The organism is Aliarcobacter lanthieri (assembly GCF_013201625.1).
GTDB classification, from domain to species: domain Bacteria; phylum Campylobacterota; class Campylobacteria; order Campylobacterales; family Arcobacteraceae; genus Aliarcobacter; species Aliarcobacter lanthieri.
The window spans coordinates 1,095,269-1,325,954 of record NZ_CP053839.1 but is presented as its reverse complement, the minus strand read 5'-3'; the positions used below and the strand labels follow the sequence as shown (position 1 = coordinate 1,325,954).

Genomic DNA, 230,686 nt, shown 5'->3' with positions numbered 1-230,686 from the left:
TTTTAGATTCTTCTGGAAATGAATTTAGAAATCTTATTAGTTCTTGGTTTAATAAAGAGATTAGAAAAATAAAAAGATTAAAATTTGCATATTCAAATTTTGATAAAAAAATAGAGATTCATTTGTATAATTTTGATTTAGAAGATGAGAGACATTGGCTTTGGAGTAATTTTATAGAAATAATTTTACATAAATTTATAAATATTTATTTTTATGTTAGAAGTGATAAAGTAGAAATACTTGAAAAACAATTAATTAATTTAGGAATATCTAATGTAAAAGTGCTTAGATATTCTATACCAGACAATAATTTTGATGTAGATATATTATTATCAAAAAAAGAGCAAATTTTTTATTCTTTACTTCAACTTTGTTCCACTAATATTATAAAAAATAGTGATATAAATAGATTTATATCATTAGAAATTTTTGAATATTGTGGGAATAATTTTAATTTATATAAAGATAAAAATAGTTTAAGTTTTGGCTTCCAAAGCTTTATAAGTAGAAGTTTTGATGATTTTGGTTTTTTATCTCAAGAGAAATCTTTACAGATATATTTTACAAAAAATGTAAAATTTAAAGAATTAAATACTCAAAAAAAAGAATTGTCTCAATATTTAAGAAATCATCTTGAAGATTGTATTTCAACTTTTGAAAATCCTATTTCACTTTTAATTTTATATTATTATGTTAAAGATTTAGTTTTAGATGAAAAGAGAGTTATAAAAATTTTAGAAAAATTTATAAATTCTATAAAAGAGAAACAACAATATGAATTGATAAATGATTATTGGTTTGATATTGCAGGATTTATGTTTGATTCAAATGATATAAATAGTTTTGAAGACTCTACAAAATCATATTATAGAAAAATATCAATTTTAGCTTTAAATGATTTAGCCTTTTTATTTGAAAGAAATGGATATTTTGAACAATCTATTCTTATCAATCAATATTTGTATGAGATAAATCCAAATAAATATATTTTAAATATATGTTCTTTATATGAGAGAATGGGTAATTTTGATCTTGCATATAAGTTTTTGCCAAAAGAATTTAGTATTGGAAAAAATATTAAACCATTAGATATTGAAATAAAATATTATCAAAGAAAATCATGGATAATTATCTTTCAAAGAGAGAATAAACTAAAAACTGAAGGAATAAAAGCTTTAGAAAATTTAGAAAATTTACTTTTCTCTCATAATGAAGATAATAATCCATTATGGTTATGGCATTTTTATAATATTAAAGCAAATCTGTGTGAATGGGAAGAAGATTATGATGAAGCAATAAAATTTTATTTAAAGTGTTTATCTATTCCAGCATTAGGTGCTTTTGAATATGGAGCAACATTTGTAAATATGGCAATTTCATATAGATTAAAGTATCTTGTAGAAATGAATAAAGATAATGAAATTATAGATAAAGCTATAAAACTAGGAAAACTAGGGGTTATTTTAAAAGAATCCGTAGGAGATAGAGATGAAATGCCTATTGTTTTACATAATTTTGCTTTAAATATTTTATATAAAATATCAATATCATATGATGAAAAGCAGTGTTTTGAAGTTTTAGAAGTAACAAATGAAGCTTTAGAAATTTTAGAAGAGACAAAATCTATAAAAAGATTAGGGATGGTCTTAATCGAAAACTATATAGCAAGAAGCTTACTAAAATTAGATTATGAAGATATTATTTTAAAATTAGAAAGAAATATTTTAAATTTTTCCAAAAGTGAATATAAACAGATAAAAGAAATTTATAATGTATTTAGAAAAGATGATAAAATAGTTAGAATTCAATTTTTAGAGTAATTCTATTATGATAAGTCTAAATATAAAAAATAGACAATTGGTATTTATTTTTATATTAATATTTGTATTTTTGTCAAATATGATTTATCAATATAGTAACTACTTTGAGTTTAAATCAGAGAATGTCTTTGAAATAAGAGCAGAAGTTATAAATATTTATAAAAAAGATAAATATAATATTTTAAAATTAAAAACATCAGATTTTGAGTTTTTTACAACTATAACAAAAGATGAGACTTTAAAGAAATTTGATGTTTTAAATGTTGTTATTGATACTAGAAAAGTAACTTTTATAGATTATTTAAAAGGTTTTTTTACAACTATTTTATATTTTGATAAATTAGATAGAAAATCAACTTTTAAAGATAAAATACTAAAGAATATTGAAGAAAATCATGAAGATGAGAAAATAATAGAGCTATACAATGCTTTATTCTTAGCTGTAAATGTATCAAAAGAGTTAAGAGATGTTTTTGTAAACTATGCAATAACTCATGTTGTAGCACTTTCTGGATTTCACTTAGTTGTCCTATCTTTTGTTATCTATTGGCTTTTATATTTTCCATATAGTTTTTTTCAAAATAGATATTTCCCTTACAGAAACCGAAAGTTCGATATTTTACTTATAACTATGGCTATTTTGTTTTATTATCTTATCTTAACTGATATTGTACCTTCACTTTTAAGGGCTTTTGTAATGTATTGTTTGGGAATTTATTTACTTAGAAGCAATATCAAAATCCTATCATATTTGACTTTGTTATATACTTTTTTGATAGTTATTGCATTTTTCCCACAATATATTTTTTCTATTGGTTTTTGGTTTTCTATATTTGCAGTTTTTTATATCTATTTGTTTATTCAATATTTTAAAAACTATAATAAATGGTTTTTATTTATCTTTTTTAATATCTGGATGTTTTTGATATTTAACCCAATAGTTCACTACTATTTCCCTCAAACTTCTTATGAACAGTTTTACTCAATTCCTATTACAATACTATTTAATATCTTTTATCCAGCACAAATTTTGGCACATTTCTTTTATATATCATCATTTTTTGATGAATATTTAAAGATATTTATAGAGTATAAAATATATGTTTATGAAGTTTTTACACCACTTTATTTTTATATTTTATATCTTTTAGTTTCATTTTTATCGATTTGGAGTAAAAAGGCTTTTATAGTACTAAATATTTTTATGATAGGGTTTAATATTTATATGTATTTATTAGTTTAAAAGTTCACCTTTTTCAAAAAGAATAGTTTTATTATCTTTCATAACTTCTAAAGATGTTGCATCTATATCTATTTCATATGTGTAGTTTCTATTTTTAAAAGTAAAATATTGATATCCAATAGTCCCTTGATATTCTATTTCTCCATTCAATAGGACTAAATCTGGTTTTGAAGATTGACTTCTACCTATTTTCCAAGAGCTATATCTATATTTAGAATCATCTATTTTATCTATTCTAATTAAAAAATTTTTAGTTTTTATTTTATATGTTGGTTCTATAAAATCTTTTAATGAAGAGTGTAGTTGTTCTTTGTCTTGTTTTATTAGATTCTCTCTAAGTCTTTTTTCAAAATCACTTTGATAGTTTATTGCTATTATTATTTGATCAAAATTTAACCAAAGAGTTCCCTGATTTAACATAATACCTCTCCAACCCATTTCTGACCAATCTTCTATTTTTGAGTTTTTAATCTCTTTGATTAACTCATCATCAAAAACTTCACTAAACCTTTTTTTTAACTCTTCTTGGTTTTTTATACTAGGGATAGGGTATTGTCTTTTTAAAGGATATTTTATTAGATTGTTAGAGATGTATTCTATATCATTTTCTTGAAAAGCTTTTATAGTTTTTTGGATATTTTCAATTTGAGATACTTTTAATTCATCGCTATTTCCAAATAAAAAACTAAATATCACTAAAAAAATAATCTTAAATATCATTAGTTAGTTCCTAAAACTTTATCCAAAGTAAACTTCATATCTTCATCTAAATCATTCATAGAAGTTCTCATCCAATTTAGATAGTTTGCATCTATTTTTGCAACTTCTTCTATATTTTGTCCTTTGTATTTCCCAAATTTAAAAGTATTTATAAATACAGGTGTTTTAGTCAATTCAACAAGTGTTTCCATAGGATTTTTGTTTGGGAAATTCTCTCTTGCTTTTGCCACAAGTTTTGATAAAAATAGTTTCATCACAAGTACATCGCCTATTGCATCATGTGCTTTTATAGTGATATTATGTTTTGAAGCTTCTCTTTCTTCACTTTTATATAATTCTAGGGCATATCTTAAATATTGCAATCTATGATAAGGAAGTTCGCTAAATAGATGTTTTGCACATCTTAAAGTATCTATTAATTTATAGCTGTTTTCAAAGCCTTCTTTTTTTATCATATCTAAATCAAAGTTTATATTATGAGCAATTAAATAGTTTTCACTACTATTTAACTCTTCTAACCTTTTATAAAAGTTTGTATCAGTAGCTTTTGGCTTATTTTCTAATAAATCTGGTGTGATATTATGAACTTCCATAGCTTCAAGTTTTATAGGAATTTCACTAGAACAAAGTTCATCAAATAGTTCCAATTCTCCTTTTTGATTTACAATCATACTTCCAAATTGAATAACTCTATCTTCTTGAGCAGCTCCAGTTGTTTCTGTATCGAATAGTACATAATAAGCCATATTAAAATATCCTTTTAAATTATTAACATTCCATCGCCATAAGAGTAAAATCTATAATTTTCTTTTATAGCAATATTGTAAAGTTCCAAAGTTTTTTCAAGTCCTATAAATGAAGCAACTAACATAATCAAAGTTGATTTTGGTAAATGAAAATTTGTAAGTAAATAATCAACTTTTATAGGTTTATTTAGAGGATTTAAAAATAAATCACATTCACCTTGAATTTTATTTGTTCTTGAGTAATATTCAATTGTTCTTGTTACAGTAGTTCCTACAGCTAAAATTTTTTTAGCATTATCCAAATTTTTTTTAGCTTCAATTCCTATTTCAAAATATTCACTATGCATTGGATGAGATAAAATATCTTCAACATCAACTGGCTTAAAAGTTCCAGCTCCTACATGAAGTGTAAGATAATTTAATCCATATTTTGTTTCTAATTTTTTTAATAGTTCAGGTGTGAAGTGAAGTGATGCAGTAGGAGCTGCAACTGCACCATAATTTTTTGCAAATAAAGTTTGATAGTTTGTTTCATCTTCCTTTTCATCATTTCGCTGCATATATGGTGGAAGTGGAATATGTCCAATTTGATTTAAAATATCTACTAAAGATAGAAAATCTAATTTTTTATTATCATTATCTTTAAAAAATTCTACTATTCTACTTCCATCTTCATTTAGTTCTAAAATTTTAGCAACTAAATTTTCATTAAAAAATATCTTAGTTCCAATTTTTACTTTTCCTCTAATCATTACTAAATATCTATTCATAAAAAGGGGTTTGTTTAGGAGTAGCTCTACTTTAGCACCTGTATCTTTTTTACCAAAAATTCTAGCCTTTATAACTTTTGTATCATTTAAAAATATTGATAAATCTTTTGGTAAAAACTCTAAAATATTTTTAAAAGTAGAGTGGAAAACTTCATTTTTTTCTCTATTAAAAACTAAAAGTTTTGCACTATCTGGAGGATTTATAGGATAAGAAGCTATTTGATTTTGTGGAAGATTAAAATCATAGCTTGAAGTTTTTAAAACATCTAGCAAGTTTATTCTTCCTCTTCTTCATCATCTTTTTGTGCTGGATTAAATACTTTTGCAATGTATATTGATACACCATATAAAATGATTAATGGTACAGCCATAAGAATTTGGCTTATAACATCAGGTGGAGTTAATATAGCTGCAACAATAAAAATAAGAACTATTGCATATCTAAAGAAACTTTTTAGCATTTGGTCATCAACAAGTCCTATTTTTGCAAGGAAAAAAGTAACAACAGGTAACTCAAAAGCTATTCCAAATCCAATCATTATTTTTGTAAAAAATCCTACATAAGTTCCAATACTAGGTAATACCGTTACAACAGTTGAACCAAAAGCAATTAAGAATTTAAAACCTAGAGGAACAACTATATAATAAGCAAAACCAGCTCCACAAAGAAACATTAAAGTAGCAAAAAATACAAAAGGAATTACAAGTTTTTTTTCATGGTCATAAAGTCCAGGTGCTAAAAATAACCACATTTGCCAAAAAATAACTGGAAGTGAAGCTATAAAACCAGCAAAGAAAGCAACTTTCATAGCTGTAAAAAAAGTTTCTTCAATAGATACTGCAATCATATTAGTACCAATAGGAAGTGCTTGTTTTACTGGAAGTGTCATCCAATCTAAAATTGGTTCATAAAATGAAAAACATACAAAGAACATAACAACAATACAAATGCTTGAAAATACTAATCTTTTTCTTAAATCAGCAATATGTGGTTTTAAATCATCAAACATTTTTATTTGTCCTCACTTACAGAACTTTTTTGTGCTTTTACTTCATCAATTTCTCTTTTTCTTTCAATAAAATCTTTTTCATTTGTTGATTTTGAACTTTTTAAATCATCATTTAAAATTTCATCCAATCCTAAATCTATTTTTGATTCAGACATTAAAGAGTTTTTTGTGTCTTCTATTTGAGCTTTGAATTTATTTGCTTCATTTTTTAATTCACTAATATTTAATTCATTATCTAAAGTAGTTTTTGCTTCATTTAAACCTTTTTTAACTGAATTAAAAAGTTTTGCAATTTTAACCATTGCATCAGGAAGTTTATCAGGTCCAAGAGCTATGATAGCAACTATTGCAATAAGTAAAATTTCTGTGATACCCATACCAAACATATTTAACTCCATAATTTATATAGGGTAGAGATTTTATCTAAACTTTGATAAAATCAAGCAAAATTAATAAGGGAAGAGAATGATTGAAGTATTAGTTTTAGCAGTTATTATCATAATATTATTTATTATTGGTAAAAATTATAAAACAGAAGATTTTAAGAATATTAATTTAAAACAAAAAGAGATTTTTAGTGGAGATTTATTAAATCATGAAGCAGGGCTTTTAGTAGCTTTGATGTCAAAAGTTGCAAAAGCAGATGGAAAAGTAGGAGAGCTTGAAGCTGAAATTTTAAAACATACTTTTACAGATATTTCAAGTCATTTTCATAATTTTATTGAAGTTAGAGAAAAGTTAAAAGATTTATATGATAATGAAAAAGAAAATTTTTCAAATCTAATTATAATTTGTGATAGATTGTATTCTTTAACAAGAAATGATTACTCTAAAAGATTAAAAATTATGGAGTATTTATTAAATCTTGCATTTATTGATGGTGATTTTTCAAAACAAGAGCAAGAAATAACTGAAGATATTGCACAGGCATTGAAAATAGATCAAAAAGATTATATTAATATTGTTTTAAATTTTGAAAATTTTTATAAAACTAGAGCAAATGAAAAAGCTATAACAATTGAAAAAGCTTATGAAATTTTGGATTCAAATTCAAGTGATGATGAGCAGACTTTAAAGAAAAATTATAGAAATTTAGTAAAAAAATATCATCCTGATATCTTAGAAGGAAAAGGTGAAAGTCAAAATATCATAGATGAAGCTACAAAAAAACTTCAAGAAATTAATGAAGCTTATGAAATTATTAAAAAATCAAGAGGTATTTAATGGCTAGAAATTTCCCACACTCATTTATTGTTTGTGAATGCAAAAGAGTAAGTTTAGGAGAAATCATATATGCAATAAAAGAAAAAGGTGCAAAAACTTTAGAAGATATTGAAGATATAACAGATGCTGGAAGTTCTTGTGGATGTTGTAGAAGTGCCGCAGATGATATTGGTGAAAAAAAGATGGAATTGTATTTAGATGAAATTTTGAATAAATTTGTAAAAGAGTAAAAGTGAAAAGTTTAAAAGAAGAATTAATAAAAGAGATAAAAGAGCTTATTAAAACGAATAAAGATGAGAATGTTTTTATAAATCCAAGCTATTTAAACTATTTTAGTGAAAATGAACTAGAAGATATAAAATATACTTTAGAAATTAAGAAAAAAGAGTTTAATAATAGAAATTTAGATTATTTAGATGAAATTTATAATAAAACAAAAGAAGATAAGATATAATCTTAATTTAAGGTTTAAAAATGGAATATTGGAAAAAAATTAAGCAAAATTTAATAAAATTTTTAGTTGATGAAGTTAATAAAACGGGATTAAATAGAGTTATTTTAGGACTTTCTGGTGGACTTGATTCAGCTATTGTTGCAATATTATGTAAAGAAGCATTTAAAGATAATCTAAATTGTGTTTTGATGCCATCTCAATTTTCATCAAAAGCTTCAGTTGATGATGCTTTAGAACTTTGTGATAAATTTGATATAAAATATGAGATAGTAAAATTGGAACCAATTTTAAGTACTTATTTAGATAATATGAAAAATGATAACCTAAGAATAGGAAATTTTTGTGCAAGGCTTAGGATGACAATTCTATATGATATCAGTGCAAGAGAAAAATCTTTGGTTATTGGAACTTCAAATAGAAGTGAGATACTTTTAGGATATGGAACTATTTTTGGAGATACAGCTTGTGCTATTAATCCTATAGGAAATATTTATAAAAGTGATTTATTTGAATTTGCTAAATTTTTAGGTGTTACACAAAATATTATGGATAAAAAACCTAGTGCTGATTTATGGGAAGGGCAAAGTGATGAATCTGATTTAGGATTTAGTTATTCAAAAATCGATAGCCTATTAAAAGTTATGATAGATGAAAATAAAACTAAAGAAGAGTTATTAAATTTAGGTTTTGAAGAAGACTTTATAGAAAAGATTTCTAAAAGAGTAAAAATAAATGAATTCAAAAGACGTCTTCCAACGATAGCAAAAATATAAAAAGGGAAAAAATGAGTAGTAGGAAAATTGCAATTTATAAAGCAACTTTAGATAATGAAGAATTAAATCAAATTAGATCAGTTCTTGAAGCAAAAGATGATTTATCTAAAGTTTTAGAGTTTGAAGAAAGGATGGCTGAATACATAGGTGCAAAATATGCTATTGCAACAGCAACTTCTTCTGCTGCTTTGCATCTTGCACTTAGTTCTATGAAATTAAAAAGAGGTGATAAAATTTTAATGTCTGTAAACTCTTTTGTAAACTTACCTGAAACAGTAAGACATTTTGATGCAGAACCTATATTTGTAGATATAAATTTAGAAGATATGAATATTGATATAGATAAATTTGAAGAAGTTTTATTAGCAAATAAATCAAAAAAACTAAGAGCTGCAATTATAACTTTTATTGGAGGATTAGCTCCAAATTTAGACAAAATTTATGAGATAGCTAAAAAATATAATATATTAATTATAGAAGATTGTAGGGCTGCTTTAGGTTCTACATATAAAGGTAAAAAAGTAGGGAATTTAAATGCTGATATGACAATATTTTCTACTAATCCATCTCCATCAAAATATGCTATTAGCCGTTCGGGAGTTTTAATTACTAATAATGAAGAATTAGCAAAAAGAGCAAAACTTTTAAGAACTCATGCAATAACAACTACTTATGATAATTATGGAAATTTAGATTATGTTTATGATGTTGATGATATAGGTCATAAATTTGATTTATCAGAGTTAGATGCTGCTTATGCAATAGCACAACTTAAGAAAACTGATAGTTTTATAAAAAGAAGACAAGAAATAGTAAAAATATATCAAGAAAGATTAAATGGTGTAAAACATATAACTTTGTCACCATTCAAAGAAGGTCATATTTATACACAATTTATTATCAAAATATCTAGAAATCGTGATGCGTTTGCAAGAGCACTAAAAGAGCGTGGAGTTTCTACTGCTTTAAACTATATTCCTCTTCATCTTTTGTCTTATTACAAAAATAAATACTCTATTAAAATAACAGCATTTCCAAATGCATTATATAACTATCAGCAAATATTATCTTTACCTATTTATGCTGGACTTAGCGATGAAGATGTAAATTATATTTGTGATCAAGTGATTGAAGTTGCTTCTGACTGGATATAAAGTTTATGAAGCAAAAGCTTATTTTATGGATAGAAGATTATCTATTTTTTCCAAATAATTTTCAAAGAATAGTATCTTTTTTTCTTCTACCTATCACATTTATTTATATATTTATTATTATTACAAAAAGAATATTTTCAAAAAAAATAGATTTTGGTATTCCTATTATTTCTATTGGTAATTTAATTATTGGAGGAAGTGGTAAAACTCCAATTACAATAAAGTTAGCTTCAAAATATAATAATACTTGTATAATTTTAAGAGGATATGGAAGATTTTCAAAAGGCTTACAATTAGTATCTTTACATGGAAAAATATTAACTGATGTAAAAACAAGTGGTGATGAAGCTATGCTTTTAGCACAAAGTTTGCCAAATTCTTCTGTAATTGTAAGTGAGAATAGAGTAGAAGCTATACATAAAGCAAAAGAATTAGGGGCTAAGCTTATTTTTTTAGATGATGGTTTTTCAAAGTATAATATTTTAAAATTTGATATTCTTTTAAAACCAAAAATTGATCCTACAAATATATTTTGCATTCCAAGTGGTGGATATAGAGAACCTAGAAGTTTTTATAAATATAGTGATTTAATTTTTCAAGAAGGGATAGAATTTAGAAGAGTTGTAACCATAAAAAAAGATGAAAAAACTGTATCCTTACCACAAAAATGTATACTTCTAACAGCTATTTCAAAGCCTAAAAGACTTTTAGAATTTTTACCAGATAATATAGAAATGTTATCATATCCTGATCATTATACTTTTACAAATGATGATATTTATAATATTTTGAAAAGATATAGTGATTTTGCAATAGTTACTACTAGAAAAGATTTTGTGAAGTTAAAAGAGTTTAATTTAGAAAATATTTTTTTGATGGATTTATCAATAGAATTTGATAATAAGATTAGTTTTGATAAGCTTGAACTTTATATAAATAAATATTAATAAAGGTTTTATTGTGTTTAAAAAATTTGTTAGTTTTGAATTAATAAAATCATATATATTTGAATGGATTTTATTAGTAATTAGTTTAGTCCTATTAGGACTAATTATTCTTTGGACTATTATTGTAGAAATAGAAAATATATCAAAAAGAGAAGAAGATAGATTATTAACTCAAGCAAGAATTATAGATAATAGTATTTCTCTAAGAATAAATTCATTAAATGAAGTATTTATATATACTCAGGATAGAATCAATCAGGGGATATTAAATAATAAAGATGAGTTAATTCAAGAGTTTAAATTTTTTACAAAAGCTGTACCTATTGCTCGTACTTTTGCAATCATAAATAAAGATGGAAAGATTACTGTTTCAAATAGAGAAGAACTTTTAGACTTTGATTCTACTAATAGAGATTATTTTTCAATTATTAAAAATAATCAAATAAAAAATAGACTATATATTAGTACTCCTTATGTGACTTCATTAGGGACTTGGACAATAACACTATCTATGATGTTAGAAGATAAAAATGGTAATTTTGATGGAGTTATGATAGCTACATTAAATCCTATTATGATTAAACAAATTTTAGATTCTGTATCTTATTCAAAAGATATGAGAACTTCAATAATATCTGCAGATGGAACTATTTTTTTAACTACACCAGATTTTCCTGAAATCTTAGGTACAAAAATAAATCAAGAAGATAGTTTATTTAGTCAATATTTAGTAAAAAATGAAAAATCAACTATATTAAATGGTAAAATTTATATTTCAAATGTAAATAGGCTAGTTGGATTTTTAAAATTAAAGCCTGAATACTTAGATATTAACCAACCTATTTATGTAGCTATTAGTAGAGATATTGATATCTTATATGAAAATTTTGAAGAAGAAATATCTATTTATGTATTTTTATATTTTATTTTATCTATAGTTCTTGTTCCAATTTTATATATATTACAAAAAAGAAGATATAAACTAAAATTAGATGAAATAGAAACAGATAGGATTTTAAAAGAAAAATTAGAAGCATTTGCTTATATAGATGGACTTACAGAAATACCAAATCGTAGACATTTTGATCAAATTTTTGAAAAAGAATGGAAATATTGTTTAAGAAACAATAAAACACTTTGTATTATTCTTATTGATATTGATTTTTTTAAAAAGTATAATGATTTTTATGGACATCAAGTTGGTGATGAGTGTTTAAAAAAAGTTGCACAAACTTTAAAAAATAGTTTAAATCGCTCTCATGATTTTGTAGCTAGATATGGAGGAGAAGAGTTTGTTGTTGTTCTTCCTGATACAAATTTTGAAGGAGCAATAAAAATTGCAGAAATCTTAAGAAATAGTATTAAAGCGCTTAATATTCCACATAAAAATTCTGATGTAAGCAATGTTGTAACTATTAGTTTAGGATTATCATTTGTTATTCCTAATAATGACATTACTCCTGAAATGTTATTAAAAAGATCTGATGAAGCATTATATCAATCAAAAGGTACAGGAAGAGATAAAGTTAGCAGTTTATCATTATAAATTCACAATTTATATATGATTTTTTCATAAAAATATACAATTTAAATATTTAGGAAATATTATGAAAATAAATAAAGTATTATCTATAGTTTTTATAACTTGTTTGACTATGATTTTTATATCTTGTTCTTCAAAAAATGAGCAAAATATTGAAATTCCAGATTGTGTAATTGCTGGACTCAAAGCTCCTTCTTGGGCTTGTGGAACATATCATGAAGATAATAAACTTTTAGCAGTTGGTTCAGCTCCTATGTCAAAACTTGGTTATGATTTTACAAGAAAAGAAGCAATTGCAAATGCAAGAGCTAGTTTATCACAACAAATAGAATTAGAAGTTAAGTCAAAAGTTGAAACATATATGAATACAGCTGGATTAAAAGAAAATGAATCTGTACAAAAAGTTACTACAATGGTTTCAAAACAGACTTCAAATATTACTTTAAGAGAATCAAAACAATTAAGTTTTTGGGAAAATATAAATGACAATTATCTATATGTTTTAATTGGAATAGAAAAATCAAATATTGATAAAAATATAGATGATGAAGTCCAAAAAGCACTTAATGAATTAGATTTAATTTAGGAAATTTTATGAAAAAAATATTTATTCTTTTATTTATAGTATCTATAATTTTTAATGCTTGTTCTTCAAAAGATACAACTTTAATAGATACAAAAATTCAACAAAATAATGCTAAAGATGCATTAAAAGATTTATGAAAATAGTTTTAATACCTATACTACTAATATTTATATTATCAGGATGTAGTCAAAAAGTTTTAATAACAGCTACTAAACCAGCTTTAGTCGATAGAGCTTCAAAAACTAAAAAAATAGCAGTTTTAAAATTTGAGAATGACAATGATATATCATTAGGATCGAAAATAGAGTCAGCTTTATATAAAGTAGAAGTAGATGATAAGCCATATTTTACTGTTATTAGTAAAGATAGAGATAATATTTTAAATGAACAAAAATTTCAATATTCTGGTTTAGCAAATAAAAATAATAGTGTAGAAGTAGGTGAACTTTTAGGTGCACAAGCACTTATAACTGGAAAAATAGATAATGCAGATGTTCAAAAAGATTATTACTATGAAAGAAGATATAGATGTATAGATATATATTGTTATAGACAACAAGAATATTTTGTACAGTGTACAAATGCAAGATACTCTTTAAAAGCTAATATATCAATGATTGATGTAGAAAAAGGTGATGTTATTTATACAAATAATTACTTTGAAAATACAAGTTATAGATCTTGTTTAGATTATGGTGGAGGATTACCTTCTAAAAGTGCAGTATTTGATTATTTATCTAATAATATTGTAAATGAGTTTTTACCAAATATATCTCCAACTGAAGAAAAATATTATATAAAAATATTTGAGGATCCTCAAATAAAATATACAAAAGAACAAGAAGTACTTTTAAAAAATGGTTTAGAATATCTAAAACATAACCATTTAGATAGAGCAGAAGAGATTTTTAGTCAACTTTTAAATTCTACAAATGATAGGTGCTATTTAGCAGCTTATAATTTAGGAGTTATTAAAGAGAGTAAAGGAGAATATCAGAATGCAAAAGAGTTATATACTCTATCTGATAAATTAATAGAAAAACCAGATAAAGCAATAATTGAATCAATTAATAGGATTAATACACAAATTACAAATCATAAAAAATTAGAAGAGCAAATAAATATAAAAAAATGATAAAAGCATGTTTAATATTTATAATTATGTTTATATTTATAGGTTGTACTAACAAAGTTGATATTACAAAAGAAAATTTACAATACCCAAATTGGTATATAACTCCTCCTCAAAATACAGATATAAATCTATATGGAGTTGGAATGGGATTTAGTCATAACGAAGCAATTCAAAATGCTTTAGAAAACTTATCATCACGTCTATTAGTAACTATTAGTTCAGATATAACAATTTCATCAAAATCTTATAGAGACTTTAGAGAATATACTCAAAAAACTGTAACACAAGATATAAAAAGTGAGATTGAAAAGTTAAGTTTACAAAATTATATAATAGAAGATTCCTCTTTATTTGATAGACAAATTATAGTTTTAGTTAGTATTAATAAGTCTAAATTATTTGATTCTTTGAAAAAAGAAATAGATTTTTTATATAAAGAGTTTTATTTACTTAAAAGCCAAAGTATTGATTCTTTAATTTTATATATTAAATATAAAAAGTTATTAGAAATTTTTTATAAAAACTATAATAAAGCTCAAATTTTATCATCTTTTTTAAATGACAATGATAAATATATAAAAGTAATTGAAGAACTAAAGATTTTAGAATCTAATCTACAAAATGATATGGAATTTTTTATAAGTTCTGATAATAATTCAAAAAAATTTGAAGATACTTTAAAAGATATTTTAGTAAGAGAAGGATTCAAAGTTGTAGAAGCAAATATAAAAAATAAAAATATTTATGAACTAAATTTAAGTTCAAAATCTTCAGAAAGTAACTCTTATGGTCTTTATATTATAGAGAATATTTTAAATATAAAAATTATAAATAGTAAAAATAATCAGATTCTAAGTAATACAATTCAATTAAAAGGAGCATCTTCTAATAATTTTGATGATGCAAGATTAAATTTACTACAAAAGCTTCAAAAAGAGAAAGAAGAGGTAAGTATTTTACCGTTTTAAAGTTATTTTGATATAATCCAACAAAATTTATAAAATATAAAAGAGTAGATATGAATGCAATACAAAGAGTACAAGAAGCAATAAAAGAGATTCAAAAAGGTAATATGGTAATTATGCTTGATGATGAAGATAGAGAAAATGAAGGTGATTTAGTATATTCAGCAGCCTTAAGCACACCTGAACTTGTAAATTTTATGGTAACACATGCTAGAGGTTTAGTATGTGTATCTGTTACAACTGATACAGCAAAAAGACTTGATTTAAATCCTATGGTTACATCAAATACATCATCTTATGAGACAGCTTTTACAATATCTGTTGATGCTGCAAGTGCCGCAACAGGAATTAGTGCAATAGAAAGAGATGATACTATTAAAATATTAGCTAATCCTATTTCAAAAGCAGATGAGTTAGTTAGACCAGGACATATTTTCCCCCTTATTGCTAAAGAAGGAGGGGTTTTAGTAAGAACAGGACATACTGAAGGAAGTGTTGATTTATGTAAATTGGCTGGATTAAAAGGTGAAGCAGTTATTTGTGAAATTTTAAAAGATGATGGAACAATGGCTAGACGTGATGATTTGGATATATTTGCACAAAAACACAACTTAAAACAGATATATATATCTGATTTAGTTGAGTACAGACTTGCAAATGATAAACTTGTTAGTGAAATATCAAGTATGAAAACTAAGTTCTTTTCTCAAGAAGTTATTAAAAAAGAGTTTAAAGATCATATAGGGAATATTCATACAGCTATAATCTTTGGAAATCTAAATGAAATAAATCATGTTAAATTTCATACAATTAGACCAGATATAAAAATATTTTTAAATGATAATAAATTAAGTTCTATGTTAAAAACTATAAACTTTTTACAGAGTAAAGGTGGAGTTCTAATATTTTTAGATAGTCAAGGTAAAAATAAAGAGTTAGAAAAAAATTATGGTATTGGTGCTCAAATTTTAAATACACTAAATATTAAGAAAGTTAAACTAATGACAAGTGGAGGTAAACACTTGTTTGTAGGATTGCAAGGATTTGGATTAGAAATTGTTGAAGAGATTCAAATAGAAGAATAAAACTAAAAGTTTTATTCTTCTTTATTTAATTTTTACTTACAGTTGAGGACCAGCTGCAGTAAAGTCATATTCACTTTCTAAAGTTAGATATTTTTTAAAGTTTTCAATATACATTTCTGCTAATTGTTTTTTTGCTTTATCATACTCTAAAGGATCTGACCAAGTATATCTAGGAGTTAATACATGAGTATCTACACCTTTTAATGTTTTTGGGATTTGTAAGTTAAATATTGTCATATTTTGGAATTCTGATTCATTTATAGAACCATCTAAAATAGCATTAATACAAGCTCTTGTATTTTTAATACTCATTCTTTTTCCAATACCATAAGGACCACCCGTCCATCCAGTATTTACTAAGAATACATTTACATTGTGTTTATCTATTTTTTTACCTAACAGTTCAGCATAAACTGTTGGATTTAAAGGTAAAAATGCTTCTCCAAAACAAGATGAGAATGTAGCTATTGGCTCAGTTATTCCTCTTTCAGTTCCAGCAACTTTTGCTGTATATCCACTTAAGAAATAGTACATTGCTTGCTGCTTATTTAGTTTTGCAACTGGTGGTAAAACTCCAAATGCATCAGCACATAAAAAGATAATATTTTTTGGGTGATTTCCTCTCATAGTAGGAGCGTGATTTTCTATATGTTCAATTGGATAAGAAACTCTTGTGTTTTCAGTTTTTGATTTATCACTATAATCAACTAAGCCATTGTCATCAGCAACTACATTTTCTAATATAGCACCTTTTTTAATGGCATTAAAAATTTCAGGTTCACTATCTTTATCAAGATTAATTACTTTTGCATAACAACCACCTTCAAAGTTGAAAACTCCATGATCATCCCAACCATGCTCATCATCTCCAATTAATGCTCTATTTGGATCTGTTGAAAGTGTAGTTTTTCCTGTACCACTTAAACCAAAGAATAATGCAGTGTCTCCATCTTTACCGATGTTTGCAGAACAGTGCATTGGTAGTTTTCCTTCAAGTGGAAGCCAGTAATTCATCATAGAGAATACACCTTTTTTCATTTCACCAGCATACCATGTTCCACCAATAATAGAAGTATTATCTTCAACATTGAATATTACATATACTTCAGAGTGTAATCCATGACTCACATAAGACATATCAACAGTTTTACAAGCATTATAAACTGTAAACTCAGGTTTAAAGTTTTCTAATTCTTCTTTTGTTGGTAATATAAACATATTTTGAATAAAATGAGCTTGCCAAGCAACTTCAGTTATAAATCTAACTGCTCTTCTTGAATCTAGTGAAGATCCACAGTAAACATCTGTTACAAAAATATCTTTGTTACTTAGTTGTTTTTTTGAAAGTGTAAATAAATCTTCATAAACCTCTTTTGAAACTTTTCGATTTATGTCTCCCCAAGCAATATATTTATTTGAAGGGTCTTGATTAACAAAGAATTTATCTTTAGGACTTCTTCCTGTGAAAATTCCTGTATCAATCATTAAAGCACCTGTTGAAGATATCTTCGCACCTTCATTTTTAACTGCAAAATCGATTAAAAAGTCAATATCCGAATTTCTAAATACAGTACCAACGTTTTCCAAACCTAATGAGTCTTTGATATTAGACATAATTTAAATTCCTATCCTAATTTTTAATGTCGAATTTTATCTAAAAAAAGATAAAACTTTCTGAAATTTAAGCAATAACTGCTAAAGTTTGACCTTCATCAACATAAGATGATGTTTCAACTAATATTTTTGATACTATTCCAGCAACTGGTGCAGTTATATCTATTTCCATCTTCATTGCTTCCAAGATTATAAGTTGTTGATCTTTTTCTACTCTATCACCTTCTTTTACAAGTATTTTCCAAACATTACCATTTACTAATGCTGCTACTTCTGTTCCATTAAATACTGGTTTTGCTACAGGTGTTTGTGTAGTAGGTACTTCTTGTATTACTGGTTGTGCCACTTGAATATTATCTACAATACCATCTTCTACTGTTACATTGAATTTTTGTCCATCAACTATTACTGTATAATTTGCCATTTTTACTCCTTTTAATTAATTATTCTATTGTGATGTTCTAATGCTGCTACTATAGCTGCAGTTGTTAATTTCTTATGATGTTTTATTGCTGCTATTATAGCTGCAACTCTTAGTTTTTGGTGCTGTTTTACAGCAGCTGTTATAACTGCTATTTTTTTTGCATCAATTGAAACAATAATATTTTCGTCTTTTTTTGTAATACTCAAAATTTTCTCCAAATTTATATTTTGTTACAAATATAATGATATAAAAAAATAGCTTTATTAGAAGTTACTTTTTTAGTAAATTTTATAATATTGTAAATATTGCAATTTTATAGTTTTTTATGGAATAACTTGAAAAATATTTCAAATTGTAATATAATTATCCAATTAATAAAAAATGGAGAATAAAATGTTTATGGTAGAAGAAATTATAAATAAATTAAAAACTATAATAAGTACAGATGAAAAGAATAAAAAAGTTTTTGACAAAGATGTAGCTAAATCATTAGAATTATCTCAAGCTAATTTTGCAACTATGAAAAATAGAGGTAAAATACCATATTCAAATATTTTAAATTTTTGTGCAAAAAGAAAAATATCTATAAATTGGCTTTTATTTAATCAAAATCCAGATTCCTTGATAGATAGTACAGATAGGTATTGGATTAAATATTATCCTAGTGTTAGTGTTAGTGCTGGTGGAGGAGCTTATGAAAATGAAGATGAATTTGAGTCTTTAGAGCTACCTGGTTATTTTGTTAATATGCTTGGTGGAAAAGAAAATCTAAAAAATATTGATGCTATAAATGTAGTTGGGGATTCAATGGAACCTACACTAAATAGTGATAATATTATATTTATTGATAAAACAAAAAATAATATTTCAAGAGATGGAATCTATGCTTTTACTACCATACATGGACTTTTTGTAAAAAGAATTCAAAAGAGAGTAGATGGAAAACTTGATATTATTTCAGATAATAAAGATTACCCTCTTCAAATTCTAAATAAAGAAGACCTTGATATTTTAGGTAAAGTTATAAGTTCTTTTGGGCTTATTTATTAAAATAGAGTTGCTTGTTCTTGAGATTTTATAAAATATTCTAAAACTTCTTTATAACTAAAATTTGCTAGATAAATACAATGAAAATCTTTGTTTTTTATAGTAGGTTTTAGTTCATTTAAATTATCAATTATAATTTGTTCATTTTTTTCTAAGAAATTAATACTATTCTTTGAAATAAATATAGATTTTGCATATTTAAATTTGAGATTAATATATTTTATTTCATTTTCAATTAATGAATTATCATGTTGACAAATAATAAATCTATCACTTTTACCAAATTCTACTATTTCAAAACTTTTATTAAAAAAAATAGCTTTCATATTTAAAAAATTTCTTAATTTTGATAAATCTATATCTTTTTTAAAGAAGTTAAAAATATTTATAAAATCATTTATATATAAACTTGAAATTTTTATTCGTAAGAAAAAGTTTTCTTTATATGAAAAAGTCGTTTCAAATAAAGAGTGTTCTATTAGGTTTGATATATCTTTTTGATTTATTTTTTTTTCAAAGTTTTTATTATTTGGATAAATTTTATCTAATAAATTTTTATCTTTAGATATTATAATATCATTTTCTCTTATATTATCTAAATAAGAAAAAACTTTTTCTATCTTATTTGGAATAAAAAAGATATTCTTTTTAAAATTATTTTGATAAATTTTAAGAATATCATATAAAGAACTATTACAATAAAAACTTTCTAAATTTAAAGCTGATAATTTAAAACGAATAAGTTTGATTATTGCTAATTCTAGATTTTCTACTTTAATCCAAGCTATTTCACTATCATTTATGATAAAATCTTTATCATATAAAATAGCAAAAGCACCATTTCTTATTGCTTCTTCTAATGATTCTTCATCTTTTGCAATAAAAAGATCAGATTCTTTTATTTTTTTTGAATTAGTTTTTATTGAATAAATAAAAGATATTGATGGAGAGTTTAAAAGCTTTCCATCAACAATATCTAAAATAGAAGATATTTTCACTAGCTTATTTTTGTTCCAGATTTTTTTTGTTTTTCTGGACGAATAAGGCATAGTCCATCTTCATCTTTTGCTGCTAAAAGCATTCCTTCACTTAGCATTCCCATGAGTTTTGCTGGTTTTAAATTTGCAACAACACAAGCTTGAGTTCCTACTAAATCCTCTGGTTTATAAAACTCTTTTATCCCAGCTAAAATTTGTCTATTTCTTCCTTCTCCTAAATCAACTTGTAATTTTAAAAGTTTTGCAGATTTTGGAACTTCAATAGCTTCAACAATAGTTCCTACTTTTATAGTAGTTTCAAAGAATTTATCAATAGTAATAAGATTATCATCTTCAATTATTTTTTCATTTTTTGGTTTATTTTCAATTTCACTTTTTGATACATCACTAACATTTGGTTGTTCTAGTAATATATCTTCAACTCTTGGGAATAGAGCATCTATTTTTGTAATTTTTACATCATCTAAAAGTTCTTTATTTAAAATTAATTTATTATAATTTTTCGTTGATATTTCAATTCCTAAACAAGAAGCAATATTTTTTATTTTATGTGGCATTACACTATCAAGTAATAGAGCAACTTTTGCCATAATATTCGTGATTAAAGCTACAAGTGCCATAGCTTCATCATTTTTTCCATCTTTTATTAAATTCCAAGGTTCATAGTCATTTATAGCTTTATTTGCAATAGTTAATATTTTCCAAATCTCTTCTAAATATTTATTTATTTGCATATTAAAAATATAGCTTTCAAGGGTATCAATTATACTATTTACTTCATCTAATTCTTTTTTATGGAATTTTTCTACATCTTTAGAAGTTACATTATAGTCAAAATATTTTCCACTCATACCCATAATTCTATTTAATAAATTTCCTAAATCATTTCCTAAATCAGAATTTATTCTATCTATTAAAGCTTTTTGTGAAAAGTCTCCATCTTGACCAAAAGGAACCTCTCTTAAAAGAAAATATCTAAATGCATCAAGACCATAAGCATCAGCTACTTCTTTTGGATTTACAACATTTCCTTTTGATTTGCTCATTTTTTCACCATCTCTAGTCCACCAACCATGAGCAGCTATATGCTTTGGTAAAGGTAAACCTAAACTCATTAAAAATGCTGGCCAATAGATTGCATGAAATCTTAAAATATCTTTTCCTACTAAATGAATATTTGCAGGCCAAAAATTCATATTTTTCTCATCAGTTCCATAACCTAAAGCTGTTGTATAGTTTAAAAGTGCATCGAGCCAAACGTACATAACATGCTTTGGTTCATTCATAGATTCTGGTAATTTAATACCCCAATCAAATGAAGTTCTTGAAATAGATAAATCTTTTAATCCATTTTTTACAAAATTTACAATTTCATTCTTTTTAGCTCTTGGTAAAATACAATTTTCATTCTCTTCATACCATTTTAAAAGTTTGTTTTCATATTCAGATAGTTTGAAAAAATAGCTTTCTTCTTTTACTACAACTGTTGATCTACCACATTCAGGACAAAATTGACCATCTACTAGTTGAGATTCTGGGAAAAAAGTTTCACAAGGAACACAATAAAAACCTTCATATTCTCCTTTATAAATATCACCTTTTTTGTACATTTCATCAAATGCTTTTTGAACACCTATTTTATGTTCTTCATCTGTTGTTCTTATGAATTTATCATAAGTTATATCAAAATCATCCCATAAGGCTCTAAATTTTCCAGATATTTCATCTGCATACTCTTTAGGAGTTTTTCCTCTAGCTTCTGCACTTTGAGCAATTTTTTGTCCGTGTTCATCAGTTCCAGTTAAAAGGAAAGTATTTAATCCTGATAATCTTGAATATCTAGCTAACATATCAGCTATTATTGTTGTATAAGCATGTCCTATATGAGCCACATCATTTACATAATATATTGGAGTTGTAATATAAACATTTTTACAATTCTCTTGCATTCTTTACCTCTTCTTTTAAAATTCAAATCCACCACCAGAACCTTTATTCATAGATTCATATACGGCAATAACATATTTTTTTCTTAAACTACACTCAAAAAAAGCACTACAAGGAGTACAAGATTTTAAGCTTTTTTCATTTTGACAATTGTTTAATTCAACAATCATCTTTTCAAGCTTTTCTTCCCATTCATCTAAAATTTTACTTTCTTCAGGCATTTTTACTATAAACTTCTAAAACTCTATTTATTTCAGTATTTGAACCAAAAAAACAAGCTGTTGTATCATGAATATGAGTTGTAGAAATCTCTAAAACTCGTTTTTTACCATTTATTGCTTTTCCTCCAGCTTTTTCAAAAGTTAGAGCAAAAGGAAATACTTCAAATAATTGTCTTAGTTTCCCTTTTGGTCTATCACTTGTTGCTGGATATGAAAAAAGACCTCCACCTTTTAATAAAATTTGGTGTAAATCAGGAACCATTCCCCCACTATATCTTAATCTATATCCATCATTAAAAATATCATCAATTAGTTGTTTATGAAAAGTTGTCCAGCAGTTTTGAGTAGAACCAGGTGCATTTAATTTACCTTTTTCATTAAGTTTTATATTTTGTATAAATTTAAATTCATTATTTAGTAATCTATACATTTTTACTTCATTTGTTGTTACAACCATCTCAACTCTTGGACCAAATACTACATAAACAGAAGCTATGATATTTTTTGCATTAAACTCATTTTCATAAATTCCAAATATTGAACCAACAGATAAATTTACATCAACTAAAGATGAACCATCAAGTGGATCATATGCTATTAAATATTTTCCATTTTCATTTATTTTTTTTATTTCATCTTGTTCTTCACTAACTATTGCTTTTATAGTTGGTATTTTTGCAAAAATATCTTCTATTATTTTATCACTTTCAATATCCAATTTTAACTGTGTATCTCCAGTTGAATTTTCAAATTCACTTTTCCCAGTATCCCCAGTTTCTATTAAAACCTTAATTTTTTTAGCACTCTCTTCAATTGCTTTGATTATTTCTTGCATTTATACCCTTCTTGCATTTTTATCTATCCATTCAATAATTTTAATTGGATCATTTAAATCTAAAATATCTAAACTCTTAGGAATATCTTTTTTATTTATTGTTTCATCAATTGCCAATGCATCTGTTACACTAAAATAACTCTCATCAAGTTTTGTTCTAAAGATAGAAATTCTTGGTAATTCTAAAGTTTTTAAACCTTCAACAAATAAATAGTCAAAATCATCAAAAATTTCTATTAATTCATCTATTGATGAAGTTGTTTTTTTAAAAATTGTTGTTTTGTTTGGACTTACAACAGCAACATCTGCACCAGTTTGAGAAAATTTAAAAGAGTCTTTTCCCTCTCTATCAAACATTGCTTTGTCTTTTGGATCATGCTTAATTATACATACTTTAAAGCCGCTATCTTGTAAAATACTAGCAACTTTTACTATGGCAGTTGTTTTACCACTATTTGATGGACCTGAAAATGCTACTACTAATCTTTTATTATTCATAAGGTGGATTTTATCTAAAGAATAGTTAAACTCTATTTATATAAAAATATATTTTAAAGTGTAGTTTATGTATAATCTTTACCATATAAACAGGGGGTTTTATGAAAAATTTTTTATTTTTATGTGCAGTTTCATTTTTAATGATATCTTGTACACCTAAAAATAGTGCTTTTAGATATTTTGATAAAGGTGATATGGAAGCAAATGCTATTAGATATACAAAAAAAGCAGATATTATTAGTAATAACGAAGTAGATATAACTTTTATAGCAACTCACTTAAATAAATTAAATCCTAGATTAGATGCAAAAGAAGATAGTTTTTTAGTTTATGTATATTTTTCTGATTTAGAAGTACAAGATATCAAAGCTAATAATTATGAAATTTTATTAAATGGAAAAGTTCCTTCTTTAATACAGAAATTAGATAAAGATGATGAAATTTATAAAAACTTGATGCTTAAAAACTTTTGGGGTACTTACTATTTAGTAAAATTTAATAATCAAGATTTAGTTTCAAAGTTGGATTTAACTTTAAAACCAAAATCTAATGATGCCACGTTAAGCTTTGAAAAATACTAGATAGTGAAATTTTATTTTCACTATTTAAGTAATTATTATAAATATAGAAGTTTGTTAAAACTTTTTTTCCATATTCTCTAGTCTCTTTATATGAAATCATTTCCATACTTAAAAATGGTTCAAATTGGTTTTTGTCTTTAAATAAACCTCTTTTTAACTGTGTTCTAGTATATCCTGCTCCACCATTATATGCATAAGCTATTAATAGTGGATTTCCATCAAATTGTTTAATTAAACTATCAAGATGAAAACTTGCATACTCTATATTTTTTTGTGGAAGAAATTGTTCATAGATATTATAATCTTCATTTAGTTTTTTTGCTATATCTTTTGATAAAAAAGGCATGATTTGCATAATTCCCATTGCTCCAGAAAATGATATTGAAGATGGAATAAATCGACTTTCTTGTCTTGCAATAGAGTATATTAAAATCTCTTTGTATATACCATATTTTTTAATTATATCTTCATATGGAGTTATAAAATATTGAACCCTAAATTTATTATATCTTTCTAGAATGAATGCTAAATGAGGTTCTGTTGAATTATCACTAAAAAGATTGTAATAATTTATCATTTTTTGTTCATCAAGATTTTTTCTACTATCTTGATTTACTTCAAGCCAAGAAAAAACATCGTAAATATCATAAGCAGTAGGTTCATTCTTTAAATCAATCTTATGAACAATATTATCAACTTTTATACCTAAAAGTTCTTTTGCATATAAAGAGTATAAATTTGCATCTAAACTTTTTGATATTTCATCTAAATATTTATTGTCTTTTGTCACTAAATATAACCAAAATAGTGCTTTATCTTTATCTTCTCGTAAATTGGCTATATTATTTGAATTTAAAAAGAAATCTTTTGCTGCTAATAAATTATTATGATTTATTGCATTTATTCCTAAAACAAATTGTAATTCAGCTGTTAAAGTTTTATTGGTGTTCAAATTATCAAAAGATTTTTGTAAAGTTTTTAAATTCTTATTGTAAATAACTGTTCTTAAAAATTTTTCAAAATCTTTATGTGAACTTATATTATTTAAAAACTCCTTATCTAATGTTTTATTTAAATATTTATTTCTAAAATTATCACTTACATCAAAAAAGACTCTTAAAAATCTATCTACATTTGAACTTTTTAATTCTTCAAAAGGATTTTGAGACACTAAAATTTGTAAATCTCTTTTTTGTGTAGGGTAGGGGTCAAGTTTTGATATAAAAAAGTTTAAATCATTTTTTGATAAATCAGAAGCTTTTTTTAATGATGCAAGTCCTAGTGCTATACATTTTGAATCAGAATTTTTAAGTTCTTCTATTGAAGCATTGTAACAAAATCTATCTTCACTTGATAATTTAGCATTAAATTTTTTCTTAAATGCTCTATCAAGTAGTGCATTTCTTCCATTTCTCATATCATAGGCTTTTTTTGCTTCTTCATAAGTTAATTCTTCATTTTCTAGGTATTGTAGAATAAAAAAATCTTTTGCTGAGGATTTTGGTTTATTTTCTAGCCAATCAATAGTTACTTTAAAATCTTTTTGCATAAAGTCTGTTTTGGGAACATTTGCAAAAAGATTTAAAGAAAAAATAAGAAAAGTTACTATTATAAAGATTTTAAACATATTTTTATAGAAGTATCTTTGAAAGGAAAGTTTCTAAGAATATTAAAGCAAAAATTAGAATAATTGGTGCTAAATCAATTCCTCCAAAAACTGTTGGAATAAATTGTCTAATTTTTGCATAAACTGGTTCAGTTAATCTATATAGCATTTGAACTATTGGATTATATGGATCTGGTCTAACCCAAGATAAAATAGCAGAGATTATAACAACCCACTTGTATAAAAAAATAATACTAAATAAAATAGTTAAAAATGAACTAATTAGTGCATCTATCATTTTACAATTTCTCCTAAATAATTTTTAATAAATGGATAAATATCTGAAATATTTGGTCCATTTTCAGCTCCAGTTAAAATATATCTTAAAGGTTTAAATAAATTTTTACCTTTTAAAGATGTTTTATCAATAACATAATTTTTTAAATCATCATAATTTTCAAAATAAGGAGCATTAATTAAACACTCTTTTATATTATTAAATTCACTTTTAAACTCTACAAGAGCTATTTTTGAAGCAAAAATAGAATCTATTTTATTCTTTATCTCTTTGATTGTACTTGCTTCTTCTAAATATAACTTTGCTAATTTCCCAATATCAGTATCAGCAAATCCTAAAATTTTTGATAATCTCATATCATCAAGTATTTCTATATGCTTTCTATTGATAAATCTTAATTTATCTATATCAAATTTTGCACTACTTTTTGAAACATTGTCTATTTTAAACCATTCTATTGCTTCTTCCAGTGTAAAAATTTCTTTTGGAGTTTTATTACCCATTAAAACTAAATAATTTGCTATTGCACTTGGTAAAAAACCTTGTTCTATTAGCCATTTTACACTACTTGCATCATCTCTTTTACTCATTTTTTTACCAGTTTGAGCATTTAAAATGATTGGTAAATGAACATATTTTATCTCTTTTGTATATCCTAAACTCTCTCTTATATGTATTTGTTTTGGAGTATTTGAAATATGGTCTTCTCCTCTTATAACCATCGATATATCCATTAACATATCGTCAACAGAACAAGCATAATTATAAGTTGGTGTTTTATCTTGTCTTAAAATAATAAAACTATCTATATCAAAAGGAGCATAATCAAAATCACCTTTTAATATATCAGTAAATTTTATATTATGTTCTGGTTTTTTTAGTCTTACTGTAAAAGGAGCATTTGTATTTAAAACTGTTTCATCATTTAAATTTTCACAAAAATTATCATATCTAAAAGGAATTCCTTTTTTTATAGATTCTTCTTTTAATTCTTCAAGTTTTTCATCACTACAAAAACATGCAAAAGCTTTTTTTTGAGTCATAAGTTGAAGAGCCATTTTTTGATGATATTTTAAATTTTCACTTTGATAAAAAAGACTTTTATATTCAATAGAAAAAAGATTTAAAATTTCTAAAATTTCTTTATCTTTTCCTTCTATATTTCGCTCTTTATCTGTATCTTCTATTCTTATAATTAGACCTTCATTTAATTGTTTCGATACAATATAATTAAAGATAGCAACTCTTAAATTCCCTATATGCATGTCACCTGTTGGACTTGGCGCAAATCTTAACAAAATTATCTCCTTACTATTGAGAATGTTAAATTATTTATCTCTTTATGAGATTTTATATATTCATTTAAATCTTCAAGTTTTAAACTCTGAATTTTTTCTAATTCAAGTTTAGGATGATCTTGATTTAAATCTCTCAAAAACAACATAAATGCTCTATTTAATCTTTGTGCTAAAGTTTCAGTTCTTAAAGGTTCACTTCCCAATAAAAAGTTTTTAGCTGCATCAAGTTCTTCTTGTGTTACACCGTTTTTTACAAATTCTTCAATCAAACTTTTTACAAGTTTTTTTGCTTCATCAGCACTTTCATTCTTTGTTTGTAAATAACCACTAAAATAAGAATAAGATTTATTTATAGATATAGTCCCATAAGCACTATATGCTAATCCTCTTTTTACTCTTATTTCTTCCATAAGTCTTGAACCAAATCCAGAACCACCTAAGATAAATGAAGCAACTTTTGCTTTGTAGTTATCTTCATCTTTAGAATCTACATTAAAAGAGCTTCCAAAATATATATATGCTTGTTCAGTATCTCTTTTTAAAGTTTGTTCTTCTTTTTTTGAATTAAACTCAACTTTTGAAGATTGTGAAGCTTCTCCTACATTTAAGCTATTTAGAACTGGTTTTATTAAAGTTTCTAGTTCTGATATAGAAAAATCACCACCTGCAACTATTATTAAATTATTTAAAATAATGTGATTATTTATAAAGTTTTTGATATCTTTCAACTCTATTTTAGAGATACTTTCTAATGTTCCACTAGATGAATTTTCTAAAGGAGTTCCCCTAAAAAGTAAGGCATTTAACTCTTTTTGTGCAATATAGTCAAAGTCATTTTCTTTTCTTTTTAAATTACCAATTTGTAAAGTTTTTATCTTATCTAAACTATTTTGAGTTATATTTGGAGATTTAAGTAAATCTTCTAAAAGCTTAACAGCTATTTTTGATTTTTCTTTTAAACTTGAAACCTCTATAACAAAAGTTTCATAACCATTTGAACTATTTATTGTTATAGCATTTTCATCTAAAATTTCAGAAAAGTCTGTAACTCCTAACTCTTTTGTTCCTTCATTTAATATTCTTGAAGATAGATTAGATAAACCAATAAGTTCTTTGTCTTGTACATAACCAGAATTTTTAAAAACTAATTGAAGATTTAAGATAGGTAGATTCTTCTGTTCTTCAAAGATTACAGGTATATTTATACCTTTTATATTAATCTCTTTTATTGTTGCACTCATTAAACTTCCTTGTAAAATAAAAAAAATATATAAAATATAGTTTAGTGTTTTCATAAAATTTTAAAATCTCTCTAAAATGTTGTACGCAGTATCTCTTTTCGCAGGAATTTCACCAATATCTTTTATAAGTCTTATCATCTCATCTTGATTCATCCTATTTGCTGCTCCTGCTGCTTTTACTACATTTTCTTCCATCATGGTACTTCCTAAATCATTTGCACCAAATTTTAGTGCCATTTGTCCAATATATGAACCTTGAGTAACCCATGAACTTTGAAAATTCTTAAAGTTATCTAAATATAATCTTGAAACAGCTAAAAGTCTTAAATATCTATTTGAAGATTGTGGTTTTATCTCTGGATGTTCTTCCATAAGTTGAGTATTATCACCTTGGAAACTCCACATAATGAAAGCTCTAAATCCATTTGTTTCATCTTGAAGTTTTCTTAAATGTTCCCAATGTTCAATTATCTCTTCATCTGTTTCAACTGTTCCAAACATCATAGTAGCTGTTGTTTTCATACCAATACTATGTGCAAGTCTATGAACTTCTAGCCATTCAGCAGTATCCATTTTTTTAGGAGCAATGATATCTCTTACTCTATCTGATAAAATTTCAGCACCTGCTCCTGGAATTGAGCTTAACCCTTTTGCTTGAAGTCTTTTTAAAACTTCTAATTTAGATATTCTTGAAACTCTTGCAATAAAGTCTATTTCTATTGCTGAAAAGCCATGAATTGTAATTTGTGGATATTTTGTATGAATATGTTCTACTAATTCTTCATAATAATCAATTTTTAAATTAGGATGAACCCCACCTTGAAATAATATTTGTGTTCCACCAATTTCTAAGAGTTCTTCTATTTTTTTATCAATCTCATCAAATTTTAGAACATATGAGTCATCATCTTTTTTGTGTCTGTAAAATGCACAAAATTTACAATCAACCCAACAAACATTTGTATAGTTTATATTTCTATCAACTATAAACGTTGTAAGTTTTTCACTATGAAACTCTGCTTTTTTTTGACTAGCTAATTCTCCTAGTTCTAGTAAAGAAGTATTTTTTATTAAAAAAAGTGCTTCTTCGTTGCTAATTCTTCTTTGTATATCAATTTCTAATTTTTTTACCATTAGAAACTTGCTCCAAATGAGAACTCAAATGATGAAGTTTCATCACCTGGTTTTTTACCAATTGGTTTAGCAAATATTAATTGAAGTGGTCCCATTGGAGATATCCACTCTAATAAAAGACCAGTTCCTGATCTTTTTATATCACTAAATGAATCTTGTCCAATCATACCATAATCATAGAATGCTCCCCATCTCATTTTTGCACTAGGAACTAAAGGGAAACTAATTTCTGCTGAATTTGCCCACATTTTTTTGTATGGATCAGTTCTTTCTCCTGTTTCATTATTTGGAAAGGCATAAGATTTATATCCTCTTAATGTTCTAGGACCTCCCAAATATAAAGAATCTCCTTGATTTATTTGACCATTATCTATTAACATTCTTGCTTGTGTTTTTAATCTTAAAACCCAATCAAGCTCTGTTAAATCTTCTAAAGAGTAAAAATATCTTAAACTTGCACTTGGTTTAATATATTTTGAATCTCCACCAATACCAGCATATTCAGCTGAAATATTTGCTCTGAAACCTTCTGTTGGGAAATAGTAGTCATTTGTATTGTCATAGTTTACATAAGGAGTAATAGAACTATTTACATAGTCTTGATTTTCAAATGGAAGCTTTCCTCTTTTTTTTATATCATCTAATGTTACTTGATTATAATCATATTTTTCATCTATAAAATCAAGACTATATTTTGCACCAACATAAGTATTTCTGATTACTTCTTTACCTAAACCAACAGAGAAACCTTTTGTTTTTATATCAGAATCATACTTAGTTCTTCTAATCTCATTATCTGTTGTATGAACTTCAACTTCTCCATTGTAATCACTATCATTTATTGCTGGATTTTTTAAACTTAACTCAAATCTACTTGATCTTTTTGATAAATCAGCACTTAATCCTAAAGCTAATCCTGAACCAAATATATTTGCATCACTTATAGATCCATTTACCATAAATTTATCATAAGAACCATATCCTCCCCCGAGCATTAAACTTCCCGTTGGAGCTTCAGTTACTTTTACTATAATGTCCATTTTATCTTCACTAATTCTTTTTTCTTCAAATTGAACATCATCAAAAAATCTTGAACGTTTAAGTTTATTTGTAGCATCTTTAATGTCTGTAAGATTATACAAATCACCAGGTGCTAAGTATACATCTCTTCTTACTACTCTATCAAGTGTTCTTGTATTTCCAGAAATTTTCACATCATTTATATATACTTGTTTACCTGGAATTACATTAAAAACAACATCTACAAGATGATTTTCTTCATTTTTCTTTAAGTCAAATCTAACTTCTGCAAAAGCATAACCTTTATCAGCTACTAAAGTTTTGATATAATCTTGGTCATCTCTTAATTTTTTTATATTAAAAGTTCTATCTTTTTTTAACTTTAGATCTTCATATATTGTATCTGGGTCAACAATAGAAGAGTCTAAAAATATTGTTATGTCATTTGTAGTATATTTTTCACCTTCTTGTATAAAAAAGTCTAATTTTGCTTGATTAGAAGCAAAATCAATATCTAAGAATGGCTCTTTAACTTCTGCATCTAAAAAACCTTTTTCAAAATATAAATCATTTATTCTTCTTGCATCATATTTTAATTGATCAATTTTAACTTCTCCATCATTTTGTCCAAACCACCAAGAAGCAAACTCTTTTTCTTTATTCGCTGTAACTTTATCAAAGTCATCTTGGCTTAAATTATCTGAACCATGATAATTTGCTTTTTTAATAATAATTTCATCCCCTTTATTTACATTAAAAGTAACTTTTAAAGAGTCTTCATTTATTGTTTCAGTTTCTACTTCAACAACAGAGTTAATATAACCTTCACTTTCAAGCATTTTTAAAAGAGTTTCTTTTGCTTCTTTTACTCTTTTTTCACTATACATAGAACCTTTATTTAGTTTTATGATTTTTTTAAGATTGTCTATGTCTTCACTTCTAGTTTTATAACCTTTTATATCAACATTTGCAATTGATGGTTTTTCTTTGAAAATAAGTTTGATATTTCCATCTTCATTTAATGCTTGGATGTCATCAAAATATCCATAGCTATAAAATTTAATTATTGCATCATTTAATTTATTCTCATCTAAATTATCTCCAGCTTTCATATTCAATGTTTCACTTAAAACTTGAGGAGAAACCTTACTTACGTTTTTATATTCAATTGATTTAATATTACTTGCACTTAAAACGCTAGCACAAGCTAAAGATAAAATAATTGTTCGATTTTTCACAAATATCCTTATTTTCAAAAATAAAACAATAATATATCTAAATATAGTTTATATAAATCTAAAGTAGTGTATAATTTCGCCTAATTTTTAATATAAGGTATTAATTTTGAATATAGGAATTATTGGATTAGGACTTATGGGTGGTTCTTTAGCTAAGGCTGTAAAAAGATATGGTATTGCTTCAAAAGTTTATGGATTTACAAATAGTGAAAAAAATAAAAAAGAGATAATGGATTTAAACTTAGTTGATGAACTTGTTGATTTAGAAACACTTAAAAAAGTTTCAGATGTGATAATATTATCAATTCCAGTAGATGCAATAATATCTATGTTTCCAAGCTTTTTAGATATTTCTGATAATACAACTATTATTGATATGGGATCAACAAAAGAGTATATTGTTAAAAATATACCTCTAGAAATAAGAAAAAATTTTATTGCAGCTCATCCTATGACAGGAACAGAAAAATCTGGTCCCAAAGCAGCAATAGACAATTTATATGAAGGGAAAACAGTAGTTTTTTGTGATCTTGAAGAAAATGCAAATATCCATGTAAATAGAGCATTTAAGATTTTTCAAGAGATAGGTATGAGAATAGTAGTTATGGATAGTAGAGATCATGATGTAAATGCTTGTTATATTTCACATTTACCACATTTAATCTCTTTTTCTTTAGCAAATACTGTTATGAGCCACCAAAATCCAAAAGAGATTATTGCTCTTGCTGCTGGTGGATTTAAAGATATGAGTCGTATTGCAAAATCAAGTCCAAGAATGTGGGGAGATATTTTTAAACAAAATAGAAAAAATATGCTTGAAAGTATTAAATCTTTTGAAGAGCAGATGAATGAAGCTAAAAAGATGATAGAAGATGAAAGATATGAAGAACTTGAAGAATGGATGAAAAAAGCAAATACTTTACATGAGATTCTTTAAATGAAACAAGTAATAGATCTTAAAATCTCAAATCATGAAATAAAAATCAAATCAATTTTATTTTCACAAGAAAATATAGATTGGGATGATGAGGGGCTAGAGCAAGGTGTTAGTTTCAAAAAAGGTTATGCTATTTTTGATCCAATTGCTGAAGGTGAATTTTTTGCAAAAATCAATATCTCTTTAAAAAATATTTATGAAAAAGATAAAAATGCCTTAAGAGCGATAGTTATACCTTTTGAAGTTGTAAGTGTTGATAATATTTATCTTTCATCTATGGAAACTATTCAAAAAGTAGATATTGATTTAGAAAAAGCAGAGTACTCTTTGTATTTTGAAGTTTGCGAGCCAGAAGATATAGATGAAGTTTACTACAACATCACATTTGTAAAAGAAAAAACAGAAGCTAGATATTTAATAGATGATATTTTTGGAGCAAAAAAAGGTGATAAACTTTTTTAGTTTATCTTTTCTATTGCCTCAAAAACTTTTATAGCTTGATAGTGTTCTTTTACATCATGACATCTTATGATTGAAGCACCATATCTTAAAGATTCAAGATGAATGGCCAAAGTTCCACTAAGTCTATCTTCTATTTTTGCAGGAGTTATCATATCTATCATAGATTTTCTACTAGCACCAATTAATAACTCATATCCAAAATGTTTAAAATGCTCCAAGTTTTTAAGAAGTTTCAAATTATGTTCTAAAGTTTTACCAAACCCAATACCTACATCTAAAACAATATCATCTATTCCAAAACTTTTAGCTTTTTCTATTCTTTCTCTAAAAAACCAATCAATTTCTGATATAACATCTTCATAATATGGATTATTTTGCATAGTTGTTTGGTCATTTTGCATATGCATAATGATTGCTTGAGCTTCATATTTTGCTATTAGACGACAAACTTCATCATTTTCTAAACCTGTTATATCATTTACGATTTTAAAACCATGATTTAAAACATACTCTATAACTTTTGGAGAATAAGAATCTATAGAAAAATCAACTTTTTCAAAATATTTATTTTTATAAATAGTTTGAACTATATCTTTTATTCTATTTAACTCTTCAGCTTCACTAACAGGTAAGCTTCCTGGTCTGCTTGAAACAGCACCAATATCTATTATTCTTGCACCATCTTGTATCATATTTTCTATTTTGTGTGAAGCTACTTTATTATCAAACCTACTATTCTTAAAAAATGAATCTTCATTTGCATTTAAAACACCCATTATTCTTGTTGTGTAGTTTTGCTCTTTTACAAAATCTTTTAATCTTTTGGCTAATTCTTTTAGCCCAAAAGGTTGAGCTAATTCTTTTTTACTTAAAATCTCAAAATGTTTAGTTGAACCTATTAGTAAAACATTTACATATTTATCTTTTGCTATTATTACTCCATTTGGAACAGCTAAATCAGCCCCAATAGATAATGCATCTTGTTTTAAAATATTCGCAGCACCAACATGTAAATTTTTTATAAAAAGTGTATGTATTTTTGCCTTTTTAGACATAATAGCTATACCACCTTTATCACAGTTAAGTTCTGATAAAAAGGATTTTGTATCATTCAATGATACTTTATAAACTATCATTTATTATGTTCTCTTTCTAAAATTGATAGAAGAAGATAAGTTAAAATATTTGATGGTTTTGAATTAAGTTCTAATAATCTAATAGATTTAAAAAATATATCTAATTCTTGTTTATTTAACTTTATATTTTCTTTATTTATTTTTAATAAAATTGACTCAACAATATTGATAGCTTCATCTTTTGTAACTCTTTGATTATTCTTTATGAAACTATATATATCTTTTAGATCTATTTTTTGTATATCTAAATTGATATCATCTTTAACTATTGATTTTTTAAGATTTTTATATGGTAATCTTGAATAAATAGTTGGAAGTAGTGAATTTTTAGATGATACAAGAATTATAAAAACTACATTTTGTGGAGGTTCTTCTAAAATCTTTAAAAGAGCATTTTGTGCCTCAATTCTAAAAGTTGCTCCACATAAAAATAGATATTTTGTATCATTTGAAGATATATAGGCTTCTTTTATAGCTTGGTTTGCTTGTGCTATTTGAAATTCATCTTTTTCTTCATTTTTAATAACTCTTGTTGAGTGAATAGGGTAGTTTGGTAATAAAAGTTCTAAACTATCTTCTATGTTATTTACTACTAATATTATAGAGTTATTAAAACTATCCAATTTTAACTCTCAACGTTTATTTCAGCAAAAAGTGATGCACTTAATGTTCTGTTATATAGTCTAAACATTTGTAGTAGTTTCATATCAAGTCCATCATCATTTGATTTAAGGTTTATTGAACCTTGTCTTTCTTCATCAAAAATCCACAAAAATGAGCTTTTTGTAATTTTTGCTAAAGTTGATCTGTTATCTTGACTTTTACCTATATACCAAAAACAATATCCATTTGGAAAAGATATTTTTAGCATATCTTGTATATTTGAAATATCATCTTCTGATTTTAATGAGTCTATTTGTTTATAAAATGAACTAAAATCATAAAATGGTAAGAATGGTCTATTTAATTTATTTGAATTTATATTTGATAAAATATAATTTAAAAACCATTCTCTTTCTTTATCTGTTATAATTAAAACAGAATAATTTTTATCTAAAATATTTGTAATATTTTTTGATACAAGTGGTGCCCATTCAAATTTTTTTTCTTCTAACCAAGGAGATATAAGTCTATCTTCCCTGATTGTATCTACTGTCCAATTAAGAAATTCCTGCACTACTATTTGTCCAATTCATAAGCATCGTGTAAAGCACGAACCGCTAACTCTGCATATTTTTCATCTATAATCATAGAAATTTTAATTTCACTCGTTGAAATAATTCTAATATTAATATTCTCATTTGCTAATGCTGTAAATGCTTTTGAAGCAACTCCAGTATTAGATTTCATACCAACTCCCACTATAGAAACTTTACAGATAGATTCATTATAATCAATATTTTTTGATTGTTCAGTAAATTTTGTCATTATTTTTTTACAAATTTCTAAATCAGTTGTAGGAATTGTAAAATCTAAATCAGTTGTTCCATCTAGGCCTCGTGTTTGAACAATTACATCAACATTTATATTTGCATCAGCAAGAGCTGTAAAAATACTACTAGCAACACCTGGTTTATCAATAACTCCATACATTCCAACTCTAATTTGATTTTTGTCTAAAGCTATTCCACTTACTATTGGTTTTTCCATTATTTCCTCTTCATTTGTGATTAGTGTACCTTCTACATCTGGTGTGAAGCTACTTCTTGATACTAAATTTACATTTAATTTTTTTGCCATTTCTACAGATCTATTTTGCAAAACTTTTGCACCTAAACTTGCAAGTTCTAACATTTCATCATAAGAAATTTTGTCTAGTTTTTTTGCTTTTGGCTCAATTCTTGGATCTGTTGTATAAATACCATCAACATCAGTATATATTTCACAAACATCAGCTTTTATAGCTCCTGCAATAGCAACAGCAGATAAATCACTTCCTCCACGACCCAAAGTTGTTACTCTTGAACCATCTAATGTTACACCTTGAAAACCTGCAACTATGATAGTATTTCCTTCATTTAAGGCTTTTTTCATCTTTGTTGTATCAATTTGCTCAATTCTAGCCTTTGTATGACAAGAGTCTGTTAAAATTCCAGCTTCTCTTCCTGACATAGACATAGTTTTATATCCCATTTCATTTAAAGCAATAGAAAGTAGTGCAGATGTTACTCTTTCTCCAGAACTTAATAACATATCCATCTCTTTTGGTTCAGGAGTCTTTGTATAATATTGAGCATACTCAATAAGTTTATTTGTTTCACCACTCATCGCTGAAACAATAGCTATAACATCATGTCCTTCATCTTTTATCTTTTTAATGATATTTGCAACATTTTGAATTCTATCAAGTGTTCCTACACTTGTTCCACCAAACTTCAACACTTTTAACATCTGTTTTTCTTTCCTTTTTTAAATATATCCCTCTTGTTTAAAGTGTTTTAAAACTTGTTTATAAACAGTTCTTTTAAAAAAAGTTATATATTCATAAATATCTTTTGTAGGCACAAATTTATATTCGCTAAATTCAGGTATTTCTGTATTTATATTGATTTTAGCACCTTTTTTTAGTTTTACTAAATAATATTTTTGCTTTTGTCCATCATATGGATACATTTTTTGAGCAATAGTTGGTGGAAATTCGTAAGATACCCAGTTTGGATACTCTGCTATAATTTCCACCTCTTTTGTTCCTATTTCTTCTTCAAGTTCACGAAATAGAGCTTCTTTTGTAGATTCACCTTCGTCAATTCCACCTTGTGGGAATTGCCAAGCATTATCAATATCTACTCTTGATGCTATAAAAATCTCACATTTTGCTGGATATTTTGCTGATAATATAATAGCTGCAACATTTGGTCTAAAATTTTTTTTCTCTTTTTTAATATCTTCTTTATCAGTCATAAATATAATTTTCCTTATAATTAGCTCGATATTTTATAAAATATAGGATTAAAAATTGCTTTTATATATACATATTCCTTTTTGTGATAGTAAGTGCTTTTATTGTGCTTTTAACTCATATACAACAAAAAACAAACTTAAAGAAAACTATATTAATGCCTTAAAAATACAATTACAAGAGAATATTTTAAAGCATTTAAAAACATCAAACAAACTTCTAGAAACTATATTTATAGGTGGTGGAACTCCATCAACAATAGATGCTTCTTTTTATAAAGATATTTTTGATATGCTAAAACCATATTTTTCAAAAGATATAGAGATAACTTCTGAAGCCAATCCCAATAGTGCAACTTTTGAGTGGCAAAAGCAAATGTTTGATTTAGGAGTAAATCGTATAAGTTTTGGTACACAAAGTTTTAATGATGAAAAGTTAAAATTTTTAGGTAGAAATCATAGCCAAAATAGTGCTATAAAAGCTATACAAAATGCAAAATGTATAGGATTTAATAGTATTAATTGTGATATTATTTATGGTGTTTTAGGAGATGATTTTGAGCTTTTAAAAAAGGATTTTGATACTATTTTAGAGTTAGGAATTGAACATATTAGTGCATATTCTTTGATAATAGAAGAGGGTACAAAATTTCATTTAAGTGAAAAATCTTTAAATAAAACTAAAAAAAGTCTAAAAATAGATGATGAAGATTTATCATATAAGCTTTTTGATTATATAAAACATATTGGCTTTGAACAATATGAGATAGCAAACTTCTCTAAAAATAATAAGTTTCAATCAAAACATAATTTTGGATATTGGGAACATAAAGAGTATTTAGGAGTTGGAGCAGGAGCTGTTGCATATATAAATAAAAAACGAGAATATAGTCAAAAAAGTGTAGAAGAATATATTAAAAATCCTCTTTTAATAGATACAGAAGAGTTAGATGATGAAGATATAAAGAGTGAAAAAGTTTTACTTGGATTTAGAAGTAAAGTTGGAGTTGATATAGATATTTTTAATTCTAATGAATTAAAGAAAATTGATGATTTATTAGAAATAGACAAGATTTGTATATTAGAAAATAGGGTTTATAATAATAATTTCTTATTGGCTGATGAAGTTTCTTTATATATTTTAGATTAAAAAAGGTATTAAATGACAATAAAAGATTGTGTTAAAAAGTTTTCAAGTGAACTAAAATTGATTACACATATTCCAGCAAAAGAGATAGAAATATTAATAATGTATCTTTTAGAAAAAAACTCTATATGGTTACATCTAAACTATAATAGTGAGTTTGAAAAAGAAAGAGAATTAGAAAAATTAGTTAAAAAAAGAGCTACAAATTATCCCTTGGAGTATATTATAGGGAAAGCTTCATTTTATGGTGAACAGTTTATTGTTGAAGATGGAGTTTTGATTCCTCGCCCAGAAACAGAAATTTTAGTAGATAAAGCAAAAGAAATTTTAGAAAATGAATCTAAATCTATAAAAATATTAGAAATTGGAACAGGAAGTGGGATAATTTCTATAATGTTAGCTTTACTTATTAAAAATATTGAAATAATTGCAGTGGATATAAATCCTAAAGCTTTAGAGTTAGCAAAAAAGAATGCTGAAAAATTTGGAGTTATTGAAAAAATAGATTTTAGACTTAGTAATTTATATGAAAATGTACATGAAGATGATATTTTTATGGTTATTTCAAATCCTCCATATATTGCAAATGATTATAAGCTACCTTATAATGTAAAATTTGAGCCATCAAATGCTCTTTTTGGTGGAGTTATTGGAGATGAACTTTTGAAAAGTATTATAAAAGATAGTAGTAATAGAAAAATACAATATCTTCTTTGTGAAATGGGATATGATCAAAAAAATAGTTTAGAAGAATATTTTAAAGAGTTTAATGTAGAATTTCATAATTTTTATAAAGATTATGAAAGTTTTGATAGAGGATTTACTCTAAAATTTAAGATTTAAAAAGGATTTATTTATGTTTAAAGAATTTAATTTAGAAAATTTAGAAGACTCAAGTAGAGTTTTAGAAGATTTATTAAATAGTAGTAGAAAAAAAGTTCAACAGCTTTTAAAAATTGAAGAGAAAACTTATAAAAATTTTGTTTTACCATTTCAAGAAATAGGGGAGAGTATTAATGAATTTATTACTCCTATTTTTCATATTGATTCAGTTAAGAATTCAGAAATAACTTCTAGAGTATATGAAAAATGCCTTCCTATTATATCAAAATATGAAAGTGAGATAAGTCAAAATGAAAATATTTACTTATCTTTAAAAGGTATACAATCTAATGAAAATAGTACTTTAAATGATATACAAAATAAAGTATTAGAAAATGAGATAAGAGACTTTGAATTGTCTGGTTGTAACTTAGAAAATAATAAAAAGAAAAGACTTGAAGATATTGATTTAACTTTAAGTGAATTAGCCCATAAATTTTCTCAAAATCTTTTAAAAGCTACAAATAGTTATGAATTAATTATAGAAGATTTTGAAGATGTAAAAGAGATACCTCAATCAGATTTAGAATTAGCAAAATTTGAAGAGAATGGAAAAATAAAATATAAATTTACACTTCAAATGCCATCGTATCTGGCTTATATGACTTATGGGAGTAATAGAGAAAAGAGAGAACAGTTATACAGAGCTTATACAACACGAGCATCCGAAAATGGAAAAATAATAGAAGAACTACTATTATTAAAAGATGAAAAAGCAAAAATATTAGGTTTTTCAAATTATGCTCAATATTCTTTAGCAACAAAAATGGCAAAAACTGAAGAAGAAGTAGTAAATTTTTTAATAGAACTTGGGAATAAAGCAAAACCAAAAGCAATAAAAGAGTTTGAAGAAGTTAAGGAACTGGCTTTAAAGGATGGTATTATAGATTTTAAACCTTTTGATACTAGCTATTATAGTGAAAAATTAAAAAAGGCTCAATATGATTTAGATGAAGAGTACTATAGACCATATTTTGAGCAGAATTCTGTTTTAAAAGGATTTTTTGATTTTTTAGAAGCTATGTTTGGAGTAAAATTTACAAAAACACACGAAAAAGCTTGGGATGAGAAAGTACAAGTTTATAATTTGAGTGAAAATGGTAAAGTAAGTGCTAGGATTTATATAGATTTAGAGTCAAGAAAGGATAAAAGAGGTGGGGCCTGGATGAATAACTGGCACTCATATTTTAAAAATTCTAATGGAAATATAAATCTTCCAACAGCATACATAGTAGGAAATTTCCCTCAATCTACAACAGAGATACCATCTTTACTAAGACATTCTGATGTTGTAACACTTTTTCATGAAATGGGACATGCTTTACATCATTTATTAAGTAAAGTTGAAGAGCCATTTGTAAGTGGTATTTCTGGTGTTACTTGGGATACTGTTGAATTTCCATCACAATTTTTAGAGTATTTTTCTTATGATAAAGATGTTTTAAAACTATTTGCAAAACATTATCAAACTGGAGAAGTTTTAAATGATGAAGCAATAAACAAGATAATAAAAGCAAAAAATTTCCAATCATCTATGGCAACGATTAGACAAATAGAATTCGCTTTGTTTGATTTTAAACTACATCAAAAGCTATACAAAAATGAAGATGAAGTTCAAAATTTACTTGATAATATAAGAGAAGAGTTTGCAGTTCTTATTCCACCAAAATATAATAAATTTCAAAATGGATTTTCACATATTTTTGCTGGTGGATATAGTGCAGGATATTATTCATATAAGTGGGCAGAAGTTTTGAGTGCAGATGCATTTTATATGTTTATTGAATCTGGAAATATCTTTAATAAAGAGTTAGGTATTAAATACAAAGATTGTATTTTAAGTAAAGGTGGATCATACAATATGGATAAGTTATTCTTTGATTTTGCCAAAAGAGAACCAAAAGTTGAATCTTTATTAAAAATTGATGGAATTATTAGCTAAAATTTGTAATAATACGATTTTAATATATAACTAATAAGGATTTAATAACTATGACAAATGCAGAAACAATTTCAAAATTAAATAACGCTTTAAGTAGCTTAATAAAAGCATATGAAGAACTTCAAGGAGAGAATGAGGGGTTAAAGACTAGAATAAATGAATTAGAAGAAGATGTATTTAATTTGGAATTAGAAAAAGAAGATTTAGAAAAAAGTGTTAATGAGTTTAAAAATCATACAGAAGAAGATAAAACGCATATTTCAACTATGCTTGGACAAATTGAATCTATTTTAAATAAGAGTAGTGTTAATATACAAAACAATATAACAAAAGACACTAATAACAGTACTACTTCATCTTCATCTAATAGTGATGATACAGAATCAAATTTACAATCTGTAGATAATCTTTTAGGACTTTCATATAATGAAATAAAAGAAGAACATAAAGAAGATAAAAATGAAGAACCAAATATCTTAAATACCTTTAATTATAAAGAGCAGAAAGAAATACCTAAAGATAATGAAAAAAAAGAATTAGAAGAAGATAATACAAAAGTAGATTTGAATGATCCTAGATTAAGTTCTTTATTAGGAATAAAGCAATAAAGATGAGTATCCAATGATATTTTGTATAGATAAAAGTTCTATTTTAAATTTTTTTGGAGTTGAAAACTTTAGTTGTTTAGAAAGTATTATTGATAGTATGTCTCCATCTTTAGTTGAGTATCATTTGGCTAATTTTTGTAGTAATAGTGATGATACAATATATTTTAATAAACGAGATATTGAGAATAGTTTTTCTATTGGAGAGTATAGTATATATTTAGATTATAATGAAAATATATATTTGGAAATTGAAGAGTCAAATTTAGATAATTTGACTCAATCTTTTTGGTGAAAATTTAAAAAATCTCCGTAGTTTTTTTGAGCCTTTCTTTATCAAAATGAGTATAAATTCTACTTGTGTTTATATCAGCATGTCCTAAAGCTTCTTGAACAAGTATTAAATCATGATGCTTTGAGTAAAGTAGTGTAGCAAAAGAGTGCCGTAACATATGAGCTCCATTTTTTTCTTTTCTTATGCCTGCACTTATTAATATGTTTTCAACAATTCGACTAACATAAGCTTGAGTTAATCTATCACCTTTTTGATTACAAACCAAAATATCACTATTACAAACTCTTTGATTTAGCCAATTTTGTAAATCATTTTCTATAATCTCTTTTTTTATCATTACAACTCTTGGTTTATTCCCTTTTCCTCGAATTTGTAACATATAAACATCTTTTTCATTGAAAATATCTTTTATTTTTATATTTAGCATTTCACTAACACGAATACCTGTATAAAGAATTGTTTTAATAATAAGCCTATTTCTATAAGCTGTACTATCTGTAAACTCAAAACTATCAATAGCTTCTAAAAATCTATCAATCTCATCTTTATTCATAAAAGAGGGGAGTTTTGTACCACTTTTTCCAGATAATCCACCCCAATTTTTTAACTCTATTTTAAACAAATATGAGCTTCCATCTTTATTTTCATTTTGTTTATCTATATATGAAAATAAAGATAGTAGGGCAATTCTATGATTTTTCTTTGAGGCATCAGATAAAGAGCTAGTTTCACTAGCTAAAAAGTCACTAAGTAACTCTTCATCAATTTCTTTCATAGAAGCTAAACCTAAGCTTGTAGTATATTTGTATAGTTTTAAAAGAGGATTAAAGTATGTGTTTATACCACTTAAACCAATATTTCTTGCTTCTTTTACTAAAACTTCTAATTCTTCTATAGATTTTGTTCCTTTAACTAAATTCTGAATAATTGAAGCTAATTTATCTTTATTGGAAACTTGTCGGTTTGATAAACTTGTGAGTTTATTTCTTACAAATCTTTCTATCCAAAATAATATAGTATCGTCAAAACAGTTTTTAAAATCTAATTCGTATCTCATATAAAACCTTTATAATTAGTAAAATTTATAAAAAAGAGTATATCAAAAGATATATTAATATCAGTTTGAAAATTATAGTTTTCAATACTAAATAATATTTTTATATAATATTATTCTTGAATTGTTTTTAAGGTAAAAAGAACGCAAACAATCCAAGAATTGGTAAATAAGAACAAACTTTATATATAGTTACAACACCATAAATATCTATAAAATATCCCAAAACAGCTGAAGCAATTCCAGCTAATCCAAAAGCAATTCCAAAGAATAATCCTGAAATAGTACCTACTTTTCCAGGAATAAGTTCTTGCGCATAAACTATAATAGCTGGGAATGCTGAAGCTAACATAAATCCAATAATTGCTAAAAATACAATTGAAGTTTCAATATTTACATAAGGTAAAGCTAAAGTAAATGGAATTATTCCAAAAATTGAAGCAAAGATTATAGATTTTCTTCCAAATTTATCTCCTAACGGTCCTCCCATTATTGTACCAATAGCAACAGATATTAAGAAGTAGAAAAGATGATATTGAGCCATTTCTTCGCTAATTTGATATTGATGAGTTAAATAAAACATTAAATAATTACTTATTCCTGACATATAAACAAATTTAGAAAATATTAAAATAAGTAAAATACCTAGAATAAGCCCTATTTTTTGTTTTGAGAAATTGGATTTTTTAATTGTACTCTTATTTTGATTATTTATGTGATATTTTTTATACCAAGAACCAATATAAATAGCAATCGGAATAGAAAATAAAGCTAATAAAGATATATAAAATATTGTATGTTGTCCATTTGGTAAAATTAGCCAAACAGCTATTAAAGGACCTACCGCACTTCCAAAATTCCCACCTATTTGAAAAATAGATTGTGCCAATCCGTATTTTTCTTTAGAAGCTGATAATCTAGCTATTCTTGAAGCTTCTGGATGGAAAATTGATGAACCTATACCTATTAAAACTGCTGAAAATAGTATCCAATAGTAGTTTGTTGCAAAAGCTAAAGAAACTAATCCTATAAAAGTACAAAACATAGCAATTGCAATAGAATAAGGTTTGTCTTTTCTATCCGTATATAAGCCAACCATAGGTTGTAGTATTGATGCTGAAAGTTGGTAAACAAAAGTTATTAAACCAATTTGAGCAAAAGTAAGTGAAAAGTCATTTTTTAGCATAGGATAAACTGCAATCATAATAGATTGCATAGAATCATTTATAAAATGCCCAAAACTAATTAAGCTTAGTATTTTTAATTTTCTATCTTTATTCAATTATCTAACTTTCCCTCTAGAAAAGGCTATGATATAATCAGAAATTTCATTTAAATGAACTATTTCTTTTACTGCTCCTGCTTGTATTGCTTTCATTGGCATTCCAAATACAACACAACTTTCTTCATTTTGTGCAATTGTATATGCACCATTATTAAACAATTCTTTCATAGCTATAGTTCCATCATCTCCCATTCCTGTCATCATAACAGCCATAGCAGAACCCCCTACACTATTATTTACTGATCTAAATAATACATCAACACTTGGTTTATGCTGACTTACTTTTTTTGCATCTAAAAGTTTTGTAAAAAGCTCATTTCCAATTTTTTCTATAGTTAAATGCATATTTCCTGGTGCTAAATAAGCATGACCTCTTTGTAAAAGCATACCATCTTTTGCCTCGCAAACATTGACTTCTGAATAATCATTTAGTCTTTGTGCAAAAGAGTTTGAAAATCCATAAGGTATATGTTGTGTTATAACAATTGGTGGTAAATCTGAAGGTAATTTACTAAATACTTTTAATAAAGATTCTACTCCACCTGTTGAAGATCCAATAGCTATTACTTTTTGTCCACCAAAAGTTGCAGCACGAAGAGGTATTACTTCATCTGGATGAACTTTATATTCAACATTTTGATTTTGAATATAACCCTTCTTTTGAGGAGATGGTTTTTTTATAGTATATCTTTTTAATAAAAATGTTAAATTAAGTAAATTATCTTTTATTCTAGAGTTAAAAGAGCTCATAGATTCACCATTTTCTGGTTTTGGAATAAAACCAACAGCTCCATCATCAAAGATATCACTTCCTCTTACATTCTCACCTGAAATTACAACAGCTGGCATAGGATGAAGTCTCATTAGATTTCTTAAGAATGTAACTCCATCCATTTTAGGCATATTAATATCTATTGTCACCAAATCAGGCTCATAAGCTTTTATCTTTTCTCGTGCTTCATAGGCATCATTTGCTACATCTACAACTTCAAATTCATCAATAGAGTTAATCATATCTTTTAAAATTCTTCTCATTGATGGAGAATCATCAATTATCAATACAGTATACATAGTTTATTTTATCCTATAAAATATATTATTAGAAAAGTTCAATTTCCATTTCTTGTTCAAATTTATTTTTATCTTTACCGAAAAGTTCAACTCCACCTGTATATTCTTTAATAACTGGAGCTTTTCTAATTTCAATTTGTAACGATTTTTCAGTTGATAAGATTTTATTATCTGTTTCAGATTTTTGAGTTACTTTAATAAAAGTTTCAAAATCATTTGCAAGTAATATTAATCTTCCATGTTCTCCCCTAGTATGTTCAGAAATTACTCTAAACCCCTCTTTTCTACAAAATTCTTTAGCAAAATTAACATTTCTTTCACCTATAGAATTACTAAGATTTAAATTCATAATATCAGCACCACCAGATATTTTTGCAACAATATCTGATTTTGAACAACCCATTTTATACATTTCATTTAACATAGCTTCAACAGAATATAATCCATATTTCATATCATTTGAACTGTCATTAGTATCAGGTAATAAAAAATGGTTCATACTTTTTATTCTTTTTTTTCTATCATAGAACATTAAAGCTACACAAGAACCTAAAAGAGTTTTTAATGCAATTTCATCATCATCTGATACAACAGCAAATTCTCCTCCTAAAACTGTATATGTATAGAATCCTTTAGTCTTTTGAGTTATCTTTGAAGAAGAAATTTTTTCAATATTACCATCTTTTCTACCTATAGTTATCATATTAGGTCTTTCTCTTTTACAAAGATATTCTGACCTACTCTTCTCACATAATGAATTAGATCTTGTGGATTTTCAGAATGACCTAAGTATAGAGTTCCACCTATTTTTAAATACTTAAAAAGCTTTTTTAAAATTGTATTTTGATCTTCAACAGAAAAATATATTAAAACATTCCTACAAAAAATTACATCAAATTGGTTATTTGAAAATGGATAACTATCATCATTTAAATTCATGATATGGAAAGTTATCATCTTTTTTAACTCATCTTTTACTTTTATTAAGATTTCATCTCCAGTAAGGCTTTTTTGAACTCTTTTTTTAAAATATTTTTGAGGTCTTATCCAAAAAGGAAATTCCTTTGAAGATTTTGAATATCTATATATTCCATCTGCTGCATATTGTAAAACATTTGTATCTATATCTGTCGCTGTTATTGCAGCTTGAATATTTGAACTTAATTCTTCATTTGCTTCTATAATAGTCATAGCAATAGAATATGGTTCTTCACCAGTTGATGAAGCTGAACACCAAATAGAAATTTTTTGCCCATTTTTACTTAATTCTGGTAAAACTCTATCTTTTAAATCAATAAAATGAAAATCTTCTCTAAAAAAATGTGTTTTATTTGTTGTAAATGAGTTTATAAACTCTGTAACATTTCGTCCTTGCTCAATTGACTCAAGCAATTCCATAATATCACCATAATAATTACAATTTCTTCTTAATTTTTCTATTCTATTTGAAATCATAATATCTTTATTCTCTGTAAGAGTAATTCCTGTTAGAGAATAAAGAAGTTTTTTTATTTTATTATGAACATCTTCTGTTGTGTATGGCATTTGGACTCTTAAGAAGCTCTTTTTGCCGCATTCATATCTTTTTCAATTTTAATTTGGGCATCAATAATTCCAACAACATCAAGAATTAATCCGATACTTCCATCTCCTCTTACTGTTGCAGCTCCAATACCTTGAACACTTCTAAAGTTTTTATCAAGAGGTTTTACAACTACTTGATGTTGATTTAAAAATTCATCAATTGATAAAGCAACTTTAGTATTTCCTGATTTTACAACAATTAACATACCATCTTCTAATTTTTCAAAACTTTTTTGTAGTCCAAATAGTTGGTGAAGTTTAACTACAGGAATAAACTCTTCTCTTAACATTAATAAATCTTGTGTTCCATCACCAATCTTTTTAATCATATCAGCTGTCGGTTGTAAAGATTCAACAATAGAACTAAGAGGTAAAATATATTTTTGTTCTCCAACTCTAATATCAAGTCCATCTAGTATTGCAAGAGTTAAAGGAAGCATAATTGTAATAACAGTACCTTTCCCAAGTTCAGTATCTAATTTTATAACTCCACCAAGTTTATGGATATTTGTTTTTACAACATCCATTCCTACTCCACGACCTGATATATCAGTAATTTGGTCTGCTGTTGAAACACCAGCTCCAAATACTAAAAGAGCTTTTTCATTATGTGACATTGAGTTATATTGATTTTCATCAATTTGGCCTTTTTCTAGTGCTTTTTGTGCAACTCTTTCACTATCAATACCTTTACCATCATCTTCTATAGAAATAATCATTTGCCCATTTGCTTGTTCTGCAGAAATACTAATAGTTCCAGTATCATTTTTACCAGACTGTATTCTATCCTCTGGCATTTCAATTCCATGGTCTAAAGAGTTTCTAATAATATGCATTAAAGGATCAGTTAATCCCTCAATCATAGCTTTATCAATTTCAACATTATCACCATAGTGTTTAAATTCTACTTTTTTACCAAGCTTTTTAGAGATATCTCTTACAACTTTTGGAAATTTAGAATAGATTGAATCCATAGGTACCATTCTAATACTCATAATACTATCTTGCATATCTCTAATATGTCTTTCTAAAAGTTCAAGTCTTTCTAAAACAGGACCTCTTGTTTTTGTATCTTCAATAGTTGATGAGAATTGAGTAAGCATTGCATTTGTTATAACTAAATCACCTACATTAGTCATTAATAAATCAATTTTATCTAAATTTACTCTAATACTGTTATTATTATTTGAAATAGATTTTTTAGATTCATCTTCATTATTATTTTTAACTCTTCTTGTTGTAGATGTAGGAGTTTGTTTACTGCCATCAATAGATTTTTCTACTTTAGCATTTTTATTATTATCTTCTATATCATTTGTTTTCATTATTGCATCAGGAGTTATTTTTGGCATATCATCAAAGAAACCAAAATTATCTTTACTTTCATCAATTTTAAATTTACTATCATCAGTATTATTAGATTTTGTTTCTAAATCATCATCATAAAATCCAAAGTTTTTATCATCTATCTCATCATCAGCAAAAATACCAAAAGGCTGATCTTTTCTATCTCTTTGATTATTTAAATCATCACTGAAAAAGCCAAAACTCTCTTTTTGTGAATTATCTACTACTTCAGATTTTACTGCTTGCTCTTTTTTTACTTCTACTGGTTGTTCACTTTTTACTACTGTTCCACCATTTGAATAGGCTCTAATCTCTTCTAATAAAGAAGTTGTCATTTCAGTGAATTTTTCTCTAGTCATTTGTTCAGCAACTTCAAGTTCTAGAATTTCTTTCATAACATCCAAACCATCAATAAGCGTTTCGGCCATTTCTGGGATATACTCAATTTTATGACTTCTAAGTTTATCCATTAGATTTTCAACATCATGAGTGAATTCTGCAAAATATGACAATTCAACAGAGGCTCCACTACCTTTTAATGTATGAACATCACGGAATAATTGCCCCATTTCATCATCTGTTAGTGTACCATTGTTTTCAGCTTCTAATAAAACATTATCTGCAGACTCAAAAAGCTCTACAGCTTCTTCTAAAAACATCTCTCTATATTTAGAAATATCAAATGACATATCAAGTTCCCCCTATTTTATCTACTTAATACTATATTTACGGCTTTTAATAACTGATCAGGAACAAATGGTTTAACAATCCATCCTGTTGCACCAGCTATTTTACCTTTTGCCTTCATCTCATCACTTCGTTCTGTTGTAAGAACTAAAATTGGTATTTTAGAGTAATGAGGAATTTTTCTAAGCTCCCCAATTAGAGTTAATCCATCCATATTTGGCATATTAACATCTGTAATTACTAGATCAAAATTTGTAGTTTTTGCTTTAGCTAGACCATCTACACCATCTACAGCTTCAATAACATCTGTATAACCACCCTCATTTAAAGCATAGTTTAACATATCTCTTAGCATAGTTGAGTCATCTACTATTAAAAGCTTAGCCATATAAAACCCCTTAGATTTCTTACAATTTAAATTTTTACTATCCTATCATAAGAATTATTAATTTAAAATTATATTTCTTTACGATAGCTTACAATATAGGACTATTGTTTAATTCATTCCAAGTTCTATTCTATCTTTTTGAACTTTTAGAACTTTTATTTCTATTTCTTGACCAATACTTAAAACATCACTTGCTTTTTCAACCCTTTTATCAGATATTTTAGAAATATGTAATAATCCTTCTCCACCTTTTGATAAAAGAATAAATGCTCCAAAATCAACAACTCTTTCAACTCTTCCTGAAACAACTTCATCTACACTATAAAGTTTTTCAAAATCTATATTTTTAGATTGAGATTTAGAAGAGTTTGAATTATTAACAAGATTTTTTATAAATTCACAAGCATCATTGATTTTTTGCTCATTTTCACCACTTACTTTTACAATACCATTATCTCTATCTAAATCAATACTTACAGAATATTTTTCAATGATTTCTTTTATAGTTGCTCCACCTTTTCCTATAACTACCATCATTTTTGATGAATCAATTGAAAATTCTTCTACTTTAGGTAAAGCCTTACTTGATACAATATCTTTTGAAGCTTCTTCCATTATAGCTAGAATATGTTCTCTTCCTTCTTTTGCTTGAAGTAAAGCTTCTTTTAAAACTTTAAGCTCTATTCCACCAAGTTTTATATCCATTTGTAAAGCTGTAATCCCATTTTTTGTTCCAGCAACTTTAAAATCCATATCTCCATCATGATCTTCTAATCCCATAATATCTGTTAATACTGCATAGTTAGAGTCTTCAACAACCATTCCCATAGCAACTCCTGCAACAAGATCTGAAATTGGAACTCTAGCTGCTTTAAGTGCTAATGAACCTCCACAAACAGTTGCCATAGAAGAAGAACCATTTGATTCTAAAATTTCAGATACAATTCTTATTGTATCATTGAAATTTTTGTTTATTGTTGATTCTAAAGCTTTTTTAGCTAAATTCCCATGTCCTAGTTCTCTTCTTCCTACACCAAAAATTGGTTTTGCTTCTCCAACAGAAAATCCTGGAAAGTTATAATGTACCATAAAGTTTTCCATAGAAGTTGATTTATCTGTTAGTACTTCATACATTTGACCATCTTTAGCACCAGCTAATGTACCAATAACAAGTGCTTGAGTTTCTCCTCTTGTAAATAAACAAGATGAGTGAGTTGAAGGTAAAATATTAGTTTCAATAGATATTGGTCTAACATCTTTAAGACCTCTTCCATCAGCTCTTACTCTATCTTTTACAATCATAGTTCTTACAATTTCTTTTTTTACAATGCTTACTGCTTCATAAATTGTATTAAACTCTATTTCATTTAAAATACAATACTCATTTTTTGAAATCATTTTAGCAACATCTTTTAATTGAATTGCTCTTTCACTTTTTGCTAGTTTTTTGATAGCTTCTTTAATCTCATTTGAAAAATTATCTCTTACATAAGATATAATTTTTTCATCAATAGTAAACTCTACAAGTTCAATTTGAGCTTTTTCTTTACAAGCCTTTTCAAAACCATTTTCATAAGTAATATTTGCTTCTTTTAAAGCATCTTGAGCAAAAGATATAGCATCAACTAAATTATCTTCAACTATTTCATTTGTTTTATGTATTTTTTCTTCTATTGATGAAATACTTTTCATTTCTATCATCAATAGTTCATCTTTTGAACCAGCAACATATAAATCTAAAGTAGAATTATTCAATTCTTCTTGTGTTGGATTTACTATGAGTTTATTGTTTATTTTACCTATTCTTACCCCACAAACAGATTTTTTAATAGGTAAATTTGAAGTATATAATGCAGCATTTGCAGCATTTAAAGATAGTGTTTGTAAATCAACATTCTTATCTGCACTTAAAACCATAACAGTTATTGTTGTTGGATATACAAATCCTTTTGGAAAAAGTGGTCTTAAACTTCTATCAATAACTCTCGAAGTTAAAGTTTCAAAATCATTAGGTTTTCCTTCTCTTTTTACAAATCCTCCAGGTAATTTTGCTGCTGCATAAGTTTTTTCAATATATTGAACTGTTAATGGTGTAAAATCTTCACTTACAGGATTGTCAAATTCACAAGCAACAGTTGCTAAAACCACTGCATCCCCTACTTTTAATAAAGCTGAACCATTCGCTTGTTTGGCTACTTTATTAAACTCAAAAATTTCTTTTTTACCATTTAATTCAAATTCGCATGCTATTGTCATTTTTTTCCTTCATTTTTAATTCTTTCAATATCTTCAAAAGTTAATTCTTCTAAATTATCATAATAGTAATTAGATTCTATATAGTGATCAAGTTTTTTTATATAGTATAAATCATCAGTAATCCTATCAACTGTAGCTATGCTAGCTGTTGATAAAATTGGAGTTGCAACACTTAAAGATTTTACCTTTTGATTAATAATTGTTTTTATACAAGCCATCATTACTAGGCCAACATTAATATCTTCATCAATAATTAAAACATTTTTTCCAAGTAAGTTTTGGAATTTCTCACCCTTTCTAAATCTATTTGCTAATATTTTAATATTATTATCATATATTTCTTTTGACTGTGAATAAATTGCATCTAAATTTATATCAAAAGCTTTTACTAATTCTTCATGGATTAATACTTCTTCAAGTTCAGTAACTACTGCTATTTCACAATCTTCATTGTTTGGTGCAAATATTTTTTGACTGAACATAATATCAAAATCTGCATTTAAAGCTTCTGCTATAATTTTAGCCATTTCATAACCACCATAAGAACAACCTATAACTATCCATTCTTCTAATTTCATACTATCAACTGGTAAAACATCAAGTAGTTGTAATGCAGCTTCTTCTCTATTTTTAAAGAAAATCTTATCTTGATTCATTATCTGCAACTTTATATTTTTGTCTTATTCCACCTACTGGTTTTAACGTTAAAACTGCATAAACTATAGTTTGTTCATGGCTATCATATTTTGTTCCACCACTTTTATAACTACTTCTAGGAGTAATCTCTTTTTCTAATTTTAAGTCTAAATTCCAACAACTATCATCTATATTTAGAGTTATTCCTTGTTTATTTCTTAATTTTTCTTCTAAGTTATAGTTTTCATAGTAACCAATAGAATAATCTTTTGATATTTTATATGAAGTACTTACTCTATAAGATTCTAGATTATCTCTATTATTAAATTCATTGTTAGTTTTTTTTGTTTTATAATATCCAGCACTTAAAGTAAATTTTTCATAATTAAAACTATTGTCTATACTTGTTTCAACAATTTCATTATCATCCATATTATAAATAACTTTTCCAGAAATAGATCCAAAGTCATGATTAACTTTTACAAAATTTTCATAATCTTGAAATTTAGGATCATCTAAACTATCGTAAATTATTGATTGTTTCATTCTGTGATTAATAAACTGTTGTAAACTATCTCTATCATAAATTGATTGGTTTAAAGTCAAATTTATAGTTTTATTATCTTGAATTGTTGGAAATGCTGATAATTCATTATATTTTAAAGATTGATCCTTATCTATAGTAATACCATATAAATCCCCATCTTTTTTTAAATTTTTTGGAATATCATAACTTGCATCTAAATTAATAGTATGAATATAGTCTTTATATGGTTTTATTAAATCACTTCCAATTTTAAAAGAAGTTATATTTTGTATTAAAGTACCATCTTTATAATCTAAATTATTTATAGAATTAGAATAATTATATTGATTTAATGTTGTTTTATTTTCAACACCAATATATAAATAGTCATCTAAAATATTTTTACTATAGCTCAGAGGAACACTAAGTTCATAAATTTCTGCATTTAGACCTTTTTCTCGTGTAAAATTATAATATTTAGAATCAAGTGAATATAAAAAGTTTTCTAAAAATAGCTCTTTATTATAAGAGTGAAAATGAAGTTGTGGTATTTCTTGTAGAGTTTCACTATTTGATTTTTGAGAAGCATCTTTATAATATTTAGCATAAGCACCAGCGTAATAATTTGGAGTATTATAGAAATAATTAAATTTTGATTCAACTTTTTTGTCTGTACCTAGTAAATCAGTATCTCCATCTCTTAATGTTACATATTCAATATCATTTAAAAGTCTAATTGATGTAAAAATTCCATCTTCATGGTTTCTTGTACTTGCAAAAATCTTTCTTCTTTCATAATCTAAATCTAAACCAAAATGCTCACTATTTTCAAGATTTTCTTTTTCTCTATAATTCTTTTTTTCTTTAAAATAACCTGTTTTAATTTTAAGCATAGAATTAGGTGAGTCTGCATATCTAAAATTTGCATAACTTCCATATCCTCTTAATGCTCTAATTTGAGGAATTAATTCTATATCATAATTATCAGCTGGTGCTATAAATATAGGTTGAGAATACAAAAAACCTTCATTGCTTGAATAACCTAAAGTTGGGAGTAATAGACCTGTTCTTCTAGTCGTATCTGTAGGAAATCCAAAATATGGAAGATAAAAAATAGGAATATTTTTAACATAAAGTCTAGGATTATAAGCATTTATCCACATGTTTTCTGTATCATAATCTGCACTTGAAGTTCTAATACTCCAAATTGGATCAACACAATCACAAGATGATATAATAGAACCATCCATATTGATTATTTCTTTATTTTTATTAGCTTCTTTTGCATTTGTCCAAATATTTGAAGGTGTATCAAATAAAAATACTGGATCTTGATTTATAATTTCATTATTCAAGTCCATATATGCGTAATTACTTTGTGTTTGTACTCTATTTTCTTTTATAATTAAAACATTATCAAAAAGTTCTATAATCTCTTTTTCTTTATTATAAACAAGCTTATCTGCACTTAAATAATAAGTTGGAGAATATGCTACAACATTTCCAATAGCAGTAATTATATTGTCTTTTGAATCAACATTTTTTGCAACTAACTTTAATTTTTCATTATTTAGTTCTTGTGCACTTAAACTTACTTCAAAAAAAACTGAAGCTATAACTAGAGAAGCTACTATTTTACGCATTTACTACCAACGTATTACCTGTGAAATCATGAAAAGTTCTTCTTCCATTATTAAAAAATCCTATTATAAAACCTATATAATAAAATAGTTCAGATAAAACTCTTCCCACAGCTCTTAAGAATGATTGGAAAATTGTAACTCTTCCCCATTGATTAGCATCTATAACTCTTATCTTTGTGACTCTTTTTCCAATAGTAGCTCCATAATACCAAACAAAAAATGTATGATATATAACTTTTAATATCATTAATGGAACTAAAATATTTTGCATAAAGCTTAACATAGCTTCATTATCATCCATTATAGAAATAATACTATCCCAATAAACAAACATTATTAAAAAACTTACAATGAGATCATCTATTACAAAAGCAAATGCTCTTGAACGCATTGAAGCTAGTTGAAGATTTTGATTGTTTTCTTGCATATTTAATTCTTTAAAGCTTGATATGCTATATCAGATCTAAATTTTTTACCATCAAAATGAACTTCTGAAGATAACATATATGCTCTATCTCGAGCTTCTTTTATTGATTTTCCAGTTCCAACACAAACTAAAACTCTTCCTCCTGTTGCTAAAAGTTTTCCATCTTTTTCTTCAACTCCAGCAAAAGATATATGAGAATTATTCAATAATTCTTCATCTATAATATTGTCAATAGTAATAATAGCTGGTGCAGATGAACTATATGGATAGTTTGCACTGGCCATTACAACGCCAACACAGAACTCATTTTTTATTTTGATATCTAGTTTATCAAGTTGTTTTGTTGCTCCATAATAAAATAATTCAGAAGCTTTTGATTCTAAAAGTGGCATTAATATTTCACATTCAGGATCTCCAAATCTCACATTATATTCTAAAACTATTGGTTCACCATTTACAACCATAACTCCTATAAATAAAACACCTTCATAAGGAGCATTTTCTTGTTGCATACCTTTTAAAGTCGGCTTGATTACTCTCTCTTCGATTTTTTTATAAATATCATTATTTACTAAAGGAGTTGGAGCATAAGCACCCATTCCTCCAGTATTTGGTCCAGTATCTCCATCTCCTACTCTTTTATGATCTTGAGCTGCTGGTAAAACTTTGTAATTTTCTCCATCACAAATTGCAAAAACTGATAATTCATAACCATCTAAAAATTCTTCAACTATAACAGTTTCTCCAGCTTCTCCAAAAGAAGTTCCATCTAACATATCACTTACTGCTTTTTTTGCCTCATCTTTACTTTGAGCAATAATTACACCTTTTCCTGCACAAAGTCCATCAGCTTTTACAACAATAGGAGTTGAGTTCATACTGTCTATAAAACTATTAGCTTCATTTTTACTTGATGTTTCTATAAATGCTGCTGTTGGTATATTATATTTTTTTAAAATATTTTTCATATAAGCTTTAGAACCTTCTAATTTTGCAGCCTCTTTAGTAGGTCCGAAAATTACAAGATTATTTTTTCTAAATATATCAACAACACCATCTACTAAAGGAGCTTCTGGCCCTACTATAGTTAGATTAATATTATTATCCTTAGCAAAAACTGCTAATTTATCATAATCATTTATATTAATATTTGTTCCTAAGCTTGAAGTTGCACCATTTCCAGGCATAAAAAATAGTTTATGAGATTTCTCTTTATGTAAAGCTAAACCTATTGAGTATTCTCTTGCTCCACTTCCAAGTATTAATATATTCACGATTTTTCCTTTTTTTAATTATAAACCCAAGTAGTCGTTAACCATAAAGATGGCCCTAAAAGCCAGTTGTAATACAAAGAGCATACTTTAGGAGCAAAAACATAATGAATTGCTACACACTATACGACTACAATTTGTATAAAAGTTATATTATCGGACCCGCAAGTAATGGAAATCCCGAACTACTTAGAAGTTAAGATTTTATCAAAAAAAGTTTAAAACAGAGTTTAAGTTAACTTTTTAGTGCTAGCTTTACACACTCTTCAACACTTGTTGATACACTTATTTGATAATCTATATTCTTTGGAAGATATAAAGCTGTTGTTTTACCAATAACAATAGCTTTAAAACTACTATGCCAACTATATTTTTTAAAAAAACATTCTACACTTGAAGGAGATGTAAAAATAATTGTTGAATTTTCTTCTAAAATAATAGGTTCTTTTTTATTGCAAGTTGTTTTATATGCTACAATTTCATCTATATTTATACTATTTTCTCTTAAAATATTTGGTAAATTAGATACTGTTTTTAAAGCTTTTATATATAAAACTTTTTTATTCTTTAAATAAGGTATTAACTCATAAGCAAAATCATTTCCATGACCACTATTTCCGATAAAGGAAATATTTGCATTAAACTTTTTAGCAATATCTGCTGTTTTTTGTGCAATTACATAAGAAGGAATATCTATCCAATCTTGAGTATTTTTATTTAATGATAAAATTGCATTTTTTGAAGTAAAAACTAAAGCATTATATTGTTTTATATCTATATCGAATTTGAGATATTCTATTTCAAAAACTTCTAAATTCTCAATATTTTCAAATTTCTGATCATTTAATAAATATATTTTTTTCATTTAATTTATCTTTTTTATATAATTTATTGCATCATCAAGACTACTATATATTTTAGTTGATTTAAATAAATTAGATTTATCAATATTTATAACTCTTTTTTTATGTCTGTATTTTAAAATTAAAATAAGTTCAATATCTTTTTCTTTAAATTTTTGAATAATTTCTTCAAGTTTAAAAATAGCAGATATGTCAAGAATATGAATATTTTTACAATCAAGAATAACTATGGAATGATCTTTTAATCTATCTAATGTATTATCTAAACTATAAGCTGTACCAAAAAATAAAGAACCTTTTACTTTTACTATATTTATATCAAAGTGTTTATTATGATCTTCAATAGATACTTTTGAAGATCTGGTTTTCATTTGTGTACTTCTTGACATTTGATAAACTGCTAATACAGATGATATAGTAATTCCTACTCCAACAGCCATTATTAAATCTACAAAAACTGTTAAGAAAAATACAGTAAACATTATAATTAAATCTTGTTTTGATACTTTAGTAATAACTTTTAAAAACCTATAATCAAGAATATCAAGTCCAACTTTAAACAAAATTCCAGCAAGTAACGCTAATGGTATTTTAGAAGCAAGAGGTGCTAATATTAGTACTATTAATAAAAGTGTAATTGCATGTACCATTCCAGATAGATTTGTTGTTCCACCATTATTCATATTTACAACTGTTCTCATAGTAGCACTACTACCTGGAATTGCACCGAATAAAGAACAAAGAGTATTTCCAACTCCTTGTCCAATTAACTCCTTTTTAGAGTTATGTTTTATTCTCATTCTTGAATCTACTAAAACTGAAGTTAATTGTGTATCAATAGAACCTAAAACAGCTAAAGTTATAGCAAAAGTTAATATTTCATTTAATCTATAAATATCAAATGTAAAAGGTAAATTAAAATCTGGAAAACTTTGTGGAATTTCCCCAATAGTTAAAACTTCAAAGTTAAATAAAATAGATATTGTTGTTACTAGAAATAATGCTATTAGTGGAGCTGGTACTATTTTAGATATTTTTTTAGGAGTAAAAAAAACTATTGCAATAGTCATAATGCCTATGCTAAAAGCTTGATAATTTATATTATTTAAAGTATCTAAAAAATTAGTTAAAATATATATTATTGAGCTACTAGATTCTGCACCTAAAAATGGATTTATCTGTAATATTATTATAATAACACCAATTCCACACATAAATCCAGATATAATAGGATATGGAATGTATTTTACCCATTTACCTAAATCAACTATACCAAAAATTATTTGTATAATACCAGCACAAAGTACAACCATCATAACAGAAGAAAAATCATTTGGAAATGATAGAACAACAGCTGCAAATACTACTGTCATTGGACCAGTTGGACCTGATACTTGAACAGGTACACCTCCTAAAAGAGCAGCAAAAAAACCTAATATAATAGCACCCCAAAGACCAGCACTTGCTCCTGCCCCACTTACAACACCAAAAGCTAAAGCTAATGGTAGTGCAACAACAGCAACAGTTATTCCAGCTAAAATATCATTCTTAATTCTAACTTTATTCAAGAATATTTTTCTCCCTATGTTAAAGTAAATTACCTTTCTAAATACTCTTCATCACCTATTCTATCATTTTTGCCTCTAGCAATTATATGAATTGGTGTTCCTTCAAAATTAAATTGGTCTCTTAAAAAGTTTACTAAATATCTTTTATATGAGTAGTGTAAAAGTTGTGGTTTATTCATAACAAGTGCAACCCTTGGAGGGCGTGAACTAAACTGTGTAGCATAATATATTCTTAAATATGCTCCATTTGGACTTGGAAGAGAGTGTCTTATAACAGCTTCTTCTATAACTTTATTTAGTTGTGAAGTTGGGATTCTTTGAGTATAGTTTTCAAAAATTTCTACTATTTTATCTTTTAATCTTTCTATACTTCTTCCTGTCTTTGCTGAAACTGCAATAATTGGTGCATAAGACAAGAATCTAAATCTTCTTCTTATCTCTTCTTCTATTTTTTGGAAGGTATCCATATTTTCATCCCATTTGTTTAGTACTATTATAGTTCCTAATCCATATTCATCTACAAGCCCTGCTATTTTTTCATCTAAATCTGTGAGTTCTCTTGATGCATCAAGCACAACTAAAGCAACGTTTGCACGTTCAAGCATCTCTTTAGTTCTCATTAAAGCAAATTTTTCTATTCCTTCAATACTTCCTCTTCTTCTTAAACCTGCTGTATCAACAAATGTAATTTTTTTATCTTTATATTCATAAGTTTCATCAACTGGGTCTATTGTTGTTCCTGCAACATCAGAAACAACAGATCTTTCTTCTCCTAATAAAGCATTTAGAATAGATGACTTTCCAACATTTACACGACCTATAATAGCAACATTTACTAAACTATCATCTATTATTTTTTCATCTTCTATTTCTTCTAAAATTTCTGTTGAAAAATCATCTTCATCATCTATATATCCAAATTCATCTTCAAGTTCTTTTCTTCTTTGTTCTTCTTCAAGTCTTGCTATTGTTTCTGGATTTTCTGGTAAATGATTATATATCCATTCTATTAATGATTTTGTACCACGGTTATGAGAAACAGATATTCCAAAAAGATTTTGTTCATCTATCCCAAATTCAAAAAATTCCCATAATCTTTCTAACTCTTTATCATTATCTATTTTATTTACAACCAAAGCTAACTCTTTTCCTAATCTTTGAAGTTCATAAAATAATTCTTTATCTTTGTCATCAGGTATATTTTTACCATCTACTAAAAATAGTACAATATCAGCATCTTTTGCAGTTGTTATTGCTTTTCTTTTAACATTTGAAAATATTGCATCATTTGTTTCATCAATACCACCTGTATCAAGTAATAATGCACTTCTATCAAGAATTTCTATTTCATTTTTTCTAACATCTCTTGTTGTTCCTGCAATATCTGAAACAATAGCAATCCTTTTATTCGAAAGTCTATTAAAAAGTGATGATTTCCCAACATTTGGTTGCCCAATTAATGCTATTTTTTTTAGTTTATTCATAAATCTTTAAATCCTATTTTTTTATAAATCAAAAAAAGGTATTAGCAAAAAAATGCTAATACCTTGAGTTTTTTCAAGTTATACATTAGTATAGCCCAAATTTGCCTTCAACTGAAGTTTTATACAATACTCTCATATTGTCATCTTTATCATAGAAAACTTTGAATTTTGCAGTTGAATTTTTAAGATCAACAAGTGCTTCTTCAATATCTATTGGTTTATAAGAAGTAAGTCTTACTGGTATTATCTCATCTTCAAATTTTTCAAGTTCTTTTGCAATTTTATCTTCAGCTTCATTTATTACAATTTCACTCAGTTTAGTAGCTTTATGAGCTGCTATTTTATCATGATGTCTTCTTAAAACTTTAGAAACTCTATCAACTGCAATATCAATAGCAGCATATAAATCTTTATCTTTTTGACTTACAACAACTGTATCAATATTTGCAATATTTAAAGTGAACTCAAATGTAAACGATTTTTTACCTTGTTTATCATCTGCAGAGATAGTAGAAGTAACAGAAATAATATCTAAATTATATTTTTCAAACGTTTGGATAGAACTATTTACATAATCCTTAATTGCATCTGTTAATTTAATGTGTCGTCCTACAATACTTGTATTCATAACATACTCCTTTTAAATGATTTATTTATTCTAGCATAAATTTGCTTTTATTGTAAGATGTATTTTTGGTAAAATATTTCTATAAAAGTATTAAGGATAAATTAATGGAAATATTTACGATTTTTGTTTATATTGTACTATTTATAATTGTTTTGATTTTAAGCTTTTCTAGCATAAAGTATTTTATTACTATGTGGAAATTTAAAAATAAAAAAAAAGATGGAAGTGAAGATAATAAATTTAAAAGATTTGATTAAGATTTATTTTAAAATAAGAGCTTTATTAAATATATTGTTAAAAAATATAGTATATATAAATTTTTAATCCCCTAAAAGCTCTTATTTATTATATCTTGTTTCCTTGTTACAAACTATAACAAAAAGTTGTCACAATTAGCGTCACAATTTAAAAAAATTTTAATTATTTAAATAATAGAGAAATTTATACTAAAATTTCTCTATTTCCTTTTGTATCAGCTTGTGATAAAACACCAGTATTTTCAAGTTGTTCTACTATTGTTGCAGCTCTATTATAACCAATTCTAAGTCTTCTTTGTATATAAGAGATTGATGTCTTTCTATCTGCTAATACTACATCTTTTGCATCTTGATAAAGTTCATCTAAATTTGATAAATCACCATTCCCATTACTATTTGAAGAATTTGATAAATTAGAAATAGATTTATCTTTTATAAAATTCATATCATATTCAACTTCTCTTTGTGCTTTTAAAAATTCTACGACTTGTTCTATCTCAGTTTCTGTACTCCAAGGAGCATGAATTCTTACCAATCCAGGAGTTCCTGGAGGTGTAAATAACATATCCCCTCTTCCTAAAAGGGATTCTGCTCCCATTGAGTCTAAAATAATTTTAGAATCTATTTTTTGACCTACTTTATAAGATAATCTACTTGGTAGATTTGCTTTTATGAGTCCTGTTACAACATCTACTGATGGTCTTTGTGTCGCAACTATTAAGTGAATTCCACTTGCTCTTGCCATTTGAGCAAGTCTAGCAATAGAATACTCTACATCTTTTCCACTTGTCATCATCAAATCAGCTAATTCATCAATAACAACAACAATATAAGGCATAGTTTCATAGCCTTCTTTTTGTGCTTTGTCATTGTAGTTTTCAATGTTTTTTGTCTTTGTTTTTGACATTAAAGTATATCTTCTTTCCATCTCACCTACCATATTTGCTAAAGCATTTATAGCATCCACTGCTTTTGTAATAACTGGTGTTAAAAGATGAGGAATATCGTTATACATAGAAAACTCAAGCATTTTAGGATCAATCATAACAAGTCTTAAGTTATCTGGTGAATTTTTATATAATAAAGAGAGAATCATAGAATTAATTCCAACTGATTTTCCACTTCCTGTTGTTCCAGCTATTAATAAATGTGGTAATTTCTTCAAATCAGTTACAAAAGGTTTTCCAACAATATCTTTTCCTAAAATCATAGTTAGTGGAGATTTTGAGTTTTGGAAAATCTCACTTTCTAACATCTCTTTTAAATAAATTGTTTGTGTATCTTCATTTGGTACTTCTATTCCAACTACATCTTTCCCTGGAATTGGAGCTTGTATTCTTATAGTTTGAGCTTTTAATGCCATTGCTAAGTCATCTTGAAGACTTAAAATTTTTGAAACTTTTACATTTGGTGCTGGTTTAAACTCAAAAGTTGTTACAACAGGTCCAGTATAAGTTCTTACTACATCACCATCAATTTTAAACATAGCAAGTTTATCAAGTAAATCTGCTATTTTCTGATCAATTAAAGCTTCATTTACTTTTGATCTATTCTCTTTTGGAGGATTTTGAAAAAATGAAGTTGGAGGTAGTTGGAAATTTTTTGGTTTTTCAGTTTTCCCTAATTCCAAAGTTTCTAAAAGCTTTTTATTTTCTTCTAACTCTTCAACAATAATACTTGAACTAATTTGTTCTTTTTCTTCTATTTGTTCAACTAAATCTTCATTTTCAGTAGATGATTTTTCTATAATAGAAGCCTCTAAAATATCCTCTTCTATAATATTATTAATAGATTGATTATTTTGTTGAGATTGAATAAATTCTAATCTTTTTTGTTCTTGAATAATTTGTTCTTTTGATATAGGTTTTCTAGATACTTTTACTTGATTTGTTTGTGATTGTTTATTTACTTTAATACTATTTCTTAGTTTTATTTTATTTTTTAATTTTTTTAAATCTTCAATATCATAATCTGATGTTTCAAAAAGTATTAATACTGAGATTACAAATCCAAAAAGAACAAATAAATAAAGTCCAATTCTTCCTATAATTGGTGCCAAAGTATCTACTAAAATATTTCCTACTTCACCTCTATCATAAGGATTCTCAATAACTAAAGCTTGAAAAATAAGTAAAATAAGGAATAGTAAAAATATAACTACAATATTTAGAATTAAATCTTTTTTATCTAATTTTTCTTTAAAATTTATCAAATATAGAGGATATGTAAATAAAAGTAGATAAAAATATGATAAATATGAAAAATATCTATTTGAAAAATTTGCAAATGAAAATCCAACATCTCCTACAACATCTTTTGATATTGCAAATGTTGAAAATTGAAAATATAAAAGTGTAAATAGTATGATTAGTGATATTATTTTCTTTGCGATGATAACGACCTTTTTATAAAATTATTTTAATAAATTTGATATTTTACCTTGTAATCTAAGCCATTGTTTATGCTCAAATAAAGGAAACCCAGCCCAAGCTTTTTTAGGTTCAGTAATACTTTTTGTAACTCCACCACGTGCAGCAATAGTTGTAAAAGGTGCAATCTCAAGATGTCCAGAAGTAGCACTTTGTCCACCCATAACTACATAATGATGAAGTGTTGTAGAACCAGATAATCCAACTTGAGTAACTAAAATACAACCTTTTCCAATCTTACAATTATGTGCTATATGAACAAGATTATCTATTCTAACTCCATCATCAATAGTTGTAGACTTGAAAACAGCTCTATCTATTGTGCAATTTGCACCAATTTCAACATCAGAACCAATAATAACATTTCCATTTTGATATATTTTGATATATTTACCATCTTTTGTATTTGCAAAACCAAAGCCATCACTTCCAATAACTGTTCCTGCATGGACAATACAATCATTGCCAATAATACAATCTCTATAAATAGTTACATTTGGATATATAATAGTATTGTTTCCTATTTTTACATTATCCCCTATAAAACTTCCAGACATAATAGTACAATTGTCGCCAATATTACTATTTTTACCTAAGTAAACATTAGGCATTATTTGTGTATTTTCTCCAATTTTAGAATTTTCTCCATCTATTTCAATAAGTTTTGGAGCAAAAAGTTTACTAACTTTTGCCAAAGCTAAATATGGTTCTTCACAAATTAAAGCAATACAATTTTGTGGAACTTCTTTTGAGTGCTCACTATTTACTAATATAGCTCCAGCTTTTGTATTTTTTAGATCATTTATATATTTCTTATTTTCTAAAAATGTAAGTTCATATTCAGTTGCATCATTTAAACTATTTAAACTTTTTATTTCTTTGTCACTTTGACAATCTATTCCTAAAAATTGTGAAATCTCTTTTAAAGTCATTTACTATCCTTGAATTATGAAAGATAAGAGAAAACTCTTATCTTTCCATTGCTACAATACCACTTCTTACAACTTCTAGTGGATTAAACTTTTGCATAACTTTTATAAAATTCATGATTCTATCACTAGAATCTGTTGCTGAAACTATTATAGCTTCATCTGTAACATTTTGAATACTTCCATGATATGCTCTTGCAATTACATCAATATCTGAAAGTTCATTATCTATTGAAAATTTCATTAAAACTGTATCTTTTTCAATAACATTTTTATGTTCATTTACTTTTAAAACAGGAATTAATTTATTTAACTGCTTTACAATTTGATCTATTACTCTTTTATCTCCAGTTGTAACTATTGTCATTCTTGAATATGGACTATCTTCCATTGGAGCAACTGTTAAAGAGTCAATATTAAATCCACGAGCAGAGAATAATCCTACAATTCTTGATAAAGCATTGTGTTCATTTAAAACAATTATAGAGATAACTTGTCTAGTTGTTTGTGTATCATAATAATGGTTGAAATTACTCATTATTTATCTCCTTTTAATAAAGTCATCTCATTTAAAGAATGTCCATTTGGAACCATTGGTAATACCTCTTCTAATCTTGCAACAATTACTTCAATCATTGCTGGTTTTCTTTTCTCAATTGCATCTTTTAAAGCTTTATCAAATTCATCTTTTGTATTTACTCTATACCCTATTCCACCAAAAGCTTCAATAAGCATTTTAAAGTTTGGTTGAGCTGTTAAATCAGTTTCGGCTAACCTATTTTCATAAAATAGTGTTTGCCATTGTCTAACCATACCTAAATAGTTGTTATTTAAAACAATATTTATAACTGGTAAATCATATTCAACACAAGTCATAAGTTCTTGAATATTCATCAATATAGAACCATCTCCAGTAAAGTTTATAACAACTCTGTTTGTATCTTTTACTGCTCTTGCAACTCCTAAAGCAGCTGGAAGTCCAAATCCCATCGTTCCTAATCCACCACTTGTTATCCATTGTCTTGGATAAGAAAATGGGAAAAATTGTGCAGTCCACATTTGATGTTGACCAACATCTGTTGAAATAATTGCATTATCTCCTAATATTTTTCCAACTCTTTGAATTGGCCATTGAGGTTTTATAACTTCATCACTATCAATATATCTTAGCGGCTCTTTTTCTCTATAATCTTTTAATAAATCAACCCAATTCGTATAATCATTGAATTCATAGTTTTCTATATCTTCAAGCATTGCTTTAACAGTTAATTTCAAATCTCCAACTATTGGATAATCAGGAACTACAAGTTTTGCTATACTTGTTGGGTCTATGTCTATATGTATAACTTTTGCTTTTGAAGCAAATTCATCAAGTCTTCCTGTAACTCTATCGTCAAATCTAGCACCTAAAGATATTAATAAATCAGTTTCATAAGCCGCCATATTTGCTGCATACTCTCCATGCATACCTAACATTCCAAAGAAAAGTGGATTTTCATCTCCCATAACTCCTCTTGCCATAAGTGTTTCAACTGCTGGAATATTTAGTTTTTTTGCTAAATCTCTTATTTCATAAGAACAGTTTGATAAAATTGCTCCACCACCAATATATAAAAGTGGTTTTTTAGCATTGCTTATAGCTTCCATAGCCTTTTTTAATTGTCTTTTATTATAATTAATTGTTGGCTTATAAGTTGGCATATTTACCTCTTCAGGGTATACGAAATCTCCAACTTGAGCTGTAATATCTTTTGGTATATCAACGTGAACAGGTCCTGGTCTTCCAGTATTTGCTAGATGAAATGCCTCTTTTAAAATTCTTGGTAAATCTTCAATTTTATTTACTAAATAATTATGCTTTGTACATGGTCTTGAAATTCCAACTGCATCTATTTCTTGAAAACCATCTGTTCCAATAATAGTAGTTGGAACTTGTCCAGAAATAATTACAAGGGGTGTTGAATCCATATAAGCATCAGCAATTCCTGTAATTGCATTTGTAAATCCAGGTCCACTTGTAACTATTGCAACTCCTACTTTTCCAGTAGCTCTTGCATAACCTTCAGCTGCAATTATTGAAGCTTGTTCATGTCTATTTAAAATATGTTGAAAATAGTTTTGTTTATAAATTTCATCATAGACGTTCATTATAGCGCCTCCAGGGTATCCAAATACTACTTCAACCCCTTCTTGATGTAATGATTCTATAACCATTTTTGCGCCAGTCATTTTCATAATAATTCTCCATTTTCTAAAAATAAGTATTTATTCTACTCAATTTTCAATTAAATTACCTTTTGATGTATAATTAAATTTAAAAATTTAAGCAAAATTTAGTAATATTAATTTTTTTATGATATAATAATTCAAAATAGCTATTTTTAGGAGAACAATATGGATATAAATGCTATAAATAGTACTAATAATATACAAAACTTAAATCATTTAAATAGTAGTTCAAATACAGTATTAAATAAAACTCAATTAAAATATAGTGCAGAAGATTTTAGTAGTGATTCATCAGCAAATTTAAATGTTAGTAGAAGTTCGATTCTAAAAAGTGAATTTTCGCAAGATATTCAGTCTTTAAATGATGGAATAGCAAAATCTCAAATAGCAAAATCTTCTATGGATAATCTTCAAGACTTTTTGAAGAATATTGAAAATAAACTTGAAAATAGTCAAAATATTGATGATAAAAATGAATTAAAGCAATCTATTAATCAAGATTTAAGAGCATTTAATCAAAAAGCATTTGATACAAAATATCAAAATGAAACTTTAATTGCAAATAGATATAGTGACAATCAAGAAACAATAGAAGTTAGTTCAAGTAATGCAGTTTATTCTATCGATAAACCAAATGTTGCTAATTTTACAAATCAAATATTTGATGTAGTGAATAATAATAATTTAAATAATCCACAAAATATACAAAATGCATTAGATACAGTTTCTAATACATCAAAAAAATTAGAAGAATTATCGAACCAATTTGTTGATTTCTCAAAACAACTTCAAAGTGATGCTAAAAATCAAATAAATGAACAAATTTTTAATCAAACTATAAATTTTGGAAGAGAGTCTAGTGACTTTACAAAAACAAATATTCAAGCAAATGCAGGCTATCTAGCTGCTGCTCAAGCAAATATAGTACAAGAACAAAGTGTAAGACTTCTTTCTTGAAGCTTACATTTTTATTGCAAAATCTATAGCAACACCTTCTCTTAATCCATCATCAAAAACTATTGATTCCTTTTTATCTAAAACTTCAAAAAATGTTTTATAGATATAAGTTCCAACTTCCATAAACTCTACTCTACCTTTTCCTACAAGTTTTGTAACTTCTTCTAAAGATTTATTTTTTAATATATTTAAGCTATTTTCTAAATCTTCATAATATATTTTTGTTCCATTTACTAAATTTCTATCATAATTAAAATAATCAATTCCAAGCTTTACTGCTGCTAAAGTTGTAGGAGTTCCAGCTGTTGCTACAAAAATAAAATTTTTTAAACTAAAATTTATTTTTGATATAAAATCTTTTATCTCTTTTTTCCTACTATTTAAGTCATCTTGTAAAGAACTAGTTTTTATATTTTTTTGAGTCATAGTAACTATTCCAAAATCAAAACTTTTACTAAAAAACTTTTCATCTTGATTTATTACTAACTCTGTTGAACCACCACCAATATCTAAAAGCATAAAATTCTTTGATTCTATTTTTTCTCTTTTTAGTGCATATTTTACAGCTAACAAAGTAAGTCTTGCTTCTTCATTTGAGTCAATTATATTAAATTTTACACCAGTTTGTTTTTTTAAATACTCTAAAACTTCTTGAGAGTTTTTTGCTTTTCTCATAGCTGCTGTTGTAACACAAATGGCATCTTTTATATTAAAATTCAATTTTTGTGAAGCAGTTTTTAATGCTTCTACTACTCTTTCTTGAGCTTCTTTTGATATAAATCCAGTTGATATTAGACCATCAGCAAGCCCTACAACTTGATGATATTCATCTAAGATTCTATGATTTTTTCCATCATATTTTAAAACTCTAAAAGAGTTAGAACCCAAATCTATTGTTATGATTTCTTTCATTATAAATGCTTGATTTTTATTTTAGAATTTAATAAATATCCAATTACTACCATCATAGATAATACAAAATATTCATTGATATAACCTATTAAGAAAATAAGATAAACAACCCAGAGAAGTATAGCTCCTAAAGGAGTTGGTATTCCTGTAAAATACTTTTCAACCTCTCCTTCATCTGCATTGATATTAAATTGAATTAGTCTTCGTAGTCCTGATATAACATAGTAAATAAATGCAGCTGATACAAAAGCCATATTTAAAAATTCTTCTTTTGTATCAATAACAGCAAAATATATAAACATTGCTGGAACAATAACAAAAGATAAAAAGTCTGCATAAGAATCAAGTTGAATACCAAATTGAGATGATAAATTGTATTTTCTTGCTATTTTACCATCAAATATATCAAAACCTCCAGCAAGCCAGGCAAATAGTGCTGCTGCAAAAAAATCATTATGTGTTAGAAAATATATTGCAAAAACTCCACAGGCAATATTAAAGAAAGTTACAATATTTGCTAAATTAAAATGACTATATTTATTGAATAAAAAACTCATCGTTTTCCTTTTTCTATTTTAAAAAATCTTAGCAATTCTACTATAAAGTTTCTCAATTTTAAGTTTACCTTACTTTTTTATTTTTTTTGATATAATAAAAAAGTTTATATAATGGAGGTAAGTATGGATATACAAAATGATTATTTGAGTACTTCACTAATATATTCACAACTTGCTTTAAAAAATAGTCAATTATCTAGTATAGATAAGAAAGAATTTGAAAAATCTATACAAAATAGTAATAATGACATAAATAATTTAGATAAAAATTATGATGAAAGAGATTATCAAAGAGTTTTAAATAGATTTCAAAATAGAGATAGTGAAGTAAAAGCTCATGAACAATTACATGCTAGCTTAGCTACAACAACTACACCAGTAAATTATGATTATCAAGTTGGACCAGATGGAAAGTTATATGCTATTGGAGGAAGTGTTAGATTAGATACTTCAATACCAAAAGATGAATCAGCTGCTATACAAAAGCTAGATGAACTTAAAAAAGCAGCTGCTGCACCAGAAGGCTTGAGTCAAGCTGATAGTTCAATTGCTCAAAGATCTAATTTAAATAAATTACTTTTACAGAGTTTACAAGAAGGAATAGAAAATGAGAATAGATAATAATCTTGGTGCTATGTTAGGTGCTGGTTTACAAATACAAGAACAGGCTTCTAATATTGCGCAGGTTGCTAATACTGTTGCTGATAGTGATTTTTCTGCTGCAGCTTCTGATATAGCAAGTGAAATGGTAGAACAAATACCAGCGATTATAGCGTATAGTGCAAATGCAAAAAGTATTGAAATTCAAGAAGTTGCAATGGAAAGGCTTTTAGATATTAAAGCTTAAAATAAAAATAGAGCTTAAATTATGCTCTATTTTTTATAAATTTTTTTAGATTATCTAATTCAGATTCATTAAATACTTTTATACCATTTTCTTCTAGTAATCTTGCTGTTAGTCCTTTTTCATCTATTAAATTACCATTAAAATTTCCATCATAAACTTTACTATTTCCACAAGAAGGAGATTTTGATTTTAAAAGTGCAACTTTTATATTATTCTCTTTACAGATATCCAATGCCTTCTTTGCACCCAAAAGAAAGTTTATAGTTATATCATTGCTAAATTCATCAATAACTATAAATGGTTTATTATGACTTTTTATCTCTGCTTTATTTCGTGGAATTGATAATCCTCCAGCAACTTCAGGACAAATAGAGTAAATTTCATTTTCACACATAATATCCATAAAAAGTTCTTTATAAGAGAATTTGAATTTAGGGTTTAGAGCAATACTAGAATTTGCTCCATTATATCTTACATCTTCTCCTAAAAGACAAGAAGATACTAGAATTTTCATATATTATCTTCTTCAATATCTAGTTTTAAAGCTTTTAAATCTTTATAAAAAAATGTTGGAAGTTGAATATTTTTAAATGCACTTTTCATAGATACAAATATTTCTGGATTTTGTTCTTCAAGTTTTGCTAGAAGTTCTTTTGTTGTAGCTCTTGCATGAGGCATTTTTACATCAAATCTTAGTCCTGGACAAGCTTCATCTCCAATAACTCTTATCTCATTTGAATTTGCAAATGCTCTTAATTGTCTTTCTCTACAAAAAATCAAAGGTCTTATAACTTCTAGTCCATTTTCAGCTTTATAAATTGGTGGCATAGTTCTCATTGTTCCATTATAAAATAAATTCATAAAAAATGATTCCATTGCATCATCTAAATGGTGTCCTAATGCTACTTTATTATAACCTTGCTCTAATGCAGTAGTATATAAATACCCTCTTCTCATTCTTGAAAAAAATGAACAAAAAGAAGAGTTTTTTCTTATTTTTTCTCCAGCTAAATCAAAAATTTGAGTATTTATAATCTCATGATCTATTCCATGCTCTTTACAGTGATTACTTAAAAACTCGATTTGTTCACCCATTCCATAAGTTACTGTTACTGCTTTAAAATCAAATTTATATGGTGCTACTTTTTTTATTCTATTTAATGCATGAATTAGAGTAAGAGAGTCTTTCCCTCCACTAAATCCAACTAAAATTCTATCGCCATCTTTTATCAAACCATATTCTGCATTTGTTCTTCCAATAGTTGTAGATATTTTTTTACTTAATTCTATCAATTTTATTCCTAATTATTTTTTTGGGATTATATCCAACAAAGTTTTAATAAACTATTTTAGATAAAAAATATATAATTCCAGTTTATTAGCCTATTTTAAAGAGTAATTATGACAAATGAAGAAGAATTAATATTTATTGATAAAATAAAAGAAACGATTTTACCGATTGCAATATATTTAAATGATGAAGAAATAAGAAAAATTATTGAAGAAGTAGAAAAATCAAATGATACTTTACCAGAAGGCTTTGGAAATATGCTTTTTGAACAAATAATAATTTTAAAATATAATAGATTAGGTAAATAGTTATGAGAGATTTTATAAGTTATAAAAAATCTTTAGAAATTTTAAATAATATAGAACTTCCAAAAGCTATCACAAAAAGAGTGTTTATATCTGATGCTATAGGAAAAGTTTTAGCAAAAGATATAATTGCAGACCATAATAGCCCAGAATTTCCAACTTCAGGCATGGATGGATATGCTATAAAGTTTGAAGATATAAATAGTGATTTTTTAGAAATAATTGATAAAAATCCAGCTGGATTTGTTGTAGAAAAAAGTGTTGAAAATGGTACTTGTATAAAAACTTTTACTGGTTCACTTATGCCAAAAGAAAGTGATACTTTAGTTCCGATTGAAAATGTTGAAGTTGTAAATAATAAAATAAAAATCACAAAACCAGTTGATAAAGGTTTTGCTGTAAGAAATATAGGTGAAAATTACAAAAAAGATGAAGTTTTAATAAAAAAAGGAACAATCATTGGATTTAGTGAAGTTGGTGTTTTAGCTTCACTAAATATTCCACAAATAGATATTATAGTAAATCCTTTAATAGCAGTTGCTAGTACAGGAAGTGAGATTTTGGATTTAGGTGTAGAAAAAACAAATGACTCACAAATAAGAAGTTCAAATCATTTAACATTAGAAGCTTTATTTAAAAGCAATGGAGCAGATGTTTTACAAATGGGTCCAGTTGAAGATAATATAGAAACAATTACTAATTTTTTTAATTCTGCTCTTCAAAAAGCTGATATTTTAGTAACAACTGGTGGAGTTTCAGTTGGAGATTATGATTTTGTACAAGATGTTATAAAAGACAAATTAAAAGCAAAAGTTTTATTTCATGGAGTTACTATAAAACCTGGTATGCATATACTTGTAGCTTTAAAAGATGAAAAAATTATAATTGCATTACCTGGATTTGCTTATTCTTCTACTATTACAGCTATTTTGTATGTTTTACCTTTGATTTATAGATTTAGAAGATCAAATGAAAATTTGCCTATTTTTAAAGCTAAAATAAATCAAGACTTTAAACGAACTCAAAATAAAACTATTTTTACCGCATGTAATGTTGAGTATATCAATGGTGAATATATTATTGATTTTGTTGGTAAAAAACAAGGGACGAGTGCTATTTTAACAAATATGTTGGGTAATCCTGCACTTTTAATACAAGATGAAAATAGTGAAGATATAAAATCTGGTGATTTTGTAGATATATTGTTATTAAACAATATTAAGTAATGAACAAAAATATTTTTTATATTTTAATCATATTAGCTATGATATTTTGGGGTGCTTCATGGATAAGTACTAAAGTCTTAACTACTTATATAAATGCTTATGAAATGGTATTTTTACGAATGGGAATTTGTTTTATTTCTATGATTCCCATTGTATATTTTTTAAAAATGCCATATAAATTGGATTTAAAAACTTTTATTTTAGTAGTCATTGCTTCTATTTTATTAGTTTTATATTCTGTTTTTATGTTTTTTGGAGTGGAACATGGAACTGGTAGTTTTGGAGGAGCATTAGTTCCTACTTTAATACCAATAGCAACATATATTTTAGTAGCAATACTTTCTAAAAAAACAATTTCATTAAAACACTCTTTTGCTCTAATTTTAGGTGCTTTTGGAGTTTTAAACATGTTAAATGTTTGGAATTTTCAACCTCAAGAGATATTTTCAAAAGACAATATTTACTTTGTAACTATCTCATTTTTATGGGCAATTATCACGATAATTACAGCAAAAGCTACAAAAATAAATGCTTTTGTATTTACTTTTTATACTTATGTAATCTCAACTTTTATTATGTATCTTTTATATATTGATAATTCTATTTTCCAAACAGTAATAAATTATGATTTTAAATTTTGGTTTAATGTCTTTGTTATTACAATCTTAAGCACAACATTTGGAACTTCTATATATTTTATAGGTGCTACAAAACTTGGAGCAAAAGAAGTTTCTAGTTTTGTATTTTTAGTTCCAATAAGTGCTATATTTTTAGGTGCTATTTTTTTAGGAGAAGAAGTTGGAGTAAATACTATAATTGGAGTAATTTTTGCGATGATTTCTATATATATTTTAAATAATCTTAAATTTCCAAAAATATTCAAAAAAAGAGTTTAGAAACTACAAGTTTCTAAATCTCCATTTTTAAATCCTTTTTTAAAAGCTTCCATTCTTTGTTTTGAAGTTCCATGAGTAAAAGAATCTGGTACAACATAACCTTGTGCTTGTTTTTGTAAAGTATCATCACCTATTGCATTTGCGGCATTTAAAGCATCTTCTAAATCACCATCTTCTAAAGAGTTAAATATAGCTTGTGAATGATAAGCCCAAACACCAGAATAACAATCAGCTTGTAGTTCTACTTGAACTTGAAGAGCATTTTGTTTTGTAGCTGAAAGGCTACTTTTTGCTTGTTGGACTTTGTTTAAAGTTCCTAAAAGGTTTTGTATATGATGCCCTATTTCATGGGCGATTACATAAGCTTGTGCAAAATCACCAGGTGCTTTATATTTTTTTGCTAATTCATCAAAAAAAGATAAATCAAGATAAACTTTTCTATCAACAGAACAGTAAAATGGTCCAACTTGTGAAGATGCAAATCCACAAGCACTTTTAACTCCACCTCTAAAAAGTACAAGTTTTGGCTCTTGATATCTCAATCCATTCTCTTTAAAAATATTTGCCCAAATATCTTCAGTTTGGGCTAAAATAGCACTAACAAACATAGCACTTTTATCATCTTGTGCTTGATTTACTACTTTATTTGTTTGATTACTTTGAGTTCCTCCATCAAGTAAAGCTAAAGGATTTATCCCAAAAATAAAATATGCGACAACACTAACAATTAAGATAATTCTTCCTATTTTTGTACCCAAAAGTGCCTTTATCAAAGGTAATAAAGCTACCATAGAAGAGCCACTAGTACGGCTTCCAAAATTTTGAGTTTCGCCTCTTCTATCTTCTACATTTGAACTTCTTCTATTATCTTCCCATTTCATCTATATCCTTAATATTTAAAAAAATTATTATATATTATCTTTAAATTAATATTGCTGAAATAAAAGAATTAGATGTTTAATTCGTTCCCCAAGCTCTAGCTTAGGAATGGATATATTTTCTAAATATAATATTACCATTTCATTTTAGTTTCCATCTGCACTCCCAACGAGGATATTGGAAATGAGAAAAATACTAGTAGTTCCACTCATATTCATCACCTCTCAATACTCTTTTTTTTATTAGAATCTCTTTTACTTTTTTTAAATCTTTTTTACTTACAGGGATTAGATTAATTTGAAAACAAAACCTTTTAAAATAATTTGCTCCTATGGTTTTAAATACAATATGTCCACTTATAACTCTTTTTGGTAGAGCTTGCACCTCTAGATTTTTATATTTAATCTTATGAAAATAACTTTTTCCAAATACATTCCACTCTTTCATTACACAGTAATTTGTAAAGATAACTCTTCTAAAAAACCAAATATCAAGAAGAGTATATATACAACCTATAAAACCGATTAATCCAACTAGAAAGAAAAATAAGTTTGCGTGAAACATAATAAAAAGACAAAAAGACACACCAAAGATATAAAATAGTAATGCAAAAACTAAACCTTCTGAGCTATATTTTAATTCTAATTTAATATTTTTATCTTTCATTTAAATCCCTTTCTTTATATATAATTTTACTTATTTAAAAGATATTTTTCTGATATTTTTTTATTTGGTTTTACTCCCAAATCCAAAAATTTCTCTGCTCTTGAGATAAGATTTCCTCTACCAGAACTTAGTTTATTCATGGCTTTTTGATATGAATCTTGGCTTTTATTTAGATAGTTTCCAATAGATTCTACATCTTCAACAAAGGCTACAAATTTATCATACAAATCACCTGCTTGTTTTGATATCTCTTTTGCATTTTCATTTTGTCTTTCATCTGCCCAAATATTTTCAATAGTTCTTAAAGTAATATATAAAGTCGATGGAGAAACTAGCATAATATTGTTTTTTAAAGCTAATTCAAAAATATTTTGGTTTGTTTGATTTAGCAAGATAAAAGCCCCTTCAATAGGAATAAACATCAAAACAAAATCTAAACTTCTTAAATCACTCAAATTCTCATATTTTTTTGAACTCAAATCTTTAATATGACTATTTATAGAACTTACAAGTCTGTTTAAAGCATCTTTCTTATCATTTTCATCTTCACTATTTGTGTAGTCAATATATGAATTTAAAGATAGTTTTGAATCAATGATAATATCTTTGTTTGTTGGAAGATGAACTATCACATCAGGACGAAATAGTTTTCCACTATCATCTTTAAAAGAGTTTTGAACTTTGTATTCTAAACCTTTTCTAAGTCCAGTTTGCTCCAATATTGAAGATAAAATCATCTCTCCCCAATCACCTTGAAGTTTATTTTGTCCTTTCAAAGCTTTTGTAAGATTTATAGCATCTTGTGAGATTTGATTGTTTAACTCTTTTAGATTTTTTATCTCTGTTATAAGTGAACTTCTTTGTTTTGTATCTTCGTTGAAGATCTCATTTACTCTTGTTCCAAATAGAGTTAATTGCTCTTTAAAAGGTGTTAAAACTTGATTTATATTTTGGTTTGATTTTTTTTGAGTATCATCAAAAAGTCTATTTGCAAGGTTTTCAAACTCTAGTTTCATCTGTTGTTTATTATTTTCTAAAAAAGCAATTTTTTCTTTTAAACTCTCTTTTTCAACTCTGAAAAGTTCTTCAATATTTGCAAGTTTTAACTCATAAGAGTTTATGATATTTTGATATTTTTGTCGTATAAAAAATATAGTAGCCAAGAAGATTACTAAAACCAATCCTACAAAGGCTACTAAAATAAAATAGTCAATATTTATCATATCTTATCACTAAATTTTTTTGTATGTACATCATATCCAAGCTCTTTAAATCTCTCAATTAAAGGTGGATGAGAGTAGTAAAAGAAAATATATAAAGGATGAGATAATGGAAATGATTTATTTTCATTTGCAAGTTTTAATAAAGCATTTACTAAATCCTCTTTTGTAGCTAAATTTGAGCCAAATTCATCTGCTTTATACTCATTGTGTCTTGAAATAAGAGATATTAAAGGCATCAAGAAAAATGACAATATTGGAGAAAATATCAAAAATACCGTTATTATCGCATAAGGTTCGTTGTTTAAAGATAATCCTAAAAATAGTTCATCATTTAAATTTCCAAATATAGCAAAGAAAACAAACATAACAAATCCCATAATTCCTATATTTTTTAAAATATCTCCATTTTTAAAATGTCCTAATTCATGTCCTAAAACAGCAAGTAATTCATTGTGAGTTAATTTTTCAACTAAAGTATCAAATAAAACAACTCTTTTTGTGCTTCCAAGTCCACCAAAATAAGCATTTAGTCTATTATCTCTTTTACTTGCATCAACACTGTAAACCCCACTACTTTTAAACCCTACTTCATCTAAAAGTTTTTCTATTTTTGATTCAAGTTCTTTATCTTTTAGATTTTCAAATTTATCGAACATCTTATCACGAATTACTGGATAAAGCATATTTATAAGTATAATTACAGCAAAAATAAAAATAAATCCAAAAATCCACCAAGCTGGGAAGTTTTGAATGATAAATGCAATTGCTGCAATTACAAGCGAACCAAAAAGCAAAAATAAAACACCCGTTTTAATAGTATCTTTTATAAAAAGTGCTGGTGTTATGTTTGAAAATTCATATTTTTTATTTAGTTTAAAAGTTGAATATAGTTCAAATGGTAAACCTAAAAGCCAATTTATAATTATAAATAAATCTACAAAAACAATAGCTTTTAGCCAATATTCATCAATTTGTATAAATGAATCTAACGTTTTTAATCCAAAACCAATCCATATAATAAATAGAACAAAATCATAAAAAGTTGAAGCAAGATTTAGCTTCTCTTTTTCTATTGCATAGTTTGAAGCTTCCAGATATTTTGAAGGCTCTAAAATAATAGCTTCCAATTTTCTTGCATCTTGTATAAAACCTATTTGCATAAATGAAATGTAAATATTAACAGCAAAATAGATACAAAATGCTATAACAAATATCTCTAACACATATAATCCTTTAATAATATATTTTAAAGATTATATTTTATTCAAATTTTGCTCTAAACTCTTTTAATTTAGATATTAACTTTTCATCTTTTGAGATATAAATCAAATCATAGTTTTCTTCAAATGACTTTTTTGTAAAATTTGTACTACCTATAAGAGCTAAATTGTCATCTATTAACATAGCTTTTATGTGCATTTTATTTTTATCTTTATTTACAATAGTTTTTATTTTGCTATTTTTAAAAAGTTTTAAAACATCATCATCTTTTGAAACTTTTTCGCCATCAAATATCTGTACCATTTTTTGAAGCTTCTAGTAAATCTTTTGCTATTTTTTTATATGAAAAATTGTACATAGCAATAAAAATAGAAGATTTTGCTTCATTTATCAAAGATTTGATTTTTTCTTGTGCAATTTTTGACTCATCAGGAAGTAAAAAAACTTCATTTGCAAAAACATTCAAAGAAAAAAGTAAAATTAGTATTAGTTTCTTCATATTTTACTCCAATATAGAAAATATATGTTCTGGTATTTTTGCTGGTTTAAAGTTTTTTAAGAAAGCTAGTTTAAAAGTAGCTTCAAATATTTTTTCATCTTCTCTAAAAATCTCTTGTTTCATTAAAATTGAAGCAGATTTTTTCTCTAAAAGCTTTGTTTTAACTTCTAAAATATCAGCGAAAACTGCTGATTTTATCCAGTTTGCTTCGCAAGATTTTACTACAAAAAACTCATCATCATTGTGTGGTGATAAACCTTTTTGAAAGAATAATTCACTTCTGGCTCTTTCACAAAACTTTAAATAGTTTGAATGATAAACTATTCCACCACAATCTGTATCGTCGTAGTAAACTCTTATTTGCATTAGATAGTAATCTCTTTAATATCAGCTATTTTTCTAAATCCTTGATAAACAAGACCAATAAGATTTTTTCTATTTGTTCTTATCTTCTCATTTTCATGATTTACAAATACATTCTCAAAAAAGTTATCTAATTGTGGTTTTAAAGCAAAAAGTGCTTCAAGTTCTTCTTCAAAAGTTTCAAAATTTGTAGTTAAAACTTTATTAAATGCTTTGTAAAGCTCTTTTTCTTCCTCTGCTTCAAATAAACTTTCATTTATTGTTAAATCTTTTAAATCAATATCTTTTATAATATTTGCAACTCTTTTAAATGTAGTTACATAATCTTTGAAATTATCACTTTGAACTATTGGATTTAAAGCTTCAACTTTTAAAGAGATTTTATAAATATCACTTTCACCACTTGATAATACGGCTTTTAAAACAGTTGGATTTACACTATCAAATATTTTAAATAGTCTTTCATTAAAAAATTCAATTAAAACTTTTTTATCTAAATTTTTATAATTTACTGACAATTCATCAACTATTTTTGTAAAATCAATAGCAAGTTTGTGTTTTATAGCTATTCTTACTATTCCAAGTGCTGCTCTTCTTAATCCAAATGGGTCTTTTGAACCAGTTGGAATTTTTCCTATACTAAATAAAGAAATAAGATTATCTATTTTATTTGATAAAGCTACAATACTTGAAAAAACTGTTGAAGGAAGTTCTGACTCTTCTCCTGTTGGTAAATACTGCTCTTTTAAAGCTAATGCAAATATTTCAGGTTCATTCGCTATTTTTGCATAGTAATATCCCATCAATCCTTGAAGTTCTGTAAATTCATAAACCATTTCACTCATTAAATCAGCTTTTGAAAGCATCACAGCTTTATTGAGTAGTTCTTTTTCGTTTATATTTAAAGTATTTGCTAAATATGAAGCTATTTTCGCTTCTCTTTCACATTTATCATACATAGAACCTAAACCTTCTACAAAAACAAGTTTTTTAAGTCCCTCATTTGATAAACCATTTTTTATATCATTTTTATAAAAAAACATAGCATCAGCAAGTCTTGGTCTTAAAACTTTTTCATTTCCTTGTATGATATATCCAAAATCATCTGTTTTAGCATTTGAAACAACAATAAAATTGTTTGTTAATTTATCATCTTTATAAACTGCAAAATATCTTTGATTCTCTTTCATAGAAGTTACTATAACTTCTGGTGGAAGAGTTAAAAACTCTTCATCAAACTTTCCAATAAGTGCAGTTGGATACTCTGTTATAGCAACAACTTCATCTAAAAGTTCACTATCAATTTCTATTTTAATATTATGTCTTTGTTCAATATCTTTCATCTGTTCTAAGATGATTTTTCTTCTTTCATCTGGATATAATATAACTCCATTTTTATCAAGTTTACAAAAATAGTCTCCAGCAAAATCAAAACTAAATGGTTCATAAGATACCATTCTATGGCTAAATGCAATATTAGAAGATTTTATACCAAAAAGTTCTGCTTCAACTATTTCATCTCCTAACATAATACTTAAACTTCTAATAGGTCTAATAAAACTATCACTTCTACTTGCCCATCTCATAGACTTTCCAAAGTTTAAAGAAGAAATAAACTCATTTACCATATCATTTAAAAGATTTTTAGATTCTTCACCTTTTACTTCTTGTTTGAAATATAAAACTTCACCTTTTCCTAAATCTTTTGTTTGCAGTTGTGAAACTTCCACTCCCAATTTTGAAGCAAAACTAATAGCAGCACCCGTTGGAACTCCATCTTTAAATGCTATTTTAACTGGTGCTCCAAATTGTTCAACAATACTATCTTCTTGTTTTACTTGGAATTCTCTATGCCATAAAACTAATCTTCTTGGAGTATAAAAAAAGTCAAAATCACATAAAAGTCTATTTTTTTCTAAAATATTGCTCCATTTTTTTTCAATATTTGGTAATTCATTTAAAAATGGAATAGCTGGTAATTCTTCAACACCAATCTCAATTAAAAGTGGTTTATTCATCTATATTTTCCTTTTTAGAAGTTGTATTTTTTTCATTCTCTTCGATTTTATCTGTATGTTTTTTTATTTGTTGTCTATTAAAGTTTATAATAAACATAGCAACCATAAAAACAAATAAAATTATAACTATTGTATCTAGTATCTCTTTCAATTTAAATCCTATTTTAATTTTGAGATAGTAATTTATGATAAATTACGCCATCTATCTCTTTTTTAGCAACTTTTTCTAGTTCATCATTTGAGTAAATAATAGCTAAAATTTTAGAATCAAACATATAATTTTCTGCTATTTTTTGTATTTTTTTAGATAATTTTATTTTTGAAATAATATATCTTGAATTTAAACTATTTGCATATATTGCTTCTTTTAAACTATCAACAATAACAGCAAAATTTAAAGAGTTTTCATAACAATATTTAACTATTTTTTCATCATAATTAAATAGCAATATCGAATTTGGTTTTGTAGCTTTTATATCTTCAATACTACTTATAAAATAAGGTTTTTCATAAGGTACTAAGTTATCACCTATTATTATCATAATATTACCTTTTTTCTAAACAATCTTTTGAACAATAAAATCTTCCATTACTAACTATAGCTTCTTTCTGAGAAACAAAAGTTTTACAAGTTGGACATTCTACCATTTCATCTGATATTAATTTATCATCTTTTTTTAAATTATTTTTTCTTGATTTTTTAAAAAATATAATATAAATTAAAAAACCAATGATTATTAATCCTAAAAATTTTAGTAACATACTTAAGCCTTTATATATAAATAATTTCTATCGTTTCTTGATATAATATTATAGTTGTTTATTTTTGCTTCATCTAATTCACTTTCTAACATACTGCCTTTATAAAAAAGATATGAAGTGTTAGATTTTTTCATATTTTCTGTGATTTCCAATAAAAGTTTTGTATTTGTTACAGCTCTGCTTGTTATTAAATCTACCTTAATATCTTGTATGTTTTCAGCTCTATTTTGAATAATGATAAGATTCTTCAAACCTAAACTAGCTTTTACAAAATTTAAAAAAGCTACTCTTTTTATTCTTGGTTCTACTAAAAAAGCTTTTATATCTTTTTTTGCAATAGCTAAAATAAGCCCTGGATAACCAGCTCCTGTTCCAATATCTGCAAAACTTGAAAAGTTTTCTATAAATTTTAGTGGATAAAGTGAATCTAAAATATTTTCACTTATATCTTCAAAACTTAATCTTCCACTTAAGTTATGAACTTTTCCCCATTTTTGTAAAAGTTCTACAAATATTTTACAATCTTCATAAAAACTATCTTCTAAATTTAAGCCATTTTTTTCAAGTAAACTTTTTAAACTCAAATTAGATGTCCCATTTTCTCTTTTTTTGTAGATAAATAAGCTTCATTGTATTTGTTTGATTTAATAATAGCTGGTATTCTTTCAACTATTTCAATACCTAAACTTTCAACATATTTTAATTTTTCAGGATTATTTGTAATAAGTTTTAGCTTTTCTATTTTTAAGTTTTCAAAAATATATCCAACAACTCTATAATCTCGCTCATCTTCAGCAAATCCAAGTTCTAAATTTGCTTCTATTGTATTTCTTCCATTATCTTGTAATGCATAGGCATTTACTTTATTTACCAAGCCTATATTTCTACCTTCTTGTCGATGATATATCACTAAGCCACCATTTTGAGCTATAAATTTTAAAGATAAATCTAATTGGCTTTGGCAATCACATTTTAAACTTCCTAACGTATCTCCTGTAAGACATTCTGAATGTATTCTTACATAAGGAGCTTCTAGTTTTTCAAAATCTTGACTCATTATTGCTAGATGTTCTTGATGTCCATCTTTAAATGCTTTTATTCTAAATTTTCCATATCTTGTAGGTAAATTTGCTATATTTGATACAATTATATTCATTTGTATTTAAACCTTAAACTGTTAAAATCGCAAAGATTATAACCAAAAGAGGTAAATATTATGTTTAAACGATTTAGAAGATTAAGATTAAATGAAACTTTAAGAAACTTAGTTCAAGAAACAACTTTAAGTAAAGATGATTTTATATATCCACTTTTTGTAAGAGAAGGAAAAGGTATAAAAACTGAAATTTCTTCAATGCCAGGTGTTTATCAAATGAGTATTGATGAGATTTTAAAAGAGTGTGAGTATTTAATAAGTATTGATTTAAAATCTATTATTTTATTTGCTATTCCAGATACAAAAGATTCTGTTGGAAGTGAATGTTTATGTGATGAGAGTATTATTGCTAGAACTATTATAGCTATAAAAGAAAAATTCCCTCAAATGTTTATAGTTACAGATTTATGTTTTTGTGAATATACAGATCATGGACATTGTGGGATACTTGATCCAAAAACTCAAAGTGTGCATAATGATAAAACTCTAGAAATTTCTGCACAACAAGCTTTAGTTCATGCAAGAGCTGGAGCAGATATGATAGCACCAAGTGGAATGATGGATGGTATTATTGCAACTTTAAGAACAGCTTTAGATGAAAATGGATTCAAAGATTTACCAATTATGGCATATTCAACTAAATTTGCAAGTGGATATTATGGTCCGTTTAGAGATGTAGCTGAATCAACTCCATCTTTTGGAGATAGAAGAACATATCAAATGAATGTATCAAATAGATTAGAAGCTATTAGTGAATCACTTGAAGATGAAAAAGAAGGTGCTGATATTTTGATGGTAAAACCAGCATTAGCATTTTTAGATATTGTAAGAGATATTAGAAATGAAACAAAATTACCACTTTGTGTTTATAATGTAAGTGGTGAATATGCATTATTAAAACACGCAGGAATTGCTGGTTTAATTGATTATGAAAGAGTTATGATGGAAACAATGATAGCTTTTAAAAGAGCAGGAGCTAATATAATAATTTCATATCATGCAAAAGAGGTTTGTGAGATTTTGAATCGTAATAAATAGCCAAAATTGGCTATTTATTATTTAGTATTACAATTTAATTTTAATGCCATATCAAGTTTAGATACAGCTTCTTTTCCTTTTTCTTCATCAATTAATTCTAAATCAGCTCCATGAATAAAAACACCAAATTTAATGTATTGTCTTATATAATAATTTTTACCATTTTCAACTTTTAATAATAAATCATTGTTTGAAAACTCTGATTGTGTAGATATTTTATACTCTTTATCTCCATCAACTTCTTCATAAAAGAAAACACTAGGTGCAGTTTCACCAATACAATTATCATTTATATAAACTTTCTTTTTTAAAGCCCCACCAAAATGAGAACTATCTCTATAAATATACAATCCTGATTTATTTTTATTTGGATTATTAAACTTTTTAGCATTATTTGATGCTTCTGCTGAATCCATTTTTACACTAGCACAACCACTAAATAATACCACAAATAGAACCATTCCAAAATAAATATTTTTCATATTTCATACTCCTTATATTTTTATAAAATATTATCAACAAAATAATTAGATTTTACTTTTAAATTTATTGAATATTACAACTAATTTTAATTAGCAAGTTTCAAAGACTCTACAAAAAGAGCCCAAAAGGATATAAACTATTTAAAAAAACATAAACTACTAAAGATTAAAGATGATATACTCATAACATGCAAAAAGTAAATAATTACCAAAAAGCCATAGAAAACTCAAATATAGTATCAAAAACAGATATAAATGGAGTTATCACATTTGTAAATGATGAGTTTTGTAATCTTTTTGGTTTTACAAAAGATGAACTTATTGGTAAAAATCATAATATAGTAAGACATCCTGATACTCCAAAAGAGAAATTTGAAGCTCTTTGGAGTTCTATTTTAAATAAACAAGTATATAAAACTACGGTTAAAAATCTATCAAAAAATAGAAAAGATTTATACTTAAATACGACAATTATTCCTATTTTAGATGAATTTGAAAATATTATTGAATTTGTTGCAATAAGATATGATATTACAAATGAGGTAATGCTTCAAAAAGAGCTTGAAGAAAAGCAAAAAATAATCTTTTTACAATCAAGAATGGCAAGTCTGGGTCAAATGTTAGCAAATATTGCACATCAATGGAGACAGCCTTTAACTGAATTAAATCTATCTTTATTTAATCTAAAAAAAGCTTTTGAATCTAAAGAAAGAAAAGACTTTGATACTTTTTATAATAGTTCAAAAAATCTTATTTTAGGTATGTCAGATACTATTGAAGATTTTACAAATTTTTTTAATCCTCAAAAACAAAAAGAGAGATTTTTATTAAATCTTTCAATAAGTGAAGCTCTAAAAATATTATCAAGATTAATCGAAGATGAAAAAATATCTATAAAATTTGATATAACAAAAGATTTAGAATTATTAGGTATTAAGAATGAATTAGTACAAGTTTTATTAAACTTAATTTCTAACTCAAAAGATGCTTTTAATGAAAATAAAATATTAAAAAAAGAGATTATTTTAAAAAGCTATCAAGATAGTGAATTTATATATTTAGAGTTTATTGATAATGCTTTAGGTATTCCTAAAGATATAGAAAATCATATTTATGAACCATATTTTACAACAAAATATAAAAGTACTGGAACAGGACTTGGACTATTTATTTCGAAAGTAATCATAGAAAATAGCTTCAATGGGCATATTTTATATAATAAGACAAATAATGGTTCAAAATTTACTCTTAAATTCCCATTACAAAGTTAAATTATGAAAGATCTAAAAGTTTTAATAGTAGAAGATGAACAAAAACTAGGTAATCTTATTAAATCTTCTATTAAAGATTTATTTTTTAAAGTTGTTTGTGTAAAAGATGGAGTTGAAGGACTTAGAAAATTTAAAATTTTTAAGCCTGATATTATTATTAGTGATATTATGATGCCAAATATGAATGGTTTAGAAATGAGTCAAAAGATAAAAGAGCAAAATACTTCAATCCCTATTATTATATTAAGTGCATATAGTCATAAAGATATGCTTTTACAAGCTATTGATTTAGGAATATCTAAATATTTTATAAAACCATTTGATATTGAAAGTTTTATTGAATATTTAAAAGAGTTATCGAATAAAATTGAAAAAGCCAAATTAATAACTTTAAAAGATGGTTTTTTATTTAATAATAGTAGTATAAATTTATATAAAAATGATAATTTGATAAATCTAACTAAAAGAGAAAAAGGATTTCTGTCTCTTTTAATTGAAAATAAGAATTCATTTGTAACACTTAATAATATAAAAAAACTATGGGAAGATGAAGAAGTTAGTGATGATAGAGTACGAACTTTTGTAAGAAGATTAAGAGTCAAAACCTCAAAAACTTTAATAGAAAATATATCATCTCAGGGATATTTAATTTCTGTAGTTAATGGTTAATTTTGAATCATCTATTAAACTTCTATTAAGTACCATATTTTGGGTAATATTCCCAATATTTGATTTTGTTTGTAAGAAATTTTGTATATAATAAATATTATTATAACCTAAACAATAAATTGTATTTATAATCTCATTTATATCATTTTCATCTAATATATCTCTATTTATTGTAGTTCTAATTTCAAAAGGAAAATCTATTTTTAAAAGATATTTTATTGTCTTTAACATCTTCTCATAATCATCTTTTTTTGTTATAAGTTTAAATTTATATTTTGGAGCTTTAAAATCTATTGCTATAAAATCAATAAGATTTTTAGAAATAAGCTCTTTTATAGATTTAAAATTTATTCCATTTGTATCAAGTTTTATTTTAAATCCTAATTTTTTAATCTTTTCGCAGAAATATACTAAATTATGAATAGTAGCTTCTCCTCCAGATAATACAACAGCGGTTAAAAGGCTCTTTCTTTTATTTAAAAACTCTAAAATATCATTATGCGTATATAAGCCTTGTTTAGCAAAAACTATATTATCATTATAACAATAACTGCATCTAAGATTACAAGATATATGCCAAACTATGCAGGATATTTCACCTACATAATCTGTTGTTGTAAACCTTGTAAAATCATAAACAATTTTTTGGTTCAGTAAATTTAACTCTTTGTTTGTGTTCACCTTTTTTTCCTATATTGAAACTTTCAACTGGTCTATGGTATCCCATAACCCTAGTATATACTATACATTTAGTTCTTTTTTCTATATTTTTCTCAAGCAATTTTATTTTTTCCATTTTCTAATTCCTTTTCTAAAATTTCATTATCACATTTTGGGCAATACTCGTATTCTCCAGTTAAATAACCATGTTTAGGACAAACTGAAAACAGTGGTGTTATAGTAATATATGGTAATCTAAAGTTTGTTATCACATTTTTTACTAATTTTTTACAAGCTTGAATACTTGAAACTTGTTCTTTCATATATAGATGAAGAACTGTTCCTCCTGTATATTTGCATTGTAAATTATCTTGTAATTCTAAAGCTTCAAAGGGATCATCTGTAAAATCTACTGGTAGTTGAGAAGAGTTTGTATAGTAAATGTTTTTTTCAAATCCAGATTGGATAATATCTTTGTATCTTTTTTTATCCTCTTTTGCAAATCTATAAGTTGTTCCTTCTGCTGGAGTTGCTTCAAGGTTATATAAATTTCCAGTTCTTTCTTGATATTCAACCATTTTTGCTCGCATAAAATCTAATAATTCTAATGTAAAATCAATCCCTTTTGATGTAGATAAATCTATGCTTTCATCTTCAAAAAAGTTTTTTAACATTTCGTTCATACCATTTATACCAATAGTTGAAAAGTGATTATTAAAGTGAGGCAAATATCTTTTTGTATAAGGATAAAGACCTCTATCATACATATTTTGTACAAAAATTCTTTTCTTTTCCAAACTATCTTTTGCTAAATCCATAAGCTCTTCAATTCTATTATATAAACCTTTGATATCATTTTTATATAAATATCCAAGCCTAGCCATATTTATAGTTACTACTCCAATGCTTCCAGTCATTTCAGCACTTCCGAAAAGACCACCACCTCTTTTTAAAAGTTCTCTTAAATCTAATTGAAGTCTACAACACATACTTCTTACATGACCAGGTTTATAAGCTTCTTCATTTACTACTAAATTACCATTTTCATCTTTCTTGTATTGACTTCCTATAAAATTTTGAAAGTAACTACTTCCTATTTTTGCTGTATTTTCAAATAAAATATCTATATTTTCACCTTCCCAATCAAAATCTTCAGTTATATTTACTGTGGGTATTGGAAAAGTAAATGGCTGACCAGTTTTATCACCTTCTGTCATTATTTCATAATATGCTTTATTAATTTGATTCATCTCTTTTTGAAAATGCTTATATGTTAGTTCTTCTAGAGTATTAACTCCCCTATTTTTAGCCTCTTTTAAAAGATTATTATCTGATATGTTTAATAAAAGATGTTTTTGGTGACGAGTTGGTATTTGATCTTTTAAATCATTTGGAATAGTCCAATCAATAGTAATATTTGTAAAAGGACTTTGCCCCCAACGTGCTGGAACATTTAAATTATAAATAAAACTACGAATAGCTTTTTTTATATCTTTGAATTCTAATTGATCCTTAAATACGTAAGGAGCTAAATAAGTATCAAAAGAACTAAAAGCTTGAGCACCAGCCCATTCACTTTGAAGTATTCCTAAAAAATTTGCCATTTGTCCTAAGGCTTCTCTAAAATGATTTGGAGCAAAACTTTCTACTCTTCCACGAACTTCATTAAACCCTTCATCTAAAAGAACTCTTAAACTCCAACCAGCACAATAAGCACTCAAACAATCTAAATCATGAATATGAATATCTGCATTTCTATGTGCATAACCTTGTTCTTTTGTATAAATTTTATCAAGCCAATAGTTTGCTATTATTTTTCCAGCACTGTTGTTTATAAGTCCTGCATGAGAATATCCTGTATTTGAGTTTGCTTTTATTCTCCAATCTTCACCATTTATATATTCTTGAATTGTTTGAGTTGAATTTATATAAGTTGTATCATCATTTAAGCCTAAAATCTGTTCTCTTTGAATTTTATGAAGATGTCTATATAGCATAAAACTTTTCATAACATCAAAATATCCAATTTTATAAAGTTCTTTTTCTATTAAATCTTGTATATTTTCAACTTCTTTTATACTTTTTGATTTTATTTGAAATAATACTGAGAAAAAAGCTTCTTTATCATATTTAATATTTACACTTTTAAAAGCTTTTTTTATTGCATCTTCAATTTTAAAAGCTTCAAACTTTTGTTTTGATCCATCTCTTTTTAAAATATAATCAATCATTTTTTATCCTTTCTTAATTTTAAAAGTTTATGTAAGAAGATCTTAATAGTTGGTAACTAGTTTTGTCACAAAAGTGTCATTTTATGATACTTTTAAAATAGATTTAATGTTGTTTTTAAGTGTTTATAAAAGATAAATTAAATAAAATGTTTGCTTTCAATCAATATAAGGAAATCATTATGCGACACTTCTTAAGCTTAATTGACTATAAAAAAGATGAGATTTTAGAAATACTTTCTTTAGCAAGACAGATAAAAGATGAAACAAAAAGAAGAGAATTTAAAGATTATATGCCTAAAAAAGTTTTAGGTATGATATTTGAAAAAAGTTCTACTAGAACAAGAGTATCTTTTGAAACTGGTATTTATCAACTAGGTGGAATTGGATTGTTTTTATCATCAAATGATATTCAGCTAGGTCGTGGTGAACCTATGAGTGATACAGCCAGAGTAATTTCAAGAATGGTTGATATGGTAATGATTAGAACTTTTGAGCAAGAAAAACTTGAAGATTTTGCCAAATATTCTAAAGTTCCAGTTATAAATGGACTTACAGATAAATTTCACCCAGTTCAATTATTAGCTGATTATCTTACAATTATGGAAGAAGGTTTAGATAAAGATTTAGTTGTTGCTTATATTGGAGATGGTAATAATATGGCACATTCTTGGTTAAATCTTGCAGCTAAACTTGGATTTGAATTAAGAATTGCAACTCCAAAAGATTATCAAGTAGATAGTGATGTTTTAGAAAATGCTTTAAATGAAGCTAAAAAAAGTGGTGCAAAAATATCTATTAGCTTTGATCCAAAAATAGCTGTAAAAGATGCTACAGTTGTTACAACTGATACTTGGATTTCAATGGGACAAGAGGCTGAAAAAGAGAAAAGAATAAAAGATTTTGCTGGATATATGGTTAATGAAGATATGATGAAATTAGCAAAAGAAAATGCAATATTTTTACATTGTTTACCAGCTTATAGAGAATATGAAGTGAGCTCAAGTGTACTTGAAGGAAGTCAAAGTCGTATTTTTGAGGAAGCTGAGAATAGACTTCATGCACAAAAAGCTGTTATGGTTTGGCTAGATAGAAAAAGAGATGAGAAATAATTAAATGATAGATTTTGCAAAATTTGTAAAATATTCAAAACCAGGACCAAGATATACTTCATATCCAACTGCTCCTGAGTTTAGTGAAAGTTTTACACAAGAAGATTTAAAAGAGTTTTATAAAAACCAAAGTGATGAAAGAGCATTATCTCTTTATATTCATATGCCTTTTTGTAGAAGTGCCTGTTATTTTTGTGGTTGTAATACGATATTTACTTCAAAAGAAGATAAAAAAGAGAAATATATTGAATATTTAAAAAAAGAGTTAAATATACTAAAAAACCATTTAAATACAAAAAGAGTTGTAACTCAAATGCACTTTGGTGGTGGAACTCCAACATTCTTCTCTCCTTCTCAATTAAAGGAAGTAATTATTGCTATAAAAGAGATTTTCCCAAACTTTAGTTCTGATGCTGAAATATCTTGTGAAGTAGATCCTAGATTTTTTACAGTTGAACATATGAATGTTCTAAAAGATGGAGGCTGTAATAGACTTAGTTTTGGAGTTCAAGATTTGGATGAGGATGTACAAAAAACTATTCATAGAATACAACCTTTTCAACTAACACAAAATGTTATAAATATTGCAAGAAATGCTGGAATAAACTCTATAAATACAGATTTAATTTATGGTTTACCATATCAAACAAGAGAAAGTTTTAAGAAGACTTTAGAACAAATGGTTACATTAAATACAGATAGATTTGCTGTATTTAATTATGCACATGTTCCTTGGCTTATGAAAACTATGAGGAAATTTGATGAAACAACATTTCCAACTCCAGAAGTTAAACTTGAAATGTTAAAAGATACTATAGACTTTTTTATATCAAATGGTTATAAAATGGTAGGAATGGATCACTTTGCTAAGCCAGAAGATGAACTGTTTAAAGCCATTGAGAAAGGTGAACTGCATAGAAATTTCCAAGGATATACAACTAAAGGTGGTGCAGATTTAATAGGTATTGGACTAACTTCTATTGGAAATGGTGTTGATTATTATGCACAAAATTTTAAAGATTTAGATTCTTGGGAAAAAGCTATTGATAATGGTGATTTACCAGTATTTAAAGGATATAAGCTTTCAGATGATGACATTCTTAGACAATTTGTTATTATGGAGCTTATGAGTAACTTTTCTTTAAATATAAAAAGAGTTGAAAATGAATTTAAAATAAATTTTAAAGATTATTTTAGTGATGCCCTACTTTTATTAAAAGAGTTTGAAGATGCAGAACTTATAAAAATAAATGATGAAAAAATTGAAGTTTTTCCCACTGGAACTATGCTAATAAGAAATATTTGTATGCCATTTGATGCATATCTAAATAAAATTCCTGAAGATAAAAGAAGATTCTCAAAAACTATTTAAAAACATAAAGTAAAGATTATATCTTTACTTTATTACCTATATTTTACAAATTCTTATAATTATTTTTTTATTTTAAGCAAACTTTTAAGATACTTTAAGTTAGAATTAATAGTGCTATGTAGCACCACAGGAAACAATAAGGATTAAATTATGGGAAAAGCTTCTTTTAGTGTTGATAAAGTAACACAAAATACAGATATTCATACTCAAAGGTTGAATGGATTTAGCTGTGCAATTATTGTAAATTGTAGTAATAACTATTTTAAAAAATTTTATGAATATGATGAGTTCTTGTCAAAAGCACAAAATATTTATAAAGAAAAAATAAAACAAAATATGCAAAAAAGTGCTATTTTTAATTTATTTCAAGAGGCAATAATATCAATAAATGAAGATCATCAAGAAGATGATATTATTGATTTATTTTTTGAATTAAAACAGAAATTTGGGGGACATGAATTAATAAATCTTACAATACATAAAGATGAAGGATATTTTCAAAAAGATGGTAGAAATTACTATCCTAATAAAAATATCCTAAAAAAAGGAAATGATTGGTTTATTACTTCAGATAGTAGTAATGGTAAAAAAAATGAAGACTTTACAATATTGGTTAATATAAATGAATTTAATAAAGTCTTAACTCCACATGCTCATGCTATTTTTTCAATGTTTGATTTTAAACTTGGAAGAAATGCAAGAATGCAAAAAAAAGATATGGTTGAAAGGCTTAAATTTGTTGCACAAATTTTAAAAATGGATTATGCTCCTCAAAAAATATCAAATACCATTAATAATTTAAATGAAGAAGATTTAAAAAATTTAGATAATCAAATAAATATAAGAAATCAAAATTTACTTGATATAAATACTCAAGTTGCTTCAAAAGAGATTGAGTTAGAGGAATTAAGTCTAAAATTAGCTGAACAATATCATGCTTTAAACGATATTGTAAATAGAATAAAACAAAAAGAGAATGATTTAGACGATTTGATATCTCAGGTTTTAATCAAAGAAGATATTTTAGATAGTCTAAATAATACAATATCATTAAAAGGTACAACTATTACTAGTCTTGAAACACAAATAAAACAAAAAGAGTTTAGATTAGATGAATTAAATCATAAAATAGATATAAAAATGCAAGGAATTGCTATATAAAAAGCTAAGGCAAAAGCCTTAGTTTAATAAATTATAAAAGTTCTTTTATCAAGTCTTGAGAAGATTTTGGCGATAAAAGAATTGGTGCTACATCAAATACTGTTTTTGCTCCAAATTCACCTTTTTTAGACATTCTATATGTAGCTCTTGCATAAGCAACAAGTACACTAGCAGTAAATTCTGGATTACTATCAAGTTTTAAAGCATATTCAATTACTTGATTTACATTGTCGCTTGATTTTCCACTTCTAATTACAAATCCTCCATGAGGCATTGTATTGTGATTTTTGTCAAACTCTTCTTGGCTTATGAAATTTACAGTAGTATCATAAGGTTCAAAATAGTTTGGCATAGTTTTTATTTCATTTTCCACTTTTTTAGCATCTACACCATCTTTTAATACAATAAAACACTCTCTTGCATGTTTTTGTTTTGTAGTTAAATTTGGTCTAATTCCACTTCTTACTTTTTCAATAGCTTCATTAGATGGAATTGTATATTGAACTCCAGCTTTTACACCTTCAACTCTTCTTATTGCATCAGAATGTCCTTGGCTTAAACCTTTTCCCCAAAATGTATATGTATCACCATCAGGTAAAAGAGCTTCTCCATAGATTCTATTTATTGAGAACATTCCAGGATCCCAACCAATTGAAATCATTCCTATAGTTTTATTTTTTTGGCAAGATTTATCAACACTTGCAAAGTATGCTGGGATTTCAGCATGATTATCATAGCTATCTACTACATTAAAATGCTCTGCATATTTTGGTCCTTGAATAGGTAAATCATCTTTTGAACCACCACATAAAATTAAAACATCTATCTTTTCTTTAAAATCTAAAATATTATCTAAAGAATATACAGGAGTATTTATCGTAGTTACACTTTTTGGGTCTCTTCTTGAAAAAACCGCCACTAAACTCATATCAGGATTTTTTAAAATAGAAAGTTCAACACCTCTTCCTAAATTTCCGTATCCAACAATTGCAACTTTAATTTGATTATTCATGCTAAACGCTCCTTTTGTAAGTAGTAAGTTTTTTTGTATGTAGATCAAACAAAAAAATTTCGGGAAAATTGTACTATTAAAATGCTTAATTAAATAGTTAGTTTATTTATTATAAAATAAACAAGCCCCTAAATAAGGATATAAAATGTATATAATTGACTTTGAAAATATAGATGTAGGATACGATGAGAATATAATATTAAAAGATTTAAATCTAAAAATTAAAGATAAAGAACACTTTGCAATACTAGGTGCAAATGGAAGTGGAAAATCAACTTTAATGAAGTTAATTCAATCACAAATTTATCCAAGACATACAAAAGAGTTTAAAAAAGAGATTTTTGGTAAAAGTAGATATTCTATTTTTGAATTAAGAAAAGAGTTAGGAATAATTACTAATGATTTACATAATACTTTTGAAAGAGAAGCTGGATATCTAAATGGTTTTGGAGTTGTTTTAAGTGGATATTATAGTTCTGTTGGAATTTTTACTCATCAAGATTTTACAAAAGAGCAGATAGAAAAAGCAAAAGAAGTTATGGCTTTTTTAGAGATTGAAGATTTAAGATATAAAAAAGTATCTGCTATGAGTACAGGACAATTAAGAAAATGTATAATAGGTAGAGCTTTAATACATGATCCAAAAGCATTTATTTTAGATGAACCAACAGTTGGACTGGATATAAAAGCTCAAATAAATTTTATAAAAACATTAAAAAAACTTTCTATAAATTCAACAATTATAATAGTAACTCATCACCTTGAAGAAGTTTTTGAAGAAATAGAAAATGTTGCTTTAATTTATAATAATACAATTTATAAAATAGGGAAAAAAGAAGATATTTTAACTAGTGAGAATTTAAGTATTACTTTTGATACAGAGCTTACAATTAAAGAAAAAAATAATAGATACTTCATCGAAGAGATTTTATGAAAACTTTAAGAATTATTTTTTATACTTTAATATCTTTAATTGTAGTTTATACTCTTGCTGGATTTTTTTTAGTTCCTTATATTGCTAAAAATCAAATTATTAAAAATCTAGATGAACTTCTTACAACAAAGACAAAAATTGAAAAAATATATTTTAATCCTTTGACTTTATATATAGAAGTAGATCATTTTGCTTTAGTTGATGAATCAATAGATGAATATGTAATTTCATTTGATAACTTTTCTTTACAATTTGCTCCTTTTAAATCTATTGAAAAAAGATATTTAAGTGTAAAAAATATTACTCTTGATGGAATTTATGCAAATATTATAGAAAAAGAAAAAGGAATCTTCAATATTACAGAACTATTAAAAGATAGTAATAATGACCAAGTAGAAGAAATAGAAAATATAGAAGATAATTCAACAGAATTTATAAAATATCTTATTTCAAAGATTGTATTAAAAAATGCCTACATAGACTATAGAAGTTTAGTTGATGAACAAAAATATGCTCTAAATTTAAAAGATATTAATTATACTATTTATGATTTTGGAACATATAAAAATTCACTTTCATCAAATAATCTGGAGTTTATACTAAATGAAAATAGTTTTGTAAAAATTGGTGGTGGAATAAAACTAGATCCATTTGAAGCATATGGACAAATAAATATAAAAGATTTAAAAATAAAAGAGATTTTAGATTTTGATAAAAAACTTTTTAATTTTGAGTTAAATAAAGAAGCAAATCTAAATTTGATTTTAAACTATAATATTGAGTTAAAAGATGGATTTAAAATGCAATTAAGTACAGATTTACTTGATATAAATAATGTAAAATTAAATCAAAACAATAAAGAGATAGCTACTTTAAATAAACTTGATATTAAAAAAATATACTTTGATTTCAATTCACAAATTATAAATTTAGAAGATATACTTATACAAGATTTAGTTGCAAAGATGAGCTTGGATAAAAGTGGAATAAATTTTGCAAATTTAGTAAATAGTTCTACTCAGTCGCAAGAAGATATAAATAATGATGAGCAACAACCTTGGATTATTAATCTTTCGGATATTAAATTAAGTGGAAATTATAATCTTATTGATAGTTTAAATAATTCAAACTTAACAATAAAAGCTATAAATTTAAGTGCTGATAGTTTACATATAGTTGATAGTTTAGTTCTTTTAGATAATGCAAATTTATCAACTTCAAATGTAAATTATAAAGATACTAAAAATAATTTTAATGTAAATTCAAATAAAACAAATATAAAAGTAAATAATTTAAAAGTAGAAAATGGAAAAACTGATGTTGGAAATATAGCTATTTCAAAAAATGGCTTAGAATTTAATGAAAACAATTCAAAAATTAAATTAGTTTCTAAAAATATTGATTTAAACTTATCAAAATTATCTATTTTTGATGATATTTCATTTAATGTAGCAAATTTAAAAACAAATGATTTTAATTTCCAAGAATTGAATTCAAAAATATCAATAAATTCAAAGAATATAAATTTAAAAGCTAATAATTTTTTATTAGATAAAACAAATAATATTTCACTAAAAGGTAGTGAACTTACAAAATCAGATATAAACTTTTTTGATGCAACAAATAGCATACAAGTGGATACTAAAAGTGCAAATTTACAACTAGCAGATCTTAAATATAAAAAAGATACTCTTCTTATTGGAGAAATTAAATATAAAGACCCAAAAATACAAGTTGAAAACTTAGAATCAAATCTTAAAATTGAAGCAAAAAATATAGATTTGAATTTAAAGAAATTGATAAGTAAAGAAACATTTTTTAAAATAGAAAAAACAGCTTTAACAAATCCTCATTTATCTATAATATTACCAAAATCTAATAAAATAAAAGAAGAAGAAATAAAAATAGAAGAAGGTACTAAGTTAGTAGATAAAAAACCTTTTAGATTTGTTTTAGGTCCAGTTGATATTAAAGATATGAATTTTGATTTTGAAGACAAAAATCTTCCTCTTCCTTTTAAGACGACTATTTCAAAATTAAATGGAACAGTTTCTGAAGTTAAAAATAAAGAAAATAGTACTTCAAATCTTGAAATAAAAGGTGTAGTTGATGAGTATGGAGTTGCAAAAATAACTGGAATTGTGAATCCAAATAATATTAAAATTTTAACTGATGTAAATATGAAATTTCAGAATATTTCTATGAAAAGTTTTACTCCATATACAGCTAAGTTTGTAGGACGTGAAATAAAAGATGGAAAATTAGAGTTAGATTTAAATTATAATATTACTGAATCAAATTTAAAAGCTAAAAACAATATTCTTATCAAAAAAATAGAGTTAGGAAATAAAATTGAAAGTCCTGATGCCATGAATTTACCTCTTGATTTGGCTATTGCACTTTTAGAGGATTCTTCAAATACAATAGATATAAATCTTCCTATTTCAGGAAATGTTGATGATCCACAATTTTCAGTTGGTTCTATTGTATGGAAAGCACTTATTAATCTTATTACAAAAGCAGTGACATCACCATTCTCATTAATTGGTTCTTTATTTAATTTTAGTGAAGATGAGATAAAAAGTGTAAACTTTGAATTAAATGAAAGCGAAATAACTCCTATTCAAAAAGAGACTTTAGATAAAATTGCAATTATATTAAAAGAAAAAAGTGAATTTGCTATAAAAATTTATCCATCTTTTGATACTAAAAAGGAGAAAGGAAGTACTGGAAAACAAAGAGTTGAAAATATAAAAGATTATTTAGTAAAAGAAAAATCTATAGATGAAAAACAAGTTATTATTGATTTTAATATAGCAAAGTCAAATAAAAATATTGATTTGAATATAGAAAAAATAAAATAATCAAGCAAATATTAAGTTTTTATAGCTTATATTTCTAATTAAATTATAATTTTACTAAAAAGGAATTTTTTTGGATCCCGATATACAGTCCGTATTGATGTTGATTGTTGCACTATTTTTAGTGTTTTTAAATGGTTTTTTCGTTCTTTCAGAGTTTGCTATTGTAAAAGTTAGAAAAACAAAATTAGAAGAATTTGTTAAACAAGGCAGACGAGGTGCAATTTTAGCACTAAAAATGTCTAACTCTCTTGATACTTATTTAAGTGCTACTCAACTTGGAATTACGTTTTCTTCTCTTGCTTTAGGTTGGATAGGTGAACCAGCTCTTGCTAAACTTATAGAATCAAATTTTACTTTTTTAGCGAATAACCCTGTTTTATTACATACTGTTAGCTTTGTAATTGCATTTGCTATTGTTACATTTTTACATGTAGTTTTTGGAGAGATTGTTCCAAAATCTATTGCTATTGCAAAAGCTGAAGTTATGGTTTTATATATTGCAAGACCTTTATATATATTTTGGATAGTTTTTTATCCATTAATTCGTTTCTTTGATATTGTTGCAGCATCTGTTCTTAGAATGCTTGGAGTGAAACCAGCAACAGAGCATGAGTTGTCTCATTCTGAAGAAGAACTTAGAATTATTGTAAATGAAAGTTTTAGAGGTGGACATATTGATTCTATTGAGAGTGAAATTATTAAAAATGCAGTTGATTTTTCTGAAACAGTTGCAAAAGAGATTATGACTCCAAGAAGAGATATGATTTGTATAAATTCTGAAAGAACTTTAGAAGAAAATATGGAAAGAATTGTAAAAACAAGATTTACAAGATATCCGTATTGCCATGGAGGAAAAGACAATATCACAGGTATGATACATACTAGAGATTTACTAAATAATGCTTTAGAAGGTAAAGAAATAGATATGTCAAATTTTGTTCGTCCAATTATTATGGTTCCAGAAAATACATCTATTTCAAACATTTTAACAAGAATGAATAAAAGTAGAATTCATTTAGCGTTAGTTATTGATGAATATGGTGGGACTTCTGGATTGATTACTATGGACGATATTTTAGAAGAGATTATTGGTGAAACAACAGATGAACATGATCCAAAACAAGAAACTATCAAAAAAATAGATGAAAATAACTATGAATTAGATGGTATGGTAAATATTGAAAAAGTTGAAGAAATTTTAGATATTAGTTTTGATGAAATAGAACTTTCTGTAACTATTGGTGGAAGAATTATAAATATTGTAGGAAGATTACCAATAGAAGGTGAAACTATAGAAGATAAAGATTGTATATACAAAATTTTAGAAGTAGAAAATAATCGTATAAAAAGAATATTATGTCAAAAAAAAGAGATTGAAGCTAAAGTTTTATAACTTTAGCTCCAAATCCACCACTACTTGGGTGTGCATCTTCAAAACCTTTTACTCTTGGATGCTTTTTTAAAAATTCTTTTACTGCAAAAGCTAGTTTTCCAGTACCAATTCCATGATATACTAAAACTTCTTCAAATCCAGCAAGTAATGCATCACTTAAAAATTTATCAAGATTTTCGATAGCTTCTTCTGCTTTTTGTCCATGTAAATCTAATTTTATACTTCCAGTTTCAGGTTTTTGCACAGTTACAATAGCTTTTTTTGTAGGTATTTTTGGTGGAGGATTTCCACTTCTACTTAAATCACTAAGTTGAACTTGAACTTTCATACCCATATCATTTTCAATAAAAGCTTTATTCCCTTTTATAGAAACAATAGCTCCTTTAGTATTTCTATATTTTACTCTATCCCCTACTTTAAATTCGATAGGTTCTTGTATTTTTTCAACTTGTATTTCTTGGACTTTTTTATGAGAAATATTTAGATGTTGATGAGATTCTTTTATAAGTTTTGCTTTTATAGCTTTTTTTGCTTCTTCTCTTGCATCTTTGTACTCTTTATGAAGTTTTGATTTCTCACTATAAATATGTTCATCAAGTTTTTCTTTCTGATCTTTTAAATTATTTGAAATTCTTTGCATATTAGATATTTCTTCATCAAGTTTTGCTATCTTTTGTTTATATTCTCTTTCTAATTCACTACTTCTTTCAATTAATTCATTTAATCTATCTTTATCTTCTCCATAAACTTCTTTTGCTCTTTTTACAACTCCTAATGGAATTTTATATCTTAAAGCTGTTTCAAATGCGTAAGATTTTCCAATAGTTCCTTGTAAAAAATCATAAGTAGGTCTTTGATTTTCTTCATCATATAAAGCAGCTATCAACTCAACATCTGGATTTGAAGCCATAAGTGCTGCTAGTCTTTTATGGTGAGTAGTTATGATGATTTTTATATCATTTTTTATTAAATCTTCAATTATTACTTTAAATAAACTTGCAGCTTCATCTGAATCAGTTCCTAGCTCTATTTCATCAACTCCAACTATTGCATTTTTTACTTCAAAAAGTTTTGAAAACTCTACCATTCTTCCAGCAAATGTTGAAATATCATTTTTAACACTTTGTGGGTCATCTAAAACTGCATTTATAGATTTAAAATTGCTTACGACTGTACTTTTATGTGCATTATATGGAAGTAAATATTTTGATAGAAAAATTGAACTTAAAATTGATTTTAACATCATAGTTTTTCCACCAGCATTAACTCCAGTTATCATAATAACACTTTTAGAAAAATCAATAGTTATTGGTTTTGGATTACTTAAAGCTGGATGACAAAAATCAACAAGTCTATTTTCACCATTTTTTGAAGGTAAAATAAAATTTTTATCTCCAATTTTAGAGAAAAATATTCTAGCTTGGTAGTGATCAAATTTGTCAAATTCTTTATTTATAAACTTTAAAAATAGTAGATTCTTTTCAAAAATATGTGATATTTCTTTACAAAGTTTAAATAAAATTTCTTCTTGTTTATTCTTTAAATCATTTTGTTTTTGTTTCAAATCACTAACACTATGTGGAACAACATAGAAAAAACCTGCATTTGATCTGTCAATTACACTTCCACTAAGTACATGATTAAAACCACCACGAACTAATAAACACTCTTCACTATTAATAAAATGAACTTGCATATCTACTAAATATGGTTTTATTTTTGAAGAATTTATGATTTTATAAAGATTTTGTTTTATCTCTTCTTTATTTTTATAAAGAGCTTGTTTTATATTGTCGTAGTCTTCATCAATTCCTTCTTTTAAATTTGCTTTATCATCAAAATATTCACAAATTTTTAAAATATCACTTGGAATGATGATTTTATCCATCATTTCAAGAAGTTTTCCTTCAAAATTGAATTTTTTTAAATATAAAAAATAGTTTATTATCTTTATAAATTCATAAATTTCATAAACTCTTAAAACACCTTGTTTTTGTATATGCATAAGTTGAGAATCTAAATTTTCTACATTTAAAGGTTGATTAATATTGTATTTTGATAATTCACTTATAATTTTGTAGTGAATATTTATATCACCTTCTAAAATTATAGATTTTTCTCTAGCAAAAAGTTTTGAAAAGCTTGTTATATAGTCATTTAAGTCTAGTTTTTTAATTAAATTTTCCATGAGCGAATTGTATCTAAAAGGTCTTAATGTTTTTATGAAAATATATTTTAAATACTGTTTTTTAAACTTAGCAAATAAGAAGATAAAATATCTATTACATCAAGATAATCTTGTATATTTCCACTGGCTTTTGCAGATAAAATAGCACCTTCTAATGTTGAAGCAATATATAAACTAAGTTTTTTTGTATCACACTCTTTAATTTCGTCTTTTTCAACTGCTTTATCTAAAATATTTTTTATATTGTTTTTTAAAGCTTCATAAATCTCTTTCATCAAAACTTTAAAATCTTCATCAATATTTGACATCTCCTGTATAATATTTGCTATTGGACAACCTTTGTTGAAATCTCTTGAAGAAGTATCTTTTAAACTTTCAATAAAAGCTTCTAAATAATCCTTTTCTAATTCTAAAATTGTAGAGTATCTTTGTACAAATTTTTCATAAATTTTCTCTTTTATTGAAGCTATTGCCATCTCTTTTTTATTTTCAAAAAAGTGGTACATAGAACCTTTATGTACTTTTGCATTTTTTAAAATATCCGTTAAAGAAGCACCTTGATAACCTTTTGTGTAGATTTCATCAAATGTATTGTTTATCAATTCTTGTCTTGTATTTTTTTCCATTTTGTATTGTAACATTTTTCAACTTGACTTATTAGTCAAATTTTATTAAAATTCTATTTGACCTTTAAGTCAAGTAATTAGGAGATAGTATGCAAAAAAGTACAAATATCGATGAAATATGTATTTCATATAATATAGAAGGGCAAGGTGAGACTATAATTTTACTTCATGGTTGGCCACAAACTTCTTATATGTGGAGAAAAATTACTCCTGTTTTATCTAAAAAATTTAGAGTTATAACTTTAGATTTACCAGGACTTGGAAATAGTAGTGTTGCAAAAAGTTATGATACAAAGAATATAGCTACAATTTTAAACGAATTTGTAAAAAAGCTTAAAATAGAAAAATTTCATTTAGTTGGACATGATATTGGAGCTTGGGTTGCAACGACTTATTGTATATATTTTAAAGAAAGTTTAAAAAGTTTAACTATCATAGATGCAGGAATACCTGGGCTTATACCAGATGAACTTTTTTGTTTAGAAAATACAAATAAAATCTGGCAATTTTTCTTTCATAGTGTTGAAGAAATACCTGAATTTTTAGTAAAAGGTAGAGAAAAAGAGTACATTTCTTGGTATTTTAATAAGAAATCTTACATAAAAGATGCAATAAATGAAGAAGATATACAAAACTACTATTTAGCATATAAAGATAAAATGAAAAATGGCTTTGAGTATTATCGATATTTTCAAGAAAGTGCGAAACAAAATAAAGTTTTAACTTCAAAACTAGATATAAAAATCTTAGCTATTGGTGGTGAATTTGCATTGAAAGAACAAGTAGGAGTTGCTATGCAAAAAATATCTAATCAAGTTACAACTAAAGTTATGGAAAATTGTGGACATTATATATCAGAAGAACAGCCTGAAAAACTCACTAAAATACTAATAGATTTTTATAGAATTTTATAAACAAAGAAAAGATTATTCTCTTTGTTTATATTTTTATAGTTCTTGTAAATAATTTATGTAATTTTCTGCTGATTCTTGTAGTTTTTCATCACTTATAACAAAAGTTTCATAAGTAACAAAAGGTTTTTTATAGTTCATTCTTACATAATTTGCTGTTGCTTCAAATGAATTTAAAAGTTCTTCAACTGTAAATTTATTACTTCCATTTGCATTATATTGAGCTATTCCACTTCCAACACTTGTAGCTATTGCTAAAACTTTATTTTCTAATCTATAATGTTCACCAAAAGCAAAATTATATTCTAAAACCATATCTAACCACTCTTTTAAAAGTGCTGGAGAACTTAACCAATACATAGGAAATTGGAAAACTATAACATCATTTTCAAGTAATAGTTCTTGTTCTTTTTTTACATCAATTTTAAAATCTGGATATTTTTCATAAAGATTGTTGATTGTTATATTTTGTTCTTTTTTGGCAAATTCAACTAAAGTTTTATTTACTCTTGATTCACTATTTAGTTTTGGATGAACAACATTAATTAATATTTTTTTCATACTTAGACCTTTTTTTTAAAATTTTAGAATATTATCCAATTAAGACATTTTTGTCAAGTATAGACTTTATTGTCCGAATTGCATTATTCTAGATTTTTTGATATACTTATTTTAAATAAAAATTTATTAAAGGCTCTTAATGATTGAATTAAATGGAATAAAATATGAATGTCCAAGCCAAATTCCTATGGATTTAGCTGATGACAAATGGAAGTTCTTAATTCTTTGGAATCTATCTACAAAACCATTAAGAATTAGTGAATTATCAGAAAAGATAAGTGATATTTCTCAAAGAACTTTAAGTAGAAAATTAAAAGCTTTAGAAGAAGTTGCTTTAGTAAATAGAATTGTTTTCCCCGAAGTACCACCAAAAGTTGAATACTCTTTAACAATCCATGGAGAAAGATTACTCGAAGTATTTGATATGATGAGTAAATGGGGTGAACAATATGCAAAAGATATGGGAGCTATTATAAATTAAGCTCTACTCTCCTTTTAATAATACAATAGTTATTAATGAAGATATTAAAATCCCTATAAACATCCAAATATTTATAAGTTTAAACTCAAAAATAAAAGATAAAAGAGCAATAGTTGCAGGAGTTAAATAAGTATATGCCATAACTTTTTTTGGTCCTAATACAATATTCGTTTTTTGATATAAATATGCAGTTATTAAAGTTGCTGCTATACTTAAGTATCCTATATATAAAAATTGTTTACTATCTATTTTATCCCATTCTAAAGAAATATTTAGAATAAAAATAGCCATAGCCATCCAAATAGAACCTCCAACCAAAGTCATAAATACAAGAACCAATATATTGTCATCTTTTCTATAAAAATATTTAGCAGAAATTGAATATAAAGCTATAAATATAATTGAAATAAAAAATATAATATCACCTTTGTTAAGTGATAAAGAAAAAAACATATCTATATCACCTTTGAATACTACCAAAGATGTACCTATAATACCAATAAAATATATAAAATATTTTCTTAAAGCTATTTTTTGACCAAAAGCAAATATAGAAAATATTGCTGTTATTAAAGGTACAAAAGTAAAAATAGTACCAGTATTTAATGCTGTTGTATATTCTAAAGCAATAAACATTCCTATAAAGAAAGCTGCATAAAAGAAGCTAATAATCATAGCTCTTTTAAAAGTAGATAGAAGATTTTTTCTATACTCTTTTTTCATAAATACAAAAGGTAAAAGAATTAAAAATGAAATTGTAAACCTAAGTAATGTTATAGAATATGGACTTATTCCTCCTGTTAATTTTTGCGTAATTATAAAAGAACCACCAGATAAAAAAGTTGCAAATAATATTAAAAGATGTGCGTTTGTATTTTTTTGCATCGTATCTCCTTTTTTTTATGAAATATTATTGAAACAATTTTTTTTATTCATTTACATAGGTTGATTTTTTAAATAGTTTTTTGTATCCTAGTAAAAAAACTTACTAAGTAGAAATATGAATATAACTGATAATGAAATTTTTAATTCTTTAAGAGACACTTTAAGCTCTTATTATCCTATTTCAAATGAATCATGGGAAGAATTTAAAAAAATATGTAAAATTAAATATATAAAAAAGAATGAATATGCTTTTGATTTATATGATGAAGTAAATGAAATAAGTTATGTATATAAAGGCTTATTTAGGACATTTTCTTTAAATGAAAATGGAGAAGAATATACAAAAAGTTTTTTTTGGGAAACTAGATTTTATGGTCCTATGGTTGCATTATTGTATAAAAAACCTTTAAATTCAGCTGTTCAAGCAATAGAAGACTCTATTGTAATAGATATAAATCATAATAAATATAGAGAGCTTTTGATGAAATATGATGATATAAAAATGTATCATATTTTTTATTTAGAAAAACATTGGGTATTACATAAAGATGATACTGGTCTTTCTTTAGTTTTAGAAGATGCACACAAAAGATATGAACGATTTAAAAATGAATTTGGACATATCATTTCAAGAATACCCCAATACCAAATTGCTTCTTATCTAGGTATATCTCCTACTCATTTAAGTAGAATAAGAAAAAAATTTAAGTAATTTCTATATCAATTTATCTAAAATCTCATCTATATCTAAACTCATTTTTGAAAAAGCGAACCATTTTTTGCCCAAATCTTTTAAACTAGCACCCAAATGATATATCTCTTTTTTATCAAGTATTAAAAATCTATCATGAGAATTTTTAAAAGTTTTTAAAGATATATTTTTATATTGCTTTTTATACTTTTCAAAATCTAAATTTAATTGTTTTGAAATATTGTTTGTATAAATAGTAAAATTTATATTTGGATATTTACTCAAAAGAGTAAAAACTGTATCATCTATATAGTTATCTATCAAAATAACTTCATTTTTTGATAACTTCAATAAATCATTTACAAAAGAGTATGAATCAAAAATTTGTCCATCATAAAATATTCCACTATCTTTTTCAAGTTTATTCTCTTTTATTTTAGATTTTAAAATATTTACATCATTTTCTAATGATAATAATCTTTGTTCAGTTATTTTAGCATATCCATTTTGGATATAACTCTTCAAAATAGATGTTGCCCATTGTCTAAACTTCACACCTTTTTGAGATTTTACTCTATACCCAACAGAAATTATTACATCAAGATTGTAATATTCTACATCTCTTGTTACTTCTCTTTCCCCTTCAAATTGAACTGTTGCAAAATTTGCAACAGTTGAAAATTTCTCTAATTCTTTTTCAATAAAGACATTTTTTATATGTCTTGAAATAACAGATTTATCTCTATCAAATAACTCACATAGTTGGTTTTGATTCAACCAAACTGTTTGATTGTCCACCGAAATTTAAGTTCTAGTTCACCATCATTATAGACTACTAAATTTGATAGTTCTTCCATTTTTTATCCTTATGATAACAATTCTAAAATTCTATCATAAAAAGAAAAATTGCATGAAGAATATTACATTTTGTAAGATTTTATTTATATCATTAAGTATGAGTTCCAGAGTATAAAGGAAAAGTAAAAATTGTCTGCCGTTTAAAATCATCGAAATCTTAATTAAAATAAAACTACTTTGAAACTCATACTAAAAGATATAAAGAGAGAATTTCTCTCTTTATATTAAAATGAATATCTCATATTAACAGCAAAACTTCTAGGTTCTCCATAATGCATATTATTTGAGCCTATACCAGAATAATATTTTTTATCAAATAAGTTATTGATATTTAACTGAAGTTTTAAATCTTTTGTTACATCATAAGAAGCCATAATATTTGCTAAGATATAAGCATCTTGAGTAATTTGCTTAGCTCCACTTCCTGAATAAATCTTACTTTTATAGTTTAATCCACCACCAATAGCAAAATCTTTATTTATTTTATATTTTGTAAATAAATTTGCAGTTGTTCTTGATGAACTTGTTTCAAATTTTTCATCTTGAGCATCTTTTGCTTCAAAGTTTGCTATACCAAAACTAAGATTCCAGTTATCAGTTATTTCACCACTTATATCAAACTCTACTCCTTTACTTACAACTCCTTTTGCAGCCTTAAAAGCTGTTCCACCAGTAACTATATTTGGTCCACTTTCATCTTCTGTAGCAACTCCATCTTGCTCTACTCTAAATATAGATAATGCAGTATTTAGTCTTTTATCAAAATATTCACCTTTAATACCAGTTTCATAGTTTTTTCCTACTATTGGGTCAAGATATTGATCATTTATATCTTTACTTGTTTGTGTTTTAAATATATCTGTATAACTTGCATAAACTGAATGATGTTCATCTATATCATAAACCAACCCTGCATAAGGCGTAATTTCATTATTAAACTCTCTATTTCCAGCTCCAGTAGTTTTATTCTTATATTCCCAATCTGAAACTCTAACCCCAGTAATAAGTTTTAAATCTTCCATCAAAGAAAATTTACCAGCTAAATATATTCCTGTTTGTATTGTTTCATCTAAATCTCCATTTCTATTTCTAATAATTGGAGTTGCTAAAGGAATATTTATATTATTAAAATATAAATTCTTACTACTTAAAACAGGAGTTCCTAATTTTCTTTTTACTAATTCATTTTTATTATACATAAAACCAGTCACTATTTCATGGTCTAATCCTCCAAGTTTAAATGGAATAGAAGCATAAATATCAATATTATTCTCTTTTGATTTGCTCTCGACTGATGAAAGAGAAAAGAATCCATTACCTAAACTTGTTTGTTTATCAACTTTTCCACCAAAAAAGAATAAGGCAGTTTCAGGAGTATATTCTTTGTATAAATAATTTATATTTAAAGAAATATCCTCATATAAGTATTGTGTTGCTTTTGCGTATATTGTTGTAGTCTCACTATTCCAATAAGTCCAATCTGAACTGATATTTGTTGATCTATCAAAATTTGTTCTAGTACCATCAGTATAAAAAGCAGGTAATCCCACCCATTTTACCCAATCTCTATTAAGTTTTTCATAGCTTGCACCAAGTGATAGAAAAGTAGTATCAGTTAAATCCATATCAACTACACCATAAAAAGTATCTTTTTGTTTTTCATAATGATCTAAAAAAGATTTACTATCTTGATGCTTTGCTACAAGTCTAGCTCTTATAGTTCCATCAGAATTTAATGGAGTTTGCACATCTAAAGTTGCACTATAATTATCCCAAGAACCAGCAGATAAATTTATATCTCCTTTAAATACTTTACTATTTGCATGTTTTCGTATAAAATTTATTCCAAGTCCAGGGTTACCAGCACCTGTCATAAGCCCATTTGCACCTTTTACAAGTTCTACTCTATCATAAATAATTAAATCTGGGTCTCTTTCTGATAATCCCATTACACTTGGAATTCCATCAATAAGATAATAATCTACTTCAAATGACCTTGCGGTTGGTTGTATTCTTTCATCCATTCTATTTGTAGTTACACCTGTAATATTATCAAATAACTCTTGGTATGAAGTGATATTTGTATCATCTAAATATTCTCTTGTTAAAACTTTTACTGATTGTGGAGTCTCTCTTATTGATAAATCTAATTTTGTAGAAGTATTCATACTACCTGTTGTATATGAATTTGTATTTTCTGTTGTACTTCCAAAAGTACTTTTTACAGAAACATCATCAAGTATATAAGTCCCATTTATAACTTTTATAGCTCCTTGAGTAGGACTTATTAAAATAGTATTATTTTCAATAGTAGCTTCTAATCCACTACCTTTTAGAATTTCATTTAAAGCATTTTCTACACCTTCAATATTGTTTATATTTGGTGCTTTTTTACCTTCTAGTAGCTTTCCATCTACCATATATGGCATATTTGATTTTTTACTTATCTCTTCTATCGCCTGTTTTAAAGATAAGTTTGTGATTGAAAATTGCTCTGCATTTAAGCTTGTAGTTAAAAGAAAAGCTAATGCAGGAGCAATAATAACTGATTTAAACTTTGTCATATTTTCTCCTAATAAAATATAAGAACAATTATTGAAATTGTTTCTTTGGATTATATGACGTTTGAGATTTAAAAATCAGACACTTTTTTTAAAAAAATTTGGAATTTTATAATTTTATATAGAAAAGTTTGTTTTTATAAGCTTTTTGTAGTTTTAATATATCATTTTTTTTAATGATATATTAATTATTTTCTTGAAAATCTTAAATTATTTTCATTTTTATCAACTTTTATAGAGTATATCTTTGGTAAAGCTAATAAAAATTTATCAAAATCATTGATTGCAAAGTTTCCAGTTATTTGTGTATTTGAAACTTTTTCATCTTGAAACTGTACATTTATATCTGTATATCTTGAAAATTCTTTTAAAACTTCTTCTAAAGGTATTTTATTGAAATTTAAAAAACCAGTTTCCCAAGTTGCTATATAATCTACCTCTACTTTTGAAACTTCCAATTTTTTATCTTTATTTATATCTATTTTATCTCCTTTATTTAAATAGATATATTTTTTATCAAAAGATACTTTTACAGTTCCTTCTTTTACATTTATATTGATATCATCATCAAAATTTGATACTTCAAAAGCTGTTCCAACTACTTCTATTTGAATATCTTTTGTTTTTACGATAAATGGTCTTTGTTTGTCTTTTTCAACATAAAAAACTGCCCTTCCCTCTAATAATTCTATATCTCTACTACTTTTATAATAATTGATATTCATATTTGAGTGTACATCTAAAGCTATTTTTGAGTCATCAGGAAGAGTTACAGTATTTTGCATATCTTTTATTGAAACAAAACTTTGTGAATATGTAGGAATAAAATAATAATCTACTCCAAATCCAATACAGAGAAAAATAGAAGCAGCAATAGCAAATTTTTTAGTTTTTTCTATAAATCTTGTTTTTGTTGCACCTTTATTTGCTTTCTCTATTAGTTTTTCTTTCATACTGTTTGGAAGTTCTATAAATCTTTGTCTTAATAGTTTATTTGAATTATAAGATTTTCTATGAGATGGATCTATTTCTAACCAATTGTCTAGCTCTTTTTTTTCATTTGGATTTAATCCTTCTTTTTCTTTTATAAGCCAATAAATAGCTTGTTCATCAATATTTATCATCAATTAAACCCTTCAATACTTTCTAATTTTTCTTTTATCTTTTCACTAGCTCGAATAATATGCTTTTCAACTGCAGCTACACTTATCCCCATCTTTATTGATATCTCTTTTCTACTTAATCCTTCAAAAACATGAAAAATAAATGCTTGAGCATTTTTAGGTGGAATAGTTTCCAATATCTGAAATAATAACTCTTGTTGATACTCTTCTAATAATAATTCTTCAGGTTGTTCTTCTTTTGGAATACTAAAATTATTTTCTTCATATTCTATTGACATTGAGTGTTTCTCTTTTCTTGAAAGATCAAAAACAATATTTCTTGCAAGTTTATATAAAAAAGCTCTTTGATTTTCTATGGGAGTAGCTATCTTTGCATCTAACATTCTAATATAAGACTCTTGTACTATATCTTTAGCTTTGTCTTTATCACCTATCATTTTTTGGACATAATATACTAATTCCTGATAATACTGTACCATAAAAGAGCAATCCTTTAGAAAATTTTAAGAAATACTATCATAACTAGAATTATACTCATATTAGAATAATTATTTTTAAATTTTAATTTTCATCTTTATTTTTTAGAATTCTTTGCAAACTCAATAGCATTAAAAACAGCTTTTTTAGCTTGTGGAGAGTTTTTCCAACAAGAACTTCCTAAAATATCTGAAACAATATCTGTTATCTCTTCTACACTACTATTTGAAAGTTTTTCTAAAGAGTCAATTCCTATTTGTTCAAATCTTTTTATAACAGTTTCTCCTACAAATTTTACTTTTAAAAGTTCTTCTTTCTCTTCTTTTGAAAATGGCATATATTATCCTTTTCTTATTAGTTGTTTTTTTTCATACTAAAATTTATCAACTCAATATTATCTATTTTAACTAAATTTTTTTTAACTTCCATAAAACCAAATTTCTCAAAAAATGATTTTGCAGTAATACTAACATCTGCTTTGATTTTATCTATATTTTCTTCTTTTGAAATTTTAAATATATGATTTAAAAGTAGTTTCCCAATACCACAATTTTGATATTTATGATGAACATAAAAACAATCAATATATCCATCATAGTACTCACAAAAGCCAACAACTTCATCTTCTAAAATACATAAAAAAGGTTTTGATTTCTCAAATCTTTTTTCCCAAAGTTCTAAATTATACTTTGGATTTGCCCAAGCATTTAACTGCTCTTTTGAGTAATCTTTTTTATTTATATTATAAATTGTATTTGTAAATAATTCAACTATTTGTTTTAAATATTTTTTATTATAATCAACTATTAAAAATGAAATATCAGGAAAAATATCTATCATTTCATCATAAGTTTTATTTTTTTTCAAAGCTTCAATTACAACATCTAAAGGTTTTGAATAAATATTTGGTAAATCAAACTCATCTTTTTCTAGCTTAAAAGCAAGTTGTTCCAAAGGTGGAGTAAACTGCGCATTTACACCTTTTTTATTTCCTCTTGCATCAACTTTATACCAACCAAATTCTTTTAAATAAATCACATTTAATCCATGTAAACAATAAATATCTTTTTTATATTCACTACAAGATAATCTTTGATAGCAAAATCCCACAGGAATACCATTTGCTCTTAAAAGTGCTGCTAAAAGATGAGATTTTGCATAACACCAACCAGTTTTGTATTTCAAAACATCGCTAGCTTTGTAAGTAGTTATTTCATCTTTGAAATCACCACTATGATGAATATTATCTCTTATATACAAAAAACAATTTTTTGCTATTTCTTCATCTGTTTTACAATCTTTTGCCAACTCAATTGCAAGATTAAAAACTTCTTTGTTATTAAAGTCAATTATTTCTGTTTCTTCTAAAAATTTTTTCATTTTAAACTCTTAAACTCAAACTTCATAAAACTATTAATCATGTTTCTATAAATATTTACAAATCTCTTTATCTTTGCAAATATCAAAAATATCCATTAAATAATTGTTATGAAAAGTTCTTATATTTAATCTTTCTGTTTTTATTTGTATTTATAATATCAATATCTTATAAAATTTTATTAATTTTAACAATTGTTTGCTAAATGAATTGTTTTATTAAAAATTAAGCTACTATAAAATAGAATTTCATCGCAAACTCATTTAGAGTAGTCGTGAGCATTAACGTCAATCAATGCGCTAAATTTAATATAGTACACTGGACAGATCCAGATATTTAACTATAAAATATAGATTAGCGTTTTTGAAGCTGTTTAGTGTAAAAAAGGGTACTATTATGAGTAAAAATCTCAAAAAACAAACAATCTTATTAGGAATTCCAAAATTTCCTACAAAATCAAGTGCTATTATCATGCCATTTATTTTATCATCATTGATGACACTTATTGTATCATTTATAAGTACAATCAGAGTAGTTGGGTTTCAAGATACATTAGTTAGCTTATGGATGAGTTCATGGGTTATATCTTGGATGATAGCCTTTCCTATTTTATTAATTCTTCTTCCAATTGTAAGAAGATTAACAAATACTTTAATAAAAAGCGAATAGTAATTAAGTAATACTTAGTTACAATTCCAGCAAATTTATTTTCTCAGGGCAAGGTGAAATTCCTTACTGGTGGTAACTATTTTATAGAAGTCCACGAGCGCCTTATATTTATAAGGGTCAAGCAGATTTGGTGAGAATCCAAAACCAACAGTTATAGTCTGGATGAAAGAGAAGATTAAACTTTATTATTTTGTTAACAAAATTAGGTTTATTGCCCTGATTCAATAAGTTTACTTTATAAAAAAGGAAAACTATGAATCAACAAATGTCGAATTCTCAAAAAAATATTGACAAAGCTATAAAAGCACTTCAAAATGGAGATGGTATCATCATAACTGATGATAAAAATCGAGAAAATGAAGCAGATATTATCTTTCATGCAAATACAATCACAAATCAACAAATGGCACTACTTATCAGAGAATGTAGTGGAATTGTATGTTTATGTTTAACTCCTAAAAAAGTTGAAGAATTAAATCTTTCTATGATGGTTAAATCAAATAACTCAAGATTTCAAACACCTTTTACTATTTCAATAGAAGCAAAAGAAGGTATAACAACTGGAGTTAGTGCAAAAGATAGAGTAACAACTATAAAATCAGCACTAAAAAATGATGGAATAAATCATATTATTTCTCCAGGGCATATATTTCCATTATGTGCAAAAGAAGGTGGAGTTTTAGAAAGAAATGGTCATACAGAAGCTAGTGTTGATATGATGAAGTTATCAAATTTAGAACCAAATGCAGTTTTATGTGAAATAACAAATGAAGATGGAACAATGGCAAAAGGTGAACAAATAACAGATTTTGCTAAAAAATATTCAATGCCAATTATAAGTATAAAAGAGATTATTGAATATAGAACAAAAAATAAAATTATATGAAGAGATTATAAAATCTCTTCATTTTTTTAAATAACTAAAGTAAATTCTTGAATATTTCTTTTAGTAATATTCCATAATTTTAGTTCTAATTTTTCAATAAATATTTTATCATGACTTACAATAATTAAAGTTTTTTTATACTCTTTTAAAGCTTTTTCAATAGATTCAATAGAATTTATATCCATATGATTTGTAGGCTCATCAAGGATAATTAAACTAATATTTTCTAATAAAGCTTTTGCTATAAAAAGTTTTCTAAGCTCTCCAGGACTAGCAAAAATATTATTTAAAATATTTTCTGGATTAGAAGACAATCTTCTTACAAAAGTAAAAAGTAATCCTTTCTTATTATTATCAAAAGATTCTATGTCTTCATATAGTTTGTTAACTTGATTGTTTTCTATTTCTTGTGGAAGATATAAATAGCTACTATTTAAAAATATTTTTGAAATAAGATATTTTAAAAAACTACTTTTTCCCACTCCATTATCTCCAATAATTGCGATTTTATCATTTGAATTTATAGTTAAACTTGGGTAATATAAAGTTTTATCTTCTGATAATTTAAAACTTCCTTCCTTTAAATAAAAAGAGAATAAATCTTTTTTTAAAATATCATTTTCTATTTGTATCCCTTTTTCAAACTCTTTATCTATAATATTTCTTTCTAATACTTTTTCTTCATATTTTTTAGAAAAATTTGAGACTAATTTTGAATCATTTTTATCTTTACCTGTAAGTTTAGCAAGATTAATTTTATTTTTTAAATCTTTATCATTTCTATCTACATACTTTTTTGATAATCTAGATTTAGATGTTAATACTTTCTCTTTTTGAGTTTGAATATTTTTTTTAAGTTTTTTTAGTTCTTTGTTTATATTTTCATTCTCTTTGTGCAAAAAGTTTTTATATTGATGTAACTCTTTTATTGCATTTTCATAAGTACTTTTATAAGTATAAATATTTTGATTTTCTATTATAACTGTATTTGTACATAAAGAATTTAAAATTTCTCTATCATGGCTAACTAAAATACCGATACCTCTAAAATATTTTAGAGCTTCTACTACAATAACTTTTGAATTATAATCCAAATGATTAGTAGGTTCATCTAACAATAATACATCTACTTCTTGATATAAAGCAATAGCAATTTGAATTCTTTTTTTCTCACCATAACTTAAAGTTTGCCATCTATAAAACCATTCATCTTGAATATGAAGTGACTCTTTTAACTTAAAAGTTTTACTATTGTAAGTATATATAAAATCATCAAAGCCTTTAGGAGTTTCATCAAGATTTTGTTGACAATAATATACTAAATCATTTCCAACTATATTTCCAGTTTCTGGGGTTATTTTTTTCGAAATAAGCTTTAAAAGAGTAGTTTTACCTGAACCATTATTTCCAATTATACAATTCCAAGAAAAAGGCTCAAAATTAAGATTTAGATTTGTAAATATATTTCTATCTGTATATTTGAATGTAAGATTGTTTATTTGTAAATGTTGCATGAAATTCCTTGATTTAGTTGCAGATTAGTATCAAGGATAATTATATTTTTAGATTTTATCCTTGAATTAATATAAAGTATTCATTGTTTTTTCCTTTTAAATTTTATTGATTATTTATAGTCTTTTCGACTCTTTTTTTAAGCTCTTCATTCATAGCTTCAAAACCTTTTTTTGTATTTAAAATAGTTTTCCCAAAAAATGGTATTAAGATTCCACTAAACTTTTCACCTTGAATAAAAGTAGTTGTTCCATCATTATTATCTTTTATTAAAAAATAGTGTTCTCCATCAAATATTCCACTTAAAAATATTTTACCAAGCCATCTTAACTCTTTATTTTCTTCATATTTTAAAATTTTAGGTTTAAAAATCATAGTTTTTTCATCTATTTTTACTACAATTTTTAGAGTTTTATTTTCATATAACTCTCCATTAATATCTATAATAGATGGATTCCAATTTTTATACTCTTTAAAATTTATAAGTTCTTGCCATATTTTATTTGGTGTTGAATGTATTGTTATATATGTTTTTATCTCATTTTTAAACATTCTTAGTCCTATTTTTTTGGTCTAAAAGCTTTTATAATATCTTCATTAGTTTCTAAATATGGACCTTCCATCAAATCTATACAATATGGTATTGCTGGAAAAACTGCATCAAGACACTCTTTAATAGATTTTGGCTTCCCTGGAAGATTTACAATCAAAGAAGTTCCTCGTAATCCTGCTGTTTGTCTTGATAAAATTGCAGTTGGAACATATTGTAAGCTCACACTTCTCATAAGTTCCCCAAAACCTGGCATCATTCTATCACAAACAGATTCTGTGGCTTCAGGCGTTACATCACGAACAGCTGGTCCTGTTCCACCAGTTGTTACAACTAAACAACAATTTTGCTCATCAACTAAATCTTTTAAAGTTTCTTCAATAGTAGTTCTATCATCACTAATACATCTATAAACTGCTTCCCAAGGAGATTTTAAATAATCATTTAGAGTGTCTATTATAGCCTTTCCTGATAAATCTTCATATATTCCAGCACTTGCTCTATCACTTGTTGTTACTATCCCAATTTTTGCTATCATAATAAGTGTCCTTTATCTTTAAAATAATATACAGTTGAATAGTTTTTAAAAAAATCTTTTGCAGTTAAACTATCAACTATTAAATCTTTTCCACCTAAAAAGACTTCTATTTTTATACCTTTTTCTATAACTTTTTTTAAATTTTCTTCATTCCAAACATAGTTTAAAAGTTCTTCTAACTCTTCAAAACTTCCTTTTTTATAATATTTATCTATATCTTTATAAATTGGAGATTTAACATTTCCTAAAAAAGTATTTATATATGAACTTTCATCTTTTTTAAAAAACATAAGCTGCATTCTTTTAAATTTATCATCTTTTGTTTGAAAAAAAGCTGGGGATAAAAGTTGAAGTTTATCTATTCTTTCTTTAGAATTTAAGACATACTCAAAAGCTTTTATAGCACCATACGAAAATCCCTGAATTGTAAAATCATTTTTAACTATATAATCTTCAAAAAGTTCACATTCATTAATAAAGCAAAAACCACTAAAAAAATTCTTACAAGTCATCAAGAGTTATTACCTCATTTTTAAGCATAATATCTTTTAATCTTAATATTTCACTTACATTTGAAGATAATTCAACTTTTAGTTCATCTTTAATATTTAGTATAAGTTCATCAATATTATTTGCCATTTTATATTTATTTACAACCATATCAGCTAATTTGTATGCTCTTTCTAAATCTTCACTATTTATAGCAAATTTTTCTTTTTTTATTACTTCAAGACCTACCAAACCAGATAAATCACGTTTTATATTTTCACATAATTCACTATAAGATGGATAAGTTGAGTTCAATTTTGAGACACTTTCATCTAAAAGAGATATTTTACTTTTTGAAATAAATGCTTTACTTACTTGATAAATAGCCAAAATCTCTTTTTGCTCATTATCTAATATTTTTATTTGTTTTTTTCCAAACTCTAATTTATTTTTTGCAACTTCAATATCACTATAATCTAAGACTTTTTTATCATTTTTTATCATATTTAAAAGTGCTTCATTTACGAGTGTAGAAAGAGCAGCAGAACTAAATCCAGCAGTTTCATTTACAAGCTTTTCTATATCAACTTTACTATTTTTATCTTTTAAATATAACTCTAAAATCTGTTTTCTATCTTCAATATTTGGAAGTCCTACATACAATCTTCTATCAAATCGCCCTGCTCTTAGTAGTGCATCATCTAAAACTTCAATTTTATTTGTTGCAGCTATTACTATAACTCCACTTTCTCCATCAAATCCATCCATTTGAGTTAAAAGTTCATTTAAAGTTGATTCTCTTTCATCATTTGATTTTCCACTTCTTGCTTTTCCAACGGCATCTATTTCATCAATAAATACTATTGAAGGAGCATTTAATTTTGCTTGAGTAAAAAGTTCTCTTACTTTTTTTGCTCCCATTCCCACATAAATATGTACAAAACTAGCACCACTTTGATAAAAAAATGGTACTTGTGCTTCTCCTGCTACTGCTCGTGCTATTAAAGTTTTTCCAACACCAGGTGCTCCTACAAGTAACACTCCTTTTGGAAGTTTTACACCGAATTTGTTATATTTGTTAGGATTATTTAAGAAATCAACAATCTCTTCAAGCTCTTCTTTTATCTCTTTTATTCCTGCAACATCTTTAAAAGTTATATTTGAAGTTACTGGTTTAATATTACTTTCAAAATCTTCTTGAGGTTTTTGTGTAACTTTTTGAGTTGTTTTTTGAAGTTCAATATCAAAAGAGTTCGTAGTAGTTTTTACTCCTCTTTTTTTCTCTAAATATTTTCTTAGTTTATCTTGATTTGCTCTTAAGACAAGAGAAAAGATAAGTAAAACAAATAAAAAACCTATACCTATATAATATGAACTTCCTTGTATACTTGAACTACTTTTATAAATAGTATAAGAAAATAAAACTACAAGAACAATAGCTGATATAATCATCAACTTAAAGTTTTTTTCTATATTTTTATTATTTGAATCTTGTTGCATTTTTAGTAAACTCCACTTCATAATCTTCTAAATATAACCAATCTCCAACTAAATCTTTATCACTACTTATTTCAATTTGATTAAAGTATTGATCAAGTCCTATATATTTTCCATTTTTTTCTTGTTCAACTAATACTTCAAGTTTAGTTCTATTATTTTTTCTAAAATCATAGTTTTTTTGTTTTATAGTTTCTACAAGTTCAATATATCTATCTTTTGCTATATCACCTTTTATATCAGGTTTCATAGTAGCACTTGGTGTTCCATCTCTTTTTGAATAAGTAAATGCATGAACATGTGTTAATGGAAACTTTTTAAGATTTATCATAGCTTCTTTCCATATTTCAGGTGTTTCACCAGGGTGTCCTACTATAAAATCTGTTCCTAGTGCATATCCACTATCTTTTAAAAATTCAAAAAGTTCTAAATCACTTAAAACTTTATTTCTTCTATTCATTATCTTTAACATATCTTTTGAAGTATGTTGAAGTGCAATATGCAAATGTTTTGCCATAAAAGGTTCATTTATAAGTTCTTTAAATTCATCATCTATTTGTATTGGTTCAATACTTCCCATTCGTATTCTTTTTACACCTTTAATTTGAGACATTTTTTTTAGTAATTTTGCCAATGAAGTATGTTGTTTTTTACCATAACTTCCAACATTTGTACCAGTTAAAATAAACTCACTAAAACCATTTTGTGCTAAAGTATCTATTTGTTCTAATATAACTTTTTCTTCATAACTTCTGGCATCACCTCTTACATAAGGGATAATACAGTATGAACATCTAAAATCACAACCTTCTTGAATTTTTATAAATGCCCTACTTTTACCAACAAACTCTTCAACTATAGTTTTATCTAAGTGAGTTAAATCACCAAGCTGAAAAAATCTATCATTATTTAAAAGTAGTTCATTAATATTCTCTTTTTCAGAGTGTCCAAAAAGAGAGTCAATTTTATTTTCACTAAAAAGCTTTTCTCCTTTTGTTCTTGTTCCACAACCAGTAAATATAACTCTTGGGTTTGTAGGTAGATTTTTTAGACCATTTATATAACTTCTTGCTGTACTATCAGCACTATTTGTAACTGTACAAGAGTTTATTATTACAATATTTGCCTCTTTTTCATTTTGTGTTACTTCAAAATCTCTTAAATTACTAATCATAACTTGAGTATCAAAAAGATTTGTTCTACAGCCAAAAGTTTTAAAATATACTTTTGGTTTGTTTTGTGAAAAATTCATAAAATATTATCCTATAATTTCATCTCTTCTAATTCTTCAGGAGCAACTTTTCTATTCATTGCTGGACCATAAGGATTTGATGTTCTATTAATATTAATTTGTTGTGTTGGGTAAGCAATATGAATATCACTCTCTTTCATAAATGCTTCAAGAATTTCTGTACTAATTGTACTTCTTAAAACTAATGCAGCAAAAGAGTTTGTAAGATACCAACCAGAAATCACAACGCCATGTGGTTCTATAAAAGTAAATACTCTTGGTTCTACTCCAGTAGCTCTTAACTGATATTTATTTCTCATTTTAGATAATTGTTTTCTTGTAATATCACTATAACCTTTTGAGTAATGTTTTAATATTTCTCTAATTATCTTTTGTGCTTTTTTATGATTTGAATCAAAAGTTAAAGTCATATCAATACCATCCCAAACAGTTTTCAATTCACTATGACTATAGTTTGCTATAAGTTCAGAAAAAATATAGTTATTTGGAACAAAGAATATTCTTCCAGCTCTTCTATTATGCATATATGTAATTAAAGTAATATCTTCTCTTATAGTAATTTTAAATAGTGAGATATCTAAAACATCTCCAACTGTTTCAACATTTCCTTTTGTTACTCTAATTCTATCTCCAACTTGAATAAATCCAGAAGTTACAATAACCATCCAACCAAAAAGTGACATAAACCAATCTTTTAAAGCAATAGCAATACCTGCAGATGCAAATCCAAGGATTGTTACAAGATATGAAACATTATCGATATAAGAAAAAAGTAATACCATCAAAACTAAAAATGCCAATGTAAAATTTATGATTTTATTTACCATATAATAGTTTTCAGTTTGTGAAAAGTATCTTTTCAAAGTAAGTTTAACTAAAAATGAAATAACAAATAAGAAAATTATAATACCAAATATTAAAAACATTTTTTGTATTTGTTGAGTTATTTGGTTTTTAATCTCTAAAATTATCTGTTCAATCTTTTTACCATATACTTCCTGAGTTGTAGTTACAATATCTAAAACAATATCAAAATCTCTTTTTTGTTTTTCTAAAAATATCATTTTCTCTTTATATTCACTTTTGGGATCAAGAGTATAAAGTTCTTTATAACTATTTAACTCTTCTTCTAAAGTTTGAAAAGTATTTTCTATTTGTAATTTTAAAGCAGTAAATTGTTGTCTATTATTCTCTATTTTTTTAATATTTGATAAAGCATTGATTATTCCAAAAGGATTTGTTATATTTTCAAACTTCTCTATTTCTGGTGGATTCATCAGCGAACCAATAGGAGAACCTTTATACTCACCTATTAATTCTAATTCATTTTCTTTTACTCTAATTTTATTTAGAAGTTGATATTCTAATTCTTCTGCTAGATTATTTTTCTTCTTTAAACTATCTTTTAATTGATCTAATTCTGCTGAAATTTTACTATAAGATAAATAATTAGAGTATCTTTTTAATAATATATTATCTTTAAAGCTTGATTCTATTTTATTGATTTTTTCTAATAAAATATTTATTTCAACCATATTCTCAATTTCTAAAGTAGCATCATCTTTATTATTTGCATTATTTGTATTTTTATTTTCTAATTTTTTGTCTACTTTTTCATTCGCACTTAAAAAGTAAATACTTGTAAAAGAAAAATTTATTAGTACAAAAGCTAAAAATAGTTTTTTTAACAATTAAAATCCTTTTAAAACTTCAATAACATCATTTTTTTCAATTTCATCAGTAATTCTACAATCACCAATACCAATAGGAACAATAAATTTAATTTTATTATTTGAAGATTTTTTATCTAAGAAAAAATGTTCATAAAAATCTTCAACATCTTTTATTTTATAAGTTGTTGGTATATCATATTTTTTTAATAAATTTTCTACTCTTTTTGTATCTTCAAAACTCATAAGATTTAACTTAACAGCTAAAGCATTTGCCATACACATACCAATTCCAACTGCCTCACCATGTAAATATGTATTATAATTTGTTTCATTTTCTATTACATGCCCAAAAGTATGTCCATAGTTCAATGCTGCTCTTAAACCTTGTTCTTTTTCATCTTGAGAAACTACCCAAGCTTTTGTTTCAACAGATTTTTGAATAGCAATATCTATATTATTTCCTTCATTTAAATCATTATTTTCAAGCCAAATAAAAAAATCTTTATTAAATGTAACTGCCATCTTAATTATTTCTGCAACTCCAGCTCCAAACTCTCTTTTTGGTAATGTTTTAAGCATAGAAGAATCTATATAAACAGCTTTTGGCTGATGAAAAGTTCCTATTAAATTTTTTCCATATTTATTATTTATTCCAGTTTTTCCACCAACACTTGCATCAACTTGAGAAAGAAGTGTTGTAGGAATTTGAATAAAATCTATACCTCTTTGATATATAGAAGCAGCAAATCCTGTCATATCTCCAATAACTCCGCCACCAAATGCAATAAGCAAAGATTTTCTATCAAGTCTTGCTTCAAAACATGAAGCTAAAATTTGCTCTAATGTCTGCATATTTTTATACTTTTCACCATCAGGAATTGTACAAATAGTAATCTCTTTTGCACTAAGTTTTGATTTTAAATAGTCAAGATGATAAGAACTAATAGTTGGGTTTGTAACAATGACAACTTTTCTATCAAAATTTAGTTCTTTTAGTGTTTCAATATAAATTTCGTATGAATTTTCTTCTGAGAGGTTTATTTTTACAGTCATTATCTATTTTCCATTATATTTTGTATAAGTATAGATAATATCCAAAAAAAGCTAAAAAAAGCCTTTTTTGTTTAAATTTAAATCTTAAAGTTTTGCCATGACAGAACCAGAAATAGCGTCTATTCCTATCTCTTCTAAAGTTTTTATTTCAGATATTTCATCTACTGAAGTAGCTACAAGTTTTATATCTAAAGATTGAGTTAAAATTTTTAACATATTTAAACTTTGTCTTGATTCAAGTAAGAAGAATTTTGAAGCTTTTATATAAAGTGGTTTTAACTCTTTTAAATAGTTATAGTCATCACTATTTGCAATAAAGTTGAATATTGCAAATTTAAAATTAAAATCTTTAAATAGCTCAACATACATCAATGTACTATTTAAGTTTTTATTAAATGCTTCTTCTTCAATTTCAAAAATAACATTTTTTGCAAGATTTTTATATTTAGATAACATCTCTTTTAATCTTGCATAACTACTTAGTTTTTCAATAAACATTGTAGGTAATTGAATAGATACAAGCCCAAGTTCATCACTATTTTTGAATACTTTTTCTATAATGTGTAAATATACTTCATCTAATCTATTTTGTTCTAAAACAGGTGCTATAAACTCTCCATATCTAATAGTTTCACCTTTAAAATCAAGTTCAAAACTAATAGTTTTTAATAATTCAGATTTTGAATTAATATCAACTATATCCCTATGAATTAGTCTAAAATGTTCTTCTCTTAAAGATAGATTTAAAATATTAATCCACTCTTCTTTTGTTTTAAACTTTTCTATATTTTTAGCATAAAAATAGTTTTTATCAGTATGAATTTTTGATTGAGAGAATGTATAATCTATTTTTGTAAATAGTTCTCTCATACCTTCTTCATTTTCATATTTCAACATTCCAAAATATATATTATTTTTTAATTCTTCAATAGTTTTTAAATTTTCTATTAAATTGTCTAAATTTTCTTTTACAATATCTTCACTTGAATTTGGAATAAGTATTACAAAATCAGGACCACTTAATCTTGCTATAACATTTATATCATCAGCAAAATGTTCTTTTAAAGTTTTACCTAAATCTTGTAAAAGTTTATCTGTTTTTGCAAAACCATATGTTTTATTTATATCTTGAATATTTATATTTATTAATACTAAAAAGCCTTTATTATTTGTACTATCTTTATCTAAATATTCATTCGCTTTTAATATAAAGTATTTTCTATTATTCATTTTTGAGTGTTCATCAAAGTATAGAAGCTCTTTATTTGTTTTTAGTACTTCATTCGTATTTTTAAACATACTTTCAAATTTTTTAACCATACTATTTATACCAAAAGTAAGAGATTTAAACTCCTCAGTAAATGGGATTTTATTTGATATTATAAATTCATTATTCATAACTGCTTTTGCTTGTTCATTTATGATTTTTAAAGGTTTTAAGATAAAAGTAAATAAGAAAAATAAAATTATCATTAATACTATAAAGCTAGTTATTAAGGATTGTACAAGTTTTATAAACATTGAATATGTTTGTTCATAAAAAACTTCTTTATCTCCATAAATTTCTAAGACACCTAAAACATTCCATCCTTCAGATACACTTGCAAGTGCTGAAATATCACCGATATCAACAAAATCGATAAACCATTCAGGAATATTTTTATATTCACTAGATTTTGTTTCTTTTACTCTTTCATAGATAATTTCTTCATTTGTATTTTTAAATACAATTTTTGCATAATTACCATTGTCAAAACTAGCATTCATGACAGTCTTTATTGATCCTTCATCTACCCCAGCATTTGTAATAGATAAACTTGTACTTGTAACACTATTTTGTACATTATCATATAAAGATTTTGAAGCTGAATCTTTTATTATATTAAAAGATAAGCCAACAATTAATACAAATAGTACTAAAAAGATAAAGCTTAAAACTATTGAAACTTGTTTAAATAAACTCATATTTTCTGTCCTTTATAATTTTTAATTAAAGTATCCCATTTTTTATGAGCAGCAGTTTTTTCACCTTTTAGTATATTTGGATTAAAGTTGAAAACAGGAACTAAATCAGTTCTTTTTGATGCAGGTTGAATAGATTTTTTCAAATTATCTAGAATTAATGGTTCTGAATTTGGTGTTTCAAAATATGTTAGTACCATATGAGCTTCATTTGATGCTTTTACCCTAACGTAAGTTAAAAACATTTTTGAAGTTGGTATTCCTAAATACTCTAATGCAAAATATTTAGCAATAACATAATCTTCACAATCTGCTTTATCTCTAGCTAGCATCTCATAAGGATTTGCCCAATAATCACTAACCCCATAAATACTTTGATCACTTGCATACTTAACACCATTGAAAAAATCATTTACTTTTTCAAGCTTTGTATTTAGATCTGAAGATTTATTTTTCTCCAATAGGTTATTTAAGGCTACAAACCTATTTTTTGCAAATTTCCCATATTTAGCTTCAACTTTATCTATTAAAGATGAACTAACAAAATCTGCATTTAGAGTAAAAAATAGTAGAAAAAAGATACTCATAAAAATTTTCATAAGACTATTATATCTAAAATATTGTTTTTTTAACTTTTTTTAAATTATGCTAAAATTAAAAAAAATATTTTAGGGGATATATATGAAAAAATTAGTTTTAATTAGACATGCAAAATCAGATTGGTCTAATATTTTATTAGATGATTTTGATAGACCTTTAAATAAAAGAGGTAAAAAAAATGCTCCTTTTATGGCAAACCTATTGAATAAAAAGAATTTGTCTCCTGATTTAATAATATCTTCACCATCTATAAGAACAAAATTAACTTTAAAATATTTTATAAATGAATTTAACTATACAAAAGACATAGTTTTTGAAAAAAATATATATGAAGCTCCTTTTGAAAATCTTTTAAATGTTATAAAAAGTGTAAATAATAAATATAATACTATTTTTTTAATAGGACATAATCCAGGACTTAATGATTTAAGTAATTTTTTACTGAATGAGTTTAAAGAAAATATTCCAACTTGTGGGATTGTAGAAATAGAATTTGATATAGATTTTTGGAAAGATATTTCAAAAAGGAACTCAAAGTTAATCTCTTTTGAGTTCCCTAAAAAATATATCTAGACTATTTTTTTATTTTATCTATTAGATGAAGTAATGGTCCTGTCATTGCTGTAGTAACTAATGCCATGATTACAAACATAGCAAATAATTCAGCACTCAAAATTCCTAATTCAAATCCAATATTTAAAACAATAAGCTCCATCAATCCTCTTGTATTCATCAAAGCACCAATTCTAAATGAATCAGACCAAGAGAATCCCATAAATTTAGAGGATAAAGCAGCACCTAAAAGTTTTCCTGCAATTGCAACTATGATAATAATCCCACAAATATACCAATGATATGATGTTTCCATCAATCCAATTTGTGTTCTTAGACCCGTTAATGCAAAGAATAATGGTAAAAGTACAAGTACACTTACATATTCAATTTTTGGAATTAACATTTCTCTTAATTTTGAATCTTTATTTGATGGCATTATAACTCCAGCTATAAATGCCCCAAACAATGCGTGAATTCCTATGATTTCAGTAGCAAGTGAAGATAATAATAAAACTATCAAAATAATTGCTACCATACTCATATTAAGTGTAGTATCATCTTTATATCTAGCAGCAAACCAAGCTAAAAATGGTTTAATCAAATATATCATAATAAGCATATAAGCAACTATTAATCCTAAAGATAAAGCAGATGCACCTAATGATGTAGATGAAGATATAGCGATAATTATTGCTAAGATATACCAACCTGTTGCATCATCTGCTGCTGCACAAGTTAATGACATAGCTCCATAAGAAGTATTTGAGATATTTCTTTCTTTTACTATTTTAGCTAGTACAGGAAATGCTGTAATACTCATAGCAATTCCCATAAACAAGGCAAAAGGAATAAAGGATACATTCTCAGGTGCAAAAGAACTATATAAAAATAGTGCTAAACCAACACCTAGAAAAAATGGAAATAAGATACTAGAGTGACTTATAACAACAGACTCTTTTGTTTTACTTTTTAAACTATCCCAATCTAGTTCCATTCCAATAACAAACATAAAAAAGATTAATCCAAGCTGGCTAATCATACTTAAATTACCTAAAGAAGATTTAGGAAATAAAGTTTCTGAAAAAGCTGGAAGCATAGAACTTAAAAAAGATGGTCCTAAAATAATCCCTGCAATAATCTCTCCTACAACAATTGGTAATAAAACTTTTGTTGCAATAAAACCAAAAATTCTAGTTGCTATCATAATAACAATAATTTGAGTTAGAAGAAGAGCTAAAGGGTGATGAAATTGATTGAGAATTAGTGTTTTTAAATCATTAAAAACTCCATTTTCACTTGTAAGTTGAAGAGTACCAATAGAAACATTACTATTGACATATCCTAAATATAACATTATTACTATCCCGAAGGAGAATAAAGTTACTATCATCAAGTAGGTGTACATTTTTTTCATTTTAATCCTTTAAAAAAAATTTTAACATCATATATGATTAATATTAAAGTAAAATTAAATTTTTAAATTAATTTTATAGTAATTTATTTTTTTTAATTAGTAAATAAACAAAGAATGGAGCGCCGATAAAAGCGGTAACTACTCCTATTGGAATAACAGAAGATGTTGATATTAATCTTGAAATTAAATCACAAAATAATAAAAAAACACCACCAAAGAAAAAAGTAGGAAAAAACAATTTCTCTGCACTTTTTTTATAAATTAACTTTACAATATGTGGAATTACAAGTCCAATAAAACCAATTGGTCCAGTAAAGCTAATAGTTATTCCAATACATAAAGATACAAAAGTAAGTAATATTAAATTAGTTTTATCTACATTTAAACCTTTTAAAAATGCTGTTTCATTTGAAATAAGTATTAATTTTATACTTTTTTTAAAATATTTTATAAAAAATATAAAAATTAAACCAACAAACATTACGATAAAACTATCTTTAAAACCTACAATATCTAAGCTTCCTAAAGTAAATCTTACTATTGAGTAATTTTCTTGTAAATTACTCATATAAAAAGTCATCATTAAAGCTGAACCATAAAAATATGATAATGCAATTCCTATAAGTAAAATAGAATTTGTAGAGTTAGAAATTATTCTATTATTTAAAACTTTTGATATAGAAAATAGAATCACTATAGTAAAAATAGAGCCAAAAATAGAGCCTATAAAAATAGGAATAAAAGGTAAAAAAACTATTGTAATTGCTGTAAAAAGCGTAGTTCCACTTGCTATACCTAAAGTATATGGAGTAATAAGTTCATTTTTATATATTGATTGAAATATAAGTCCACTTAAAGCTAAAATTCCACCAACAAAAAAAGCTAAAATTATTCTTGGAACTCTTAAATCCCAAAAAACAATATTTTCTTTAGAAGTAAAATCAACTATATTTTGAAAATCTAAAGAGATATCTCCTAAAAATGGAGATAATAAAATGATTATAAATGAAAAAATATATAATGTAATTTTCATAAATCTACTACTATATGATTTTGAACTTTTTTTATAGTTTTATTATAAATTTTTTCTAGATTTGTATCTTCAAAAAATTCTTTATTTGTACCATAAAACTCTATTTTACCATCTTTTAAAAATAAAACTTTGTATTTAAGTGCAAAAGCAAAATCAAGATTATGAGTTATAATAATCTTTTGATTTAATAAATTTGAGTTAAGTATATTAAAAATATCTTTTATTCTATTTATATCTAAATTTGCTGTTAATTCATCAAAAATTGTAATTTTTGCATTGTGTAAAATAGCACTAGCTATTAATAAAAGTTGTTTTTCTCCAGAACTTAAATTTTTACAAGATTTTTTTATAAATTTATCTAGTTTTAATAGGTTTAAAACTTCTTTTAACTTATTTTCATCAATATTATCTATAAAAGATATTTGTAAAAACTCTAAAACAGTCATAAATTCATCAAAAATCTCAAATTTTGGTGGAATATAGTTTATATACTCTACTCTTTTTTGATTTGAAATTTTTGATAAATTTTCTTCAAATATTTTTACATTATCATTTGCTATTAAATTTGATAAAACTTTTGCTAAAGTTGATTTTCCAGCTCCATTTTCTCCTAAAATTAATAGATTTTCATCATTATTTAGAAAAAATGATATATCTTTTAATATAAAGTTATTGTAATTTCTTATCTCTAACATCTTCTAATATCTTTTTAAAATCTTCTATAAAATACTCTACTCTATTACTTGGGATACCAGCATATTCCTTTGAAATTGAATAGATATTTTTATTTTTACTTGCATTTATTGGTAAAGTTTCCCAAAGTTTGATTATCTTTTCTTCTTCATTTTTTTTATCTTCTAAAAATGGTGATAATAAAACTATTATATCTGGATTTAATTTGATTATCTTCTCTGTGTTTAAAACTGGTTGAGCTTTTGAGTTTGAAAAATATGCATTTTCATTTTGGCTTTGCTTTATGATATCTTCAAAATATACATAGTTTCCAGCTACATAAATCTGATTTGATAGTGTATTTTGTGGGCTTATTACGATTAATATTTTTTGATTTGTTACTATATTTTTTAAAGAGTTCAAAGCTTCATTTATTTTGTTGTTTAATTCATTTGCTTTTTTTTTCTGTTCAAAAACTTCTCCTAAATCTGTGATAGTATATTGTATATCTTTCATAGTTTTTGTACTATAAACTTTAAGTTCAAAGCCTAATTTTTCTAGGTTTTTGTTTAATTTTTCATCAAAATCGTGAGTTATTATAATATCAGGATTTAATAAAACTACTTTTTCTAGTGAAACATTACCATATCCACCAACTTTTTGTACTTTTTTTGACTCTTGTGGATAATCACAAAACTCTGTATTTGCAACTACTTTATACCCTAAATCTAGGGCATAAACTATCTCATTTACTGATGGACTTAATGTAATAATTCTTTCATAAGATAATAAATAAGTACAAAATAAAAAAGATAAAAGTAGCTTTTTCATATTAGAAACTAGCCTTTAATCCAATATAAGCTGCTCTTTGGCTTGTTGAATAACCATCAACAATTTGGTAATCTTTGTTAAAAATATTATCAAGTTTTACATAAGTCGAGAAATTTTTGCTAATATCATAATCAACGACTGCATTCCAAATTGTGTAGTTTCCAGTCTTTGCACCTTGTTTATTATTAAAGTCATATCTTTCTCCAATATATTCACCATTTATATTAAAATGAAAATCTTTTAAACCATAATAATCAACTCCAAAACCAACTTTATTTTTTGGTCTTCTTCCAAACTCTTGTTCATCTTTATTTTTTGCACTAAGTCTTGTATAGTTTAAATTAAGGAAAATATCTTCTGTAATAGAGTTTTTATATGCAAGTTCAATACCTTTAAATCTACTCTTTCCTTCTATATTCTTATTTTTCCCATCATATGCTCCTGGTCCTGTCCATTCCCAATTTATTAAATTCTCTATTTTTGAATTAAAATAAGTTGCAGAAAAACCTTTATATTCAACTCCAACATCATAAGATTTTGTTTTTTCTGGTTTTAAATTTATATTTCCACTAGAAGCATCGTACAATTCAAAAGTACTTGGAATATTATATCCAGTTCCATAGTTTGCACTAATATTTAAATCATCAATAATATATTGTTTAACTCCAACTTTTCCTGTTGTTTTATTTTCAAAATCGCTATATTTATCATATCTTAAAGATTGAGTGAATATTGTTTTATTATCAAAAAATTTATTTGTATTTGAGATAAAAATTCCTTTATTGTCATAATTTTTATCTATATTTGCTTTATTTTCAAACTTTTTATAATCAGCACCTAAAACAAGATTTGAAGAGTTATCTAAATAATCTATACTTGTATTTACTCCATACTCTTTTATAGTACCTTTATATTTAGGAGTATTACTTGTATATTCTCTTTTAATATCTGTATAGTTCGCATATACTTTTGTAAGAGCAATATCATTTTTATTTTCATAAGTAAGATTTGCTAAGTGAGTTTTTGTTTTTGCTTTATCTGTATTATTTGGATCTGGATTATAAAAAGAATCATTTCCATCAATATCTGTTTTCGTATCAATTATTTCATAAGAAGTTGATAATCTATTGTTTTCATTAAAATTATAACCCAATTTTATATTGGCAGTTGTATTTTCATAGCTATCTTTTTCATACTTTTTAGCTTCGCTACTTTTGGGTGACATTGCTGAAAAACCATTTGTGTCAACTCTTGTTACACCTAAATTTGCATCAAAATTCTTATTTTTATGCGAAATATTTGCTTTTGCTATTGTTGTATCATATCTTCCATACTCAATATTAGCACTTCCATATGTTCCATCTTTTGCACTTTTTGTAATAATATTTATAACTCCAGCACTTGCATCTGCTCCCCAAATACTACTTTGAGCACCTTTTATAACTTCAATTCTTTCAATATCATTTATCATTAAATGTTCGAAGTTTGCTCCATTTCCACTTGGGTCATTGTATCTTATACCATCCACTAAAACTAAAGTTTTTTTAGAATCCATTCCTCTTAAAAAAACTGATGTTTGTTGCCCTATTCCACCACTTTGTGATACTTGAACACCTGCAATAGTTTGTAAAGCTTCAGCAACTGTTTTAAATTTTCTAGCCTCAATATCTTCTGATGTTATAACATCAACATTAGAAGTAACATCTTTTAATTTTTGCTCTGATTTTGTAACACTTGTAACAGTTATTGTTTCTAAAGTGTCTGTTGAATAAAGATTTGTTGCTAATAAAAAGCTTGCAACTAAGCTTGTAGATATTTTATTTTTCATATTTTTTCCTATATTTATATATTATTTGTTAAATAAAGTTTTATTGGTTTGAGTTGTTTTTTTAATAACTCTTTAGTTATTTTTGCTTGTTTTTTCAAAATAGATTCTATTGTACAGCAATTACTTAAAAGTTTTCTACTTACTGTTGCAAATAAAATTCCAAAAAAACTAAAATATTTCTTTGTATTAATAAACATTTTTCCTCCTTCACAAAATATGGTAAATCTCTTAATGATTATTTATATTATGATTGTGTTCTATCATCATATTATTTTGACTTGCTATAAATACAAATCCTTTATACATAGTAAAAAGTCCAAAAATTATTACTAAAATAGAAGCTAACTTCATAAAAACATCTCTTAATTTTGATTGTTTAAAGACTCCAATAAAAAAACCCAATACAAATAAAGCTGGAATTGTGCAAAGTCCAAAAATAAACATAACAAAAGCACCTTCTAAAACATTAGCTGTACTAGCAGCAGTTATAGCAAAAACATATACAAATCCACATGGTAAAAATCCATTTAAAATTCCTACAAAATAAAAACTAAAAAATGAATCACTAGATACAACTTGTCTAAATATTTTTTGATAAGCTTTAGATTTTGAAAAAGAGTGTTCAACTTTCGTAAGAAATTTTAGTTTTCCTAAAAGTGAAAATCCTATTAATACAAGTATTATTCCAGTTATAAAAAATAAAATTCCTTTTGTCATAGCTGTAAATGCGATAACAGAACCTAGAAAACCAAAAATAGCACCTAATATAGAATAAGAAGTAACTCTTCCAAATCCATACATTAAATGTGCAATAATTTGTCTTAATTTTGTATATTCATCTTTTATTTTTGAACTAGAGTATGCAACAACAATTCCACCACACATACCAATACAGTGACCAAAAGAACCAAACACTGCAATGCTAATAATTGATATTAAACTAAAAGTTTCCATAATATAAACCAATCTAAAGTAAATAATAATCTGTGATTATATAAATTTTGGCATAAAAAAAGGCTTTACAGAGGGAAAAACTGTAAAGCCTGATATATTATTCAATTCATTTCAAAAAAAGTATAGGATACTAAAAAATATTGTATTTAGTAGTAGGAGGATTCAATACAAATATCCTATGAAAGAATTATAATACTCCTAATATTAAAATAAGATAAAATTTGTCCTATTTTACGAAAATATTTTTAACTTTCTGTTTATCATATAAATATTATAATGTTTTATTAAATATTTTAGGACAATTTTATGAAATTAATTATTTTTGATATGGATGGAACACTTGTTGATAGTGGATATGCTATTGCAAATACAGTAAATTATGTAAGAGAAAATCTAGGTTTTGAGCCAATGCCAAGGAATTATATTTTAGAAAATGTGAATGATCCAAATATAAATAGTGCTGAATTCTTTTATGGAACAAAAGAATTTACAAAAAATCAAGAAGAACTTTTTAAGGATTATTACAACAAACATTGTTTAACTGATTTGGTATTATATGATGGAATAAAAAATCTTTTAGATAATCTAAAAAATGAATTTAAGTTTGCAGTTGCAACAAATGCAAATTCAGTTTATGCAAATAAGATGTTAAATCATCTTGAAATAAATCACTATTTCTCTTCTATATTGGGATACAATGATGTTGAAAAACCAAAACCAAATCCAGATATGATAAATAAAATTTTAGATATTCATAATATAAAAAAAGAAAATGCTCAATTAATTGGAGATTCTAAAAAAGATATTATGGCAGCAACAAATGCTGGAGTTGATTCTCTATTAGTAAATTGGGGATTTTCTAATTATATAGATGAAGCTATTGAAACAGTTTATGAACTAGAAAACAAAATAAAAGCTAAATTCTTTTAATAGGAATTAGCTTATATTCACCCTCTTTTAAATCATCAATTTTAAAATTATCAAAACTTACTCTATGAAGTTTTAAAACTTTATTTCCAACATAAGCAAACATTCTTTTTACCTGATGATATTTTCCCTCTACTATCTCTAATCTTGCTAAATTTTGATTTAAAATATCTAATTTTGCTGCTTTTAAAGGTTTTTCTTCTCCTTTTAAAATTATCTCTCCACTTGAAAAAATATCTATAATATCAGAACTTAAAGGATTTTCTAAAGTTGCTTCATATATTTTTGAAATACTATTTTTTGGACTTGATAATTTATGATTCAACTCTCCATCATCTGTTAATAAAATAGCTCCTGTTGTATCAATATCTAATCTTCCAATAGTCGATATTTTCGGATTTCTATTTTGCCATCTTTGTGGTAGAAGTGAATATATTAATTTTCCAGAATCATTGTGAGAACAAATATACCCATTTGGTTTATGAAGTAAAATAAGTAGTTTTTCATCATCTAATTTTTCACCATTTACTGTAATATCTTTATGATTTCCTTTTAATGAAGTATTAAAAACCCTATTTTCATTTATACAAACTTCATTCATCTTTAAAAATTTCTTTGCTTCACTTCGTGAACAATATCCCAAACTTGATAAATATGCATCAATTCTTTTCATTCTTTTTCCTTTAAAATTTGGATATTAGCATTATTGATATAAAATATAAATATGAAACTACTAGATAAAAAACATAAAATTTGGCTTTTAGATGAAAATAGCTTTGATTTTCCAACTTTAGATATGATGAATGATGACTTAGTTGCAATAGGTGGAGATTTTCATCCTCAAAGACTTGTAAACGCTTATGAAAATGGATTATTCCCTTGGTTTATTGATGATTATGGATATATAAACTGGTATAGTCCAAATAAAAGAATGGTATTGTATCCAAATGAAATAAAAGTATCAAAAAGCCTTAGAAAATCTATCGAAAATAAAGGCTTTATAGTAAAATCAAATGAAAATTTTGAAGAGGTTATAAAAAACTGTTCAAACATAAAAAGAAAACACGAAGACAGTTCTTGGATAGATGATAACTTTATTAAAGCATATACAAATCTACATAAATTAGGAGTTGCTTTTTCTATTGAAACATATTTAGATAATGAACTTGTAGGTGGACTTTATGGACTATTGATAAATAATATTTTTTGTGGGGAAAGTATGTTTTCTCTTGTAAGTGATGCTTCAAAAGTAGCATTTTATCATCTTTGTAATCAAGCAAAAGAAAATGGTATAGAACTTATAGATTGTCAAGTTTATAATCCACATTTGGAAAGTCTTGGAGCTTATGAAATAAGTAGAGAAAATTATTTTAAAATTTTAAAATCTTAGATTTTTGATTTTTTACCTATTAATAATAGTGATATTTTTCTAAGTAAAAATAAGGTTTTATATAAAATCTTTGAGAAAATATTATCATATTTAAAAAAGAAATGTAGTTTTCCTAAAATTGTACTCTTATTTACAATACTATTTAAAAATTCTAAGGCTTGAGAACCTTGATAAAATTTATTGTTATAACTTACAATAAATCCATTATTTATATCAATTTTTGTATCATTATTATCTTCTCTTACATTTTTTAATATAAGTTCATAATTATCTTTTAACTTCAAATAATTTACATAATTTTTACAAAGTGGACAATCTTCATCATAATATATTACTATTTTTTCTTTTTTAATCATAATAATTCTTTAAATTTTATTGTATAATTGAAAACAAAATTTCGACAATAAAGGTAATCTATGAAAAAAATTATAGCATTTGTGTTATTAATTAGTTTAAATATTTTTGCTAATGATATTGATAGAGCAGATGAAGCTTATGATAAGCAAGATTATAAAACAGCTATTGAATACTATACAAAAGCAACAAATAGTCCAGATTTAATTACAAAACTTGATGCAATGAATCAATTAGGATTTATATATGATAATGTACAAATCCATCAAGGAATAACACCAAATCTGAAATTAGCTTATGAATGGTATAAAAAATGTGCAGATTTAGATGATGCACAATGCCAATTTAATATTGGAAGTATGTATGATGAAGGACATGGAGTTATTCAGAATTATTCTGAAGCTATGTTTTGGTATAAAAAAGCTGCTGAAAAAGATTTTGTAGATGCATTTTATAATATAGGTTTAATCTATGAAATAGGTAAAGGTACTAGAAAAGATATACAAGAAGCTATAAAATGGTATTCAAAAGCTGCAGCTTTAGGTGATGTAGAATCAGCACAAATAGTAAACGAATTAAAAGCTACTTTAAAATAATCTTCAAATAAAAGAGGTAAATTACCTCTTTTTTATTAAAGCTTGATTATTTGAGATTTTTAAGACTTCAACTTTCTCTCTTTCAATAAAATCATTTTCATTTAAAGAAGAATCAATTTCCCAAAAAGTTCCTTTATAAAATACTTTAGAATTTTTTATTTCACCTATACCTTTTTCATCAAAAAAATTGTCTTTTACTACTCTTTGTGATTTTGCGAACCTAATCAAAAGTTTTTTTCTATATAAAAATAGAAATATTAAAGATATTATAGAAACTATTGCTAATTGCCATATTGCACTTTCAAAATGATAAAATAGGCTTATAAACCCAACTATAACAAATCCTAAAGCAAACCAAATAACAACAAAAGAGTATAAAAATATTTCTAAAGTTATTAAAATAATTGCCATTGCAAAAAGTATATAAAAATCAAATGCACTAAGAGTTATTAGTGTTTGCATTACTTATTCCTTTGAAAAATGAATCTCCTAAAACAGATGTTGAACCAATCATAGATGTTACATCATAAGGTAAAATCATTTTATCAGTTGAATTACTTTCAGCTAAAGATTTAAAAGCAGCAACTCTATCTTTTGCTAATAAAAACTCTGCTGCTTTTTCATTTTCACTCATTGATATATTTATCAATCTCATAGCTTATTGCTGTCCTGCTGCAATTTGTTCTTGTTCATATCTTTTTGCATTTGACATTCTTTCTATTGCTTCAGCTTTTAATATTTCACTTTGTTTATATGCTTCAGCTTCTCTAATTTGAGCTTCTTTTTGAGCTTCTGCTCTTGTTTGAATAGCTCTTTTTTCTCTTTCAGCTTCCATTTGCATATTCATTGCTTTTTCTATTGATGGTGGAACTGAAATATCTGCTATCTCAACTCTTGTTACTTTTATTCCCCAGTTTGCAGCTGCACTTCCAAGTTCTGTTTGAAGTTTTGCATTTAATGTTTCTCTATTTGATAATGTATCATCTAAATCCATACCACCTATTTCAGCTCTTAAAGTTGTCATAGCTAGATTTGCTATTGCATGTTTAAAATTCATAACATTGTAAGTTGCTTGAACAGCATCATCAACTTTACAAAAAACTATTCCATCAATTGAGATATTAACGTTATCTTTTGTAATTACTGATTGTCTTTCAATATCAACTAATTGTTCTCTTGAAGTTAAAATAGTTCTTACTTTGTCTATTACAGGAATAATTAAATGAAATCCTCCATCTAAAACTTTGTGAAATTTCCCAAGTCTTTCAACGACATATAAATCTGCTTGAGATACTATTTTTACACCTTTTGATATTATTACTATTGCAAAAAATATTATTGCAATAGCAAATACAATACTTTGTTCCATGTTTAGCCCTTTTTATAAATTTCTATATTATAGTTTAGTGTAAATTAAAAATAGTTTTTATTATAAATTTATAGATAATTAACACATTTTAGAAATAATTTCCTTAATTCAAAAAAAGGGAAAATATAATGAAGAGAAAGATATGTTATTCACTAATAATTTGTAATTCTTTAATTGCCAACGAAACTACAACTTTAACAGAGATTAGTATAGTTGAAAAGACAAATTCAAAGCTTATAAATGATATTAGCAAGGAAGAGTTAAAAAGTGCAGATTTAGCAGAAGCTTTGATTAAGAGTTCTCCTAATATCTCCATTGTTAGAAGAAATGGTATTGCAAATGATATTATATTAAGAGGACAAAAAAAAGACAATATTAATGTTTTAATAGATAGTGCAAAAATATATGGAGCTTGTCCAAATAGAATGGATCCACCAACTTCTCATATTCTAACAAATAATATAGAAAGTTTAAAAATCATAGAAGGTCCTTACGATGTTGAAAACTTTGGAACTTTAAGTGGATTAGTAAAAGTTGAAACTATTGAACCAAAAGATGGAATAAATGGTGAAATAAATCTAAATGCTGGAAGTTTTGGATATAAAAAAGCAAGTACAACTGTTAGTGGAGGTAATAACAAAATAAAAGCTTTGATTTCGGCTTCTATTGAAAAAAGTAAAGCATATAAAGATGGAAATGGTGATAACTTTTTAGAGCAGCAAATAAAAAAAGATGTTCCATTAGCTACACAATATAAAAATTCAAATATTGATGCTTTTGAGAAAAAAAGTGTTTTATCAAAACTTCAATTTAATCTAACAGATAATCAAGATTTAAAACTATCATATACAGCAAATAGAAGTGATGGAGTATTATATCCAGCAGGACCTATGGATGCCGATTATGACGATAGTGATATTTATACTATTGGATATACTATTAGAGAGTTAGGAGGATTATCAAAAGAACTTAATTTAGATTATTACTACTCAAAAGTAGATCATCCTATGAGTGGACAATTAAGAAATGGTGGAGCAATGCCAACTTATATGACAAACCACTTAAAAACTTCAATTTGGGGAGCAACAGTTAAAAACTCTTTAGAAGTTGCTGATTCTTTACTAACTTTTGGAATTGATACAAGTAGAAGAAATTGGGAAGGTGGAATGTATATGACAAATAGAAATACTGGTGTAACTACTCCAAATCCAACTATGAATAAAATGTATGATACCGATACAAATAATAAAGCAGCTTTTACTAAGTTAGAAAAATCATTTGCTTCTTTTGATTTAGAAACTGGTTTTAGATATGACTATACAGATATACAAACACAAAGACCAAATGTAGATGATAAAAAATTTGTAAGCTTCAATGGATATATTTTTGGTACATACAATATAAATAAACAAAACAAAATTTTTGCAGGTGTTGGTAAATCTTCAAGAGTTCCAGATGCTAGAGAACTTTATCAACAAACAACATCTTCAAATCCAAATTTAAATCAAACAAAAAACTATGAAATAGATTTTGGATATGAAGCAAATATTGGAAACTTAAATATAAGACCAAAGATTTTCTATTCTGAATTAAAAGATTATATTTACAATAGTGGAATTTTTGAAAATATAGATGCTAAAATATATGGAGCGGATATTAGTGGATATTACTACTTTACAGATAATTTTTCATTTGATTTTGGTCTTGCTTACTTAAAAGGTAAAAAAGATGGAAATTATAGTGGAAAGGACAAAGATTTAGCAGAAATCCCACCTTTAAAAACAAATTTAGCTTTAAACTACCAATACCAACAAGCAAAATTTAAAGCAGAAGTAATAGCTGTTGATAGATGGAAAGATTTTGATGAAAGTGCTAAAGAGCAAGAGTTAGCTGGATATACTGTTGTGAATTTAAAATATTCGCAAGAGTTATTTAAAAACTTTGAATTAACTTTGGGAGTTGATAATTTATTTGATAAAGTTTATAACTCTACAAATACTTATCAAGATATTAGATTTGTTGAGGTTGGTGGAGAACAAATATTGTTTAATGATCCAGGTAGATATGGATATGTAAATTTAAAATACTCTTTTTAATAAAGATGAGCAGAATTGCTCATCTTTATTTACTTTATAATATTTTTCAAATTTAATACTATAGTGTTTCCTTGCTCTTGAGGATTAATATTTATAGATATTTTATACTTATCACAAAATTCTTTTACGACTGTTAGCCCTATTCCATAGCCTTTATTTAAAGAATTTTCTTGGAAATATCTTTCAAAAACCAACATAATATTCTCTGGTAATATTTGTGTTCCATGATTATATATAGACAATATATAATCTTTTTGCTCTATTTTAATATATGGATTATTATCTAAATTATATTTAATAGCATTTGATAAAAGATTATCTAAAACTATAATAAAACCAAAATAATCACAATAAATAGTAGGATTTTCTATATTTATATCCAAAGTTATCTTCTCAAGTTGTTCTTCAAATTTTTCAAGAGAATTTTTAAGTGCATCTTCAAAATAGAACTCTTCTAAATCAACTTTTTCTAACTCTTTTTTTAACTCATATTCCATATTATTATATAATTTTATTAGATTTTCATTTGCTTTTTTTATTCTTTCTACTCTTTTTAAATGTTTTTCTTCTTTTAAATCCCTTAATAAATCTAAATTTAATTTTATAGTAGAAACTGGAATATTCAACTCATGAAGGGTATTTTTAATAGTTTTTTTAATATTATCTTCACTTTTAAAAATTGGTTCTAAAACTTCTTTCGATAGTAAAAAAAAGATTAAAAGTTCAAAAATTGAAAAAAATACAATAGTCCAAATATCAGATTTAAAAAATTCTAGTTTATAAACTAAGAAATAGAATAAACTAAAAGTTACAACTTGTGTTATCAAAAAAATTATAGTTATAGATATAAAAAAATATAGTTTTTTAAAGTTCAAATTTATAACCAATAGATTTTATATTTTTTATACAATCTTTACAATTCAGTAACTTTTTAATTTTTGTTACATATACTCGAATAGAACCTTCACTATAATTTTGAGAAGTATTCCAAAGTCTTTGTATAATCATCTCTTTTGTCACAATTTTATTTTTATTTTCTAAAAAAATCAAAAGAAGTTCAACAATTTTTTGTGGTATTTCTAAATCTAAATTATTTTTATAAACTCTTCTTTCTATTGGATCAATAAAAAGATCATCTTTTAATTTTATAGTTTCTAAACCTTTATTAAATCTTTTCAAAATAGCTCTAATTTTAAGAAGAAGTTCATCTAAATCTAAAGGTTTCCTTATATAATCATCACAACCATTTATATAAGCATTTTTAATTATATCTTTATCTTTATATGAACTTATAAAAATTGTTGGAGTTAAATCTTCACTATCTCTTAAATCTTTTAATAGTTCTATGCCATTTTGTCCAGATAAATTTATATCAAATAAATAAAGGTCATAATTTTTTTCATAGTTAAAATCTAATGCCTCTTTAGAATTTTTTGCTAAATCTACGAAATAGCCCTCTTCTATCAATATATCTTCTAAAGTACTTGCAAAAAGCAAGTCATCTTCTAATATTAAAATATTAAACATCTTCTTTATTTTTTTTCTTACTTTTTTGTTTAGTCAAATGAGAATACTTTTGTTTAATTCTATCTCTTTCTTTTATCTCCATTTTAATATCTAAAGCATCTAAACTTCTAATACCTTCTCTTTTTTCAATAGGTATTTTACCTTTTAATTTAGGATTTAATTTAAAAAATTCTTCAATATTTATATCAAAAACTTCTCCCTTATTATGAAGTTCATCTTTTTTAGGATAACTAATAATATAGCAATCTCTAAAATCTCTTTCAAGTCTTCCACCATAGGATATGGTCCTTAAAACATTATATTTTTTTATAACAAATAACATAATAAAAATAGAAATAATTAAAATATATACATCTATTGTACTCATTACATTCCCTTGCTATTTTTTAAATAATCAAACATCTGTCTATATTTAAAATTATCATCAAAAATTTTATCTTTATATGCAAGAATAAAATCTATTTTTTCTTGTGTTGTCCTATTTTTTGTTTCGATTCCAAATATTTTCATAAAAATCCATATAGGCAAACCTTTTTTTGCAGAAATAACATCTTTATCAGATTCATTTTTTATACAAATATAACAGTAATCATCATACCACTTACCATTTAATTCTATTTTCCAAACTGAACCATCACCAAAAACAGCATGATAATCATCATCTTTTTCTAAATTAAAATTAATAGTAGCTAATTTGTCTTTTGCTAATTTTAAATCTGCTTGATACTTTTTATACATAATTTTACTGTTTTCCTAAAAAATATTATTTTATTGATAATTCTAACAAAATATTGCTTATTACTATTAATTGATTTTTAGGTATAATCTTTCTATTTTACAAATATTTTAAAGGAAACTGATTTGGTAAAGAATATTCTTATTTCTTTTATTTTAATACTCTTAGGGTATGTAGTTGTTGCTTATGAAAACTTTACTGTTATTTTAAGTGGTATTGCCATATTTATAATTGGTATGTTTTTTATGCAAGATGGATTTAAACAGCTTTCAGGTGGTATTTTAGAAAAACTTTTACAGAAGTTTACTAGTAATACTTTATATGCTATTCTAACTGGATTTTTATCAACATCAATAGTTCAAAGTTCAACTATCATTTCACTTGTTGTAATATCTTTTTTAAGTGCTGAGTTACTAACATTAGTACAAGGGATAGGAATTATTTTTGGTTCAAACCTTGGAAGTACAACAACAGCTTGGATTGTTTCAAGTTTAGGAGTTGATGTAAAAATATCTGCTTATGCCTTCCCTATGATTGTATTTGGTGTAATTTTAAGATTTTTTAAATCAAATACTTCTAAAGGAACAGGAAATGTGCTTTTAGGCTTAGGTTTTATTTTCCTTGGAATTGCATATATGAAAGATGGTTTCGATGTTATGAAAAATTCTATCGATTTAGCCTCTTATGCAATGGATGGTTATATTGGAATTATTGTTTATATTCTAATTGGTATTATTGTAACAGTAGTAATTCAATCAAGTGCAGCAACTTTAGCTATTGTTATTACAGCTTTAAATGCGGATAGTATCACATATGTAAATGCTTTAGCTTTAGCTATTGGAGCAAATGTTGGTACAACTTTAACAGCTATATTGGCATCATTTACTTCAAATGAAAATGGTAAAAGAGTTGCTTTAGTTCATTTTATTTTCAATATTGTTTCTGCCACATTTATAACAATATTTATATTCAACTTTAAAGATTTGGTAGACTTCTTAGCACCTTATTTAGGAATTAGTGATAAAAACTATGGAATGAAACTAGCACTATTCCATACCATATTTAGTGCAATTGGAATTTTACTTTTAACACCATTTATTCCATTATTAGTAAGATTATCTGAAAAACTTATTAAGAAAAAAGTATCTTCAGCTTCTAAACCAAAATATCTTAATCCATCAGTTATTCAAAACCCTGATGCTGCTTTGGTATCTATTAGAAAAGAGATTATAAATTTATATGAAAATTGCCAAAAAGCAATGCTTCATGCACTAAATTTTCACACAACAAATCTTACAAAAGAGAGTTTACAAACTCAAATTGCAAAAGATTTTACTATTATTGATACAAATTTAGATGAGATATATCAAACAAATTTAAAGTCTCTTTATAGTGAGATTATTCAATATTCATCTTTTGCACAAGAAAATATGTTTGATTTTCAACACACAGAAATGGGAGAATTAAAGAGGAGTGCCTCATTAATTGTTGAAGTTTTAAAAGATACAAGAGATATTCAGAAAAATGTAAACTTTTATTTAAAAAGTAAAAATGAATATATAAAAGAAGAGTATAATATTTTAAGAAGAGAAATTGCTGAAATTTTAATTGATATTAATACATTAGCAAATTTAGAAAATGATGCTGATAAATTAACTCAACTTGAAGTTATAAAAAATGAATTAACACAAAATGACTTAGCAAGTTCAGAAGAAATAGATTCATTGATTAGGGAAGATAAAATAAAAGCAACTATGGCAACATCTTATATGAATGATAGTGCAACAGGTTATTCTATACAGAAAAAACTTGTAGAAGTTGCAAATATTTTATTTATGCACAATGACTTATTAAAACAAATAGGAGAAACAAACAATGAAACTAAGTAAAATTATAGATAAAGTAAAAAAATACTTAAAAAAAGAAGATTTAAAAAAGTCTAAAGAAGAAAAAGTTTTAAAAATAATTGAAGATTTAAAAGAGAAAAGAGCAAAAATAAAAGAAGAAATTAAAGCTTTAGATATAAAAGAGATTAAAAAGAAAGAGGAGCTTGAAAAAAAACTTCAAGCTATTGCTAAACTTATTAAAAAAAGTGAGAAAGTTATTTAATTGTAAAATTTACGAAGTTTTGCCTCAAAGCTTCGTAAGCTATGATTGATACAGAATTTGCCATATTTAAACTTCTTGCACTATTTGTCATAGGAATAGTTATGCAAGCTTTCATACTTTTATTTAAAATATATTGAGGAAGTCCAGCATCTTCTCTTCCAAAATAAAAATAATCACCTACTTCAAATTTTTCTTCAAAATATATTTTAGTTGTTTTTGTTGTAGCAAAAAAATGTCTACTATTAAATGGATTCTTATTCCAAAAATCTTCTATATTTTCATACTCAAAAACCTCTAAATCAAACCAATAATCAAGTCCAGCACGACGAACCTCTTTTTCAGTTATTTCACCAAAACCATAAGGTTTTATCAAATGAAGTTTACAATCCAATGCAAAACACAATCTTCCAATAGTTCCTACATTTCCTGGAATTCTTGGTTCATGAAGTACGATATTAAACATTATAAAATCACCGTTTTATTTCTGTGAACAAAAACTCTATCATGTAAAAGAAGTTCAAAAGCATTTGATAATACAACTTTTTCTACATTTCGTCCTGCATTTCTCATATCTTCCCAAGAGTAGCTATGATCAACCCTTACAACATCTTGATATATAATTGGACCTTCATCTAAATCGTTTGTTACATAGTGAGCTGTTGCTCCTATTATTTTAACACCTCTTTCATAAGCTTGTTTATATGGATTTGCGCCAATAAATGCTGGTAAAAATGAGTGGTGAATATTTAAGACTTTTCCATTGAATTTTTCTACAAATTTAGCTGTTAAAATTCTCATATATTTTGCTAAAACTATAATGTCTGGATTAAATTGAGATATTTGTTCTATCATTTTAGATTCATGCTCATCGCGACTTATATTTTCAGCACTTATACAGATAAATGGAATATCAAATTTCTCAACTAAATTTTTTAATGTATCATGATTTGCAATAACTGCTTTTATATTTGCATTTAGTTCACCAGAAACATATCTAATAAGTAAATCACCTAAAACATGGCTCTCTTTTGTAGCAAGAAGAACAACATCTTTTTTTGACTTTTTATTTAATTTTATTAATGACCCTTCAGGTAAAACCTCTTTTAATTCTTTTAATAAAATATTTTCAGAGATTTTCCCAGTTAAAATACTTCTCATAAAAAAATTCTTTGTTTCTGGATCTACATATTCAGCATTTTGTTCAATATTTATATTATTTGCAAAAAGAACTTTTGAAATATTATAAATAAGTCCTTTTTCATCTTGAGTAGATATTAAAAGTATATATTGTTCCATAATTTATCCAAACTTAAAATAAGTTTGGATAATACCATCTTTTCTATAAACTAGCTCTTAGTTCTTCTTTGTACTTTTCTAAATTAAACTCTTTTACTCTAGCAACTTTTGTTTCAACAGCAGCAAATGCTACGGCACTTGAAACTTCTATAAAAAGTCTTTTATCAAATGGTGTTGGAATAATGTAATCTTTTGAATACTCTAAATCTCCAAATATTGCTTTTATTTCTTCTGTTACCGGCTCTTTTGCTAAAGAAGCTATAGCTTTTGCAGCTGCAATTTTCATAGTCATATTAATCATTCTTGATTGAACATCTAAAGCTCCTCTAAAGATAAAAGGAAAACCTAAAACATTATTTACTTGATTAGGATAATCTGATCTTCCTGTACCTATAATTGCATTTGGTTTTACAGTTTTTATATCTTCAGGAAAAACTTCTGGTATTGGATTTGCTAAAGAGAAAATAATAGGTTCGTCATTCATTAACTTTATATGTTCTAAAGTAAAGCTATTTGGACGAGAAAGTCCTAAAACCATATTTGCATCTGTAAATGCTTCTTCTAAAGTATCATAATCACTTATAAATTCTCTTTTAAATTTATTTAGATCATCTCTTTTCTTATTTATAACACCTTTTGAATCAATCATTGCTATATTTTTAACACCTAATTCTTTATACATTTTAGCACTTGCAATTCCTGCTGCCCCTGCTCCTACAACAATTATTTTCATATCTTCTAATTTTATATTTAAAAGTTCACTTGCATTTAAGAGGGCAGCACTTGTAATTATAGCTGTTCCATGTTGATCATCATGCATAACTGGAATTTCAAGTTCTTGTGTAAGTTTATCTTCTATATCAAAACACTCTGGTGCTTTGATATCTTCAAGATTTATTCCTCCAAAAGTAGGACTTATTGCTTTTACAACTTCACAAAATTTATCAATATCTTTTTCTTCAACTTCAATATCAAAAGAATCAACTTTTCCAAACTCTTTAAATAATACAGCTTTACCTTCCATAACAGGTTTTGATGCTAATGCACCAATATTTCCAAGCCCTAAAACTGCTGTTCCATTTGAAATAACTGCAACTAAATTTCTTTTTGTTGTATATTTATAAGCATCTAATGGATTATTCCTAATCTCTTCACAAGGATATGCAACTCCTGGAGTATAAGCTAAACTTAAATCTTGTCTACTTTTAAATCTTTTTGTTGTTTCAACACTAAGTTTTCCTGCCTTTGGAAATTCGTGGTATTCTAAAGCTTCTTCTTTTGTAATTTTTATCATGTGTACTCCATTTTTTATAATATTTTATTATAATTTGATGATAATTTTATCAAAGAAGCTCTTAATTTAGCTATCTACAAAAATTATTCCAGCAAATCGTCCTGTATTTTTATCTTTTCTATATGAAAAATATGGCTTGTTTGAGCACTTAGTACAAATAGATGATATTTCTATATTTGTTATTCCCATTTCTATTAAAAGTTTTTTATTTATTCCTTGTAAATCTATATTTCTACCATTTACAAACTCTTTTCCAAAAGAGTTTTCTACAATAAAAGCTAATTCAGAGCTTACTTCATAGCAACATTTTTGAATACTTGCTCCTAAAACTACTTTTATATCTACTACTTTACAATCAAATTCATCGATCATTTTTTGTATTGTAATTTGAACTATTTTTAAAAACGTTGAGTTTCTTCCAGCATGAACAGCTGCAATAACTCCTTTTTTTTCATCAAACATTAAAATAGGAATACAATCTGCAACCATTACCATAAGTGGTAAATTTTTACAGTTTGTGATGATGCCATCACAATTTTCCATAAGGTTAAAAGAGTTTTTATCAACTATTTGAATATTGTTTCCATGTGTTTGATTCATATAAATTAATTTATTATAGTCATATCCCATTTTCAAAGCTAAGTTTTGTCTATTTCTTATTACATTTTTTTCATCATCACCAACATGAAAAGCTAAATTTCCATCATTTGATGTTGTAAAATCATAAATTATTTTCATTTTTTCTTCTTTTTATTTGCTTTAGATATAATTTAGCCAAAATTTGTTTAAGGATAAGATTTTGAGTAGATTTGATGAAAGAGCAAAAGACTGGGATAAGAAACAAATAAGTCTTGATAAAAGCGAAGCTTGTTTAAAACATCTAAAAGATACTATAGATTTTTCAAAAATAAAGAATATACTCGATTATGGTTGTGGAACAGGACTAATAGCTTTTGATTTAGTAAATAGTTCAAATGAAGTTTTAGGTCTTGATAGTTCAACTGGAATGGTAGAAGAGTTTAATAAAAAAGCAAAAGATAAAAACTTATTAAATATAAAGGCTCAAATACATGATATTTCAAATGATAATTTGGAAGAAAATAGTTTTGATTTAATAGTTATTTCTATGTCTCTTCACCATATAGAAAATCTTGAAATATTTTTTGAAAAGAGCTTTAAAGCTTTGAGAAAAGGTGGCTATCTTTGTGTAAATGATTTAGAAAAAGAAGATGGAACTTTTCATAAAAAACACAATAATACTGGAGTTTATCACTTTGGATTTACACAAGAGGAATTAGAAAAAATATCTTTAAAAGTAGGATTTATTAAATTCTTATATGAAAGAGTTTTTATTTATAAAAGAGATTATGGAGATTTTCCAATATTTAATTTTTATGCAAAGAAAGGTAATTTATGAAAAAGTTTTGTATATTTGGTGACCCAGTTGCTCACTCAAAATCTCCACAAATGCAAAACGCAGGTTTTGAATACTTAAATTTTAATGGATTTTATGAAAAGTATCACTTAAAAAATGGTGATTTAATAAAAGAAGAGTTTCTAAAAAATGCTTATAGTGGAGCGAATATTACTGTTCCTCACAAAGAAAAAGCATTTAAAAATGCTGACATTGTAAAAGGAATAGCACAAAAAATAGAAGCTGTAAATACTTATATTTTAGAGGATGGTAAGATTGTAGCATATAATACTGATGCACCTGGATTTTTAAAAGCTATTGAAAGTTTTGGACAAATATATAATGTACTAATATTAGGTGCTGGAGGAACAGCAAAAGCAATAGCCTTAGCTTTACAAGAAAAAAACATCAATGTAACAGTTTTAAATAGAAGTCAAGGGAAATTAGAGTTTTTTAAAAATCACAATATAAAATCTTTCTCTTTTGATGATTTTGAAAAAAACAATTTCAAAAATGAAAAGTTTGATTTAGTTGTAAACTCTACAAGTGCTGGGTTAAAAGATGATTTTCTACCAGTACCAAAAGAGATTTTAGAAAATATATTAAGTAAATCATCTTTTGCTTTTGATTGTATATATGGGAAAATGACACCATTCCTAGCTCTTGCCAAAAATTTAGATAATAAAATAAAAGATGGTGAAGATATGCTTTTGTATCAAGGTGTTTTAGCATTTGAATTATTTACAAATACAAAGGCTGATAATAGGGTAGTTGAAGCAATGAGAAAAGGTTTAAAAGAAGAATAAATTCTTTTCTTATATACCCTATAACTACCTATATAATAAAAATATTAGTATTATACTAGTATCAAATATGGCTTTAATTGACTCATAAGGTTGTGCAAGTACACTTGGCTTATATTTTTAAGCCAAAGTGCTTTGGGGTATTCAATGCCTTTTGTGTAGAGGGATTTGTATAGGTTCACAATAATCCAATATCTTCACTAATATCTTTGATTAACTTACTTAGAGGTCTCTTATGAAAATCTTTTTCCTTTAAATAATTACATAGTAAAAACCTGTAAATTTCATAATCTGTAAATTTAAAATTCTCTTTCAACTCTTTGATATATGTTTTATTGTAAATAACCTTTTTTACTAGCAAATCCAATACAATATCTTTATGTTGTTTATAAAGTAATTCTAATTTAAAATATTCATCATTTGTATTTACTCCATTTAATTTATCAAGAATAATTTCAAATCTTTTTTCATCATATGTTTTCTTTTGAATTTGATAAAAATTAATATTATTAGGTTTATATTTAAATTTAAAATCTTGAAAATTAATCTCATAAGGACTTATAAGATTATCTTCAAATGCATCCTTATCCTTTTTAGTATGATTGCAAATTTGACAACTTGGAATTAAGTTATAAAAACTCATTGCTAAAAATGGATATAAAGATTTAGGAAAAAAATGGTCTATTTCAGGTCGTAATCTGTTGTTTGTTTTGTTTACTATAAATATATAATTTCTATTACAATATGGACATGTATTTAAATTATGGGCTTCTACAAAAGTGTATCTAGTATAAACACTAATTTTATCCCATTCTTTTTCATAAAATTTTATAAATATTTCTTCCAAATCATTGTAAAAGTAACTATTGTATTGTAATTTCAAAATATAATTTAAACTTATTATTTGCTGTTGACGTCTGTTTTGTATCAAAAGTTTTCTATAGTATCTTTTTTTTTCTTTTTTTGAATAATTAATACTATTTTCATCAAGAATTTTACAAATTTCCTTAATCGTCAATTTTCTATAATTAAATCCTTGACGGATATTAAATGTTGATAGTAAAGTGTTATATTCATTAATTAATTCCCGTAATCTTGTAACACTTCCTATTAATATATCATCTAAATTAATTATTAACCATTGAAAGAACTGATATTCATTTGGTCCAATAGCTTGTAAATTTATTTTATCAATTAAAAAATTCTCAAGTTGAGTTTTTATATTTCTATAGTGAATGTTTCTTAAGTTTATATTATTAGTATCAATAGGAATATTAATCATGATTTTTTACTTTTAACTTAGCTTCAAGTTCAGCAATTCGTTCCAAATAAAATTCTTCATTTGTTTTATCTACTTGATAAAAATCATTATATAAACTTTGAAGCTTCTTTGTTAATAATTCTTCTCCTACTGAATTTATTATATATTTTATTTCAACTTTAGATAAATCTATAGAATCTTTTTCTTTTGTTAAATATTTTAAAATACTTTCTAATTTTTCTTTTGCAAACTTACCCATAAGTCCATTTTCCATAAAAAAGCCATGTGTGAGTAAAGTATGAATATTTGCACCAAAAGTTTTTATTTCAATGTCTTTGCTAACATTAACACACATCCCATATTCTAAATTATCAATATCCAAATTAGGATATTTTTCTTTTGTATCCTTATCTACTTTATCTAAAAAAATTAAATTTTCATTTGGAATATCAGATAAAATAAATGGAGAATGCGTCGTTAATATTAAATGTATATTTTGAGTAAAGTTTTCTTTCAAAAACTCAACTAAATAGCTTATATAATTTTTTTGCCACTCAGGATGTAGAGTAACTTCTCCTTCATCAATCAATAAGATAATATTATTAACTAGTTTATTATCTATTTTTAAATTCATAAATGGATTATCTTTATAATTTTGTTTTAAAAAATAAAATCTACTAAATTGGTATAAAAAAGTCTCTTCTCCACTACTTAAACCTCTCCAACTAATATTCCAGAAATATTCTGATTGTTGTATTATTTTTTCATATGTTTCTAAAAAACTAAAATCTGTTGATTGTATGTCTAATACTATTTCATAATTTTTATGTTTCAATTGAATATTTTTAGTTACTTCATCTATTTGAGATATTAACTTATTAGCATTTTTAAAGAAATCTCTTATGTAAGGATAAGTTTCAAAATACATTTTTAAACTTGATTCTACATTATCATAAAATTGTTCTAAACTACTTCCCATTTTCTGGTTAAGCACAATCTCAGATAATATACTAGACATTGGATTGATTGCTTCTCTATTCTCTAATAATAAATCAACAACTAAATTCATTTTTAAATAGTTTTTAAATATTGTTTTTTTGCTATTATTATTTTTGATTACTTCTAATATTCTTCTAAAACTTTCATTATCTGAATCATTTATCAATCTTTCAAATAAGCCTTCAAAATTAATATTTCTTATTACAAGTTCCTCTGGAATATCAAAAGGTAGTTTTAATCCATTTTGAATTGCAATTATGGCAGATTGAATTTGTTGTATTCTATAAGAACGATATACTTTATCGAACCCTGTCATTGATTCTGAATTTATAGCTTGTATTTTTGTTTCTATTAATTTTCTTTGATTTAATAAATGACTTGTAGAGATATTAACCATATTACTATAACTTCTATCTACAAAAAAAGATGGCAATCCTAAATCATTTTCATTGAGTAAATTACTAAAATAAATTGTTTTTGTATCATCTATTACACTAATATCCTCAATCACTGAAATATTAAATTTATTTTGATTATCTAATTCAGAAAGTTCAATCCAACCTTTATGTTCTTTTTTAGCACCACATAATTGTAACAAATTTTTATCTGAGTCAAAAAAAACAAAAAATAGGCGTTGATATTCAACTAAACTATATTTATTAGATAAAATTTCAAGTAAACTACTTTTACCTGAGCCATTTCTTCCAACTATTGCAGTTAGATTTATTTTTTCAGGAAAAATACTATTAATATTAGTTCGATTAATTTCTAATTTACAAAAGTTTTCTAATTGATTATTCTCATCAAACTTTGCATAAAAATTACAATTAAATTTTGTAGAAAAGTTAAAACCTTGATTTTTTATATTTTTATATTCTTCAACCCATAAATAAACTAATTCCATACTTTTTCCTCTATTTTTATTTTGTAACATCATTATTGATCTGTCAACAGAAAAACATACAAAAAAGATAAAGGATTAAGCCACCATTTCTTTTTGTAACAATTTTTGTTTCTCTTCAAATTCTACTGGAGACAAATTATCATTTGAACTATGTAATCTTTCTCTATTATAAAACACTTCTATATATTCAAATATTGATCTTTTTGCCTGTTCTTTTGTATGGTATATTTCATGATTAATTAATTCTGTTTTTAAAGTATGAAAAAAACTCTCTGCTACTGCATTATCATGACAATTCCCTTTTCGACTCATACTTTGTACAATTCCATATTCTTTTAGCAAATAGTTATGTTCATAATAAGCTTTAATTCCACTATTTGTTAATTTCTCTTTTTCGCTTATTGTTATTCCACTTAATGATTCTCGAATAACACTATCTCTTAAGAATGGAACAGCACAAACAATAGATATTAAATCATCATTTTTATTTATAGGAATAATTACATTTTCATCTTCATCACCAGTTGTTATAACATGAACATTTAAAACTTCTAAAAGTTGTTTTGGTGCTTTTAGAGTTGAAACTGAATCATAATTTCCAGCAGTTATAATAGTAGTAATAAGTGTTTTAATATTCGATAGTTCTTTTAAAAAATTATAATAAAGTTCTAAATCATAATTTGGTGGAGTTCCTGTATCAAAAATATCTCCAGACACTAGTAATACTTCAACTTGTTTTTCTTTTATAATATTTAAAAGCCAAAAAAGAAAAGCTTCATGCTCGTCAGCCCTACTTTTCCCCATAAAATTTTGACCAAGATACCAATCTGAGCTATGTAATAGTTTCATATTTAAATTCTTGTGTAATTAATTATTTAATCATTGTACATAAATATAGTCACATTCTTGTCACATTTCGTTATTTTTTTGTTTATATTTACACATCAATGGTTAAAATTACACAATAAACATAAAATTCTATTATGTTATATGTTTCTTAATGTTCTTATTTTAAAAGATAGGGTTAAAAAAATACATCACTGATTAAACAATAAAACATAATTAATTTATTATAATTTTTACACATCTTTCAGATTTTTGGATTTGATATTCAACAACTTTTTGAACAGGAAAGAATATTCCTCTTCCACCATTTGTTTCTATATATTCAGGACAATCTCTTCCAGATTTTCTTCTTTCATCTAATGTCCTAGTACTAATAGAAAGTGCTTCAGCTACTTGAGAAGAAGATAACATCAAACCATATTTTCTAATTAAAGCATTGAGCATTATATTATATAAACTTTCTTTTTCTTCAATCATATTAACATCTTCTACATATATATTTACACAAAATCTTGATATATCTTTTCTTTTGACATATCATATAGCTTTGTTATTGAAGTTCCTAATAAAATAGGTTCTTTATCTTCTAAACCTAATAAAATTCCAAAAGACTTGATTTTTCTATATGTATCCTCATTTATACATATTTTTATAACTTTCATTTCATTTTCTTTATTTATACTAACTTTATTTAATGATTCAAGCTTTTGTATATTAACTTCACCATTATGTATATTTTCCATTAATATCCTTTATATATTTAATATATACAATATTAATGTATAGTTTATTAATATTTCTTTAAATTGTATACTTATTATATATATTTTAGAATATTTTATATATAATACAATATTATATTATGTTTATATAAGCTATAAAATCAATATTAAATATATATAATTTATTTAAAGTAGTAAAACCATATACATTATTACTATACATAATATTGTATTTAGACAAATATACAAAATAAAGGAAGTAAAAAATGCAAAATATTGGAACTAAAGAGTTAGAAAAGTATCTAAAAGAATTTATATCTCTTCTACAAATAACAAATAAATCAAGAAACACAATAATATCTTATAAAAATACTATAAATTCATTTATTTGCTATATAAAAGAAGAATTTGAATGTTTTAATATAAAAGAAACAAAAAAATCAACAATTTTAAATTATTTTGAATATAAAAACAGTAATTTGAAAAAACAAGGAGAAATATCTCCATTTACAAAAAAACTTCTATTTGTACACCTAAAAACATTTTTTAAATATATAGAAAGTGAAAATGAAGATAAATTATACGATTTTAGTAAAATATTTGATTTAAATATAAATATACCTAAAAGAATACCAAAAGGCTTAGAACAGAATGAAAAGGATATGTTATTAAAATATTTAGATAATTTGCTTATAAATAGCAATAAAATAACAGATTATAGAAATTCTCTAATTATTAAAATATTTTTATTTTGTGGGCTTAGAGAACAAGAAATGATTAATCTCAAAATATCTGATTTTAAAGAAGAAGATGAAGAAACATATGTTATTTATTTAATTGGAAAAGGTGATAAAGAAAGAGAGGTTTTTATAAAGAAATCTCTTATAAACTTTGAACTTAATGAATTAATTGAAAAAGAATATAAATTTATATGTGAAACTTCATCAGGAAAACAAATGGATGGATCACAAATTTATAGAATGCTAAAATCTATTTACAATAAACTAAATATAAAAGCTAATGTTCATGATCTAAGACATACTTTTGCAAAATCTTTATCTTACAAAAATGTAGATATTACTGTAATAAAAGAATTATTAGGACACAGTTCTATACAAACAACAGCTATTTATACAAATCCATCAAGAAAAAGAATTAAAAGTGCAGTGATTGAAGTGTTTTAGCATTATTTTAATATTTTATGTTATAATTCTAATGAAATTCACGGCGGAGCTTATTATCCGCCACTTTCTATATAACTTTTCAAATTTTCATCAAAAGAATCTAAGATATCATCTATAAAAATTTCTATTTTATCAGGGTCTATACCCACAATTGTCTTTCCAACTTTTGTAGATATTCTTGGAGTATTACTTGGATTTAATTTATAAAGATTTTCAAAATGAAAAGCCCTATTTCTAAGCATAACTAAAAGATTATATACAATCTTTACTTTTTGATAATTTAGCAACTTATCTTTTCTATTGAATTTTGAATATTTCTTTAATGAAATTTTATATAAATTCAAAACTTGATTATGAATTTTTTCATCTTCTATTATCTTGGCCCAAAAACCAAAAGTCTGCTTTGAGATAAAAGTATCATTACTTATTCCTAAAATTGAAGATACAATATTTCTTGTAGAAATTTCTAATATACCAATTTTAGGAGTAATTTTTTGTACTAATATAAAGTTATTCTTATGTTGCTCTTCATTTGTGTAACTTGATAATCTTTTTGCTGAAAAAAATTTTAAACTGTTCAATATAAATATTTCCTTTTTGATTCTAAAGTTAGCATAATATCTAAATAATTTTTGTTGCTATGAAGTTATATCATTTTTTATTTTTAATAGGTACATAGGGCTCAATTGCATTTATTATTCTATCTGCAAGTTTTGCTTTAGCATAATTTTCTAACCAAGATTCTACCCATTCTGGTACATTGTTTGTTGTACTCCAATTAGCCACCGTACTATATGCAAGTTTTGTTTTTTCAGAAAATTCTTTTTTATTTAATTCTGATTTTTTTAATAATTCTACAAATATCTCATTATGCATTTTAAACCTTACTTATTAAGTAAGTAATATTACCTAAAAATACTTAATAAGTAAATTAACTCTTGACATTTTACTTTATTTATAATAATATTACAAATAAATTACTTATTTAGTAATATATTTAGATTTAAGAGGTAAATATGACAATTGGTAAGATAACATCAATTAAACAAGAATTTGATAGTATAAGTCAATTAAAAATCTAGGGGAATTATTATGGTTTTAACTACAATAGCACTTTGCTTTATTTTATTAATTATTATTGTTCTTAATGGTACTTCAAACGAAGAAGATGAAGTAATAAAAAAATACAATGAAATAAAAAAAAGAAATAATGATGAAAATAATACTAACCAAGTATCTAATTATAATATTCTTGATGATGAAAATAGTACTATGGATATGATCATAAATCCAACAACTGGTTTGTCAATGGTTGATGGAGGGTTAATTGATGTTGGCGGAAATGAATATGGTACATCTAGCAACGAATAATAAAATTAACAAGGAAAATAATTGAACGAAGTATTTTTAAATAATCTATTTAAATATTATGATTTAACTTTAAAGATAGATAATATTTTAGGAATTTCATTAAAAGAAAAATCATTGTCGCAGTATGGCTTAATAGATTCTATTGAAAAAACATATAGTGATGCTTTAGAAAAGAATCATTATTTTAATCTTGATAAAGATATAAAAAATGATTATTTTCCTATAGATATTGCATATGGTAATAATCTTGATATTTTTGTTGAAAAAATTTGTTTTTTAGAAAAAGCTACAAATCTTGATGGAGAAAAATTAAATAAAAACAGTTCAGATAAAGAGATATACGAACATAAAAAATTTGCATTTTCTAGTGATAATAATTTGTTTCAATATGGAATAATATATAACTTAATAGATGAAAATCCATTCAATAAATATAGTAATCTAGTGCCTTGTTTTGTAATGCTTTTTCCATCTTATGACAATAATTTTAAACTATTAACACCAGAAAATATTTTTATAAAAATAAAAGAATATCTAGAAATTGAACTAACTCCTGATGAAAATAAGATAGCATTAGACATTGAAATATCACCATATTTGATATTTAATTCAAAATTACTTGAACCATATTCACTAGACACACCTGAAATTAACACTAAAACACATTGTGAAGTTAAAAAAGAGATATATACTTATTTTAATAATTTACCAGAAACCAATATTTTAAAAAATAAAAGTAATGTTAAATTTTTACAAAATGAATTTATCATTGGAATCCCACAAAATTTAAATATGGGATTAACTAAAATATATAATTCTATTTTTGAAAATAAAAATATAAATAGTTTGATAAAATCTTATTTCAATGTACATAAAAGAAAGGAAATGGATTTTCCTTCGATTACAATTGATGAAAATGAAATAATATCTACTAATAAAATAATCAACTCATATTCAAATCATTTTGGCTCTTTTGATAAAGATTACCCACTTGCAAAGACACAAAGAGAAGCTTTAAGTTGCTATTTAGAAGGAAAAGAAATAGTTCCTGTAAATGGAGCTCCTGGAACTGGGAAAACATCATTATTAAGATCTATATTTGGTGATTATACTGTAAAATCAGCTCTTGAAACATATAAAAATTATTTAGATAACAAAAATATTTTATTTACAACGCCAATTGTTTGTTCATCAACAAATAATCAAGCACTTTCTAATGTTTCTGAAGGTATAGAAAAAGGATTTTCAGACGTAATAAAAAAATATTCGGATACTAATTTATATTGTAGATGGATTGATGATATTGAAATAACAAATAAAAAAATTGATTTTACAAAAACTATGTTTGTCCCATCAATAAAAGGTAAAGGAAAGACTCAATATGAATTAACAAAATCTGATATTTCAAGCTTTTGTAATTTAATTTCTCAAAATCCAACTAAATTTATTAATGAATATTTTAAATTTCGTGGAAATCAAATATCTTTTGATAAACCAAATAAAAGAACTTTAGATGATTTACAAGATGCAGCTAAATATTTCTTCAATAAGATTAATGAAAATATAAAAGAAATTAATAGCTTAACAAAATATATTAAAGCTGAAGTTGTTGCCCTTGAAAAAGCTGAAAAAAGCATTATCGTTAAATATATTCAAAAAGGAATTCAAGAAGATCTTATAAAAGCAACATTAAATTTTATTAGAACTGAATCAATTAAGTCTAATAGCATTTTAAATGAATTTGAGAAACTACAAAATGAATACAAAAATATTGAAGATTTAATATCAAATCACAAAAAAGAAATAAATTTAAAAAAAGGAGAATATTTCAATTTTGAAAATATAATTTTAAATAAAACAAATAAACTTCAATCAATCAACAATAAAATAGAATTAGAAGAGACTTACTTGATTGATTTTATTAAATCTCCATTGTACGAAGAAGTCAATAAATTATTAAAAATTAAATACAATGATACTTTTACAAAAGAGCAAGAAAAGATTAATGAAGACTTAAAAAACTCAATTTTTAAGATAAGAAAAGAATCTAATATAATTGACAAAATTGCTTATGGAATTTTAAGAAAAGGTAAAATAAAAGAGAAAATTGAAAAACTAAGAGAAGTTTCAACACAAGACATTATACTTTTAGATAAAACATTTTGGGAGCAAAAATTCTTTTTAGATGATTTGGAAGAAACTATTCAGAAAAATCATAATAACAATATCAAGGATTTAAGAAATAATTTAGAAATATTAGAAAGTAAAATTTCAAATATTATATGTGATGTAAATATAAGTAAAATCAAAATTTCTCAACATGAAGAGTCTATAAATATACTTGAGAATAAAAAAAGAAATATAGAGTTTAAAATAGACACAGATTTTGAAATTCTTTCTGAAAATATTTTAGAATATAAAGACATTAAAGAATTATTTTCATATAAAGATTTATATTTTAATTTAGAATCATTAAAAGAAAGAAATGCAGAACTTGACACCAAAATAAGAACAGATAATTTTTATTATGCACTACATCTTTTAGAAGCAATGTTTTTTATTGCAAATCAAAATATGTGGAATGCAAATATTATTAGCAACCAGTTTAGCAACAAAACTATTATGTGCCCAGTTTGCAAGAAATCATCTATTTCTTATACTGAAGAAAAAGAAACTTTTAAATGCTCTAGTAGTAGTTGTAATGCAATATATTCTTTTAACAATCAATTCAATCCTAAAGAGTTAAATAAATACGAAGTTGAACATATTATTAAAAATGAAAAATCCTTAATAAATGGAAAAATGTATTATATAAAAATTAATAATAATTTTATTAATATCGTTGAAGAAAAACATAGTAATCCAGATTTTTCTTTTAATGACATTTATCCAATATTTCCATTGATTAATATTACTTGTAATAGCTTTGGAACAATTGTATCAAATAAAGAAAATAATAAAATTCAAGAAAATATATTTAATTTTATGCTAATAGATGAAGCTGGGACTATTCCTCCATCTAAAATGATAATTTTAAATTGTGCAAAAAGAGTTATGTTCTTTGGTGATACAAAACAGCTCAAACCAGTTTTTTCATATGATACTAAAATTGAGAATAGAATTTTAAAAGATTTTTTTGAAGAAAAAAGTGCTATTGATTATGTTGCTAGATTTTTTTCTTGTGCTTCTAAAACAAAAAATGAATTATTCTTAAAGAAAAATAACAATGCTATGCATATTGGAAATTCTTGTTGTAGCTATTTTTTACCATACAATGAAAGTAAAATGGAAGGTGATATTTGGCTTAAAGAACATTTTAGATGCCAAACTCCTATAATAAATATTTCTAATGAAATTTCTTATTCAAATGAAGTTATACCTTATAAAAAACAACATAAAGATAGGACTTGGGAGAATCTTCAATTTATTGAACATGAACATGAAGCCTATAGTAATAATACAAACATAGGAGAAATTGAAGAAATTATAAGTTTTCTTAAAAACCATAAACAAAACTATATTAATAGATTTTTAAAAGTGTTAAACACAAAAGATGAAATAATTCCAGAAATATCTGATGAAGATTTTTATAATTCAATTGGTATTATCACACCATTTTCAAATCAAGAATATCTTTTAAAACAAAAAATAATTGAAATTTTTGGTTCAACTAAAGATAATTCTAATGAACCAATAATAAAAGTAGGAACTGTACATAAATATCAAGGTTCTGAAAGAGAAACAATTATATTTTCTTCTGTTTATAATAAAGAAAAAATAGGAAAAACACCAAATCTATTTTTTAATAGAGAAGATCCTGATATGATAAATGTTGCAGTTACAAGAGCCAAAGAAATATTTATACTATTTGGAAATAAAGAAGTTCTAAATGATGAAAATACATATTCTGGTATTATGGTTAAACATATTGAAAAATTCCAAAAAGAGAAAATAATAAATCTAACTTAAGTGTCTATAAAATAGGAGGTTTACTCCTATTTTTCTTTAACTTGTTCAACTGGTTGATTATTTTGATTCTTTTTCACTTCCATTGTTTTAGTTACATCAACTAAACCTTTATTAGCTTGATCAATATCTCCAGAATTTGCATCTGTTTTAAAATTGCTACCATCAGGTTTTTGTTGATAAAGTTCATTTAATCTATTATTTGTATTTTTGCCCCAATCATTAAAATCAATGAGTTGTTTTATTTCTTCTTTTTCTAATTTTTGTATAGAATTCCAATCATTTATTGTACTATTACCACTTGTCCTATTATATGTTAAAACTCCATTCTCTTCTAATTTATAAACCAAATCTCTAGGTGTAGATGAAACTTTATTCCCTCCATTAGACCACCTACTTGAAGAATCTCCATCTGGATTCTTAATAGTTCCATCAGCAGATATAGATGAAAGAGCCTTATCTATAATTTTATTGTTTTCATTAGTACTTCCTTGATTTTTTAACTCCAACTCTTTTTTATCTACAGAAGAAATTTCATTTTCTGAAAAATTTCTGCTAGGTTTTTGTTCTTCAAGGATACGATTAACATACACTGGTGCTTCATTTGCTGTTGATTTTATGCTACCACTATGATAAGTATCTTTATTTCCTACAATAGATTTAAATACATCATTTAAATTTTCACCATTTGCAAGAGCATTATTTGCTATTTCCTTAACTCTTTCAGGATTAACATCTCTTGAAGCATTTATTCCAGAAGAATTTGAAGTTTGTTTACCAAAGCTAGACTGTAATTGATCCATATCAGAATTAGATACAGTATATGTTTGTGCTTCTGTTTTACCTCCAGAGAAAGTAATAGTATTACTATTCTTATCAAGAGAAACTTCAGTATGTCCATCTTGAATTGCTTTCTCTGCTGCAGCAGTAACTTTAGCTCCACCAAAAGGAGTACTAAGTCCAACAGAAGCTTGTCCTGTAATTGAACCTTTCGTAGATTCTTGTTTTGAGTCACTAGTAGAGCTTTCTTTTGTTTTACTGTCTTGTTCTTGCTCTTGTATAGAATTTGTTTTAGTATCTTGATTTTGTCTTCCAAGTGCTGATAAACTTGACCTTACATCATTTAATGAATAAGTAGTCATTCCACTATCTGTTTTTGACAAATCTGAACCACTTATTTTGGCATCAGTTATTTCTGATATTTGATTTGATTTTGCTTTATAAATACCTGATATTAATGTTCCAGAATCTTGTCCTGAAGTCCATTTAAAGCTTTTGTCAATTCCATTTTCCATAGTAGTACTTTCCATCGTATTTTTATTAAGATCAGTCATTGTTCTTTCTTGTTCAATTCCGCCTTTAAATTTAGAAACAATAGAAGTTCCATCCGATTTTGTAGCTTCTAATTGAGCATCAATTAAAGATACTTTTCCATCTTTATCTTGTGTATATCTTCCACCAGAAGCAAGAGTTCCATTTACTCCATTTCCTCCAAGAGTCATTGCACTAGTTGCTTGATAAATTTGATTTCCATTTATATCTTTTCCTGCTGCTTGAGAGTTTCCTGTTATATTATTAAAATCAAGATTGTTGCCCATTCCACCCATTAAATTGTTAAAAGATTCATTTCCTGCTATACCTCCAGTCATTGCTTGTGTTCCACTTGATTGACTTAAATTATTAACTCTACTTGCTTCATTTCCTGACTTAAAAGAATTGTGATTATCTCTCCATTCAGTAGAATTACCCATAGTTTGACTGGCTAACGCACTAACATTATTTGCACTGTAGCTATTATGTCCAACATTTCCAAAACTCATATTACCTTTACCCATATCTCCACCAACAGCACTAGCAGTTCTATCGAGTTTAGTAGTCATAGCATTATTTAAACTAGCAAATGCAGCTAAGCTAAACCCTGTTACTATTAATAAAGCTATTGTTGGTATGGTCCAGTACATTGATGCCGCCATATTAACATAATCTGTTGTTGTTGAGTTAATCATTCCTATTGTATTAAACTTAACATCTCCATAGCTAGATAATGCAGTTTGTGTTTTAGTTATAATAATATGATTTAATATTGTATCTCCTAAGTGCCAAAAAGACAACCATGCAAGTATCATAATATATCCTTTTAAAACTTGCCAAAACATAGGGGTTACCATCATTAAAGCCAATATGGGAGTTAATCCCATAATTATACTTGTTAAAATCCCTTTTATAACAGGGATATATCTACTGCCTAATACACCTGATACAATCATTTGTGCAGCAGCAGCTTGTGAAGCACTTGCACTATGAAAAGCAGTATTATTCAAATCTGCTCCATTCATGAGTGTATAATTCCTAAAACTCTCACTAAATGTATTTATTGCTGTACTTTGAAGTAACATTTGAGAAGCAGTTTTTGAAGTACCTAGTAAATATTGGTTTGCAACTCCTAGTTGAGATGAAATTGCTGCTCCACTTAATAGTCCTAAAGATTTTCCTAAGCTTTCCATTCCTTCACCACCTACTCCTACATAATTTTGTAAGGCAGTATTTAAGGTTACATAAACATTTGGACAAGTTTGTAAGCTTGTATTATTATCTGAATCAGAATATAACATAAATGTTGCAGGAGAAGTATTTCCCATATATGCCCAAACATTTTCAGAATCAACAAGAGTTTTATAATCTTTATACCCATTTTCCAAGTCAGGCATAACACACTCATGAATATAATTATTTAGATTAGTAAAAATAAAAGGTGTAATTATATTGTGCCCAGTTGATTGTTTAAAAATAGATATTGGAGTAAGAAACCCACTATTACTATATTTCATACCATTTGGTATAGAAGTTGCAACTTCATATCCTACTCCTAATCTATACTCTAAAGTTGAAAATAATGAAAGTGGCCAACCAACAGCCCAAGGAACATCTCTAATTAATCCAGAATTATTATTATCTACTTTATCATCAACATATACATCTATTCTAGCAGTAGCAAAAATAGTCCAAATCAACATACTAAAGAAAAAAACTTTTGGTATCTTAAAATAATCAGGATTTGGGAATAACATAGAAATAACTGCTGCAATCATTGAAACAAGAACTGCAACTTTCCAAATATCTTTAAATTCATTTATAGAAAAAACATACTTAACCATTTTAAGAGTTTCTACCAATAAATCTCCATAACCCCAAGCATAAGTGGTTTCTACTGCAAAAAGATATCCTGAAAATAAAAGTGATAGTAAAATTATCTTTTTTATCATTATAAACTCGCTTTAGGTTCAAGATATTTTATTATTTGTTCTAATTCAAGGTTATTTGCCTTTTTTTGAATCTCTTTTAAATGCCAAATAAGATCCCAAGCACCACAAGATTTATATGTGTTTTTAGCATTGAAATTTTCATCATTTCCTTCTGATTGTGATAAATCTCTAGTTTGTGTATTTTCTGCAAAAACAACACAAGGAGCTTTTTCAATATTATATTTTCTAAATAACAATGGATCTATTATTACATTTGGATTTATTTCATTTTGTTTATCATATTGCTTTAAATTTAAGATAAAAGAAGCAGTAGGACCAATCTTTGTACAATTACCACCAATACAACCTCTTAGTACCATACTCGTATTATAAAGTTTATGATCATTCATCAATTTACCGTAAGTGTGCCATATATTCATAGGAACACTTTCGCTCATAAAAATATAGATTCTATTAGTTTCTAAAAATTTTTGAAAATCTAACTCTTTTTTTGTAAGCCTAGTACTGTCTTGTTTCATATTTTCAAGAAATACATTCTCACCTTGCATTCTCTTTGTTTCTATTTCAACATTTTTTAGAGCATTTGAATATATTTCTGAAATACTATCCTTGAAATTTTGGTTATTCATATTTTCTTTAAGAGAACTCAAATCCATTTTTTGCCCTTTTTTAAAAGCATTATCCTCTATTTGTTTAATTGCATCAAACTTATCAGCAAATAAAAAATTAGATAAAAATAAACCTATTATAAGTATTTTATAGTGCACAACAATTCCTTTTTTTATAAGTCATAATAGACCAAACATGAGAATTAATAACTGGAACATCTTGACCTGGACTCCAAATCATTCCAGTTCTTCCTATTGGAATTCTAAAGGGATGAGTCATTAATGGATAAACAGGATACATTGTATATTGACTTTTTCTCATAATTGGCATTGGATATTTACCACAAAGACCTAAATCACCAATACTTCCCCATAACATAAATTGTCTATGCAATTTAAATAGAGTTTTTGATGCTATTGCCATAGCTGCTTCTGGTGATGTTACCCCACTTGTTGATTTTGTTAATGGAAAAGTTTGATTCCAACTTCCAAAACACCAATATAAAGGATCTAAAGGGAAACCTAGCTGAGAGGTAACTGCATCAGGGATACAAGCAAACTGTGCTATTGGATTTGCAAATAAAAACGCATCTGGATTAACTATTATCGACCACATATCATTTTGCCATAATGGATCTATTGTAGATAAATATGCAATATCTATACTTCCATCTAAATCTAAACATAGAATATCAAGAAATAAACTTAACATTTTAAATAAAGGATATTTTATATATGTAATTTGATAAGACTCTTTATTTTGAGTGTTTTCTTTATTTATTTCTTGAAATGAACTACCTGCAACTACTCCAATTGGTAAACTCATTCCTAGTGTTGGTACACAATTTGGAATACTAGAAACATCAATTAAAGCATTCGGTTCCCATAGTTCTAAAGGGATTCCTATTCTTGGAAATGGTGTCATACACATACAAACTGGAGAAGATTTACCTCCTATATCTTCAAGTCCCATAGATGGTGTCAAAGATATTCCTGCAATTTTTATTGGCAATATATTATAAATTGTTGTAATTGTACTTGTTAGAATTTGAACAGCACTTGTTGCTCCTTTTGTTGCTGCACTACAAGCAGCAACTGCTGCAGGTGTTCCAGCAGCAGCTTGTAATTTTAAAGACATTACAATAACAAAAAATAGACTAATTATTATCTTTTTCATCATTTGCTACAACCTCCTTAACTGCTATTCTTTTTTTATCTTTATCTATATATATAATAGAAACTGTATGTTCTATTTCAAATTTATCTTTCATCTCTTTTGTTAAAAAATATACTTTAGAGTTAAATTCTGTTTTTTTAAGATCTTTATTTTTACAACCAGAATTTACAAGCATATAATCTTTAGATTTTTCTTCATACTCTTTCATTATATTTTTTACATATTCACTTTCAGATGAATCACAAGCATTAAACACTATAAAATCAGGTGGAAGTACACTCATAAAATCTATAGGGTTAAAGGTATAACCTTTTTTATATAATACTCCCTCTTTATTGCCAAACTTATTGTATTTTGGAATATCTTTATCTAATACATAAGTTGGGTCTATATATTTAGTCCTATTTTCCTTAGCTCTAAAAAGTGTCTCACCAGTTAAATTATCAATCTTTTCAATAATAACTTTTTTTTGTTCTTCTATTTTTTTCTCTAATTCTGGAGCTTTATTTTCTATTTCTAAAATTAAATCTTGCTCTTTAATTTCATAAGTAGTAGATAATAGTATAGCTGATAATGATATTATTACTATTACAATTTTATTTAAAACCATAAATTATCCTTTCAATAAATTGGTATAGCTTTTCTTAATATTTGAGATTTATCAATAAATCCAAAATATTTACTATCATGGCTTAATGGATGTGTTCCTGTAACAAAATATTTATTTTTAGGAATAATTCCATTAAACACAAAATTCTCTATCAGGTTTTTATTACCATCATATTTACTTGCTGTTCCAATATATTTATCATTACAAAAATAATCTCTATTCTCATCAACAACTAATAAATCATCTTCATTACAAGAAATCTTTTTTAAATATTCTATATTAGAACTCAATGTATATTTTGTTTTAGGAGGAATAAATAGAACATAATCGCTCTCTACAGTTAAATCACTATAAGTTAGCCATATTTTTTGAGGTAAACTATTTTGTTGAGTTATATCAACTCTAATAGGTAGTTTTTCATATAAAAAAGGTACTATAAAAATTAATACAACTAATGTATAAAATAGTTTGCTTTTTAAAACTGTTCTAATATTATTTAACATAACGCTTCACAGCTTCAGTTATAGAGATATAACTATTTTTATCAGTTTTTATTAATGCTTCTTCAACAAGTATAATATCGTTCTTTGAAGAGAAGTAATTTAAAGCACTTTGAATTTTAATCATCTTAGTTTCTACTAATTTTGAATATTCATCTTGAGATATTGTTCCATCTAAAAACTTTTGATAGCTATCATCGTTAGTATCTTTCAAAACTTCAACCATTGAAACTGTTTTAATTTTTGTAATAAAATACTTATTGGAAATAAATAATGTAGTAAAAGCACTAACAACTGATATAAAAAACATTATTGCAACAATACTAATCCATTCATTTTTTCTCATTTTTATCTTCCTTCTCTTTTTTTATATTCTTCTAAAGCTTTTACAGCTTCTAATCTACTTAATCCTTGTTCGATATAAGAGTTAATAATCATCCTATCATCAGCATTTGTAAATAACATTGCTTGTAAGAATTTATTTAAAACAACTCTCGCTTTAGCCCTAAATCTATCTGTAATTACATAAACTTCTCCATATTCTCCATCGACTGGTGCTAAGCTATCAAATATAAGATTTTCATAATCACTCATTGGATACAAACCAGATTTCTTAATCTTCTCTCTAGAAGTAGATTTTTGCATCAAAAAGAAGTTATAGTAGCTATTATCTATAATTACACGACCTGCTTTTGAATAAGAACCACCATCTCCAAGTAAATCTTCATATGATTGAGTACCAACAATCATAGAAGCTCCATGTTTTCTAAATCTTCTATACGCTTGTTCAATAAACATCTCTATATGTTCAGATTTACCTAAAAACTTATGAGCTTCATCCATAATTACAATATTCTTTTTGTCTTGATTGGTTTTATTTAATTCAGCTAGATATATTTCTTTAGATATTTGAAAAGTAAGAACCATAAGAACAGGATTTAATAAATCAGGCATCATTTCTAATTGCCCACACTCTAATACAATCAAATCTGAATTAAAATTAACAGAAGATCTTCCATTTAATACTTTTCCATAAATTTTTCCAGTTGCAAAAAGAGATAAATGACTAATAATATCTCTAAGCCTATTATCTTGTGTATTACTATATATACCCTCAAGACTTTCTATTACTGTATCAACACAACTATCAGTCCCATATTTAATATAACTTGATTCAATTGCATTATTAAGATGAAGTTTCATTAACTTTTCCCATTCATCAGATAATGTTTTAGACTTAGGTAATCCAATTAAAAGGTAAAGAGATACTATAAATTCCATATACTCATCAAGCATCTCTTTATCTGTAATTGATGTAAAAGGATTTAGAGAGATAGGATTGGTTTTATCAAATTCAATATATTGTCCACCAAAGGACTCACACATATTTTTATAAGAACCTCCAATATCAATAATCCAAATTTTATTATTAGAAATATAGTAATTTAAAGCTAACCATTGCATCCAAACAGATTTTCCAGAACCAGTCATTCCAATAGTAAAAGCATTAAAACCACCTGCTTTATTTGCAAATAAATCTATTCCAAATAATTGTCCTTTTGCTGATACCAAAGGAACTTGCATTTTTTGACCTAAAAATTCACCTGCAACTGGCATTAATTCTGAAATATTTTCTGCAAATACTACTCTTCCTCTTTCATTGCCTAAAAATTCTTGAATAGTACTATCATAACCAAGAGGCAACATAGACAATAATGCAGGTAAAACTACATAGTTATCCTCTTCTAAACCAAAACTTAATGTTTTAAAATATGATTTTGTTCGACCAAAAGAAGTATTAACTTGCTCACTATCTTCTCCATATATTGCTATTTGCATAGTAAAATAATATGGAACAGCTCCTTTTTGTAATTTATCCATTCCATAATTAAGATCTTTATGTATTAATCTCAATTTTGGGAATAAAGAGTAAGGCATTTGTTGTGAATTTGTTGCAGCAGCTGATCTAAAAATTTTATCTTTTCCTTCAATATCATTTAATTTTTTGATATTCATAGTAATGATAAAAGGTGTTGTATGATTTTGGTTTGTTAGAATATCCCCAGTATATTTAATAATATCGCCAAATTTCCAGTTTTCAGGATATTCTTTCACACTTAATGTTTTTATATATTTTTTATCACAAATAATTTCCTTACTTTTAACTTCTACAGTATTATCGTTTGCAAAAAGAAAGTTATTAAAATCACTTCCATCCCATTTTGGTGTATCTCTAAAATCATGATTTTGATTTAAAACTTCATAGTAAAATTTAATTAACTCATTTGGCTTTATATGTTCAGGTGCTAAACCAGCTTGTCTTAAAGAACCAGCAAGTTGAGATTTGATTGTCAATAAATCTAAATATTTCTTTCTTAACTCTAAATTATTAATTTTTCTATCATTTTCAATCTCTTCATCTGATTTTTCTTTTTTAAATATTTGAGTAAACGATTTAACATTTAATTTAAAAATATCAGAAAAAAGAGGTGTTAATTTCTCTTTTCCACCGATTTTAACTGTTAAAAGAAGTTTAAAATTTCTAAGAGGAGAGTTATACGAAGGAGTAATGTCTTCTTTTACTTTTTGCTCTAAAAACTCCTTATATGTTTTTGTGAGCTCTTTTGATAATGCTTCATCCCTAGTATTGAAAAACTCCCATTTATCAACTATTGATGTTACATTTGGACTTGCAAATAAAATCACTTGAACATAAGCATTTTGTGGTAAAACTTGCAAGGCTGACAATAATGAACTAGCTGTATTGTCACTAGCATAAATTAAAGGGCTACAATCATAAATTAATCCAAAGCCACCATCATTTGTTATCCAAACTTTATTTTTATTGTCATAATCTATAATAGAGAGATAATCTGTAATTTTCTCTCTATCATACATTTTTGACCATTCATTTAAAGGTAAGTTGCTCATATTAAACCTTTACTTTAATGGTGTTAAATTCTTTGGACTATTTGTTCTATCTTGCCCATTAAGATATTCACCCAAAATCCATCTTCCATCATCAACTTTTACAAAATGAAAATTCTCTGTTTGTAGGTTCATATCCTCATCAACATAAGGCATAAAAAGTATTCTAAGAATTTTATCTGGTGTCTTTACTGGTATTTTTGGAGAGTACATAGTCTCACTAAGAAAAGCTTTTCTCTCTTTTTCATATAAAGAATCAATTTTTATAAATTTTTCTTCTTGTGAAACTTTTTTTAAGCCAACATTTTCAGTATTGTTTTTCTCTGCACACCCTGTTAAAATAAATATACTTGAAACTAATCCTATCAATAATGTTTTTCTTATCATTTTTATCTCCATTTTTGTTCTTTAATTTTTATCTCATAAACATCAGATACACTTCCGCAATAGCCTGTTCCTTTTCCTGAATTACATAAAGGTTCTTCTTCATAAGGCATAAAAATTTTATTGCTACAACCCGTAAAAAAGAATATATTTGATATTAAGATTATGAATAATGCTTTAGCCTTCATTTGCTGTTTCTCCTTCTTTAATTTCTTCTAAAACAACAGTTTTATTAAATAAAACATCACCTTCTCTACCCACATTAATTTCAATAATTGAAAACATTTGATCATTTAGTTTCAGATAATATTCACTAAGCTTTTCAGATCCTTTACCTACTCCAGAGTAAAGACCAACTTGAGTTGCCTTATTTGGATCTATTGTAGAAGTTACACCTATTCCTGAAGTATTAACAGTAGATGATGACTCTTTAAAAACTTCTCCTAAACCTTCTACGAATCCAGCCGCCATTGTTCTTGCAAGAATTGCTCCTTGTTTTGTAACAACTCTTCCTGCAAGACCTATTTTTCCATCTTCACCAGTTACAAATCCAAAAGTATCAGGTTTACTTTCATAGGTAGTTCCATCATTTGCAATACATACAAGTCCTTCTACTCTAATAATTGCTCTTTCACTTGATAATTCTCCATAACCACCAGCAACAGCCCTACACTCTTTTATGTCAGATTTAAAGTTATTTGGTAAATTTGCATTATTTGTTATTCTTAAAATAACTGGGTGAGGTTCGCTTTTTGCATTAGCACCAGCTGGGGCATCAAGTCCATTTAATAAAATAACTTTCGCAAAACTTCCTGCAGGAATAGTTATCTTTTTCTTTTTAGTTATATTTTGTGAGTTTTTATTTTGATTTTGTGATAAATTCAAATCATCTTCATTACTTTCTTTTCCATCAATCATTAAAAATCCATCTTCTACTTTAACTTCTATTTTTGATGATTCTGTAGAGTTTTCTTGTGAATTTATATCTCTTTGCATATCTTCTAATGGCGGAATTTGTGTAACTAAATTATTTAAAATATTATTTGATGAAAAATTATCTACTTTTTGTTTTTCATCATGTATTTTGTCAATCTCATTTCTTTTATTTTCTTCCAATAATCTATTTAGATCTTTAAGTTGTTTATCTAGTTGATCTTGTTTTTGTTGAACAGAAGTTAATTGCTTTCCATAAGTCTCTTTAAACGAGTCTTTCTCAAGTTTATCAGCGTCAAGATACTTTACTTGAGGCATTTCTAATATTTTCTTTTCTCTTTCTTTTTGTGCATCTCCACTTAGCAAAGAACTACCTAAAACAATAACTATAAATCCAGCTGCTAAGGCAGTTGCACTTATAATCCATTGCTTTTTTTTAGAGGATTCAAATTTTTCTTTCATTTCATCCACTCCTCGTCTAATATTTCATTTGAAGTATCTTTAATATTTGTTTCGATACTTTCATTTGGAGAAATTACATGGCTAGTCTCTTTTTTTATATTTTCTTCATCAATTTTTAGTTCTTCCAAAGATTTAAAGTAATTATTTGTTTTTTCTTCTATACTTATCGGATCAGGACTAGCATTTGAAATAACAAATAATCTTGCCTCTTTATTTTTCTCAATATTTAATTGAGTTAAAGCTAAAGCTAATGGATTACTAGCAACAAAATTTATAAACATTTTTTCATCAAGGTCTAAGTCTTTAAGAGCTTTTATTCTATATTCATAAACAAAATAATCATTCCCTGAATAAGTTTTTGTAGGAGTAAGTTCTAATTCACTAAATTTAATAGTTTTTGGAGGCAAAAGTTTTGATATATATCCATCAGGTTCTTTTTCTTTATAGATTGATTTAATAATATCAATGAGTGTTTTTTCAAAAGAATTTGATTTTTCAAATCTCTTAGCTTCCTGATTGTCTTTTTTTGTGTTATTGTCAAAAAGAAGTATAGTTTGTGCCGATATATCTTTAGGAGTTAAATTTAATGAGTATATTTTCTTGCTACATTCAACATAAACATCTCTTATGAAATCATTTACTATGGTATCAACTATGATTCCATTTGATCTAGTTGTTACAGGAGATAGCTTTACAAAAGCATTTTCACCATCTTTTTGTATTGTTAGTTCTTTGTCTTTTGAATAAACAATTTTTCCTATCTCACCATTTTCACAAACTATCCTATTTACATCTGTTTTTGAAACATCAACAAATTTAAATGATAAAGAGTGTTCGATCTTTTTTAGATTTGCATCTATTTCATTTGAATACAAACTAGAAGCAATCAAAAATAAAGAACTTACTAAGAGTTTTTTATTTTTTTTCATTTTCATCCTTTTTAATTTTAATTTCTTTATTCAAGATAATTAAAACAATAAAAGGCACTTTTTATGAATAGTTTTTTTGTAAATTTTGGATTTTGTATATTTTTGATTGATTTTTTATGTATCTTTAGTTGATTATTTGTGAGTATTTGTTATTTAGTAAACATATATAAAATTAACTAGTTAAAAAATAAACTAGTTAATTAGAAGAACAAGTAAAATCTTTTACAGCATCTTCAATAGCACTGGCATAACCAATAGCCATACTAGCTGCACCCATCCCAATATTACAACTACAATCATCAAGTAATGTTTCTCCGCTTTCCAAAGGGCATATATACGATTGATTTGCTAGTTGATTACATTTTTTAAATTCATATTCAACTGTACTTACACCATCTTTTGTTGAAGCATTAGATGTTCCATCTGTATAAACTTGTGTATGTTTTGTATTTATTTTAACTCGGCAATATCGTATTTGACAATTTTCAAATTCACCTAATTCTATATTCTGAGATTTTCCTTCAAAATCTTGATAATTTATTTTTGAACCATTTTTATTAACCGAATCAAGCGTATTGTTTGTTTTACTTGCATCATGATTAATAGTTTGTGTTCCACAATCATAATGTCTTTTTGTATAAAAATAACTATTGTTAGCTGATAGATAAATATTAGAAGTTGATCCATTTTTCGTAACAGTGTTAATATTATTTCCATTTGCACAAACTTGATAATTTTCATTAAAATTTTGACATTGAATAGGTATATTAAATGTAGTTAATTTTCTATTTAATATTTTATCTATACAGTTTCTACCAGAATTATCGCATATCTCTTCACGGTCTAATATACAGCTATAATTTGCTATACAACCATCTTTTACATCAACTTTAATACTTCCATCTGTATCAGTATAAGGTATTTTAATTATTGTACAAATTTGCATATTATTAATTGTTATGTTGTGATTAGCACCACCATTCAAAGAATTAATTACAGTACTATTTTGGTTATTTGTAATGTAATATAAACTGTCACTTTTATTTCCATCTTTTAATGAAACATCACTTATATCTAAAGGAGGAATATTTTGTGAAGAATAGTACGATGTCGGATTTGTATTTGTGTAGTTATTTCCTAAATTAGAATCTTTACAACTACTATTATTTTTAACATATAAAAAATATGTTTTGCTTAATTCTTCATATCTATTAATCCCAACCTGATAATTTGCAATTCCTGAAGAGCCTATAGTTCCTATTAAATCTCCAGCAATTTTATCTGCAATATTTTGACTATAAGAACCATATTTACAAGCAGTAGTTATGCAAAAACAACCACCTATATCACTTTTTGCTATTTCATAAGTTGATATTTTTTTTGTTGATGGGTCAAATTTATATCTATAATATTTTCCATTATTTGCACCATATCCTCCACTACAAATATTTTCTATGCCAGATAAATTTATAGAATAATTATAATTCCCTGTAGCATTTAAATCTTGATTTATCTGAACATTTAACAATCCATTTGATTGTGGTCCAAAAACAAGTCGTATTCCATCGTTGTTTTCAGCACAACTTTCTATTTTTGCGTTAAAGGTTTTACTTCCATCAATAGAAGTCATTTGCCCTGTACTTTGTAAAGGAATAGACATATTGGAATTAACTTTACTTTTTGAACCATATTTAGTAATTGCACTTTGTCCAGCTATTGAACCACTATTTTTTGCATTATTTTTATCATTTGCATTTAAACCTATTATTATGAAAATTAAACTTAATAATATTTTCATTGGGTAATACCTATTTATTTATTGTTTCTAAAAACATTAAATTATCTAAAAAACTAGGGTTTGTTCTAATCATCACAAGATTTTTTAATTCTCTAGCTTTTTGTATAGATTCATTTTGATTTAAGTTACTTATAAAATCTCTGTAAGCTTTTACATAAATTCTATAAGCTACCCCTGCACCTATTCTTGAATGTTGTGATAAAAGATCTAGCATTTCTTTTAAATGTTCTTTAGGTGTAAATGCAAGTTTACTTATTCTATCTCCATAAGTAAGAACCCCTCCTGATTGAAGTTGAATCACATGATTAACTTTTATAAGTAATTCATAAATAATTTGTGCAGAAAGCATTTGTGCCAACTTCTCACTACTTTCAAGCAAAATTTGTTGAGTGTATTCATTATTACCTAAAGTATTAAAAATCTTGTAAACAGGAAAATTAAAATATCCCAGAAATTGAAGTTCACTTTCTGATAAAGCTATTCTATTTACAATTTTTGTGGCAATATCATTTACTTTTTTTGTATATGCTTCTTTTAAATGTCCTTTAGAAAAAGAATTTGAAACCATCTTGCCTGAACTGTTATATGTATAAGGAATATCATCACCATACCCCATAAGTCTATTAATAATTTTTTCAGTATTTGATTTTAAATTAGCACTACTAACTAATGCATATGATTCATTATATGATTCTGCATTTAAACTAGGTAAAAAATTTAATATTGTAGGATTATCTCCACTTGCTATTGATGCAATAACTATATCCCCAGTTATTGTTCTTAAGATATCATTATCAAGCCCATTTATATACGATATATCTTTTATCAAATATCTAAGTAAAGAATCTTGATAATTTCCACTTGTTTGTGTTATAAATTGAATTACTTTAGGCTTATTAATGTCAGCTCCTAAAGATGATAACCAACTATTTCCTTTTGATAAAGAATCAGTTGCTGGTTTTAAATATTGTTCATTTACACCTTTAAAAAAATTATTTACAGAATTATTTGAAAGTTCTTCTTTTGTATTATTTCCAACAATAGCTTCTAAAGCTGAATTACCTAATGCAGTTGCTGCTTGACAACTATCTAAACTCATATTATTAATCTGATTTGCCATAGATTGTAAAGCTTTTAAAGTTTCTGAACAAGATGGACATAAAGTTTTTAAAGCTAAATCAAAAGCAACTCCTGGAGCTGCTGCCATTATTCCCTCTGCAAATTTTACAAATTGCTCTTTATCTAAAAATCCTAAAGAACCAAAAACCATATCTATACCACCACAACCTGCTTTTAAACTAGGTGCTTTAACTTGAAACGGTGTTAGAGTTACATTTGGAACTTTCATAGTATAACCACCACCATAAAGTATTGTTCTATCTCTTGTATTTATAGTGCCTCCACTCTCTTTGACATTTACAACTCCATCTGCAAAATCTTTTAAACTTGCATTAGAAAAACTTACTAATAATGCAATAGTTATAATAATTTTCTTCATATTTTAATCCTAATATTCTAAATAATCTTTTGAAATTTTTTTAAATGTATAAAGTCCAGCAAGAACACCTGATTTTAAATCTTGAATTGTGTGTAATCCATTTCCAAATCTAGTAAGTAGAGGTTCATTGCTTTTATCTCTGTATAATAAAAACAGATCAGGTGTTCTTTCAACTTTATAGTTAATTGCAAACTCTTTATTTTTTGAGATATCAACTTCTTTAAATTCTACTCCGAACTCCTCTTCAAAATTTTTTAACAAAGGCATTTGTTCTTTACAGTAAGGACAAGTAGGCAAAGTAGCAACTAAAATAATCATATCTTTTTTGTGTTCAGATATTATTTTCTTTTGAGATTCCCACAAATTAGTCCTTTTAGAACTAATTGTTAATCTACTATTCATAGAAGAATCGCTAACCCAATTTGATATTTCAGAATCTTGTCTTGAAACAAAATAACTAACATCAGTAAATCCCATAGCTTTTTCTGCTATGTATTTTTGAAGTTTCTTGTACTCAAGTATATTTTCATTAGTAGGATACATAACAGATATATTTTTTGTTTCAGTTTCAAGATTAACAATTTCATCTGGATGAAGCTTATCTAGTATTTTCCAAGGAACTTTAGTTTCATTTGGAATAGTTTTATACTCTTTACCATCAAATACTAAGTTGTTTTTATTTTTTGGTTGTTCTTCTAATTCCTCTTTTTTTTCATCTTTTTCAATGACTTTTACTTCTCCCCAAAACCACCCTCTTTTTGAATCACCAAAGTATGACCCATCATTTGCTTCTAAATTAAAAGAACAAATAAGAGCAACTAAGGTTAATAAATAAGCTTTATGTTTGTAGTGTTGCATAGATTTCCCTCATAACATAAATCTTGTTTGTATATAGTGTTTACTCTTAATTTTGGAGGTAGAGCATCATAAATTTTTTCAAGTCTTTTTATTGCCATTTCATTATCATTTGAATAAGTTTGTAAAACCAAATGTTTTAAATCTTTTTGATCTATTATTTTTGACAAGTTAGCTTTTTGTTCTTTTGTTAAATTTACAAAAAAAGGATTAGCATATTTAAAATTTAATTGTTGAAATTTACTCATACTTTCAGCTTTTGAAAAACTATTTTCTTTTAGAGTTTTATTGTTGACAATAGATTTATTAAAATTTACATCAGAATATTTTAATTCTAAAGTTTTTTCTTCAACTACTCTATCTCTTTCAATAATATGTTTATTGCTTATAATTTCATAATCAACTGGCAAAAGCATCTCAAAGAACATTTTCTTCCCCTTTATTTTTATTTGGATATTGTTGGATATCAAATTTTCTAGTCTCAATCTCAAAAGACAATATTTTTTTACTAATTTGATTTTTCTTAGCTATTCTCTTTTTTAGTTGTCTGGTTTTATATTTTGGTTTAAATAGCAACTCTCTTAAATGTTTTTTTTTGATTTTAATTTTTTTACATACTCTAAATAGCTCTTCTAAACAATCTTTTGAACAAATATTTAATGTTGGACTAAAAGACATTTTATTAAACATTCTCGCATCGCAAATATCACATTTTTTATTATTCGTATCAAAATGCATTATTTATTTTCCTTTTGGTATTTATCAATTAGTTCAATATTTGCACCATCAATGCTTTCTATAATTTTATTTTCTGTTTTATCAACAACAATTATCTTAGGAGTACCAGTTATTTTTAATTTCATAACTAACTCTTGCATAACTTTTAACTCTTCTTTAGCTTTTTCAGTTACTGAAACATTTGGTATCTTATTGTTTTTAATATCTTTAATTGTCTGTTTTAAGTTTTTTGAAGATAAAGCTTTTAAGCTAATCTCTTCAGAATTTTGAAGAAATGGTGTAAAAACGATATGTAAATCTACATTTTTGTTATCTTCAAAATATTCCTCTGTTATTTTGCAATAAGAGCAGTTTGGATCTGTAAATAATATAAATTCATATTTACTACTTCCTGTTCCATAATTAACTTTTTTTGCTACTTTTGTTAAATCTTCTACTTTATAATCCTCATTTAAACTTTTTAAAATTGTTTGAGATAGTTCGCTTTGCCATTTGCTTCTATCATTTTGAGTTATAGAAAAACCACCATTAGTCCATATTTCTCCAAATACTAATAATTTACTAAATGGATTAACATAAAAAATATTTCCATTATCCAAATAAACTTTGTAAAAGCCTTGTATCTCACTCAATTCATATTTTGAAATAGCTGTATTTGGAATTACAGAACTTATAAGCTGCAATTCGTAATTTACTCCTGAATTTGAATTTAAATCTTTTTTAACATTTTCATTTGCATGTAAAAGAGTTGATGTTAATAGTGCCAATCCAATAAGAGTTTTTTTCATTTTCATCCTTTTTAATTTTAATTTCTTTATTCAAGATAATTAAAACAATAAAAGGCACTTTTTATGAATAGTTTTTTTGTAAATTTTGGATTTTGTATATTTTTGATTTGAAAACTTAAAGTATTTTTTTCTCACTTTTTCCTTATATAGTAAAAAATTGTCTTAGTTAATATAAGTTAGGGGTGTGAATAAGTAGCTTATATATAGCTTAATGTTTCGACTATATAGTGCTTATAGTGTGATAATTTTTCCAATTATTTGTGATTTTTCGGTACAGGTTTATTCACATTAGTGATTTTTGGGTACAGGTTTTGTGATTTATTTGTACAGGTCAAAATGAAATTTGGTGATTTTTGGTTACACCCCTAAAAATAGAAAATCCTATAAATACGGCATTATTTATTTTTATTGTGATTTTTGGGTACACCCCTAAACTTAAAGTTTAATAAACTCATCAAAAAACTACTTTTTTTAAATAGGTAGTGAATAAGTATATACAGATACCATTAAAAAGGAGTTTTATAAAGAAAAGAGTTAAAATTTGGTGATTTTTCGGTACACCCACATGTGAATAGATTTTCTGGAAGTCCCATTTTATGGCAAAATTATTTGTGATTTTTTGGTACACCATTATAAGAGCCTTGAAATCGGCTTCTATTACTTTATTTCTTCTTAAATTGATTAAATTTTGGTATAAAAATTATTTTTCTAAAAAATAAGCTTAAATGAATTTTGCTTACTTTTCTATTATGAAAGTTATAGATTTTGTATTCTTATGAGGTATATATGAGAACTTAGTGTGACTATTTACAGTTTCATATACTTTATCAATTTCTCTAAGAAGGTATGAAAATCTATAATTTTTAACATCATATTTAAGAAGTGTTTTTAGGTTTTCTTCCCTAAGTGTAACTTGTCCTTTGTATTTATATAATTCAATTAGCTCGTACAGAGCTTTTGCATATTTACTTCTCAAACTAGTTGTATTGAGTAAATTTAGCTTTGAATAATTACCATATTTTAAAGAATATGATTTATCACATAACATTGCAAATAATTCAGTGTATTCAATCTCAAAATATGATTCTTTTCCTGGTTTTTCATGTAAGTAAACGGAATTAAAAAAACTTATAACTGCTGTTGTTTTGTAACCATTTGACTGATAAATACCTTTAATTGTGAATGATGTATCTCTCATTTTTTTAAGAAGTTCAAATATTTCTTTATTATTTTTTCTTCTTATATTTGCATTTTTTTCTAAGGTGCTCCTTCTAACATAAATTCTTCTATTTAGTTCCTCAAATAACCCTTCCTTATGTTCATAATGCTGATAAATAGCTATCAACTCATTGAATAAATCATGATGTATTTCACTCCAAGTATCGAGCTCTTTAAAAGAGCATTCAATGAGATTATTTTGTTTAAATATTTCAGGTTCTAAATTTCTACTTTTTTCAAAAACTATAGTTTTTTTAGTTTCCATTTTTGTCCTTAAAAAAGATAATCTTCTCTTTTGGATATATAATCTTAAGATTTTTTATAATTACTTTATCTGGAATTTCGTTTGCATAAATTTTTATTCTTTTTCCATAAAATCTATTAATTCTAGTTATCTCCAAATCTAATAGTATAGAACTTGCTTTTTTTATTTCCACAAGATTGTGCTTACAATTCAAAACAATTTCATCCTTAGAATAAGAATATGAGTGTATAATTCCATAGTGTCTTGTTCCTATGATAAAAGTTTCCATATCTGGTTCAGGAATATTTTTAAATGGAAGTTTTGATATTAAATTATTAAATCCACAAATGAAATAGTTATCCATCTTTTTTAATATCTCAAAACTAACAATATCCCTATTTTTTAATAATTTTTTAGCACTATTTATTTGTATTATTTTATTTGTATCTTTTAAATTATTTTCAAAAATTATAGATATTTTTTTTAGTGTATTTTGTGTTAAATTTATTCTTTTATTGTTTGATACTTTTAGTAAAAAAACTATTCCTTCTTTATTTGAAAGTTGTAAAGAAGTGTTAAAAACTGATTCAGCACTTTTAATTAATAAATTTATAATATCAATATCTTGCATACAATACTTAATTGATAGTTCTTTAATAATTTGTTCAAATATTAAGGTATTCAACTATTTTATCTCTATTGTTTTTTAATATTTTGAAATCATTTCTTGTTAAATTTTCTCCATTGATTTTTTTTAATAAAGCATCTTTTGTTTTTGAACAACAAATTCTTTCAATATCTATTAAAAAATCTGTAAAATCATTTTCATCATAATGTTCATCAATCATAAATTTTTCAATAAAGCAAATAGAATATGCTTCAATATTATAGTTATTTTCTAAATTTCGTTTATTAGTTCTATATAATTCCATTCTTAATTTACCAATAAGAGATGAATTAACAACTAAATTTTTATCTTTTTTCTTGTATTCAATAAATATTCTGTATTTTATATAAGAAACATACTCTTCATCCTCTATATTCGGATAACTATTTTTGAGTTTGTAAAAAAAAGCTGCTATATATTTTTTATCATCAAATTGCCAATGTTCAACAAAATCAAACTCTTCTGGATTAATAAATCGCATCTAGTATCCCTTCGCCTAAAAATTCTATATTTTTTTTAGCTCTAGTTATAGCTACATATAAAAGGTTGGATTCACAAATAAAATCAGACGATGTATCACAATTTTCAGGGTTCTTGAAATCTTCACAAATTTTTACTTCATCATATTCTAAACCTTTTGATTTATGAGCTGTTATTAATTTATTTTTTGAATTTGTGTCTTGTTTTGTTTTTGCTTTGTTAAATAGAACAAACAAATATCCTTTAAACATTTCAGCATTTCTTACTGCACCTGTTAATTCAACATCATCTACTTTTTTTGCATATTCTTTTAAATCTTTTAAATAATTAAATTTATTTAAAAATTCATACTTCTTGCTTTTAAAATCATCTTTTTTATCACTTATGAATGTTTTATAAATATCTAAACTTAATCCAAAAATGTCCTCAAGATTCTTTTTACAATCAAAGTTATCAAGTTTTTGTATTAATTTTATAATTTCTGAATTTGTTCTTGTAATGTAAGCTGTTTCATTTATAGTTGTTAAGTCCTGATTTAAAATTCCAGAAACCAATTCAACATTTTCTTTTTTAAATTTTTTTAGAACTATATTCGCATAATCAACAATCTTTTGATTACATCTGTAAGTTGTTGATAAATAGCAAGTATAATCACTACAAATAGTTTCCATTGCATTTACACTATCTCTAAACTGATAAATTGTTTGATGTGTATCTCCTACAAGAATTTTTCTACCTGATAATTGATTAAAAATACTCAAAGTTACAGGATTTGTATCTTGTGCCTCATCTAACAATATATAGTCATAATTAAATTTTTTTGCTAGGTTACTTAATTCATACTCTTTTAAATAAAAAGAGTGATCACACTCAAGTTCTTTATTCTTAATTTTGTCATATAAAATTTGAGCATATTCAAAACTATCTAATCGTTTAGGAATATATTTACTTTTTATTTCATCTATAGTCTTATAATCTGAATTACAAAACATTGAATATATTCTTAATACATCATATGCATCACTAAAATCTATTGAAAGAATCTCACCAACATAAAATGCAGAAAATGATTGCTTTGCAAGGTTATAGCCATTAGGAATAATTACATTTTTATAAGCTAAAGAATTTACAGTTGTAGGAACAACATTACCCTTAAATTTCTTTTTTGCATCTTTTACAATATCATTATTAAACGCTAAATACAAAAAAGTTTTGTCATAAATATTTTTTGAAATTTCATTTAATGTAGTAGTTTTACCTGTTCCAGCAAAGGCATTAATTTTAAGTATTTCATTTTCATTTAATTTTTTAGCTATATTTATAATATTTATTTGCTCTTCTGATAAAATCACAAAATACCTCTATTTGTTGCTTTTTTATAGAAAAACCTATATAATACTTATACTTTTGTGTTAAATGCGATATATATAAATATGTATATAGGCTTTTATGTTTACATTTAATATACACTGTATTCTGAACATCTACAAAGTGTATATATTGTATTGATATTAATATATTATTACTTAAATATTTATTAATGTTACATATACAAATTTATATTATTACTCAAAAGTATTATTAAATATTTAATATGAATATTCTTTTTCTAATATTAAATATATATAGAACTTATACAGTAAGGATATATATTGGAAAACAATAATGAATATATAAGTGGAGTTATAAGTAAGTTAAAAACAAAACTTCAAATAACGAGTGATAGACAACTTGCAGGTAAGTTAGAGTTATCTCCTTCTTCATTATCAGCAACACTAAAAAGGGGTTTGCTTCCGTATGAGAAGATTATTAATTTTTGTAAAAAAACGAATATTAGTTTAGATGAAATTTTTTTAAATACAGAAGAAAACAATAGCAACACTAAAATTAATATTTCAGAAAATAAAATTGAATGTAGCAAAGATTTTTCATCAATCAAATTATTAGACAATGAAAATTATTCAATTTCTATTCCTACTAGCAACTTATCTAAAGAAGAGTACAGAGCTTATATTAATGATAAAAAAATATATATAATTGATACAAAAAGTAAAGAAATTTCACACAATACTTATTGTTTAATCAAATCAAATAATATATATTTTCCTGTAGTTATATCTATTGATTTAGATGGAACTTATTCATTAAGAGATGATGAAGATAATACTACAAAATTAACATCTGATGAATTTAAAAAATTTGAAATTATTGGTAAAATTAGTTTTAGATTAATAAGAGAAACTTTTATTTAGTAGTTCCATATTAGAACTACCAAATAAATCAATTAACATTAAATAAAAAGTTATCTTCTAAATATTTATTTGTTAATTGTCCTTGTTTAGCTTTTGCTTTTGAACCAGTTACTATAAAAAATGTTAAATCTTTTGTAAGTTCTGATTTTGGAAGGTTTGATTGAAATTGAGTTTCAGCCATATATGCCATAATTGAAACTATTCTATTATTTAAATCAAATTCAATATATGTTGGTGATGTTTCATAGTGATATGAAACTCCATTTGTTCCTAATCTGTATGTATCTATATCATTTCCAAAAACTATATAATTTATTGCTCCTTTAAATGCTTTAACTTTATTCCCTCTTTTTGTAGCTACATCAACAAATATTTTTGCTGGTTGAGATTCTTCTATTAAAGTTAAGTACAGTTCTTTATATTTATCACTATTTATATTATCCGAATATCTAATAAAATTATATGCACTTAGTTCAATACTACCTTCTTTAACTCCTCTAACATCAACTGTTCTATCTTTTTTAGCTTGATTTACTGGATCTAGTAAAATGCTAAAAGCTTCAGCCATTTCTTTATCACTATTTTGTGCAACCATTTCTTGTTTTGATTGAGGAACACCTAATTGCTTATCAACAAATTGTTTAAAACTTCCCCCTGCACACCCAGTAAAAAGAGTTACAGCTAAAATTGTACCAACTAATGTTATTTTATTCATTATATCTCCTAATGTTTATTTTAATTGAGTTATACTATCAAATTCTTGTTTAATTGATGTTATCTTATCATTTGTCATTTCTAACACATAAGCAACATTTAATTTATCTGATTTTTCATCATATAAGTTATTTATACATATACATAATATACCTTCAACTTTTTCTAGTTCAGTTATATTATTATTTATTTTTTCTATGTTCACTTTACCCCTTTATGTTGTTTTTGAATGATTATTATACAACATATTGACTCTAATGTCAAGATTTTAAGCAACATACAGATAAAATTTTATATAAAATTACAACATTTAGGTATAAAATATGAATAAACTAGAATTTACTGAATTTTTAAAAAACATAAACTTAAGCAAAAGAGAATTTGCAGAACTATCTAATATCTCATACAATACTGTCAATAATTGGAATGACGAAAATAGACCAATTCCACCTTGGGTAGAAAGTTGGTTAGATAATTATTCAAAAGCCAAAATCTATGAAGATTTAAAAAGTAAAGTTTTTAAAATTGAAGGTATCAATATTAACTTATCCTGTTTTAACAAGAAATAGGAACATCGTGTTCTTATTTCTTAAAAAACAAAATTATTTCCAGTTCCTTCTAATGGATTAACTGAACCACACCCCACAAATAATAAAACTATAAATAGTATTAATATTGTATTTTTCATATTATTCTCCAATTGTTTTATAACCAAAATTTTTAGCTAAGTTTTCATATTTATCAAGAGATAAATCATTATTAAAGGCTCTATATATTCCTTCAATAGATTTATCATGATACCCACGAATATTAGAATAATCTAAATCATTTACATTGCAATTAAATAATGCACAAAAAGTAGCTATATCTAAGAATTCTTCATAGACAAGCATTCCTGTTTGAAATCCATTCATTCTCCAAAATTTAAGTGCAATATCATCTCCTATTACACATATAGCCTTGCCACTCCAAGCTTCAAATTCAATAGTAAAAACTCTTCTTATGCAAGTAAGAGCTTCATTGTCTATAAGAAAATCATCATACTCTTTTGCTTCATTCTCATAATACTCTGAAATTGGTATTTTTTTCATTTTTATATCCTATTTTCTTTATCTTTTTTAAACCTAAGAGGATACAAGACTCCTATAACAAAAGAGAAAAAAGAAAGAATATAGAAATGAAATTCAGCTGTTCTATCTTTTTTAGTATCAACTATAAAACAGTTGCAATCGCCATAATAATAAAACAAACCTGCAAATAAAGAAATAATAGAAATTGCAAACCAAAAAAACATAGGAAAAGTATCATTTTCTATAGAAGTCATTGCATCTTCTCCATAATTATCAAAATTTGGATTACGAATAAATTTTTCTTTAGTTGCTCCACAAGTACATTTTTCAGCATTATCATTTAAAGTAGGATATCCACACTTTGTGCATTGTTTCATTTGTTTTCCTAAAGTATTATTTAAAAAAAGAGATATAAAATAAATTTATAAGAAAAGTACATACAACTCCCACAACAATACAAAGTAATAAAATTTGTATAAAAGTAAAATCACTAAAAATACTATCACCATGAGTATCTACATCGGATTTATGTTTCATTCTTACAATAAAAAAACTTGCAAAAGACCAAAAAATCCAAGTTATCATTAAAAATGGTAATCCCATATTTACTCCTTATTTGTTAATATATGTATATTTTATTTATAATTTTTAGAGTCTATTACATATCCAAAAGGTGTTGCCTGAAAACTATACCAAATAATATTTTCTATACAATCTCTTGAAAATGGATTCCCACAATCTTCTTTTAATTTATCCATATCAGAATATGCTGAAAACATAATTATACAAATTAAGAAAATCAACATAAAACCTACAAAGTCAATAATTCCAGATTTTTTAACAAATCCTTTTATTTTTAAAATATTAATATTCATTTAATATATATCTCCCAATTCTTAAATTTATTTGCATCTTCTATTATTACCATTAAAAGAATATCAGAAAATACACCACTCATTACAAATATTCCCACAGCAATAAATATAATTGAAAAATCTAAAGATATATATTTTTCATTTTTTTGTACACCTATTCCTGCAACAAAAAGCCTTACCATTAAAACCAAAACTGAACCTGAAGCTATAATATATCTTCCTATATCAAACGTTAATATCTATCATGTTCATCTTTTACATCCTACTTCTAAAATTTACAGCTTCTGGATACCATGTACCACATCTATATTTTTTAATTTTATCTCTTTCAATAATTTCCCAACCACCAGAACATCTAACTTCTTTTGTCCAATCAGAGTTTTCTGTTACTAGATAGATTTTACTTTCAAAAAATGCATAATCTGTATTAACCCAAACCAACCTCTCTATCCCTGAAAATATAAGAGACACAACAGCCCAACAGAACAAAAAAGCAAAAATAAATTCAATTAGTTTCATTCTTTTCAACCTTAAAAAAACTAAAGCAAAAAGTGATTATCCAAAGAATTATTGTAATAGTTAGATATGTTGCTCTATCTTTGTTATCCCATTTAGAAATATTTACCATTGTTGGCTCAAAATAAATAAAAGACATAACTGAAGTAATTAATAAGTATAAAATAATAGGTATTAAAATAGCTAAACTAAGGAATAACTTTTTATCGAATACTGTAACCATTCTATAAACTTCATTATTTCTTTTTTCTCTAACAAATTTACAAAGTTCTTTGAAATCTTCTTTTGTCATGTTTTTCTTTTGATTATCTGTTAAATAGATACTATATTTTTTAGCATATCTAGGATTTCGTCATTTGATAATGTATTCTCCATTTAATTTTTCTCCTATCTAAATTTTTGATTATTATGTTTGAACTCTAATTTTCTAAAATCTCTCTTTTTCTTTTTGTATTGAGAGTTTTTCATTATCTTGTGAGCTTCATCAAAAGTAAATTTTCTACTTTCGATTTGAGTATTAAATGGATTAAAAAGAAATGCATCTATATTTTGGTACAGTGGTAATTCATCTTTTTCATATCCATATTGAACAAGAAAAAATGCTACTTTTTTAAGATCATCATCATTGAGATTTTTTACATCCACAAACATTTGTTCATAAATAGCTTTTTTAATTTTATCTTCATCATAAGAGTCTAAAACAATTGTTTTAGTCCCAAATAATTCTGTTGAAATCATATGTTTGGTTGCTCCAATAGAAATATTATGTCCATCATTAATATCTTTTATAAAAACTTTACAATTACAATTATATAAAATAATTTTAGATAATTTATCTTCCATTTTTAGTCCCAATATATTTACCGCTACTGTTTGTTTAGCTTGTTTAAAGTAGTCTTCAACTTGCTCTAATGTAGGTCTTGTTTTACCTACAGGACAACAATATTTATTATAAATAACTCTCGAATTATTTTTTTCTAGTTTAAGAAATTTTTTCATATTACGACCACTCCTCTATTCTAACTTTTTTGTCTTTTGGTAAAAAGTGATTATCTTTTCTACTATTTTGTTTAGCTTTAGGTTTATTTGTTTGAATACTATTACCTGGAACTAAAAATTTTTTACCCTCTGCATTTTCTGAAAAATTCTTAACTGCTAGGTTAATAAATATAGTTTTTGATGGTTTAGATATTAATCTATCTAAAATATCAACACACTCATCATCAAATGTAATTGTCATTCTTTTAGGCATTATAATATCCTCTAACATTCGCATATTCTAAAGGTGCTTGAGAGAAAACAACATTTCCTGGTAAAGTTTGTGCATACTCTTGTATAATATAAGCCCCACCACCACTTATAATTACCCTTTGTGCTATTTTAAGTATATTTCCATGTTTAGCTTTTAGTAGGTTGAAAAATGATTCGATATACCCCTCAACTACTTCAAAAATTAAATTTGTTAAATCTTTTTTTGCACCAGATATTGTTATATATTTATTTTTTAATATAGCAGCTACTTCTTGTTCTGTTAAGACAACATCAAATCTCTTATTAATTATAGTTTGAAGTTCTGTTGTAATTTGGTTAATACCTTTATCATCTGCACTTGATTCAGCTCTATTTGTTTTTCCATTTTTGAAAACAATTACATCATTAGTTCTATAACCTATATCTACAACAACATCATAACCATCTTCAATTATTCCATTATCTAAACAATAATCTTGCCAAACACCTTGCCCTTGAGCAAATAATTTAATATTAAATTTATATTCTTGATCATTAACATAAAACTTTGAAATCCTTTTAGAAAATTCATCTCTTCTATTTGCTGCATCTTTATCAAATATTGCAGCTTTTTCTAAATCATATAAACTCAACCCTGTTTTAATTGTTATATCTTCACTAAAATCTATATTGGCCATTTTAAGAGATTCTACGATTAACAAAGGGGCATATTTATATAAAAATTCATAATCTCTTGTTAATAAAGCATTTCTAGTAGCATCTTCTCCAACATAAAACTTTTTTCCTTCAAAGTTATAAGTATCGGTTTCAACCATTTGAGTTTTTGCTAATTCTACTGCTGTTGGAAATTTAAACTCTGTTTCATTTGTTTTTATCTTTGTGTGTCCATAACCTATATCTATTGCTATTTCCATTTTTTCATCCTTATTAATGTTTTAATGATGAAATATTAATATATTTTTATTTATTTGTCAATGATTAATATATATTAATTAAAGTATCAATACTATATTAATATAATATCTTGATATTATCTAAACATTATTGTATCATTTTAATTAAGATATTGATACATATTTGATATAATATCAATATATCATTAATACTGTATCAGTATGTTACTAAAAACATATTATTTCAAACAAGGTGTGAATTTGAAAAAAGTACTTTTTAATTTATGAGATACTGTTGCCTTTACTATTTTAAGTGAACCTATAGCAATTTCTGACTTATTTGGAAATATAAAACATGAACAAATAAGAAAAAGGAAGATAGGTAAAATTTTAGAAATTAAAATTGATTTAGAGATAAATGAGAATTCATACATTGTTAAATGTGAAAATAAAATATTTTTATTAGAAGAAAAGGAATTAAATGCTGAAAATTGAAGATATAAAAATATCAAAAGAACTTATCGAAGTAATTATGGATACTAAATTCCAAAAAAATACATCTATTGATGATATTTTACTTATTAATGCTTCATCTACAGAAACAATTCTAAGCTATCCAAGAGATTGTGGTTGTTGTAGAGAGTCTATTAACCTATATCAGTTTATTGATAAATGTAAAAATGGGCTGTAGCTAGTGAATTTGGAATTATGACAAGTGGAATGAGCCCACAAAAATAGACAAAAAATTATTCAGTTAATTAAAATAACAATTTTGAGAAAATTCTAAAATAATTAAAGATATAATTAATGCACTATATATCGTTAATTATTAAAAAATACCCACTTAAATGTGGGTATTCTAACAGTCCCAGTTCTTTTAATTATTAAACTCTAATTAATGAAATCAAATAATCAAAATACTTTTCAAAGCTATTTTCTTAAAAAGTTAAAAAATTATCACTACTATAAATCAAACAAACAGATGGACAATTTCCTCTGTCTTTCATTAATTTTTCTTTCATTTTCTTATCAGTTCCAGATGGTCCACCTCCATTAGGATGAGTATGCCATGTACCTATGTAAGTTAATAAACCATTTGTTTTAACTTCATAAGATTCTATTTTATCTTTAAGTCCAATTGTACCTAATTCAAAATAACATGGACTTCTTTTACTATCTTCTGGTGCATCTATAAAATCTACAATTGTAAAAGTTCTATTTACTAATGATATATGGCCAATTAAAACTCCTCCAGTTTCATTTGGTAGATGTTTTTTTGATTCTTCTTTAATCATATTAATTACTCTTGGTGAAACTCTTACTTGCATATTATATGTGCTTTCATTTAATATAACTGGAGGAAGTACTTCTAAATTTTTCCAAGATATATTTATATTATTTTGAATCTGGCCTATATAAAGCTCTCCAAAATCTTTTGAACCATACTCTAATCTTTTTTGAATTATATTTGCCATTGAAGCAGCTTGCATAGAAATAGTAGCATCAGAAACAATTGTTGTTAATGAACCACATCCTTGTCCAATAACTTCATATTTTATATTATTAGTTCTAATTAATTTAGATAATTCCTCATGGCAAAAACATAGATAATAAAATTCAACCATTAAATCATCAATTCTTACACTTCTATTTTTTGCTTCTATAAATACTAAACCCAAAGTACCTAGTTGATGAAGTACTGTATAAATTACTTCACTTTTTATCTCATCATCAACTAAAAAATTTCTAACAGAAATATCTGCTGTAGATTCGATTAAAATTTGATTTTCTTTAATTTGTTCTTTTATATCTCTAATATCATCAATTATACTTTTTACATTTTGCAATCCCATAGCTATTAAAGAAGATTCTAAAAGTTTACTTTTATATGAAAAAATACCTATTGAACTACTTAAAGCATGTCGAGCATAATTATGTGCATTAAATAATCCATTATCTATCAAGTTAATATTATTAGTAATACCAGTTCTTGATAAATTCATTATTATTTTAGAACCTAAACTACCGCAACCAATTTGAGTAATTATCATATCTTTATTTATATGCTTTTTATTAAGGCCAGAAAATTTTGCTAATAATTCTTTTGAAGCAGATTCAATGGTTGCTAATGTATAAACAGCCGCTCCATGTTGAATTTTATTACCTTTTAATGTTTTTACGTTTATTACAAAATTTACAATTTCAAATTCAGAATTAGTTCCAATTAATTTTGCAGGACGTTTTATAAATAATGTAATAAACACATAAGAAACTTTTTGTAAAAGTTCATGTGCATCACTTAATTGTTCACCTAAATTATAAATATGAACTTTATTACAGAAATCTACTAAATCACGAAATTCACATATATTATTAGGATAATATCTGTCTGCAACACCTTTACTAAAAAAAGGGATTAATATAGAATGATTAGTTTTATTCAAATTACTTGTATGTAATTTCATTAATGATGCATATATCTTATTATCATATTTATCATATTTAATACCAATACAATTAATTCCTTCTAAAATATTTTTTTCAGCAAAACTTGTTGGATATTCAATAATACCTTTATTTTCATCTGTTCTCATAGGTTCCCACCCTTGAGAAATATCAAATAGTGTGTTAGTAACTGTTTTATCTAACCAAAAAGCCATTTGATCTAATATCTCATCAAAAAATTTTGGTTGCTGTAATAGTTCACTTAAATTTCTTTCATATATACAAGGATTAACTACTTCACTATTTGGATTGATATGTTCAAAATCTCTTGGAAAATCTTTTCTTAATGTAATAAAAGGTGCTTTACTTGGAAATTTTTCACAAAATTCAAATGTAACTTTTTCTTCTTTTCTAACACCAAATTCTGTTTCATCGCCTGTTATTGCACTTGGAAAGTTTAATTTAAAAATGGCAGTGAATGAAGCTTTTTTATTTACTTCATCCACTTGTATATCTGTTACATGACTTATATGATGTGATTGATTAGTATATTCATGAGCTAATTCAATAAAATGAGAATTAACCATGTCCACGTGCTTCTCCGACTGATATTGCAGATGCAGTAGTCATTTTAGCTTTAGATGCTTTTACTATCTCTTTATGTCCTAATTGTGTTAATTCAAATTCAATTGGTTCAAGCCCATTTTTATAACCTAAAGTATATAAAAAGTTTGATTCTCCAACAATTTTTTCATATTCCTTTTTTGCTTCTTTGTGAGGAGGTGTATCTTTACCAAATTCTCTACAGCTAGCAATTATTTTAGCTCCTGGATTTACTTGAGAAAGCATTTTATATGCTTTTCCAGATAACTCACATTCATCTTCACTTATTTTATTAAACATAGAGTATTTAGAACAATGATGTGGTGCTTGTAAAATATCATACTTAAATTTATTTAGTTCTTTTTGATAAATATCATGCATATATTCCAATACATCTGCTCCTGCATCACCAGTTAATAATATTTGATTTATGTAATAACTTTCTTTAATATTGATTTGTAAGATTACACTCCCTCTATTTTTTCTTCTATATAATTCATCAGCTTCATTTTCTTGTTGTTCAATTGGACCTAATATATTAATATCAATTTTTGAAGCTAAATTTCTATTGTTTAACATATGAATAGATTCTCCAATTCCATAAACAATATCTTCAACATGATCTGTTTTATCGTCTTCAGATTCTCCTAAAATGATAATTCTATTGCCTTCTTCTTGTATTTCTTTATGTTTTTTATAAAGTTCATATCTTCTTTTCATTTCTGTATTAAAAGCTAATGCACCATCTTCTAATTTATTGTACTTACTAGCTCTTTTAAAGAAACGAGAAGAACCCCAAATCTCTTTAATGTAAATTTTTTCACATTTATCTGGAATCTCTTTTATATCCCCTGTATAAAAGTAGTTTTCAAAACCTCTAATATGGTCATCATCATGATGAGATAAAATAAATACATCAACAAAATGTCTACCGTTTGAATCTGTTTTTAAATTATCTTTTAAATATTGTAAAACATCATATGTTTTATCATTAGGGTCAGTTGCTTTTTCTCTAATATACATATCGTATAAAATCGTTGTTTCCTTTACATCATTTAATTTGATAAATGTCATATTACCATTGTCAACTGGTAAAAATCCAATCTTTGTATAAATCATAGATTAATTCCTTTCTAATGTTAAATAATCTTCAAATAGCATACGGGCATATTCGTCTGCAAACTTTTTAATAATAGAAACATGAAACAGTAAGATAAGAATAAATACTAAACTTATGCCAAATAAAGTATATTCAATAATTCCATATTGTGAGTAATAAATACAATAAATATTACATAATAATGTAATAGGTAAAGCAATAAATAATCCTCCAATAAAATTCCTTACTTGTCCATAATCTATATTTCTTTTCAAAGTTAAAGTACCATCTTTAACTTTTCTACGGATTGAACCAACTAAACTATTAATTTCTTTAAGCTCTTCTTTTCCATTTAATTGATCTAAATGTGAAAGTTCGAATTTAAAATCTGACTCTAAATGTTGAAAAATCTTTGTTTTAATAGCACTTGAAAGTTCATTTGAATCTTTCGTTAAATATAACGTTGTTGGAAATTTACTCCCATTTTCAAAAATACGATTTTCAACAAAATGTTTCCCAATGTATCTAATCACTTTAAAGAAAAAAATCCACAAAACTATTCCTGCAGTTATCGTTATCCCATCAAATTCATAATTAATCATTCCCATAGTTTTTATTATTTTATCAGTATCAATTCTTAAAACTTCAATTACAAAAACTATTGGTATCATTAAGAAAATAGCAGGTATGTATATTGCATTAATATTATATTTATCCATAAAAACGCTATCCTTATTTTTTTTAGCATCTAAATACATAGAGTGCTAATAATTATACAACCTTTAGTCTATATTTGTCAAGATATTAGAAAATAATTTTAAAGAAATCTGTTTTTATATCATAACAATAAAAAATTTACTATTTGTATACTTTATTTTTATTCTTTAAAGATAAATAATATTATTATTTTCTAATAGTTTCTTTTAAATCATCCATTCTATTATCAATACTAGAATATAATTCATCTGTTATTGTTTTTACTAGAATATTAGGCAAATATTTTAATAAAGATTGACTACTATTTTGGGGTCATTTACATACTTTGAAGAGTTTGAGGGAAAAGCTATTCCTCTTTTTAAAGTAAATATGAGAGTGTTTAATCTATTAAAAGAATTTATACTAAATGATCTGTCAACACTTTATATGACACAAAATTTATAATTTAACTAACCATTTCTAAACGTAACATTTTATCTTCAAATTCAGTTGACAAAATATATCCATTTATTGAATTTAATCTTTGTCTATTATAAAAAATATCTACTATCTGCATGAACTCAAACTCAATATTTCTTTAGTAAATATTTATGTCATAAGAAGTATATTGGATAATAGGTTTTAAAAAATTTTGGATTATTAAAATATTTGTTCTATTTTTTAAGTCTTAAAAATTATAAGTTGTTTTTGTTATAAAAGATTTGCATATATAACTTATTTCAACCTATCATCAAAAGGTATTTTACCTCTTTCCTTTGATTTTTCTATTAAAAATACAACAAAGAAAACTGAAACAACAAAAATTAAACTACTTATTACGATTAATTCTATCATTTACCATTTCCTCAATTGCATTAAGCTCGTCAAATAAGCCTTTTTTAAAGTCACTATTTTCTAAATTACTCAGATCTAACTTTTGTTGTTGTATTAGTTCTTTGAATTCTAACAAAAAATTACTCTCTTTTTTAATAAACATAAATATTAGCTCACTCAACCATTTTGAAGCATTCACTCTACCTTTTCTATATTTATTACTAAGATTTTTTTCTATGCTATTAAATTCATAGTAAGTGACATCACCAATTAATACCTGGTCTATTTCATGTAATATGTTTAAAGAATTTTTCATAATGGAATATTAACAAAAAAATATTAGAGTAATAAAAAATATTGCAATTTGTAATATTTATATAAAGTTAAATAATATAAATTATTCTAAAACACTGTTATTAACAACCATTCTTAAAATAAACCACCATAAATAAATAACAGGCACTGATGAAAAAATATTTTCTGAGCTTATATATGTGCAATATATAGTTTTAATTTTATAGATTTTCTTTGAATATTTAACTATTCTTAATTATATGGCAAAAAACTTTTTGTAAATTCCACATTAAAGTCATTAAATAAAAAACCATTAGAATTATTTAAAAACTTATCAAGTATAGATAAAAAATAAGTTTTTCCACCATTATTTTTACCTAGAATAATTGAAAGCTCTTTTTCCAAATTAATTGTTATATTTTTGAGAAGCCTAAAATTTTCAATTTGAATTTTTTGTATTTTCATATTACATCCTATATTTTACATAAATAAATCTCTGTATAACTTATATATAATAATCTTTTAAAGTTTTTTCCAAGTGTTTATTTTTAAATCATTCATCTTCCTATTTTTTAGTCTATATCATTTCCTAATTGTTTTTCCAAAGCTTGTCTCACTAAGCCTATTATGTATGGAATTCCATCTGTTGAGTTTAATATTACCTCAGTATCACCATTACCCCAAGTTCCTATATTTGATACATCTCTTCCAAGTTTCTTTGGATCTTCTAGTTCATTTAATGCTATGTTTATATAAAGTTTTAAACTATTTGCTTGTGGAACTATATCTACAAAATTTGTCTCAGCTTTATAAGCGATATAAAGTTTTAAAAACTCCTCGGTTACATTTGAGTCTAAGGACAATACTTCTTTTCTTAATTCTTCAAAAAGCTTTTTATTTTGAGATTTCAAAAGATTTGGATGATCATCCATAGTGTAATTGCTATTTGAAGTTTTAGGTGCTTTATAAGTCTCTAAAATTGATGTTTCAAGTTCAGGGAATTTCCAAACTTCAATTGCTTGATTTGATAATCTTTTACCTCTATTTTTGATAGCATCTTCATTCCAAATAAGTTCTATATCTCCCAATCCTTCATTTAATTTTAAAGGACTTTTAGCAAAACCACCTTCCATATCTCTTTTTTCTTCAAAAGGTTTATCACTATACTCAGAGTTATATCCTGTAAGAGTTAAGTTTCCTATCGTATGAATCCATTGAGCTTGAATGTCTTGCCAATTTTCTCCTAAAGTGTTTTGCCACTCTTTTGATAAATTCTTATTTTGAGGCATTATGTGTTCTATTGTATATTCATTAAGATTGACTTTTTCTTTTCTTTTAAAATTTTCAAATCTTCTCAGCCAATAGCTTTTATTTTGCATATTATATAAATTCTTTTCTACTAAAGAGAGTTTAAATTCTGAATCTGTCGGAAACTTCTTATAAGATGTTAAAAGCATAAACGTAGCTTGGATACTCTCTAAATATCTATCTTTTTTGATTGATTTTGTAAAATTTGCAAATGTTTTGTTAAGTGAATTTGTAGGGATTGCACAAACAGCTCTTCTAAATACATAACTTTCTATTAATCTAATAGCTTTTTCAAAATCATCTTTAGATAAATGGTTGTTTTCATAATCATCATAAAACTCTAATAGTAATGGATATGCAACATCAACTTTTAATTCTTTTAAATCTTTAAAGGCATAAGATAATGCTTTATCCTTTTCTTGCCCTAAAGCCATTTTACAAAAATATTGAGAAAAAGTTTTAATGTCAGCTACTAATAATTCGATAGATATATTTTCTTCTCTATGATATTTTTTAAATTCTTCATAAATACTATCTATTTTCGGAATTTCTTTTGTTTTTACTGTAAGATAATGTCTCATAAAAGCATCAAAATATGTCTGGTAAGCTTCTTGTCCAAAATCAAGCTCCATTGGTCGCCAATACTCTTTATAGAGTCTTGATTGAAGTTCATGTTCCAAGTCCATTAGGATGTAATTTCTGATTAAATCTGCTTGAGTTAACTCTTTACCTGTTGAATTCATACTTTCAAAGATCAATTGAGGATTATCATATTGTCTATCAAGTGAAATATCTACGATTAGTAGTTTTGCTATACCTTTACAAATAGTTTCAAGATCATCTATATTTTCAGCCAGTTTATTTTCAAAAAACTCATAATTAGTTTTTACTCTAAGAGAATAATCTTTTGGTAAATTTATTTTGTCTTTATTAATAAGAGCTATTAAAGTGTCTTTGTCCGTTTGAGATAGGATAAGCTTATATTTTCTATCTCCACTTTCCAAAGGATCAATCAAATATCTACCTGTTAGCTTCTTTTTTGAAAAATCTTCTATAATTTCTTGCTCATCATCTAATAAATTAGACAGAGCAGCTAGTAATAGTACTACAGTCGTAAGTCTCTGTTGACCATCTATAACCAGTAAAGAAGATTGTATGGTTACAGAGTAATTTCCGTCTTGTACATAAACTACTGAACCAATAAAATGGGCACCGATTTTTTCATTTTTTCCTGCTCTTACAATATCTTGCCAAAGTTGAAAACATTCTGGCTCAGTCCAACTGTAAGTTCTTTGATAAATTGGTATTACAAATTGAGAAGAATTTGCAATAAACTTTAATAATTTTGTTTCCTTTGCTGTCATTATACTATCCTATTTATATTTACCATGGAATAACCAAAAAGAGTGATAACCAGTTAACGCCCTTAAGATTTTTATTTTATCTATTCTTAAATTCATTTGGACTTATATAAGTAAGTTTTCTTTATATTAAAATATATTTTATATCCATACTATCCTCTTGTATGAGATACTGATCTGGCTACAATCGTATAATAACATTATAGATTTAAAAAATCTTAGTTAAAATAATTAAGTATTTAAGAATAAAGGTAAATAGTGTTATATACTATTTACCTTTACATTTCATTATAGTTCCTCTTCCCATTTACAACCTTAACCTGATATAATCCACCACTCTTTACAGATTCATTATCATAATGCTTAATTTTTCTATCCATTAAATTCTGATATTCAGCATTATCATATCCACTAACCTCAACAATATCAATTTTATTTTCACTAAATTCTATGAAATCTGGCAAGAACTGTAATGATGCTCTTGTAAATTTCAAATCTTCTTTTTGGTAGTTTACAAATCTTCCATTAATTTTATAAAAACAACTATCTGATATTGGTTTTATAAATGGAACTTTATTCTCAAGCAAATTTTTTGCATATTTTCGTTCATATCCACTATCAACAAATACTATTTGCTCATTGTCAAAATAAACTGGATGAAGAAATAATCTAACAATCTTTTTATTGTCTTTATTTTGCTTATATATGGCCATAAAAAAGTATGGACCACTAATGTAATTATTAAAGTTTTTTACAAGTTCACTAGCAGCTCTAAGAGTATAAAAATTTATTTTACAATTTATAGTTGTTTTATCATATCCTATAAAATTTTTATCACTATCATATAGCTTTTTAACAGTAGGTAAATATAGATCATACTCTTTTTGCTTATCCTGTTGTAATTGAGTTATGAAGTCATAATCTATAACTCCATAGCAAAAGTTGTAATACTTATCCAAACTATTTCTAATAGATCCATTTGGTAAAAGTTCATTTTTATTTATTAGCATATTAAATGAATTTAAAAATTCCTGGTAATTAGGATAAGATAAATTAGCCCTACTCTTTGCCTCTTTATTCTTTCTATTAAAAGCAATTGACATAGCTTCACTTATCATATCAGTACAAAAATTAACATATGTATTTTTTCTATGGCTCTCTTTTTGATTATGTTCATCTTTCTCTTTTTGAGTAGCAGTTGAAAAATTTAATATAGGCTCTTTAAAAATTAATACTTTATATTTATCATCACTATCTGTTAAATTTTCTAAATGTTCATAGTAAATACAATCTTCACTATGTCTATTACTGTTATTTGGAAGATTTGATAAAAAGTAGTAACTTGTCTTTTTACAAGCCATATCAACACCATTACATAAGCACTCTAATTTTGCACCATCTTTTTTATAATAGCTATGATAGTTTTTTAGAATATCTTGATAAAAGCTGTTGTTTTTTAATTCAAACTTTGTTCTAAAGCTAAGTATCTTCTCTTCTTTATTTTCTCTTATAAGTTTTATACCTTGCATAGTTACTCCTTATATAAATACATTAATCATCATTGATAAAACAGCTAAAAGATTTAAAATAGCTAATATATATATTTCTAAGCTCATTTTTTAATTCTTGCAGATTCTTCATAATTAATAACCATTTTTATATGCTGATTAATATGTTCAATTCTTTCATCTAATTTTTGGATAAATTCTTTTTCATCCCAACCATAACAATCTTTTAACCTCTTATAAGATTCTGGATTAAAAGTATTATTTAGTGAATTATCACCAATTAATGAACTATAATCTTTTATTCTAATAAAATAGCCAAATTCATTTATCTCTAAAGATATATTATGTTCACCATCTTTAAGCAAATCATAAACTTTACTAAATAAAAGAACCAATCTCTTTTTATAAACTTTTTTATGTTCATTGATAGTCTTTTCAACAAACTCTCTATCCAACATTTTTTACTCCTGCATATTTTAGAACAGATATGTGCATAGATTTATATATATCTAGTTTTAGCTTCTATTGGGAATATTTCTATATCATTATCTTTATATAAAATAAATGGTGTAAAACCATAACTATTAGTTTTTAAAAGATTTTTTAAATCATCTAAATTATCTTCTTTAGAATATTTATTTAATATTCCTTTAACCTCATAGCTATTTATATTATTAAGCATTTGAAATCTTGATACACCATAAGCATCTTTTCCAAATGCTATATTTGTATAAGGATTTATTTCATCTATAAAATTATCAATATCTTCAATATAGAGAATTTGAAAATCTTGATTATTTTCTATATTTTGAGAAAAATTTACATTATTTGAAAGCTTTGTAAATAGATGAATATTGTTATCTAATAACTCCATTTTGTAGTATTTTAAATTCAATAATACATCTTCTATAAAGCTATCTTTATTAAACAGCTCTAACTCTTCTATTTCGTTTGGGCTATATGTTTTTTCAAACAATAAGCAAATATTTAATTTTTCACAAACATACAACACTTTAAAAACTTTTAGTTTTACCTTTTCCAAATCACCAACTTTTATTAAACACATAAATTTTCCTTTTAACTAGCTTTTTTTAAATTTGATTTATCTTTTGCATAAGAATAAAAATCCATTAAGAGCTTAAACAAGTTTTTATTTACTCTATTAAAATGAATTCTTTTATCTTGATCTATTTTTGTAAAATATAAATAGTAAATTTGTTCTTTCAACTCAATCTCAATAGTTTCAAGTTCCATCAAATCTTTTAGTAATACATCTAACCTATTTACAAATGTTAATAAATCAATTTTCTGTAATTTATTTACATTTAGAACTTCTCTAAAAGTAAAATATTGCCCATAATCATCATATTGATAGTGTCCTACTGAATTAGTTCCAGTTATCTTACAAAAATCCAAATTACTCAAAATCCCAATAGGATTTATACTTTCTCTATGTAAATGAAATTTATAATCTTCTATCTTCTGTAATTTTTGTTCTTTAGTCATTTTTTTCTCCTCATATTTATTGTTTTAATCATTTTTTCTCCTAATAACCATAGATTATTAGTTCATTATTTTCAAAATCAAAGTTCTTATAGATATTTACTAGCTCTAAAATTGTTTTATCTTTTTTCCAGCATCTTGTAAGAGAATAAGGATTAGTTGATTCAAAATCATCTATAAAATGATATGTTTCTTTAAAATCACCAATTTCACTTACAAGATTTGATTGTAAATATCCAAGCAATAGTAATTTTGTTTTCTGTAATTCCTCTTCATCTAAAAAGCATTCTTCAAAAGCTTTGTATTCTATAAATTTCTTATCCTTTTTTAGAATTTCTTCTTCACTCTTTAAGAAAAAATCTAATTCATATTGTTCATTATTAAACCCATTTTTAAAAATAGTGTCTAAAGAGTTTATATATAGTTCTTCTTCATAATTTTTGGTTACTAAAATCTTAAGAAGATTAGTAAAAGCATTTAGTTTTGTAAGATAAACAAACATATCATTTCTCAAATCATTTGCAATAGCTTTTAATGCTTCTTTATCCACAATAAACAAATCGTGTTCTTTTGTTATATCTTCATTGAACCTTTCATTTAAAAAAATTGGTTTAGAATATTTATCTCTTATTAAATCAATAAAACCAACATATTTTCCAAACTCTTGTATATGTTTATCATTTGGAATATCTCCAACAAATGTATAAGTTTCAAACTCATCTTTATCAATTTTTAATAGATTATCACTATGCAAGATAGTATTTAATTCTTTGCAATTAGAAGCATTCTTTATACTATCTAACCTACTTTTTTTAATACTTCCTAAATATATTCTGTATCCCATTTTATTTTCCTTCCTTATTTATAAAATCAATCACAACATAATGTGGAGTTTGATTTGCAACTTTATTTTTTAATTCAAGATATTGTTCTTCTAATGAAAACTGTAAATCTTCATCTTTAATTGTTTTACCTATATCAACATTTGCTATATGTTTATTGTTTCTATCAAGCAAACTAAATTTTGCTATTAGTTCTAGTTTCATTAAAGCCCACTTGAAATTAAAATAGTTATATACATAATGAAAATAGTTAAAACTAAACAACAAAATATTAAGCCACCAAAAAGTAAAAATCTTTTATCAGAATTCATAATTATCTATCCCTATTCTTTGAATATATTTTGTTTATTTTGTATTTCATATCCATGTACCTTTAAATTAAATTTTTATGTATTAAAAATAGACCAACAATATATGGAACTAAAACAATCAATAGCCCATATATTTTTTTAGGTTTGTTAGCTAAAAAACAATAAGCTGAAACAACACTAATTGGTAAAATAAAAATTAATATATAAAGCAATGCTTCGTAATTCATTTTATGCCTTTAAAGTTAAATACTTTACAGGGAGCAAAGATAGAAGTAGAAAAACTAGGTCTAAAAAAAAGGAAAGGAACATCTATTTTTACTCTCTATAAAATATTTTTTGTCAAATTGTTTTTTATTATCTCTCTAATTTGCTCCTCTTTTATTTGCATATTAAATTTAATATCAACTTGCCAACTCTTAAGTTTTGTTTTATTTACTATTGAAATTGGAATAGATAAAATTATCTTTATAATATTTTCTAGTATCTCATTTTCTTCTTTTGATTTAAAGTTAAATCCTTTAATAGAATTTATAAAACAAGCTAAGTAGTTAACATCAACTATTTTTATTTCATCTTGTATTTTTTTAATATATTTATAGTTTTTATATTTATTACAAGTTGTATTTTTATTTTCTAAAAGCAAAGTTATTCTAATTATTTGCTCTAAGCTTTCATAATGTTTTGGTGTTTTAAAATTTAATACTTCTATGATATTTAAATAGTAAGCTAGAAGTTCAACATCAATTAATGGGTATCTATTTTTTATTGCTAAAATTGTTTGATTAGATTTAATCCTTGAATATTTCTTTTGTAACCTTTCTTTTTCTTTTTTGTAGAAACGAGCTACTACAATGTAAAACACTTTTTCACTAAAGTCTCCTCTTAAAAATATCTTTCTTGATGTATAATGAACAGCATAGTGGTTGAATTTTTTTAAATCATAATATATAATTTTCAATGCTTGTCTCTTTACCAAACTTCTTACAGACTTCTCTAAAATTGATTGTTCCATTGCCTTAACCTCCTTTCTTTCTTCAAAAACACTTTTTTACTTAAACAACTACCCCCTGTATTATATTTATATAATGGAGCGACACTGCTATGTTTTTAGCCTTTTTTATCAAAAACACTACTTTGTAGTTACATATATTGGACACTGTAATATTTATATAAATTTTAAATTTAATTTAATTCCTCAGAAAAGAAATCAATTCTTTATAATCAAATATATACACTAATCATATATAGAAATATTACAATAAGATATATAAAGTTAATCTTAATATATATTTAATAAACATATTATATAATTACTTCATATATATTAAATATAAAGGATATAAACAATGTCAACTAAAAAAGACAAACTATTGCAAGAGATAAGTAAAAGAATTCAAAAGGCAGAAAAGAGGAATAAAAAAGTAATGCTTTCTTTTACAGAAAATGAATATAAAAGCTTACAGAATATAGCAAATAGTTTAAATACTTCTATACCAAATCTAATTAGAAAAACTATTATAACAACAGGAATAATTTCTGATGAAGAAAATAATATATCAAAGTAAACTTTTATAAGGCAAGAAAGTGTTAGGAAAAACTCATATAGTAAATTCTATTGCTATTGCATCTATTCCATTAGCATTTGGTACACAAATAAATATAAACTATTCAATCTTTTTAGGGCTAGTTTCTCTAGGTTCTATATTGCCTGATATTGATGAGCCAAATAGTTTAATTGGAAGAAAAATGCAATATTTATCATATCCAATAAATATTATTTTTGGTCATAGAACAATAACTCATAACTTACTATTGTTTACTATTTTAGGAATATTTCTTTTTATGCAAGGCTATAACTATTTGTTTGCAGTTAATATAGGTATTTTATTGCATATTTTGCAAGATTCAATAACATATCAAGGTATTAAAAATGGATTATTTCCATTGCAAAGATTTAACTATAACTTTGTGCTATTACCAATAATATTAAGGTTTGCAGTTGGTAGCATAACAGAATATATAATATTTATCTTATCAATCTTATTTTTACTAATAGCAATTTATATTCAATTAGGAATTTAAAAAATGACTGTTGTGTTAAAAAAGAGTGTCAATAAAAATGAAAGATACTATAACATATCAATCTTAGCTAACTTGTTCGGAGATTATATAGTTGAAAGAATATTTGGCAATACTAGATATTCATCACCAACTGGTCATCTAAAATCTATATTTACAAATAAAAAAGAAGCTTACTCTTATCTTGAAAAAATATTATCAAGTAAGATAAAAAAAGGATATAAAATATTTAGCTCAAGCATTGATACAAATTATGAACACAAAAGGAATATCTAAAATGCTACTTAGACTAATAACTCTTTTATCATTACTCTATATAGCTTATTTTCAACTTGAAATTAACTCTTTTAGAAATATTGAGATATTAATTTTAGAATATTTAAACTACTTAGAATTAGCTATAGAAGATATAAAAAATTACTTATTAAAACTATTACAGGAATAAACAAATTATGACTAAAAAACTATTATTTTTAATTACCATTGGATTATTAACTTCAACTCAAGCAGCAGAACTAAAAGGGAAAATAATTTCAATAGCTGATGGAGATACAGCAACATTACTTGTTTTAGAAAATAAAAGCAAACTTCTAAAACCACTTGAAATGGAAAAAGTTAATATAAAAACACAATATCGAATAAGACTAAACGATATAGATGCTCCAGAAAAATCTCAAACTTTTGGTAACAAATCAAAACAAAATTTATCAAAATATATTTTTGGTAAAGATGTAACTGTTATCTATGACAAAAAAGACCAATATGGAAGAATACTTGGAACGATATATTTAAACAATAAAGATATAAATTTAAAGCAAGTAGAAGATGGTTTCGCTTGGGTATATAGACAATATTCTAAAAAAAAGAATTACCTAAAAGCTGAAAAAGAAGCAAGAAATCTCAAAAAAGGATTGTGGGCAGATAATAATCCTACAGAACCTTGGAATTATAGGAGAAAATCTAAATGAAAGATATAGATTTTTTAGGATTTTACAATAGAAATCGTTTATACAAAGATATGTTTAAAAAAACTACACAATTTCTAGTATTACTTGATATTAACGAGTTTTATTTTGTAAATTATTACTATTCAGAAAAGATAGGAAATAGAGTATTAAAGCAAATTGGTAAAAAAATAAAAACCTATTTTAAAATAAAAAAACTATACAGAAGTGGAGATCGTTTTATTCTTTTATTTCAAGGAATCAATTTTACAAAAAAAGAACTACATAAGCTTTTAAATTCATTTATACATGACACAAAACTAGAGCCAATAAAATCATCTAATGGAAATATAGTACTAAATATTACAGCTGGAATAAGTTCTGGACCAAAATTTATAGAAGAAAGTGAATTTGCAATTAAATATGCAAGACATCATAAATTGGAAGTTGTTTTTTACGAAGATCCAATTCTTGAAGAACTAGTAAAAAACAACCTTGCAAAAAATATAATTACAGAAGGAAATCCTTTAGTTCATTATCAACCAATTGCAGATCAAAATAAAAACATTGTAAAGTATGAAGCTTTATTGAGAATAGAGCATAATGGTTTTATACACTATCCTGATAGTTTTTTAAAAACTAGTAAAAATATCAAGTTATATAATCTATTAACTAAAAAAGTTGTATTACAAGCATTTGAAGATTTTAAAAATAGAGATGAAAAAGTATCCATTAATCTATCATTTGAAGATATAGACAATAAAGAGATAAATGAGTATATAAAAAATATTTCAAAAGAATATGCCAATATAAAAAAAGTTGATTTTGAAATCACAGAAAGTGATGCAATAAAAGATTACAAGAAAGTACAAGATTTTATAAATGCAATTACAAATTTAGGAGCTTCATTCAGTATAGATGATTTTGGTATAGGATATTCAAATTTTGGTATTTTAAGAGATTTAGAAAGAATTGAAACAATCAAAATAGATGGTGAATTTGTAAGAAACTACAAGACAAATATGAGATATAAAATCTTATTAGAAAACATAGTAAATTTAGCAAAAAAAATGGATATTAAAATTGTTGCTGAATATGTAGAGAATGAAGAAATTTTTAATTCAATGAAAGAATTAGGAGTGGATTATTTTCAAGGATATTATATTGGGAAGCCAAATTTAATTAAAGAGTTATTTTTGTGCAAAATTAATTTTTAACCCTCGGTAACATATGTTTGACATAATCTAAAATTTTAGATATAATCAAAAGTTTATACTATAATTTAAACACTGATGTTCGCAATTATCCATCTTAAAAAAACTATTTTAATTTAAAATACAAAAAAAGGATAAGAAAATGTATGATAAAAATCTTACATTCGAGGAATATCAGGCTACAAGGTCTTTAGTGTCTCAAGACATTAAAAAAATAGAAGAAATTCTTTCTTACTCAAGTTGTAATGAGTTCACAATGGGAATTCATAAAATAAAACAAATATTTTTTGATAATCATATAGTTTTAAATTTTTATTATAACCCAAAGACAGAAATAATTTTAGAAATAAAGATATTCGGGAATAATATTTATGATGTTGATAAAAACAAACTCAAAGAATATTTAAAAATTTTTGAACTTTTCCAAGCCTTAAATACAAAGACTTGAAAAAACCCAAAAGGGAAAATCTCTCTAGGAGATTTTTTTCTTTTTTAAAACAAAGAACCATTCATAAAACAATTTAATTGTTCATCTGAATAGCCTGTTTCATCAACATTATTTAGTGTTGATTTGAATGAATCTAATTTTGTAGAATTATTATCTAAAATATCACTTAGATATTCATACATTTTTTCAAATACTTCAACTCCCTTAACTTTAAAAATATATGTATAATCTTCTCTTGAAGATTTTGAATATATTTCTCTATTAAGTTGTTTTCTATATTCATTTAATTGTGAAATTTCTAAGTATAAATGATTCAAATCATATCCATAACTTATACTATAACAATCATCAAGTGGACCTCCTCCACATCCTTGATGTCCTGTATAATTACCTGATTTTTTGATATATGAAATAATGTTTTTTCTAAAATCAACTGCATCTTTTGCATCATTGATAAAAGAATAAAACTCTTTTTCATCTTTAACAAATTTTTTTGAAAAATCTAATAAAGAACCTTTTATTACTTCATTATCAGTTAATGGCTCTCTATATGGAATATTTAATTTTTCTCTTAACCAAGAACAAAATTCTTTATCATATAAATCATAAAACTTTGACTCTTCATCATACAGTTCTATTTTTAATCTAGCTCCATAATATGAAGCATAAAATCGTTTTTTTACTTCACCTTTTTTAGTAATTTTATGAACTTCTCCATTTAAATATATTGAATATATATCTTCTACATATGTAGATAATCCAAAATACATTCTTAATTTACTATATAAGCGACTTAACATTTCTCTATCACTTATAGGCTCTGATGTCAAATATTCATCATACTCAAAGTCAAAAGAGTCATATTCTTTTTCTGGATTCTCAAAATAAAGAGTAATACATTCTTTTACAAATGCTATCATTTCTTCATTATTTTTAGGAATATCTTTTAAGTAATCATCAAGGTCAAAAAGATAGTAATCATTTATACAATCCCAAAAACTTAAATCTTTAATTGATATTCTCTTGTTTTCTTTTTGTATTTCAGTTTCAATAAAAAGAGATAATTGAGCAGAATTAGTTTTATCAAAATTGATTAATTTATCAATATATTTTAAAACATCTTCTGCAAAACCTTCTTTTCTATCTTTTTTTATTTTTGTACAAAGCCAAGCTTCATATTCAATGAAACTTACTTTATCTTTAATTTTGTTTTTACAAATAAATAGATCATAAATTTCATGTTCTTCTACTTCAACAATATCAAAATGTTTTTTTAAAGTATCAAAACTTGAAATTTTAGGCTTTTTACTTTTTGAAGGCTTTTCTTCAAACTCTTCATCATAAAAATCATCATCAAATTCTTCTAAATTATCATCTTTTAAGCAGCACATTTATTGCTCCTTATATTTGAGTAGCATTTGCAATAGCTTGTGATAATTTATCTTCACTATTATTAAGTGCTTCAAAAAGTTCATCTTCATTATTATACTTATCGATAATCTTAATTGCTTCAGCTCCTTGAGATATCTCAATAAAACCAAAATCATATGCTTTTTTGATTAGCACATCTTGCCAATTTGGTTCATCAAATTTACAAGTTTCATAATGATAAGTTTCTTGAGAACCATCAACTTCTTTAAAATCAGACATATTTATTCTGTCATCTAAAAAAAGTTTTTTTGCTTCTTCTTCATTATTTGCTTCTACAGTAGTAGATAGCATTCTTTTTTCAATTATTGTAATTTCATATCTTTGCATTTTTTATCCTTTAATTTTTATATTAACTTCTAAAATCAACTTAGAAAGCTACTTCTCTTGTCATAATTCCACCAATACACTCACCATTCATACAACGAGTGCTTTCAATTTCACCTTTTCTTCGATGAATTCTTATAAAGTTGTATTTATTATCAGCTTGAAGCTCCGATAATGATTTTATATGATTAATATTCCATTCAATTAAAATATTTAATGCTCTTTCACAATCTTCTTTACTACCATTTGCATAAGAAATTGGACGAATATGTCCTTTTATATCAAATTTCTTCATTAAATCTTTTGGTGTAAGACTTCTATCTTTATTAAATACTTCCCATGCTCTTTTGGTATAAGCACCGTTAGAATCACAAATATTCAAATATTCTTCAGTAGATAGTTTATTACCACCATTTTCAAAAATATAATTGTAAATAGCAGAATCACTCCAAGCAAGAGCCATAAGCATATAAGTTTCAGTGAATTCAGATTTAGTAACATATGGTTTAAAGGATAGACATAATCTAAAATATTTATCTGTCCTTTCTAAAACTTTTTTATTAATTAAATCTTGTATTTGTGAAAGTAATTCATCAATTTCAATATTAGGAATATCAGAATAATCAATATTTACAAGCTCTACATCTTCAATATTTTTTGTATCATGATTTAAATCTTCAATAAAATCAAAGATATTTGTTTGAATTTTACTCATATAAATATCCTTATAAAATATTAATTTAAGGCCCAAACACCTCTCTCAACATTTGTATAATGTTTTTGAAGCGTTTGGCGAATCTTAGCTTTCCAGTTTTCGTTTTTAGCAATTAACTGTCCAGCAACTTTTTCTATTTCTTCATAGATAGTATTTAAATCAGCTTTTTGAAGCTTCATCATTACTATTCTTATGCAATTTCTCCAAGTAGTAGCTACCCTGCTTTGAAGTTCACTTGCAATATCGAAAGATACTGCAAAAAGAGATTTACTTTTTTTCTTCCAAATTAAAAGATACTCATGTAAAATAGGTACAAAGTTCCCATTATATACACGATTATCAGATAAGCAATTATGTTGTAGTTTAATAGCTACAGATAACAGTTCATCTTTTGGCATCATAGAAATTAAATCAGCTTGATAGCTTTTAAATTTTCCACTACCAAGTGTTCCACCTCTTTGATCTCCAATAAGAGTGCAATATATACCACCCTCTTTTGTAGCTTCTCTTTGGTTTAGTAACATAACTTGTGATTTTGAGATAAACTCTTCTGGAGTAATACAATGAGATGTATCTCCATGAATTATTTCATTTCCATAAACACTTCCACTATATTTAATCATTGAATGATAAGGAGGGTGAGTAAAGCAAATATCTGCTGGATGTGGTAGTTGATTTAAGATATAATCTTTTGTAAAATCTTGACCTTTATATAAATCAAGACCTACATAACCTACTTCCATTTCTTTGCAAACATCTCTACTCGTTCCAGAACCTTCACAAGCATCAACAAATAGTTTTGGATTAAAGTGTTCAATTAACTCTTTAATAACAAAACCACTTGTATTGCCTCTCCATTTACTATCTCCATAAGTACCTCTTTCAGGAAAACTCATTACACTTTTCATTTTCTTCTCCTGAATGGCATTAATGTTGTTTTACATCAGAAAGATAACTATCTGTTTTACAATTAGGACAACCTTTTATCGGTTCCCTATCATCTTCACAATCATCTAATTCCTCTTCTTCTCCTTGCCATTCGCAATTAATGCATCTAACAAGTTCTTTTGGTTGCCAATCATTTTTTAATGGTTCAATAGGCTCATCTTCACCATTCATAGTATGAAGTTCCCCATCAACCATCACAACATTTATTGACAAATCATCAATTAGATAGACTCTATTCCCCCAGCAACTTATCTCTTTGTATTTTGCAATTGAACCATTGTTTAATTCAAGATCAGGATTAGGTTCTACATAGGTACCTGAAAGATGTAAATTTTTTTCTTTTTTCCAACACCAAGAAGTATCATTTTTATCTGTATCATATAAATACCCACCAAATTCATATAATGTGAAGTTAGTGATTGTATGATCTTTAAAAATAACACCATAATCATTTACAAAATCAACCTTATCACCAATATTGAATTGGTTTTTAGCTTGATACACTTTTTTAAGCAAAGAAAATATTTCTTCTTCACTTGAATTAGCATCTATTTGTTCAATGATTTTCTCAATATCAAAGTTGTTTATTAAAACTCCAATTTGAGTATTTTTTAGACTATTCTCTTGAAGTTCAACTTTCCAATTTCTTTTGAAATGTGTTTTTTCACTACTGAAAAAATCTCTATATTCAATAATTGCTTTTGCAATTTTTAACAATTTTTCTTCTATTTTTTGAGCCATAATTTTTCCTTTTAGAAACAAAACCCAATCAATTCAAATAGACAATACTTTATCCTCTGCAATGCAGTCAAATTAAAGATTTATATGTAATTTGTTAGATGATTAGTTTTGTTAGTTTTTTATTTTTAAAATAGAGTACCTGTTGCAAAAGTTTCAAGTAATTCTGGACTATAAATAGCCATAGCTATAGCACTTGCAATTTGAACTCTTTGTATGTTTTTGATAATAAAACCTTGTGCATATTTTGAATAATATGCGATTTTATTATTTATTAAATATTCATTAAAAGCTTTGAAATTAGGAATTCTCTCACTAATTTTCATTACTTTTAATTTTTCACCAGTTTTTGTATGTTCAAAATCTTCAATTGTTGAGTTTTTTATTAACTCTTCAAACTCTTGTTTTTGGAGATGCTTTATCTCTTCAATTTTATCACCAAGAGTCCCGTTAAAAGACAAAGTAGATCTTCTTTTTTCATACTCTTTAGTAACTTCTTTTAATTTATCTGGCTCTTTTGCTTCTAAATCAGTGATTATTTTGTTTATATCTTTGTCTCTTTCTAGCATATTTATCATATGTGAATTCATCTCGACACGCTCTTTTTTAACCATATATTCAAGTGTTTTACTTGGAATAAAACTTGTTTTTTCTATGTCATAAAGATATTGGTATATCTCGACACAAATCTCTTCTGAAAAAAGATTAGATTCTCTAAGCTTTAAAGCATATTCATCATATTCACTATAGTATTTTTTTACAAATTCTATATCTAATAACAAATCTCTTTCAATTAAAGAAATAGGTCCAAAATGAACAAGAGAGTCTCTAAAATTTTTATATTCAGTCCAGTTTATCTCTTTGACTAAAGAATTTTTCAATTTAACTCTAAAGTCTAAATTTTTAAATCCATTACAACCAATAATGTTATCTACATTATCAAATACATTTTTTTGAAAGTTTGAAAGATACTCAAAATATTCGATATCACTTAATTCTGCTTTTACAACCGAATTTAGCTTTATGAATATTTTTGCAAATTGGTTTTCAATTACATCTACCCAGTTCTCTACACTAGTCTTTTTACTCATACAACCCCACATAAAAATATCTTTAAAAAGCACTAATGCTAAATTCTGAATTCCTAATGTTGAAGGTTTGTTTTTTATGATTAAATCAATAGTATCTGCTTTCACTAATGAGTAAAGCTCTTTTTTCTCTTTTAAAGATATTTTAATTCCCTCTTTGATGATTTCATCGATTGATTTTTCAACTCTTTTGAATTTAGTATCAATTTTTAGAAACAGATCAACATCTGTGTTTACTACTTCATAATAAGAAGTTTCATAAAATAATTCCCAAAGTTTTAACATCTCACCTTTTGTTTCATTGTCAAAAGAGTTAAAGTTAAAATAAAGCCCTTCAAATTCCTCATAATGAGATCTTGATTTTATTAAATCTAAATCTGCATCACTCCAGATAATTCTTGAAGTTTCATTAGCAAATAAAGCTGCTATTTCTAAAGCTCTTGCTATAACTTCTTTTGGATCATTATAGTAATTATTTTTTCTAGCAGCTTCAATTTTAAATTTATCTGGTATATTCTCAAAATCTATCTTACTAGATAATTTACTTATCATGTAATTTACAAATTTTGAGTTATTTATTTGTTGATTACCAATATGAATGCAGTGAGCAATTTCGTGTAATAAAGCACTACTATCTCTCACATCTTCAGCTACTATATTTAATCCACCAAGGTATAATCCTTTAGCATTATGATTTCCCAATTTTCTAAACTTTAACACAAATTTTTCTTTAATGTTTATCTTTAATCTTTCGATTTGAGAAATTACATTAAATACTTTTTTTGGATCTCCATCTGCATCTATTTCAATAGCTTGTACATACTTAAATGTACATTGTTTTAGATGTTCAGATAATTCAGAAATAATTGAAAGTTTGTTTTTATGAGAATTAGCTAGTTGTCTAACCCCTTTAGTATCAATATAAGTAGAGTTTTGAATTACATCATCTATACCACTTCTACAAAAAGAAGTGTTAAATTCTGATAATTCATAATAATCCATCTTGCTTCTAAATTCATTAAAATTATGGTTTATTAAACCAATTTTTTCAATAAGATTATCAGCCATTACAGTAGATGGATATAATAAAGCTTTTTCTATATCAGAAGTAGCTGTTTCATATCTAACTAATGTTTTAGATAGAGTATTTAACTCTTTTTTGCTTACACCAAAAAGATTATTATAGATTTTATCTATAAGTTCACTTTTTTTCATTTGAAGTCCAGGGATAAACTCAACTCCAGATAGAGTTATTACTCCATCTTTATAGGTGCTTCCAAAAAAACTCTCTACACTATTATCTAGTATATCAAGTTCTTGAATTAAACCATTTTTTATTGAGTTTATAATTCCTAAGCTATCAATTAAATATGTAGCAGTTTTATCTATGTCAGACTTAAAGTCTTCAATAAACTCACTTCTACTAATACTTGTGTTTAAAGCTATTGAAGTTTTATCCGTAAAGATAATTGCTCCAGCTTCATTCAAAGCTACAATTTTTCTTAATTTATTTTGATGTTTATTTACATCTATTAAGCTATTTCTACTCATTTTAAGCCCTTCTTTTATAAAAAGGACAGACACCAATCCCCAAAAGGGAATGGATTTTGTCCTACCCCCTTTGGGTTTATTGGTTAGCCTTTAAAGGCAACTTAAAAAATATTAATTCGATTTGTCAATTAAATATTCATATAAATATTTTGACTTCCTCTATTTCCTACCCAACCTGTAATTAGTTGAATATCATCTTTTTTATTTACTTGATAGACAATTGTAGAACTACCGATAGTAATTTCCAAATCTTTATCTCTTTCAATTTTTTCAAGATTATTTAAAACATAAAGATATAAAGGCATAATTGCACTTAGGTCAAATGCTCTTTTTAATCCTGAAACCCAAAAATGTTCTTTTGGAACAATTTTTAAAGATGGAGGCTTTGCATATGTGATTACTCCCATTGTTTTCCTCCAAAATATTCTTCTCCAAAATCAGAAATTCTTTCAATATCCTCATCTGTACAACCAGGTTCATCTTCAAGAGTACTAGAATTAAAGAAATGTTCAAAAATTTCCATTTCAGTCATTCCTTCAACTTTCTTCCATATTTCTTGTTTAATATTTTCTTCTTCAAGTCCTAAAGACAATGCACCATAAAAATCAAATAGAAATAACGGAGAGTTATTTTCGATAAAGTTTTGAAGTTTTTCCATATTACAACTCCTCAAAAACATTTAATGTAGCTTCTTTAATAAAAAGCTTTACATTGTTTGGATTTTTAATTGGTTTATAATGGCAATCACTTCTATCTTTTTCTAACTTTCCATATTCTTTTGTAGCAGCTTCAACAGCTTTATCTAAAGAGTCAAAAACTCCTAGTTGAACTACATCATTATCTGAATACCAAGTATCTCTTTCTTCAAGAATATAGATATTTTTTGGAATAATATTTTCAGATAATCTAATTAAATCTTCCAATCTCATCTGCATTAAATTTCTAATATCTCTTGCACTCTCTAGTTCATAAGCTTCACAAACCTGAAATCCATCAGGATATTCATTTTTTTTGTTATTCATAAAAATATCCCAATCATTATCCATATTTGGAGTATCACAAAATATATCTCCTAAGATATATTCTTTTACTTTATTTTCTGTATTTGCCATTTTAATCTCCTTGATGAAAGAAATAGAACTATCCCATAGGGATAAATTCATATCCCTAGCGGGTTAGCCTATTAAGGCAACTTATATTTTTTAACAACAGATACAAATTTTTTAAAAAATTCTTCCATCGATTTAAATGGAGCTTCTCCACTTAATGCAAGTTTTCTCACATCATTCATATCTCCAAATTCTGGATTCCAAGAACACAATTCAGGTATTACTCCTGCATTTAAGCATTTTTGAGCATATCCATCATTATGAGATTCATAATATTTGATTTTGTTCAAATCTAAATATTTTTTTTGAATCTCTATCTCTTGTAATCCTTTTTTGTCTTTTGCAAACCTTTTAGTAAATTCTTCACAACTGATAGTTACTGAGCCATATGTTGCCATACGACCTGCATTATCAGGGTCAAGCATAATCCTTAAAGTTTGACCTTTTAACAAATTCAAATGTTCTTCTTTTAAACCATTAGTTCCTGGGCTTCCAATAAAAAGAAAATCTTTACCATTGAAAGTTTCTTCATTACATAAAGTATCTGGACCACCTTCAACTAAACATTTAATTGCATTTTTATTTGCAATAAAATCATAAGTTAATCCAAAAGGAGCACTTGAATACAAGTCATTATTTGACATTTGTATCTCTTTCATATGAGATTTACTCATCCATTTTTCTGGTTGAGTTGGTCTAAACATAAAAGATGTTACAAGATTTGTTTGGTAAATATGAAAAGATGGGAATGTAATTACTCCGCCTTGCTTTATATACCAAAGTTTAAATTTTAATGGAGCTTTTTCATGCTCTACATCATTTAAGATATTCAAATCCACTAATACATCCTCTCCAAACCATTTAATTAACTTAAGAGTTAATTCATCAAATTTTTCAACTGGAATAAATCCAAGTTTATTAATTGATGAGTGGTTTAAATTCACTTCTCTTTTTGAAAAATATTCAATCTTTTTAGCTTGATCTTGTTCTAAAGAAAAATTATAAATGAATGTGTAAATAAGCATCATCTTAAACTTTAAAGGCAAAGAAACATAATTTTTAAAACCATCTTTTAAATTCGCATCTCTTTTTAAAGATGGAATAAAATATTTTATTTTTTTCTCCTCTTTTACTTTAGGAGCTACAACAACTATTGGTTTTTTAGGCTCATAGTTTTCATCTTCATAATCTAATTGAAAGTTAGTTATAGCTGCTATTTTTTCAACAGCTTCTGGATAACTAACTCTTTCATATTCCATTACAAATTTAATTGCATCACCTTTAACCCCACAACCAAAACAACTATAAATTTGTTTTGAAGGACTTACAACAAAAGATGGAGTTTTTTCTCCATGAAATGGACAACAAGCTTTAAAATTTGTACCATTTTTCTTTAACTCAATAAAAGAATCAACAACATCAACAATATTGATATGTTGTTTTAATCTTTCGATTGATTCTGTCTTTATCATTGACATTATTTTTCTCCTTTATATATTTAATACTCTTCTTGCAATTCTTGTAAAAGTTCTGCAATATTTTCTCTTGATTCCCAATCCATTTTACATACCTCCCATTGCTATCAATAACACTAAAGAAATGAAAATAGAAATAGTGTAAAACACTGCTTTGCTTCCTTCTTTTTGTGTAGCAAATGTTTCATATGCAGTAATTGGAATAAGATAATAAGCTAAACCAATAAATAGGTTTTTGCTTATATAAACTAGTATAAATGGAATAATTACACTATGTACAATTCCAATAAGAAGTGATTTATAATTAATTTTTGTCATTTTATTCTCCTTTAATGACATTAAAAGAGATATAACTATCCCATAGGTATAAGTTAATATCCCTAATGGGTAAGTCATAAGACAACATTTTGTATAATCCCTAAATTTAATAAGGACCTTAGTATTGAAAAAAAGCTATCTAATAATCTATATTCTAACAATCATTCCAGCTGCAATATTTTTTATGAGCAATTTAGAAGGCTCTAAAGAAGCTGCAATATTTTTATTGTTTTGTGGATTCTTTTTAACATTTTTAAATTGGAAAAAAGACTCTGATTGGAGAGTGAAAGATTTTATAGATAAGGCTTTTTAGTTAAATTATTCTAAGCCAAGTAGAACCTTTCGATTCTTTTCTATACTTAGCATAAATATCAGGTTGCTCAACTCTTAATAGATTTACATCTACTGAATATTGATCTCCTGAACTTTTACATAATGAAACAGTTGTATCATCACATTTCGCAACAAAAGTATTTGTTGTTTCCATAAACGACTTAACTGTCTCTTTTATATTTTTAATCTCTTTTTCTGCTCCTTGAAGAGTTTTCAATTTCCGAATTGAAGATTTGATATTAAAAGGTAATTGTTTATCTACTCCTTTAGAAACAGCTTTACAATCACCTTTAAACGGACACATACTACAATAAGCTTGTATTTCTGCTTCTGGTTCAATACCTTTTTTGATAGCATCTGCTAAAACATCTGCTCTTTGCATTGCCATGTCAAAAAGGGTTTTGTTTTGCTCAACTGGGAATATTCCATATTCAGATTCTGTTGAGATAACAAAAATCAACCCATTAACCGTCCATTTATCACCGCATTGCTCTTGTAATAGTCCCATTTGTATTTGAATTTGCAACACATACGATTCATAAAGCTCTATTGTATTTTTAGTGCTTTTAGCTTCGACTATAGTTGCTTTTTTTCTCTCTTTGTCGTAGATTACAAAATCCAAGTGAGGTTTTAAAGCAAATCCATTGCTAGTTTTTGCATTTTTTATCTCCACTTGTTCTTTGAAAGTTTCACCATGCAAGAATTTTCTTACAATATTCTCAAATTGATGTCCTCGTTCAAAAGTAAGAAGTTGAGAAATATCATCTTCTTTTTTTGCAACTTTAGACAAATATGCACTTCTAAGGCAACCTGATATATCAGAAGCTCCAATATATTTTGAACGATCACCCAAAGAATTTTCTGTATCTTTTTTTAAAGCTTGTCTAAAATTACTTTCAAATTTTGCTTTTAATAAAGATACTTTATTTGTATTATTTGCACTCATAACCAACCTTTTATAAAAAGGACAGACCAATCCCCAGAGGGGAATGGAACTAGTCCTAAACCCCTTTGGGTAAATTAGCCTTTAATGGCAACTATTTTGTTTTCTATTAAATTCTTGTTCTTTTATAGCTATTGCAACTGCTTCAGCTACTGAATAAGATTCATTTTCTACAAGTTGAATAGCAAAAGAATATATTTCATCTATTACTCTATTATCTCGTAGTCCTTTATAAATTATTTCATTTATAATTTCATCTTGCATAATCATTTCAATTCCTAAAATAATGTATCTGCAATTTTTTCATCACTGATATTTTGTTGAGAATTTGAATTAACATATTCATCAATCATTAGATCAAGTAATTTCAAGTCAGCCAATACTTCATTAATCCCTTCAGTATCCTCTTTAGTAAGACCCAAAACATCATTAACAAACACTTTTATCTGTTCATTATCTAATTGTTTTTTGTTCAAATAACTAAAAAGTTTAGCAGCTGGGCTAATAGGTCCTTTATTTTCTTTTTTTGGTTCTACATTTTTAGGAGCTGGAATTTGAGAAGGTTTTTCAACATACGGAATCGACCAGTTACCTCCATTTTTTACAAAACCATATTCTTCAAGATATTTTTCTTTTCCTTGAAAATTTGAAGCTAGTGCAATACCATTAAATTTTTGTAATTTAATACCTAATTGTTGCAATGCTTGTTCATTTTCAAGAGTTAAAGTTTTATCACTTAAAATATCTGCATTTTCTAAAATAGAATCATTTAATGCTTCAATTTCTTCAAATGCTTCAATTTTTCTACCTTTGGGAATCATAAAATCACCATAAGCTCTTCTTACTGCTTTATGTCTCCAAGTTTGTAGTTTCCATCTATTATCTTTAATGGTTTTTGTTGCTTCTTGAACATAGTTCAAATCAACAAATTTTGTTTGAGTTGGAAGTTCTTTTCTTAGATCTTCTAAAACAACATCAAAACCAATAAAATGATCATCCACCCATTTTGGATCAGCAGTTCTTAAATAACTTTGTTGCATTCTTGAAAGTTTTGATTCAGACTCAAAAGAACCATCATCAAACTTGAAAACAGACTCCATTGTTAATAAAAATCCTTTTTGATAAGCAAGTTGTTGCATACCATTTAAAGGAATTATTGCTTGTGGTAACATAACTTTTATATTGTTTGCTTTTGTATCAAAAGGTATAATATAAACCTCTTTACTTGAAGGACTAATATCTAGTCCAGTTTTTGTAATAATAGATGCAAATCTAACTAACTCTTTTACATCTACAATGCTCAAAAGATAGTCTTGAGTTGCCAGTTCAAGAAAGTTATTTTTAAACTGCTCTTGTTTATTAATTGGAATAACATCTAAGTATTGTTTATACTTAGACAATCCTTCCCCTAATTCTTTTCTTTTATCGTCTAAAATCTGAAGATTAGTTCTTCTATTCGTTGTTTGCATTTCATTACTCATCATAAGCTCCTAAAAACCTACAAAAATCAAATCAACTTAAACAATAATTTACTATCCTTTACAGGACATATTCTAAAAATAGTTGATAGTAAATATATTGATTGTTTAACTTGTTATATAATTTTGTAAGTAAAATTTATTGAAATCCAAAAAGGACTTCCATAAACCGACTAAGAGCAGTATGAAATAAATAGAATAATGGCCTAAGCCGATTATTCAAACTTATTTTCACAAGTTCAAAATCGGCTTATAGAAGCCATTAATTATAAAAAAAGCGAAGCTTCTCTTAGCAAAAAGCTAAAGTTAGAATACTTCGCTATAAAAATATCTAGTATTTTTATTTGGTTAAAACGGGATTTCCTCATCAGCCATATCTTCATAAGCATATGAATTATCTGATTTTTGAGTTTGTTCCCCATCTATTTCAATACCAAATTGACCAGATATATACCCTACTTTTAAAAGTCCAGTATCTCCAAGTTTTTGAGCTTCTTTTAATTTGAAAGTCGTTATAAAAAGTGCATCAGAATTATCTGTTAGATTTTTCTTGCTCTCTTTATCATATCTTTTAAATAAACCCAAAGTACCCTTTGTTACATCGAGTATAATAGTTCCATCTTTTCTCTTTGCAGGAAAAGTTTTACCTATCATTGCAACCTGATCTTGCCCTTGTTTATCAACATATGGTTTCATTAAATCGAATCCACCATCTTCTCTTTTTATAAGAGTTAATGTTGTTCTACCAAAAAAACCTAATTCAATATTACAAAACACACTTTTCGTTTGTGGGTTATATATAACATCTCCGAAATTTCTTTCTTTACCATATGTTCTTTTTATTGTATTTGTATTGTTTGCCATAATTTTTCCTTTTTGATTATTTAAAGAATACACCTATCCATAAGGATAGTGACATATTGTGTATCCTTACAGATTGACTCATATGAGCAACAAATTTTTGACAACAAAAACCCTCCAGAATTAACTGGAAACTAATTTAAACAATAAATTATTTATAGATTAGTTTGCTAAGAATTTAGCAAGATTTTTTGTTTTTTTTATTTGGAGCTTTCATAAAGATATCCATTAAAATTGGAATTAAAGCTACAATAACTGTAAATGTTCCTAGTGCTATTAGCCCTTGAGTTACATTAACCATTTTATTTTCCTTTTTCGATTTTTAATAGCATTTTTGCACCACTTATTAGAATAATTATACCAAAATTTTTAACTAAAAACAATGTTTCTAATGTAACTCCTTCAACTGGCATAAAATGTCCTAATATTCCTGCACTAATAATATTAGTGCCTATGCCCATTATTGCTATTGCTATATATTTTCCATAAAACAGAATTGTATCTCTGCTTATTTTTATTTCTTTTGTTTTTATTATTATATAAAATAATATAAACAATAATATATATGCAAAATATACCATAAACACCTCCTTTGATGTTAGTTTGTTTCCTTAGAAACAATTTTTAAATAACTAACACAAAAAAGGATTTTTAATTAAGTGATGTAAGTACTAGCACTAAAAAAATCATTTTTTGTGCTAGTTATAAACTTGCCTTAATGTTCAGATAGAATCGCAACTTCTATCCCGTTTAAAATGTAATCTATTACATATAAACAGCTTATGCTCTCACATAAGAACGGACTATACTTTTACAATTTACAAAATATTAATAAAAAACTTTGCAAAATGTACCCCACATTTCAACTACCTTATATCAATCTACACTACACACACCACAAATACACAATCACAAAACCTGTATATCTGTCTTAAAAAAGCTTATTTACCCTGCTTTTTCTTCTTTATCATCAGTAGAAGCTTTATTTGATGCTTTACTTAATCTTTGTATTTTTCTATTTAAGTTTCTATTGCTAGTTCTAACTCTAGCTTTTGATAAAAACTCAACAGCCATATTCTCAACAGTTTTAATTTGTTCACACATCATTTGATATTCTGTTCTAAATTTTTGAATATCCTCTGTATTTATCCCTCTTCCTTCTAATCGGTAAAGGTAGTCCATAGACTCATCGATATTTTCTATCGGTCTTACAGTTTCAGCAAGAAATTGTTTATCTTTTATTACTAAAAATTCAACATTTGCACCATGCTCTTTTATAAGATTTGTTGCTCTAGTAATACTCTCATTTTGTAAAAATTGCCATCTTGGAATTTCTACTTCTTTTTTTTGATTCTCTTTTGTTTCAGCCATTAATAAATCCTTATAAATAACAAGATTTTCTTGTTTGAATTATTAAATGTTGATTGTTTGATTGTGATTTGTGTGTAGTGTAGATTGATATTGCTTGTAGTTTACGATCTTTCGATCCAGTCTCTGAACAAACTTCTTAGAATAAGCATAGTAAAAAGCTAAAAAGTGGAGCTTATGATTTCTTCAAACCTTTTAGCTCTTCATTATGCTTACATAAGAAACTTCGCTGCGTTTAGTTGATAGTCTCTATTTTTGTCATTGTTACCATCCAATAGGTATTACCCTATTTGCTACTTTATGTATTTGCTACATAAATGCGGTTTTTACAATTTATAAACTATAAAAGTGGAGATTACTCTTTTAAACCACAGACAAAACCTATCATTTACATTCGTAAATGCTGTACTTTCGAGAGTATGTACAGAATACTGCTAGTCTTTCTTTTTTAGTCGCCTAGCACTTCCCCGCAATTAGAGGGGTTTTAAGTCGGCATTCGACTTTTTTACCGACTTGAATTTCTAATTATCTCATATTAAAAGAAATTCTACCAAGGCTTTTCCAGATAAGAGAGCCTTAAAAAAATTAAAGATTAAAAAATCTAAAAAATGTGTCTGGAAAACACTAGATTAAAAAAATCTTATTCAACTATAAAAGTAATATATGGAATCTTAGTAAAATTTTTATTATTTGTCAATACTTAGTTGATATTTTTAAAATAAATAATCAATCATAGATATACAATAAATCAATCAAAAATACACAAAATCCAAAATTTACAAAAAAACTATTCATCAAAAGTGCCTTTTATTGTTTTAATTATCTTGAATAAAGAAATTAAGGAGGAAATATTGAAAAGATAAATAATTACTTTTTTATTTAGTGTTTGGTGTCTTATTTTAGAAGATTAATTAAAAAAATAGAGGTAAAAAATGAACAAAAAAATATTCTTAAAAATATTTATTCTACTTGGATTATTAGGCATTTCAGCTTTTGCTGGAACAGGTGGGAGTGAAGTAAATGATTGGTACACAGATATTTCAGAAGCTTTAAAAGGTACTTGGGGGAAGATAATAGCGACAGCTTTTCTAGGATTAACAATAATCCTATTTAAAAGTGGAGCAATTTTAGCTGGTATTTTTATGCTAATGGTTGGTTTTGGAGTTGGAATGATTCCAGATATGGTTGATTCAAGATATACAGCATTAATGATTGAAAGTTCTACATTTAATTATATTGAATCTATTCAAAATGGAATTCAAAATATTCTGACAAAAATATATTAAAAGAAGCAAATATGGAAGGAAGATATATACCTAAATTTTTAAATGCTGAACCTCAAATTTTATGGTGGGATTTGTCAGATTTTATTAAAGTTTTATTCTTTATATTTTTTGGAGTTTTATCAAACCACCCATTTATAGGCTTAATATTAGGTTTAATTTTCCTAAAAGTTAGTGATAAACTTGCTTCAAAAAAGGAAGCTGGTTATCAAAAACACTTAGCATATCACTTTGGGCTCTATGGATTAAAAAATAGAGTTCCAGAGAGCTGGTGTAGAGAATTATCAAGATAAAGAGGAAAATATGGAAGATAAAATCAATAAACTTAAAAAAGCATTTGGCTCAAAAGATGGAATAGTTGTTTTAAAAACTCTATTTATAGTAGTTTTTTTTGCAACAACTATAGAATTTTTAATAACAGATTCAACACAAGATTATTTTGTACCAGCATTTGCTCTTTTCACAATATTAGCTAGTGTTTTATTTTTTGAAAAAAAGAAAGATGAACAAAGATGAGATTCTGGGGATTATACAACAGAAATCTAAGACAATTAGATTTATTTAAAGTTTTTTCATTTTTACTAGTATTAACAAATTTATTCCTTGCAATAACTGTAATAAACACTAGCAAAAATAGTAAAATAATAATAACACCTCCTTACATAACAAGCGAATTTGAAAATGTGGGAAATGCATTTAGCTATAGCTATTACGAACAAATTGGTTTTCATTTAAGTAGTGCTTTACTAACTATTAGTCCATCTAATGTTAATAAAACTTTTGATTCTATTCAAGGTTATTTTAGTAGTGATCCAATGGAAGCAAAAGCAATCAAAGATTTTTTAGTTAAAGAAGCTGAACAAATCAAAAAAGACAATATCTATCAAGCTTTTTATCCTTTAAAATTACTAGAAAATCACCAAAATAATAGTTTTACAGTCGAAGGACTTTTAAAAACTATGACAGGTAATATAGCAATGGAAGAGAAAAAAGCAAGAATAAATTTTAATTATAGAGTTAATAATAAAAAACTTGTTATTAAAAGCTTTGAGGTTATAAAATAATATCAATGAGAGCAATATTATCTTTATTTATTATATTTCAAATATCTTTTGCAAATAATAATGAAAGATGTATTGTTCCTGATATACTTCTTAAAACAATAAAAATTACAGAGAATGAAACCTCATATCCATATTTCATAAGAACAAATGAAACCTCAACATTAAAAAAATTCAAAAATATATTAAATGGTTTTGAGTACAAAAAAACAGATGATAATATGTTAATAGATTGTATAAATATTCAGAACTGCATAAATATTTCTAAATCACTAATCAAAAACAAAATCACTAATTTAGATTTGGGTCTTTTTCAAATTAATTATAATAGCTTTAAATACCCATTAGATAACTATTTTGACAAAAATATATCCTATAAAAATGCTTGTAGCATTATTGAAAAAAAAATAAAATTAAACAAAGGTAAATGGAGTTGGGAAGTTTTAGCTAGTTATCATTCAATGACTCCTAAGTATAATAAAATTTATAAAAAGAAGCTAATCGATAATTACATTAAATTATCAAAACAACAGGGCGATAATCCAACTTATAGTTCTTCAAAAATAGAAATAGAAAATTCACTTGTCATATATTGAAGAGACCTTTAAATAATCTTAATACTTAACTATTATAACCTTGTCCTTCTTGGGACAAAATATAAAATATATAATAAACTTCTAAGTATAATTTATTATTAGAAAATAAAAAAATTAAAATAATTTTCATATTTGGTTGTTTTTATTTTTGTTAAATGTTAAAATTCAAAATATATAAATAAAAAGAGAAATTACATGAAAAATTTAATCAATATACTTGTTTTTGTATCAAGTCTTTCTTTTGCTAATACTAATTATTCAGAATTAAATGAACAATCAAGAGAACAAATAAAAAACCAAATGAGAGATAAGATAATTAATAAAAATGATGATTGGCAAAAAAATCCATATTCTTCTGAGTGGGCAAAAAGGATAACTCATCCAGAAAATTGTAGAGGGAAAGGGGCTTGGGATACTAAAATACATGATGTAATGACAATTAGTACAAATGTTATGGGAGAAAGACCTGATGTTTGGCTTAATGGAAAATATTTGGAGTTTGTAAATAGTCAATGTAGTTTAAGTGGTGTTTATTCTATTAGAGGATCAACAAAAAAGTCTTTTGAACAAGTAGTTGATAGATACTTTTATGAAAAAGAAAATGGAAGAGATATTGGTTTTGCTACCTATGCCTTTATAATATTCTTTTCTTTTATTTTTTGGACTATGACTAAATATAAACCTATGAGATTTATATATTAAATTAAAATACTTAGATTTAAAGTATTTGAGAACATTAAATATTTCGTGTCAAAGTAACTCTGATAGGAGGAATCCTATCACACCATAACTTAAATTTTAAGTTCGCTATCTAATCTACCCTCAAAAAATATAGCCAATTGTGAAAGTGTTAAGTTCCAGTTCCACATTGGCATATTCCATTTTTTGTAGCATTTTAAATACCCATATAAAGCAATTTTAAAAGTGAATTATCATTTGGAAATGCACCTTTGGTTTTAGTAAGTTTCCTAAATTGTCTATGAACCGATTCAATGATAGTGTTACTCACCCCAAGGTGTTAACTGAATAAAAAAGTCTACTAGCTTAGGGTCATTCCACCCTATTAGAATCAATCTTTTCAAAATATTCTTTTAATTTTTCAATTCTCATATCTCTATTATAAGGCATTTTTAACTCATCAGCCATCTCTTCTAAAAATCCATCTACATACAAAATAACATTTTTTGCAAATAAATCTTTCCATTCTCTTTCAAGTTCTGGTGACATAGTATTTAACTTCTTGAACATAGAAGAAACTTGAGGTTTTATTATCTCTAAAAATCCAGATTCAATATTTTCAGAAAACAAATTACCATTAAATCTTTTTTTATTCATATTTTAATCCTCTCTTTTGCCTTTATTGATAGTAACATTTCGTAAATGCTCTTGATTTCTCTTTTTTAAATCAGCTTCCTCTGCTGTTATACCCATACTTTCTAAGCTAAATACAACATAATCTCTTCTTGATTTATATGCTAAATTTCCAAATCCATCAATTGTTATATTACTTGTTTCATATTTTAATACATTATCTGATTTAAGTTTTTTTATTAAATTTGATAAATCTTTTTCAATAGTTAAACTTATACCAGCACTTTTTACAAACTTTGTAAAAATATCTTTAGGTATATAAAGCTCATCTGAATCAGAAATAGATATTAATTTTAATCTTTTTGTTTTAGGAGATATTTCTACTTCATTAATACTATTTATAAGCATTTCTATTAGATTTCCAATATCAGAAGGATTCAGATCAACTTCTTGTTCTGGATGGATCATATCTTTTTTATTATCTATTGCTTTATTTATAGTATCAGATTCAGCTATTTTGTTAGGTTCTACTAAATTCTTTATATTATCATTATGATTTCTTAAAATAACCTCTACTTCATTCTTATCATTTGGAGTAGATGCATTCTCAAAATATTTTAAATCATCATCTGGAATTATTTCATCTAAAAGATTTTCTTTATTTTCAATATCGTCTTTTTTGATATTGTCTTTTTTATTATTTAAATACTCTTTAATTTCTAATTTTCTTGCCATTTGATCAGCATTTTTTAAATATTTAATCGCTTTATAGTTTTTATTTTTTTCATCTATACTTTGCAAGTGATGTTTTTCTATAATCTCACAAACATCATCTATATACTCATAACCAGGGAAGGCATTACTTAATATCAATCTACTTATATTCTCATGAGTATTATTTTCATATTTACCCTTATCTAAGCCACTTAACCCCTTTAAAGACTCAATCTTTTCTATTTTGCCAATATCATGAGATAATGCAGAAATTAACATCCTACTCCAACCAAACACAAAAGAGTCTTTTTCTTTAATTAAAAGGTTGTACATACTATCAACAACATTCATTGTATGATCAAATAAATTTACTTTATACAAAATCTCATAAGATGTTAATTTTTCTGATACTATATCTTTGTATATATTTTTATCTGTATCAGATTTATATAAAGTTGCAACAGAAGGCAATTCTTTTGCTTTTGTTTCTAGTAATTCATATAAAACAGCTACAATTTCTAATTCTTGTTTAGAGAAAGAATCCAAATAATTAAATACATATTTTTTATAGAAATTCATATCAGTTATAGTTCTATTACCTATAAGAGTATTTATTACTTCTTGAATATCTTTTTTAGATTCATCAAATGATACTTCCATTTTTTCCATCATTTTATGTTCTATATTATCTTCTATTTCTTCAAATTCTAACCATAAATGAGCTATTTTTTCTAAATCAACGTAAGTAATTTGGCAATTTCTTCTATTCTTTATCTTCTCTCTATATATTTTAAACTGGTAAAATACTACTATCAATAAAAATATAATTATAAATATTGTTGTAAAAGGATATGCTTTTACTAGCAAGGTTACAATATTCAAGTTTAAACTCAAAGTACCAAAATAGTGATAATTTGCATATCCAATAGAAATAACAATAAGAAATAAAATCCAAATTGTATAAAATACCATCATTTGAAATCTTTGCATCATCTTCTATTCACCATTTTTGGAGGAGTTATTTTTATTTCAGTATCACCAATAGGAGTAGTTTTACCTTTAAACTTCCCTTCCATACCAAAGTAATAAAACTCTCTTGGCTTAAGACTCATTAAATCATCAGGCTTCAATGCCATATCTTTTGTTTGTTTAGACATTATCCCATTTGTAGAGATTACAGAATCCCATTTTGTTATTTCACCTGCATATCTTGCTGCATCTTCAGCAGAATCTGGGTCAGTAAGTCTTAGGAATATTTTTCCATTTGCATTTCCTAAAATCATTTTAGCTTTTTCTCTTCCAACAGAATCAATATAATCAGCATAGTTTTGAGATAAAGCAGTAATTCTTGTATCAGTAGATCTACTTTTATTAAATAGGTTTTCAACACCTTGATACAAAGAGTTAGAAGCTTCATCAATGTAGATAGACAATCCATGAGTAAACTTCTCATCTACAACAGATTTTCTACCAATACAAGACTGTATCATAGAAAGACATACTTTAGATACAATATCAGATGTTTTCTTTGTAAGCATAGATGGTGTTTGAACATATAGAATAACTTTTTCATCATTCTCTAGCATTTCAATAAATCTATTTCTTTTTGCTCCACCAAATACAGCACCAATTGCTCCTGTACTCATTTGTGTTAATACTGTTCTTAAAGAAGAAACAACTTTTGAGAAATAATCAGCATTTGAACCTAAAACATTATTTATCAAATTGACCATATCTTCTAAATCTCTATCTCTTGAATTACTAATTTTTTCAAGATTTTCTTTTAATTGTAACAATCCATCGTGGCTTACATATTTATATATTTCTCTAAAACTTAAAGGTGTATGATCTTTTATATATTTTTTAATAAGTAATCTTGATTTAACAATCGCAGTAGAAACCTCCAAAGCAATATTATAGAAGAAAACATCTCCACTAGTTTCAATAGCAGATACAATATGTCCAACAATCTCTTCATCCATATAATATTGACTCATTGGATTTAGTTTTATAGATAGATGAGGATGAACTGGTGATAAAAGCATAAATGCCTTTTCATTTCCAGAACGAACAGCAGCTTGATATGTTCTACTTAATAAAGCATTATCAATCTTTGGATCAATAATAACTACACAATTTCCTTGAACCATAATATCTTGTTCAACCATATTCTCAATAAATCTTGATTTTCCAGCTCCAGTTGTTCCAAAACCAATAACATGCCCTCGTCTATGGTCATTATCTAAATTGATATCTATAAACTCTTCTTTTTTTAAATCATTAAGAGTAAAACCTTTACCAATATTTGTGTAATTAACTATTTTTGGATGCTTCTCACTTTTTAATAAGTTGCTAAGATATGTATTTAATTCCCTAGAAGCATTTAATAATCTACAATCCAAAATCAATACTCATCATATTTAAATTTTTCACTAGAATTAAACAAAAACTTTCTAAACCCATAGAACAAGAAAGGTAAGAATGAAGATATTAAAATAAGCATTATTGTAATATAGTAAATAGTGTTAATATCACTATAAAACATATTCTTTGCATATATCATTGAGTTATTAAAACTAATTTTATTTAATAAAACTTCTAAATATATAAAAGATAAAAAAGTCACGAAACCAACCATTACAGTAGATGTCATTTTACCAATATAAAATATTTTTAATGCTCTAGCAGTATAATCACCAACAGCATATTTACTTAAGTTTGATATATAAACAGTTATAGCAATAGTTACAATGGCAGGTAAATACTTTATAAATAATCCCATAATCTCATTACTTTTAAATAAATTTATAATATATTCAAAAGAGAATATATAACAAAAAACTATATGCAATATAATTGTAAGGCTTGAAGTAAATCCTAAATTCATTCCATTTCTTAAAGCACAGATTGTTTTTTGGAGAGTAAATAAATTTTTATCTATACTTCCATCTAGTAAGTTTTCCTGAACGCTAATCTCTTGTAAACTAGAAATAAATCCCATAGGACTTCCACAATTTAACTCTTTTACATTTTTATCTCTATTCTCTTTTGATTTATCAAATTCTATATCTTTACTATAGCCTTTATTATGCCACTCTATATCTCTACCATCAAATCCAGTATCTCTTGACATATTTCCTCCTTATACCTAATTATTTCCACTACTAACCATATTTTTGAAATTTTCAACAGTATTATTAATCTTATTTGTTAAATCTGTTTGATTTATTTCTGGCATATCAAAAGCACCTGTTAAATCAATTTTTGAGAAATCTAATTTTTGAAACTCCTCTGGAGTAAAACCTCTACATTGTGGACTTTCAGGACTTCCCCATTCTATTCCTATTTGTGAACGACCTTGTTCATGTACAAATCTTGCAAGTTTACTACCAAAACAACAATGTCCTTTAGATTTTTGAACACATATTTTTGCAAATCCAAGATTTATTTTTTTAGAACAATACTCACCTATTTCAGTACATAATTCGGCTTTATTTTGTTTTGCAAGTAATTTTTCATTTTCTTTACATTCTATTAATCCCATAAATACTTTATCTTTATCGCAACAACCACCACCAGCTAATCCAAAAAAAGTATCTGAACTTCTACATCTTCTATCTTTTCCATTAAATATATATATTTGTCCATCACACATACCATTTTCATTCCATCCATCATTGTTTTTATCATTAGCTCCTTCTACATCTCCTTCAGGAACAATATCATTCCCACCAAAACAAGGAAATGGACTACATTGCCAAGAGTTATCTACAAAAGAGCAAGGACGATCTTTATTTGCTTGACACATAAATTTTTCTCTTTTACAATTATTTACTGGAGGAGTTGAGTTATTACAAGGATTAGTAAGTTCAGGATTGGCAGTTGTATTATTTGAATCTATTTTATTACAATTTCCACCAGAGTTTATTGGAGTATAGTTATATCCTTGTTCATTTTTTGAGTTATTACATAGATAGTTATAGTAAGTATATTCTATAGTCTTTTTACATTCTCCTTTTGAAGTTTCAGAACTTGTTGTTTCTGTATAGCCAGGACTGCATTTTTTTGTTGCTATCTCTGTTTTACAGCTCATATCTGTAGGTATTTGAATGTTCTGAGTAGTCATTCCTATTGTTTTTGGCTCAACTCCATCGGCACACTGATAAAAGCCTACATTTAAACCAAAACCACCTTGAGCAACACATTGCAAAAAATAGGATTCTGACTCTGCTCGTGTTTTTGTAAAAAAATGATTATACAAAAACCCATACTGACAAGAAAAATAATATCCACAATTACAATTTGCAGGTACAATTTCAATATGAACTTCTTTGTCTGTATAATCAACTACTTGCCCTACTCCAGCAACACTAAAGCCGTTATCATAGTCCCATTCTTGTCCACATTGTGATAATGCTGATGGGCAATAAGTATTACCGTAACTGTCTGTTCTACAATCAAATATAGTTCCAGTTTCTAAGTTACCAGTTTTGTTATCCCATATTTGAGTACTACATTTTTTATTTGTAAAAGTATCTGTAACATTTGATGATAAATCTTCAAAGCAAGTAGGAACAGAATCAAATTCTAACAAAACATAATATTTAGCATTTCCTATTCCAAAGTGATTTCCATAATCCCACCATCTTCCACTATTTCCATCCATAGCTACCCAATGTTCTCCTAAAGGAGATACTCTTTGTTGTCCATTGTATGTATCATATTCTTCAACTAAATTATCTGGTTGTGAACTTTCCCAATAGGAATAAGATAAAGCATTACCTTTTATATCTCTAAATCTTGAAGAATTTTTCTTTTGCCCAACTGAATATGAATAACTTGCACTATAACTTGGATCATAAACTCCAATCCAACCACCTTTTCTACCACCTAAAATACTTTTTAAAAAAGTATTCTCAGCAGCATTATTTGGTATAGCTATATATCCTCCTTTACTTTCAGCAAATTTTTTAGCTTCATCAAAAGTCATAGTATTAGTTGTTATTCCATAATAGTGTCCATTATGTTGTTTTAAATCTTGTATATCTGGACATTTACTTGAAGCATTTATTAAAGTTACTAATCCAAAAAAAATTAATCCTATTTTTTTAAACATAAAAAACCTTTTTACTTTTAATTTCTTTATTCAAGATAATTAAAACAATAAAAGTCACTTTTGATGAATAGTTTTTTTGTAAATTTTAGATTTTGTATATTTTTATTGGATTATAAATAATTAATTATTCACTTTATATAGATATGAAAGCATTATATTTAAGCCTAAAGAGTAACTTTTTTAGTTCTTTCTGAAAATTTTAGTAGTTCTTTTAACAGTGTTTATAGACATTTTGATGTACGAAACTTTTTGTACATGTTATTTGTTGATTCTCAGGCTATTTTGTATATAATGTGTGTTTAATAAATAGTTGTCTTAGAAGTTAAAAAGGAAATAAATGCAAGAAATAATACAATTTGTTTCAACATCAATAGCAAGTGGAATTGTAGGTAATACAGTTTATGATAGTTTGAAAGTAATTTTAGGTTCCTCATTTAACAAACTATCTGAGTACCTTTCTAGTAACCAAAAAGAAAAATTCAATGGTGCGTTAGAAATACTACTAGAAGATGAAAATTTAGTTAAAAAGATAAAATCTTTAATGGAAGGAAAAACTATTAACGATTCTTTTAAGAGATTAGAAAATTCAGGAATAGATGCCGACTTGGGAAAAGGTGCTAAGGTAACTAATAGTTTTAAAGATAATGTAAATTCACCTATAAAGATTAAATAATGCCTAAATCTATATCTAATAGTTTTAATAATAATTATAATAGTACTATTACAATTATAAATAATGTTAAAAAAATTCCAAATCAATTGAGCCTAAAATTAGGTAAATCTACTTGTATAGGAAGAAAAAAAGAGTTAATAGAAATAGAAGATAAGCTACTAATTTCAGATAATACACTTTTAATAAAGGGAATTGGAGGAATTGGAAAGTCAACTATTGCCAGTACTTATATTAATAAACATAAGAATAACTTTGATTATTATGGTTTTTTTGAAGGGATAGAAAGTTTCTTAACTGAACTTATAATTAATTTGGATATTAATTCAGAAAAAGAGCAAGATGCTTTTATTGAAATATTATTTAAACTTGGTAACTTAGAAGGAAAAAAACTTCTAGTTTTAGATGACATAAAATATATAGATAATAATCAAGAAAAAATAAAAAGTATTTTGGAATTGAAACATAAAGGTTATAGTATTTTACTTACTTCAAGAGAAGAGATAGAAAAAGTAAAAATCTACCCCTTAAATATTTTAAGTCCCAATGATGCTAAAGCACTATTTAACTCAATTTATAAAGTTGATGATACTAAACTTTTAGAAGAAATTTTAGAATATTTGGACTACCATGCCTTTTTTATTGAAAAAACAGCTCAGAGTATAAAAAAAAACCTAAGTCCACAGATAATTAAAGAAAAATTTTTAAGTGGTGCATTTTCGGCTATTAGTGTTAAAAGAAAGCAGAATTTCAATAAACTGTTAAATCAACTTTTTAACCTTGATGCATTAGATAATGAAGAAATACTTATGCTCAAACAATTATCAACACTACCTTCAATTGAAATATCTCTTGAATTTTTAGAAGATATTTTCCAAAAAAAAGGTGATCTTGAATTTGAAGAACTATTAGATTATCTTTGTGAAAAAGGATGGTTAAGTAAGTTTGAATCTGGCTATAAACTTCATCAAATTACAAAAGAATATTTTTTAGGGAATCATACTCTTACATTTGAGGAAATGAAAAGTATTTTTTCATATTTTTTCAAATTAATTGAAAATAGTGCTGATATGAATATGGCTATTTTACATAAAGATAAATTGATATTTTTTGAATCATTAAGTAATGTTATTAAGAAGTATGAAAATTTTGAGGTTACTATCTTTTACATGAATCTTGGAAATATCTATAGGACATTATCAACATATAAAAAAGCTTTATTTTATA

256 protein-coding genes, 4 pseudogenes and 1 riboswitch (2 of these 261 cut by a window edge) are annotated in these 230,686 nt (G+C 25.6%); of the genes and pseudogenes, 76 read left to right on the top strand and 184 right to left on the bottom strand.

Annotated elements, in window-relative coordinates:
* Both ALANTH_RS06725 and ALANTH_RS06720 read left to right on the top strand, forming a co-directional pair.
* On the top strand, positions 1 to 1,820 hold the 3' portion of the coding sequence (locus ALANTH_RS06725; protein WP_026807846.1) for a tetratricopeptide repeat protein. Its footprint begins 379 nt before the window's first position; 1,820 of the gene's 2,199 nt are visible here — the last part of the coding sequence; the start codon falls outside the window, past its left edge; the stop codon is at positions 1,818 to 1,820.
* Between the two features lie 7 nt (positions 1,821 to 1,827).
* Entirely contained in the window at positions 1,828 to 3,063 is a 1,236-nt protein-coding gene (locus ALANTH_RS06720) for a ComEC/Rec2 family competence protein (protein WP_026807845.1), read from the top strand.
* Here ALANTH_RS06720 and ALANTH_RS06715 read toward each other — a convergent pair.
* From ALANTH_RS06715 to tatB, 5 genes are read right to left on the bottom strand one after another with little or no spacing between them, the layout of a single operon-like run.
* Complete coding sequence (locus ALANTH_RS06715) at positions 3,055 to 3,783, bottom strand: hypothetical protein (RefSeq protein ID WP_026807844.1); 729 nt, start codon at positions 3,781 to 3,783, stop codon at positions 3,055 to 3,057. The genes ALANTH_RS06720 and ALANTH_RS06715 overlap by 9 nt on opposite strands.
* On the bottom strand, positions 3,783 to 4,529 hold the full coding sequence (locus ALANTH_RS06710; protein WP_026807843.1) for a 3'-5' exonuclease: 747 nt from the start codon (positions 4,527 to 4,529) through the stop codon (positions 3,783 to 3,785). Before ALANTH_RS06710 ends, ALANTH_RS06715 begins: the two co-directional genes overlap by 1 nt.
* Before the next feature lie 14 nt (positions 4,530 to 4,543).
* Positions 4,544 to 5,572 (bottom strand): tRNA preQ1(34) S-adenosylmethionine ribosyltransferase-isomerase QueA, encoded by a 1,029-nt coding sequence (gene queA / locus ALANTH_RS06705; protein WP_026807842.1) that lies wholly within the window; start codon positions 5,570 to 5,572, stop codon positions 4,544 to 4,546.
* A 2-nt stretch (positions 5,573 to 5,574) separates the two neighbouring features.
* Positions 5,575 to 6,309: a twin-arginine translocase subunit TatC gene (tatC, locus tag ALANTH_RS06700; RefSeq protein ID WP_026807841.1), complete on the bottom strand. Its 735-nt coding sequence runs from the start codon at positions 6,307 to 6,309 to the stop codon at positions 5,575 to 5,577.
* 2 nt (positions 6,310 to 6,311) lie between these two features.
* Entirely contained in the window at positions 6,312 to 6,707 is a 396-nt protein-coding gene (gene tatB / locus ALANTH_RS06695) for a Sec-independent protein translocase protein TatB (RefSeq protein ID WP_228282866.1), read from the bottom strand.
* A gap of 67 nt (positions 6,708 to 6,774) precedes the next feature.
* Here tatB and ALANTH_RS06690 point away from each other — a divergent pair, with 67 nt between their 5' ends.
* The 12 genes from ALANTH_RS06690 (at position 6,775) to ALANTH_RS06640 (ending at position 16,175) form a co-directional block, all read left to right on the top strand.
* A complete protein-coding gene (locus ALANTH_RS06690; RefSeq protein ID WP_228131132.1) occupies positions 6,775 to 7,533 on the top strand; it encodes a TerB family tellurite resistance protein in 759 nt (252 codons plus the stop codon).
* Positions 7,533 to 7,763, top strand: coding sequence for a (2Fe-2S)-binding protein (locus ALANTH_RS06685; protein WP_026804442.1), 231 nt, complete (start codon positions 7,533 to 7,535; stop codon positions 7,761 to 7,763). Before ALANTH_RS06690 ends, ALANTH_RS06685 begins: the two co-directional genes overlap by 1 nt.
* Positions 7,764 to 7,765: 2 nt before the next feature.
* Entirely contained in the window at positions 7,766 to 7,987 is a 222-nt protein-coding gene (locus ALANTH_RS06680; RefSeq protein ID WP_029888335.1) for a hypothetical protein, read from the top strand.
* A 20-nt stretch (positions 7,988 to 8,007) separates the two neighbouring features.
* Positions 8,008 to 8,760, top strand: coding sequence for an NAD+ synthase (locus ALANTH_RS06675; RefSeq protein WP_026807840.1), 753 nt, complete (start codon positions 8,008 to 8,010; stop codon positions 8,758 to 8,760).
* Between the two features lie 11 nt (positions 8,761 to 8,771).
* Positions 8,772 to 9,914 carry a DegT/DnrJ/EryC1/StrS family aminotransferase gene (locus ALANTH_RS06670; RefSeq protein ID WP_029888334.1) on the top strand — a complete coding sequence of 381 codons (1,143 nt, stop codon included), beginning with the start codon at positions 8,772 to 8,774 and terminating at the stop codon, positions 9,912 to 9,914.
* 5 nt (positions 9,915 to 9,919) lie between these two features.
* Positions 9,920 to 10,861, top strand: a complete 942-nt coding sequence (locus ALANTH_RS06665; RefSeq protein ID WP_026807838.1) for a tetraacyldisaccharide 4'-kinase — start codon at positions 9,920 to 9,922, stop codon at positions 10,859 to 10,861.
* Between the two features lie 13 nt (positions 10,862 to 10,874).
* Complete coding sequence (locus ALANTH_RS06660) at positions 10,875 to 12,407, top strand: sensor domain-containing diguanylate cyclase (RefSeq protein ID WP_026807837.1); 1,533 nt, start codon at positions 10,875 to 10,877, stop codon at positions 12,405 to 12,407.
* 61 nt (positions 12,408 to 12,468) lie between these two features.
* Positions 12,469 to 12,990, top strand: coding sequence for an LPP20 family lipoprotein (locus ALANTH_RS06655; protein ID WP_026807836.1), 522 nt, complete (start codon positions 12,469 to 12,471; stop codon positions 12,988 to 12,990).
* An 8-nt stretch (positions 12,991 to 12,998) separates the two neighbouring features.
* Complete coding sequence (locus tag ALANTH_RS11480; protein WP_257119465.1) at positions 12,999 to 13,127, top strand: hypothetical protein; 129 nt, start codon at positions 12,999 to 13,001, stop codon at positions 13,125 to 13,127.
* Entirely contained in the window at positions 13,124 to 14,125 is a 1,002-nt protein-coding gene (locus tag ALANTH_RS06650) for a tetratricopeptide repeat protein (RefSeq protein ID WP_029888333.1), read from the top strand. Before ALANTH_RS11480 ends, ALANTH_RS06650 begins: the two co-directional genes overlap by 4 nt.
* Positions 14,126 to 14,151: 26 nt before the next feature.
* Positions 14,152 to 15,093 (top strand): LPP20 family lipoprotein, encoded by a 942-nt coding sequence (locus ALANTH_RS06645; protein ID WP_208993240.1) that lies wholly within the window; start codon positions 14,152 to 14,154, stop codon positions 15,091 to 15,093.
* 50 nt (positions 15,094 to 15,143) lie between these two features.
* Positions 15,144 to 16,175, top strand: coding sequence for a bifunctional 3,4-dihydroxy-2-butanone 4-phosphate synthase/GTP cyclohydrolase II (locus tag ALANTH_RS06640; RefSeq protein WP_026807833.1), 1,032 nt, complete (start codon positions 15,144 to 15,146; stop codon positions 16,173 to 16,175).
* A 36-nt stretch (positions 16,176 to 16,211) separates the two neighbouring features.
* Here the strand turns inward: ALANTH_RS06640 and pckA are convergent, their stop codons facing one another.
* From pckA to ALANTH_RS06625, 3 genes are all read right to left on the bottom strand, one after another.
* A complete protein-coding gene (pckA, locus tag ALANTH_RS06635; protein ID WP_026804432.1) occupies positions 16,212 to 17,789 on the bottom strand; it encodes a phosphoenolpyruvate carboxykinase (ATP) in 1,578 nt (525 codons plus the stop codon).
* Positions 17,790 to 17,856: 67 nt separating this feature from the next.
* Positions 17,857 to 18,213 (bottom strand): biotin/lipoyl-containing protein, encoded by a 357-nt coding sequence (locus ALANTH_RS06630; RefSeq protein WP_026804431.1) that lies wholly within the window; start codon positions 18,211 to 18,213, stop codon positions 17,857 to 17,859.
* An 11-nt stretch (positions 18,214 to 18,224) separates the two neighbouring features.
* A complete protein-coding gene (locus ALANTH_RS06625; protein ID WP_026807832.1) occupies positions 18,225 to 18,419 on the bottom strand; it encodes a hypothetical protein in 195 nt (64 codons plus the stop codon).
* Positions 18,420 to 18,606: 187 nt separating this feature from the next.
* Between ALANTH_RS06625 and ALANTH_RS06620 the strand changes: the two genes are divergently transcribed.
* Positions 18,607 to 19,263 carry a S24 family peptidase gene (locus tag ALANTH_RS06620; protein WP_026804429.1) on the top strand — a complete coding sequence of 219 codons (657 nt, stop codon included), beginning with the start codon at positions 18,607 to 18,609 and terminating at the stop codon, positions 19,261 to 19,263.
* Here ALANTH_RS06620 and ALANTH_RS06615 read toward each other — a convergent pair.
* From ALANTH_RS06615 to mobB, 5 genes are read right to left on the bottom strand one after another with little or no spacing between them, the layout of a single operon-like run.
* Entirely contained in the window at positions 19,260 to 20,258 is a 999-nt protein-coding gene (locus ALANTH_RS06615; protein ID WP_026804428.1) for a UDP-N-acetylmuramoyl-tripeptide--D-alanyl-D-alanine ligase, read from the bottom strand. The genes ALANTH_RS06620 and ALANTH_RS06615 overlap by 4 nt on opposite strands.
* Positions 20,258 to 22,207 (bottom strand): methionine--tRNA ligase, encoded by a 1,950-nt coding sequence (metG, locus tag ALANTH_RS06610; protein ID WP_026807831.1) that lies wholly within the window; start codon positions 22,205 to 22,207, stop codon positions 20,258 to 20,260. The genes ALANTH_RS06615 and metG overlap by 1 nt, the downstream gene beginning before the upstream one ends.
* A gap of 15 nt (positions 22,208 to 22,222) precedes the next feature.
* A complete protein-coding gene (locus ALANTH_RS06605) occupies positions 22,223 to 22,426 on the bottom strand; it encodes a hypothetical protein (RefSeq protein WP_026804426.1) in 204 nt (67 codons plus the stop codon).
* Entirely contained in the window at positions 22,419 to 23,261 is an 843-nt protein-coding gene (locus ALANTH_RS06600; RefSeq protein WP_026807830.1) for a class 1 fructose-bisphosphatase, read from the bottom strand. The genes ALANTH_RS06605 and ALANTH_RS06600 overlap by 8 nt, the downstream gene beginning before the upstream one ends.
* Positions 23,262 to 23,759 carry a molybdopterin-guanine dinucleotide biosynthesis protein B gene (gene mobB, locus ALANTH_RS06595; protein ID WP_026804424.1) on the bottom strand — a complete coding sequence of 166 codons (498 nt, stop codon included), beginning with the start codon at positions 23,757 to 23,759 and terminating at the stop codon, positions 23,262 to 23,264.
* A 101-nt stretch (positions 23,760 to 23,860) separates the two neighbouring features.
* Here mobB and ALANTH_RS06590 point away from each other — a divergent pair, with 101 nt between their 5' ends.
* On the top strand, positions 23,861 to 24,340 hold the full coding sequence (locus tag ALANTH_RS06590; protein WP_026807829.1) for a hypothetical protein: 480 nt from the start codon (positions 23,861 to 23,863) through the stop codon (positions 24,338 to 24,340).
* Here ALANTH_RS06590 and ALANTH_RS06585 read toward each other — a convergent pair.
* From ALANTH_RS06585 to bamA, 6 genes are all read right to left on the bottom strand, one after another.
* Positions 24,306 to 25,889: a lytic transglycosylase domain-containing protein gene (locus ALANTH_RS06585; protein WP_172658506.1), complete on the bottom strand. Its 1,584-nt coding sequence runs from the start codon at positions 25,887 to 25,889 to the stop codon at positions 24,306 to 24,308. The two genes, ALANTH_RS06590 and ALANTH_RS06585, sit on opposite strands and share 35 nt — an antisense overlap.
* An 82-nt stretch (positions 25,890 to 25,971) precedes the next feature.
* Complete coding sequence (locus ALANTH_RS06580) at positions 25,972 to 26,244, bottom strand: YggT family protein (protein WP_026804421.1); 273 nt, start codon at positions 26,242 to 26,244, stop codon at positions 25,972 to 25,974.
* Positions 26,241 to 27,542, bottom strand: coding sequence for a glutamate--tRNA ligase (gltX, locus tag ALANTH_RS06575; RefSeq protein ID WP_026807827.1), 1,302 nt, complete (start codon positions 27,540 to 27,542; stop codon positions 26,241 to 26,243). The genes ALANTH_RS06580 and gltX overlap by 4 nt, the downstream gene beginning before the upstream one ends.
* 2 nt (positions 27,543 to 27,544) lie before the next feature.
* Positions 27,545 to 28,783 (bottom strand): M16 family metallopeptidase, encoded by a 1,239-nt coding sequence (locus ALANTH_RS06570; RefSeq protein WP_029888332.1) that lies wholly within the window; start codon positions 28,781 to 28,783, stop codon positions 27,545 to 27,547.
* A 60-nt stretch (positions 28,784 to 28,843) separates the two neighbouring features.
* The gene (locus ALANTH_RS06565; protein WP_026807825.1) at positions 28,844 to 29,917 is read right to left on the bottom strand and encodes a dehypoxanthine futalosine cyclase; all 1,074 of its coding nucleotides are present in this window, start codon (positions 29,915 to 29,917) and stop codon (positions 28,844 to 28,846) included.
* A complete protein-coding gene (bamA, locus tag ALANTH_RS06560) occupies positions 29,917 to 32,175 on the bottom strand; it encodes an outer membrane protein assembly factor BamA (RefSeq protein WP_026807824.1) in 2,259 nt (752 codons plus the stop codon). The genes ALANTH_RS06565 and bamA overlap by 1 nt, the downstream gene beginning before the upstream one ends.
* Positions 32,176 to 32,281: 106 nt before the next feature.
* Here bamA and ALANTH_RS06555 point away from each other — a divergent pair, with 106 nt between their 5' ends.
* Positions 32,282 to 33,112, top strand: coding sequence for a prephenate dehydrogenase (locus tag ALANTH_RS06555; RefSeq protein ID WP_026804416.1), 831 nt, complete (start codon positions 32,282 to 32,284; stop codon positions 33,110 to 33,112).
* A complete protein-coding gene (gene comJ, locus ALANTH_RS06550) occupies positions 33,113 to 33,574 on the top strand; it encodes a competence protein ComJ (protein WP_026807823.1) in 462 nt (153 codons plus the stop codon).
* On the opposite strand, the gene folP is transcribed toward comJ, so the two are convergent.
* The 5 genes from folP to ALANTH_RS06525 are packed head-to-tail and all read right to left on the bottom strand — an operon-like array spanning position 33,571 to position 37,611.
* A complete protein-coding gene (gene folP / locus ALANTH_RS06545; protein ID WP_026807822.1) occupies positions 33,571 to 34,710 on the bottom strand; it encodes a dihydropteroate synthase in 1,140 nt (379 codons plus the stop codon). The two genes, comJ and folP, sit on opposite strands and share 4 nt — an antisense overlap.
* Complete coding sequence (locus tag ALANTH_RS06540) at positions 34,707 to 35,333, bottom strand: DNA polymerase III subunit delta' (protein WP_051488734.1); 627 nt, start codon at positions 35,331 to 35,333, stop codon at positions 34,707 to 34,709. Before ALANTH_RS06540 ends, folP begins: the two co-directional genes overlap by 4 nt.
* 2 nt (positions 35,334 to 35,335) lie before the next feature.
* Entirely contained in the window at positions 35,336 to 35,887 is a 552-nt protein-coding gene (locus ALANTH_RS06535; protein ID WP_026804412.1) for a HobA family DNA replication regulator, read from the bottom strand.
* A gap of 2 nt (positions 35,888 to 35,889) precedes the next feature.
* Positions 35,890 to 37,101, bottom strand: coding sequence for an aspartate kinase (locus ALANTH_RS06530; protein WP_026804411.1), 1,212 nt, complete (start codon positions 37,099 to 37,101; stop codon positions 35,890 to 35,892).
* An 18-nt stretch (positions 37,102 to 37,119) separates the two neighbouring features.
* Complete coding sequence (locus ALANTH_RS06525; RefSeq protein WP_029888331.1) at positions 37,120 to 37,611, bottom strand: RNA pyrophosphohydrolase; 492 nt, start codon at positions 37,609 to 37,611, stop codon at positions 37,120 to 37,122.
* 55 nt (positions 37,612 to 37,666) lie between these two features.
* Between ALANTH_RS06525 and hemW the strand changes: the two genes are divergently transcribed.
* From hemW to ALANTH_RS06500, 5 genes are read left to right on the top strand one after another with little or no spacing between them, the layout of a single operon-like run.
* Entirely contained in the window at positions 37,667 to 38,758 is a 1,092-nt protein-coding gene (gene hemW / locus ALANTH_RS06520; protein WP_026807821.1) for a radical SAM family heme chaperone HemW, read from the top strand.
* A 12-nt stretch (positions 38,759 to 38,770) separates the two neighbouring features.
* Positions 38,771 to 39,598, top strand: coding sequence for a peptide chain release factor N(5)-glutamine methyltransferase (gene prmC / locus ALANTH_RS06515; protein ID WP_026807820.1), 828 nt, complete (start codon positions 38,771 to 38,773; stop codon positions 39,596 to 39,598).
* A gap of 13 nt (positions 39,599 to 39,611) precedes the next feature.
* Entirely contained in the window at positions 39,612 to 41,579 is a 1,968-nt protein-coding gene (locus ALANTH_RS06510) for a M3 family metallopeptidase (RefSeq protein WP_026807819.1), read from the top strand.
* A gap of 50 nt (positions 41,580 to 41,629) precedes the next feature.
* Positions 41,630 to 42,187, top strand: a complete 558-nt coding sequence (locus ALANTH_RS06505; protein ID WP_026804406.1) for a hypothetical protein — start codon at positions 41,630 to 41,632, stop codon at positions 42,185 to 42,187.
* A 13-nt stretch (positions 42,188 to 42,200) separates the two neighbouring features.
* Entirely contained in the window at positions 42,201 to 42,479 is a 279-nt protein-coding gene (locus ALANTH_RS06500) for a hypothetical protein (RefSeq protein ID WP_026804405.1), read from the top strand.
* A 4-nt stretch (positions 42,480 to 42,483) separates the two neighbouring features.
* Here the strand turns inward: ALANTH_RS06500 and ALANTH_RS06495 are convergent, their stop codons facing one another.
* The 16 genes from ALANTH_RS06495 to hpf all read right to left on the bottom strand — a co-directional run bounded on the left by ALANTH_RS06495 (position 42,484) and on the right by hpf (position 61,197).
* Entirely contained in the window at positions 42,484 to 43,536 is a 1,053-nt protein-coding gene (locus tag ALANTH_RS06495; RefSeq protein ID WP_026807818.1) for a tyrosine-type recombinase/integrase, read from the bottom strand.
* Positions 43,537 to 43,663: 127 nt separating this feature from the next.
* A complete protein-coding gene (locus tag ALANTH_RS06490; protein WP_026804403.1) occupies positions 43,664 to 44,815 on the bottom strand; it encodes an MFS transporter in 1,152 nt (383 codons plus the stop codon).
* A complete protein-coding gene (locus ALANTH_RS06485; protein WP_026807817.1) occupies positions 44,816 to 45,889 on the bottom strand; it encodes a protein-glutamate methylesterase/protein-glutamine glutaminase in 1,074 nt (357 codons plus the stop codon). It lies immediately after the preceding gene.
* A 28-nt stretch (positions 45,890 to 45,917) separates the two neighbouring features.
* Complete coding sequence (locus tag ALANTH_RS06480) at positions 45,918 to 46,592, bottom strand: chemotaxis protein CheD (RefSeq protein WP_026804401.1); 675 nt, start codon at positions 46,590 to 46,592, stop codon at positions 45,918 to 45,920.
* Positions 46,589 to 47,434, bottom strand: coding sequence for a CheR family methyltransferase (locus ALANTH_RS06475; RefSeq protein WP_026804400.1), 846 nt, complete (start codon positions 47,432 to 47,434; stop codon positions 46,589 to 46,591). Before ALANTH_RS06475 ends, ALANTH_RS06480 begins: the two co-directional genes overlap by 4 nt.
* An 8-nt stretch (positions 47,435 to 47,442) precedes the next feature.
* Positions 47,443 to 49,509, bottom strand: coding sequence for a chemotaxis protein CheA (locus ALANTH_RS06470; RefSeq protein ID WP_026804399.1), 2,067 nt, complete (start codon positions 49,507 to 49,509; stop codon positions 47,443 to 47,445).
* A 17-nt stretch (positions 49,510 to 49,526) separates the two neighbouring features.
* On the bottom strand, positions 49,527 to 49,895 hold the full coding sequence (locus ALANTH_RS06465; RefSeq protein ID WP_026804398.1) for a response regulator: 369 nt from the start codon (positions 49,893 to 49,895) through the stop codon (positions 49,527 to 49,529).
* A 108-nt stretch (positions 49,896 to 50,003) separates the two neighbouring features.
* On the bottom strand, positions 50,004 to 52,151 hold the full coding sequence (locus ALANTH_RS06460) for a polyribonucleotide nucleotidyltransferase (protein ID WP_026807816.1): 2,148 nt from the start codon (positions 52,149 to 52,151) through the stop codon (positions 50,004 to 50,006).
* A complete protein-coding gene (locus tag ALANTH_RS06455) occupies positions 52,148 to 52,807 on the bottom strand; it encodes a phosphoribosyltransferase family protein (RefSeq protein ID WP_026807815.1) in 660 nt (219 codons plus the stop codon). Before ALANTH_RS06455 ends, ALANTH_RS06460 begins: the two co-directional genes overlap by 4 nt.
* The gene (locus ALANTH_RS06450) at positions 52,794 to 54,956 is read right to left on the bottom strand and encodes an LPS-assembly protein LptD (protein ID WP_026807814.1); all 2,163 of its coding nucleotides are present in this window, start codon (positions 54,954 to 54,956) and stop codon (positions 52,794 to 52,796) included. Before ALANTH_RS06450 ends, ALANTH_RS06455 begins: the two co-directional genes overlap by 14 nt.
* Positions 54,949 to 55,383, bottom strand: a complete 435-nt coding sequence (locus ALANTH_RS06445; RefSeq protein WP_026807813.1) for an RDD family protein — start codon at positions 55,381 to 55,383, stop codon at positions 54,949 to 54,951. The genes ALANTH_RS06450 and ALANTH_RS06445 overlap by 8 nt, the downstream gene beginning before the upstream one ends.
* Positions 55,384 to 55,385: 2 nt before the next feature.
* On the bottom strand, positions 55,386 to 56,657 hold the full coding sequence (purD, locus tag ALANTH_RS06440) for a phosphoribosylamine--glycine ligase (RefSeq protein WP_026807812.1): 1,272 nt from the start codon (positions 56,655 to 56,657) through the stop codon (positions 55,386 to 55,388).
* Between the two features lie 232 nt (positions 56,658 to 56,889).
* Positions 56,890 to 57,519, bottom strand: coding sequence for a uroporphyrinogen-III synthase (locus tag ALANTH_RS06435; RefSeq protein ID WP_026807811.1), 630 nt, complete (start codon positions 57,517 to 57,519; stop codon positions 56,890 to 56,892).
* Positions 57,520 to 59,085, bottom strand: a complete 1,566-nt coding sequence (locus tag ALANTH_RS06430; protein WP_026804391.1) for a SulP family inorganic anion transporter — start codon at positions 59,083 to 59,085, stop codon at positions 57,520 to 57,522.
* Between the two features lie 29 nt (positions 59,086 to 59,114).
* The gene (gene der, locus ALANTH_RS06425; protein ID WP_026807810.1) at positions 59,115 to 60,569 is read right to left on the bottom strand and encodes a ribosome biogenesis GTPase Der; all 1,455 of its coding nucleotides are present in this window, start codon (positions 60,567 to 60,569) and stop codon (positions 59,115 to 59,117) included.
* 85 nt (positions 60,570 to 60,654) lie between these two features.
* Positions 60,655 to 61,197, bottom strand: a complete 543-nt coding sequence (gene hpf / locus ALANTH_RS06420) for a ribosome hibernation-promoting factor, HPF/YfiA family (RefSeq protein ID WP_026804389.1) — start codon at positions 61,195 to 61,197, stop codon at positions 60,655 to 60,657.
* A gap of 104 nt (positions 61,198 to 61,301) precedes the next feature.
* On the opposite strand from hpf, the gene ALANTH_RS06415 reads away from it, so the two are divergent.
* The gene (locus ALANTH_RS06415; RefSeq protein ID WP_162830428.1) at positions 61,302 to 61,454 is read left to right on the top strand and encodes a hypothetical protein; all 153 of its coding nucleotides are present in this window, start codon (positions 61,302 to 61,304) and stop codon (positions 61,452 to 61,454) included.
* Positions 61,455 to 61,638: 184 nt separating this feature from the next.
* Here ALANTH_RS06415 and ALANTH_RS06410 read toward each other — a convergent pair whose 3' ends face one another.
* From ALANTH_RS06410 to ALANTH_RS06395, 4 genes are all read right to left on the bottom strand, one after another.
* The gene (locus tag ALANTH_RS06410; RefSeq protein ID WP_371317627.1) at positions 61,639 to 63,663 is read right to left on the bottom strand and encodes a DNA translocase FtsK; all 2,025 of its coding nucleotides are present in this window, start codon (positions 63,661 to 63,663) and stop codon (positions 61,639 to 61,641) included.
* 204 nt (positions 63,664 to 63,867) lie between these two features.
* Entirely contained in the window at positions 63,868 to 64,815 is a 948-nt protein-coding gene (gene lpxD, locus ALANTH_RS06405) for a UDP-3-O-(3-hydroxymyristoyl)glucosamine N-acyltransferase (protein WP_026807808.1), read from the bottom strand.
* A gap of 37 nt (positions 64,816 to 64,852) precedes the next feature.
* Positions 64,853 to 65,350, bottom strand: coding sequence for an acetolactate synthase small subunit (gene ilvN / locus ALANTH_RS06400; RefSeq protein WP_026804386.1), 498 nt, complete (start codon positions 65,348 to 65,350; stop codon positions 64,853 to 64,855).
* Positions 65,350 to 67,047, bottom strand: coding sequence for an acetolactate synthase large subunit (locus ALANTH_RS06395; RefSeq protein ID WP_026807807.1), 1,698 nt, complete (start codon positions 67,045 to 67,047; stop codon positions 65,350 to 65,352). Before ALANTH_RS06395 ends, ilvN begins: the two co-directional genes overlap by 1 nt.
* 159 nt (positions 67,048 to 67,206) lie before the next feature.
* Here ALANTH_RS06395 and ALANTH_RS06390 point away from each other — a divergent pair, with 159 nt between their 5' ends.
* Complete coding sequence (locus ALANTH_RS06390; RefSeq protein ID WP_026807806.1) at positions 67,207 to 67,998, top strand: hypothetical protein; 792 nt, start codon at positions 67,207 to 67,209, stop codon at positions 67,996 to 67,998.
* Positions 67,999 to 68,001: 3 nt separating this feature from the next.
* Here ALANTH_RS06390 and ALANTH_RS06385 read toward each other — a convergent pair whose 3' ends face one another.
* Positions 68,002 to 68,910 carry a Ppx/GppA phosphatase family protein gene (locus ALANTH_RS06385; RefSeq protein ID WP_026807805.1) on the bottom strand — a complete coding sequence of 303 codons (909 nt, stop codon included), beginning with the start codon at positions 68,908 to 68,910 and terminating at the stop codon, positions 68,002 to 68,004.
* Complete coding sequence (locus ALANTH_RS06380) at positions 68,910 to 69,467, bottom strand: CDP-alcohol phosphatidyltransferase family protein (protein WP_026804382.1); 558 nt, start codon at positions 69,465 to 69,467, stop codon at positions 68,910 to 68,912. The genes ALANTH_RS06385 and ALANTH_RS06380 overlap by 1 nt, the downstream gene beginning before the upstream one ends.
* A gap of 123 nt (positions 69,468 to 69,590) precedes the next feature.
* Here ALANTH_RS06380 and ALANTH_RS06375 point away from each other — a divergent pair, with 123 nt between their 5' ends.
* Both ALANTH_RS06375 and ALANTH_RS06370 read left to right on the top strand, forming a co-directional pair.
* Entirely contained in the window at positions 69,591 to 70,088 is a 498-nt protein-coding gene (locus ALANTH_RS06375; RefSeq protein ID WP_026807804.1) for a putative metalloprotease CJM1_0395 family protein, read from the top strand.
* On the top strand, positions 70,075 to 70,314 hold the full coding sequence (locus ALANTH_RS06370) for a hypothetical protein (protein ID WP_026804380.1): 240 nt from the start codon (positions 70,075 to 70,077) through the stop codon (positions 70,312 to 70,314). Before ALANTH_RS06375 ends, ALANTH_RS06370 begins: the two co-directional genes overlap by 14 nt.
* A gap of 19 nt (positions 70,315 to 70,333) precedes the next feature.
* On the opposite strand, the gene ALANTH_RS06365 is transcribed toward ALANTH_RS06370, so the two are convergent.
* Entirely contained in the window at positions 70,334 to 70,828 is a 495-nt protein-coding gene (locus tag ALANTH_RS06365) for a 2-thiouracil desulfurase family protein (RefSeq protein ID WP_026807803.1), read from the bottom strand.
* The gene (locus ALANTH_RS06360) at positions 70,825 to 71,607 is read right to left on the bottom strand and encodes a tRNA 2-thiocytidine biosynthesis TtcA family protein (RefSeq protein ID WP_026807802.1); all 783 of its coding nucleotides are present in this window, start codon (positions 71,605 to 71,607) and stop codon (positions 70,825 to 70,827) included. The genes ALANTH_RS06365 and ALANTH_RS06360 overlap by 4 nt, the downstream gene beginning before the upstream one ends.
* A 108-nt stretch (positions 71,608 to 71,715) precedes the next feature.
* Between ALANTH_RS06360 and ALANTH_RS06355 the strand changes: the two genes are divergently transcribed.
* Genes ALANTH_RS06355 through ALANTH_RS06345 form a run of 3 tightly spaced genes read left to right on the top strand, consistent with a single transcriptional unit; the run spans position 71,716 to position 74,032 of the window.
* A complete protein-coding gene (locus ALANTH_RS06355) occupies positions 71,716 to 71,913 on the top strand; it encodes a hypothetical protein (RefSeq protein ID WP_026804377.1) in 198 nt (65 codons plus the stop codon).
* Between the two features lie 2 nt (positions 71,914 to 71,915).
* Positions 71,916 to 73,136, top strand: coding sequence for a molybdopterin molybdotransferase MoeA (locus ALANTH_RS06350; RefSeq protein ID WP_026807801.1), 1,221 nt, complete (start codon positions 71,916 to 71,918; stop codon positions 73,134 to 73,136).
* Complete coding sequence (locus tag ALANTH_RS06345; RefSeq protein ID WP_026807800.1) at positions 73,136 to 74,032, top strand: DMT family transporter; 897 nt, start codon at positions 73,136 to 73,138, stop codon at positions 74,030 to 74,032. The genes ALANTH_RS06350 and ALANTH_RS06345 overlap by 1 nt, the downstream gene beginning before the upstream one ends.
* Here ALANTH_RS06345 and ypfJ read toward each other — a convergent pair.
* The 13 genes from ypfJ to ribA form a co-directional block, all read right to left on the bottom strand.
* Positions 74,029 to 74,913 (bottom strand): KPN_02809 family neutral zinc metallopeptidase, encoded by an 885-nt coding sequence (gene ypfJ / locus ALANTH_RS06340; protein ID WP_026807799.1) that lies wholly within the window; start codon positions 74,911 to 74,913, stop codon positions 74,029 to 74,031. The two genes, ALANTH_RS06345 and ypfJ, sit on opposite strands and share 4 nt — an antisense overlap.
* Positions 74,914 to 75,106: 193 nt before the next feature.
* Positions 75,107 to 75,577 (bottom strand): hypothetical protein, encoded by a 471-nt coding sequence (locus ALANTH_RS06335; protein WP_026807798.1) that lies wholly within the window; start codon positions 75,575 to 75,577, stop codon positions 75,107 to 75,109.
* A gap of 26 nt (positions 75,578 to 75,603) precedes the next feature.
* Positions 75,604 to 76,800, bottom strand: coding sequence for a DNA recombination protein RmuC (locus ALANTH_RS06330; RefSeq protein WP_026807797.1), 1,197 nt, complete (start codon positions 76,798 to 76,800; stop codon positions 75,604 to 75,606).
* Entirely contained in the window at positions 76,797 to 78,023 is a 1,227-nt protein-coding gene (locus tag ALANTH_RS06325) for a M48 family metallopeptidase (RefSeq protein ID WP_026807796.1), read from the bottom strand. Before ALANTH_RS06325 ends, ALANTH_RS06330 begins: the two co-directional genes overlap by 4 nt.
* Before the next feature lie 37 nt (positions 78,024 to 78,060).
* Positions 78,061 to 78,324, bottom strand: coding sequence for a phospholipase D-like domain-containing protein (locus ALANTH_RS06320; protein WP_172658505.1), 264 nt, complete (start codon positions 78,322 to 78,324; stop codon positions 78,061 to 78,063).
* Complete coding sequence (locus ALANTH_RS06315) at positions 78,308 to 78,520, bottom strand: FAM83 family protein (protein WP_172658504.1); 213 nt, start codon at positions 78,518 to 78,520, stop codon at positions 78,308 to 78,310. Before ALANTH_RS06315 ends, ALANTH_RS06320 begins: the two co-directional genes overlap by 17 nt.
* Before the next feature lie 3 nt (positions 78,521 to 78,523).
* Entirely contained in the window at positions 78,524 to 78,886 is a 363-nt protein-coding gene (locus ALANTH_RS06310) for a YbgC/FadM family acyl-CoA thioesterase (protein WP_026807795.1), read from the bottom strand.
* Entirely contained in the window at positions 78,886 to 80,901 is a 2,016-nt protein-coding gene (glyS, locus tag ALANTH_RS06305) for a glycine--tRNA ligase subunit beta (RefSeq protein ID WP_026807794.1), read from the bottom strand. Before glyS ends, ALANTH_RS06310 begins: the two co-directional genes overlap by 1 nt.
* Positions 80,894 to 81,052 (bottom strand): hypothetical protein, encoded by a 159-nt coding sequence (locus tag ALANTH_RS06300; RefSeq protein WP_162830427.1) that lies wholly within the window; start codon positions 81,050 to 81,052, stop codon positions 80,894 to 80,896. The genes glyS and ALANTH_RS06300 overlap by 8 nt, the downstream gene beginning before the upstream one ends.
* Positions 81,053 to 81,065: 13 nt before the next feature.
* Complete coding sequence (locus ALANTH_RS06295; protein ID WP_026807793.1) at positions 81,066 to 81,443, bottom strand: hypothetical protein; 378 nt, start codon at positions 81,441 to 81,443, stop codon at positions 81,066 to 81,068.
* 4 nt (positions 81,444 to 81,447) lie between these two features.
* The gene (locus tag ALANTH_RS06290; RefSeq protein ID WP_026804366.1) at positions 81,448 to 81,663 is read right to left on the bottom strand and encodes a PP0621 family protein; all 216 of its coding nucleotides are present in this window, start codon (positions 81,661 to 81,663) and stop codon (positions 81,448 to 81,450) included.
* A gap of 2 nt (positions 81,664 to 81,665) precedes the next feature.
* On the bottom strand, positions 81,666 to 82,247 hold the full coding sequence (gene rsmG, locus ALANTH_RS06285; protein ID WP_026807792.1) for a 16S rRNA (guanine(527)-N(7))-methyltransferase RsmG: 582 nt from the start codon (positions 82,245 to 82,247) through the stop codon (positions 81,666 to 81,668).
* Positions 82,244 to 82,819, bottom strand: coding sequence for a GTP cyclohydrolase II (gene ribA / locus ALANTH_RS06280; RefSeq protein WP_026807791.1), 576 nt, complete (start codon positions 82,817 to 82,819; stop codon positions 82,244 to 82,246). Before ribA ends, rsmG begins: the two co-directional genes overlap by 4 nt.
* Before the next feature lie 60 nt (positions 82,820 to 82,879).
* Between ribA and hemB the strand changes: the two genes are divergently transcribed.
* On the top strand, positions 82,880 to 83,857 hold the full coding sequence (hemB, locus tag ALANTH_RS06275) for a porphobilinogen synthase (protein WP_026807790.1): 978 nt from the start codon (positions 82,880 to 82,882) through the stop codon (positions 83,855 to 83,857).
* Between the two features lie 17 nt (positions 83,858 to 83,874).
* Here the strand turns inward: hemB and ALANTH_RS06270 are convergent, their stop codons facing one another.
* Positions 83,875 to 84,339, bottom strand: a complete 465-nt coding sequence (locus ALANTH_RS06270) for a DUF2846 domain-containing protein (RefSeq protein ID WP_026807789.1) — start codon at positions 84,337 to 84,339, stop codon at positions 83,875 to 83,877.
* Positions 84,340 to 84,527: 188 nt separating this feature from the next.
* On the opposite strand from ALANTH_RS06270, the gene ALANTH_RS06265 reads away from it, so the two are divergent.
* Entirely contained in the window at positions 84,528 to 85,610 is a 1,083-nt protein-coding gene (locus ALANTH_RS06265) for a PAS domain-containing sensor histidine kinase (protein ID WP_026807788.1), read from the top strand.
* A 3-nt stretch (positions 85,611 to 85,613) separates the two neighbouring features.
* Positions 85,614 to 86,279 (top strand): response regulator transcription factor, encoded by a 666-nt coding sequence (locus tag ALANTH_RS06260; RefSeq protein WP_026804361.1) that lies wholly within the window; start codon positions 85,614 to 85,616, stop codon positions 86,277 to 86,279.
* Here the strand turns inward: ALANTH_RS06260 and ALANTH_RS06255 are convergent.
* The 3 genes from ALANTH_RS06255 to ALANTH_RS06245 are packed head-to-tail and all read right to left on the bottom strand — an operon-like array spanning position 86,256 to position 89,170.
* The gene (locus tag ALANTH_RS06255; RefSeq protein ID WP_063353221.1) at positions 86,256 to 86,960 is read right to left on the bottom strand and encodes an anaerobic ribonucleoside-triphosphate reductase activating protein; all 705 of its coding nucleotides are present in this window, start codon (positions 86,958 to 86,960) and stop codon (positions 86,256 to 86,258) included. The genes ALANTH_RS06260 and ALANTH_RS06255 overlap by 24 nt on opposite strands.
* Positions 86,911 to 87,075, bottom strand: coding sequence for an anaerobic ribonucleoside-triphosphate reductase (nrdD, locus tag ALANTH_RS11475; RefSeq protein ID WP_113871750.1), 165 nt, complete (start codon positions 87,073 to 87,075; stop codon positions 86,911 to 86,913). Before nrdD ends, ALANTH_RS06255 begins: the two co-directional genes overlap by 50 nt.
* Positions 87,053 to 89,170 carry a ribonucleoside triphosphate reductase gene (locus tag ALANTH_RS06245; protein WP_026807786.1) on the bottom strand — a complete coding sequence of 706 codons (2,118 nt, stop codon included), beginning with the start codon at positions 89,168 to 89,170 and terminating at the stop codon, positions 87,053 to 87,055. The genes nrdD and ALANTH_RS06245 overlap by 23 nt, the downstream gene beginning before the upstream one ends.
* 179 nt (positions 89,171 to 89,349) lie before the next feature.
* Here ALANTH_RS06245 and argF point away from each other — a divergent pair, with 179 nt between their 5' ends.
* From argF to ALANTH_RS06230, 3 genes are all read left to right on the top strand, one after another.
* The gene (argF, locus tag ALANTH_RS06240) at positions 89,350 to 90,279 is read left to right on the top strand and encodes an ornithine carbamoyltransferase (RefSeq protein WP_026804358.1); all 930 of its coding nucleotides are present in this window, start codon (positions 89,350 to 89,352) and stop codon (positions 90,277 to 90,279) included.
* 4 nt (positions 90,280 to 90,283) lie between these two features.
* Positions 90,284 to 91,651 carry an oxygen-independent coproporphyrinogen III oxidase gene (gene hemN / locus ALANTH_RS06235; protein ID WP_026807785.1) on the top strand — a complete coding sequence of 456 codons (1,368 nt, stop codon included), beginning with the start codon at positions 90,284 to 90,286 and terminating at the stop codon, positions 91,649 to 91,651.
* 150 nt (positions 91,652 to 91,801) lie between these two features.
* Complete coding sequence (locus ALANTH_RS06230; RefSeq protein ID WP_026807784.1) at positions 91,802 to 92,812, top strand: coiled-coil domain-containing protein; 1,011 nt, start codon at positions 91,802 to 91,804, stop codon at positions 92,810 to 92,812.
* A gap of 31 nt (positions 92,813 to 92,843) precedes the next feature.
* On the opposite strand, the gene ALANTH_RS06225 is transcribed toward ALANTH_RS06230, so the two are convergent.
* Positions 92,844 to 93,824, bottom strand: coding sequence for a diaminopimelate dehydrogenase (locus ALANTH_RS06225; protein ID WP_026807783.1), 981 nt, complete (start codon positions 93,822 to 93,824; stop codon positions 92,844 to 92,846).
* Between the two features lie 145 nt (positions 93,825 to 93,969).
* On the opposite strand from ALANTH_RS06225, the gene ALANTH_RS06220 reads away from it, so the two are divergent.
* From ALANTH_RS06220 to ALANTH_RS06210, 3 genes are all read left to right on the top strand, one after another.
* The gene (locus ALANTH_RS06220) at positions 93,970 to 94,758 is read left to right on the top strand and encodes an ABC transporter ATP-binding protein (RefSeq protein ID WP_026804354.1); all 789 of its coding nucleotides are present in this window, start codon (positions 93,970 to 93,972) and stop codon (positions 94,756 to 94,758) included.
* Entirely contained in the window at positions 94,755 to 97,622 is a 2,868-nt protein-coding gene (locus ALANTH_RS06215; RefSeq protein ID WP_026807782.1) for a DUF748 domain-containing protein, read from the top strand. The genes ALANTH_RS06220 and ALANTH_RS06215 overlap by 4 nt, the downstream gene beginning before the upstream one ends.
* A 97-nt stretch (positions 97,623 to 97,719) precedes the next feature.
* Positions 97,720 to 99,015, top strand: coding sequence for a hemolysin family protein (locus ALANTH_RS06210; protein ID WP_026804352.1), 1,296 nt, complete (start codon positions 97,720 to 97,722; stop codon positions 99,013 to 99,015).
* Here ALANTH_RS06210 and ALANTH_RS06205 read toward each other — a convergent pair.
* Together ALANTH_RS06205 and ALANTH_RS06200 are read right to left on the bottom strand one after the other, a co-directional pair.
* Entirely contained in the window at positions 99,002 to 101,203 is a 2,202-nt protein-coding gene (locus tag ALANTH_RS06205) for an endonuclease MutS2 (protein ID WP_026807781.1), read from the bottom strand. The genes ALANTH_RS06210 and ALANTH_RS06205 overlap by 14 nt on opposite strands.
* Positions 101,204 to 101,250: 47 nt before the next feature.
* Complete coding sequence (locus ALANTH_RS06200; RefSeq protein ID WP_034236798.1) at positions 101,251 to 101,829, bottom strand: TetR/AcrR family transcriptional regulator; 579 nt, start codon at positions 101,827 to 101,829, stop codon at positions 101,251 to 101,253.
* A gap of 89 nt (positions 101,830 to 101,918) precedes the next feature.
* On the opposite strand from ALANTH_RS06200, the gene ALANTH_RS06195 reads away from it, so the two are divergent.
* Entirely contained in the window at positions 101,919 to 102,743 is an 825-nt protein-coding gene (locus tag ALANTH_RS06195; protein WP_026807779.1) for an alpha/beta fold hydrolase, read from the top strand.
* A gap of 33 nt (positions 102,744 to 102,776) precedes the next feature.
* Here the strand turns inward: ALANTH_RS06195 and ALANTH_RS06190 are convergent, their stop codons facing one another.
* Positions 102,777 to 103,301 (bottom strand): NAD(P)H-dependent oxidoreductase, encoded by a 525-nt coding sequence (locus ALANTH_RS06190; RefSeq protein ID WP_026807778.1) that lies wholly within the window; start codon positions 103,299 to 103,301, stop codon positions 102,777 to 102,779.
* A gap of 139 nt (positions 103,302 to 103,440) precedes the next feature.
* Between ALANTH_RS06190 and ALANTH_RS06185 the strand changes: the two genes are divergently transcribed.
* Positions 103,441 to 103,782, top strand: a complete 342-nt coding sequence (locus ALANTH_RS06185; protein WP_026804347.1) for a winged helix-turn-helix transcriptional regulator — start codon at positions 103,441 to 103,443, stop codon at positions 103,780 to 103,782.
* A 3-nt stretch (positions 103,783 to 103,785) separates the two neighbouring features.
* Here the strand turns inward: ALANTH_RS06185 and ALANTH_RS06180 are convergent, their stop codons facing one another.
* Positions 103,786 to 104,667 carry a DMT family transporter gene (locus tag ALANTH_RS06180; RefSeq protein WP_026807777.1) on the bottom strand — a complete coding sequence of 294 codons (882 nt, stop codon included), beginning with the start codon at positions 104,665 to 104,667 and terminating at the stop codon, positions 103,786 to 103,788.
* A 115-nt stretch (positions 104,668 to 104,782) separates the two neighbouring features.
* Here ALANTH_RS06180 and ALANTH_RS06175 point away from each other — a divergent pair, with 115 nt between their 5' ends.
* On the top strand, positions 104,783 to 105,379 hold the full coding sequence (locus ALANTH_RS06175; RefSeq protein WP_026804345.1) for a Crp/Fnr family transcriptional regulator: 597 nt from the start codon (positions 104,783 to 104,785) through the stop codon (positions 105,377 to 105,379).
* A gap of 3 nt (positions 105,380 to 105,382) precedes the next feature.
* On the opposite strand, the gene ALANTH_RS06170 is transcribed toward ALANTH_RS06175, so the two are convergent.
* From ALANTH_RS06170 to ALANTH_RS06145, 6 genes are all read right to left on the bottom strand, one after another.
* Positions 105,383 to 106,156: a virulence RhuM family protein gene (locus ALANTH_RS06170; RefSeq protein WP_228133191.1), complete on the bottom strand. Its 774-nt coding sequence runs from the start codon at positions 106,154 to 106,156 to the stop codon at positions 105,383 to 105,385.
* A gap of 284 nt (positions 106,157 to 106,440) precedes the next feature.
* Positions 106,441 to 108,780 carry a TonB-dependent siderophore receptor gene (locus ALANTH_RS06165; protein WP_026807776.1) on the bottom strand — a complete coding sequence of 780 codons (2,340 nt, stop codon included), beginning with the start codon at positions 108,778 to 108,780 and terminating at the stop codon, positions 106,441 to 106,443.
* 185 nt (positions 108,781 to 108,965) lie between these two features.
* The gene (locus tag ALANTH_RS06160; RefSeq protein WP_026807775.1) at positions 108,966 to 109,901 is read right to left on the bottom strand and encodes a FecR family protein; all 936 of its coding nucleotides are present in this window, start codon (positions 109,899 to 109,901) and stop codon (positions 108,966 to 108,968) included.
* On the bottom strand, positions 109,901 to 110,380 hold the full coding sequence (locus ALANTH_RS06155) for an RNA polymerase sigma factor (protein WP_026804341.1): 480 nt from the start codon (positions 110,378 to 110,380) through the stop codon (positions 109,901 to 109,903). Before ALANTH_RS06155 ends, ALANTH_RS06160 begins: the two co-directional genes overlap by 1 nt.
* A gap of 95 nt (positions 110,381 to 110,475) precedes the next feature.
* A complete protein-coding gene (locus ALANTH_RS06150; RefSeq protein ID WP_026807774.1) occupies positions 110,476 to 110,715 on the bottom strand; it encodes a helix-hairpin-helix domain-containing protein in 240 nt (79 codons plus the stop codon).
* A 17-nt stretch (positions 110,716 to 110,732) separates the two neighbouring features.
* The gene (locus ALANTH_RS06145; RefSeq protein WP_157833597.1) at positions 110,733 to 111,758 is read right to left on the bottom strand and encodes a GNAT family N-acetyltransferase; all 1,026 of its coding nucleotides are present in this window, start codon (positions 111,756 to 111,758) and stop codon (positions 110,733 to 110,735) included.
* Positions 111,759 to 112,152: 394 nt separating this feature from the next.
* On the opposite strand from ALANTH_RS06145, the gene ALANTH_RS06140 reads away from it, so the two are divergent.
* Positions 112,153 to 112,425 (top strand): DUF2798 domain-containing protein, encoded by a 273-nt coding sequence (locus ALANTH_RS06140; RefSeq protein WP_051488733.1) that lies wholly within the window; start codon positions 112,153 to 112,155, stop codon positions 112,423 to 112,425.
* A gap of 35 nt (positions 112,426 to 112,460) precedes the next feature.
* Positions 112,461 to 112,603: riboswitch (FMN riboswitch) on the top strand.
* Between the two features lie 75 nt (positions 112,604 to 112,678).
* A complete protein-coding gene (gene ribB, locus ALANTH_RS06135) occupies positions 112,679 to 113,311 on the top strand; it encodes a 3,4-dihydroxy-2-butanone-4-phosphate synthase (RefSeq protein ID WP_026807773.1) in 633 nt (210 codons plus the stop codon).
* Positions 113,312 to 113,337: 26 nt separating this feature from the next.
* Here the strand turns inward: ribB and ALANTH_RS06130 are convergent, their stop codons facing one another.
* The 10 genes from ALANTH_RS06130 to ALANTH_RS06085 all read right to left on the bottom strand — a co-directional run bounded on the left by ALANTH_RS06130 (position 113,338) and on the right by ALANTH_RS06085 (position 124,436).
* Positions 113,338 to 114,825, bottom strand: coding sequence for an ATP-binding cassette domain-containing protein (locus ALANTH_RS06130; protein WP_026807772.1), 1,488 nt, complete (start codon positions 114,823 to 114,825; stop codon positions 113,338 to 113,340).
* Between the two features lie 103 nt (positions 114,826 to 114,928).
* Positions 114,929 to 115,375 carry an SRPBCC domain-containing protein gene (locus tag ALANTH_RS06125; RefSeq protein WP_029888328.1) on the bottom strand — a complete coding sequence of 149 codons (447 nt, stop codon included), beginning with the start codon at positions 115,373 to 115,375 and terminating at the stop codon, positions 114,929 to 114,931.
* Positions 115,376 to 115,383: 8 nt separating this feature from the next.
* Complete coding sequence (mog, locus tag ALANTH_RS06120; protein ID WP_026804336.1) at positions 115,384 to 115,911, bottom strand: molybdopterin adenylyltransferase; 528 nt, start codon at positions 115,909 to 115,911, stop codon at positions 115,384 to 115,386.
* A complete protein-coding gene (gene bioV / locus ALANTH_RS06115; protein WP_119171291.1) occupies positions 115,908 to 116,426 on the bottom strand; it encodes a pimelyl-ACP methyl ester esterase BioV in 519 nt (172 codons plus the stop codon). The genes mog and bioV overlap by 4 nt, the downstream gene beginning before the upstream one ends.
* Positions 116,413 to 117,921, bottom strand: a complete 1,509-nt coding sequence (locus tag ALANTH_RS06110; protein ID WP_228131131.1) for an AAA family ATPase — start codon at positions 117,919 to 117,921, stop codon at positions 116,413 to 116,415. Before ALANTH_RS06110 ends, bioV begins: the two co-directional genes overlap by 14 nt.
* Positions 117,881 to 119,149 (bottom strand): tRNA (N(6)-L-threonylcarbamoyladenosine(37)-C(2))-methylthiotransferase MtaB, encoded by a 1,269-nt coding sequence (mtaB, locus tag ALANTH_RS06105; RefSeq protein WP_026807770.1) that lies wholly within the window; start codon positions 119,147 to 119,149, stop codon positions 117,881 to 117,883. Before mtaB ends, ALANTH_RS06110 begins: the two co-directional genes overlap by 41 nt.
* An 11-nt stretch (positions 119,150 to 119,160) precedes the next feature.
* Positions 119,161 to 120,840 (bottom strand): mechanosensitive ion channel domain-containing protein, encoded by a 1,680-nt coding sequence (locus ALANTH_RS06100; protein WP_026804332.1) that lies wholly within the window; start codon positions 120,838 to 120,840, stop codon positions 119,161 to 119,163.
* Complete coding sequence (aroB, locus tag ALANTH_RS06095; protein ID WP_026807769.1) at positions 120,841 to 121,875, bottom strand: 3-dehydroquinate synthase; 1,035 nt, start codon at positions 121,873 to 121,875, stop codon at positions 120,841 to 120,843.
* Between the two features lie 84 nt (positions 121,876 to 121,959).
* A complete protein-coding gene (locus ALANTH_RS06090; RefSeq protein WP_026807768.1) occupies positions 121,960 to 123,840 on the bottom strand; it encodes a bifunctional diguanylate cyclase/phosphodiesterase in 1,881 nt (626 codons plus the stop codon).
* The gene (locus tag ALANTH_RS06085; RefSeq protein ID WP_026804329.1) at positions 123,837 to 124,436 is read right to left on the bottom strand and encodes a transglutaminase-like cysteine peptidase; all 600 of its coding nucleotides are present in this window, start codon (positions 124,434 to 124,436) and stop codon (positions 123,837 to 123,839) included. Before ALANTH_RS06085 ends, ALANTH_RS06090 begins: the two co-directional genes overlap by 4 nt.
* Before the next feature lie 82 nt (positions 124,437 to 124,518).
* Between ALANTH_RS06085 and ALANTH_RS06080 the strand changes: the two genes are divergently transcribed.
* Positions 124,519 to 125,010, top strand: coding sequence for a SixA phosphatase family protein (locus ALANTH_RS06080; protein ID WP_026807767.1), 492 nt, complete (start codon positions 124,519 to 124,521; stop codon positions 125,008 to 125,010).
* Position 125,011: 1 nt separating this feature from the next.
* On the opposite strand, the gene ALANTH_RS06075 is transcribed toward ALANTH_RS06080, so the two are convergent.
* From ALANTH_RS06075 to ALANTH_RS06045, 7 genes are all read right to left on the bottom strand, one after another.
* Positions 125,012 to 126,406 (bottom strand): cation:proton antiporter domain-containing protein, encoded by a 1,395-nt coding sequence (locus ALANTH_RS06075; RefSeq protein WP_228133190.1) that lies wholly within the window; start codon positions 126,404 to 126,406, stop codon positions 125,012 to 125,014.
* Between the two features lie 73 nt (positions 126,407 to 126,479).
* Entirely contained in the window at positions 126,480 to 127,439 is a 960-nt protein-coding gene (locus tag ALANTH_RS06070) for a FecCD family ABC transporter permease (protein WP_026807766.1), read from the bottom strand.
* Positions 127,436 to 128,134: an ATP-binding cassette domain-containing protein gene (locus ALANTH_RS06065; protein ID WP_026807765.1), complete on the bottom strand. Its 699-nt coding sequence runs from the start codon at positions 128,132 to 128,134 to the stop codon at positions 127,436 to 127,438. Before ALANTH_RS06065 ends, ALANTH_RS06070 begins: the two co-directional genes overlap by 4 nt.
* Positions 128,109 to 128,942: an ABC transporter substrate-binding protein gene (locus tag ALANTH_RS06060; protein WP_026807764.1), complete on the bottom strand. Its 834-nt coding sequence runs from the start codon at positions 128,940 to 128,942 to the stop codon at positions 128,109 to 128,111. The genes ALANTH_RS06065 and ALANTH_RS06060 overlap by 26 nt, the downstream gene beginning before the upstream one ends.
* A gap of 1 nt (position 128,943) precedes the next feature.
* Positions 128,944 to 130,770, bottom strand: coding sequence for a TonB-dependent receptor plug domain-containing protein (locus tag ALANTH_RS06055; RefSeq protein ID WP_026807763.1), 1,827 nt, complete (start codon positions 130,768 to 130,770; stop codon positions 128,944 to 128,946).
* Between the two features lie 14 nt (positions 130,771 to 130,784).
* Positions 130,785 to 130,967, bottom strand: a complete 183-nt coding sequence (locus ALANTH_RS06050; RefSeq protein WP_026804323.1) for a hypothetical protein — start codon at positions 130,965 to 130,967, stop codon at positions 130,785 to 130,787.
* Positions 130,968 to 130,998: 31 nt separating this feature from the next.
* Positions 130,999 to 131,724, bottom strand: a complete 726-nt coding sequence (locus ALANTH_RS06045) for a sulfite exporter TauE/SafE family protein (protein WP_026807762.1) — start codon at positions 131,722 to 131,724, stop codon at positions 130,999 to 131,001.
* Positions 131,725 to 132,030: 306 nt separating this feature from the next.
* On the opposite strand from ALANTH_RS06045, the gene ALANTH_RS06040 reads away from it, so the two are divergent.
* Positions 132,031 to 132,654: an HAD family hydrolase gene (locus ALANTH_RS06040; protein WP_026804321.1), complete on the top strand. Its 624-nt coding sequence runs from the start codon at positions 132,031 to 132,033 to the stop codon at positions 132,652 to 132,654.
* Here the strand turns inward: ALANTH_RS06040 and ALANTH_RS06035 are convergent.
* The gene (locus ALANTH_RS06035; protein WP_026807761.1) at positions 132,641 to 133,324 is read right to left on the bottom strand and encodes a pseudouridine synthase; all 684 of its coding nucleotides are present in this window, start codon (positions 133,322 to 133,324) and stop codon (positions 132,641 to 132,643) included. The genes ALANTH_RS06040 and ALANTH_RS06035 overlap by 14 nt on opposite strands.
* Positions 133,325 to 133,375: 51 nt before the next feature.
* Between ALANTH_RS06035 and aat the strand changes: the two genes are divergently transcribed.
* Positions 133,376 to 134,041, top strand: a complete 666-nt coding sequence (gene aat / locus ALANTH_RS06030; protein WP_026807760.1) for a leucyl/phenylalanyl-tRNA--protein transferase — start codon at positions 133,376 to 133,378, stop codon at positions 134,039 to 134,041.
* Here the strand turns inward: aat and ALANTH_RS06025 are convergent.
* Positions 134,038 to 134,397, bottom strand: a complete 360-nt coding sequence (locus tag ALANTH_RS06025; protein WP_029888326.1) for a DCC1-like thiol-disulfide oxidoreductase family protein — start codon at positions 134,395 to 134,397, stop codon at positions 134,038 to 134,040. The genes aat and ALANTH_RS06025 overlap by 4 nt on opposite strands.
* Positions 134,398 to 134,457: 60 nt before the next feature.
* Here ALANTH_RS06025 and ALANTH_RS06020 point away from each other — a divergent pair, with 60 nt between their 5' ends.
* Positions 134,458 to 134,991, top strand: coding sequence for a tetratricopeptide repeat protein (locus ALANTH_RS06020; protein ID WP_026804317.1), 534 nt, complete (start codon positions 134,458 to 134,460; stop codon positions 134,989 to 134,991).
* A 21-nt stretch (positions 134,992 to 135,012) separates the two neighbouring features.
* Here ALANTH_RS06020 and ALANTH_RS06015 read toward each other — a convergent pair whose 3' ends face one another.
* The gene (locus ALANTH_RS06015) at positions 135,013 to 135,453 is read right to left on the bottom strand and encodes an NfeD family protein (protein WP_026807759.1); all 441 of its coding nucleotides are present in this window, start codon (positions 135,451 to 135,453) and stop codon (positions 135,013 to 135,015) included.
* Positions 135,431 to 136,360, bottom strand: a pseudogene (locus ALANTH_RS06010) (SPFH domain-containing protein). The gene ALANTH_RS06015 and the pseudogene ALANTH_RS06010 overlap by 23 nt, the downstream one beginning before the upstream one ends.
* Before the next feature lie 128 nt (positions 136,361 to 136,488).
* Here ALANTH_RS06010 and ALANTH_RS06005 point away from each other — a divergent pair.
* A complete protein-coding gene (locus ALANTH_RS06005; protein ID WP_026807758.1) occupies positions 136,489 to 138,456 on the top strand; it encodes a TonB-dependent receptor in 1,968 nt (655 codons plus the stop codon).
* Between the two features lie 29 nt (positions 138,457 to 138,485).
* Here ALANTH_RS06005 and ALANTH_RS06000 read toward each other — a convergent pair whose 3' ends face one another.
* Genes ALANTH_RS06000 through ALANTH_RS05985 form a run of 4 tightly spaced genes read right to left on the bottom strand, consistent with a single transcriptional unit; the run spans position 138,486 to position 140,721 of the window.
* Positions 138,486 to 139,283 carry a sensor histidine kinase gene (locus tag ALANTH_RS06000; RefSeq protein ID WP_148294938.1) on the bottom strand — a complete coding sequence of 266 codons (798 nt, stop codon included), beginning with the start codon at positions 139,281 to 139,283 and terminating at the stop codon, positions 138,486 to 138,488.
* A gap of 37 nt (positions 139,284 to 139,320) precedes the next feature.
* Complete coding sequence (locus tag ALANTH_RS05995; RefSeq protein WP_026804312.1) at positions 139,321 to 139,983, bottom strand: response regulator transcription factor; 663 nt, start codon at positions 139,981 to 139,983, stop codon at positions 139,321 to 139,323.
* Positions 139,976 to 140,350, bottom strand: a complete 375-nt coding sequence (locus ALANTH_RS05990; RefSeq protein ID WP_051488730.1) for a hypothetical protein — start codon at positions 140,348 to 140,350, stop codon at positions 139,976 to 139,978. Before ALANTH_RS05990 ends, ALANTH_RS05995 begins: the two co-directional genes overlap by 8 nt.
* Entirely contained in the window at positions 140,350 to 140,721 is a 372-nt protein-coding gene (locus ALANTH_RS05985; protein WP_026804310.1) for a hypothetical protein, read from the bottom strand. The genes ALANTH_RS05990 and ALANTH_RS05985 overlap by 1 nt, the downstream gene beginning before the upstream one ends.
* A gap of 123 nt (positions 140,722 to 140,844) precedes the next feature.
* On the opposite strand from ALANTH_RS05985, the gene ALANTH_RS05980 reads away from it, so the two are divergent.
* The gene (locus tag ALANTH_RS05980; RefSeq protein WP_026804309.1) at positions 140,845 to 142,608 is read left to right on the top strand and encodes a Na/Pi cotransporter family protein; all 1,764 of its coding nucleotides are present in this window, start codon (positions 140,845 to 140,847) and stop codon (positions 142,606 to 142,608) included.
* Positions 142,595 to 142,828 (top strand): hypothetical protein, encoded by a 234-nt coding sequence (locus tag ALANTH_RS05975; protein WP_026807757.1) that lies wholly within the window; start codon positions 142,595 to 142,597, stop codon positions 142,826 to 142,828. Before ALANTH_RS05980 ends, ALANTH_RS05975 begins: the two co-directional genes overlap by 14 nt.
* Here the strand turns inward: ALANTH_RS05975 and ALANTH_RS05970 are convergent.
* The 4 genes from ALANTH_RS05970 to pgeF all read right to left on the bottom strand — a co-directional run bounded on the left by ALANTH_RS05970 (position 142,821) and on the right by pgeF (position 146,156).
* The gene (locus ALANTH_RS05970) at positions 142,821 to 143,291 is read right to left on the bottom strand and encodes a tRNA (cytidine(34)-2'-O)-methyltransferase (protein WP_026804307.1); all 471 of its coding nucleotides are present in this window, start codon (positions 143,289 to 143,291) and stop codon (positions 142,821 to 142,823) included. The genes ALANTH_RS05975 and ALANTH_RS05970 overlap by 8 nt on opposite strands.
* Entirely contained in the window at positions 143,291 to 144,124 is an 834-nt protein-coding gene (purU, locus tag ALANTH_RS05965; RefSeq protein ID WP_026807756.1) for a formyltetrahydrofolate deformylase, read from the bottom strand. The genes ALANTH_RS05970 and purU overlap by 1 nt, the downstream gene beginning before the upstream one ends.
* A gap of 43 nt (positions 144,125 to 144,167) precedes the next feature.
* Positions 144,168 to 145,418 (bottom strand): malic enzyme-like NAD(P)-binding protein, encoded by a 1,251-nt coding sequence (locus tag ALANTH_RS05960; protein ID WP_026804305.1) that lies wholly within the window; start codon positions 145,416 to 145,418, stop codon positions 144,168 to 144,170.
* Between the two features lie 66 nt (positions 145,419 to 145,484).
* A complete protein-coding gene (pgeF, locus tag ALANTH_RS05955; protein WP_026807755.1) occupies positions 145,485 to 146,156 on the bottom strand; it encodes a peptidoglycan editing factor PgeF in 672 nt (223 codons plus the stop codon).
* A 61-nt stretch (positions 146,157 to 146,217) separates the two neighbouring features.
* On the opposite strand from pgeF, the gene ALANTH_RS05950 reads away from it, so the two are divergent.
* Both ALANTH_RS05950 and ALANTH_RS05945 read left to right on the top strand, forming a co-directional pair.
* Positions 146,218 to 146,835: a class I SAM-dependent methyltransferase gene (locus ALANTH_RS05950; RefSeq protein WP_026804303.1), complete on the top strand. Its 618-nt coding sequence runs from the start codon at positions 146,218 to 146,220 to the stop codon at positions 146,833 to 146,835.
* A complete protein-coding gene (locus ALANTH_RS05945) occupies positions 146,832 to 147,638 on the top strand; it encodes a shikimate dehydrogenase (protein WP_026807754.1) in 807 nt (268 codons plus the stop codon). Before ALANTH_RS05950 ends, ALANTH_RS05945 begins: the two co-directional genes overlap by 4 nt.
* A 175-nt stretch (positions 147,639 to 147,813) precedes the next feature.
* Here the strand turns inward: ALANTH_RS05945 and ALANTH_RS05940 are convergent, their stop codons facing one another.
* The 6 genes and pseudogenes from ALANTH_RS05940 to ALANTH_RS05920 all read right to left on the bottom strand — a co-directional run bounded on the left by ALANTH_RS05940 (position 147,814) and on the right by ALANTH_RS05920 (position 152,388).
* The gene (locus ALANTH_RS05940) at positions 147,814 to 148,917 is read right to left on the bottom strand and encodes a hypothetical protein (protein ID WP_051583627.1); all 1,104 of its coding nucleotides are present in this window, start codon (positions 148,915 to 148,917) and stop codon (positions 147,814 to 147,816) included.
* Positions 148,910 to 150,799 (bottom strand): AAA family ATPase, encoded by a 1,890-nt coding sequence (locus ALANTH_RS05935; RefSeq protein ID WP_026807753.1) that lies wholly within the window; start codon positions 150,797 to 150,799, stop codon positions 148,910 to 148,912. The genes ALANTH_RS05940 and ALANTH_RS05935 overlap by 8 nt, the downstream gene beginning before the upstream one ends.
* A 75-nt stretch (positions 150,800 to 150,874) precedes the next feature.
* Positions 150,875 to 151,138, bottom strand: a pseudogene (locus ALANTH_RS11425) (IS3 family transposase); the annotation flags it as partial.
* A 27-nt stretch (positions 151,139 to 151,165) separates the two neighbouring features.
* Positions 151,166 to 151,648, bottom strand: a pseudogene (gene sbcD / locus ALANTH_RS11420) (exonuclease subunit SbcD); the annotation flags it as partial.
* A 213-nt stretch (positions 151,649 to 151,861) separates the two neighbouring features.
* Entirely contained in the window at positions 151,862 to 152,122 is a 261-nt protein-coding gene (locus tag ALANTH_RS05925; protein ID WP_026807752.1) for a hypothetical protein, read from the bottom strand.
* Positions 152,123 to 152,145: 23 nt separating this feature from the next.
* Positions 152,146 to 152,388 carry a hypothetical protein gene (locus tag ALANTH_RS05920; RefSeq protein ID WP_026807751.1) on the bottom strand — a complete coding sequence of 81 codons (243 nt, stop codon included), beginning with the start codon at positions 152,386 to 152,388 and terminating at the stop codon, positions 152,146 to 152,148.
* Between the two features lie 245 nt (positions 152,389 to 152,633).
* Between ALANTH_RS05920 and ALANTH_RS05915 the strand changes: the two genes are divergently transcribed.
* The gene (locus tag ALANTH_RS05915) at positions 152,634 to 153,551 is read left to right on the top strand and encodes a tyrosine-type recombinase/integrase (protein ID WP_026807750.1); all 918 of its coding nucleotides are present in this window, start codon (positions 152,634 to 152,636) and stop codon (positions 153,549 to 153,551) included.
* Between the two features lie 53 nt (positions 153,552 to 153,604).
* On the opposite strand, the gene ALANTH_RS05910 is transcribed toward ALANTH_RS05915, so the two are convergent.
* Both ALANTH_RS05910 and ALANTH_RS05905 read right to left on the bottom strand, forming a co-directional pair.
* Positions 153,605 to 154,132, bottom strand: a complete 528-nt coding sequence (locus tag ALANTH_RS05910) for a hypothetical protein (protein WP_026807749.1) — start codon at positions 154,130 to 154,132, stop codon at positions 153,605 to 153,607.
* Between the two features lie 70 nt (positions 154,133 to 154,202).
* Positions 154,203 to 154,427 (bottom strand): hypothetical protein, encoded by a 225-nt coding sequence (locus ALANTH_RS05905; protein WP_026807748.1) that lies wholly within the window; start codon positions 154,425 to 154,427, stop codon positions 154,203 to 154,205.
* Positions 154,428 to 154,643: 216 nt separating this feature from the next.
* On the opposite strand from ALANTH_RS05905, the gene ALANTH_RS05900 reads away from it, so the two are divergent.
* Positions 154,644 to 154,922, top strand: a complete 279-nt coding sequence (locus ALANTH_RS05900; RefSeq protein ID WP_026807747.1) for a hypothetical protein — start codon at positions 154,644 to 154,646, stop codon at positions 154,920 to 154,922.
* A 21-nt stretch (positions 154,923 to 154,943) separates the two neighbouring features.
* Positions 154,944 to 158,891 carry an AAA domain-containing protein gene (locus ALANTH_RS05895; RefSeq protein ID WP_051583626.1) on the top strand — a complete coding sequence of 1,316 codons (3,948 nt, stop codon included), beginning with the start codon at positions 154,944 to 154,946 and terminating at the stop codon, positions 158,889 to 158,891.
* Positions 158,892 to 158,917: 26 nt separating this feature from the next.
* On the opposite strand, the gene ALANTH_RS05890 is transcribed toward ALANTH_RS05895, so the two are convergent.
* The 21 genes from ALANTH_RS05890 to ALANTH_RS05790 form a co-directional block, all read right to left on the bottom strand.
* Complete coding sequence (locus tag ALANTH_RS05890) at positions 158,918 to 162,151, bottom strand: conjugal transfer protein TraG N-terminal domain-containing protein (RefSeq protein WP_026807746.1); 3,234 nt, start codon at positions 162,149 to 162,151, stop codon at positions 158,918 to 158,920.
* Positions 162,151 to 162,918 (bottom strand): TrbC family F-type conjugative pilus assembly protein, encoded by a 768-nt coding sequence (locus ALANTH_RS05885; protein ID WP_026807745.1) that lies wholly within the window; start codon positions 162,916 to 162,918, stop codon positions 162,151 to 162,153. The genes ALANTH_RS05890 and ALANTH_RS05885 overlap by 1 nt, the downstream gene beginning before the upstream one ends.
* Positions 162,908 to 163,939 (bottom strand): TraU family protein, encoded by a 1,032-nt coding sequence (locus ALANTH_RS05880; RefSeq protein WP_051583622.1) that lies wholly within the window; start codon positions 163,937 to 163,939, stop codon positions 162,908 to 162,910. Before ALANTH_RS05880 ends, ALANTH_RS05885 begins: the two co-directional genes overlap by 11 nt.
* Positions 163,917 to 164,546: a hypothetical protein gene (locus ALANTH_RS05875; RefSeq protein ID WP_026807743.1), complete on the bottom strand. Its 630-nt coding sequence runs from the start codon at positions 164,544 to 164,546 to the stop codon at positions 163,917 to 163,919. The genes ALANTH_RS05880 and ALANTH_RS05875 overlap by 23 nt, the downstream gene beginning before the upstream one ends.
* A gap of 11 nt (positions 164,547 to 164,557) precedes the next feature.
* Entirely contained in the window at positions 164,558 to 165,049 is a 492-nt protein-coding gene (locus ALANTH_RS05870; protein WP_051583621.1) for a S26 family signal peptidase, read from the bottom strand.
* Positions 165,039 to 165,392, bottom strand: coding sequence for a hypothetical protein (locus tag ALANTH_RS05865; protein ID WP_026807742.1), 354 nt, complete (start codon positions 165,390 to 165,392; stop codon positions 165,039 to 165,041). Before ALANTH_RS05865 ends, ALANTH_RS05870 begins: the two co-directional genes overlap by 11 nt.
* Before the next feature lie 2 nt (positions 165,393 to 165,394).
* Entirely contained in the window at positions 165,395 to 167,977 is a 2,583-nt protein-coding gene (locus ALANTH_RS05860; RefSeq protein WP_026807741.1) for a TraC family protein, read from the bottom strand.
* A gap of 9 nt (positions 167,978 to 167,986) precedes the next feature.
* Complete coding sequence (locus ALANTH_RS05855; protein WP_157833596.1) at positions 167,987 to 168,361, bottom strand: TraV family lipoprotein; 375 nt, start codon at positions 168,359 to 168,361, stop codon at positions 167,987 to 167,989.
* Between the two features lie 2 nt (positions 168,362 to 168,363).
* The gene (locus ALANTH_RS05850; RefSeq protein ID WP_026807739.1) at positions 168,364 to 168,546 is read right to left on the bottom strand and encodes a hypothetical protein; all 183 of its coding nucleotides are present in this window, start codon (positions 168,544 to 168,546) and stop codon (positions 168,364 to 168,366) included.
* Complete coding sequence (locus ALANTH_RS05845) at positions 168,536 to 169,753, bottom strand: TraB/VirB10 family protein (RefSeq protein ID WP_051583617.1); 1,218 nt, start codon at positions 169,751 to 169,753, stop codon at positions 168,536 to 168,538. Before ALANTH_RS05845 ends, ALANTH_RS05850 begins: the two co-directional genes overlap by 11 nt.
* Positions 169,750 to 170,682 carry a TraK domain-containing protein gene (locus ALANTH_RS05840; RefSeq protein WP_026807738.1) on the bottom strand — a complete coding sequence of 311 codons (933 nt, stop codon included), beginning with the start codon at positions 170,680 to 170,682 and terminating at the stop codon, positions 169,750 to 169,752. Before ALANTH_RS05840 ends, ALANTH_RS05845 begins: the two co-directional genes overlap by 4 nt.
* Before the next feature lie 196 nt (positions 170,683 to 170,878).
* A complete protein-coding gene (locus ALANTH_RS05835) occupies positions 170,879 to 172,480 on the bottom strand; it encodes a hypothetical protein (RefSeq protein ID WP_026807737.1) in 1,602 nt (533 codons plus the stop codon).
* A gap of 10 nt (positions 172,481 to 172,490) precedes the next feature.
* Positions 172,491 to 173,978 (bottom strand): conjugal transfer protein TraH, encoded by a 1,488-nt coding sequence (locus tag ALANTH_RS05830; RefSeq protein ID WP_026807736.1) that lies wholly within the window; start codon positions 173,976 to 173,978, stop codon positions 172,491 to 172,493.
* A gap of 9 nt (positions 173,979 to 173,987) precedes the next feature.
* The gene (gene traF / locus ALANTH_RS05825) at positions 173,988 to 174,836 is read right to left on the bottom strand and encodes a conjugal transfer protein TraF (protein ID WP_026807735.1); all 849 of its coding nucleotides are present in this window, start codon (positions 174,834 to 174,836) and stop codon (positions 173,988 to 173,990) included.
* Entirely contained in the window at positions 174,803 to 175,261 is a 459-nt protein-coding gene (locus ALANTH_RS05820) for a hypothetical protein (RefSeq protein ID WP_026807734.1), read from the bottom strand. The genes traF and ALANTH_RS05820 overlap by 34 nt, the downstream gene beginning before the upstream one ends.
* Complete coding sequence (locus ALANTH_RS05815) at positions 175,251 to 175,571, bottom strand: hypothetical protein (protein WP_026807733.1); 321 nt, start codon at positions 175,569 to 175,571, stop codon at positions 175,251 to 175,253. Before ALANTH_RS05815 ends, ALANTH_RS05820 begins: the two co-directional genes overlap by 11 nt.
* On the bottom strand, positions 175,571 to 176,359 hold the full coding sequence (locus ALANTH_RS05810; RefSeq protein WP_051583616.1) for a thioredoxin fold domain-containing protein: 789 nt from the start codon (positions 176,357 to 176,359) through the stop codon (positions 175,571 to 175,573). The genes ALANTH_RS05815 and ALANTH_RS05810 overlap by 1 nt, the downstream gene beginning before the upstream one ends.
* A gap of 736 nt (positions 176,360 to 177,095) precedes the next feature.
* The gene (locus ALANTH_RS05805) at positions 177,096 to 177,842 is read right to left on the bottom strand and encodes a replication initiation protein (RefSeq protein ID WP_026807731.1); all 747 of its coding nucleotides are present in this window, start codon (positions 177,840 to 177,842) and stop codon (positions 177,096 to 177,098) included.
* Positions 177,832 to 178,506 (bottom strand): hypothetical protein, encoded by a 675-nt coding sequence (locus ALANTH_RS05800; protein WP_026807730.1) that lies wholly within the window; start codon positions 178,504 to 178,506, stop codon positions 177,832 to 177,834. Before ALANTH_RS05800 ends, ALANTH_RS05805 begins: the two co-directional genes overlap by 11 nt.
* Complete coding sequence (locus ALANTH_RS05795; RefSeq protein WP_026807729.1) at positions 178,487 to 178,969, bottom strand: hypothetical protein; 483 nt, start codon at positions 178,967 to 178,969, stop codon at positions 178,487 to 178,489. Before ALANTH_RS05795 ends, ALANTH_RS05800 begins: the two co-directional genes overlap by 20 nt.
* Positions 178,956 to 180,320 carry a 3'-5' exonuclease gene (locus tag ALANTH_RS05790; protein WP_026807728.1) on the bottom strand — a complete coding sequence of 455 codons (1,365 nt, stop codon included), beginning with the start codon at positions 180,318 to 180,320 and terminating at the stop codon, positions 178,956 to 178,958. Before ALANTH_RS05790 ends, ALANTH_RS05795 begins: the two co-directional genes overlap by 14 nt.
* A 300-nt stretch (positions 180,321 to 180,620) precedes the next feature.
* Between ALANTH_RS05790 and ALANTH_RS05785 the strand changes: the two genes are divergently transcribed.
* Entirely contained in the window at positions 180,621 to 181,220 is a 600-nt protein-coding gene (locus ALANTH_RS05785) for a helix-turn-helix domain-containing protein (RefSeq protein WP_026807727.1), read from the top strand.
* Positions 181,221 to 181,248: 28 nt separating this feature from the next.
* Here ALANTH_RS05785 and ALANTH_RS05780 read toward each other — a convergent pair whose 3' ends face one another.
* Entirely contained in the window at positions 181,249 to 181,935 is a 687-nt protein-coding gene (locus ALANTH_RS05780) for a hypothetical protein (protein WP_026807726.1), read from the bottom strand.
* A gap of 15 nt (positions 181,936 to 181,950) precedes the next feature.
* Entirely contained in the window at positions 181,951 to 182,139 is a 189-nt protein-coding gene (locus tag ALANTH_RS05775; RefSeq protein WP_026807725.1) for a hypothetical protein, read from the bottom strand.
* 118 nt (positions 182,140 to 182,257) lie between these two features.
* Between ALANTH_RS05775 and ALANTH_RS05770 the strand changes: the two genes are divergently transcribed.
* Positions 182,258 to 182,503: a helix-turn-helix domain-containing protein gene (locus tag ALANTH_RS05770; protein ID WP_026807724.1), complete on the top strand. Its 246-nt coding sequence runs from the start codon at positions 182,258 to 182,260 to the stop codon at positions 182,501 to 182,503.
* Between the two features lie 120 nt (positions 182,504 to 182,623).
* Here the strand turns inward: ALANTH_RS05770 and ALANTH_RS05765 are convergent, their stop codons facing one another.
* The 10 genes from ALANTH_RS05765 to ALANTH_RS05720 all read right to left on the bottom strand — a co-directional run bounded on the left by ALANTH_RS05765 (position 182,624) and on the right by ALANTH_RS05720 (position 186,560).
* Entirely contained in the window at positions 182,624 to 183,025 is a 402-nt protein-coding gene (locus ALANTH_RS05765; RefSeq protein ID WP_026807723.1) for a hypothetical protein, read from the bottom strand.
* Positions 183,026 to 183,027: 2 nt separating this feature from the next.
* Positions 183,028 to 183,381, bottom strand: a complete 354-nt coding sequence (locus ALANTH_RS05760) for a hypothetical protein (protein ID WP_026807722.1) — start codon at positions 183,379 to 183,381, stop codon at positions 183,028 to 183,030.
* A 16-nt stretch (positions 183,382 to 183,397) separates the two neighbouring features.
* On the bottom strand, positions 183,398 to 183,607 hold the full coding sequence (locus tag ALANTH_RS05755) for a hypothetical protein (RefSeq protein ID WP_026807721.1): 210 nt from the start codon (positions 183,605 to 183,607) through the stop codon (positions 183,398 to 183,400).
* Positions 183,608 to 183,639: 32 nt separating this feature from the next.
* Positions 183,640 to 183,879 (bottom strand): hypothetical protein, encoded by a 240-nt coding sequence (locus ALANTH_RS05750; RefSeq protein ID WP_026807720.1) that lies wholly within the window; start codon positions 183,877 to 183,879, stop codon positions 183,640 to 183,642.
* Positions 183,876 to 184,070 (bottom strand): hypothetical protein, encoded by a 195-nt coding sequence (locus ALANTH_RS05745; protein ID WP_026807719.1) that lies wholly within the window; start codon positions 184,068 to 184,070, stop codon positions 183,876 to 183,878. The genes ALANTH_RS05750 and ALANTH_RS05745 overlap by 4 nt, the downstream gene beginning before the upstream one ends.
* A 64-nt stretch (positions 184,071 to 184,134) precedes the next feature.
* The gene (locus tag ALANTH_RS05740) at positions 184,135 to 184,320 is read right to left on the bottom strand and encodes a hypothetical protein (protein WP_172658503.1); all 186 of its coding nucleotides are present in this window, start codon (positions 184,318 to 184,320) and stop codon (positions 184,135 to 184,137) included.
* Positions 184,321 to 184,384: 64 nt separating this feature from the next.
* Positions 184,385 to 184,687, bottom strand: coding sequence for a hypothetical protein (locus tag ALANTH_RS05735; protein ID WP_026807717.1), 303 nt, complete (start codon positions 184,685 to 184,687; stop codon positions 184,385 to 184,387).
* Positions 184,688 to 184,782: 95 nt separating this feature from the next.
* Entirely contained in the window at positions 184,783 to 185,394 is a 612-nt protein-coding gene (locus ALANTH_RS05730; protein WP_026807716.1) for a hypothetical protein, read from the bottom strand.
* A 1-nt stretch (position 185,395) separates the two neighbouring features.
* Positions 185,396 to 185,647 carry a hypothetical protein gene (locus tag ALANTH_RS05725; RefSeq protein ID WP_026807715.1) on the bottom strand — a complete coding sequence of 84 codons (252 nt, stop codon included), beginning with the start codon at positions 185,645 to 185,647 and terminating at the stop codon, positions 185,396 to 185,398.
* Positions 185,640 to 186,560, bottom strand: a complete 921-nt coding sequence (locus ALANTH_RS05720) for a ParM/StbA family protein (protein ID WP_026807714.1) — start codon at positions 186,558 to 186,560, stop codon at positions 185,640 to 185,642. Before ALANTH_RS05720 ends, ALANTH_RS05725 begins: the two co-directional genes overlap by 8 nt.
* Positions 186,561 to 187,020: 460 nt before the next feature.
* Here ALANTH_RS05720 and ALANTH_RS05715 point away from each other — a divergent pair, with 460 nt between their 5' ends.
* Entirely contained in the window at positions 187,021 to 187,230 is a 210-nt protein-coding gene (locus ALANTH_RS05715; protein ID WP_026807713.1) for a hypothetical protein, read from the top strand.
* Positions 187,231 to 187,477: 247 nt separating this feature from the next.
* Here ALANTH_RS05715 and ALANTH_RS05710 read toward each other — a convergent pair whose 3' ends face one another.
* From ALANTH_RS05710 to ALANTH_RS05700, 3 genes are read right to left on the bottom strand one after another with little or no spacing between them, the layout of a single operon-like run.
* A complete protein-coding gene (locus ALANTH_RS05710) occupies positions 187,478 to 189,571 on the bottom strand; it encodes a Mov34/MPN/PAD-1 family protein (RefSeq protein ID WP_026807712.1) in 2,094 nt (697 codons plus the stop codon).
* Positions 189,564 to 190,706, bottom strand: a complete 1,143-nt coding sequence (locus ALANTH_RS05705) for a ComEC/Rec2 family competence protein (protein ID WP_026807711.1) — start codon at positions 190,704 to 190,706, stop codon at positions 189,564 to 189,566. Before ALANTH_RS05705 ends, ALANTH_RS05710 begins: the two co-directional genes overlap by 8 nt.
* Positions 190,707 to 190,709: 3 nt before the next feature.
* Positions 190,710 to 191,405 carry a hypothetical protein gene (locus ALANTH_RS05700; RefSeq protein ID WP_026807710.1) on the bottom strand — a complete coding sequence of 232 codons (696 nt, stop codon included), beginning with the start codon at positions 191,403 to 191,405 and terminating at the stop codon, positions 190,710 to 190,712.
* A gap of 292 nt (positions 191,406 to 191,697) precedes the next feature.
* On the opposite strand from ALANTH_RS05700, the gene ALANTH_RS11400 reads away from it, so the two are divergent.
* Positions 191,698 to 191,847, top strand: coding sequence for a hypothetical protein (locus ALANTH_RS11400; protein WP_208993241.1), 150 nt, complete (start codon positions 191,698 to 191,700; stop codon positions 191,845 to 191,847).
* A 364-nt stretch (positions 191,848 to 192,211) separates the two neighbouring features.
* Here the strand turns inward: ALANTH_RS11400 and ALANTH_RS05695 are convergent, their stop codons facing one another.
* The 11 genes from ALANTH_RS05695 to ALANTH_RS05645 all read right to left on the bottom strand — a co-directional run bounded on the left by ALANTH_RS05695 (position 192,212) and on the right by ALANTH_RS05645 (position 200,355).
* Positions 192,212 to 192,532, bottom strand: a complete 321-nt coding sequence (locus ALANTH_RS05695) for a hypothetical protein (RefSeq protein ID WP_051583614.1) — start codon at positions 192,530 to 192,532, stop codon at positions 192,212 to 192,214.
* A 230-nt stretch (positions 192,533 to 192,762) separates the two neighbouring features.
* Positions 192,763 to 192,975, bottom strand: coding sequence for an AAA family ATPase (locus ALANTH_RS05690; protein WP_026807708.1), 213 nt, complete (start codon positions 192,973 to 192,975; stop codon positions 192,763 to 192,765).
* Positions 192,976 to 193,082: 107 nt separating this feature from the next.
* The gene (locus ALANTH_RS05685) at positions 193,083 to 195,182 is read right to left on the bottom strand and encodes a DUF262 and DUF1524 domain-containing protein (protein WP_026807707.1); all 2,100 of its coding nucleotides are present in this window, start codon (positions 195,180 to 195,182) and stop codon (positions 193,083 to 193,085) included.
* Between the two features lie 275 nt (positions 195,183 to 195,457).
* Positions 195,458 to 196,708, bottom strand: a complete 1,251-nt coding sequence (locus tag ALANTH_RS05680; protein WP_026807706.1) for a hypothetical protein — start codon at positions 196,706 to 196,708, stop codon at positions 195,458 to 195,460.
* 83 nt (positions 196,709 to 196,791) lie between these two features.
* Complete coding sequence (locus ALANTH_RS05675; RefSeq protein ID WP_026807705.1) at positions 196,792 to 197,145, bottom strand: hypothetical protein; 354 nt, start codon at positions 197,143 to 197,145, stop codon at positions 196,792 to 196,794.
* Positions 197,146 to 197,186: 41 nt separating this feature from the next.
* Positions 197,187 to 197,753 carry a hypothetical protein gene (locus ALANTH_RS05670; RefSeq protein ID WP_026807704.1) on the bottom strand — a complete coding sequence of 189 codons (567 nt, stop codon included), beginning with the start codon at positions 197,751 to 197,753 and terminating at the stop codon, positions 197,187 to 197,189.
* Positions 197,754 to 197,764: 11 nt separating this feature from the next.
* Positions 197,765 to 198,193, bottom strand: a complete 429-nt coding sequence (locus tag ALANTH_RS05665; RefSeq protein WP_026807703.1) for a hypothetical protein — start codon at positions 198,191 to 198,193, stop codon at positions 197,765 to 197,767.
* Between the two features lie 40 nt (positions 198,194 to 198,233).
* The gene (locus ALANTH_RS05660) at positions 198,234 to 199,034 is read right to left on the bottom strand and encodes a hypothetical protein (protein ID WP_026807702.1); all 801 of its coding nucleotides are present in this window, start codon (positions 199,032 to 199,034) and stop codon (positions 198,234 to 198,236) included.
* 1 nt (position 199,035) lies between these two features.
* Entirely contained in the window at positions 199,036 to 199,236 is a 201-nt protein-coding gene (locus ALANTH_RS05655; protein ID WP_026807701.1) for a hypothetical protein, read from the bottom strand.
* A gap of 169 nt (positions 199,237 to 199,405) precedes the next feature.
* A complete protein-coding gene (locus ALANTH_RS05650; protein WP_157833595.1) occupies positions 199,406 to 199,570 on the bottom strand; it encodes a hypothetical protein in 165 nt (54 codons plus the stop codon).
* A 95-nt stretch (positions 199,571 to 199,665) separates the two neighbouring features.
* The gene (locus tag ALANTH_RS05645) at positions 199,666 to 200,355 is read right to left on the bottom strand and encodes a hypothetical protein (protein ID WP_026807700.1); all 690 of its coding nucleotides are present in this window, start codon (positions 200,353 to 200,355) and stop codon (positions 199,666 to 199,668) included.
* Positions 200,356 to 200,689: 334 nt separating this feature from the next.
* On the opposite strand from ALANTH_RS05645, the gene ALANTH_RS05640 reads away from it, so the two are divergent.
* The 7 genes from ALANTH_RS05640 to ALANTH_RS05610 all read left to right on the top strand — a co-directional run bounded on the left by ALANTH_RS05640 (position 200,690) and on the right by ALANTH_RS05610 (position 204,028).
* Positions 200,690 to 200,908 carry a hypothetical protein gene (locus ALANTH_RS05640; RefSeq protein WP_026807699.1) on the top strand — a complete coding sequence of 73 codons (219 nt, stop codon included), beginning with the start codon at positions 200,690 to 200,692 and terminating at the stop codon, positions 200,906 to 200,908.
* 19 nt (positions 200,909 to 200,927) lie between these two features.
* Positions 200,928 to 201,425 carry a metal-dependent hydrolase gene (locus ALANTH_RS05635; RefSeq protein WP_026807698.1) on the top strand — a complete coding sequence of 166 codons (498 nt, stop codon included), beginning with the start codon at positions 200,928 to 200,930 and terminating at the stop codon, positions 201,423 to 201,425.
* A gap of 3 nt (positions 201,426 to 201,428) precedes the next feature.
* Positions 201,429 to 201,698, top strand: coding sequence for a WGR domain-containing protein (locus ALANTH_RS05630; RefSeq protein ID WP_051583611.1), 270 nt, complete (start codon positions 201,429 to 201,431; stop codon positions 201,696 to 201,698).
* Position 201,699: 1 nt separating this feature from the next.
* Positions 201,700 to 201,867, top strand: a complete 168-nt coding sequence (locus ALANTH_RS05625) for a hypothetical protein (protein ID WP_157833594.1) — start codon at positions 201,700 to 201,702, stop codon at positions 201,865 to 201,867.
* Positions 201,868 to 201,874: 7 nt separating this feature from the next.
* Positions 201,875 to 202,390 (top strand): thermonuclease family protein, encoded by a 516-nt coding sequence (locus ALANTH_RS05620; protein WP_026807696.1) that lies wholly within the window; start codon positions 201,875 to 201,877, stop codon positions 202,388 to 202,390.
* Positions 202,387 to 203,583 carry an EAL domain-containing protein gene (locus ALANTH_RS05615; protein ID WP_026807695.1) on the top strand — a complete coding sequence of 399 codons (1,197 nt, stop codon included), beginning with the start codon at positions 202,387 to 202,389 and terminating at the stop codon, positions 203,581 to 203,583. Before ALANTH_RS05620 ends, ALANTH_RS05615 begins: the two co-directional genes overlap by 4 nt.
* Positions 203,584 to 203,722: 139 nt before the next feature.
* Entirely contained in the window at positions 203,723 to 204,028 is a 306-nt protein-coding gene (locus ALANTH_RS05610) for a hypothetical protein (RefSeq protein ID WP_026807694.1), read from the top strand.
* Between the two features lie 44 nt (positions 204,029 to 204,072).
* Here the strand turns inward: ALANTH_RS05610 and ALANTH_RS05605 are convergent, their stop codons facing one another.
* The 11 genes from ALANTH_RS05605 to ALANTH_RS05555 all read right to left on the bottom strand — a co-directional run bounded on the left by ALANTH_RS05605 (position 204,073) and on the right by ALANTH_RS05555 (position 213,725).
* On the bottom strand, positions 204,073 to 205,419 hold the full coding sequence (locus tag ALANTH_RS05605; RefSeq protein WP_026807693.1) for a hypothetical protein: 1,347 nt from the start codon (positions 205,417 to 205,419) through the stop codon (positions 204,073 to 204,075).
* Between the two features lie 10 nt (positions 205,420 to 205,429).
* Positions 205,430 to 205,786, bottom strand: coding sequence for a hypothetical protein (locus ALANTH_RS05600; RefSeq protein WP_026807692.1), 357 nt, complete (start codon positions 205,784 to 205,786; stop codon positions 205,430 to 205,432).
* 40 nt (positions 205,787 to 205,826) lie between these two features.
* Positions 205,827 to 206,498, bottom strand: coding sequence for a hypothetical protein (locus ALANTH_RS05595; protein WP_026807691.1), 672 nt, complete (start codon positions 206,496 to 206,498; stop codon positions 205,827 to 205,829).
* Between the two features lie 20 nt (positions 206,499 to 206,518).
* Complete coding sequence (locus ALANTH_RS05590) at positions 206,519 to 207,406, bottom strand: hypothetical protein (protein ID WP_026807690.1); 888 nt, start codon at positions 207,404 to 207,406, stop codon at positions 206,519 to 206,521.
* Positions 207,407 to 207,425: 19 nt separating this feature from the next.
* Positions 207,426 to 208,187: a hypothetical protein gene (locus ALANTH_RS05585; protein ID WP_026807689.1), complete on the bottom strand. Its 762-nt coding sequence runs from the start codon at positions 208,185 to 208,187 to the stop codon at positions 207,426 to 207,428.
* A gap of 125 nt (positions 208,188 to 208,312) precedes the next feature.
* On the bottom strand, positions 208,313 to 210,823 hold the full coding sequence (locus ALANTH_RS05580; RefSeq protein ID WP_026807688.1) for a hypothetical protein: 2,511 nt from the start codon (positions 210,821 to 210,823) through the stop codon (positions 208,313 to 208,315).
* 128 nt (positions 210,824 to 210,951) lie between these two features.
* The gene (locus ALANTH_RS05575) at positions 210,952 to 211,230 is read right to left on the bottom strand and encodes a hypothetical protein (protein ID WP_026807687.1); all 279 of its coding nucleotides are present in this window, start codon (positions 211,228 to 211,230) and stop codon (positions 210,952 to 210,954) included.
* Complete coding sequence (locus tag ALANTH_RS05570) at positions 211,221 to 211,481, bottom strand: hypothetical protein (RefSeq protein WP_026807686.1); 261 nt, start codon at positions 211,479 to 211,481, stop codon at positions 211,221 to 211,223. The genes ALANTH_RS05575 and ALANTH_RS05570 overlap by 10 nt, the downstream gene beginning before the upstream one ends.
* Position 211,482: 1 nt before the next feature.
* Positions 211,483 to 211,935: a hypothetical protein gene (locus tag ALANTH_RS05565; protein ID WP_026807685.1), complete on the bottom strand. Its 453-nt coding sequence runs from the start codon at positions 211,933 to 211,935 to the stop codon at positions 211,483 to 211,485.
* 71 nt (positions 211,936 to 212,006) lie between these two features.
* Entirely contained in the window at positions 212,007 to 213,404 is a 1,398-nt protein-coding gene (locus ALANTH_RS05560; protein ID WP_081801328.1) for a CHC2 zinc finger domain-containing protein, read from the bottom strand.
* Between the two features lie 90 nt (positions 213,405 to 213,494).
* Complete coding sequence (locus ALANTH_RS05555) at positions 213,495 to 213,725, bottom strand: hypothetical protein (RefSeq protein ID WP_026807684.1); 231 nt, start codon at positions 213,723 to 213,725, stop codon at positions 213,495 to 213,497.
* A 124-nt stretch (positions 213,726 to 213,849) separates the two neighbouring features.
* Here ALANTH_RS05555 and ALANTH_RS05550 point away from each other — a divergent pair, with 124 nt between their 5' ends.
* Entirely contained in the window at positions 213,850 to 214,038 is a 189-nt protein-coding gene (locus tag ALANTH_RS05550; RefSeq protein WP_026807683.1) for a hypothetical protein, read from the top strand.
* On the opposite strand, the gene ALANTH_RS05545 is transcribed toward ALANTH_RS05550, so the two are convergent.
* From ALANTH_RS05545 to ALANTH_RS05520, 7 genes are all read right to left on the bottom strand, one after another.
* Positions 214,039 to 215,004: a PD-(D/E)XK nuclease family protein gene (locus ALANTH_RS05545; protein ID WP_026807682.1), complete on the bottom strand. Its 966-nt coding sequence runs from the start codon at positions 215,002 to 215,004 to the stop codon at positions 214,039 to 214,041.
* Between the two features lie 81 nt (positions 215,005 to 215,085).
* A complete protein-coding gene (locus ALANTH_RS05540; RefSeq protein ID WP_026807681.1) occupies positions 215,086 to 215,271 on the bottom strand; it encodes a hypothetical protein in 186 nt (61 codons plus the stop codon).
* A gap of 8 nt (positions 215,272 to 215,279) precedes the next feature.
* Positions 215,280 to 216,482, bottom strand: a complete 1,203-nt coding sequence (locus ALANTH_RS05535; protein ID WP_026807680.1) for a hypothetical protein — start codon at positions 216,480 to 216,482, stop codon at positions 215,280 to 215,282.
* A gap of 345 nt (positions 216,483 to 216,827) precedes the next feature.
* Positions 216,828 to 217,343, bottom strand: a complete 516-nt coding sequence (locus tag ALANTH_RS05530; RefSeq protein ID WP_026807679.1) for a hypothetical protein — start codon at positions 217,341 to 217,343, stop codon at positions 216,828 to 216,830.
* Positions 217,344 to 217,518: 175 nt separating this feature from the next.
* Complete coding sequence (locus ALANTH_RS11470; protein WP_257119464.1) at positions 217,519 to 217,641, bottom strand: hypothetical protein; 123 nt, start codon at positions 217,639 to 217,641, stop codon at positions 217,519 to 217,521.
* Between the two features lies 1 nt (position 217,642).
* On the bottom strand, positions 217,643 to 217,921 hold the full coding sequence (locus tag ALANTH_RS05525) for a hypothetical protein (protein WP_026807678.1): 279 nt from the start codon (positions 217,919 to 217,921) through the stop codon (positions 217,643 to 217,645).
* Between the two features lie 364 nt (positions 217,922 to 218,285).
* Positions 218,286 to 218,711 carry a hypothetical protein gene (locus ALANTH_RS05520; protein ID WP_026807677.1) on the bottom strand — a complete coding sequence of 142 codons (426 nt, stop codon included), beginning with the start codon at positions 218,709 to 218,711 and terminating at the stop codon, positions 218,286 to 218,288.
* A gap of 929 nt (positions 218,712 to 219,640) precedes the next feature.
* Between ALANTH_RS05520 and ALANTH_RS05515 the strand changes: the two genes are divergently transcribed.
* The 6 genes from ALANTH_RS05515 (at position 219,641) to ALANTH_RS05490 (ending at position 222,350) form a co-directional block, all read left to right on the top strand.
* Entirely contained in the window at positions 219,641 to 219,994 is a 354-nt protein-coding gene (locus tag ALANTH_RS05515) for a hypothetical protein (protein ID WP_029888319.1), read from the top strand.
* An 11-nt stretch (positions 219,995 to 220,005) separates the two neighbouring features.
* Entirely contained in the window at positions 220,006 to 220,284 is a 279-nt protein-coding gene (gene traL, locus ALANTH_RS05510) for a type IV conjugative transfer system protein TraL (protein ID WP_026807676.1), read from the top strand.
* Between the two features lie 10 nt (positions 220,285 to 220,294).
* Positions 220,295 to 220,507, top strand: coding sequence for a hypothetical protein (locus tag ALANTH_RS05505; RefSeq protein WP_026807675.1), 213 nt, complete (start codon positions 220,295 to 220,297; stop codon positions 220,505 to 220,507).
* Entirely contained in the window at positions 220,504 to 221,055 is a 552-nt protein-coding gene (locus ALANTH_RS05500) for a TraE/TraK family type IV conjugative transfer system protein (protein ID WP_026807674.1), read from the top strand. The genes ALANTH_RS05505 and ALANTH_RS05500 overlap by 4 nt, the downstream gene beginning before the upstream one ends.
* Positions 221,056 to 221,060: 5 nt before the next feature.
* Positions 221,061 to 221,648 carry a hypothetical protein gene (locus ALANTH_RS05495; RefSeq protein ID WP_026807673.1) on the top strand — a complete coding sequence of 196 codons (588 nt, stop codon included), beginning with the start codon at positions 221,061 to 221,063 and terminating at the stop codon, positions 221,646 to 221,648.
* Between the two features lie 195 nt (positions 221,649 to 221,843).
* Positions 221,844 to 222,350, top strand: coding sequence for a hypothetical protein (locus ALANTH_RS05490; RefSeq protein ID WP_026807672.1), 507 nt, complete (start codon positions 221,844 to 221,846; stop codon positions 222,348 to 222,350).
* An 89-nt stretch (positions 222,351 to 222,439) separates the two neighbouring features.
* Here the strand turns inward: ALANTH_RS05490 and ALANTH_RS05485 are convergent.
* The 6 genes and pseudogenes from ALANTH_RS05485 to traN all read right to left on the bottom strand — a co-directional run.
* A pseudogene (locus tag ALANTH_RS05485) lies at positions 222,440 to 222,642 on the bottom strand (IS256 family transposase); the annotation flags it as partial.
* A gap of 56 nt (positions 222,643 to 222,698) precedes the next feature.
* Positions 222,699 to 222,983, bottom strand: a complete 285-nt coding sequence (locus ALANTH_RS05480; RefSeq protein WP_026807671.1) for a hypothetical protein — start codon at positions 222,981 to 222,983, stop codon at positions 222,699 to 222,701.
* A 3-nt stretch (positions 222,984 to 222,986) separates the two neighbouring features.
* A complete protein-coding gene (locus ALANTH_RS05475) occupies positions 222,987 to 224,666 on the bottom strand; it encodes an HD domain-containing protein (protein ID WP_026807670.1) in 1,680 nt (559 codons plus the stop codon).
* Positions 224,663 to 226,075 carry a type IV secretory system conjugative DNA transfer family protein gene (locus tag ALANTH_RS05470; RefSeq protein ID WP_148299446.1) on the bottom strand — a complete coding sequence of 471 codons (1,413 nt, stop codon included), beginning with the start codon at positions 226,073 to 226,075 and terminating at the stop codon, positions 224,663 to 224,665. The genes ALANTH_RS05475 and ALANTH_RS05470 overlap by 4 nt, the downstream gene beginning before the upstream one ends.
* 2 nt (positions 226,076 to 226,077) lie before the next feature.
* Entirely contained in the window at positions 226,078 to 226,806 is a 729-nt protein-coding gene (locus tag ALANTH_RS05465) for a hypothetical protein (RefSeq protein ID WP_026807668.1), read from the bottom strand.
* Positions 226,807 to 226,821: 15 nt separating this feature from the next.
* Positions 226,822 to 228,789 (bottom strand): conjugal transfer protein TraN, encoded by a 1,968-nt coding sequence (gene traN / locus ALANTH_RS05460; RefSeq protein WP_119171290.1) that lies wholly within the window; start codon positions 228,787 to 228,789, stop codon positions 226,822 to 226,824.
* Positions 228,790 to 229,126: 337 nt separating this feature from the next.
* Between traN and ALANTH_RS05455 the strand changes: the two genes are divergently transcribed.
* A complete protein-coding gene (locus tag ALANTH_RS05455; RefSeq protein ID WP_026807667.1) occupies positions 229,127 to 229,462 on the top strand; it encodes a hypothetical protein in 336 nt (111 codons plus the stop codon).
* Positions 229,462 to 230,686 carry the 5' portion of a tetratricopeptide repeat protein gene (locus ALANTH_RS05450; protein ID WP_026807666.1) on the top strand. 1,031 nt of this gene lie beyond the right edge of the window, so 1,225 of the gene's 2,256 nt are visible here — the first part of the coding sequence; it begins with the start codon at positions 229,462 to 229,464; its stop codon lies off the right edge, out of view. The genes ALANTH_RS05455 and ALANTH_RS05450 overlap by 1 nt, the downstream gene beginning before the upstream one ends.

Coding starts and splice junctions, on each gene's coding strand:
- ALANTH_RS06720 (WP_026807845.1), top strand. CDS start 1,828: ATGATAAGTCTAAATATAAAAAATAGACAATTGGTATTTATTTTTATA.
- ALANTH_RS06715 (WP_026807844.1), bottom strand. CDS start 3,783: ATGATATTTAAGATTATTTTTTTAGTGATATTTAGTTTTTTATTTGGA.
- ALANTH_RS06710 (WP_026807843.1), bottom strand. CDS start 4,529: ATGGCTTATTATGTACTATTCGATACAGAAACAACTGGAGCTGCTCAA.
- tatC (WP_026807841.1), bottom strand. CDS start 6,309: ATGTTTGATGATTTAAAACCACATATTGCTGATTTAAGAAAAAGATTA.
- tatB (WP_228282866.1), bottom strand. CDS start 6,707: ATGGAGTTAAATATGTTTGGTATGGGTATCACAGAAATTTTACTTATT.
- ALANTH_RS06690 (WP_228131132.1), top strand. CDS start 6,775: ATGATTGAAGTATTAGTTTTAGCAGTTATTATCATAATATTATTTATT.
- ALANTH_RS06685 (WP_026804442.1), top strand. CDS start 7,533: ATGGCTAGAAATTTCCCACACTCATTTATTGTTTGTGAATGCAAAAGA.
- ALANTH_RS06675 (WP_026807840.1), top strand. CDS start 8,008: ATGGAATATTGGAAAAAAATTAAGCAAAATTTAATAAAATTTTTAGTT.
- ALANTH_RS06670 (WP_029888334.1), top strand. CDS start 8,772: ATGAGTAGTAGGAAAATTGCAATTTATAAAGCAACTTTAGATAATGAA.
- ALANTH_RS06665 (WP_026807838.1), top strand. CDS start 9,920: ATGAAGCAAAAGCTTATTTTATGGATAGAAGATTATCTATTTTTTCCA.
- ALANTH_RS06655 (WP_026807836.1), top strand. CDS start 12,469: ATGAAAATAAATAAAGTATTATCTATAGTTTTTATAACTTGTTTGACT.
- ALANTH_RS11480 (WP_257119465.1), top strand. CDS start 12,999: ATGAAAAAAATATTTATTCTTTTATTTATAGTATCTATAATTTTTAAT.
- ALANTH_RS06650 (WP_029888333.1), top strand. CDS start 13,124: ATGAAAATAGTTTTAATACCTATACTACTAATATTTATATTATCAGGA.
- ALANTH_RS06645 (WP_208993240.1), top strand. CDS start 14,152: ATGTTTATATTTATAGGTTGTACTAACAAAGTTGATATTACAAAAGAA.
- ALANTH_RS06640 (WP_026807833.1), top strand. CDS start 15,144: ATGAATGCAATACAAAGAGTACAAGAAGCAATAAAAGAGATTCAAAAA.
- pckA (WP_026804432.1), bottom strand. CDS start 17,789: ATGTCTAATATCAAAGACTCATTAGGTTTGGAAAACGTTGGTACTGTA.
- ALANTH_RS06630 (WP_026804431.1), bottom strand. CDS start 18,213: ATGGCAAATTATACAGTAATAGTTGATGGACAAAAATTCAATGTAACA.
- ALANTH_RS06620 (WP_026804429.1), top strand. CDS start 18,607: ATGTTTATGGTAGAAGAAATTATAAATAAATTAAAAACTATAATAAGT.
- metG (WP_026807831.1), bottom strand. CDS start 22,207: ATGCAAGAGAATTGTAAAAATGTTTATATTACAACTCCAATATATTAT.
- ALANTH_RS06605 (WP_026804426.1), bottom strand. CDS start 22,426: ATGCCTGAAGAAAGTAAAATTTTAGATGAATGGGAAGAAAAGCTTGAA.
- ALANTH_RS06600 (WP_026807830.1), bottom strand. CDS start 23,261: ATGCAAGAAATAATCAAAGCAATTGAAGAGAGTGCTAAAAAAATTAAG.
- mobB (WP_026804424.1), bottom strand. CDS start 23,759: ATGAATAATAAAAGATTAGTAGTAGCATTTTCAGGTCCATCAAATAGT.
- ALANTH_RS06590 (WP_026807829.1), top strand. CDS start 23,861: ATGAAAAATTTTTTATTTTTATGTGCAGTTTCATTTTTAATGATATCT.
- ALANTH_RS06585 (WP_172658506.1), bottom strand. CDS start 25,889: ATGCAAAAAGATTTTAAAGTAACTATTGATTGGCTAGAAAATAAACCA.
- ALANTH_RS06580 (WP_026804421.1), bottom strand. CDS start 26,244: ATGATAGATGCACTAATTAGTTCATTTTTAACTATTTTATTTAGTATT.
- ALANTH_RS06570 (WP_029888332.1), bottom strand. CDS start 28,783: ATGAGTGCAACAATAAAAGAGATTAATATAAAAGGTATAAATATACCT.
- ALANTH_RS06565 (WP_026807825.1), bottom strand. CDS start 29,917: ATGGTAAAAAAATTAGAAATTGATATACAAAGAAGAATTAGCAACGAA.
- comJ (WP_026807823.1), top strand. CDS start 33,113: ATGAAACAAGTAATAGATCTTAAAATCTCAAATCATGAAATAAAAATC.
- folP (WP_026807822.1), bottom strand. CDS start 34,710: ATGATAGTTTATAAAGTATCATTGAATGATACAAAATCCTTTTTATCA.
- ALANTH_RS06530 (WP_026804411.1), bottom strand. CDS start 37,101: ATGTTAAAAGTGTTGAAGTTTGGTGGAACAAGTGTAGGAACACTTGAT.
- ALANTH_RS06525 (WP_029888331.1), bottom strand. CDS start 37,611: ATGACTGATAAAGAAGATATTAAAAAAGAGAAAAAAAATTTTAGACCA.
- prmC (WP_026807820.1), top strand. CDS start 38,771: ATGACAATAAAAGATTGTGTTAAAAAGTTTTCAAGTGAACTAAAATTG.
- ALANTH_RS06510 (WP_026807819.1), top strand. CDS start 39,612: ATGTTTAAAGAATTTAATTTAGAAAATTTAGAAGACTCAAGTAGAGTT.
- ALANTH_RS06505 (WP_026804406.1), top strand. CDS start 41,630: ATGACAAATGCAGAAACAATTTCAAAATTAAATAACGCTTTAAGTAGC.
- ALANTH_RS06500 (WP_026804405.1), top strand. CDS start 42,201: ATGATATTTTGTATAGATAAAAGTTCTATTTTAAATTTTTTTGGAGTT.
- ALANTH_RS06495 (WP_026807818.1), bottom strand. CDS start 43,536: ATGAGATACGAATTAGATTTTAAAAACTGTTTTGACGATACTATATTA.
- ALANTH_RS06485 (WP_026807817.1), bottom strand. CDS start 45,889: ATGTATACTGTATTGATAATTGATGATTCTCCATCAATGAGAAGAATT.
- ALANTH_RS06480 (WP_026804401.1), bottom strand. CDS start 46,592: ATGATAACTATAGGTAGAAAAGATGGTAATATTGAAAAAATTTCTTCT.
- ALANTH_RS06475 (WP_026804400.1), bottom strand. CDS start 47,434: ATGCCATACACAACAGAAGATGTTCATAATAAAATAAAAAAACTTCTT.
- ALANTH_RS06470 (WP_026804399.1), bottom strand. CDS start 49,509: ATGTCATTTGATATTTCTAAATATAGAGAGATGTTTTTAGAAGAAGCT.
- ALANTH_RS06465 (WP_026804398.1), bottom strand. CDS start 49,895: ATGGCTAAGCTTTTAATAGTAGATGACTCAACTATGCTAAGAGATATG.
- ALANTH_RS06460 (WP_026807816.1), bottom strand. CDS start 52,151: ATGACAATAGCATGCGAATTTGAATTAAATGGTAAAAAAGAAATTTTT.
- ALANTH_RS06455 (WP_026807815.1), bottom strand. CDS start 52,807: ATGAATCAAGATAAGATTTTCTTTAAAAATAGAGAAGAAGCTGCATTA.
- ALANTH_RS06450 (WP_026807814.1), bottom strand. CDS start 54,956: ATGCGTAAAATAGTAGCTTCTCTAGTTATAGCTTCAGTTTTTTTTGAA.
- ALANTH_RS06445 (WP_026807813.1), bottom strand. CDS start 55,383: ATGCAAGAAAACAATCAAAATCTTCAACTAGCTTCAATGCGTTCAAGA.
- ALANTH_RS06435 (WP_026807811.1), bottom strand. CDS start 57,519: ATGAAAAAAATATATTTATTAAATGATCAGAAATTTGAAAATATTGAG.
- der (WP_026807810.1), bottom strand. CDS start 60,569: ATGAATAAACTAAAAAAAATAGCATTAATTGGGCAACCAAATGTTGGG.
- hpf (WP_026804389.1), bottom strand. CDS start 61,197: ATGAATACAAGTATTGTAGGACGACACATTAAATTAACAGATGCAATT.
- ALANTH_RS06415 (WP_162830428.1), top strand. CDS start 61,302: ATGGAAATATTTACGATTTTTGTTTATATTGTACTATTTATAATTGTT.
- lpxD (WP_026807808.1), bottom strand. CDS start 64,815: ATGACTTTAAAAGAGATTTCACAATTTTTAGGAATAGATTGTCAAAGT.
- ilvN (WP_026804386.1), bottom strand. CDS start 65,350: ATGAGTAATTTCAACCATTATTATGATACACAAACAACTAGACAAGTT.
- ALANTH_RS06395 (WP_026807807.1), bottom strand. CDS start 67,047: ATGAAAATGACTGGCGCAAAAATGGTTATAGAATCATTACATCAAGAA.
- ALANTH_RS06390 (WP_026807806.1), top strand. CDS start 67,207: ATGGATATAAATGCTATAAATAGTACTAATAATATACAAAACTTAAAT.
- ALANTH_RS06385 (WP_026807805.1), bottom strand. CDS start 68,910: ATGAAAGAAATCATAACAATAGATTTGGGTTCTAACTCTTTTAGAGTT.
- ALANTH_RS06380 (WP_026804382.1), bottom strand. CDS start 69,467: ATGAGTTTTTTATTCAATAAATATAGTCATTTTAATTTAGCAAATATT.
- ALANTH_RS06375 (WP_026807804.1), top strand. CDS start 69,591: ATGGATATACAAAATGATTATTTGAGTACTTCACTAATATATTCACAA.
- ALANTH_RS06370 (WP_026804380.1), top strand. CDS start 70,075: ATGAGAATAGATAATAATCTTGGTGCTATGTTAGGTGCTGGTTTACAA.
- ALANTH_RS06365 (WP_026807803.1), bottom strand. CDS start 70,828: ATGAAAATTCTAGTATCTTCTTGTCTTTTAGGAGAAGATGTAAGATAT.
- ALANTH_RS06355 (WP_026804377.1), top strand. CDS start 71,716: ATGACAAATGAAGAAGAATTAATATTTATTGATAAAATAAAAGAAACG.
- ALANTH_RS06350 (WP_026807801.1), top strand. CDS start 71,916: ATGAGAGATTTTATAAGTTATAAAAAATCTTTAGAAATTTTAAATAAT.
- ALANTH_RS06345 (WP_026807800.1), top strand. CDS start 73,136: ATGAACAAAAATATTTTTTATATTTTAATCATATTAGCTATGATATTT.
- ypfJ (WP_026807799.1), bottom strand. CDS start 74,913: ATGAAATGGGAAGATAATAGAAGAAGTTCAAATGTAGAAGATAGAAGA.
- ALANTH_RS06335 (WP_026807798.1), bottom strand. CDS start 75,577: ATGAAAGATAAAAATATTAAATTAGAATTAAAATATAGCTCAGAAGGT.
- ALANTH_RS06330 (WP_026807797.1), bottom strand. CDS start 76,800: ATGATAAATATTGACTATTTTATTTTAGTAGCCTTTGTAGGATTGGTT.
- ALANTH_RS06320 (WP_172658505.1), bottom strand. CDS start 78,324: ATGGTACAGATATTTGATGGCGAAAAAGTTTCAAAAGATGATGATGTT.
- ALANTH_RS06315 (WP_172658504.1), bottom strand. CDS start 78,520: ATGAAGAAACTAATACTAATTTTACTTTTTTCTTTGAATGTTTTTGCA.
- ALANTH_RS06310 (WP_026807795.1), bottom strand. CDS start 78,886: ATGCAAATAAGAGTTTACTACGACGATACAGATTGTGGTGGAATAGTT.
- glyS (WP_026807794.1), bottom strand. CDS start 80,901: ATGAATAAACCACTTTTAATTGAGATTGGTGTTGAAGAATTACCAGCT.
- ALANTH_RS06295 (WP_026807793.1), bottom strand. CDS start 81,443: ATGATAATAATAGGTGATAACTTAGTACCTTATGAAAAACCTTATTTT.
- ALANTH_RS06290 (WP_026804366.1), bottom strand. CDS start 81,663: ATGTTACTAAAATTTTTAGGATTAATAATCATTGGTTTTTTAATTTAT.
- ribA (WP_026807791.1), bottom strand. CDS start 82,819: ATGAATATAATTGTATCAAATATAGCAAATTTACCTACAAGATATGGA.
- hemB (WP_026807790.1), top strand. CDS start 82,880: ATGTTTAAACGATTTAGAAGATTAAGATTAAATGAAACTTTAAGAAAC.
- ALANTH_RS06270 (WP_026807789.1), bottom strand. CDS start 84,339: ATGAAAAATATTTATTTTGGAATGGTTCTATTTGTGGTATTATTTAGT.
- ALANTH_RS06265 (WP_026807788.1), top strand. CDS start 84,528: ATGCAAAAAGTAAATAATTACCAAAAAGCCATAGAAAACTCAAATATA.
- ALANTH_RS06260 (WP_026804361.1), top strand. CDS start 85,614: ATGAAAGATCTAAAAGTTTTAATAGTAGAAGATGAACAAAAACTAGGT.
- nrdD (WP_113871750.1), bottom strand. CDS start 87,075: ATGGAAAAAATAAAATTGCTTGAGAAAAATATAGAAAAAAGAACTAAA.
- ALANTH_RS06245 (WP_026807786.1), bottom strand. CDS start 89,170: ATGATTGATTATATTTTAAAAAGAGATGGATCAAAACAAAAGTTTGAA.
- argF (WP_026804358.1), top strand. CDS start 89,350: ATGCGACACTTCTTAAGCTTAATTGACTATAAAAAAGATGAGATTTTA.
- hemN (WP_026807785.1), top strand. CDS start 90,284: ATGATAGATTTTGCAAAATTTGTAAAATATTCAAAACCAGGACCAAGA.
- ALANTH_RS06230 (WP_026807784.1), top strand. CDS start 91,802: ATGGGAAAAGCTTCTTTTAGTGTTGATAAAGTAACACAAAATACAGAT.
- ALANTH_RS06225 (WP_026807783.1), bottom strand. CDS start 93,824: ATGAATAATCAAATTAAAGTTGCAATTGTTGGATACGGAAATTTAGGA.
- ALANTH_RS06220 (WP_026804354.1), top strand. CDS start 93,970: ATGTATATAATTGACTTTGAAAATATAGATGTAGGATACGATGAGAAT.
- ALANTH_RS06215 (WP_026807782.1), top strand. CDS start 94,755: ATGAAAACTTTAAGAATTATTTTTTATACTTTAATATCTTTAATTGTA.
- ALANTH_RS06210 (WP_026804352.1), top strand. CDS start 97,720: ATGTTGATTGTTGCACTATTTTTAGTGTTTTTAAATGGTTTTTTCGTT.
- ALANTH_RS06205 (WP_026807781.1), bottom strand. CDS start 101,203: ATGGAAAATTTAATTAAAAAACTAGACTTAAATGACTATATAACAAGC.
- ALANTH_RS06200 (WP_034236798.1), bottom strand. CDS start 101,829: ATGGAAAAAAATACAAGACAAGAATTGATAAACAATACATTTGATGAA.
- ALANTH_RS06195 (WP_026807779.1), top strand. CDS start 101,919: ATGCAAAAAAGTACAAATATCGATGAAATATGTATTTCATATAATATA.
- ALANTH_RS06190 (WP_026807778.1), bottom strand. CDS start 103,301: ATGAAAAAAATATTAATTAATGTTGTTCATCCAAAACTAAATAGTGAA.
- ALANTH_RS06185 (WP_026804347.1), top strand. CDS start 103,441: ATGATTGAATTAAATGGAATAAAATATGAATGTCCAAGCCAAATTCCT.
- ALANTH_RS06180 (WP_026807777.1), bottom strand. CDS start 104,667: ATGCAAAAAAATACAAACGCACATCTTTTAATATTATTTGCAACTTTT.
- ALANTH_RS06175 (WP_026804345.1), top strand. CDS start 104,783: ATGAATATAACTGATAATGAAATTTTTAATTCTTTAAGAGACACTTTA.
- ALANTH_RS06165 (WP_026807776.1), bottom strand. CDS start 108,780: ATGACAAAGTTTAAATCAGTTATTATTGCTCCTGCATTAGCTTTTCTT.
- ALANTH_RS06160 (WP_026807775.1), bottom strand. CDS start 109,901: ATGATAAATATTGATGAACAAGCTATTTATTGGCTTATAAAAGAAAAA.
- ALANTH_RS06155 (WP_026804341.1), bottom strand. CDS start 110,380: ATGGTACAGTATTATCAGGAATTAGTATATTATGTCCAAAAAATGATA.
- ALANTH_RS06150 (WP_026807774.1), bottom strand. CDS start 110,715: ATGCCATTTTCAAAAGAAGAGAAAGAAGAACTTTTAAAAGTAAAATTT.
- ALANTH_RS06145 (WP_157833597.1), bottom strand. CDS start 111,758: ATGAAAAAATTTTTAGAAGAAACAGAAATAATTGACTTTAATAACAAA.
- ALANTH_RS06140 (WP_051488733.1), top strand. CDS start 112,153: ATGAGTAAAAATCTCAAAAAACAAACAATCTTATTAGGAATTCCAAAA.
- ribB (WP_026807773.1), top strand. CDS start 112,679: ATGAATCAACAAATGTCGAATTCTCAAAAAAATATTGACAAAGCTATA.
- ALANTH_RS06130 (WP_026807772.1), bottom strand. CDS start 114,825: ATGCAACATTTACAAATAAACAATCTTACATTCAAATATACAGATAGA.
- ALANTH_RS06125 (WP_029888328.1), bottom strand. CDS start 115,375: ATGTTTAAAAATGAGATAAAAACATATATAACAATACATTCAACACCA.
- mog (WP_026804336.1), bottom strand. CDS start 115,911: ATGATAGCAAAAATTGGGATAGTAACAACAAGTGATAGAGCAAGTGCT.
- ALANTH_RS06110 (WP_228131131.1), bottom strand. CDS start 117,921: ATGAAGTGGAGTTTACTAAAAATGCAACAAGATTCAAATAATAAAAAT.
- mtaB (WP_026807770.1), bottom strand. CDS start 119,149: ATGAATTTTTCACAAAACAAACCAAAAGTATATTTTAAAACTTTTGGC.
- aroB (WP_026807769.1), bottom strand. CDS start 121,875: ATGACTGTAAAAATAAACCTCTCAGAAGAAAATTCATACGAAATTTAT.
- ALANTH_RS06090 (WP_026807768.1), bottom strand. CDS start 123,840: ATGAGTTTATTTAAACAAGTTTCAATAGTTTTAAGCTTTATCTTTTTA.
- ALANTH_RS06085 (WP_026804329.1), bottom strand. CDS start 124,436: ATGAAAATTTTTATGAGTATCTTTTTTCTACTATTTTTTACTCTAAAT.
- ALANTH_RS06080 (WP_026807767.1), top strand. CDS start 124,519: ATGAAAAAATTAGTTTTAATTAGACATGCAAAATCAGATTGGTCTAAT.
- ALANTH_RS06075 (WP_228133190.1), bottom strand. CDS start 126,406: ATGAAAAAAATGTACACCTACTTGATGATAGTAACTTTATTCTCCTTC.
- ALANTH_RS06070 (WP_026807766.1), bottom strand. CDS start 127,439: ATGAAAATTACATTATATATTTTTTCATTTATAATCATTTTATTATCT.
- ALANTH_RS06065 (WP_026807765.1), bottom strand. CDS start 128,134: ATGTTAGAGATAAGAAATTACAATAACTTTATATTAAAAGATATATCA.
- ALANTH_RS06060 (WP_026807764.1), bottom strand. CDS start 128,942: ATGAAAAAGCTACTTTTATCTTTTTTATTTTGTACTTATTTATTATCT.
- ALANTH_RS06055 (WP_026807763.1), bottom strand. CDS start 130,770: ATGAAAAATAAAATATCTACAAGCTTAGTTGCAAGCTTTTTATTAGCA.
- ALANTH_RS06050 (WP_026804323.1), bottom strand. CDS start 130,967: ATGTTTATTAATACAAAGAAATATTTTAGTTTTTTTGGAATTTTATTT.
- ALANTH_RS06045 (WP_026807762.1), bottom strand. CDS start 131,724: ATGGAAACTTTTAGTTTAATATCAATTATTAGCATTGCAGTGTTTGGT.
- ALANTH_RS06040 (WP_026804321.1), top strand. CDS start 132,031: ATGAAATTAATTATTTTTGATATGGATGGAACACTTGTTGATAGTGGA.
- ALANTH_RS06035 (WP_026807761.1), bottom strand. CDS start 133,324: ATGAAAAGAATTGATGCATATTTATCAAGTTTGGGATATTGTTCACGA.
- aat (WP_026807760.1), top strand. CDS start 133,376: ATGAAACTACTAGATAAAAAACATAAAATTTGGCTTTTAGATGAAAAT.
- ALANTH_RS06025 (WP_029888326.1), bottom strand. CDS start 134,397: ATGATTAAAAAAGAAAAAATAGTAATATATTATGATGAAGATTGTCCA.
- ALANTH_RS06020 (WP_026804317.1), top strand. CDS start 134,458: ATGAAAAAAATTATAGCATTTGTGTTATTAATTAGTTTAAATATTTTT.
- ALANTH_RS06015 (WP_026807759.1), bottom strand. CDS start 135,453: ATGCAAACACTAATAACTCTTAGTGCATTTGATTTTTATATACTTTTT.
- ALANTH_RS06005 (WP_026807758.1), top strand. CDS start 136,489: ATGAAGAGAAAGATATGTTATTCACTAATAATTTGTAATTCTTTAATT.
- ALANTH_RS05995 (WP_026804312.1), bottom strand. CDS start 139,983: ATGTTTAATATTTTAATATTAGAAGATGACTTGCTTTTTGCAAGTACT.
- ALANTH_RS05990 (WP_051488730.1), bottom strand. CDS start 140,350: ATGAGTACAATAGATGTATATATTTTAATTATTTCTATTTTTATTATG.
- ALANTH_RS05985 (WP_026804310.1), bottom strand. CDS start 140,721: ATGTATAAAAAGTATCAAGCAGATTTAAAATTAGCAAAAGACAAATTA.
- ALANTH_RS05975 (WP_026807757.1), top strand. CDS start 142,595: ATGAAACTAAGTAAAATTATAGATAAAGTAAAAAAATACTTAAAAAAA.
- ALANTH_RS05970 (WP_026804307.1), bottom strand. CDS start 143,291: ATGTTTAATATCGTACTTCATGAACCAAGAATTCCAGGAAATGTAGGA.
- purU (WP_026807756.1), bottom strand. CDS start 144,124: ATGGAACAATATATACTTTTAATATCTACTCAAGATGAAAAAGGACTT.
- ALANTH_RS05960 (WP_026804305.1), bottom strand. CDS start 145,418: ATGATAAAAATTACAAAAGAAGAAGCTTTAGAATACCACGAATTTCCA.
- pgeF (WP_026807755.1), bottom strand. CDS start 146,156: ATGAAAATAATTTATGATTTTACAACATCAAATGATGGAAATTTAGCT.
- ALANTH_RS05945 (WP_026807754.1), top strand. CDS start 146,832: ATGAAAAAGTTTTGTATATTTGGTGACCCAGTTGCTCACTCAAAATCT.
- ALANTH_RS05940 (WP_051583627.1), bottom strand. CDS start 148,917: ATGATTAATATTCCTATTGATACTAATAATATAAACTTAAGAAACATT.
- ALANTH_RS05935 (WP_026807753.1), bottom strand. CDS start 150,799: ATGGAATTAGTTTATTTATGGGTTGAAGAATATAAAAATATAAAAAAT.
- ALANTH_RS05925 (WP_026807752.1), bottom strand. CDS start 152,122: ATGATTGAAGAAAAAGAAAGTTTATATAATATAATGCTCAATGCTTTA.
- ALANTH_RS05920 (WP_026807751.1), bottom strand. CDS start 152,388: ATGGAAAATATACATAATGGTGAAGTTAATATACAAAAGCTTGAATCA.
- ALANTH_RS05915 (WP_026807750.1), top strand. CDS start 152,634: ATGCAAAATATTGGAACTAAAGAGTTAGAAAAGTATCTAAAAGAATTT.
- ALANTH_RS05905 (WP_026807748.1), bottom strand. CDS start 154,427: ATGCATAATGAGATATTTGTAGAATTATTAAAAAAATCAGAATTAAAT.
- ALANTH_RS05900 (WP_026807747.1), top strand. CDS start 154,644: ATGGTTTTAACTACAATAGCACTTTGCTTTATTTTATTAATTATTATT.
- ALANTH_RS05890 (WP_026807746.1), bottom strand. CDS start 162,151: ATGATAAAAAAGATAATTTTACTATCACTTTTATTTTCAGGATATCTT.
- ALANTH_RS05880 (WP_051583622.1), bottom strand. CDS start 163,939: ATGATGAAAAAGATAATAATTAGTCTATTTTTTGTTATTGTAATGTCT.
- ALANTH_RS05875 (WP_026807743.1), bottom strand. CDS start 164,546: ATGGTTTTAAATAAAATTGTAATAGTAATAATATCATTATCAGCTATA.
- ALANTH_RS05870 (WP_051583621.1), bottom strand. CDS start 165,049: ATGTTAAATAATATTAGAACAGTTTTAAAAAGCAAACTATTTTATACA.
- ALANTH_RS05865 (WP_026807742.1), bottom strand. CDS start 165,392: ATGAGAAAAAATGAATGGATTAGTATTGTTGCAATAATGTTTTTTATA.
- ALANTH_RS05860 (WP_026807741.1), bottom strand. CDS start 167,977: ATGAGCAACTTACCTTTAAATGAATGGTCAAAAATGTATGATAGAGAG.
- ALANTH_RS05855 (WP_157833596.1), bottom strand. CDS start 168,361: ATGATAAGAAAAACATTATTGATAGGATTAGTTTCAAGTATATTTATT.
- ALANTH_RS05850 (WP_026807739.1), bottom strand. CDS start 168,546: ATGAAGGCTAAAGCATTATTCATAATCTTAATATCAAATATATTCTTT.
- ALANTH_RS05845 (WP_051583617.1), bottom strand. CDS start 169,753: ATGAAAGAAAAATTTGAATCCTCTAAAAAAAAGCAATGGATTATAAGT.
- ALANTH_RS05840 (WP_026807738.1), bottom strand. CDS start 170,682: ATGAAAAAAAATAAAAAACTCTTAGTAAGTTCTTTATTTTTGATTGCT.
- ALANTH_RS05835 (WP_026807737.1), bottom strand. CDS start 172,480: ATGAAAATATTATTAAGTTTAATTTTCATAATAATAGGTTTAAATGCA.
- ALANTH_RS05830 (WP_026807736.1), bottom strand. CDS start 173,978: ATGAAGAAAATTATTATAACTATTGCATTATTAGTAAGTTTTTCTAAT.
- traF (WP_026807735.1), bottom strand. CDS start 174,836: ATGCAACACTACAAACATAAAGCTTATTTATTAACCTTAGTTGCTCTT.
- ALANTH_RS05820 (WP_026807734.1), bottom strand. CDS start 175,261: ATGTTCTTTGAGATGCTTTTGCCAGTTGATTATGAAATTATAAGCAAT.
- ALANTH_RS05815 (WP_026807733.1), bottom strand. CDS start 175,571: ATGCATTTTGATACGAATAATAAAAAATGTGATATTTGCGATGCGAGA.
- ALANTH_RS05810 (WP_051583616.1), bottom strand. CDS start 176,359: ATGAAAAAAACTCTTATTGGATTGGCACTATTAACATCAACTCTTTTA.
- ALANTH_RS05805 (WP_026807731.1), bottom strand. CDS start 177,842: ATGGAAACTAAAAAAACTATAGTTTTTGAAAAAAGTAGAAATTTAGAA.
- ALANTH_RS05795 (WP_026807729.1), bottom strand. CDS start 178,969: ATGCGATTTATTAATCCAGAAGAGTTTGATTTTGTTGAACATTGGCAA.
- ALANTH_RS05780 (WP_026807726.1), bottom strand. CDS start 181,935: ATGAATAAAATAACATTAGTTGGTACAATTTTAGCTGTAACTCTTTTT.
- ALANTH_RS05770 (WP_026807724.1), top strand. CDS start 182,258: ATGAATAAACTAGAATTTACTGAATTTTTAAAAAACATAAACTTAAGC.
- ALANTH_RS05765 (WP_026807723.1), bottom strand. CDS start 183,025: ATGAAAAAAATACCAATTTCAGAGTATTATGAGAATGAAGCAAAAGAG.
- ALANTH_RS05760 (WP_026807722.1), bottom strand. CDS start 183,381: ATGAAACAATGCACAAAGTGTGGATATCCTACTTTAAATGATAATGCT.
- ALANTH_RS05755 (WP_026807721.1), bottom strand. CDS start 183,607: ATGGGATTACCATTTTTAATGATAACTTGGATTTTTTGGTCTTTTGCA.
- ALANTH_RS05750 (WP_026807720.1), bottom strand. CDS start 183,879: ATGAATATTAATATTTTAAAAATAAAAGGATTTGTTAAAAAATCTGGA.
- ALANTH_RS05735 (WP_026807717.1), bottom strand. CDS start 184,687: ATGACAAAAGAAGATTTCAAAGAACTTTGTAAATTTGTTAGAGAAAAA.
- ALANTH_RS05730 (WP_026807716.1), bottom strand. CDS start 185,394: ATGAAAAAATTTCTTAAACTAGAAAAAAATAATTCGAGAGTTATTTAT.
- ALANTH_RS05725 (WP_026807715.1), bottom strand. CDS start 185,647: ATGCCTAAAAGAATGACAATTACATTTGATGATGAGTGTGTTGATATT.
- ALANTH_RS05720 (WP_026807714.1), bottom strand. CDS start 186,560: ATGGAAATAGCAATAGATATAGGTTATGGACACACAAAGATAAAAACA.
- ALANTH_RS05715 (WP_026807713.1), top strand. CDS start 187,021: ATGCTGAAAATTGAAGATATAAAAATATCAAAAGAACTTATCGAAGTA.
- ALANTH_RS05710 (WP_026807712.1), bottom strand. CDS start 189,571: ATGGTTAATTCTCATTTTATTGAATTAGCTCATGAATATACTAATCAA.
- ALANTH_RS05705 (WP_026807711.1), bottom strand. CDS start 190,706: ATGATTTATACAAAGATTGGATTTTTACCAGTTGACAATGGTAATATG.
- ALANTH_RS05700 (WP_026807710.1), bottom strand. CDS start 191,405: ATGGATAAATATAATATTAATGCAATATACATACCTGCTATTTTCTTA.
- ALANTH_RS05695 (WP_051583614.1), bottom strand. CDS start 192,532: ATGAAAAATTCTTTAAACATATTACATGAAATAGACCAGGTATTAATT.
- ALANTH_RS05690 (WP_026807708.1), bottom strand. CDS start 192,975: ATGAAAATACAAAAAATTCAAATTGAAAATTTTAGGCTTCTCAAAAAT.
- ALANTH_RS05685 (WP_026807707.1), bottom strand. CDS start 195,182: ATGACAGCAAAGGAAACAAAATTATTAAAGTTTATTGCAAATTCTTCT.
- ALANTH_RS05680 (WP_026807706.1), bottom strand. CDS start 196,708: ATGCAAGGTATAAAACTTATAAGAGAAAATAAAGAAGAGAAGATACTT.
- ALANTH_RS05675 (WP_026807705.1), bottom strand. CDS start 197,145: ATGTTGGATAGAGAGTTTGTTGAAAAGACTATCAATGAACATAAAAAA.
- ALANTH_RS05670 (WP_026807704.1), bottom strand. CDS start 197,753: ATGTGTTTAATAAAAGTTGGTGATTTGGAAAAGGTAAAACTAAAAGTT.
- ALANTH_RS05665 (WP_026807703.1), bottom strand. CDS start 198,193: ATGACTAAAGAACAAAAATTACAGAAGATAGAAGATTATAAATTTCAT.
- ALANTH_RS05660 (WP_026807702.1), bottom strand. CDS start 199,034: ATGGGATACAGAATATATTTAGGAAGTATTAAAAAAAGTAGGTTAGAT.
- ALANTH_RS05655 (WP_026807701.1), bottom strand. CDS start 199,236: ATGAAACTAGAACTAATAGCAAAATTTAGTTTGCTTGATAGAAACAAT.
- ALANTH_RS05650 (WP_157833595.1), bottom strand. CDS start 199,570: ATGAATTACGAAGCATTGCTTTATATATTAATTTTTATTTTACCAATT.
- ALANTH_RS05645 (WP_026807700.1), bottom strand. CDS start 200,355: ATGGAACAATCAATTTTAGAGAAGTCTGTAAGAAGTTTGGTAAAGAGA.
- ALANTH_RS05640 (WP_026807699.1), top strand. CDS start 200,690: ATGTCAACTAAAAAAGACAAACTATTGCAAGAGATAAGTAAAAGAATT.
- ALANTH_RS05630 (WP_051583611.1), top strand. CDS start 201,429: ATGACTGTTGTGTTAAAAAAGAGTGTCAATAAAAATGAAAGATACTAT.
- ALANTH_RS05625 (WP_157833594.1), top strand. CDS start 201,700: ATGCTACTTAGACTAATAACTCTTTTATCATTACTCTATATAGCTTAT.
- ALANTH_RS05620 (WP_026807696.1), top strand. CDS start 201,875: ATGACTAAAAAACTATTATTTTTAATTACCATTGGATTATTAACTTCA.
- ALANTH_RS05615 (WP_026807695.1), top strand. CDS start 202,387: ATGAAAGATATAGATTTTTTAGGATTTTACAATAGAAATCGTTTATAC.
- ALANTH_RS05610 (WP_026807694.1), top strand. CDS start 203,723: ATGTATGATAAAAATCTTACATTCGAGGAATATCAGGCTACAAGGTCT.
- ALANTH_RS05605 (WP_026807693.1), bottom strand. CDS start 205,419: ATGTGCTGCTTAAAAGATGATAATTTAGAAGAATTTGATGATGATTTT.
- ALANTH_RS05600 (WP_026807692.1), bottom strand. CDS start 205,786: ATGCAAAGATATGAAATTACAATAATTGAAAAAAGAATGCTATCTACT.
- ALANTH_RS05595 (WP_026807691.1), bottom strand. CDS start 206,498: ATGAGTAAAATTCAAACAAATATCTTTGATTTTATTGAAGATTTAAAT.
- ALANTH_RS05590 (WP_026807690.1), bottom strand. CDS start 207,406: ATGAAAAGTGTAATGAGTTTTCCTGAAAGAGGTACTTATGGAGATAGT.
- ALANTH_RS05585 (WP_026807689.1), bottom strand. CDS start 208,187: ATGGCTCAAAAAATAGAAGAAAAATTGTTAAAAATTGCAAAAGCAATT.
- ALANTH_RS05580 (WP_026807688.1), bottom strand. CDS start 210,823: ATGAGTAGAAATAGCTTAATAGATGTAAATAAACATCAAAATAAATTA.
- ALANTH_RS05575 (WP_026807687.1), bottom strand. CDS start 211,230: ATGGGAGTAATCACATATGCAAAGCCTCCATCTTTAAAAATTGTTCCA.
- ALANTH_RS05570 (WP_026807686.1), bottom strand. CDS start 211,481: ATGGAAAAACTTCAAAACTTTATCGAAAATAACTCTCCGTTATTTCTA.
- ALANTH_RS05565 (WP_026807685.1), bottom strand. CDS start 211,935: ATGGCAAATACAGAAAATAAAGTAAAAGAATATATCTTAGGAGATATA.
- ALANTH_RS05560 (WP_081801328.1), bottom strand. CDS start 213,404: ATGATAAAGACAGAATCAATCGAAAGATTAAAACAACATATCAATATT.
- ALANTH_RS05555 (WP_026807684.1), bottom strand. CDS start 213,725: ATGACAAAAATTAATTATAAATCACTTCTTATTGGAATTGTACATAGT.
- ALANTH_RS05545 (WP_026807682.1), bottom strand. CDS start 215,004: ATGAGTGCAAATAATACAAATAAAGTATCTTTATTAAAAGCAAAATTT.
- ALANTH_RS05540 (WP_026807681.1), bottom strand. CDS start 215,271: ATGATTATGCAAGATGAAATTATAAATGAAATAATTTATAAAGGACTA.
- ALANTH_RS05535 (WP_026807680.1), bottom strand. CDS start 216,482: ATGAGTAATGAAATGCAAACAACGAATAGAAGAACTAATCTTCAGATT.
- ALANTH_RS05530 (WP_026807679.1), bottom strand. CDS start 217,343: ATGGCAAACAATACAAATACAATAAAAAGAACATATGGTAAAGAAAGA.
- ALANTH_RS11470 (WP_257119464.1), bottom strand. CDS start 217,641: ATGGTTAATGTAACTCAAGGGCTAATAGCACTAGGAACATTTACAGTT.
- ALANTH_RS05525 (WP_026807678.1), bottom strand. CDS start 217,921: ATGGTATATTTTGCATATATATTATTGTTTATATTATTTTATATAATA.
- ALANTH_RS05520 (WP_026807677.1), bottom strand. CDS start 218,711: ATGGCTGAAACAAAAGAGAATCAAAAAAAAGAAGTAGAAATTCCAAGA.
- ALANTH_RS05515 (WP_029888319.1), top strand. CDS start 219,641: ATGAACAAAAAAATATTCTTAAAAATATTTATTCTACTTGGATTATTA.
- traL (WP_026807676.1), top strand. CDS start 220,006: ATGGAAGGAAGATATATACCTAAATTTTTAAATGCTGAACCTCAAATT.
- ALANTH_RS05505 (WP_026807675.1), top strand. CDS start 220,295: ATGGAAGATAAAATCAATAAACTTAAAAAAGCATTTGGCTCAAAAGAT.
- ALANTH_RS05500 (WP_026807674.1), top strand. CDS start 220,504: ATGAGATTCTGGGGATTATACAACAGAAATCTAAGACAATTAGATTTA.
- ALANTH_RS05495 (WP_026807673.1), top strand. CDS start 221,061: ATGAGAGCAATATTATCTTTATTTATTATATTTCAAATATCTTTTGCA.
- ALANTH_RS05490 (WP_026807672.1), top strand. CDS start 221,844: ATGAAAAATTTAATCAATATACTTGTTTTTGTATCAAGTCTTTCTTTT.
- ALANTH_RS05480 (WP_026807671.1), bottom strand. CDS start 222,983: ATGAATAAAAAAAGATTTAATGGTAATTTGTTTTCTGAAAATATTGAA.
- ALANTH_RS05475 (WP_026807670.1), bottom strand. CDS start 224,666: ATGATGCAAAGATTTCAAATGATGGTATTTTATACAATTTGGATTTTA.
- ALANTH_RS05465 (WP_026807668.1), bottom strand. CDS start 226,806: ATGTCAAGAGATACTGGATTTGATGGTAGAGATATAGAGTGGCATAAT.
- traN (WP_119171290.1), bottom strand. CDS start 228,789: ATGTTTAAAAAAATAGGATTAATTTTTTTTGGATTAGTAACTTTAATA.
- ALANTH_RS05455 (WP_026807667.1), top strand. CDS start 229,127: ATGCAAGAAATAATACAATTTGTTTCAACATCAATAGCAAGTGGAATT.